179 protein-coding genes, 4 pseudogenes and 1 CRISPR repeat array are annotated in these 230,686 nt (G+C 43.8%); of the genes and pseudogenes, 91 read left to right on the forward strand and 92 right to left on the reverse strand.

The window, feature by feature from the left end; translation table 11 throughout:
- Positions 1-100: pseudogene (locus FKQ60_RS04380) on the forward strand (type II toxin-antitoxin system RelE/ParE family toxin); the annotation flags it as partial.
- Positions 101-1,027: 927 nt separating this feature from the next.
- Positions 1,028-1,990 carry an integron integrase gene (locus tag FKQ60_RS04390; RefSeq protein WP_170906078.1) on the forward strand — a complete coding sequence of 321 codons (963 nt, stop codon included), beginning with the start codon at positions 1,028-1,030 and terminating at the stop codon, positions 1,988-1,990.
- Positions 1,991-2,037: 47 nt separating this feature from the next.
- Here the strand turns inward: FKQ60_RS04390 and rplT are convergent, their stop codons facing one another.
- The 5 genes from rplT to FKQ60_RS04415 all read right to left on the reverse strand — a co-directional run bounded on the left by rplT (position 2,038) and on the right by FKQ60_RS04415 (position 7,318).
- Positions 2,038-2,391 (reverse strand): 50S ribosomal protein L20, encoded by a 354-nt coding sequence (gene rplT, locus FKQ60_RS04395; protein WP_004397165.1) that lies wholly within the window; start codon positions 2,389-2,391, stop codon positions 2,038-2,040.
- 41 nt (positions 2,392-2,432) lie between these two features.
- The gene (rpmI, locus tag FKQ60_RS04400; protein ID WP_004397162.1) at positions 2,433-2,627 is read right to left on the reverse strand and encodes a 50S ribosomal protein L35; all 195 of its coding nucleotides are present in this window, start codon (positions 2,625-2,627) and stop codon (positions 2,433-2,435) included.
- Positions 2,628-2,727: 100 nt separating this feature from the next.
- On the reverse strand, positions 2,728-3,279 hold the full coding sequence (infC, locus tag FKQ60_RS04405; protein WP_083797783.1) for a translation initiation factor IF-3: 552 nt from the start codon (positions 3,277-3,279) through the stop codon (positions 2,728-2,730).
- A 3-nt stretch (positions 3,280-3,282) separates the two neighbouring features.
- Complete coding sequence (thrS, locus tag FKQ60_RS04410) at positions 3,283-5,211, reverse strand: threonine--tRNA ligase (RefSeq protein WP_004397152.1); 1,929 nt, start codon at positions 5,209-5,211, stop codon at positions 3,283-3,285.
- 205 nt (positions 5,212-5,416) lie between these two features.
- Positions 5,417-7,318, reverse strand: a complete 1,902-nt coding sequence (locus tag FKQ60_RS04415) for a DEAD/DEAH box helicase (RefSeq protein WP_004397151.1) — start codon at positions 7,316-7,318, stop codon at positions 5,417-5,419.
- A gap of 582 nt (positions 7,319-7,900) precedes the next feature.
- Here FKQ60_RS04415 and FKQ60_RS04420 point away from each other — a divergent pair.
- Together FKQ60_RS04420 and rnb are read left to right on the forward strand one after the other, a co-directional pair.
- Positions 7,901-8,863: an OmpA family protein gene (locus FKQ60_RS04420; RefSeq protein WP_170906079.1), complete on the forward strand. Its 963-nt coding sequence runs from the start codon at positions 7,901-7,903 to the stop codon at positions 8,861-8,863.
- 281 nt (positions 8,864-9,144) lie between these two features.
- Entirely contained in the window at positions 9,145-11,148 is a 2,004-nt protein-coding gene (gene rnb, locus FKQ60_RS04425) for an exoribonuclease II (protein WP_170906080.1), read from the forward strand.
- A 70-nt stretch (positions 11,149-11,218) separates the two neighbouring features.
- Here the strand turns inward: rnb and FKQ60_RS04430 are convergent, their stop codons facing one another.
- Both FKQ60_RS04430 and FKQ60_RS04435 read right to left on the reverse strand, forming a co-directional pair.
- On the reverse strand, positions 11,219-11,890 hold the full coding sequence (locus tag FKQ60_RS04430) for a MaoC family dehydratase (RefSeq protein ID WP_154170954.1): 672 nt from the start codon (positions 11,888-11,890) through the stop codon (positions 11,219-11,221).
- A 192-nt stretch (positions 11,891-12,082) separates the two neighbouring features.
- Complete coding sequence (locus tag FKQ60_RS04435; protein ID WP_170904359.1) at positions 12,083-12,853, reverse strand: helix-turn-helix transcriptional regulator; 771 nt, start codon at positions 12,851-12,853, stop codon at positions 12,083-12,085.
- A gap of 339 nt (positions 12,854-13,192) precedes the next feature.
- Between FKQ60_RS04435 and FKQ60_RS04440 the strand changes: the two genes are divergently transcribed.
- From FKQ60_RS04440 to FKQ60_RS04475, 8 genes are all read left to right on the forward strand, one after another.
- Positions 13,193-14,047 (forward strand): hypothetical protein, encoded by an 855-nt coding sequence (locus FKQ60_RS04440; RefSeq protein ID WP_170906081.1) that lies wholly within the window; start codon positions 13,193-13,195, stop codon positions 14,045-14,047.
- 165 nt (positions 14,048-14,212) lie between these two features.
- Positions 14,213-18,256, forward strand: coding sequence for a zinc-dependent metalloprotease (locus FKQ60_RS04445; protein WP_170906082.1), 4,044 nt, complete (start codon positions 14,213-14,215; stop codon positions 18,254-18,256).
- A 168-nt stretch (positions 18,257-18,424) separates the two neighbouring features.
- The gene (locus FKQ60_RS04450) at positions 18,425-20,077 is read left to right on the forward strand and encodes a peptide ABC transporter substrate-binding protein (RefSeq protein ID WP_170906083.1); all 1,653 of its coding nucleotides are present in this window, start codon (positions 18,425-18,427) and stop codon (positions 20,075-20,077) included.
- Between the two features lie 4 nt (positions 20,078-20,081).
- Entirely contained in the window at positions 20,082-21,047 is a 966-nt protein-coding gene (locus FKQ60_RS04455) for an ABC transporter ATP-binding protein (protein ID WP_161425983.1), read from the forward strand.
- The gene (locus tag FKQ60_RS04460; protein WP_170906084.1) at positions 21,037-22,062 is read left to right on the forward strand and encodes a dipeptide ABC transporter ATP-binding protein; all 1,026 of its coding nucleotides are present in this window, start codon (positions 21,037-21,039) and stop codon (positions 22,060-22,062) included. The genes FKQ60_RS04455 and FKQ60_RS04460 overlap by 11 nt, the downstream gene beginning before the upstream one ends.
- Positions 22,059-23,027: an ABC transporter permease gene (locus FKQ60_RS04465; RefSeq protein WP_072670638.1), complete on the forward strand. Its 969-nt coding sequence runs from the start codon at positions 22,059-22,061 to the stop codon at positions 23,025-23,027. The genes FKQ60_RS04460 and FKQ60_RS04465 overlap by 4 nt, the downstream gene beginning before the upstream one ends.
- Positions 23,024-23,977, forward strand: coding sequence for an ABC transporter permease (locus tag FKQ60_RS04470; RefSeq protein WP_170906085.1), 954 nt, complete (start codon positions 23,024-23,026; stop codon positions 23,975-23,977). Before FKQ60_RS04465 ends, FKQ60_RS04470 begins: the two co-directional genes overlap by 4 nt.
- Before the next feature lie 219 nt (positions 23,978-24,196).
- Positions 24,197-24,409 (forward strand): hypothetical protein, encoded by a 213-nt coding sequence (locus FKQ60_RS04475; RefSeq protein ID WP_158137042.1) that lies wholly within the window; start codon positions 24,197-24,199, stop codon positions 24,407-24,409.
- A 178-nt stretch (positions 24,410-24,587) separates the two neighbouring features.
- On the opposite strand, the gene FKQ60_RS04480 is transcribed toward FKQ60_RS04475, so the two are convergent.
- The 6 genes from FKQ60_RS04480 to phhA all read right to left on the reverse strand — a co-directional run bounded on the left by FKQ60_RS04480 (position 24,588) and on the right by phhA (position 29,744).
- Complete coding sequence (locus FKQ60_RS04480; protein WP_154170949.1) at positions 24,588-26,018, reverse strand: aspartate kinase; 1,431 nt, start codon at positions 26,016-26,018, stop codon at positions 24,588-24,590.
- Between the two features lie 94 nt (positions 26,019-26,112).
- Entirely contained in the window at positions 26,113-26,499 is a 387-nt protein-coding gene (locus FKQ60_RS04485; protein WP_154170948.1) for an ectoine synthase, read from the reverse strand.
- A gap of 9 nt (positions 26,500-26,508) precedes the next feature.
- On the reverse strand, positions 26,509-27,774 hold the full coding sequence (gene ectB, locus FKQ60_RS04490) for a diaminobutyrate--2-oxoglutarate transaminase (RefSeq protein WP_154170947.1): 1,266 nt from the start codon (positions 27,772-27,774) through the stop codon (positions 26,509-26,511).
- Between the two features lie 11 nt (positions 27,775-27,785).
- Positions 27,786-28,340 carry a diaminobutyrate acetyltransferase gene (gene ectA, locus FKQ60_RS04495; RefSeq protein ID WP_170906168.1) on the reverse strand — a complete coding sequence of 185 codons (555 nt, stop codon included), beginning with the start codon at positions 28,338-28,340 and terminating at the stop codon, positions 27,786-27,788.
- 287 nt (positions 28,341-28,627) lie between these two features.
- Entirely contained in the window at positions 28,628-28,960 is a 333-nt protein-coding gene (locus FKQ60_RS04500) for a 4a-hydroxytetrahydrobiopterin dehydratase (RefSeq protein WP_154170946.1), read from the reverse strand.
- The gene (gene phhA, locus FKQ60_RS04505; RefSeq protein ID WP_154170945.1) at positions 28,950-29,744 is read right to left on the reverse strand and encodes a phenylalanine 4-monooxygenase; all 795 of its coding nucleotides are present in this window, start codon (positions 29,742-29,744) and stop codon (positions 28,950-28,952) included. Before phhA ends, FKQ60_RS04500 begins: the two co-directional genes overlap by 11 nt.
- A gap of 243 nt (positions 29,745-29,987) precedes the next feature.
- On the opposite strand from phhA, the gene FKQ60_RS04510 reads away from it, so the two are divergent.
- Positions 29,988-31,970, forward strand: a complete 1,983-nt coding sequence (locus FKQ60_RS04510) for an acetoacetate--CoA ligase (RefSeq protein ID WP_170904364.1) — start codon at positions 29,988-29,990, stop codon at positions 31,968-31,970.
- Between the two features lie 58 nt (positions 31,971-32,028).
- On the opposite strand, the gene FKQ60_RS04515 is transcribed toward FKQ60_RS04510, so the two are convergent.
- Positions 32,029-32,610, reverse strand: a complete 582-nt coding sequence (locus tag FKQ60_RS04515) for a methyltransferase (protein ID WP_170904443.1) — start codon at positions 32,608-32,610, stop codon at positions 32,029-32,031.
- Between the two features lie 193 nt (positions 32,611-32,803).
- On the opposite strand from FKQ60_RS04515, the gene FKQ60_RS04520 reads away from it, so the two are divergent.
- Complete coding sequence (locus tag FKQ60_RS04520; protein ID WP_004397076.1) at positions 32,804-33,682, forward strand: LysR family transcriptional regulator; 879 nt, start codon at positions 32,804-32,806, stop codon at positions 33,680-33,682.
- 177 nt (positions 33,683-33,859) lie between these two features.
- Positions 33,860-34,759 carry a cation diffusion facilitator family transporter gene (locus FKQ60_RS04525; protein WP_158137047.1) on the forward strand — a complete coding sequence of 300 codons (900 nt, stop codon included), beginning with the start codon at positions 33,860-33,862 and terminating at the stop codon, positions 34,757-34,759.
- Positions 34,760-34,807: 48 nt separating this feature from the next.
- Here the strand turns inward: FKQ60_RS04525 and yddG are convergent, their stop codons facing one another.
- Positions 34,808-35,713, reverse strand: coding sequence for an aromatic amino acid DMT transporter YddG (yddG, locus tag FKQ60_RS04530; protein ID WP_170904365.1), 906 nt, complete (start codon positions 35,711-35,713; stop codon positions 34,808-34,810).
- Between the two features lie 25 nt (positions 35,714-35,738).
- Positions 35,739-36,143, reverse strand: coding sequence for an OsmC family protein (locus tag FKQ60_RS04535; RefSeq protein WP_110167371.1), 405 nt, complete (start codon positions 36,141-36,143; stop codon positions 35,739-35,741).
- Positions 36,144-37,000: 857 nt separating this feature from the next.
- Here FKQ60_RS04535 and FKQ60_RS04540 point away from each other — a divergent pair.
- The 4 genes from FKQ60_RS04540 to FKQ60_RS04555 all read left to right on the forward strand — a co-directional run bounded on the left by FKQ60_RS04540 (position 37,001) and on the right by FKQ60_RS04555 (position 41,269).
- Complete coding sequence (locus FKQ60_RS04540; RefSeq protein ID WP_004397071.1) at positions 37,001-37,474, forward strand: cytidine/deoxycytidylate deaminase family protein; 474 nt, start codon at positions 37,001-37,003, stop codon at positions 37,472-37,474.
- A 547-nt stretch (positions 37,475-38,021) separates the two neighbouring features.
- Positions 38,022-39,455 carry a glyceraldehyde-3-phosphate dehydrogenase gene (locus tag FKQ60_RS04545; RefSeq protein ID WP_170904366.1) on the forward strand — a complete coding sequence of 478 codons (1,434 nt, stop codon included), beginning with the start codon at positions 38,022-38,024 and terminating at the stop codon, positions 39,453-39,455.
- A gap of 435 nt (positions 39,456-39,890) precedes the next feature.
- Positions 39,891-40,892 (forward strand): VirK/YbjX family protein, encoded by a 1,002-nt coding sequence (locus tag FKQ60_RS04550; protein ID WP_249374145.1) that lies wholly within the window; start codon positions 39,891-39,893, stop codon positions 40,890-40,892.
- A gap of 128 nt (positions 40,893-41,020) precedes the next feature.
- Entirely contained in the window at positions 41,021-41,269 is a 249-nt protein-coding gene (locus FKQ60_RS04555; protein ID WP_072670654.1) for a hypothetical protein, read from the forward strand.
- Positions 41,270-41,307: 38 nt separating this feature from the next.
- Here FKQ60_RS04555 and yghU read toward each other — a convergent pair whose 3' ends face one another.
- Positions 41,308-42,168: a glutathione-dependent disulfide-bond oxidoreductase gene (yghU, locus tag FKQ60_RS04560; protein WP_170904367.1), complete on the reverse strand. Its 861-nt coding sequence runs from the start codon at positions 42,166-42,168 to the stop codon at positions 41,308-41,310.
- 458 nt (positions 42,169-42,626) lie between these two features.
- On the opposite strand from yghU, the gene FKQ60_RS04565 reads away from it, so the two are divergent.
- From FKQ60_RS04565 to panF, 4 genes are all read left to right on the forward strand, one after another.
- Positions 42,627-42,839, forward strand: a complete 213-nt coding sequence (locus FKQ60_RS04565; protein WP_004397054.1) for a cold-shock protein — start codon at positions 42,627-42,629, stop codon at positions 42,837-42,839.
- A gap of 244 nt (positions 42,840-43,083) precedes the next feature.
- Positions 43,084-43,242: a hypothetical protein gene (locus tag FKQ60_RS04570; protein ID WP_004397053.1), complete on the forward strand. Its 159-nt coding sequence runs from the start codon at positions 43,084-43,086 to the stop codon at positions 43,240-43,242.
- Positions 43,243-43,568: 326 nt separating this feature from the next.
- Positions 43,569-43,850 (forward strand): YhdT family protein, encoded by a 282-nt coding sequence (locus FKQ60_RS04575; protein WP_170904368.1) that lies wholly within the window; start codon positions 43,569-43,571, stop codon positions 43,848-43,850.
- Positions 43,843-45,309, forward strand: a complete 1,467-nt coding sequence (panF, locus tag FKQ60_RS04580; RefSeq protein ID WP_170904369.1) for a sodium/pantothenate symporter — start codon at positions 43,843-43,845, stop codon at positions 45,307-45,309. Before FKQ60_RS04575 ends, panF begins: the two co-directional genes overlap by 8 nt.
- Before the next feature lie 117 nt (positions 45,310-45,426).
- A CRISPR array of direct repeats spans positions 45,427-48,347; the repeat unit is 32 nt; unit sequence GTTTCAATCCACGCGCCTGCGGGAGACGCGAC.
- Between the two features lie 175 nt (positions 48,348-48,522).
- Here panF and cas2 read toward each other — a convergent pair.
- From cas2 to FKQ60_RS04645, 13 genes are all read right to left on the reverse strand, one after another.
- The gene (gene cas2, locus FKQ60_RS04585) at positions 48,523-48,816 is read right to left on the reverse strand and encodes a CRISPR-associated endonuclease Cas2 (RefSeq protein ID WP_170904370.1); all 294 of its coding nucleotides are present in this window, start codon (positions 48,814-48,816) and stop codon (positions 48,523-48,525) included.
- A 12-nt stretch (positions 48,817-48,828) separates the two neighbouring features.
- Entirely contained in the window at positions 48,829-49,860 is a 1,032-nt protein-coding gene (gene cas1c, locus FKQ60_RS04590; protein WP_170906086.1) for a type I-C CRISPR-associated endonuclease Cas1c, read from the reverse strand.
- Positions 49,857-50,480: a CRISPR-associated protein Cas4 gene (cas4, locus tag FKQ60_RS04595; protein ID WP_170906087.1), complete on the reverse strand. Its 624-nt coding sequence runs from the start codon at positions 50,478-50,480 to the stop codon at positions 49,857-49,859. Before cas4 ends, cas1c begins: the two co-directional genes overlap by 4 nt.
- Positions 50,480-51,349 (reverse strand): type I-C CRISPR-associated protein Cas7/Csd2, encoded by an 870-nt coding sequence (cas7c, locus tag FKQ60_RS04600; RefSeq protein WP_099612544.1) that lies wholly within the window; start codon positions 51,347-51,349, stop codon positions 50,480-50,482. The genes cas4 and cas7c overlap by 1 nt, the downstream gene beginning before the upstream one ends.
- A 16-nt stretch (positions 51,350-51,365) precedes the next feature.
- Positions 51,366-53,333, reverse strand: a complete 1,968-nt coding sequence (cas8c, locus tag FKQ60_RS04605) for a type I-C CRISPR-associated protein Cas8c/Csd1 (protein ID WP_170906088.1) — start codon at positions 53,331-53,333, stop codon at positions 51,366-51,368.
- Positions 53,330-54,034, reverse strand: a complete 705-nt coding sequence (gene cas5c, locus FKQ60_RS04610; protein WP_170906089.1) for a type I-C CRISPR-associated protein Cas5c — start codon at positions 54,032-54,034, stop codon at positions 53,330-53,332. Before cas5c ends, cas8c begins: the two co-directional genes overlap by 4 nt.
- Before the next feature lie 31 nt (positions 54,035-54,065).
- On the reverse strand, positions 54,066-56,540 hold the full coding sequence (cas3, locus tag FKQ60_RS04615) for a CRISPR-associated helicase Cas3' (protein WP_170906090.1): 2,475 nt from the start codon (positions 56,538-56,540) through the stop codon (positions 54,066-54,068).
- A 945-nt stretch (positions 56,541-57,485) separates the two neighbouring features.
- Positions 57,486-58,679, reverse strand: coding sequence for an acetate/propionate family kinase (locus FKQ60_RS04620; protein ID WP_110167169.1), 1,194 nt, complete (start codon positions 58,677-58,679; stop codon positions 57,486-57,488).
- A gap of 210 nt (positions 58,680-58,889) precedes the next feature.
- The gene (gene vctC / locus FKQ60_RS04625) at positions 58,890-59,651 is read right to left on the reverse strand and encodes an iron chelate ABC transporter ATP-binding protein VctC (RefSeq protein WP_158145122.1); all 762 of its coding nucleotides are present in this window, start codon (positions 59,649-59,651) and stop codon (positions 58,890-58,892) included.
- 6 nt (positions 59,652-59,657) lie between these two features.
- A complete protein-coding gene (vctG, locus tag FKQ60_RS04630) occupies positions 59,658-60,608 on the reverse strand; it encodes an iron chelate uptake ABC transporter permease subunit VctG (RefSeq protein ID WP_170906091.1) in 951 nt (316 codons plus the stop codon).
- The gene (gene vctD, locus FKQ60_RS04635) at positions 60,598-61,536 is read right to left on the reverse strand and encodes an iron chelate uptake ABC transporter permease subunit VctD (protein WP_170906092.1); all 939 of its coding nucleotides are present in this window, start codon (positions 61,534-61,536) and stop codon (positions 60,598-60,600) included. Before vctD ends, vctG begins: the two co-directional genes overlap by 11 nt.
- A gap of 274 nt (positions 61,537-61,810) precedes the next feature.
- The gene (locus FKQ60_RS04640) at positions 61,811-62,719 is read right to left on the reverse strand and encodes a siderophore ABC transporter substrate-binding protein (protein ID WP_040905311.1); all 909 of its coding nucleotides are present in this window, start codon (positions 62,717-62,719) and stop codon (positions 61,811-61,813) included.
- 230 nt (positions 62,720-62,949) lie between these two features.
- Positions 62,950-63,228 carry a hypothetical protein gene (locus FKQ60_RS04645; RefSeq protein ID WP_170904376.1) on the reverse strand — a complete coding sequence of 93 codons (279 nt, stop codon included), beginning with the start codon at positions 63,226-63,228 and terminating at the stop codon, positions 62,950-62,952.
- Positions 63,229-63,551: 323 nt separating this feature from the next.
- Between FKQ60_RS04645 and emrD the strand changes: the two genes are divergently transcribed.
- A complete protein-coding gene (emrD, locus tag FKQ60_RS04650; RefSeq protein WP_161425163.1) occupies positions 63,552-64,757 on the forward strand; it encodes a multidrug efflux MFS transporter EmrD in 1,206 nt (401 codons plus the stop codon).
- Positions 64,758-64,859: 102 nt separating this feature from the next.
- Here emrD and FKQ60_RS04655 read toward each other — a convergent pair whose 3' ends face one another.
- A complete protein-coding gene (locus FKQ60_RS04655; protein WP_170906093.1) occupies positions 64,860-65,333 on the reverse strand; it encodes a hypothetical protein in 474 nt (157 codons plus the stop codon).
- Between the two features lie 33 nt (positions 65,334-65,366).
- The gene (locus tag FKQ60_RS04660; RefSeq protein WP_170906094.1) at positions 65,367-65,882 is read right to left on the reverse strand and encodes a nicotinate-nicotinamide nucleotide adenylyltransferase; all 516 of its coding nucleotides are present in this window, start codon (positions 65,880-65,882) and stop codon (positions 65,367-65,369) included.
- 130 nt (positions 65,883-66,012) lie between these two features.
- Between FKQ60_RS04660 and nadE the strand changes: the two genes are divergently transcribed.
- Positions 66,013-66,852, forward strand: coding sequence for an ammonia-dependent NAD(+) synthetase (gene nadE, locus FKQ60_RS04665; RefSeq protein ID WP_170906095.1), 840 nt, complete (start codon positions 66,013-66,015; stop codon positions 66,850-66,852).
- Between the two features lie 414 nt (positions 66,853-67,266).
- Complete coding sequence (locus FKQ60_RS04670) at positions 67,267-68,592, forward strand: anaerobic C4-dicarboxylate transporter (RefSeq protein WP_004397015.1); 1,326 nt, start codon at positions 67,267-67,269, stop codon at positions 68,590-68,592.
- An 89-nt stretch (positions 68,593-68,681) separates the two neighbouring features.
- Here FKQ60_RS04670 and FKQ60_RS04675 read toward each other — a convergent pair whose 3' ends face one another.
- Entirely contained in the window at positions 68,682-69,590 is a 909-nt protein-coding gene (locus FKQ60_RS04675; protein WP_004397014.1) for an aldo/keto reductase family oxidoreductase, read from the reverse strand.
- Between the two features lie 83 nt (positions 69,591-69,673).
- Positions 69,674-70,216 (reverse strand): hypothetical protein, encoded by a 543-nt coding sequence (locus FKQ60_RS04680; protein WP_170904379.1) that lies wholly within the window; start codon positions 70,214-70,216, stop codon positions 69,674-69,676.
- 310 nt (positions 70,217-70,526) lie between these two features.
- On the opposite strand from FKQ60_RS04680, the gene FKQ60_RS04685 reads away from it, so the two are divergent.
- From FKQ60_RS04685 to FKQ60_RS04695, 3 genes and pseudogenes are all read left to right on the forward strand, one after another.
- Complete coding sequence (locus FKQ60_RS04685) at positions 70,527-72,572, forward strand: alpha-amylase (protein ID WP_170904380.1); 2,046 nt, start codon at positions 70,527-70,529, stop codon at positions 72,570-72,572.
- A 522-nt stretch (positions 72,573-73,094) separates the two neighbouring features.
- Positions 73,095-74,327 carry an outer membrane protein transport protein gene (locus FKQ60_RS04690; RefSeq protein WP_170904381.1) on the forward strand — a complete coding sequence of 411 codons (1,233 nt, stop codon included), beginning with the start codon at positions 73,095-73,097 and terminating at the stop codon, positions 74,325-74,327.
- Between the two features lie 16 nt (positions 74,328-74,343).
- Positions 74,344-76,699 (forward strand): annotated as a pseudogene (locus tag FKQ60_RS04695) (VolA/Pla-1 family phospholipase).
- An 88-nt stretch (positions 76,700-76,787) separates the two neighbouring features.
- On the opposite strand, the gene ompW reads toward FKQ60_RS04695, so the two are convergent.
- Positions 76,788-77,432 carry an outer membrane protein OmpW gene (gene ompW, locus FKQ60_RS04700; RefSeq protein WP_170904382.1) on the reverse strand — a complete coding sequence of 215 codons (645 nt, stop codon included), beginning with the start codon at positions 77,430-77,432 and terminating at the stop codon, positions 76,788-76,790.
- Between the two features lie 323 nt (positions 77,433-77,755).
- Positions 77,756-78,034: a peptidylprolyl isomerase PpiC gene (gene ppiC / locus FKQ60_RS04705; protein ID WP_072671031.1), complete on the reverse strand. Its 279-nt coding sequence runs from the start codon at positions 78,032-78,034 to the stop codon at positions 77,756-77,758.
- Between the two features lie 184 nt (positions 78,035-78,218).
- Here ppiC and FKQ60_RS04710 point away from each other — a divergent pair, with 184 nt between their 5' ends.
- Together FKQ60_RS04710 and FKQ60_RS04715 are read left to right on the forward strand one after the other, a co-directional pair.
- A complete protein-coding gene (locus tag FKQ60_RS04710; RefSeq protein ID WP_040905299.1) occupies positions 78,219-79,145 on the forward strand; it encodes a chemotaxis protein in 927 nt (308 codons plus the stop codon).
- A gap of 101 nt (positions 79,146-79,246) precedes the next feature.
- Positions 79,247-80,263 carry a GGDEF domain-containing protein gene (locus tag FKQ60_RS04715; RefSeq protein WP_004397006.1) on the forward strand — a complete coding sequence of 339 codons (1,017 nt, stop codon included), beginning with the start codon at positions 79,247-79,249 and terminating at the stop codon, positions 80,261-80,263.
- Positions 80,264-80,386: 123 nt separating this feature from the next.
- Here FKQ60_RS04715 and FKQ60_RS04720 read toward each other — a convergent pair whose 3' ends face one another.
- Positions 80,387-80,965 (reverse strand): hypothetical protein, encoded by a 579-nt coding sequence (locus FKQ60_RS04720; RefSeq protein ID WP_170906096.1) that lies wholly within the window; start codon positions 80,963-80,965, stop codon positions 80,387-80,389.
- Between the two features lie 158 nt (positions 80,966-81,123).
- On the opposite strand from FKQ60_RS04720, the gene FKQ60_RS04725 reads away from it, so the two are divergent.
- The 3 genes from FKQ60_RS04725 (at position 81,124) to FKQ60_RS04735 (ending at position 84,630) form a co-directional block, all read left to right on the forward strand.
- On the forward strand, positions 81,124-82,656 hold the full coding sequence (locus tag FKQ60_RS04725) for a DUF3612 domain-containing protein (RefSeq protein WP_004397004.1): 1,533 nt from the start codon (positions 81,124-81,126) through the stop codon (positions 82,654-82,656).
- A gap of 352 nt (positions 82,657-83,008) precedes the next feature.
- Complete coding sequence (locus tag FKQ60_RS04730) at positions 83,009-83,620, forward strand: alpha-ketoglutarate-dependent dioxygenase AlkB (RefSeq protein WP_158137416.1); 612 nt, start codon at positions 83,009-83,011, stop codon at positions 83,618-83,620.
- Positions 83,621-83,781: 161 nt separating this feature from the next.
- Complete coding sequence (locus FKQ60_RS04735; RefSeq protein WP_170906097.1) at positions 83,782-84,630, forward strand: pirin family protein; 849 nt, start codon at positions 83,782-83,784, stop codon at positions 84,628-84,630.
- 272 nt (positions 84,631-84,902) lie between these two features.
- Here FKQ60_RS04735 and FKQ60_RS04740 read toward each other — a convergent pair whose 3' ends face one another.
- A complete protein-coding gene (locus FKQ60_RS04740) occupies positions 84,903-85,184 on the reverse strand; it encodes a pyrimidine/purine nucleoside phosphorylase (RefSeq protein ID WP_004397000.1) in 282 nt (93 codons plus the stop codon).
- Positions 85,185-85,349: 165 nt separating this feature from the next.
- On the opposite strand from FKQ60_RS04740, the gene FKQ60_RS04745 reads away from it, so the two are divergent.
- Positions 85,350-85,814, forward strand: a complete 465-nt coding sequence (locus FKQ60_RS04745) for a DUF2850 domain-containing protein (RefSeq protein WP_154171232.1) — start codon at positions 85,350-85,352, stop codon at positions 85,812-85,814.
- 51 nt (positions 85,815-85,865) lie between these two features.
- Here the strand turns inward: FKQ60_RS04745 and FKQ60_RS04750 are convergent, their stop codons facing one another.
- Positions 85,866-88,226: an ATP-binding protein gene (locus FKQ60_RS04750; RefSeq protein ID WP_004396999.1), complete on the reverse strand. Its 2,361-nt coding sequence runs from the start codon at positions 88,224-88,226 to the stop codon at positions 85,866-85,868.
- A 228-nt stretch (positions 88,227-88,454) separates the two neighbouring features.
- Between FKQ60_RS04750 and FKQ60_RS04755 the strand changes: the two genes are divergently transcribed.
- Positions 88,455-88,949, forward strand: a complete 495-nt coding sequence (locus FKQ60_RS04755) for a hypothetical protein (protein ID WP_040905296.1) — start codon at positions 88,455-88,457, stop codon at positions 88,947-88,949.
- Positions 88,950-89,011: 62 nt separating this feature from the next.
- On the opposite strand, the gene FKQ60_RS04760 is transcribed toward FKQ60_RS04755, so the two are convergent.
- Positions 89,012-89,911, reverse strand: coding sequence for a LysR family transcriptional regulator (locus tag FKQ60_RS04760; RefSeq protein WP_004396998.1), 900 nt, complete (start codon positions 89,909-89,911; stop codon positions 89,012-89,014).
- A gap of 204 nt (positions 89,912-90,115) precedes the next feature.
- On the opposite strand from FKQ60_RS04760, the gene FKQ60_RS04765 reads away from it, so the two are divergent.
- From FKQ60_RS04765 to FKQ60_RS04775, 3 genes are all read left to right on the forward strand, one after another.
- Positions 90,116-91,816 carry an L-lactate permease gene (locus FKQ60_RS04765; RefSeq protein ID WP_170906098.1) on the forward strand — a complete coding sequence of 567 codons (1,701 nt, stop codon included), beginning with the start codon at positions 90,116-90,118 and terminating at the stop codon, positions 91,814-91,816.
- 112 nt (positions 91,817-91,928) lie between these two features.
- Positions 91,929-93,065, forward strand: coding sequence for an FMN-dependent L-lactate dehydrogenase LldD (lldD, locus tag FKQ60_RS04770; RefSeq protein WP_170906099.1), 1,137 nt, complete (start codon positions 91,929-91,931; stop codon positions 93,063-93,065).
- 25 nt (positions 93,066-93,090) lie between these two features.
- The gene (locus FKQ60_RS04775; RefSeq protein WP_161439352.1) at positions 93,091-95,925 is read left to right on the forward strand and encodes an FAD-binding and (Fe-S)-binding domain-containing protein; all 2,835 of its coding nucleotides are present in this window, start codon (positions 93,091-93,093) and stop codon (positions 95,923-95,925) included.
- A gap of 63 nt (positions 95,926-95,988) precedes the next feature.
- On the opposite strand, the gene aroG is transcribed toward FKQ60_RS04775, so the two are convergent.
- On the reverse strand, positions 95,989-97,041 hold the full coding sequence (aroG, locus tag FKQ60_RS04780; protein WP_170906100.1) for a 3-deoxy-7-phosphoheptulonate synthase AroG: 1,053 nt from the start codon (positions 97,039-97,041) through the stop codon (positions 95,989-95,991).
- Positions 97,042-97,418: 377 nt separating this feature from the next.
- On the opposite strand from aroG, the gene FKQ60_RS04785 reads away from it, so the two are divergent.
- Complete coding sequence (locus FKQ60_RS04785; RefSeq protein ID WP_170906101.1) at positions 97,419-99,125, forward strand: phospho-sugar mutase; 1,707 nt, start codon at positions 97,419-97,421, stop codon at positions 99,123-99,125.
- A gap of 68 nt (positions 99,126-99,193) precedes the next feature.
- On the opposite strand, the gene FKQ60_RS04790 is transcribed toward FKQ60_RS04785, so the two are convergent.
- Together FKQ60_RS04790 and FKQ60_RS04795 are read right to left on the reverse strand one after the other, a co-directional pair.
- Positions 99,194-99,841, reverse strand: a complete 648-nt coding sequence (locus FKQ60_RS04790; RefSeq protein WP_004396992.1) for a LysE family translocator — start codon at positions 99,839-99,841, stop codon at positions 99,194-99,196.
- Positions 99,842-99,911: 70 nt separating this feature from the next.
- On the reverse strand, positions 99,912-100,526 hold the full coding sequence (locus FKQ60_RS04795; protein ID WP_170906102.1) for a fumarylacetoacetate hydrolase family protein: 615 nt from the start codon (positions 100,524-100,526) through the stop codon (positions 99,912-99,914).
- A 275-nt stretch (positions 100,527-100,801) separates the two neighbouring features.
- Here FKQ60_RS04795 and FKQ60_RS04800 point away from each other — a divergent pair, with 275 nt between their 5' ends.
- Complete coding sequence (locus tag FKQ60_RS04800; protein ID WP_170906103.1) at positions 100,802-101,773, forward strand: porin; 972 nt, start codon at positions 100,802-100,804, stop codon at positions 101,771-101,773.
- 265 nt (positions 101,774-102,038) lie between these two features.
- Complete coding sequence (locus FKQ60_RS04805) at positions 102,039-102,662, forward strand: glutaredoxin (protein WP_004396988.1); 624 nt, start codon at positions 102,039-102,041, stop codon at positions 102,660-102,662.
- Between the two features lie 53 nt (positions 102,663-102,715).
- Here the strand turns inward: FKQ60_RS04805 and FKQ60_RS17750 are convergent, their stop codons facing one another.
- Positions 102,716-102,850 carry a hypothetical protein gene (locus tag FKQ60_RS17750; RefSeq protein WP_004396987.1) on the reverse strand — a complete coding sequence of 45 codons (135 nt, stop codon included), beginning with the start codon at positions 102,848-102,850 and terminating at the stop codon, positions 102,716-102,718.
- Positions 102,851-102,952: 102 nt separating this feature from the next.
- A complete protein-coding gene (locus FKQ60_RS04810) occupies positions 102,953-103,309 on the reverse strand; it encodes a hypothetical protein (protein WP_004396986.1) in 357 nt (118 codons plus the stop codon).
- A gap of 284 nt (positions 103,310-103,593) precedes the next feature.
- Here FKQ60_RS04810 and FKQ60_RS04815 point away from each other — a divergent pair, with 284 nt between their 5' ends.
- On the forward strand, positions 103,594-105,423 hold the full coding sequence (locus FKQ60_RS04815) for a bifunctional diguanylate cyclase/phosphodiesterase (protein ID WP_170906104.1): 1,830 nt from the start codon (positions 103,594-103,596) through the stop codon (positions 105,421-105,423).
- Between the two features lie 76 nt (positions 105,424-105,499).
- Here FKQ60_RS04815 and FKQ60_RS04820 read toward each other — a convergent pair whose 3' ends face one another.
- Entirely contained in the window at positions 105,500-106,813 is a 1,314-nt protein-coding gene (locus FKQ60_RS04820; protein WP_004396983.1) for a peptidoglycan DD-metalloendopeptidase family protein, read from the reverse strand.
- A 353-nt stretch (positions 106,814-107,166) separates the two neighbouring features.
- Positions 107,167-107,478 carry an isoamylase early set domain-containing protein gene (locus FKQ60_RS04825; protein WP_158137079.1) on the reverse strand — a complete coding sequence of 104 codons (312 nt, stop codon included), beginning with the start codon at positions 107,476-107,478 and terminating at the stop codon, positions 107,167-107,169.
- Between the two features lie 201 nt (positions 107,479-107,679).
- Here FKQ60_RS04825 and FKQ60_RS04830 point away from each other — a divergent pair, with 201 nt between their 5' ends.
- The gene (locus FKQ60_RS04830; RefSeq protein ID WP_170906105.1) at positions 107,680-109,341 is read left to right on the forward strand and encodes a SulP family inorganic anion transporter; all 1,662 of its coding nucleotides are present in this window, start codon (positions 107,680-107,682) and stop codon (positions 109,339-109,341) included.
- 381 nt (positions 109,342-109,722) lie between these two features.
- Positions 109,723-111,102, forward strand: coding sequence for a YjiH family protein (locus FKQ60_RS04835; RefSeq protein WP_170906106.1), 1,380 nt, complete (start codon positions 109,723-109,725; stop codon positions 111,100-111,102).
- A 114-nt stretch (positions 111,103-111,216) separates the two neighbouring features.
- Here the strand turns inward: FKQ60_RS04835 and FKQ60_RS04840 are convergent, their stop codons facing one another.
- Positions 111,217-112,557 (reverse strand): DEAD/DEAH box helicase, encoded by a 1,341-nt coding sequence (locus FKQ60_RS04840; RefSeq protein ID WP_158145144.1) that lies wholly within the window; start codon positions 112,555-112,557, stop codon positions 111,217-111,219.
- Positions 112,558-113,135: 578 nt separating this feature from the next.
- On the opposite strand from FKQ60_RS04840, the gene FKQ60_RS04845 reads away from it, so the two are divergent.
- On the forward strand, positions 113,136-113,384 hold the full coding sequence (locus FKQ60_RS04845; protein WP_004396978.1) for an Lpp/OprI family alanine-zipper lipoprotein: 249 nt from the start codon (positions 113,136-113,138) through the stop codon (positions 113,382-113,384).
- A gap of 120 nt (positions 113,385-113,504) precedes the next feature.
- Here FKQ60_RS04845 and FKQ60_RS04850 read toward each other — a convergent pair whose 3' ends face one another.
- Positions 113,505-114,410: a LysR family transcriptional regulator gene (locus tag FKQ60_RS04850; RefSeq protein ID WP_170906107.1), complete on the reverse strand. Its 906-nt coding sequence runs from the start codon at positions 114,408-114,410 to the stop codon at positions 113,505-113,507.
- A gap of 217 nt (positions 114,411-114,627) precedes the next feature.
- On the opposite strand from FKQ60_RS04850, the gene FKQ60_RS04855 reads away from it, so the two are divergent.
- Complete coding sequence (locus FKQ60_RS04855; protein ID WP_004396976.1) at positions 114,628-114,987, forward strand: DUF413 domain-containing protein; 360 nt, start codon at positions 114,628-114,630, stop codon at positions 114,985-114,987.
- 304 nt (positions 114,988-115,291) lie between these two features.
- Here the strand turns inward: FKQ60_RS04855 and FKQ60_RS04860 are convergent, their stop codons facing one another.
- The gene (locus FKQ60_RS04860) at positions 115,292-115,543 is read right to left on the reverse strand and encodes a DUF3081 domain-containing protein (protein WP_004396975.1); all 252 of its coding nucleotides are present in this window, start codon (positions 115,541-115,543) and stop codon (positions 115,292-115,294) included.
- 407 nt (positions 115,544-115,950) lie between these two features.
- Between FKQ60_RS04860 and nagB the strand changes: the two genes are divergently transcribed.
- Complete coding sequence (nagB, locus tag FKQ60_RS04865; protein WP_004396974.1) at positions 115,951-116,751, forward strand: glucosamine-6-phosphate deaminase; 801 nt, start codon at positions 115,951-115,953, stop codon at positions 116,749-116,751.
- 38 nt (positions 116,752-116,789) lie between these two features.
- Here the strand turns inward: nagB and FKQ60_RS04870 are convergent, their stop codons facing one another.
- Entirely contained in the window at positions 116,790-118,529 is a 1,740-nt protein-coding gene (locus FKQ60_RS04870) for a SulP family inorganic anion transporter (RefSeq protein WP_170904446.1), read from the reverse strand.
- A 297-nt stretch (positions 118,530-118,826) separates the two neighbouring features.
- On the opposite strand from FKQ60_RS04870, the gene FKQ60_RS04875 reads away from it, so the two are divergent.
- A complete protein-coding gene (locus FKQ60_RS04875) occupies positions 118,827-119,477 on the forward strand; it encodes an HAD family phosphatase (protein WP_004396972.1) in 651 nt (216 codons plus the stop codon).
- A gap of 66 nt (positions 119,478-119,543) precedes the next feature.
- On the opposite strand, the gene FKQ60_RS04880 is transcribed toward FKQ60_RS04875, so the two are convergent.
- On the reverse strand, positions 119,544-122,270 hold the full coding sequence (locus FKQ60_RS04880) for a cation-transporting P-type ATPase (RefSeq protein WP_170904395.1): 2,727 nt from the start codon (positions 122,268-122,270) through the stop codon (positions 119,544-119,546).
- A 349-nt stretch (positions 122,271-122,619) separates the two neighbouring features.
- On the opposite strand from FKQ60_RS04880, the gene FKQ60_RS04885 reads away from it, so the two are divergent.
- Positions 122,620-124,161: an EAL domain-containing protein gene (locus tag FKQ60_RS04885; protein WP_170906108.1), complete on the forward strand. Its 1,542-nt coding sequence runs from the start codon at positions 122,620-122,622 to the stop codon at positions 124,159-124,161.
- Positions 124,162-124,448: 287 nt separating this feature from the next.
- On the opposite strand, the gene FKQ60_RS04890 is transcribed toward FKQ60_RS04885, so the two are convergent.
- On the reverse strand, positions 124,449-124,961 hold the full coding sequence (locus FKQ60_RS04890; protein ID WP_170904397.1) for an outer membrane beta-barrel protein: 513 nt from the start codon (positions 124,959-124,961) through the stop codon (positions 124,449-124,451).
- Positions 124,962-125,312: 351 nt separating this feature from the next.
- Here FKQ60_RS04890 and FKQ60_RS04895 point away from each other — a divergent pair, with 351 nt between their 5' ends.
- The 4 genes from FKQ60_RS04895 to FKQ60_RS04910 all read left to right on the forward strand — a co-directional run bounded on the left by FKQ60_RS04895 (position 125,313) and on the right by FKQ60_RS04910 (position 129,062).
- On the forward strand, positions 125,313-125,684 hold the full coding sequence (locus FKQ60_RS04895; RefSeq protein WP_170906109.1) for a rhodanese-like domain-containing protein: 372 nt from the start codon (positions 125,313-125,315) through the stop codon (positions 125,682-125,684).
- Between the two features lie 9 nt (positions 125,685-125,693).
- The gene (locus tag FKQ60_RS04900) at positions 125,694-126,485 is read left to right on the forward strand and encodes a helix-turn-helix transcriptional regulator (protein WP_170906110.1); all 792 of its coding nucleotides are present in this window, start codon (positions 125,694-125,696) and stop codon (positions 126,483-126,485) included.
- A 150-nt stretch (positions 126,486-126,635) separates the two neighbouring features.
- Positions 126,636-127,898: a tyrosine--tRNA ligase gene (gene tyrS / locus FKQ60_RS04905; protein WP_170906111.1), complete on the forward strand. Its 1,263-nt coding sequence runs from the start codon at positions 126,636-126,638 to the stop codon at positions 127,896-127,898.
- Between the two features lie 324 nt (positions 127,899-128,222).
- A complete protein-coding gene (locus FKQ60_RS04910) occupies positions 128,223-129,062 on the forward strand; it encodes a CPBP family intramembrane glutamic endopeptidase (RefSeq protein ID WP_170906112.1) in 840 nt (279 codons plus the stop codon).
- 89 nt (positions 129,063-129,151) lie between these two features.
- Here the strand turns inward: FKQ60_RS04910 and FKQ60_RS04915 are convergent, their stop codons facing one another.
- The gene (locus FKQ60_RS04915; RefSeq protein WP_170904400.1) at positions 129,152-129,598 is read right to left on the reverse strand and encodes a DoxX family protein; all 447 of its coding nucleotides are present in this window, start codon (positions 129,596-129,598) and stop codon (positions 129,152-129,154) included.
- 307 nt (positions 129,599-129,905) lie between these two features.
- On the opposite strand from FKQ60_RS04915, the gene FKQ60_RS04920 reads away from it, so the two are divergent.
- Positions 129,906-130,895: a rhodanese-related sulfurtransferase gene (locus FKQ60_RS04920; protein WP_004396963.1), complete on the forward strand. Its 990-nt coding sequence runs from the start codon at positions 129,906-129,908 to the stop codon at positions 130,893-130,895.
- A gap of 43 nt (positions 130,896-130,938) precedes the next feature.
- Here FKQ60_RS04920 and FKQ60_RS04925 read toward each other — a convergent pair whose 3' ends face one another.
- On the reverse strand, positions 130,939-132,150 hold the full coding sequence (locus tag FKQ60_RS04925) for a sugar efflux transporter (RefSeq protein ID WP_170904401.1): 1,212 nt from the start codon (positions 132,148-132,150) through the stop codon (positions 130,939-130,941).
- Positions 132,151-132,391: 241 nt separating this feature from the next.
- Here FKQ60_RS04925 and FKQ60_RS04930 point away from each other — a divergent pair, with 241 nt between their 5' ends.
- Positions 132,392-133,288 (forward strand): AraC family transcriptional regulator, encoded by an 897-nt coding sequence (locus FKQ60_RS04930; RefSeq protein ID WP_170904402.1) that lies wholly within the window; start codon positions 132,392-132,394, stop codon positions 133,286-133,288.
- Here the strand turns inward: FKQ60_RS04930 and FKQ60_RS04935 are convergent.
- From FKQ60_RS04935 to FKQ60_RS04950, 4 genes are all read right to left on the reverse strand, one after another.
- Complete coding sequence (locus FKQ60_RS04935; RefSeq protein WP_110167136.1) at positions 133,285-133,692, reverse strand: biopolymer transporter ExbD; 408 nt, start codon at positions 133,690-133,692, stop codon at positions 133,285-133,287. The two genes, FKQ60_RS04930 and FKQ60_RS04935, sit on opposite strands and share 4 nt — an antisense overlap.
- Positions 133,689-134,396, reverse strand: coding sequence for a MotA/TolQ/ExbB proton channel family protein (locus FKQ60_RS04940; RefSeq protein ID WP_170904403.1), 708 nt, complete (start codon positions 134,394-134,396; stop codon positions 133,689-133,691). Before FKQ60_RS04940 ends, FKQ60_RS04935 begins: the two co-directional genes overlap by 4 nt.
- Entirely contained in the window at positions 134,396-135,088 is a 693-nt protein-coding gene (locus FKQ60_RS04945; protein WP_170906113.1) for an energy transducer TonB, read from the reverse strand. Before FKQ60_RS04945 ends, FKQ60_RS04940 begins: the two co-directional genes overlap by 1 nt.
- A 316-nt stretch (positions 135,089-135,404) precedes the next feature.
- Positions 135,405-137,555, reverse strand: coding sequence for a TonB-dependent hemoglobin/transferrin/lactoferrin family receptor (locus FKQ60_RS04950; RefSeq protein ID WP_170906114.1), 2,151 nt, complete (start codon positions 137,553-137,555; stop codon positions 135,405-135,407).
- A 355-nt stretch (positions 137,556-137,910) separates the two neighbouring features.
- Between FKQ60_RS04950 and FKQ60_RS04955 the strand changes: the two genes are divergently transcribed.
- The 6 genes from FKQ60_RS04955 to FKQ60_RS04980 all read left to right on the forward strand — a co-directional run bounded on the left by FKQ60_RS04955 (position 137,911) and on the right by FKQ60_RS04980 (position 142,598).
- Positions 137,911-138,387, forward strand: coding sequence for a hypothetical protein (locus FKQ60_RS04955; RefSeq protein ID WP_170906115.1), 477 nt, complete (start codon positions 137,911-137,913; stop codon positions 138,385-138,387).
- Between the two features lie 144 nt (positions 138,388-138,531).
- A complete protein-coding gene (gene pnuC / locus FKQ60_RS04960; RefSeq protein ID WP_170906116.1) occupies positions 138,532-139,278 on the forward strand; it encodes a nicotinamide riboside transporter PnuC in 747 nt (248 codons plus the stop codon).
- Positions 139,275-140,003 carry a nucleoside phosphorylase gene (locus tag FKQ60_RS04965; RefSeq protein WP_161438493.1) on the forward strand — a complete coding sequence of 243 codons (729 nt, stop codon included), beginning with the start codon at positions 139,275-139,277 and terminating at the stop codon, positions 140,001-140,003. Before pnuC ends, FKQ60_RS04965 begins: the two co-directional genes overlap by 4 nt.
- A gap of 154 nt (positions 140,004-140,157) precedes the next feature.
- Positions 140,158-140,841, forward strand: coding sequence for a Crp/Fnr family transcriptional regulator (locus FKQ60_RS04970; protein ID WP_154170901.1), 684 nt, complete (start codon positions 140,158-140,160; stop codon positions 140,839-140,841).
- A 132-nt stretch (positions 140,842-140,973) separates the two neighbouring features.
- Positions 140,974-141,927, forward strand: coding sequence for a pyrimidine-specific ribonucleoside hydrolase RihA (rihA, locus tag FKQ60_RS04975; protein WP_170906117.1), 954 nt, complete (start codon positions 140,974-140,976; stop codon positions 141,925-141,927).
- Between the two features lie 260 nt (positions 141,928-142,187).
- On the forward strand, positions 142,188-142,598 hold the full coding sequence (locus FKQ60_RS04980; RefSeq protein ID WP_004396952.1) for a VF530 family DNA-binding protein: 411 nt from the start codon (positions 142,188-142,190) through the stop codon (positions 142,596-142,598).
- Between the two features lie 37 nt (positions 142,599-142,635).
- On the opposite strand, the gene FKQ60_RS04985 is transcribed toward FKQ60_RS04980, so the two are convergent.
- Positions 142,636-143,319 carry a TVP38/TMEM64 family protein gene (locus tag FKQ60_RS04985; protein ID WP_170904409.1) on the reverse strand — a complete coding sequence of 228 codons (684 nt, stop codon included), beginning with the start codon at positions 143,317-143,319 and terminating at the stop codon, positions 142,636-142,638.
- A 69-nt stretch (positions 143,320-143,388) separates the two neighbouring features.
- The gene (locus tag FKQ60_RS04990; protein WP_158137104.1) at positions 143,389-144,324 is read right to left on the reverse strand and encodes a LysR family transcriptional regulator; all 936 of its coding nucleotides are present in this window, start codon (positions 144,322-144,324) and stop codon (positions 143,389-143,391) included.
- A gap of 124 nt (positions 144,325-144,448) precedes the next feature.
- Here FKQ60_RS04990 and FKQ60_RS04995 point away from each other — a divergent pair, with 124 nt between their 5' ends.
- Together FKQ60_RS04995 and FKQ60_RS05000 are read left to right on the forward strand one after the other, a co-directional pair.
- Entirely contained in the window at positions 144,449-144,679 is a 231-nt protein-coding gene (locus FKQ60_RS04995; RefSeq protein ID WP_161439064.1) for a hypothetical protein, read from the forward strand.
- Positions 144,669-145,598 (forward strand): sodium-dependent bicarbonate transport family permease, encoded by a 930-nt coding sequence (locus FKQ60_RS05000; RefSeq protein WP_170904412.1) that lies wholly within the window; start codon positions 144,669-144,671, stop codon positions 145,596-145,598. Before FKQ60_RS04995 ends, FKQ60_RS05000 begins: the two co-directional genes overlap by 11 nt.
- A gap of 139 nt (positions 145,599-145,737) precedes the next feature.
- Here the strand turns inward: FKQ60_RS05000 and FKQ60_RS05005 are convergent, their stop codons facing one another.
- Entirely contained in the window at positions 145,738-147,564 is a 1,827-nt protein-coding gene (locus FKQ60_RS05005; protein WP_170906118.1) for an L-tyrosine/L-tryptophan isonitrile synthase family protein, read from the reverse strand.
- Positions 147,565-147,796: 232 nt separating this feature from the next.
- Here FKQ60_RS05005 and FKQ60_RS05010 point away from each other — a divergent pair, with 232 nt between their 5' ends.
- Positions 147,797-148,687, forward strand: a complete 891-nt coding sequence (locus FKQ60_RS05010; RefSeq protein WP_170906119.1) for a LysR family transcriptional regulator — start codon at positions 147,797-147,799, stop codon at positions 148,685-148,687.
- Between the two features lie 154 nt (positions 148,688-148,841).
- On the opposite strand, the gene FKQ60_RS05015 is transcribed toward FKQ60_RS05010, so the two are convergent.
- From FKQ60_RS05015 to FKQ60_RS05025, 3 genes are all read right to left on the reverse strand, one after another.
- Complete coding sequence (locus tag FKQ60_RS05015) at positions 148,842-150,320, reverse strand: FAD-binding protein (protein WP_170906120.1); 1,479 nt, start codon at positions 150,318-150,320, stop codon at positions 148,842-148,844.
- Positions 150,305-151,153, reverse strand: coding sequence for a TauD/TfdA family dioxygenase (locus tag FKQ60_RS05020; RefSeq protein WP_170906121.1), 849 nt, complete (start codon positions 151,151-151,153; stop codon positions 150,305-150,307). Before FKQ60_RS05020 ends, FKQ60_RS05015 begins: the two co-directional genes overlap by 16 nt.
- A 175-nt stretch (positions 151,154-151,328) precedes the next feature.
- Entirely contained in the window at positions 151,329-152,051 is a 723-nt protein-coding gene (locus FKQ60_RS05025) for a 4'-phosphopantetheinyl transferase superfamily protein (protein ID WP_154170894.1), read from the reverse strand.
- A gap of 229 nt (positions 152,052-152,280) precedes the next feature.
- Between FKQ60_RS05025 and FKQ60_RS05030 the strand changes: the two genes are divergently transcribed.
- Positions 152,281-153,354: a 3-deoxy-7-phosphoheptulonate synthase gene (locus FKQ60_RS05030; RefSeq protein WP_170906169.1), complete on the forward strand. Its 1,074-nt coding sequence runs from the start codon at positions 152,281-152,283 to the stop codon at positions 153,352-153,354.
- Between the two features lie 54 nt (positions 153,355-153,408).
- Here FKQ60_RS05030 and FKQ60_RS05035 read toward each other — a convergent pair whose 3' ends face one another.
- Complete coding sequence (locus FKQ60_RS05035; protein WP_158137113.1) at positions 153,409-154,182, reverse strand: 2,3-dihydro-2,3-dihydroxybenzoate dehydrogenase; 774 nt, start codon at positions 154,180-154,182, stop codon at positions 153,409-153,411.
- A 146-nt stretch (positions 154,183-154,328) separates the two neighbouring features.
- Here FKQ60_RS05035 and FKQ60_RS05040 point away from each other — a divergent pair, with 146 nt between their 5' ends.
- Together FKQ60_RS05040 and FKQ60_RS05045 are read left to right on the forward strand one after the other, a co-directional pair.
- The gene (locus tag FKQ60_RS05040) at positions 154,329-155,510 is read left to right on the forward strand and encodes an isochorismate synthase (RefSeq protein ID WP_158137114.1); all 1,182 of its coding nucleotides are present in this window, start codon (positions 154,329-154,331) and stop codon (positions 155,508-155,510) included.
- Between the two features lie 9 nt (positions 155,511-155,519).
- The gene (locus FKQ60_RS05045) at positions 155,520-157,145 is read left to right on the forward strand and encodes a (2,3-dihydroxybenzoyl)adenylate synthase (RefSeq protein WP_170906122.1); all 1,626 of its coding nucleotides are present in this window, start codon (positions 155,520-155,522) and stop codon (positions 157,143-157,145) included.
- Positions 157,146-157,201: 56 nt separating this feature from the next.
- Here FKQ60_RS05045 and FKQ60_RS05050 read toward each other — a convergent pair whose 3' ends face one another.
- On the reverse strand, positions 157,202-158,086 hold the full coding sequence (locus tag FKQ60_RS05050; RefSeq protein WP_154170890.1) for an isochorismatase: 885 nt from the start codon (positions 158,084-158,086) through the stop codon (positions 157,202-157,204).
- A 355-nt stretch (positions 158,087-158,441) separates the two neighbouring features.
- On the opposite strand from FKQ60_RS05050, the gene fepB reads away from it, so the two are divergent.
- Complete coding sequence (gene fepB, locus FKQ60_RS05055; RefSeq protein WP_170906123.1) at positions 158,442-159,464, forward strand: Fe2+-enterobactin ABC transporter substrate-binding protein; 1,023 nt, start codon at positions 158,442-158,444, stop codon at positions 159,462-159,464.
- 121 nt (positions 159,465-159,585) lie between these two features.
- On the opposite strand, the gene entS is transcribed toward fepB, so the two are convergent.
- The gene (gene entS, locus FKQ60_RS05060) at positions 159,586-160,869 is read right to left on the reverse strand and encodes an enterobactin transporter EntS (protein ID WP_170906124.1); all 1,284 of its coding nucleotides are present in this window, start codon (positions 160,867-160,869) and stop codon (positions 159,586-159,588) included.
- Positions 160,870-160,991: 122 nt separating this feature from the next.
- On the opposite strand from entS, the gene FKQ60_RS05065 reads away from it, so the two are divergent.
- The 3 genes from FKQ60_RS05065 to FKQ60_RS05075 are packed head-to-tail and all read left to right on the forward strand — an operon-like array spanning position 160,992 to position 163,910.
- Positions 160,992-162,062, forward strand: coding sequence for an iron chelate uptake ABC transporter family permease subunit (locus FKQ60_RS05065; RefSeq protein WP_170906125.1), 1,071 nt, complete (start codon positions 160,992-160,994; stop codon positions 162,060-162,062).
- On the forward strand, positions 162,062-163,099 hold the full coding sequence (fepG, locus tag FKQ60_RS05070) for an iron-enterobactin ABC transporter permease (RefSeq protein WP_004396935.1): 1,038 nt from the start codon (positions 162,062-162,064) through the stop codon (positions 163,097-163,099). Before FKQ60_RS05065 ends, fepG begins: the two co-directional genes overlap by 1 nt.
- A gap of 4 nt (positions 163,100-163,103) precedes the next feature.
- Positions 163,104-163,910, forward strand: coding sequence for an ABC transporter ATP-binding protein (locus FKQ60_RS05075; RefSeq protein ID WP_170906126.1), 807 nt, complete (start codon positions 163,104-163,106; stop codon positions 163,908-163,910).
- Between the two features lie 33 nt (positions 163,911-163,943).
- Here FKQ60_RS05075 and FKQ60_RS05080 read toward each other — a convergent pair whose 3' ends face one another.
- The 3 genes from FKQ60_RS05080 to fes all read right to left on the reverse strand — a co-directional run bounded on the left by FKQ60_RS05080 (position 163,944) and on the right by fes (position 174,005).
- Positions 163,944-172,412 carry a non-ribosomal peptide synthetase gene (locus FKQ60_RS05080; RefSeq protein WP_170906127.1) on the reverse strand — a complete coding sequence of 2,823 codons (8,469 nt, stop codon included), beginning with the start codon at positions 172,410-172,412 and terminating at the stop codon, positions 163,944-163,946.
- A gap of 67 nt (positions 172,413-172,479) precedes the next feature.
- Complete coding sequence (locus FKQ60_RS05085; protein ID WP_040905268.1) at positions 172,480-172,674, reverse strand: MbtH family protein; 195 nt, start codon at positions 172,672-172,674, stop codon at positions 172,480-172,482.
- 2 nt (positions 172,675-172,676) lie between these two features.
- Positions 172,677-174,005: an enterochelin esterase gene (gene fes / locus FKQ60_RS05090; RefSeq protein WP_161438307.1), complete on the reverse strand. Its 1,329-nt coding sequence runs from the start codon at positions 174,003-174,005 to the stop codon at positions 172,677-172,679.
- A 180-nt stretch (positions 174,006-174,185) separates the two neighbouring features.
- On the opposite strand from fes, the gene FKQ60_RS05095 reads away from it, so the two are divergent.
- From FKQ60_RS05095 to FKQ60_RS05125, 7 genes and pseudogenes are all read left to right on the forward strand, one after another.
- Positions 174,186-176,267, forward strand: coding sequence for a TonB-dependent receptor (locus tag FKQ60_RS05095; RefSeq protein ID WP_158137120.1), 2,082 nt, complete (start codon positions 174,186-174,188; stop codon positions 176,265-176,267).
- Between the two features lie 394 nt (positions 176,268-176,661).
- On the forward strand, positions 176,662-178,008 hold the full coding sequence (locus tag FKQ60_RS05100) for an ATP-binding protein (RefSeq protein WP_170906128.1): 1,347 nt from the start codon (positions 176,662-176,664) through the stop codon (positions 178,006-178,008).
- A 9-nt stretch (positions 178,009-178,017) separates the two neighbouring features.
- Positions 178,018-178,182: pseudogene (locus FKQ60_RS05105) on the forward strand (IS66 family transposase); the annotation flags it as partial.
- Between the two features lie 32 nt (positions 178,183-178,214).
- Positions 178,215-178,442, forward strand: a pseudogene (locus tag FKQ60_RS05110) (TrmH family RNA methyltransferase); the annotation flags it as partial.
- A gap of 386 nt (positions 178,443-178,828) precedes the next feature.
- Positions 178,829-179,410 (forward strand): GIY-YIG nuclease family protein, encoded by a 582-nt coding sequence (locus FKQ60_RS05115; protein ID WP_170906129.1) that lies wholly within the window; start codon positions 178,829-178,831, stop codon positions 179,408-179,410.
- Between the two features lie 58 nt (positions 179,411-179,468).
- Positions 179,469-181,625, forward strand: coding sequence for an ATP-binding protein (locus FKQ60_RS05120; RefSeq protein ID WP_170906130.1), 2,157 nt, complete (start codon positions 179,469-179,471; stop codon positions 181,623-181,625).
- The gene (locus FKQ60_RS05125) at positions 181,625-182,995 is read left to right on the forward strand and encodes a hypothetical protein (protein WP_170906131.1); all 1,371 of its coding nucleotides are present in this window, start codon (positions 181,625-181,627) and stop codon (positions 182,993-182,995) included. Before FKQ60_RS05120 ends, FKQ60_RS05125 begins: the two co-directional genes overlap by 1 nt.
- Here FKQ60_RS05125 and FKQ60_RS05130 read toward each other — a convergent pair.
- Both FKQ60_RS05130 and FKQ60_RS05135 read right to left on the reverse strand, forming a co-directional pair.
- Entirely contained in the window at positions 182,979-184,514 is a 1,536-nt protein-coding gene (locus FKQ60_RS05130) for a DNA cytosine methyltransferase (RefSeq protein WP_170906132.1), read from the reverse strand. The genes FKQ60_RS05125 and FKQ60_RS05130 overlap by 17 nt on opposite strands.
- Positions 184,515-185,015: 501 nt before the next feature.
- On the reverse strand, positions 185,016-186,062 hold the full coding sequence (locus FKQ60_RS05135; RefSeq protein WP_170906133.1) for a GMP reductase: 1,047 nt from the start codon (positions 186,060-186,062) through the stop codon (positions 185,016-185,018).
- A gap of 554 nt (positions 186,063-186,616) precedes the next feature.
- Here FKQ60_RS05135 and FKQ60_RS05140 point away from each other — a divergent pair.
- Positions 186,617-187,615, forward strand: a complete 999-nt coding sequence (locus FKQ60_RS05140; RefSeq protein ID WP_154170882.1) for a 2-hydroxyacid dehydrogenase — start codon at positions 186,617-186,619, stop codon at positions 187,613-187,615.
- On the opposite strand, the gene FKQ60_RS05145 is transcribed toward FKQ60_RS05140, so the two are convergent.
- The 4 genes from FKQ60_RS05145 to FKQ60_RS05160 all read right to left on the reverse strand — a co-directional run bounded on the left by FKQ60_RS05145 (position 187,605) and on the right by FKQ60_RS05160 (position 191,098).
- On the reverse strand, positions 187,605-189,080 hold the full coding sequence (locus tag FKQ60_RS05145; RefSeq protein ID WP_170906134.1) for an NAD(P)H-hydrate dehydratase: 1,476 nt from the start codon (positions 189,078-189,080) through the stop codon (positions 187,605-187,607). The two genes, FKQ60_RS05140 and FKQ60_RS05145, sit on opposite strands and share 11 nt — an antisense overlap.
- A 42-nt stretch (positions 189,081-189,122) precedes the next feature.
- Positions 189,123-189,566, reverse strand: coding sequence for a diguanylate cyclase (locus tag FKQ60_RS05150; protein WP_040905259.1), 444 nt, complete (start codon positions 189,564-189,566; stop codon positions 189,123-189,125).
- Positions 189,566-190,570, reverse strand: coding sequence for a response regulator (locus FKQ60_RS05155; protein WP_154170880.1), 1,005 nt, complete (start codon positions 190,568-190,570; stop codon positions 189,566-189,568). Before FKQ60_RS05155 ends, FKQ60_RS05150 begins: the two co-directional genes overlap by 1 nt.
- 168 nt (positions 190,571-190,738) lie before the next feature.
- A complete protein-coding gene (locus FKQ60_RS05160; protein WP_154170879.1) occupies positions 190,739-191,098 on the reverse strand; it encodes an NADH:ubiquinone oxidoreductase in 360 nt (119 codons plus the stop codon).
- Positions 191,099-191,600: 502 nt separating this feature from the next.
- Here FKQ60_RS05160 and FKQ60_RS05165 point away from each other — a divergent pair.
- Entirely contained in the window at positions 191,601-191,810 is a 210-nt protein-coding gene (locus FKQ60_RS05165) for a cold-shock protein (RefSeq protein ID WP_004396923.1), read from the forward strand.
- Between the two features lie 65 nt (positions 191,811-191,875).
- Here the strand turns inward: FKQ60_RS05165 and hmpA are convergent, their stop codons facing one another.
- Positions 191,876-193,075: an NO-inducible flavohemoprotein gene (gene hmpA / locus FKQ60_RS05170; protein ID WP_170906135.1), complete on the reverse strand. Its 1,200-nt coding sequence runs from the start codon at positions 193,073-193,075 to the stop codon at positions 191,876-191,878.
- 189 nt (positions 193,076-193,264) lie between these two features.
- Here hmpA and norR point away from each other — a divergent pair, with 189 nt between their 5' ends.
- Positions 193,265-194,851, forward strand: a complete 1,587-nt coding sequence (norR, locus tag FKQ60_RS05175; protein ID WP_170906136.1) for a nitric oxide reductase transcriptional regulator NorR — start codon at positions 193,265-193,267, stop codon at positions 194,849-194,851.
- 9 nt (positions 194,852-194,860) lie between these two features.
- Here the strand turns inward: norR and FKQ60_RS05180 are convergent, their stop codons facing one another.
- The 6 genes from FKQ60_RS05180 to FKQ60_RS05205 all read right to left on the reverse strand — a co-directional run bounded on the left by FKQ60_RS05180 (position 194,861) and on the right by FKQ60_RS05205 (position 203,664).
- Entirely contained in the window at positions 194,861-195,739 is an 879-nt protein-coding gene (locus FKQ60_RS05180) for a mechanosensitive ion channel family protein (RefSeq protein ID WP_161429828.1), read from the reverse strand.
- Between the two features lie 144 nt (positions 195,740-195,883).
- Positions 195,884-197,113, reverse strand: a complete 1,230-nt coding sequence (gene pepT, locus FKQ60_RS05185; protein WP_170906137.1) for a peptidase T — start codon at positions 197,111-197,113, stop codon at positions 195,884-195,886.
- Positions 197,114-197,557: 444 nt separating this feature from the next.
- Positions 197,558-198,916 (reverse strand): alpha-amylase family protein, encoded by a 1,359-nt coding sequence (locus FKQ60_RS05190; RefSeq protein WP_170906138.1) that lies wholly within the window; start codon positions 198,914-198,916, stop codon positions 197,558-197,560.
- Positions 198,917-199,215: 299 nt separating this feature from the next.
- Complete coding sequence (locus tag FKQ60_RS05195) at positions 199,216-199,416, reverse strand: restriction endonuclease subunit S (RefSeq protein WP_154170874.1); 201 nt, start codon at positions 199,414-199,416, stop codon at positions 199,216-199,218.
- Positions 199,417-199,480: 64 nt separating this feature from the next.
- Positions 199,481-201,397, reverse strand: a complete 1,917-nt coding sequence (locus FKQ60_RS05200) for a methyl-accepting chemotaxis protein (protein WP_170906139.1) — start codon at positions 201,395-201,397, stop codon at positions 199,481-199,483.
- 353 nt (positions 201,398-201,750) lie between these two features.
- Complete coding sequence (locus tag FKQ60_RS05205; RefSeq protein ID WP_154170872.1) at positions 201,751-203,664, reverse strand: methyl-accepting chemotaxis protein; 1,914 nt, start codon at positions 203,662-203,664, stop codon at positions 201,751-201,753.
- 287 nt (positions 203,665-203,951) lie between these two features.
- Here FKQ60_RS05205 and FKQ60_RS05210 point away from each other — a divergent pair, with 287 nt between their 5' ends.
- Genes FKQ60_RS05210 through FKQ60_RS05235 form a run of 6 tightly spaced genes read left to right on the forward strand, consistent with a single transcriptional unit; the run spans position 203,952 to position 210,749 of the window.
- Positions 203,952-204,908 carry a MoxR family ATPase gene (locus tag FKQ60_RS05210; protein ID WP_170906140.1) on the forward strand — a complete coding sequence of 319 codons (957 nt, stop codon included), beginning with the start codon at positions 203,952-203,954 and terminating at the stop codon, positions 204,906-204,908.
- A gap of 9 nt (positions 204,909-204,917) precedes the next feature.
- On the forward strand, positions 204,918-205,847 hold the full coding sequence (locus FKQ60_RS05215; protein ID WP_154170871.1) for a DUF58 domain-containing protein: 930 nt from the start codon (positions 204,918-204,920) through the stop codon (positions 205,845-205,847).
- A 5-nt stretch (positions 205,848-205,852) separates the two neighbouring features.
- Positions 205,853-206,338 (forward strand): DUF4381 domain-containing protein, encoded by a 486-nt coding sequence (locus FKQ60_RS05220; RefSeq protein WP_154170870.1) that lies wholly within the window; start codon positions 205,853-205,855, stop codon positions 206,336-206,338.
- Positions 206,325-207,293 (forward strand): VWA domain-containing protein, encoded by a 969-nt coding sequence (locus tag FKQ60_RS05225; RefSeq protein WP_170904429.1) that lies wholly within the window; start codon positions 206,325-206,327, stop codon positions 207,291-207,293. Before FKQ60_RS05220 ends, FKQ60_RS05225 begins: the two co-directional genes overlap by 14 nt.
- Entirely contained in the window at positions 207,286-209,106 is a 1,821-nt protein-coding gene (locus FKQ60_RS05230; RefSeq protein WP_170906141.1) for a VWA domain-containing protein, read from the forward strand. Before FKQ60_RS05225 ends, FKQ60_RS05230 begins: the two co-directional genes overlap by 8 nt.
- The gene (locus FKQ60_RS05235) at positions 209,106-210,749 is read left to right on the forward strand and encodes a BatD family protein (protein ID WP_170906142.1); all 1,644 of its coding nucleotides are present in this window, start codon (positions 209,106-209,108) and stop codon (positions 210,747-210,749) included. The genes FKQ60_RS05230 and FKQ60_RS05235 overlap by 1 nt, the downstream gene beginning before the upstream one ends.
- Positions 210,750-210,787: 38 nt before the next feature.
- On the opposite strand, the gene FKQ60_RS05240 is transcribed toward FKQ60_RS05235, so the two are convergent.
- The 3 genes from FKQ60_RS05240 to astA form a co-directional block, all read right to left on the reverse strand.
- A complete protein-coding gene (locus FKQ60_RS05240) occupies positions 210,788-212,929 on the reverse strand; it encodes a GGDEF domain-containing protein (RefSeq protein ID WP_170906143.1) in 2,142 nt (713 codons plus the stop codon).
- A 309-nt stretch (positions 212,930-213,238) separates the two neighbouring features.
- Positions 213,239-214,582: an N-succinylarginine dihydrolase gene (gene astB / locus FKQ60_RS05245; protein WP_170906144.1), complete on the reverse strand. Its 1,344-nt coding sequence runs from the start codon at positions 214,580-214,582 to the stop codon at positions 213,239-213,241.
- A gap of 39 nt (positions 214,583-214,621) precedes the next feature.
- Entirely contained in the window at positions 214,622-215,665 is a 1,044-nt protein-coding gene (gene astA, locus FKQ60_RS05250; RefSeq protein WP_170906145.1) for an arginine N-succinyltransferase, read from the reverse strand.
- Positions 215,666-216,590: 925 nt separating this feature from the next.
- On the opposite strand from astA, the gene FKQ60_RS05255 reads away from it, so the two are divergent.
- Entirely contained in the window at positions 216,591-217,799 is a 1,209-nt protein-coding gene (locus tag FKQ60_RS05255) for a NupC/NupG family nucleoside CNT transporter (protein WP_158137139.1), read from the forward strand.
- 442 nt (positions 217,800-218,241) lie between these two features.
- Complete coding sequence (locus FKQ60_RS05260; protein ID WP_170906146.1) at positions 218,242-220,776, forward strand: zinc-dependent metalloprotease; 2,535 nt, start codon at positions 218,242-218,244, stop codon at positions 220,774-220,776.
- Between the two features lie 65 nt (positions 220,777-220,841).
- Here the strand turns inward: FKQ60_RS05260 and FKQ60_RS05265 are convergent, their stop codons facing one another.
- The 3 genes from FKQ60_RS05265 to FKQ60_RS05275 all read right to left on the reverse strand — a co-directional run bounded on the left by FKQ60_RS05265 (position 220,842) and on the right by FKQ60_RS05275 (position 224,487).
- Positions 220,842-221,972, reverse strand: coding sequence for a conjugal transfer protein TraF (locus FKQ60_RS05265; protein WP_158145187.1), 1,131 nt, complete (start codon positions 221,970-221,972; stop codon positions 220,842-220,844).
- 131 nt (positions 221,973-222,103) lie between these two features.
- Positions 222,104-223,474 (reverse strand): DEAD/DEAH box helicase, encoded by a 1,371-nt coding sequence (locus tag FKQ60_RS05270; protein WP_170906147.1) that lies wholly within the window; start codon positions 223,472-223,474, stop codon positions 222,104-222,106.
- Positions 223,475-223,602: 128 nt separating this feature from the next.
- On the reverse strand, positions 223,603-224,487 hold the full coding sequence (locus FKQ60_RS05275; RefSeq protein ID WP_161438944.1) for a cation diffusion facilitator family transporter: 885 nt from the start codon (positions 224,485-224,487) through the stop codon (positions 223,603-223,605).
- A 352-nt stretch (positions 224,488-224,839) separates the two neighbouring features.
- Here FKQ60_RS05275 and FKQ60_RS05280 point away from each other — a divergent pair, with 352 nt between their 5' ends.
- On the forward strand, positions 224,840-225,490 hold the full coding sequence (locus FKQ60_RS05280; protein ID WP_161425461.1) for an epoxyqueuosine reductase QueH: 651 nt from the start codon (positions 224,840-224,842) through the stop codon (positions 225,488-225,490).
- A gap of 58 nt (positions 225,491-225,548) precedes the next feature.
- Here the strand turns inward: FKQ60_RS05280 and FKQ60_RS05285 are convergent, their stop codons facing one another.
- Positions 225,549-229,424 (reverse strand): discoidin domain-containing protein, encoded by a 3,876-nt coding sequence (locus FKQ60_RS05285; RefSeq protein WP_249374274.1) that lies wholly within the window; start codon positions 229,422-229,424, stop codon positions 225,549-225,551.
- Positions 229,425-229,777: 353 nt separating this feature from the next.
- Positions 229,778-230,632 (reverse strand): tagatose bisphosphate family class II aldolase, encoded by an 855-nt coding sequence (locus FKQ60_RS05290; protein ID WP_004396899.1) that lies wholly within the window; start codon positions 230,630-230,632, stop codon positions 229,778-229,780.
- Positions 230,633-230,686 lie beyond the last annotated feature (54 nt).

Here is a 230,686-nt window from a genome sequence, read left to right on the forward strand (position 1 = left end):
TATTCCCGAAATCTCAATGATCGTTTCGTACTGGGTAGAAGGTTCAATTATTCGCATAATGCGAGTTCTACACCAGAAGCAGAAATTCCCTACCGATTGATTGTAGTCGGTGGGCAACTAACGCCCGCTTAAGGGGCTGACAACGCTACTACCAAGTTTCCGCATAACACCGTAACCACAAAAATCAACGCATAATAAAAATGCCACGCGTTGGAAGTCCCTCTTGAAGCGTTTGTTATGCTTTATTACCTATTGATTACATTGAACTTTTACAATGTTCATTGGTTAAAGCCACTTTGACTCAAAATGATAAACTTGCCTACTTTCAGCAATCATTGGTGCAGATAAGATCCCAAACAAGTTGAAGCGAATTAGCCTGCGGAATCAAGGAGCAAACAACATCAAAGGAAAAGACCGTTCAGCAACAATCGAACCTTTTGCGTACACAATTTATCAGAGCAGAGTCGGAAAAAAGCGCATAACCACCGATAAACTTGCGCTAACCAAACACTGTCAACAAGTAAGATATTCATGAGATCCCAAACATGCTGAAGCGAAATAGCCGGTGGAATCAATGAGCAAGCAACACCAAAGAAAGAGACCTTTCAGCAAAAATCGAACCTTTTGCGAGCACAATTTATCAGAGCAAAACCCGACAAAAAAACAAAAGCATCGTTCAACTTTCAATAACCACCAAAAAGAACAATAAACTCATAATATCAATAAATTAGAATAGGAAAACTTCCAAATCAGACTGAGTTTTCCCATTAAAATTTATATATTGATTTTGCTGAGGCTCAATAAAGCATAACGCTTATTACACTGAAACATGCCGTCTTTTCTTCCACGCTACCGCCGCCTTTTTAGAGCAAAGGTCGAACAATCGTAACATAATAATCATCTGATTCATCATGTTATACACCATCGCAATGAGAAGCAGATCTAAATAAACGGCAAAATGCCACTTAGTTATTGACAGCCTATAAAACCCACATCACTGTATATAAAAACAGCAAAGGATTTATGTATGAAATCTCAATTTCTGCTTAGCGTCAAGGAATATATGCAAGTCAGGTATTATGCTAACAAAACTATAGAATCTTATATACATTGGATAACGCAATATGTGGTCTTTCATAATAAAACTCACCCTAATCTATTAGGCTCTCGTGATGTCGAACAGTTTTTAACCTACTTAGCTGTTGAAAAAAAAGTAGCAACCAAAACACAATCATTGGCTTTGAATGCACTGAGTTTTTTGTATAGGGAGATCATCAAAGAGCCATTGACACTGGAAATGAAATTCCAAAAATCTCAATTGGAAAGAAAGCTACCGATCGTCATGACGCGAGAAGAAATAAAACGTTTCTTTAATCATGTTGATCCAAAATATCAGCTTCACATCAAACTACTTTATGGTTCAGGACTAAGATTGATGGAATGCGTTCGCTTACGTGTACAAGATATCGATTTTGATTATGGAGCTTTGAGGATATGGCAGGGAAAAGGAGGGAAAAATCGAACAGTAACACTGGCCAAAGAGTTACACCCTTTAATCAAGGAACAAATATCACTAGCAAAACGATACTACGATAAAGATATGGGAACGAAAGGTTATGGTGGCGTATGGTTGCCTAACGCATTAAATAGCAAATATCCGACAGCACCATTCGAATTTCATTGGCATTACTTATTTCCATCTAACGCATTATCGGTTGATCAGGAAAGCAACTTATTACGTCGGCATCATATTAATGAAACCTCATTACAACGAACCGTAAAAAGAGCAGTAAAAGAAGCTGAAATTAAAAAATCAGTATCTTGCCATACGCTAAGACACTCATTTGCGACCCATCTTCTCGAATCAGGAGCTGATATTCGAACGGTACAAGAGCAGCTTGGTCATGCTGACGTCTCAACGACACAAATTTATACTCATGTATTGGATAGAGGAGCAAACGGGGTATTGAGCCCTTTATCTCGCTTATAAAAAAGGAGAGCCTAAGCCCTCCTTTCGATTAAACAGTTAAAACTCTATTACAGAGCAGCTTTCGCTTTCTCAACAAGAACAGAAAATGCTGCTTTGTCGAATACTGCGATATCTGCGAGGATCTTACGATCGATCTCGATAGATGCTTTCTTAAGACCATTGATGAAACGGCTGTAAGATAGACCATTTTGACGAGATGCAGCGTTAATACGTGCGATCCATAGCTGACGGAACTGGCGCTTTTTAGTGCGACGGTCACGGTAAGCGTATTGGCCTGCTTTAGTAACGGCTTGGAAAGCTACGCGGTAAACACGTGAACGTGCACCATAGTAACCTTTAGCTTGTTTTAGAACTTTCTTATGACGTGCACGAGCTTGTACACCACGTTTTACGCGAGGCATTATGTCTCTCCTAAACTAAACGATAAATAAACTAAAAAGAATTAAGCGTATGGCAACATGCGCATAACACCAGCCACTTCACATTTCGGAAGGATTGAGTTAGGGCGTAGTTGACGCTTGTTCTTAGTAGTACGCTTAGTCAGGATGTGACGTTTAGTAGCGTGCTTGTACTTAATACCACCAGCTGTTTTCTTAAAACGCTTAGCAGCACCTTTGTTGGTTTTCATCTTAGGCATGATGAATAACTCCGCATTGTAGTAGTTTAATAACAATGTAATTAGGGCGAATAAAACCCAGCTTTTAATCACTAGGTTTTATTACTTGCAATGCCGTTAATTACTTCTTTTTAGGGGCAAGCATCATGATCATCTGACGTGCTTCAATTCTGCTCGGGAAAGATTCTACTACCGCGATATCAGCCGTATCTTCTTTCAAACGATTCAAAACATCAACACCGATTTCTTGGTGCGCCATCTCACGGCCACGGAAGCGAATAGTTACTTTCACTTTGTTGCCTTCTTCAAGGAAGCTAGTCAGGTTGCGTAGTTTTACCTGATAGTCTCCGATATCAGTTCCAGGACGGAATTTTATTTCCTTAATCTGGACCTGTTTTTGCTTCTTCTTCTGCTCTTTAGCAGCTTTACTCTTTTCAAAGAGGAATTTGCCATAGTCCATCACACGACAAACAGGTGGCTCGGCGTTAGGGCTGATCTCTACAAGATCCATACCAGCTTCTACGGCCGCTTCTAGTGCTTCGCTGATTGATACAACACCAACGGATTCACCATCTGCGCCAGTTAAACGAACTTCACGAACGCCACGAATTTCACCGTTTAAACGGTGCTGGTTTGGTTTGGCCGGCTGTTGGCCACGTCTTCCGCCTTTAATAGTTTATTCCTCCAGATTGAGCTGACGGCTAGAAACTTCGGCTTGGATGTGAGTTATGAAATCATCCAATTTAAATTTACCTAAGTCCTTGCCCTTTCGAGTACGTACTGCAATTTCACCAGCTTCCATTTCTTGGTCGCCACAAACGAGCATATACGGTACACGTTTTAAAGTATGTTCGCGGATTTTAAAGCCTATCTTCTCATTTCTCAAGTCCGCTTTCGCACGAATGCCACATTTTTGTAGCTTTTGTACGACTTCTTGAGCGTAATCAGCCTGTTTATCGGTGATATTGACTACCACGGCTTGTTCAGGAGCTAACCACGTTGGGAAGAAACCCGCATATTCTTCGATAAGAATACCGATAAAGCGCTCAAGAGAACCTAAAATCGCACGGTGAATCATAACCGGGACTAAGCGCTCATTACTTTCACCAACGTAGGTCGCGCCTAAACGTGATGGAAGATTGAAGTCCAATTGAACTGTGCCACATTGCCATGCTCTATCCAAGCAATCATACAAAGTGAATTCAATTTTAGGACCATAAAAAGCACCTTCACCTTCTTGAATCTCATAGGCAATACCCATTGCGTCAAGCGAGTGTTTCAGGGCCTCTTCAGACTTATCCCAAATCTCGTCACTGCCTACTCGTTTTTCAGGACGGGTAGATAGTTTAACCGCAATATTTTCAAAACCAAAGGTGTTATACGTGTCGTACACCATTTTAATGCACGATGTTACTTCTTGTTGAATTTGATCTTCAGTACAGAAAATATGCGCATCATCTTGAGTGAAACCACGCACACGCATAATACCATGTAATGAACCTGAAGGTTCGTTACGATGACACGATCCAAATTCAGCCATGCGCAAGGGTAAATCACGATATGATTTCAAGCCTTGATTAAAGATTTGTACGTGACCTGGGCAGTTCATCGGTTTAATCGCATATTCACGATTTTCGGATGATGTGGTGAACATCGCGTCCGCGTATTTATCCCAGTGACCAGAACGTTCCCATAGAACGCGATCCATCATCAATGGACCTTTCACTTCTTGGTAATCATATTCCGTTAATTTATGACGAATGAAAACTTCTAAATCACGGAAGATAGACCAGCCATTATGATGCCAGAAAACCATCCCCGGCGCTTCTTGCTGCATATGAAAAAGATCAAGCTGTTTACCAATTTTACGATGGTCACGCTTGGCCGCTTCTTCTAAACGAGTTAAATGAGCTTGTAGTGCTTTCTTATCATGAAAAGCCGTGCCATAAACGCGTTGTAACATCTTATTGTCACTGTTACCACGCCAATACGCGCCAGCAACACTGAGCAGTTTAAAATGCTGACAAAAACCCATATGAGGTACGTGTGGACCACGACACATATCGATATATTCTTCGTGATGATAAAGACCAGGGCGATCATCACGAGCAACATTTTCGTCTAAGATTTCGATCTTATAAGGTTCACCACGAGATTCAAAAGTATCCCGAGCTTCCTGCCAACTGACTTTATGCTTAACAACCGCGTATTTGGTTTTAACCAAATCTTTCATTCGCTGTTCGATGCGCTCAAGATCTTCTTGTGAGAGCGAATGATCAAGATCGATATCGTAGTAAAAACCACTATCGATGGTTGGACCGATAGCCATTTTTGCTTGCGGATAAAGCTGCTTAAGAGCATGCCCTAATAAATGCGCGCAAGAGTGACGAACGATTTCTAATCCATCAGCCTCATCTTTAACCGTAATAATTTCAAGGCTTGCATCATGTTCAATCAGATCGCAAGCATCAACACGTCGGCCATCGATACGGCCTGCAATGGTTGCTTTAGCAAGACCAGGACCGATAGATTGAGCGACGTCCATGGTAGAGACAGGGTGATCAAATTGACGCTGACTGCCGTCAGGAAGAGTAATAATAGGCATGAATAATCCTTACAGTGGTGTTGCACACCAAGCAACACGTGTTCAGTACGTTAAAAGTAAACATCGATGGTCACTCGGTAACACGAATACCGGATCATCAACGTTGGACGATTGTACCTAGGTCACATCCTTAATGTAAAGGATGAATGCGAAACCAAATAAATAAGCCCGTAGCATTCCACCACGGGCTTAATATCAGTAGTAATTAAGCTTCGCTAGGGCGACGGCTTGAAGTACTTGGGCGATCACCGCGATAGCTGCTACGGCCATCCGCGCCGCGGTTGCGGTCAAAACGGCGCTCACCTTCACGAGGAGGACGAGAATCACTGCGTGCTGGACGTGGTGCACCATCACGAGCGCCACGGTAACCACCACCATCACGGTTACCTTCTGGACGACGACCACGTGACTCACGGAAGTCATCAAAATCACACACGACTGCACCCACCTCTTTCTGGCGAATGCGTAGCTTACGCAATTTACCCGTCACATCGCTAGACATGCTTTTTGGTAACTGAACAAACGTATGGCCTTGGGCTAATTTAATCGCACCGATAGAACCTTTGGTTAGACCAAGTTCATTAGCTAATGCGCCAACGATATCTTTAACTTGTACACCTTGATCACGGCCAACTTGTAATTGATAAGTATCCCAATCAACATTACGCACGTTATCACGGCTACCAAATTCACGACGACCATCACGGCTGTCTGTACGGCCATCACCCGACTCACGGCGATCACGACGACGAGACTTATCACGCTCAATCGCAGCCAACATTGGGTCTTCACCAGTATAAAACAGTGGACGTTTACCCTGTTGACGTTTAAGTAAAATAGCCGCTAGCGTCGTTGCATCAACCTCTAATGAAGCTTGCAATTTCTCAACCAATTCAGCAAACTTTTCTAGTGCTGCATGATCTTTGTCTGCTTCTAACTCAAGACCTAGCTGAGTTAAGCGCGATTCAGCCACTTTATCACGATGAGGTAGCTGGATCTCTTCCATTGAAGTACGAGTTACTCGTTCAATGGTGCGTAGCATACGAATTTGGTTGGTGCGAACCAGCAAAATCGCTTTACCCTTACGTCCAGCACGACCAGTACGGCCAATACGGTGGATGTAAGATTCAACATCGAATGGAATATCATAGTTGAATACGTGGTTAATACGTGGCACATCAAGGCCACGAGCCACAACATCCGTTGCGACTAAAATATCAATCACACCTTGTTTGATATGATCAACGGTACGCTCACGCAACGATTGAGGAATATCACCGTGCAAAGCTGCGGCTTTAAAGCCACGCGCAATTAACCAATCGGCTAGACGCTCGGTATCTTGACGGGTGCGAACAAACACGATAGAAGCGTCAGTTTCTTCAGTTTCAAGTAGACGAGCCATGGCTTCGTCTTTCTCTACACCTTTAACAACCCAATATTGCTGCTCAACTTTTGCCACAGTTTGGTTTGAACCGGCCACGTCAACACGTGCAGGATCACGCAAAAAGCGGTCAACAATGTCTTTAACAATCGGCGGCATAGTCGCAGAAAATAATACGCGCTGCGCTGTTTCTGGCGATTGCTCCATGATCCATGTGACGTCATCGACGAAGCCCATTTTCAGCATTTCATCAGCTTCATCTAAAACAAAGGTGTGACACTCGTCCAAATGTAGACGTTCACGAGTGATCAAGTCTTTAACACGACCAGGCGTACCAACAATGATATGAGCGCCAGATTTTAAAGCGCGCATTTGATCGACGATGGAGGCGCCACCGTAAATCTCTAATACTTTTAATCCCTTGATATTTTTACCGAGGGTTTTAATTTCCGCGGCAACTTGAATCGCTAACTCACGAGTTGGTGCCATAACAATTGCTTGTGGCTTGTACTGAGTGAGGTCTAGCTTATTCAGAAGCGGTAAAGAGAATGCGGCCGTTTTACCGGTACCGGTTTGCGCTTTACCTAATGCATCACGACCTGCTAATAAAAGAGGTATCGCGGCAGATTGAATTGGGGTTGGAGTAACAAAGCCCATTTCGTTTAGGGCAGAAAGGAGTGTGCTGTTTAGTGCTAAATCACTAAATTGAATAACGGTTTCTTGCATGTGGATCCCACTAAAAGAATAAATAACTAAGGTCCCACGTGCTATACCATTTCCAACCAATCCTAAAAGAAGAGCTGATTCCGTTCAGATGCGGATGAGTCTCAAAAAGCATCAAGCCACTAGGGACATCTAAGGGAGGCGGATTATTCACTAAAAGCATAAAAAAAGCCAGAAAAAATTGAATTTCATCACATATTTTTTCTTAAAGACGACAAAAAACACAATTTGTATGAACTTAACGCACCCTTTGAAGAAACTTTACTCACCACCTCCTACTTCTTGTCAAAATGACAAGGGGCTTTATCTCATCAATCTAGCTTGCCATCTGCACTGATTCTTTAAACCAACAAGATAATCATCAATATATAAGCTCAAAAACAAAACGGATTTTTCCTACACCCACTGTTTCTTTAACTGATATCCAATCATTCATGCTTACCGAATAATGGGCAGGACTTAGCGAAATGGTTGGTCTAATTCCGCATAAAGCAGTGGCAACCTATTATTGAACAGCGTTTTTTAACATATTCGCTGATAAATAAAGAAATAAGAATAAGTCGTTATTATTTTTAAGGATAAGTAATGAAAAAAAATCTGGTCTCTCTTTCCATCATCGCTGCACTCACAATGACAGCCGTGAGCGTTAATGCCGAAACACATTCTGATTCTGCGATCGATCAATCAGGCTGGTGGATCGGTGCTGCGTCTGGCGTGACAACTGCAGATGGAAAATCCATCACTGGTCACAGAGATAAAGCCGTTAGCCCCAAACTTGAATTAGGATACGATGTCAACCAATACTGGGGGGTTTACACCGGTTATGATTATATTCATCGTTTAGGTGTTGATAAGCTACATATCGGATCTTTGGGGGTCAAAGGTCAATATGAGCTTATGGATAACCTCTCTGTATTTGGTAAATTAGGCGCATCCTATATCTATTCTGATATCAGCTCATCCAATATAAAAACAGACACGTTTACTGGTTCAGCAGGCATTGGCCTTGAGTATCAATTGACTAACGCGATTTCAACAAAAGTGGGTTACGACTACTATGATCGCGTACAGGTTAAAGAAGGCCGGAATCCACACCTACACCAGATTTACTGGGGGATGGCGTATAAATTTGGTCAACCAGCAACACCAAAAGTCGTAACTGAGCAAATTGAAGTGATTCAAGAACGTGTCATTGAAGTTCCTGTTCAGGTTGAAGTTGCTAAAGCGGCTCGTACTGATTTCCTACTGCCTTTTGCTTTAGGTAAATCTACGCTTGAAGATCTCTCTTACTTCTATCTCAATGAAGTCGTCGATGTGATGCGAACTAACCCAGCGTTGGTTGCCCATCTAGTCGGTCGTACAGATAGCACTGGTTCTGATGCGATCAATAACAAGATTTCAGCGCAACGTGCTCAAGTGGTTTCTCAATACCTTCAATCTCAAGGTATTGATGCAAAAAGAATTAACGTATCAGCGGTCGCAGATTCTCGTCCTTTAACTCAAGGCAGTGCTGATACCGAACGTTCAGTACAGATCATTCTTAAATAGACCTCATGCCCTCTCCTCGGAGAGGGCATTATCCGCACTACCCCATCCTATGGTTGAATATCGTCCAACTCTTAATTCGTCACTTTTCTAAACTGTAAGCTACCCAACTCAAGCAAAAGAGCACGCTATACTTTTATCTTATTGCCAAGTACCATGTAGACCATGGCAGATTGACAAAACTTCCCCACGAATAAACCACCTATTTAACATTCACAGAATCGCTTTTAGGCAGTGACAGGGAACCCAATCGCACTTTAAGAATTAAAGGGTTACAATTAAACATGTTTCAAGACAATCCACTTCTTGCTCAACTCAAACAACAAATTCAAGAAAACCTACCCAAAAAAGAAGGTCAGATTAAATCGACCGAAAAAGGCTTTGGCTTTCTTGAAATAGATAGCAAAAACAGTGTCTTTATCCCACCACCTTATATGAAAAAATGCCTACACGGTGATAAAGTCATGGCAATCATTCGCACCGAAAATGAGCGTGAAGTTGCTGAACCACAAGAATTGTTAGAGCCGTCATTAACGCGTTTTATTGGCCGTATAAAAATTCATAAAGGTAAAATAAACGTTGTCCCTGATCATCCGCAACTGAAGAAACTCCCCCTGCGAGCCAAAACTCAAAAAGGCATTAATCCACAAGAAATGCAGGAAGGTGATTGGGTCGTCGCGAAGTTAATCGGTCATCCACTCAAAGGCGATACTGGTTTTTTGGTTGAAATCACTCAAAAAATTACCGATGCTGAGGATAAAATTGCCCCATGGTGGGTTACCTTAGCAGAAAATGATTTACCCAACTGTGAACCTCCCGGTTTGGAGCATTGGTCACTGAACGATGATTCTGCTTTGCAGCGTATCGATTTAACCCATGTACCGTTTGTAACTATCGATGGCAAATCAACCAAAGACATGGACGATGCGTTATACGCGATTCAGCGCCAAGATGGCGGATTTGATGTCACGATAGCGATAGCCGATCCCACTGCGTATATAACCGCTAATGACAGTATGGATAACGTCGCACGCGAGCGTGGATTTACTATCTATCTTCCTGGGCGCAATATTCCTATGTTACCGCGGGAATTAGCGGATAATCTTTGCTCACTGATCGAAAATGAAACTCGCCCAGCTCTGTGCTGTACCTTAACGGTCGATAAAGACGGCGTGATTAATAGTGAGAGTATTCGTTTTTTTGCAGCTTATATCCGATCACAAGCACGTCTTATCTATAATGAAGTATCAGACTGGTTAGAAACCGGTGAATCTCAATGGCAACCAAGTTCTGAAATTGCGCAAGTTGTCCGGGATCTGTATGCCTTTTCTCAAGCTCGTGCCCAATGGCGTGAAACTCATGCGGTGGTATTCCCAGAAAGGCCAGATTATCGCTTTGAACTCAGCGAAGATAATGATGTTATTGCTATTCACGCCGATAAGCGTCGTAGCGCGAATCGCCTCGTTGAAGAAGCGATGATCACCGCCAATATTTGCGCAGGTAAAATACTACAATCGTCTTTTTCAACGGGCGTATTTAACACTCATGCCGGGTTTAAAAACGATAAAATTACCGATGTTATTGCGCTTATCAAAGAACACGGCGCTGAGTTTGATGAAGCTTCACTGACCAGTCTAGAAGGATTTTCTGCCTTACGACGCTGGTTGGCCAGCCAACCGACCGCTTATCTGGATAATCGCCTACGTAAATGGCAAAGCTACAGTGAAATTGGCAATCAGCCTTTGCCTCATTTCGCAATGGGGCTGGATATCTATGCGACATGGACATCACCGATCCGTAAGTATGGTGATATGGTGAACCATCGTCTGTTAAAAGCCCATATTCTCGGTAAAGATCCCGAACAATGGCCTGATGAGCAATTGGGTGAAGAGCTAGCCATTCACCGTAAGCATCATAAAATAGCCGAGAGAAATGTTGCCGACTGGCTCTATACACGCACTCTTGCCGAAGAGCCGAGCAAACAGACCCGCTTTACTGCTGAAATTTTTGATATTAACCGAGCGGGTATGCGAGTTCGCTTACTCGAAAATGGCGCAAGTGCTTTCATTCCGGCCACACTCATTGTCGACAATAAAGAGCGAATCGTCTGCCATAGTGAGCAAGGCGTCTTAGCGATTGATGATCAGCCTACCTATCGACTCGCTGATACATTAGAAGTCGTCTTAACCGAGGTTAATCAAGACAATCGGAGTATTGTTGCGAAACCAACCCAAACCTTTGCTGAGCTAGCAACGCTGACCGATGACACCGGCGCCGAATCAGTCTAAAAAACAAATCGGTATAAAAACTAAGGGGAAGCATCGGCTTCCCCTTTTTATCACTGTCATACAGGTAGAATTAAAAGTGCAGTTGAATGACCGAAACCACCACGCATGCTGGGCGACGTACGCCTTCTATTTCTACTTTGATTTCGCGTTCAATCTCTAAACCTTTTTTCACTGGCGTCACTTTGAGTAAAGTACTGACAGCGCGAAGACGATTCCCTGCTTTGACTGGATAAGGGAATCGCACTGAATTCAAACCAATATTGACAACCATTTTCGCGGTCGGAAAAAGCGGTTGATTGGCATCAACGCTATCGGTCAGTTTTGGTAACAGAGATAAGGTTAAAAAACCATGGGCAATAGTGGTTTTAAATGGAGACTCTACAGCGGCTCGCTCTGGATCGGTATGAATCCACTGCTGATCCTCGGTAACGTCAGCAAATTGATTAATGCGCTGTTGATCGACGGCTAACCACTGCCCAGTGTGGATAACTTCACCTAACTTATCCGTCAATTCATGATAAAGCGCCTGTGCTTCTGGTTTTAAAACGATTTCAGCGGGCAACTGAGTATCTTCATTCGCTGGCTGATGAAACTCTTTCACCCACGAAAAAAGCTGACGACTGTTCGCTCTATCTAAAAAACCATCCCAGTACTCACGTACCACTGGCGACATCCATTGCTTAAATTCCGTAGTCTTGACTAAATTTTCAGCACGATGCTTTAAAAGATCGCTCACTTTCATCAGAACCTCATTCCTAACAAAGAAACACTGCTAATTCGTTAATTTTGAGACACTTCACACTAATCCGCAAACACTTTCGAGCGCACACCTGTATGCTATAGCCTGTTTATTATTAATAAACAAACACTTATCAATAAAACATTATTTTATTAGCAACCTCAACCTAGAGTAAATACTTCATCTTGATCCCCATTAACCTATTCGCGTAGATAATGTTTTCAAAAATGTAGGCTCTATCTCTTTTATCCCTTCCGATAACCAAAAACCGTTTCCTTCAGTGACCGCAAATAAAAGGTTTTTCCGCAGTGCTTCTCTGTTTTTCAGTTTGTTATTTTGAAAATGAAACTGTTGTATCTTCTCATACAACAGATCCGCTAACTGTTTCGTTTGCTCATTCGTCAACGTTACTCGACATAAGCCAAGCTGAGGAATATGGCAGTTAGTGAAAACATCCTGCTTTAACTTGCTCGTAAACAGTTGATCCAGTTTTGAACCTTCATGAAATGAGTAGTAAGGAGGCGTCAGATAATTGATCCCCGAGTTGTGCGGCTTAATCTCAATCAGCCCCATTATCTCTAATGCCCGCAAATAAACATAGACACTTTGATCGGAAAGCTGGTTTTCCTGTTTGACATGTTCAACGGGTTTGCCCTTTACTCGAATTTCGTTAAAGAAGTCATAAAGAAACGGATATTCAAAGAAAAGCTCATCTCGCTTTTCGCCACTTAAATCCAAAGTATCAGTATGAATTTCACCCGCTAAGCGAACCAACTCTTCAAGGTTAGTATCCAGTATTGAAGCGTATTCAAGCAGTTTATCGAGACTGATTGATTGACTATGAAAATGGCGTTTCAGTGTTGATACCGGAACATTAATTCTCTCCGACAACTCGCTATAAGTGACATTTTTCTCTTTTAATTTTTGGCGTAATGCTTGCAGTAATAAATTGGCGCAGAAACTCATACAACATCCTTGCTTATGTGGTGCGACATTGGCACCTGCTTATTTTTATCGGCTGATCCGACCTGTCGGCAGTTAAGCACAATAGCTTATTTATATTCTGCGGTTCAATAGCTCAATAGATGAAACTTTACGGTATCAATAAATAACACCCCACAAATCACTCCCAAAAATAGATTGCTTGAATTAAGTCAGTTGAGTTACAAGCATGTTAAACAAATATAACAGTCACATGAATCGGTATCACTAAGGAATGGTTTAACTCACATTGATGAGTAACGACTGGTGAAATACACATGATGAACTGCCACACAACACACATTGCAACATGGAAGTTAATACATGCAAATCTACTCTTCACCACTGATAGTGATGCTATCGTCATTGCTGATGATCAGTCATCAAGCCGTTGCCAACACACAACCTTTTGTTTACCCACAAGAGTCAGAATCGGAATCTGAGCAAAGCGCTGATTTTGTACCCAGCTATGCAGCCAGTTTAACTTTTGGTTATGATTCAAATATTTACAACAAAAATGATTACCGTTCAGAACGTAAGCTATGGTGGAACAGTACACTCAGCCATACCTTTGCTCCTCATTATTCAGTTTCACTTTCAACTGGCGCTTATCGTCCATTACAGCAAGAGCGCGGTGATTTTTTTACTGACACGGCTCTCGCTTTACATCGACAGTCTCAATTTACTTTTGGTGAAACGGGACGTATTGGCTGGCAAGCTCAATTCACCCTGCCAACATCAGAGTTTTCACGTAAAGACAAACTGACGACCGCCTTAAGGTTATCAACCCCTATCCAATGGCAAGCGGTCAATATAGATTGGCAATTTACACCTCGCTTACGCAAAAATTTCCACCGCTATGAAACCATGGGCGAGCGTTCGCTAACCGAATGGATTTACGGTTTTCACTTTCTTGGCAGTTACCAGTGGCGCGATTTTACTCTCAGCAGTTCAGTGCTGGGAGGCAATACCATTAGCTACGCTGGTACACGACGTAATTCATTCGATTATGCAGGCGATGTCAATCTCAGTTACCGCGTAAACCAACATGTGGCGTTTAATGTCGGAGCCTCAAACTCCGGTGTTTATTACGATGCCGCACAGGGTACCTTGGGGAACATCGATCTTTTTGATGCAGATAGAGTGATTTACTCCGCCAGTATCAGTTTGAACTATTAACAAACACCACTCGATTTATAACAAACCATCACACATTCATTGCTTTCATCGGCATAACCCATCATGGGTCATTATTATCCGTTCAATAATGACTCATTGTCTGTGCTTGATGAATCGGTCGATGTGTACGAGTAAATAAACACAACAAACATAGGTAGCAATACGATGAGAAGACTCTTGTTAGCATCGTCGATTACCGTCATTTTGGCGGGATGTGGCGCAGATAAACAATCTTATGACACGCTTCCCCGTGATATCAAAGAAATCGCGGTAAAAGATCTTAAAACAGAAGGTCGCTGGTTTTACGTTCCAACCACTGGTGCCGCTCCGCGCTTTGCGATTAATCAGTTTCCTTTTTTACAAGGTATGCCGCGTTATGCTGAGCTATGTTTTAGCGAGCGAGGCCTTGAAGTACGAAATTTTGATAGAAATTATCCAAACAGCAATTTGCCAAAAGATCAAAATGGTTTTTGCATTAATCAACCTCAAAATTCGGTTGGTATGGATACACTCACCAACTTCTCCCATATTTTAACCATTCCAGGAGATTTTGCCGCCTACCGCTGTAATGAAGATCGTTATGGTGACTGTACCAATAAAGAAGAAAAAAATACCGATGCAGATCTCCCTTTTCGAGCCAATACCCACTTCACGCCTAAACCAGAAGGTTTATTAGTTGCTGAGTTAAATTGGGAAGACTTTTATGGCATCCGCGATGGTATTTCTGAAGTTGGCAATGCAGAGCTGATCTCTTGGCAATTTGACCCAGCTGACGGGGTGCTTAACTTTGAAATTGAGCGTACTTTCCAAATCGACAAAAGTAAAATCGGCTCTTTCATTAACTGGAGTACCCGAGCTGGCTTACGGGATGCTATTGAAGATGGCGCGTTTAAGTCTCGTTTTCATTACTCATTAGTCCATGAAAGCCAATTGGCTGCTGCTGATTATCAGCCAATACCTTATGCTGTAAAAGATGAAAATGATATCGGCTTTTTTACTACATCATCGAAGGTACTAAACCCAATTACTAACCGTTATGACCGTACAGTCACGTATCTTAACCGTTTTAATCCTAATGCTCCGATCGAATATTACTTAAGTGATAGTTTCTTTGATCCAAAAAACAAACTGTTTTTAGATTCAACCCTAGAAACCATTGACTTAATGAATAAAACCTTGCAACTCATTGAGCCAGATTCAGGCAAACCTGACATCACCATAGTCAACCGTAGCAAACCGATGAATATCCATCCAGGTGACTTACGCTATAACGTGATTAACCTTATTGATGAACCTTTAGCCAATGGCCTGTTAGGTTACGGACCATCGGTCAGCCATCCTTTAACAGGAGAAATCGTCAAAGCTCATGTTAACCAATACTCAGGTGTAGCGCGCGCTGGTGTGCCTATGTATTGGAACAATTTGGTACGTTTTTATAATCGTGGCCAACTAGAAAAAAGCTTAACTGATCGTAAAACCATAGAGCAAGCAACTCAAAATAGTCAACTCGCTATTTCACAAGAGCTTGAAACACGTTTAGCGCAACAAACCGCACTACAACTTGATGCTTCACGTCAACGCGTCGATGTTAATGGCGTTTACATTAACCCACATGATAGCGATTTACATACCACTCAATATAAACAGAAACAAACTCTCCCTGAATCGCCATTTAATATACTGGATGAAGATTTAACGTTCGATGAGCTTATTCAAGCAGAAGAGAGTCGCTTAGCTTCCTGGTCGGAAAATAATATCTACCCTGTTGAGGCGAGTTGGGTTTCTGCTACTTCTAAAACTTTACTGGATAACTTACCACTAGCAGATGAAGGCTTTTACCATACGATCGCAAACGAAGATGGTAAACAAGTTCGTCAATTAAAACGTTGGTCTGAGTTACCAAAAGATCTTCAACAGCAAGCCGCTGATGCCATTACCGTCACCACCTATGCAACGACACTGGTGCACGAAATCGGTCATAACTTAGGTTTAAGACATAACTTTAAGGGCTCTAACGACAGTGATAATTTCTATACTGCTGAAGAAGCTTTTGAATTAGGCTTAAACAATATCCCAGCCTACAGTTCAATCATGGATTATGCGCCCAGTATGTTGGACCAATTGCCGACTTGGGGTAAGTATGATCTAGCGGCGTTTAAGTTTGCCTATGGACGTAAGGTGGATGTTAAAGCTCCAGAAATTGCTCAAGCCCTGTTTTTAAATGATAACACCGAGCAAGCATCAAGCCTGATTGACTGTACTTTAAGTGCCAGTAACACACTCTACACCTGTGATTTATCTAAATTTGATAAGCAACATTATCAAGCGAGCCAATATGGAGAACATCACGAAAAGTTTGAATACGTGCGATATGGAGCGCTGCATTATATTAACGAGCTAACCAAAGCAAACAACATACAAGATGTGACCGCTTTCCCTTATCAGTTCTGTACCGATGGAAATGTCGCATTAAACAGCGATTGTAACCGCTTTGATGAAGGCACCAACTTAACTGAAATCGTTCAATATTCTTGGCAACGTTATCTTGATGGTTATGATACTCGTAATGCAGGTGTCAATGGTGTGACCAGCTTATTTAATAGCGATTATCCACGTTACATCATGAATCGCGCTAGAGAGATGAACCAAATTCGGGAAATGCTAGAAGATTTAGAAAGTATTGATTATCGCTTGCAGCGTTTTGCTCCAGCAGGAGCGAAACCTACTGATTTTATCGCCAGTTATTGTGCAATTGAAGATAATAAAGATGCTTGGTTCTGTGATCGTTCACAAGCCGCACAATTGGCAGCTCAATTCTTCTTAGATGTTCTAAGAACGCCTGAACATCAGTGTGTTATCAGAAATACTGCTGGTACTTCTCGCGTTGAATCTTTCGGAGTCATGCTCAATGCAGCGTCGCATCTAATCCCAGTGAATTACGACATTACTAATGCGTCATGTTTTGATTCTGTTGGTAAACAAGTCATTAGCAGCTATGCGTCTGGTTTTTCTCCGATTGCTGAAACGGAAAATGGGCGTTTCATTAACTCAATCAATAGTTTTGATCCAGATGCACCATGGTCAAACGCCGTCTCTGTTTTAGGGATTTGGCCAGATAAATTAATTGCCAGCCAAATGTTAGCTCGCCGCTATAGTCTGCGTAATACAAATGAAGTGAGTTTTGCTAACTTACTTGATTTACCTGGTGTAAAAGCTCAATTTGACGAAATCATGCTCAACCTTGTTGCTAAAGAGCAACTACTAGAGCCTGTGCGCTTAATTGATGCCCAAGGTCAGGCGTTTAACTTACCTGCCAATAGTAGTGTGACGGTCAACTTACATAAAACAGAACTGATTGAGTCTTTACCTTTTATGACTCCAGGCCTAGCTCGTAGCCTTAATATTTCAATATTCCGCCGTCAGAATTTAGCGGAAGCTATGCTATCTATCGCGGCAGGGAATATGCACACCAATGATTGGGTGCTGCGTTCTCGAGCCACTGCTCAAGCCGATAGTTGGACTAAACAATTGCCACATTTACGCATGAGTAATGAAGGTATTGACTTTGATATTGATGGTAAAACCTACGTTGCCACCAAATCGAATACCATTGCTCAACGATTTGCGAAAAAAATGGTTAATAGTGAGGGTTACGAGCTGAAATTAGTCTTAGATCGAATCGATAATGACATTATCCTTAACCAAGTTGAAAAAATTGAAGCCGCTTGGCAAGGGATCTTGACCAGTATAGATCCAATGTTCCACAGCCCAATAGCAGCGCTCAATCCAGCATTAATTGAAATCTTTTATCAAGCTGAACAAGCTGAAGATGAAACAGTTGCAGGCATGTTCTTGAGATCATTGCTAACAGCAACTGAAACTGAGGTGTTACAAGGCATTGGTAATGCAGATAAAGATGGATTTTATGACCAGTACCAAAATATGACTAACGATAATACATTCGACCTAATGGAGTTATTTACTATTTTCCAACGCAGTCGAACTTTCTATAACTCACCTTTTGTCGAGCAATTTCTTCCTGCTCTTCAGCAGGTATACGCTGGTCATCAAACAGCAAAAGCTGATGAAAAATGGTTTTGGACCACTGACTTTTACCTATTAAATGCATATATCAAAGGTGATCTCGATCAGCTCTTAGGCCAAAACCTTAGAGTGTTAGACTCCTTACCTGTCGCTGGATGGCGATAAGGATAAACTAGCACGCTAATATTTAAGCCTCTTCGCTCATTTTTTGAGCCGAGAGGCATTAAATCTAGACACAGATTCAATCATTCTCTTGGCATCAATGCCTTTTATTGAATGAAAGAAACAAATATGCAACATTACCCATTGATAATTACACATGGAGCCGTGATGATGAAAAAAACACTCTTAGCGGTCGCTTTAAGCAGCAGTTTGCTTAGTGCGGCAACCATCGCCAATGATCTTTCGTTGGGCATTACTCAATTCCCAAGTAACTTACATCCTGTGATTGATTCAATGACAGCCAATTCGCTGATTATGGGGACCGCCTTTCGTGACATGGTCGCTTACAACCATGATTGGCAAAGTTTCTGTATGTTATGTACAGAAACCCCTGCTTTGGATAATGGACGTGCGGAAAAATACACCAGAGAAGATGGTACACTCGGTATCAAACTTACCGTTGAGCTCAAAGACGATTTATATTGGGGAGATGGTACCCCCATCACCACCAAAGATGTGCTCCTGTCTCATGCCGTTCTGACCGATCCAAATGTCAAAGGCATTCCCGGTTTAGAAAGCAACCGAATCATGGAGAAAGTGGTGGCTTTGGATGACAAGACCTTCGAGGTCTATCTTAATAAAGCGCACTTTAAGTACCGTGATTATGTTCCGTCTGTGCTCCCTGCTCACCTAGAAGAAGCGATCTATCGCGAAGATCCTACAACGTATGATCGTCGAACGCTGTACGTTACCCAGCCCACGCATCCTGGTTTATACAATGGCCCTTTTCGCATCACGCAAATTTCACAAGGTAGCTTTATCACCTTAGAGCGTAACTCGCATTGGAAAGGTCAAGCGCCGGATTTTAATCGCCTGATCTTTAAAGTCGTCGAAAACACGGCAGCGCTTGAGGCGCATTTGTTATCAGGTTCTGTCGACTACGTTCCGGGTGAGCTGGGCTTTTCGATTGAACAAGCCTTACAATTTGAAAAGCGTCACGCGAATCGCTTTACGGTCGAATACGCGCCAGGACTACTCTACGAACATCTTGATACTCAAATGGATAATCCGCATCTCGCCATTCGTGAAGTACGTCAAGCGCTGATGTACGGCATGAACCGAGAAGAGCTGGTCAATCGTCTATTTGAAGGACGTCAACCCGTTGCTCACAGTAACGTTCATCCACTCGATGTCACTTTCTTTGATGGGGTACATCAATACCAATACGATCCGGTCAAAGCTCGCCAATTGCTTGAAAAAGCGGGCTACACGCTGCGTAACAATGTCATGGTTGATAAAGAAGGTCGTCCACTCCAGTTAGAATTAATGACTACCGCCGGTAACCGCTCTCGTGAATTGGTCCAGCAAGTTTTGCAATCACAATGGCGACAAATTGGCGTACGCGTACAAATTAATAACCAACCCGCTCGCGTCTTTTTTGGTGAAACGCTTAATCAACGTAAACATCAAGCACTCGCGATGTTTGCTTGGGCGTCAGCACCAGAAAGCCCGCCATTAACTACGCTTCATTCAGCGCAGATCCCATCGGCACAAAATAGTTGGGCTGGACAAAACTACATCGGTTATAGCAACCCTGATATGGATGCGTTACTCGAAAAAATTGAAGTGGAGCTCGATGATGAAGCTCGACATCAACTGTTCCACAAAATGCAGTCACTTTACGCTGAAGACTTACCCGCGTTACCTCTTTACTTCCGCTCTGATAGTTATGTGATGCCAAAGTGGCTAAAAGGCGTGCGCCCAACGGGTCATAAATACCCCTCTACCTTGTGGGTAGAAGAATGGCGTAAAGATGGGGCATAAACCAATGAGCGAAGTATTATTAGATGTAAACCAATTACGGGTGACCTTCCATGGTCACCCAGCCGTGCATGATATTAGTTATCGTATCCATGCTGGTGAGATTGTTGGAATTGTCGGTGAGTCTGGCTGTGGCAAAAGTCTAGCGTCTTTAACCCTAATGGGGCTGCAACCATCGATTATGCAAGCCTCTGGTTCGGTCACGTTTGCCGGACAAAATATCCTGACCAATACCGCCGAGCAGTGGCAAAAACTACGCGGTGAAGGCATCGCGATGATCTTTCAAGAGCCAATGACCGCCTTAAATCCGGTGGTCACGGTTGGCGATCAAATTGCAGAAATGTTTCTTCTTCATCAAGGAGACAACAAAGCACAAGCGCGACAAAAAGCGATTGAAATGCTGGAACAAGTGCACATACCCGATCCATTGCGTCGCGCCAAAGCTTATCCACATGAGCTGTCTGGTGGCATGCGCCAGCGAGTGATGATAGCCATGGCGCTGGCGTGTCGACCTAAACTGATCATTGCCGATGAGCCAACTACCGCCCTCGATGTTACCGTACAAGCGCAGGTTTTAGACCTGCTTGAAGAGCTGAGAGAAACCACCGGCACCGCCATTCAATTTATTAGTCACAATTTAGGTGTCGTCTCACAACTTGCCGATCGCGTCGTCGTGATGTACGCCGGTCGGGTGGTAGAAGAAGGAACCTCTGATCAATTGTTTAGCGATCCACAGCATCCTTACACCCAAGGGTTACTCGCTACCCTACCGCGAATTGGCCACCGCCAAGCTCGTTTACCCGCAATTGCTGGGAGTGTTCCCCCGCTTGGGCAACGCAGTCTCGGCTGCCCATTTGTCGATCGTTGTCAGCAAGCGAAACCGCTCTGCCACCAGCAGATGCCAGCCACACTCCCCCTTTCAAACTCGCACAGCGTTGCGTGCCATCAAGTGGAGTTTGCCCATGCTAGTTAAACTCGATAATGTCAGCCAAGAGTATCCAATTGGCGACAGTGATTTTTTTGGGCGCCATCAGCAATATCTTCACGCGGTGGATGATATTTCACTGCAGATTAGCAGAGGCGAAACCTTAGCGATTGTCGGCGAGTCTGGCTGTGGCAAATCCACCTTAGGCCGAATGGTCTCATTGCTTGAAAAACCAAGTAAAGGCGAGGTGTACATCACAGGGCAACCGACCGCTAACTTAAGCAAAAAAGCCATGAAAGCGCTGCGTAAGCAACTTGGGCTGGTCTTTCAAGACCCTTATTCGGCGCTTAACCCTCGTATGACCGTCTCACAACTGGTCTCTGAGCCATTAGAAGTCTATGGTATGGGTAATCGTGAGCAGCAACGCGCTAAAGTATTAGAGGCATTATACTCGGTTGGCTTAAGTGAAGATGCACTCAACCGTTATCCTCATGAGTTTTCGGGCGGGCAACGTCAACGGATCTGTATCGCACGCGCATTAGTCTTGGATCCGGAGCTGATCATTGCTGATGAGCCATTATCCGCGCTGGATGTCTCGGTACAAAGCCAAGTGCTCAACTTATTTGTTGAGTTAAAAGAAACTCGCCAACTGTCGTTCTTTTTTATCAGCCATGATATGGCGGTCGTCGATCATCTGGCGGATACCGTTGTGGTGATGTATTTAGGGCGTATTGTCGAACAAGCGCCGCGCGAAGCTTTCTTTTCTGCCCCTGCTCATCCTTACAGCCAAGCTCTACTTGCTGCCGTACCCGAGGTCGCTCTGGGACGCAGACGTAAAGGCTTAGCGCTACAGGGGGATGTACCGAGTCCAATTAACCCGCCATCCGGGTGCACCTTTCATCCGCGTTGCGCTTTTGCTGATGAGCTATGCCGTCAGAAAAAACCCGCGATGCAAACGCTCGCCCACGCCAAACATCAAGTCGCTTGTCACTATCCGCAATTAGTGACCCATTCTGATGCGGTAAAAAATGATGCTCATATTGCTGTTATGGAGGTTTCATGAAAACCTATTTAGCTCATCGTTTTATTCAAAGCCTATTGGTTTTGCTGTTTGTCTCCTTTGTTTCTTACAGTCTTATTGGCCTGATGCCGGGCGACCCGATTGATTTGATGTTTGAATCCGATCCGACCATGACACCTGCCGATGTGGCAAGGATGAAAGCGTTATACGGATTGGATCAACCGCTCATCACTCGTTACTGGCACTGGCTAACTTCCGCTTTGCAAGGAGATTTCGGTTATTCAAGGCTCTATTCGCAACCAGCGATCGATGTCTTGATCCCAGCGGTAATCAATACCTTAAAATTAGTCGGCTTCGCGACTTTCTTCTCTTTAGCGATTGCTATCCCCGTCGGTATTATTGCCGCGTTAAAACACCGTAGCTGGGCCGATTATTTAATTAGCTTTGCTGCGTTTGTCGGCTTTTCTACCCCTGCATTTTGGCTAGCCTTAATGCTCATTTTACTCTTTTCTGTCACCTTGGGCTGGTTTCCGGCTGGCGGAACGGGACAAGCTGAAGGGGGCGGTTTTTGGTTAACCGCGAAACATATGGTACTACCGACGATCACGTTAACCGTGTTAAACGTTGCGAGTCACTCACGTTACGTGCGTGGCACCATGCTGGAAGTGATGCGCCAAGATTATATTCGTACCGCTAAAGCTAAAGGGGCGGATAATAAACGGGTGGTGATTCATCATGCCCTACGTAATGCGATGATCCCACTCGTCACTATCGTTGCCCTTGATATTGGCTTTATGCTCTCAGGAGCGTTAATTACCGAAACGATTTTTGCTTGGCCGGGGATGGGCAAACTGATTTTTGATGCCATTATGGGGAATGATTACAATCTGGCGTTGCTCGGTTTAATGGTGATTACCTTTACCGCATTGTTGGGTAACTTAGTGGCCGATTTACTATACGCAAAATTGGATCCGCGTATTTCTCTAAGCCGAGGAGCGACATCATGAGTCAAGGAACAACGACGATGAGTTCGAATGTTGTGCTTCCTGAGCAGCCAAAAGCTCAGCCAAGTGTTTCACCTTGGCGTTTAGTCTGGAACCGATTTAAGCGCCATAAAGCCGGTGTGGTCAGTGCCATTTTTGTTGTACTGCTGGTGATCCTGTGTTTCTCTGCCTCTTTAATTGCGCGTTGGATGGGTCATGACCCGTTTGACGTCAATTTCTTTGCTCGCTTAGAACCAGCGAGCAGTACCCATTGGTTAGGGACCGATGAACTGGGCCGTGATGTTTTTTTACGTCTCTTATATGGTGGGCAAATCTCATTAATGGTTGGCGCGGTGGCGGCATTTGCCACAGCGATTATCGGTAGCTTGATTGGTGTTTGTGCCGGATATTTTGGCGGAAAAGTCGATGCGATTTTAATGCGCATTGCCGATTTCACCCTCTCACTGCCTACCTTACCATTGATGATTGTTCTGGCCGCCGTAGACTTACGTAAGTTAGGTCTACCCGATGAATGGGTGCAAGGCGATACCATTAGTCTGTTACGGATCATTGTGATTGTCGCTCTCTTCGGTTGGCCGACTACTGCACGCTTGGTGCGTTCTGGCACCTTATCGGTCCGTGAGCGTGAATATGTCAAAGCCGCTGTCGGTTATGGCGCTTCTTCCGCTCGCATCATCCGTAAACACGTATTGCCGAATGTGCTATCACCGGTGATCATTTCGACCACCATGGCCTTAGGTGGCGTCATCTTGCTTGAGAGTGCTTTATCTTTCCTTGGCTTAGGTATTCAGCCGCCCCTGCCTTCATGGGGTAATATGCTGCAAAATGCCCAAGAAATGATTTGGCAATCCCCAGGGCTGGCGATTTATCCGGGAGTGGCTATCTTATTCACCGTTATGGCGTTTAACTTTTTAGGTGATGCGCTACAAGATGCGTTAGATCCTAAAGCTTAAACGCTCATCCTTTATCAAGATCATCTGCGCCGCCCCTGTATTCGAGGGCGGCTTTTTTTCAATCACTTTTATCCTTAAGATGGCTTAATGCAAAACCAGTGAGGGTGAGAAAAACAAGCACACTATTTTTCCTTATCCCGCTTGAAGTCCGTATTTTTTGCCTTATCTATATGGGTAAGCAACCTACATTGACTCTTAAACGTAGTAACGGGGGTAACGATGAATACCTTGCCCAATATCCATTTACAAGTCTCGGAAACTGCCTCAGGAGCAGCAAGTCCAAATTGGCCAGCCGTGATGGCTTTTCCTCAACGTAGCCAAGATACTCTTTTTTTACCGCCGCCAAAACGGGTAGTCGCTTTGATACCTGGTCTTTGGTTATGGCTAGACGTCATGAAACTTGCCAACCTTTGGAAACCGACGATTCATTAATCGCCCAGATCGACGAACAACCACCTCTATGAACGATTAACAATCAAGCCTTGTTGATCCAACCCAACGGGTTAAGGAGCGAAGAGATTGATTGAACAACACCGCAATAAAATACGAAACCGCTACAAAGTCATCAGCTCTGTAGCGGTTGGATTGCTATGATTCGCGGGTAAAAGGACTAAGCCGCTTTGACTTTATCGTCCGTTTTCACGCTGGTATTTTGGTTAATTAAGGCTTGGTGTAACGCACAAATTGCACTGTTATAATCACCGTCTTCCACCACAAATTGCACATTAACATTGCGCATGGATGAGTGAGCCGCCATCGGGTTGACCCCTGCTTCCATTAAAGACTGCATGCCTTTGCCAAGTGCGAGGTTGGTATTAATCGAGGCTCCAATCGCCGAGATTAACGCGACCATTTTTCCTGAAATCGACGCATTCGGATAACGCTTCTCTGCTTTATACAAGACATGATTCAAGTTGTCGCTCGTGCCACTCAAGAAGTAAGTCATTGAATTTGCGTTCATTTCTTTACCGACTAAATGCACTTTCGCTTCAGCAATGATTTCCATCAGTTCATAGCTGGCATTATCAACATTACCCACCATGCTTTGATCAAACATATGTAAGGCGAACACCTTATTACGCCCAGCAATGATCTCGACTTTATTGGCTTCCGGTTGATGATGGTTTGAAATCAGCGTACCAGGATGATCCGGCTCAAAGGTATTTTTGACTCGAAGCTCGATACCTTTTTTACGTAATCCAGCCGCGGCGTTAGGATGAATCGCTTCCATACCCAAATTAGCCAACTGATCGGCGACATCAAAATTCGTCAGTCCCAGCGGGCGAACTTTCTCCGGCCCAACGACTCTAGGGTCTGCGGAGCTAAGGTGATATTCTTTATGAATGATCGCTTGGGAGGCATTGGTTAATACGGCTATCCGGCTAAAGGTCATTTCGCTGTAGCCGCGATCATAACTCTTCATCAAGCCTTGGTCGCAATAAGCGTAACCGGTAACAATGGGTAACTCTCGCGTCACATCAATATCAGCAAAGGCACGTTCAATCACCTCATCCAACTGGCCACGCGTTTGTTCACTCCACCCCGATAAATCGACAAACCGAGCATTAATGCCCAACGTTTTCAATTTCAGCGTGGTGTTATAAGCACTGTGCGCTTCGCCAATAGAAGAGAGGAACTCTCTAATTTGTGGTAAATAATGACGCAATGAAAACTGACCATATTGGCAGGTTTCTAAAATATTGTTGACGCAATTGACCGCTTCAGAAAGACGAGAGCGAATAAACTTATCAGCGCGAATTCGACTCATGGGATCGGCAAACAGATTTTCGTTGATCATCAACATCCGCTGTTCAAGCTCGTATATCGCGTCTTGCCAGTGTTCATCACGCTTAGCAATCATTTGATAAATACCCGGTTTCCCGGTGCGTTTACACTCTAAAAGTGCATCGGTCATCCCTGAATAAGCCGATACCACAAACACTCGTCCATACGGGTTCGTCGGCTTTAAAAAAATATTGTCCAGTACAGCATCAAACGCCGACATGGAAGTACCACCGATTTTTTCTACGGTGTAAGACATAAGGTCTCCTTGTATTGAATATCGGTTAGGTGATAAGCAGCGTAATAGACTTTGATTCGTTCAACATCCATTGACGCTGCTTATGGTCAGTGGCTCACTCAACGAGGGGATAAACACCATCTTTATCGTGGACTTCCGCTCCCGTTATCGGAGGATTGAATACGCATGCCATCACCATATCGGCCTCTTTATTGGCTCGTAGATAATGCTCATCGTGCTTATCCAAAATATACAGAGTACCTGGTTTAATCGGGTAAGTTTCACCGCCAACGACTTCTATCTCCCCTTCCCCCGACATGCAATAGACCGATTCCAGATGATTTTTGTAGTGTATGTGGGTCTCGGTATTTTGATAAATCGTCGTGATGTGAAACGAGAACCCCATGTTATCGTCTTTGAGCAACATGCGAACACTTTCCCACGTTTCGGCGACGACGCGACGTTCACTTTGTTGACATTCTTGTAATGTTCTAACAATCATAATTTTTCCTTAGGATGCTTTTTGAATAAACTGCGGAGCGACGTTTTCCACCGCTTGCTGGAAAATCGTTAAGCCTTGCTCCAGTTCATTTTCACTGATCGTCAAGGGGCAGAAAAACTTCACCACTTCATCTTGTGGCCCTGCGGTTTCAATCACCATGCCTAAGCGGAAACATTCGCGAGCAATCTTATTGGCGATATCGCCATCTTGACATTCAATACCTTGCATCAATCCACGCCCTTTTAAACGCGTAAATAGGCTTGGAAAACGGCGGATGGTCTGCTGAATCGTATGGGTGACTTGTTCAGATCGGGTTTTAATGTGCTGTTGAAAATCATCATTAGCCCAATAGGTTTGTAAGGCTTTCGCCGCCGTCACAAAGGCGTGGTTATTGCCACGGAAGGTGCCGTTATGCTCTCCGGGCTTCCAAACATCTAACTCTGGTTTAAACAAGACGATCGCGAGCGGTAAACCATAACCACCAATCGATTTCGATAACGTCACTATATCTGGCTTAATACCAGCAGGTTCAAAACTAAAGAAGGTTCCTGTACGTCCACAACCGGCTTGAATGTCATCGACAATCATCAGTACACCGTGCGTTCGACAAATTTTACTCAGCTTTTGCAACCAAGGGTAAGAGGCTGCGTTTAACCCCCCTTCACCTTGTACGGTTTCCAATAGCACAGCGGCGGGTTTATCCAAACCAGAGGACGGATCGCCAAGCATGGTCTCAAACAGCGCTAGGCCATCGATATCGGCATAACCGTCGTAAGGAATACGAGTCACTCCGGATAGCCCCATACCAGCACCACCACGATGATGTTGATTCCCTGTAGCGGCTAAAGCGCCATAAGTACAGCCATGAAAGCCATTTGTGAAAGCCACAATATTGGTTCGCCCTGTCACTTTACGCGCCAGTTTCATCGCCGCTTCAACCGCATTCGTCCCCGTTGGTCCGGTGAACTGCACTTTATAATCAAGCTGACGCGGCTCAAAAATGTAGGTTTGTAGCGCATGTAAAAAATCCGCTTTCGCCTCTGAGTGCATATCCAAACCGTGGGTGATGCCGTCTTTATCAATGTACTCAAGCAATGCCTGTTTAAAAATGGCGTTATTATGGCCGTAATTTAACGAGCCTGCGCCCGCTAAGAAATCTAAGTAGGCATCACCATCTTGGGTATACAACCAGCTTCCTTTTGCTGTGGAGAACACAACAGGAAAATTATTGGCATAAGATTGAACGTTTGATTCTTTCTTTTTGAAGATATCCATAACGATGGGATTTATCCTTTTTGGTTGGTGGGAAGAGAGAGCGGGATACGGTACAAGTATTCCGTGTCATGCTCGCCATCAAAGTGGCGAGTCTCATCGAGAAAAGTAGACACTTCACCGCGTTCGCCATGTGCTCGATCCAGCTTTTTAAATAATTTCCAAGAGCCTTGGTTATCACGAGTAATGGTCGTTTCTAACACTCTGATATCGCTCAATTCATCACGAGTCAGCAGCTCATTCAGCATATGGAAAGCCAGACCCATACCTCGCGCAGTGGGACTCACTGCGACTTGCCAAATGAATAACTCATTCGGCTTATCCGGCTTGCGATAGGCTGAAATAAAACCGACCAATTCCTGATTACGCTCGGCTATCACACAAGTGTTTTGAAAGTGGGTAGATTGTAAGAAGTTACAGTAAGCGGAGTTTTCATCCAGCGGAGCACACTGTGCTATCAGATCATGGACTCGCTTACCATCCGTTCGGTGTGGAACCCGAAAAGTCCACTCATCCTGAGTGTTTTGCATAATTTCTGGGTATGCAACCCAAGGCGATGCCGTCATCATAGTTTGATACATATTATCCATTAGAACTCTAAACAAGTTTCTTTTATAAACTAACAGTCTCAGCGACTTTTTCAAGCTTGAATTTTACCAAAAAAGCAAAATAACTACTTAACCCAATGATAAATATACATAAAAAATAATAATAAAAATAAACCCATCACAGAAAAAAGATTAGATGTGTAATAATAATGACAGTTTTATGAAGATAGAATGAAGGGGAATATGAGGATAGAACTGGGGCAAGATCACTCAGGCGAACACTCAATATCGCCTGAGTGATCATTCACTTAACAGGGCAGTTTGTCGCAGCGTGCAGCACAAATAAAATCGTTATTGTGCAGTCCATTAATCGCATGGGTCCACCAAGTTAATGTCGTTTTACCCCACTCGACCGTGATTTTAGGATGATGATGCATCGCTTCAGCAAGGTTGGCTACCTGCTCAGAAAACGCCCAAGCCTGCTTGAAGTTATTAAACCGATAGACTTTTTCTAACTGAGGAACACCGTCTCGATGCACCAGTGCCCATCCATCAAGTTCACTCAGTAATGTCTGCTGCTGATCTTGAGTTAAAGCAGTTGCGTTGCTATCACAGGCTTCACAACGTAATTCATCCAACATAGTTTTCTTCCTTTACAGTAAATGGCGCTGGTAGTAAGCCTAGTGCCATGGCTTGTTCAACATAATGCATTAAATCTAATTGACTGAGTGAGTAAAGCTCACCTATCTCTTCCAATACATAATACACCGGCTGAATATGATCGATTCGATACGGGGTACGCAGTGCTTGTAACAAATCAAATCGCCGATGCTGCGTGTCTGGTTTATCTAGCGCGCAGCGTGTTTCGGCAGGAGAAGAGAGAATACCGCCGCCATAAATTTTGACGACCCCTTGCTCTTTTACTAAGCCAAACTCAACCGTAAACCAGTACAAACGAGCTAAATAAGCCCGTGCTTTAGGAGAAGCATTCTTGCCTAATTGACCGTATCGATGAGTAAATGCCGCAAAATCCGGGTGCGTTAACATGGCACAATGGCCATAAATTTCATGGAAAAAATCGGGCTCTTGTAAATAATCAAACTCTTGCCGAGATCGTAAAAACGTTGCAGCGGGAAATTTTTTATCGGCCAATAACGCAAAAAAATGATCAAAGCTGATTAAGGCGGGAACGGGGGCAATTTGCCAGCCGGTTTCTCGATCTAAGGTATGATTAAGCTCAGATAGTCGTGGGACTCTATCCGCTGACAGTGCCAATAAATTCAATCCATCTAAGTAAGGCTGGCAAGCGGTCTCGCTAACAATCGACTGCTGACGAGCGACAAGATCGTGCCACACACCATGCTCTTCTTCGCTCCAATCGATCTCACCGTGTTGATTGAGTGATTTAGCAACGTAACAACTCATGACGGAATCTCCGTAACATTATTATTACATTTAGCGTATTCACGGTTGCTTCAATCTGCCATTCCTCTGCAAGGATTGGATTGACTTATCTCTGTAACAATTTATTTACATTCGTTGATGGCGTTCCCCCCTATTGAGTATGCCTTAATCTATAATTTTGCTTGTTTATCAATCTTCTTTTTTGACTTTACAGCAATCTATACAACACTTTTGTTATCTAAAATTTGCTAACTTGAGGAAGACATGTCTCACTCTGACCCGATTTGGACACCTAGCCAACAACGTATTCATGCTTCTGAACTGTACCAATTCATGCAACATCTTCATCAACAAGGCTATGCAATGACTCACTATGATGAACTGCATCAATGGTCGGTTCAATCTTCCGAACGGTTCTGGAGTGAAATCTGGCAATATTGTGATGTGATTGGCTTACGTGGAACATTGCTGTCAACTCAAGGCGAGGCACGCTGGCCGCCATTCATGCCGAGTCGAGATACCGTTTGGTTTCCGAATGCTGAGCTGAATTATGCAGAAAATTTACTCGCCTATGCCTATCAACAACCGGAAAATATTGCTCTTTGGTTTCACAATGAGCGTGGCCAGAGTCGCCACTTAACGTGGCAACAACTTTCTGATCAAGTCTGCATGATTCAACAGTGGTTGATACAAAATGGTATCGGTCGAGGGGATGTGGTCGCGGCGTATCTACCTTATATTCCAGAAGCTGTCGTGGCCATGCTCGCGACCACCAGTTTAGGGGCAATCTGGACATCAACTTCCCCGGATTTTGGGGTTAACAGCGTGGTTGAACGCTTTGCACAAGTGGAGCCTAAAATTCTATTTTGCTGCGATGGGTATACCTTTTCAGGTAAAACGTACCAGATGCATGAGCAAAACTCCCAAGTAGTGACGCGATTACCGACGCTCAATAATGTCTGCCAAATTGATTATCTGCAAAAGCGCGCCTATAACCCAAGCATCAATGAGCATTTTTCCCATTGGGCATCCATTCTCGCTAGCTATACACCAAAAGGATTAACCTACCAACGCGTAGCATTTAATGATCCTTTGTTTATTCTTTACTCTTCAGGCACGACTGGACAGCCTAAGTGCATTATTCATTCTGTCGGAGGAACTCTGCTGAATCATCTGAAAGAGCACCAATTACATTGTGATATCCAAGCTAACGATCGGGTGTTTTACTACACGACCTGTGGCTGGATGATGTGGAATTGGCACGTATCAACACTCGCGAGTGGAGCGACCTTAGTGATTTTTGATGGTAGCCCAATCTATCCGAATCCCGATGTTCTCTGGCAGTTGGCTGAGCAATCACAAACAACGCTGTTTGGCACTTCTGCTATTTATCTAGAATCATTGCAAAAATCAGGGTTTTCACCCAACCAACATCATCACCTGGCGGACCTTAAAACGATCTGTTCTACTGGTTCAGTGCTCTATCCTCATCAGTTTGATTATGTTTATCAACATATTAAGTCAGATGTGCATCTCGCTTCGATTTCTGGAGGCACTGATATTTGTGGCTGTTTTGTCTTGGGCAACCCACTCTCACCCGTCTATCGGGGAGAATGCCAAGTTGCGGGGTTAGGCATGGACGTAGCGGCGTTTAACTCGCGGGGAGAAGCGGTCATGCAACAGCGCGGAGAGTTAGTCTGTCGCAACAGTTTCCCCAACCAACCGATTGGTTTTTGGAACGATAACGGCGAGCGCTACCATAATGCTTACTGGGCGAAGTATCCGGATACTTGGCACCATGGTGACGATGTCATGCGCTCAGAACAAGGCGGATTTCTCTTCTATGGCCGAAGTGATACGACACTCAATCCTGGCGGAGTACGCATCGGTACTGCGGAGATTTACCAAGCGCTTAAATCGATTACCGAGATAGCGGATGCGGTCGCCGTCGGCCAAAAGCAGCAAGGCGATGAAATTATTGTTCTTTTTGTTGAGTTGTCACAAGGTGCTTCGCTCAACGATCAACTGATCGAGACCATTAAACAACAATTGCGCACCCAATGTTCACCGAGACATGTACCGAAGAAAATCTACCCTATTTCTAAAGTACCGAGAACGCGCTCCGGTAAATTGGTCGAGTTAGCGGTTAAGCAAATACTCAATGGGCAAACGGTCGACAATCGTCATGCGATTGATCATCCTGAAGTGCTTGATGAGGTGGCGAGTTACGTCAACCCAACCACCTAATCAACCAACGCCGCACTCTACTCACATCGTCAGAGAGACTCAAACCAGACGTGTACGGCTATTTACGTCCTAGCGCAAAAAAGGCGGCTTGTGGTCCATCCGGGGTAGCGATGACAAACGCTTGTGCAACCTCAATGGTCGTAAAGCCTGCTTGGGTAAAAGCTTGTCTGACGTTGAGTTCATGTAGATGGTGATCGGCTAGCGCATTGTCTGCTAACCAATCCCACTGAATAAACAAACCACCTTGGTCTAGTAACGAGTAAATAATCTCGACTACTTGTGGAAAGTCATCAACGTAAGCACACACCGAAGCGGCGACGACAAGATCAAACTGCTTTCGAAAAGCTGGATGTTGAGCCACTAAGCCGCGCGTTAAACTATCGACCACAGGCTCGACATTGGGTAGCTCTTTTTTATCCAGCTCCTCAATCATCGATTCTGAGCTATCCAATGCGACGATAGTTTTCGCTAGGGGGGACATCATCTGACTTAAGAAACCCGTCCCACAGCCATAATCAAGAATATGCTTGCCATCCAAGGACGTTAAGGTCTTCAGTTGCTGAAATACCTGCTGAACAAACATCGTGTTTGTTGTATTGTTTTCCCAATTTTTCGCGAGATTATCCCAGTCGTGTACCATCATGGTCTCCGTATTACGTCTTGTATTCTGGTAATATGCCAAGATTAAACCAAAATAGAGTCAACTTCATAGCGTTAGCGAACAATCTTGGTTAAGAAAATACAATATTCATCGTAATGCTGAGAAAATCGGCAATGTAAAGTAGAAGTTATCAGCCTGATTAACGTCGCTCCCGTTTAATAATGGAACCCTCATGAACCTATCACAAATAGAAGCATTTTGTGCTATCGCCGATGCAGGCTCAGTTTCCGAGGCGGCTCGCCAACTGGAATGTAACCGAACCAAACTGAGTATGGCGGTAAAAGCGCTGGAAAATGAACTTAAGGTTGAGCTATTAGTCCGCAGTGGTAATCAAGTCACATTATCGGAAGCCGGTAAGGCTATCTATAAAGACTGCCAAAGCTTATTAATTACAGCGACCAGAATTAAACGCACCTGCTCGCAGGTGTGTGATGAATTTGCCGCTGAAATGTGGATTGCGCGTGATGACTCTCTGCCTGATGTGTTATGGCAAGATTTGGCTCATTCACTGAATAATTTATTTCCTAATACGTCCTTTAACATCGTCCTTGCCTCGAGTGGTGATCTAGCCAGTTTAGTCGCAACCGAGCAGGTTGACTTCGCGTTTGGTGTCGATTACGAGCGTTTGGACGATCCTCGTATCAGTTACCAGCCACTTGGTAAAATCCGCATGATGTCGGTCTGTAGCGTCAGTCATCCTTTAACTAAACTCAAACGAGTGTCCGATGAAGACTTACGTAAATCGATGCAAGCGGTGATGGTTTACCTCAATGATCAAGATAACTCAAACCTTGAGCCCTTTTCTCGCCGCTATATTGGTTTCTCAAGTTTTGAATATATGCTGGCGACCATATTGACCGAAAGCGCTTGGGGAGTGTTACCTGAGCCATTAATTCGCCATCATCTGCGCGAACAACGTTTAACCGTTATTCGCCACACCTACGGCTTAACTCAAGAAGATTATTGCATGTATACCATCCCTGGTGACGCAGAAAATCCAGCCATGCTTTGGCTAGCTGATAAGCTCAGTGATTACCTATTTGACTTTTAAATAACCAATGGCAGTCAGAGTCAATATTTTTGACAGCAAAAACAGCGCGCAACCTACTGTTTTAAATGGATTTATTTTAAATTCTTGTTTTTTTATTTAGATGTGTAAGTAAATTGAGATTGTAATAGACCGATTTTAAGCCAAAATACGTTTAGTTTTTAAATCGGTAGATGTTTTATGTGTGCTCAAACAAGTTTAAATGAAAATCGTGTCTTAACCTTCTCCGCCCTTATCGCATCAGTATTTGCCCTTGGCGGATTAGTGGTTGGTTTACTTGTAGGGTCATTAGTTATTGTCTTTGATGGAGTCTACTCTCTCATCAGTTTACTGTTAACATTATTGTCGCTGGTCGCTTCACGTTATATACGTAAGCCGTCTGATGCGCAGTTCCCTTTTGGTCGTGCGCTATTTGAACCAGCGGTTATTGTTATCAAAGGCAGCGTGATCTTACTACTCGTCGCCTACTCACTGTATTCTGCGATCGGTGCTTTAATCACTGGCGGTAGAGAAGTCGATGCTTCGATTGCAACCCTTTTTGGTACAGTCAATGTTATCGGCTGTGGCTTAGCATGGTGGTATATGGCAAAACTGAGTAAACGCCACGCTTCAGGCCTGATTGGTGCAGAGGTTAAACAATGGCAAATGGATACATTGCTCAGCCTTGCAGTAACCATCGGCTTTATTGTGGCACTGGGTGTAACTTTTACTCCCTTCGCTCACTATGCGGTCTATGCTGACCCATTGATGATGCTTGCTATGTCGTTTTATTTTTTAAAAGTACCTTTCGGGATGGTGAGAAATGCATTACGCGAAATATTCCTCATGTCACCGAGTAAAGATATTTGTAAGCGCGTTGATCAAAGTATTATCGATGCTTGTAAAGAATCAGAGCAAGATATTGAATTAACCGGAGTGACCAAAGTCGGTCCAGAATTATGGGTAGATGTGGATATCTATCCTGAAGACAACAGCGATGTAATTTTAGTCGATGATATCGAACAAACCAGAAAAACCATCGCTAAGCGTTTATCTGGGTTACCACTGAAACTACAAATTAACGTCAATATCGCGCGTTAATCCCTGCTTATCCTAACCAATAAACCCGCCATTTACGGCGGGTTTATTTTAGGTGCTCGCTTCAATCAGCTTAGGTTTATCACGCGTTAACCACCAACAGAGTAATGAACCCAACGTCACCATTGCAACCCCTTGCCAAAAGCTGGTATCGAGTATCACACCAAGAATTAACGATGAAAAAAGCGTCGATGTCACAGGGGTAAAATAAGAGAGTGTTGCCAATAACAACATATTGCCACGCAAAATAGCGATATTCCATAACGCATAACCACTGCCCATCACCACACCCGTCAGTATCACATTGAAGGTGGCGATTGGGCTAAAGCTCAGTGGTCCTTCTTGGCTTAGCGCGTACTTTATCCATAACACCATCGCTGTAGCGATAAAAAACAGAGCGATAGCATTTTGACCTTTTGCGATTAACTTCGTCACGTTGCAATAGATTGCCCAAATCACCGCCCCCATAAAGGCCAGCCCATAGGTCAAAGGATTACTGGAAATATTATTTACCACATGTGTGATAGAGAATCCGGCGTCTCCCGTTAAAGTCCAAACAACACCGGTAAAGGCCAGACCAACACTCGGATAAAGCCAAACGCTGACTGTTTTTTTACTTAAGATAACCGCTAGTACTACCGTGATCGCTGGCCATAAGTAATTAATCACCGCCATCTCTAAAGCCTGATGACGACTATTGGCCATACCTATCGCTAATGCCAAGCAGATTTCATAGCTGACAAATAACCCTCCTCCTATCAATAAATAGCGAAGAGAAAAATGTTGTCGTTTAGGGACACCAAGCACGAGTATTAAAAAGACAGCGGCAATAGTATAGAGTAAAGCTGCACCACCAATCGGTCCGAAAGCTTCAGCCACAGTGCGCATTAAACCAATCATTGCTCCCCACAATAAAATGGCAGCAATCCCACATCCTGTATAGTTAAAATGGCTCATTCCTGTTCCCTTTTATGCTCATTCGTTAAGCATTAATGACTTCCCAGCTGTGGGTGAGCTCAATACTTTCACCAAGCATTAAACAAACTGAACAGTATTTATTGAGTGAATCTGCCACCACTTGTTCAACAATTTCTGACGATACCTTATTCCCTTCAATCGTAAAATGCAGATTGATATGAGTAAAAAGACGCGGCGCCGTTTCTCGACGCTCAGTGATCAACGATACACGACACCCCGTTACCGCTTGCTGAGCTTGCTTTAAGCCATTAACCACATCTACTGAGCTACACCCCCCAGCGGCCATCAACACCATTTCCATCGGGCTGGGCGCAGAGGAGCCTGCATTACCATCCATTACGATAGAGTGTCCTGACGGTGATTGACCAATAAATCTTAATCCATCAACCCATTGTACTTCTGCTTGCATCGAATAACTCCTGTCTTTAGCCTAGATTGGCCTTGCAAAGTGAATATTATCTTTAAAATAAACGGGGCTTCATCGTGGCGAACCGATGACCACTACGGCAATATATCTAAGCCGATAAAAAAAGCCAGTTCGCTGTACAAAAGAAAACCCCACTAAGCTTACGCCTAGTGGGGTTCAGTTCTTACTCGCAGCAATCCGGCTACTAATCAAGTGCTCCCTGCATCAATTCCTTGATAGTCTGCTATATCCGTTAGCACATTCCGTTTCATCGCCATCCTAGCGGTGTCCCTTACTCTATCATCCTGATAGACGTGCCTTATTCCTTTAAGATGTCCATTAACCATCCGTGATAACCATCCTAGTTATTCGCGTCCTGCTAATGTCCTTTGCTTTCCTTGCCGATGTTTCATCCTGAATCATCGAATCTTCGTCCTGAAGATGACCTATCCTTGGGTCTTTCCTGTTCCGTGTCGGCTTCCTGCTGACAAATTCAGAATACGGCAACACGGTTTTTCAGCAAGGTGGTGAATGAACATGTCTATTCAGCTCAGCAAATCATTACAGTAATAAATCATTAAAAACAATAAGATAAGGGAAATACCACCGCTTTACCCATAACAAAAAACGCACATCTCTCACATTGATTGTAAGAGATCTCTCACAAAGCTTATCGCTAAATCACCCATAGCCGTCTAGCGAGGTGCGATAAAAAACGAGAGTTCAGTCTCACTCTAGTAAAGCCAAGCCTAACCAATCAACGTTTTTCTCGTGTGACGGACGCAAAATTTATCTAGACTAAGCTCTACAAAATCACGATCATGACTGACAAATAACGTTACGTTAAGGAAACCAAGATTATGATTTCAAAATGGGCGCAACGCTTCTATCAAATGGCCGAACTGGTTGGCTCTTGGAGTAAAGATCCGTCTACTCAAGTCGGTGCTGTGATCACCAAACAAAATCGTATTGTCTCTGTCGGCTTTAATGGTTATCCACACGGGATCTCTGACAGTGCAAATACCGACGACCGTGACATGAAATATTTAAAAACATTGCACGCTGAAGAAAACGCGATTCTGTTCGCTAAACGTGATTTGGATGGCTGTGAAATTTATGTCACTCATTTTCCGTGCCCAAATTGCGCAGCAAAAATCATTCAAACTGGTATTTCTGCTGTGCATTGCCCTGAACAGTCTGACGATTTTCTTTCTCGTTGGGGCGACAAAATAAAAGTTAGCCAAGATATGTTTTTACAAGCAGGGGTAAAAGTAAACTGGTTACCTTTAAATGAGCTCAAACCGATCAGCCAGATCCCACCAGCGAATCTCTAATTAATACCACCAGTAACAACTTAAGAGTGCCTTGTCTAGTAACCACCGTTCATTCACAAGCAGGTAGGTAAAAATTAACCTACCTTGTGCTTGCCAATAACCCTAATCAATTAAGGATTATTTTCAGATCGCGAACACATTCAAACCACATGGATTAAATCACGCTCATTAATACGGATTAACCTGCTGAATAAATAGGTATTTTCGATTGAAATCACAAAAATTAAGTAACTCATTTTTCTTTTTCAAACACAACTATGATTTCAATGCATATCCTCACGAAATAAGTGACATTAATTAAAATTGTCAATACCGATTTAACCCTTAAAAACTCCGCTAAAACACCAGAAAGCAGTAGAACTACAGCCTAATATATGGCCATTAATTTTACTAGCAGAATAACCGCTCAAGATTTACAATCCAGACACAATCCAATAACAAGCTAGCTCAATACTAAACACAATACAAATTGTGATGGTTGAGCACGTGATGCTTATCGCTTGCGGTGACATCACGTTTAACCCTACGTGAAAGGTCTTAAGTCAACATGAGCCCAGAAAAACATCGCCTCGATTGGCAAATCAGCCAAACCATCGCTGAATCTATGTCGCCTCTGATTGGCAAACTTTACCGACAAGCAGGTGTAGAAATCTTATTGTTTGGTAAAACGCTGATCAATGCGACCACGATTGACATCATCAAAGCTCATAAAATTGCGAGTCGCTATATCGGAGAATCTTTATCTCTTGAACAAACCATACCTTTGCTCACTTCACTGGCAGAGATGACCCTATCGCCTTGTAAAATCGATATTGGCCAATTAGCACATCGTTATTGGCAACATCATGATGACGCCGATGCTATGCAAGATTACTTGCATACGGCACTTGTTGAAGCCGTGAACGGCGAACCCATGAATCAACCTAAAGATGTTGTGCTTTATGGTTTTGGACGTATTGGCCGTTTATTGGCTCGTTTATTAATAGAAAAAAGTGGTCCGGGTTACCCATTACGCTTACGTGCGATTGTCGTTCGTGGCGGTAAAGACGGAGATTTAGAAAAACGCGCCAATCTATTGAGACGAGATTCCGTCCATGGCCAGTTCAACGGTAGTATTATTATCGATAGTGAACGCAAGGCACTGATTGCCAATGGCAACTATATCCAAATGATCTATGCTGACTCACCGCAAGAGGTCGATTATAGCCACTATGGTATTCACGATGCGCTTGTCGTTGATAACACCGGTGTGTGGCGCGATAGTGAAGGGTTGAGCCGTCATTTAGCTTCTCCAGGTGCGAGTAAGGTTTTGCTCACCGCGCCCGGTAAAGGCGATATTAAAAATGTGGTTTTTGGGGTGAATGAATCGGTGATTACCGCTGACGATACGATTATCTCGGCGGCAAGTTGTACAACGAATGCGATTACGCCAATTCTTAAAGCAATGCACGATCAATATGGTGTCCTATCTGGGCATATTGAAACCGTTCATTCTTATACCAACGATCAAAATTTGATTGATAACTTCCACAAAGGTGAACGTCGTGGCCGATCTGCGTCTCTGAATATGGTGCTGACCTCCACAGGTGCAGCGAAAGCCGTCGCCAAAGCGTTACCCGAGCTAGCAGGAAAATTAACCGGGAATTCGATTCGCGTACCGACACCCAATGTGTCCATGGTGGTTGCTAACTTAAATCTAGCCAAATCCGTCGATAAAGAGTCGTTGAACCACTATTTAAGACAAATTGCAACCCACTCCCCTCTTTCCGCGCAGGTTGACTATACCGACTCAACTGAAATCGTTTCGAGCGATTTAGTCGGTTCACGTCATGCTGGCGTCGTCGATGGTGCTGCGACTATCGCCCAAGACAATCGCTGCGTTTTATATGTCTGGTACGACAACGAATTTGGTTACAGTTGCCAAGTGATCCACTGTATGGAACAAATGATGGGCGTGCGTTACAAAACGTATCCTCAATAATCTTAACTGGCTCCACAACATAATAACAATAAACCGAATGTGCTGAGCGAAAAGCAGCGGAACGAGTTACGACGCTTTTATATTGTTGGATAGCCAATGATGCTCAGGACAGATGGATTAATCCCCCCCATTGCCGCTTATCACGACCGATAGGCGGCTTTTTTATTTTGATCCACTAACGATACTCTGCTCTCGGGTTATGGCTAACTCATATAATTTACAGTTATTAATCAAGGCCAATCAATACATTGATATAACTACAATTCAGGCTTTCGTTGATAGAAAAAAGACAATAAATCAGGAATTATGATTAAGAGATAAGCAAAGCGCAGCGTTATTAATAAGTGAGCACTATACATCACCTCGATTAAGACAATCCCATACAAAAAAGTACACAAACACTGTAGCGGCCTGCTTGGCTGTAGGTAATAATACTTGCTGGATATTATCTGTATTATAGTAGTGGTAATTCGTGTGCGTTTAAAATTAGCCTCGGCAGCTCATGCCCAAAGCCAAAAGCATAAATTGAGAGATATCAGTAAGTTTATTATTAGGTCTTATCTTTATCCTCGTCATTTCCAAAAGATGGTAAACTTATTCCATCATGAGCGTCGGCAACATATTTTTATTCGCCAGCCAAATTATATCATGAAATGTATGATTCCATTTCTACATATTGGTTTAAGTAAAAGTGATGTCATACAGTTGCTCAATGACCACCATTCATGGCTAGAAGCTACTTTTTCTCGTGCCGCTATTCTTAAAATACATACTGATAAATTATATTTAGGCAGTATCAATATTGACGATGAAAATTATCAACTTACTTTAAGCTTCGATGGAAGAATACGTAAAGAAGGTGAATTGGCGTTATCACTAGAAGATAATACAGGCTATGCTTATTATACTTTAGGTTTCACGATTCAAAACAACCTATTATTAATTGGCTGCATGCAAGGTGCCGTTAACGATAATGGTTTCAGCCGAACATTCACTAAAGCTATCCATGGTTTAAGGCCTAAATCCTTTATGGTTGAAGCGGTTCAATTTATCGCTCAATATTTAGATATAAAAACCATCTATGCGGTTAAAAATTCAGCCCATATTTATAATGCCAAGCGATATGGTAAAAAAAGTGATTCCATCAATTTAGACTATGACCAATTATGGCAAGAACACGATGGCGTTGATCACAACCGTTGGTTTTATTCTTTACCCTTATCTGCTAAGCGTCGCGAAATGGGAGAGATAAAGCGTCCGAAACGCAAAATGTACCGTGAGCGATATGCATGGTTAGACGCTTACCAGCAGCAACTTTATGCCTTGTTGCAGCCATCATTACTCTATCCTCATAATCTTAAGATGAGTATTGCTGAACAAGTCGCTTGGCTAACCGATGACTCAACTCAATACCCCATTAGCCAACGTTCATCATAGGGAGGGCGGCACACCCTCCCTCGGTGAAACCTCTCATCAACATTAATGCGGTTTGAGTAAGCATCGTTCATGTTTTCTTCATCACAGATGAGGTATGATAAATTGATATCGATTTTGGGAGACAGCTTATGTATCGAGTATTAGTAACCACCTTGACATTAATCTGCGGTTTTTTCGCCTTAATCTTTGGCTTACTGCTCGCGATTCCACTCACCTTGATAGCCATCATTAGCGGCAAGCGGTTAGAAAGGCAGCTAAGACGCCGCCCTTTTCATCAAGCTCACAATAACGAAAGTGAACATGTTATTGAAGGTGAGTTCGAAGAAGTACCACATCGCGAACAACATTCCGAACAACGTAGCGATCACCGTCAATAACATTAAGGTGGCGTCGTACTTCACTGGACGATTTCAACTTACTTCGGTTGCTGTGCCAATACGCGATCAATGTCTTGTGCGTTATGACGCTCAGCTAACTGCTCCCAAGCCTCTCCCCATGTTCGGTTGACAATTCGACCACGTTGCACTGCCGGACGTTCTGCAATGGTTTTCGCCCAACGTTGCACGTGTTGATAAGATTGCACATCCAGAAACTCAGCCGCATTGTAAGCATTACCTAACACTAGATTGCCATACCAAGGCCAAATCGCCACATCAGCAATCGTATATTCTTTACCCGCAATATAAGTCTGTTTGGCCAGTTGTTTGTCTAACACATCCAGTTGACGTTTCGCTTCCATTGCAAATCGATTGATAGGATAAGCAAACTTTTCTGGAGCATAAGCATAAAAGTGACCAAATCCCCCACCCAAATAAGGCGCGGAACCTTGCAACCAAAACAACCAATTCATCACTTCTGTACGTTCGGGCAAAGCTTGTGGTAAAAAATGACCAAATTTTTCCGCAAGATAGAGCAAAATATTGCCCGATTCAAAAACGCGAATCGGCGATGCTAACGAACGATCCATCAATGCAGGGATTTTCGAGTTAGGATTAACCTCAACAAATCCAGATCCGAATTGCTCACCATCACCAATTTTTATCAAAAAGGCATCGTACTCGGCTTGGTGAATACCTAATGCTAATAACTCTTCTAACAAGATAGTGACTTTTTGCCCATTAGGTGTCCCCATAGAGTAAAGTTGGATCGGGTGTTGACCTATCGGTAACACTTGTTCGAAACGAGAACCAGAATCAGGTCGGTTAATACTTGCCCATTGTCCGCCATTTTCACTCTCCATGGTCCAAACCTTAGGGGGTACATATGCTTGTGTCATAACACTCTCCTTGCTTATTATCTTGTCAGTAAATCTTGCCGAAACATCGTTTATACCCAAACGATTTGAAGTTGCAGGTAGGCGGCAAGTGAGAGAATTCCCCATGAGCATAGGCAAACGATGTGATTGGGGTGAACGAACGTAGCCAACACCGCTGCAGCTTCAAGTAGGGAGGGTATACTCATTGTTAATTAACTAAGATATTGGGGCAGTTTCCAAACGTTCAAGCGATGCAGCGATCATCTTGAAATAAATAAGTCTCGCTATTTACTCGGCAACGTGTATAGTGAAGTTGGCTCTTAAAGCAGAGTTGTTAATGTGACATAAAGTGTAAGTTTTTGCTCAGAAAACCATCGATACCCTTCGTTTAGTGCCTGTACAAGTTTACCTTCATCTACCATTCAATTGCTTATCTATCAGCCAACATTAATTTAGTATCATAAAATATAGAGGTAATTATGTCAGGTAAAGTGACAGGTTCAGTAAAATGGTTCAACGAAACTAAAGGTTTCGGTTTTCTTACTCCAGATAACGGTGGAAGTGATGTTTTTGTTCACTTCAACTCAATCGCATCTGAAGGATTCAAAACTCTCGCTGAAGGCCAAAAAGTAAGCTTCAACGTTGAGCAGGGCAAAAAAGGCCCTCAAGCAGAACAAGTAACGGTTCTGTAATAGAATGTTGATGGCGTGATACTTTATCACGCCATTGTTTTATCCATCACTTCCTTCTCCGCTTTGAGAAAAGCTTGCCACTTACGATACCGCACGACCAATATTTCTCGTTGAAATAACACTGAAATAGAGGTGTTAACGATGATGCACGGATTACATTCACTTTTGTGCAACAAATCTAATAACTCGGTTCTTAGGCTGGCCTTTAATCCTCATTAGTGTACTAATAGGAATCATTTTTTAAATGGATGATACCAACATGGCAAAAGCACCAAAAAAAACCAAGACAGCCGCTCCTCAAGCGGACAGCAATGAGAAAATGCCGTTAACTCAGCACCAAACGCGTAAAAAAATTGAAGATATTCTTGAGCAAAGAGCCTTTGAAAAGCAGTATGGTGGATAAGTTACCGATGGCCGACTGCCTTTTAGCAGCTGTCATACGCTAAAAGGCCAACGCTTAAGCACTTTTCTCTTTATGTAATCATCGAGTTAAGCATTATTGATTCATCAATAACCATCTGTATCCAGCTGTTTCATTCATTCTGTACGATATTTTTTGTCTCCAACGCCATATTTGTAATACCATACCTCCCCTTAGAAACTCGCTATTCCCAAGCTACTCGATCTTGTCATCATCAGCCTTGTTCATTATTGCTATTGAACAAACGGATACCAATAATCCGACGTTAACTTCAAGTAGCTAGGGATACCTAATCACTGAGGAAACGGATGAATAACCGACAGCGTATTATTCAACAAACTCATCGCGAAGCATTAGCCGCTCTGATCCTCGCCTTAGGTTACTTTATCTGGTGGTATGTCACGGCTTATGGCTTCTCTGCGCCTTTTGATAATCTTGAATTGCCAGCGCTCTACTTTGGTATGCCGTTGTGGTTTTTGCTGTCTTGTGTGGTAGGCCCAATAGTATTTACTCTGCTCTGCGCGTTAATGGTGGCATTCATTTATCGCGATATTAGTCTTGAACCAGATATGACGGCCCGTGATGAATAATCAACTTCTCTTGCCTCTCATCATTTATTTAGCAGCCGTATTTGCGATTGCTTTTTTTAGCCGGCGTAGAACAACAGATGGCGGCTTTCTCAATGAATACTTTCTTGGTGGGCGCAGCATGGGGGGCTTTGTGCTCGCAATGACGCTTGCTGCCACTTATGCCAGCGCTAGTAGCTTCATTGGCGGGCCAGGTGCCGCTTACAAGCTTGGCTTAGGTTGGGTATTGCTAGCGATGATCCAGTTACCAGCAACCTGGTTAACTCTTGGTATATTAGGCAAAAAGTTTGCAATTGAAGCTCGTCGTCATAATGCTTTAACTCTCAATGATATGTTATACGCTCGCTTCAAAAGTCGCAGTGTGGTCATATTAGCATCGACGTCTTTATTACTGGCATTTTTTGGTACGATGGTCGTACAATTTGTCGGTGGAGCACGCCTATTACAAACGGTTACTGGGCTCTCTTATCAACATGGTTTAATGCTGTTTGCTTTTACTGTTGGTCTTTATACAACAATCGGCGGGTTTCGTGCGGTAGTAATGACCGATACCGTGCAAGGGATCATGATGTTAATCGGAACTTTTGTGTTGTTAGCAGGGGTTATCCACGCTGGCGGTAGCCTTGGTACACTAGTCACGGAACTGCATCGTATTGATCCTGCGTTAATTACCCCCTACGGCCCCGATCAATTCCTCAGTCAGCCATTTATGTTGAGCTTTTGGATACTGGTTTGCTTTGGTGTGATTGGGTTACCCCATGCCGCCGTTCGTTGTATGTCTTATAAAGACAGTCAATCGTTACACAAAGGTATAATCTTAAGCACCATCATGATGGCTTTGTTGATGTTTGGCACCCATTTATCGGGAGCATTAGGGCGCGCTATCGTGCCGGATCTTACTAGCCCAGATCAAATCATGCCGACCTTAATGATCACCGTTCTTCCGCCTTTATTGGCAGGGATTTTCCTCGCCGGCCCCATGGCGGCGATTATGTCGAGTATTGATTCACAGCTAATCCAAGCCTCGGCGACATTATTAAAAGATCTCTATCTTAACTATATTAATCCCAGACTCATCGATGAGCCGCAGGCAGAAAGTAAGATGACTCGCTTATCTTTGTGGGTGACGATGATTTTTGCTTTGTTAGTTTTTTTTGCTGCAACCAATCCACCGGAGATGATTGTCTGGCTTAACTTAATGGCACTCGGAGGCTTACAAGCGGTATTTCTCTGGCCTTTGGTGCTCGGTTTATATTGGAAAAAGTCTTCATCGACAGGCGCATTGAGTTCAATGATCGTTGGGCTTTCCACCTACACGAGTTTAATGTGGTTAAAACCTGATTTAGCGGGCATCCATCCCATCGTCCCGACCCTACTGTGTGGATTACTCAGTTTTATTATGATGAGTTATCTAAAACCGGATACAAGGCAACAGCTTAAAGAAAGTATGGTTGAGCGTTAAGTGAAGCCCGGTAATTTGCTGCCGTAACAGCAAACTGTCGACCTAAGCGAGTCGAGTTTCACTATGTTCTTGTGAGGTGGGACTTTTGTCAGAAAGATACGAGTTATCAGTAATGGTGTTTCAATCCACGCGCCTGCGGGAGACGCGACGACCTGCTTCAAACTTGTCGTGGATACTTAATCGTTTCAATCCACGCGCCTGCGGGAGACGCGACAAACAGCCTCATGCCCGAAGCTTTGTTTACTCGGGTTTCAATCCACGCGCCTGCGGGAGACGCGACCATCATGCTAGCGTTGATGTTCGTTTTACTGCTAGTTTCAATCCACGCGCCTGCGGGAGACGCGACGACCTCGAACCAAACTGCATAAGCGGATTTATAAGTTTCAATCCACGCGCCTGCGGGAGACGCGACACAAACTTATCCACCAGCATTTCAATCTCATCTGTTTCAATCCACGCGCCTGCGGGAGACGCGACGATATGTTCGCTCAGCAAATGACCGGAGTTCATGGTTTCAATCCACGCGCCTGCGGGAGACGCGACAAAGCCAACACGCTCTATCACATTGCCGTTCGTGTTTCAATCCACGCGCCTGCGGGAGACGCGACTTTCTACGATTCATCTGACCACCAGCCAATATACGTTTCAATCCACGCGCCTGCGGGAGACGCGACCTCTCGATGATGCATCCGCGCTGCAGTCTCAGATGGTTTCAATCCACGCGCCTGCGGGAGACGCGACTGATTACAAAATCACTCATAACTCACAAGGCAAGTTTCAATCCACGCGCCTGCGGGAGACGCGACAATCATCGACCACTTCATAGCCGTCTTGGGCAACGTTTCAATCCACGCGCCTGCGGGAGACGCGACTTGGATTTTGGGCAGAGAAACCCAAATTAAGACGTTTCAATCCACGCGCCTGCGGGAGACGCGACGACTTTGCTAATAGCCATGCTGTCTTTAAGCGTGTTTCAATCCACGCGCCTGCGGGAGACGCGACCTACGCTAGCGGCCAGTCGTCTTCACGTTCTGCGTTTCAATCCACGCGCCTGCGGGAGACGCGACATTAACGATATGGCCGCTCAGTATTCAAAAGAAGTTTCAATCCACGCGCCTGCGGGAGACGCGACAAGGTCAAGCGGGTTTGATTCTTCGATTACTCAGTTTCAATCCACGCGCCTGCGGGAGACGCGACAAGCCAATTGGCCGATCACTTACCAAACTGACTGGTTTCAATCCACGCGCCTGCGGGAGACGCGACCTACGCTAGCGGCCAGTCGTCTTCACGTTCTGCGTTTCAATCCACGCGCCTGCGGGAGACGCGACCTAAGCGATTTGATGCTGTTTGCGTTTACACAAGAGTTTCAATCCACGCGCCTGCGGGAGACGCGACCTGACAAATACCAAGAGCGCTTTCCGACTTACAGTTTCAATCCACGCGCCTGCGGGAGACGCGACAAGCTACAGCTTAGCTAACAATAGCGTTACAATAGTTTCAATCCACGCGCCTGCGGGAGACGCGACTTCTGGTTATCGTTGTCGAAAACGGTATCTTCTGGTTTCAATCCACGCGCCTGCGGGAGACGCGACATCCGAACTCTTTAATGTTTTCTTCACATTTTCTGTTTCAATCCACGCGCCTGCGGGAGACGCGACCGTAAACCACATCGCGATTCGTTATACAGTGTTGGTTTCAATCCACGCGCCTGCGGGAGACGCGACTGAAAAACCGAGTGGTTTACGATACAACTACCGGTTTCAATCCACGCGCCTGCGGGAGACGCGACCTGCTGTGATTGGTGCAAATACCACCATGAACACTGTTTCAATCCACGCGCCTGCGGGAGACGCGACATTATCAAAATAAAATAAAACCCCATTCGATGTTGTTTCAATCCACGCGCCTGCGGGAGACGCGACGCCGCCACTTGTGAAGCTGCGCTTTGTCATCATGTTTCAATCCACGCGCCTGCGGGAGACGCGACAAAGCGGATCGATAATATTGTATATCGCTCTGTGTTTCAATCCACGCGCCTGCGGGAGACGCGACCTTATATTCACACTCACATTGAACTGCAGAAAAAAGTTTCAATCCACGCGCCTGCGGGAGACGCGACCTCTCGGCTCAAAATAGCAACGGCCACTTTGCCCGTTTCAATCCACGCGCCTGCGGGAGACGCGACAAAGGGTATAAAGGAAAATGTATAGTTAGGTATTGTTTCAATCCACGCGCCTGCGGGAGACGCGACCAATGGCTATGCACGCTAAATATCCACCGACCAAAGTTTCAATCCACGCGCCTGCGGGAGACGCGACGCTTTGACGGAAAGACGGTTAACGGCTATACGAGTTTCAATCCACGCGCCTGCGGGAGACGCGACAAAGAGAATTCTTGTCAGGGTTCAGTCAACACAGTTTCAATCCACGCGCCTGCGGGAGACGCGACTGGGCAAAACGCACAAACGCATGGCGTATGATGGTTTCAATCCACGCGCCTGCGGGAGACGCGACGTGTACGAAATCATTATCGAATAGAATACAACTAGTTTCAATCCACGCGCCTGCGGGAGACGCGACAAACTTGACCGGATATGCTGATTACGTTACTTCGTTTCAATCCACGCGCCTGCGGGAGACGCGACGTGGCATATGGTAACTTGGTTGGATTATTAATCGTTTCAATCCACGCGCCTGCGGGAGACGCGACTCAGGCATTGGCGCTATCAGGACTAGATAGTAAGGTTTCAATCCACGCGCCTGCGGGAGACGCGACCAAAAAAAAGGGCGGATAGTCCTAGGTCAATGTGTTTCAATCCACGCGCCTGCGGGAGACGCGACTTCATTAGTCGTCGTCTTGCCTTTTGCTATTTTTGTTTCAATCCACGCGCCTGCGGGAGACGCGACATCTGTTAATGGCGTCTCAGTTAGAATTGACAATGTTTCAATCCACGCGCCTGCGGGAGACGCGACTTCTGAGAAAGTTGAACAACTGCAAGCGAACACAGTTTCAATCCACGCGCCTGCGGGAGACGCGACTGCCTATTGTGAAAGGCACGTGTAAACTAGCATATATTATGGTTTGCCGCTAACTTTACGCGGTAGAAGAAAACTGTTTTGTGTGAATCTATAAAAACAAATATTTGCTCTATTTTTAAAGAACTTATGTAATCGCTAGATCCCCAGTGTTTTACTGAGAACTCAAGGCTAGCGATTATAAAATCAGGGTATCTCTGAATATATCTATCGCTTCTTTCGCACCATGGTGCTCTACTTTGTTTTGCCAGTTTTTACCGAGCTTATAAAAACGCAAACTGTCGACTTCAGGATCATAAATAGATAAAAGTTTATCTTTAAATTCTAACCATTGTGTTGAGTCTATTTCACATTCAAACACTGAATATTGCACTCTCATACCATAGTCTAAGCAGACTTTTGCTAATTGCCTGAGGCGTTTTTGCCCATCATCACTGACAAAAGATACATCGTAGGTGACCAATACCATCATGGCGCACTCTCCTTATTTTTTGATCACAAATGGCGGATAATGGGCTAAATCACCACGTAAATGCCGGGCTAGTAACATGGCTTGGACATGTGGTAATAAACCAATTTGCACCTTTTCTTGCAAAAATGGATGTATGACTTCTTCTTGTTTTTTAGCTTGATAAGCCTGAAAAACCAACTTACGCGCGTCGTCTTTTATGGTGACTCCCCCAAGACAATCTACCTCAAAGTCCTTCGTGGTGAGGCTTTTATTATTAAAGAGTTTTAAGGCAATACTATCGACAATATAGGCTCTAAACTCTTCTAAAAAATCAAGGGCGAGACTATTTCTACCCGGACGCTCTTTGTGTAAAAAACCGACCTGAGGATCTAAGCCAACTCCTTGTAATGCCCCGCTGATCTCTTGCCCTAATACAGAGTAAAGCAGTGAAATAACCGCATTAACGGGATCTTTAGGCGGCCTTCGAGTGCGCTTATAAAATAACTGTTTGCTTTCGTTACCTTTAAACATGTCAGCGAACGCCGAGAAGTAATGTGATGCGGCCTCTCCTTCTAGTCCTAAAATAGTGTCGTAGCCAGTCACTCCCTTGAGTTGCTCAATAATTTGTTTTAAACGCTCAATGGCTTTTTCTAACTGTGGCGTACTGTTGTGATTGCGCCTAAAGCGTAAAAGCAACATGCGAGATGAACGTATTTTTGCAGCAACAATATGCTTGGCAAGCTCATTTGCAGCTTGCTCCTGAACATTAAACTGCTGCCTACGCAGCAATACATTGCCCGTTTGTTTGCCAACCACATTGGCGAGAAAGCGGCCATGCATATCAAAAAAAGCGAGGTGTGTACCATTTTCACCACAAAAGCCAAGTAACTGCGGCGAAACCATAATATTGCCAAAACAAAAGATGCTACCAATCGAATGGATGGGAAGTTGCATCAGTTTTTGCTTTTCACCCTCCACTTTTTGTTCAATGAGTAAGGTTTCGCGTTGCTTATGCAAATAGACGCCATCTTTGGTGATATAAAGTGAGTTTTGCAGTTTTTTCATTCCGCCTCCGTGTTAAACAATCCGGCTACGTAACCGCTTGAACCATCTTTATAGGTTAAATCTGGCTGACAGATCTCAATTAAAGAACATGCCTTACAGTGTTTACCTTTGGTTGGCGGAGGTGTTTTCCAGTTTGCAAACAACCGTTGTACTTGGGTAATCAAGGCTTTAGTTTGCGTTCGCAGTGAGTTATCGAATTCAATTTCAATGCGTTTGCGCGTTTGCCAATACCAAAGTGCGCCATTGGTAACCTCAACGGATAGCATTTCTTCAATACATAAGGCTTGCGCGCACAGCTGTACTTTATCGATATCGTTGGCTTTTGGTTTCCCTCGTTTATATTCAACGGGGACAAATTGGTTGCTGATTTTATGGTGCTCTAATAAGTCTAATTTGCCTGTTACGCCTAATTGTGGCGCAGTCACCACTACGCCACGTTCAAAACGCACCCCTTTACGAGTTTCTGGCTCGCCATTATCCACTCGCTCATGTAACTGCCGCCCGTGTGCCGTTAGGTAGTTTTCTTGCCACACTTGCTCTAAGTGGATCAGCGCGCATTGGCGCTGACAAAAAGCAAAGTGTTGTAGAGCGGAGATGTTGATTAGGCGAGCATCAATCATTAGAAACCCTCGATCACTTCTGGCTCTAGACCTTGTAAAGCGCTTACCAGTGAATCGTTCAACGCCGTCGTTTCAAGCGGTAAACCTTGTTCAATATGAGCTCTTAGCGTTTGATGCACTTTTGCTGAAGAATACTGACCAGACTTAGAGCCATGCTTCCACCATATAAGATGTGAAATACCCATAGAACCTTCGGGACGCGCTGATGATGCATCACCTTCAAAGAGTTTGACTAATACCGCTTTGATTTTTTCTGCATCTTCATCACTGAAGCCTGTTTTCTCAGCCAACTGAGGGGTCATGGCACCGAAAGCAACATAGGTGGCTTTATCTACACGATGCTTCATCCCCATGGTGTCTGATGATTTTTTGGTGCCATCACCTTCGCCACTAACGCTCTTGGTAATTTGTGTGCTAGTAATACTCACTGGCTCAATACTAAACGCGCTTTGAATCGTAACAGGCCCACGGATTGGAATAGATACACCATCCGAGCCTGTTCCTTTAAACGCAAAAACTTGACCAAATGCACGTACATCGAGCCATTTTTCACAACATAATTTTGCGGCTTGACTTGGTGCCGTTTTTTTACTGTTGAATGCCTCTTTGCCTACACCAACCTCGTCTGATTCAGCTCGGTTGCGTAAGCTTGTCATGCCATCGGTTTTCCTTTCATCCGATTGAACAAAAATGCTTTCTCCCGCTTCTTGTAAACGATCACGGATTTTGCGCTTTAAACAAACATCGGTAATTTCACCAAAGCCCTCGTAATCGGTGCGCGGGCGGTTGCCATTAAGAGGGTCACCATTTGGGTTAGCGTTTAATACGTTAAAAATTAATGCAAAGTCGATTTTATTTTGTAAAGTCATAGTGATATTCCTTTTCTTAAACTGTTTCTTCTAAGTTTTCTTGAACTTGTTCGTCATTCACTTTCTTAACCCATTGGCCTTTCTCTACTTTATGAGTTTCTAGCCACATCATTTGGTTGTGAAAACCAAGCAAAAATTCAGGGGTAAGTTTTTGGTTTGAGGTAAAGTCGGCAGGATTAAACCTATCGGTTATTTGCATAAGCAGTGCTTTTGTTGCGTTGTCGTATCCTTGGTAGTTATTAAACAGTCTTTGCTGATACGGTACTAAGGCATTGCTGATGTTTAGCCACGTTGAAGCGGGTCTATTCACAAATTGCGTCATAAAACGCTCTGCCGTGGTTAAACGATTTGCTTCACTACTTGAGAGCGCAACTTTTTCAATCTTGTTAGCCACCGCCAGTAAACGACCAAACAAATAGTCGCGACTGGCATTATCTTGTTGTAATGCCATTGGGTATTCCTTTTGAATAGTTGAATGGGTTGTTCGGATGTAAAAACCTTTGATCAGTGAGCAGGCAATGCCTAAATTTTGCAACCAAAGCCAAGTTTGATCAGATTTATAGGCAACGCGGTTAATTGCACGGCGAAACGCACTGTGCATGATGTCTTGCGGAATCGGTTTGCCCTCAACGATACAGGGGTATAAACGGGTAATGAGGTTTTTCTTTAAGGTGTCAGCAGATTTAAGTACATCACCGTATACACCATCAAGCACTCGGAATAAGCTCGGGGCACTATAAACCCATTGCCACTGTTCGTTTATTTTGGCTCGCTGCTGCCAACCCAGATCGAGCTGCCACTGCTCTAATCGCGCTAAAAACTCTTTGGCTATGGTTTCACGGTAATACAAAATACCCATTCGTCCCGGCGTCGCGGAATCTAGCCCGAGCAGTGCAATTTGCTCATTGTCATCCAACTGGTTTTTCGTTTTTATACCGTTAAAGTAACGCTTTAATTGATTGGCGTATGCTCGACCTAAATCCCGCGTGTGCTCAACTTGGTCGGTTTCTGCTAACAAACTTGCCAAGTCACTGAAGTCTAGTTCGGTAGGTTTAGGGACCTCTTTGCCTGATACTGCCCAAGCTAAATAAACTTGATCGCCATTTCTAAAAACACTTTGCTTAGTTAACAAACAACGCAGTGCATTGTGCGCTTTTTGTGTCACTTCAAAGCTAATGTTACAAGCTTCTTCATTGGATAAAAAACGACCTCGGAAGGTGTAACCGCTTTTATCGTTGGCAGAGATTAATTTAGCTTTATCACCACTATGACGTATCTTCGCTGGGTGGTTGCTCGCAGCCAGTTTTTCTTCACCAGTGGCGTAGCACATGGCTGTGCTATCACCATTTTGGCTATCAAAAGCAATCCAGCTTTGCTGGATACTTGGATCAAGCCAAGTTTTTGATTGTGGTTCACCAGGTGTTTCTACACTCCAACAAACTAACGCAGAACCTTGATCAAACAAACCTTTTTCTTTCGGCAGGATTTTTAATAACGCAGGAGCTTCGCCTTCATCTTGCCACTTAGTCAGTAAGTGCCCATCTTGTGCATGTAGAACATTTTCGGCAACCAAGTCTGTAACCACAGTGCCTTTCTCTATGTATTGGTAGACAGCACACACTACTGGGTGGCCATGCTCTGAATCACACCAAGCTTTTAATTGCGCTTGATACAATTCAAAGCCAGACTTTTTAATACCACCGAAATCAGCGTAATCTTTGGCAACGTATTGGATTTTATCTGCCAATGCATGTGGTGCTAGCCCACTTGCTCTACCCGCTGATGACTCAGTCGCTGGGAGAACTAAAACCGTTTTTTCTAATACTTCAGCACGAACAAATTCACCTTGATTGTTAATCACGATGTGAATATGTGCTGTTTGTGGAGTATGACAAATCGGCATCACTTGCTGTTCAAATGGCAGCATATCATTGAGTTTTTCAAGCTCATCATAGGTTTTATAGAGCGTCATTAACCAAGTCATAAAATGCTCTCCGTTTGCTCAACACTCTGCACATTTTGTTCAAGCTCAAAACTTTTTGCGTCCATTTTTCTCACGTGACGCGTTACTGGGCATGCTGTTACATGAGGATATTCAATGACGCCGTTTTTCATTACGCCATGCCAGAATCGACTAATCAGTTCGTTGTTGCCTGTTTCATCAGGGTAACCAAAACTATGGAACATTAAGCCAAAACCTAGCTCGTCAATATCATCGTAAGCCCCTTCACCCTCCCCAAAAAGACAAGGTTCAACATAACCTTGACAATCGCGGGTACCTAGAAAGATGTCTTGTCGTCCGCCTTTTTCCAGCATGCGTTTAGCAATGGTAAAATGCTTACCGTCAACACGATCTTTCGCTAATTCAGGTCGGTGTACATTCCATTCAAAATGGGCTTCAATTTGGTACTCAACATCATGCAAAAAGGTGTAATACGCCAAAGTATTACCGCCTCCCCAATTCAACGGCTTTGTTCCCTTCGTTTGAGTGCGTAGTGGTTTTATTACCCTGACTCTATCAACATGCCAAATAAGGGTTGGTTTCCAATAGATGGATTTTAAAATCCCTTTAATCGCCTCGTAAGTAGGAATGTGATAAGTGCACTTTTCACCTCCCACTTTAGTTATGGGGTCGGTAAATAACGCATACCTGCCCCATAATCTAAAACTAATACTGTTTTTCACATGGCTCTCCTTGTTAAAAACATGGTTGTATTTAAAAAATTAAATCTTGCTGAGCATTTGTTACTTCTAAGCTCAAACCAAAATCTTGACTGTAAAATTCTTCACTTAAATAAAACACAGCTTCGTCTTGAGCTATTGGGTACACCGCCTGCTGATCGGTGAGTTTTTGCCATACATTAGGGAAAATATTCACACTGTACTTTTGTGCAGCTTTTAATAAACCGCGGTAACTTGCCACATCAAAGCGCTTATCAAGCGCACATAAGTGTGTGATGATGCTTTGCGCTTCCTCATTAAATGGCACGATTACGGAATGCACAGGCGCATCAATGGCTTTAAACTGTTTCGCGGCAGTCATGAAAGACTGTCTCAGAGCAAACGGTGTTTTATTGATATTTCTTTGATTACTACTTAGCAAGTTAAGTATGCTTTGATCTTGCTTAACCGGATAGCTCATCTCTTTATGGCGCTCATAAAAGTAGTATTGAAAATATTGACTCATTGCTTGCGGTTTAAGCAAATCTTCTTCAGAAAACTCGGTGAATATTCGGTTTGAAGCAGCAATGCCTGTTTTAATATCGTGTAGCATACCGACATTTTCTTCTGCAGGGTTAAGCACAAACACATGACCCTTTTTTTGTTTGCCATTTCGATTACAACGTCCAGCAGCTTGAGCGATTGAGTCAAGACCAGCGACAAAACGTATAACGCAGCCAAAATCGACATCAACACCGGCTTCAATAAGCTGAGTACTGATACATAAAGTGGCCAACCCGCCTGATAACCGCGCTCTAACTTCATCTAGAATTTGCTTGCGATGAGCCGAACACATGCCCGTACTTAAATGGAATATTTTCGTCCCATCAAGAACTTGACTTTGCAATGCTTGAAACAGTTGCTTTGCCCAAACTTTGGTATTTACAATCACCAAACAGCTTTGTACCGCTGATAATTGCTGTTGTACTAGTTCAGTGATTGCGACCTCATTCCAACCCTCTTTTTTGGTGACGTTTTTTATTCTCACTCGTTCTAGCTGTTGATAAAGCTTTTCAATATTAGGGGTTAGTTCATTTTCTAGCGGTAATTGCAATTCGCCAAACGGCTTGATTTGTTCGGGTAACTGATTGAGTAAAGGCTGGGTCGCGGTACACATTACCGCCGTGGTGTTACAAAACCGCGTTAAATAGTTAATGGTGTTATTGAATAAATGAACACAACGAATAGGGAGTGTTTGGATTTCATCAAACACCAGTATCGCATTACTAAGTTGATGTAACCGCCTTGATCCACGCGTACCATTTGCAAACATACTTTCAAGAAACTGTACCATGGTTGTGAGCACGATGGGCTTATCCCAATTTTCGCATGCCAGTTTTGAACGCCACGTTTGTTGCTCTGGCTCCAAATTTGAATGGTGCTCTAATACCCAATCATCTGAGTCTATTTCACCCAAAACTTCACGAATGGCATTGGCATTTTGCTCAATAATTGAGGTAAACGGAATGATGTAGATGATCCTATCAAGGTTATGTTTTTTAGCGTGATGCAGTGCAAAGCGCAGGCTAGCGTAAGTTTTTCCACCACCCGTTGGGACAGTCAAACTGTAAATGCCTGTTTCACCTTGTGCGCGATTAAAACAGTTGTCTGATATTTCAGCACGAATATGATCGATGGGATTGACTGGCTCAAACTGTGCAATAAAGCTTTCAATTTGATCGCAAGCAGACGCCCAATTAGGTTGCTTAAAACGCTCAGGTTTATTGCTTGGCTGCTCAAAGTCGGCACTATCAATTCGGTCGGCATCAATTAGGCAACTAAACAACATTTTTGTAAACATGCCAAGGTAGTAATCATGCTCAATAGCTGAAAGTCCGTATCGATCAAACATACTTTTAAGGTTGCAGCTGCTTTTTAAAAGAAATTCAAAACTTGCGAGTGACTGCGCCTGTGAAAGTAAATCAGGATCAGCGTTTTTAGTGCATTCTTTTTGATGGGTTAATTCATCATGCTTTTTAATCCGATTTGCAAAAACATTTTCATTTTCTGACAAGCTATCAATCAACCCGCTGTGGTGCGAGGCGATACACAGACTTAGTGCTTGAGCAATGGCTAACCCGTAAGGAATTAGAGTTTGGTCTTGTTGCCGTAAATGATTTAAATGGGGCAACAGTACATTAATCACCCATTGTGCACCTGCGCTTGAATGGTCAATTTTCCCTTTTAAGCTTTTGCTATTTGAACTTTCAAAACTCCCCTCATCATTATCTGGATTATAGCCCGTTTGCTCAGCAATAATCAGCCGCATATATGCTTGAAATGCTCTGCTGTATTTACCAAAGTCATGCATTAACCCAATCAGTTGCCCTTGTTCGGCAAAACCTATTTTTGCAGCAAACCTGCCAGCTAGTTCGCTCACCGCTGTTAAGTGAGCATAAACGCTTTGATGGTGCCCATGCTCACTATCGGGATGGGCAATATAAAATTCACTCAGCCTTAAATCATTCATCAGCATCGTTCCAACTGTGTAACATTCTAGATAAAACTAGCCGCCCAGTTTATATCGGCATTCACTTCTATCTTTAATAAAGCTCTAAAGTCAGCGAGCGATAGTAATTACTGGTATACCATTCCTACCTAAAGCTACGTTCGTTCACTCTAATCACATCGCTTGCCTATGCTCATAGGTATTATGAGAGCCATCCTTGGCTCTCACCACAGGTAAGCCTAGGGCTGTTCAAATTTTTTGCTCACTTGCCATCTAGCTGCAACTCCAGGTGGTTTAGGTATACATCGGAAAAAATATTGCCAAACCAGTTGATTGTGACGCCATAAAAATCAACTAATTGCAGTGCATAAAAAACCATAATAGCGCTATAGAACCGCACAAACCAGAAAACACGTTGAGTGGACTTTTAAAAATGAGATCTCAATGATTGTTGGCTCAAGTGATTGAGAATGAACGACAAGCCTTGCTCGAACACTTATCTTCACTTCAAATTGACGGAAGACAAAGAAAGTTACTGTTATTCTATGATTTTCTGGCGAGTATTGAATGCATATTCGAACGACAAACACAATTGAATCATGTTCGCCATAATGTCAGTGAGAACAAGTAAAAACTACGTTAGTCGCCTCCTAACTATGGCATTCAAGCTAATGAAAAAGGCGGAATCAAAATAGTCAAGACTGAGGAAATTCAACCTACTGGCTGATGTATTTTAGTTTGAGTGATAAAAAGTAAACTACAACGAGTACATGAAAGCAATGTGACTGTTAGAGAAACTGATTTGGTTAACAGCGGTAGCACTCATCTATCTGTGGCGGTGATCGTAATTGCTTTGCTGATATTAGTCTTAACACAAACCAATCGATTATCTTCGCGTGCTTAGCGATGGTCTATCCAACAGCAGAATCAAAAAAAGCGAGCACGAAGCTCGCTTTTTACTATTAATTACAGTAATTCAATCGACTGCTGAGCAATTACAAATTCTTCATTAGTAGGCACAACAAGGGCCACTGCGCCTAATGGTTCTGATCTTGCAATAATCCCTGCATTACCAAAACGAGCCTGCTCATTACCTTGCTCATCTTCCACAAAACCAAGAATTTTTAAATTACGTAAGATTTCACGGCGGATAGGCAGGGCATTTTCACCAATACCACCGGTAAAAATAATTCCATCTAAAGAATCTAGGGCAGCAAGATAAGAAGCGATGTATTTAGCCACGCGGTAAGTAAACACTTGGAAGGCTAACGTCGCACCTTCGTGGCCTTGATCCATGGCTTCAAGGATACCACGCGCATCACTGGTTAAACCGGACACACCAAGGAAACCAGACGCTTTATTTAATGAGTTAAATACCTGCTCTTGCGTCCACCCTTTTTTCAACAAGAATTCAATGATCCCAGGGTCAAGGTCACCGCATCGAGTACCCATCATCAAACCAGATAAGGGAGTAAAGCCCATACTGGTATCAACACTCTGACCATCTTTAATCGCACAAACGGATGCACCATTACCTAAATGAACAGAGATAAAACTGCTTTGTTCAATGGGCTTATTGAGCATTTTGGCCGCTTCACGACTGACGAAGTAATGGCTGGTACCATGAAAACCATATCGGCGAATACCAAATTCGGTATAAAGCGATTTAGCAATACCACCGGTGTAAGCCTTCGGTGGCATCGTTTGGTGGAAGGCGGTATCAAAAACCGCAAACTGTGGCAGCTCAGGAAAAGCATGCATCGCTGCACGCATACCAATCGCATGAGCTTTGTTATGCAGCGGAGCTAAATCACTCAACGCTTCGACTTCTTGTACAATTTTCTCATCTAACTTAACGGTTTTTGTGAACTTTTCACCGCCATGAACGACGCGGTGTCCTATCGCCACCACCTCATCGATAAGACCGTAAGTTTTGACTAACTCAACCAGTTTTTCTACCGCTAACTGATGGTGGTTATTTTCACCTTGAATGGTGCAACTGGCTTTTTCTCCGTTACATTTCCAGCTCATTCGAGCATCATCCAGCCCAAAGCATTCACCGAGACCACTCAATACGGCATCACCCGTATTAGAATCAATAACCGCAAATTTCAGTGATGAGCTACCAGAGTTAATAACCAACACGTACGAGTTCGACATGGGGAGTATCCTGTATTCGACTATGAGTTTGAAGCCTGCGCTTCTCTTTTTTCGTGCCACCCATTATTCAATAATTTTTGAATCTTTCAACTTTTGTTTTGTTGTTTTGCCCAGTTAAGCCGCTTCTTTTATTGATCTGTAACAAATAATCTATTCTTTTCTAGCGAGAAATATTTCTCCGCCCTTATTGGCCTTGATAAGGCCACCTCCTTATGCGGTGTGATAAAGACACATTCGTTTCCCTTCCAGCTCTAAGACTCGAAAAGGCGTTTCGTAAATGTCTTCTAGTACCGAAGCTTGGATTACCTCTTCCACCGAACCACTGGCCACTACCATTCCCTTTTTTAGAGCGATAATCCGGTCGGAATAACAGGAAGCAAAATTGATATCGTGAATGACCACTACGACCGCTTTGTTTAAATCATGCGCCAGACGGCGGATCGTTTCCATAATCTGCAGTGAGTGTTTGATATCCAAGTTATTCAGCGGTTCATCCAAGAAAACACAATCGGTATCTTGAGCCATGACCATCGCGATAAACGCCAGTTGACGTTGACCACCACTCAATTCATCAAGGTATTTATGCTCCATGCTTTTAATATCAAGATAGGCAATCGCTTGATCAATAATAGCGTTATCCTCTACCGTGAGCTTACCTTGAGAATGTGGAAAACGCCCAAAAGCAACCAACTCACGTACGGTAAAGCGCATGGTCAGATTGTTGGCTTGACGTAAAACGGACAGTTTTTTGGCGAGGCTTTTGGTATCCCAATCCACCAATTCACGGCTTTCAATCCAAACCTTACCTTCATCACGTGACATTAAACGGCTTGCCATTGATAACAAAGTGCTCTTGCCTGCCCCATTCGGGCCAATAATTGAGGTCACCTGGCCTTTCGAAAATTGCGCGCTCGCTTGATGAACCACAGCTTGAGAGCCGAAATACTTGGTCAGTTTGTCTAATTGAATCATAACGGGCTACACCACTTTATTACGCAAGAGAAGAGAGAGGAAATAAATCCCACCAATGAAGTTAATAATCACGCTCAAGGTAGTACCGAATGAGAATACGTTTTCTACTATCCATTGACCGCCTAAAAGGGCGACGACCGACATAGCAGAGCAAGCGATCAGCAGCACACGATGCTGATAAGAGCGTAACCATTCACGAGTTAAATTGGTCACCAGCAAACCGAAAAACATTACTGGCCCCACTAAAGCCGTCGAAATAGAAACCAACACGGCACTCAGCAACATGACATCACGCGTGGTGCGCTTGACATTAACGCCGAGGCTGATCGCATTATCATTATCGAGCCAAAAAACATCGAGTGTACGATGCATACGGAACAGTAAATAACTCACCACAAGTAATAACGGAGAGACGGCATAAACCAATTTCACGTTAACATTATTGAAGCTGGCAAACATTTTGGCTTGTATCGCCGCAAAGTCATTTGGATCCATCAACATAATGAAAAATGAGGAAAAGTTCGAAAATAGTTGACCTAAAATAACCCCCAACAACAAAAGAACAATAATGTTATTGCGCTGACGGCGAAAATAGAAAGTGAAAAGCAAACTCGAAAACACCAGCATAGCAGCAACCGATAACGCAAAATTTAAATAGCTATTGAGCATAATCACGCTGAAGCTGCCAAATAAAACCACCACTAACACTTGCACCAAAAGGTACAAGGCGTCAAACCCCATGATACTCGGCGTCAAAATTCTATTGTGAGTAATGGTTTGAAAAGCTAAAGAGGATTGAGCAATAGCAATAGCAGCTACCACAATCGCTAACACTTTGGGGATCCGACGAGACAAAAAATACTGATAGTTATCGGCGTTAAGGCCAACGCTAATAAACAGAACGGCAAATAATAACGCCAGTACTATCATCAATATCGTTTTATGTTTATCTTGCATGCTGAGGACCTCTCAAAATCAACACGATAAACGCAATGCCGCCAATAATACTGATGATCATCGAAATCGGTATTTCATAAGGAAAAATCAGCACACGACTGATAATGTCGCAGAGTAGAACGAGGGAAGCGCCAAACAGCGCAGTGCGTGGAATATTTTTACGCAGGTTATCGCCATAAAAATAACTGACTAGATTAGGGACGATCAATCCTAAAAAGGGCAATTGTCCAACGATCATCACCACCGATGCCGCCATAATGGAAACCAAACACACACCGAGAGTAAGCACTTGTTGATAATTAAGACCGAGATTAATCGCAAAATCTTTACCCATCCCAACAGCGGATATTCTTGCGGCATATAAATAGCTCAACATAGCGACCGGAATCGCAATATACAGCAGCTCGAAGTCACCACTCAGTAAATTAGCAAAATTAGCCACCGCCCAACCCGATAAGTTTTGTAATGCGTCATAACGATAAGCGATGAAGGTCGCGGCAGATTGAACAACACTGCCAAAGATAATCCCGATCAGCGGAACAAACACCACATTCTTAAATTGAATACGTTGGATCAGTTGCACAAACATCAAGGTACCGATCATCGCCGTCGAGAAAATCAGTAATAAGCTCTCGCCATGACCAAAAATCACTAAGCTCAGCACGTAGCCAAGCATCGCACATTCGATCGTGCCGGACGTTGAAGGCGCAGCAAAACGGTTTTGACTAATTTGCTGCATGATAAGACCAGCAATGCTCAATCCACCACCGGCTAAAAGTACTGCCAATAAACGCGGTATACGGCTCGTCAACAACAATTGCCAAGCCACTTCATCCCCTTGCATCAACGCAGAAAAAGACAGTTGTCCCACACCAACAAACAAGGAAACTAAACTCAGGAATAGGAGCACGAGTAATAACTTTTTCAAAGTTAACCTCAAATAACGACAAAAATGAAATCAAATCTAGCAAGAAGGTAAGCAAAGCCTAGAGCATCGATCTTATGATGAGTAGAGAAAACCAGTTTCGTTAATCCACAAGCTTCAATAACGATTGGTTGATGATAGCTATCTCAGAGCGCTAACAGACTCAGAGCATCAACCAAGTCTGTTAGTGACCTAATGTAAACCATGTGAAACCGCTGGCTAATGACGATTATTGAGCATTAACAAGACAGCAGTCTCACACAGAAAACCGATAGGATTAATGGAGGCTAACTTGCATATCACTTAACATCTGCTCGGTCGCCGTCACACCGGCAATCGATAAATACCAAGCATTCAAATCTAAAAATACCATCCGATCTTGCTTATAGGCATCGGTCGCTTTAATCAATGGATTTTCAAATTCATCACGCGTATGGCTTTGTCCTTTATTGACCAACTTATCGCGGTCGATAATAAACAACGTTTGAGGATTATTTTGACGGATATATTCGTAAGAGACCAAGTTACCATGGTTAGCCGTTTGCTTAACCTGTGCGGCCTCACTGAATCCAAAATCTTTATAAATCGCAGCAAAGCGGGAATTAGCGCCAAAGGTGGTAATATTGCCACCAGAACTCATCACCGTCATCGCTTGTGCGTGATGCTGTTGATTGTAAGCGTTAACTTCAGCGAATTTTTGATCTAACTGGGCAATTTTTTCTTCAACTTTATCTTCAATAGCAAAAATTTTACCTAAATTGCGCCACTGAGCTTGAGTGCTCTGCCAATACGGCTGGTTATCATCCACCGCAAATACTACGGTTGGCGCAATTTTATTCAATTCATCATAAGCCGTTCGTGCAGCGCGCGGACCAGTAATGATCAGATCCGGTTTTTGCATAAAAATACGCTCAAAATCAGGCTCAAATAACGAACCTGCAGGAGCGTAATCATCTCCTCGGTATTTGGCTAAATAATCCGGCAACTCGGCAACTTTTGATACGGCGACAGGATTAATTCCAAAATAATCAACAGCGTCTAATGGGCCAACACCAATGACCACCACACGTTGAGGATTTTGCGGTAAGGTGGTTTTACCCATTTGATGCTCAATGGTCACATTGGCGGCGTGGACTGACATTGAAGTGAGCAAGCCCAATGCTGCCCAACTGATTATTGATTTCATACGATTCCTTACTGGCGAAAATGACTGCGATATATTTTGATAAGCATTCGCATTAGTGTCGAGAACTATAACCAGTTCTGTTTTCCCTCGCAATAGCCATCGTCCGATTTGGTTAAGATTGAACGCTAAAATCCTTTAACCACAATATTGACTATCGTCTGCCATTCATATTATTGATGATAAAAGACAATTAAAACGCTCTATCAATCGATTGAGAAAATCAACCGCAGTTATACTGGACGAAGAGTCAATAAGGTGATGAGTAGGCTAGCAAGCGTCGATCCCAATACACACAGTAAAAAACATAACTTCGCCGTATGCTGGCGGGTGAAACGAACAATAAAAGGGGCTGAAATAAATAGCCCGAGACAAACCAAACGTATATCGAACCATGCAGACCACGATAATAAGGTGACCACGCCAATCACACTAATGAGCCAACGTGACGAAACCGCCACTTTCATCCCCATCCCAACTAAAAAAACCACCGTTGCTAACCACGCTAACATAAACACCACATATGATATTGATTCTCATTTAAACAATGTAGAGACTCCAAAGACCGAAAGCAATAGCCAGCCTAAAAAAAACCTTATCATTAACGTGGCATTAATTCATATCATCCAATAATAGGTTAAGTTAGCACCATCAATTCGGATTAGTTTATCTAATCATAAGTATAGAATTATATCGTGCTAGCTTCATCACTTTTTGATTGATTAACCGTATACTGATGACTAATATCACGCGCCGTAAACACTGGTTTGCTGGTTGTTTTTATTCATCCTTGATATCAATCCTCACGCTTTAATGTTGTTAGGTGGAGAACGTAATGTCGGCAACATTTCCATTAGTCAAATTGACTTTCTTGATCGCAATTTTAGCAGCAGTAGGTCAAATGACACAAACCATGTATGTCCCATCTATTGGTCATATGGCTGGAGAGTTTTTAGTTTCTCCATCAGCGCTACAAGCCGTGATGGCGTGTTATTTGATTCCCTATGGTCTATCACAGTTTGCTTATGGGCCACTGTCTGACCGCTTAGGCCGAAAACCGATCATCATTGTCGGATTGATTATTTATATTTTCGGGACTTTGATGGCATTATTCGCTCATCAGTACCACTGGTTTTTAGCTGGTAGCTTTATTCAAGGTCTTGGTATTGGCTGTGGTGGCGCGATGTGCCGTACACTCACCCGTGACTGTTTTACCGGCAGTAAACTTCATCAAGCCAACAGCTTGATCAGTATGTGTTTGATTTTCTCACCACTGATTGCGCCAGTATTGGGTGGCTACTTAACCGAAGCGTTTGGCTGGCGATCTAGCTATCTGTTTTTATCGCTATTTGCAATTGCAGTGCTGATTACAATGCTGACTAGCCTAGTCGAGACCTTACCGAAAGCGAACCGCAGAAAAGAACCTGTGATGCGCAGTTATCAGTTTGTGATGTCGGATCACCGCTTTCAAGGTTACTTAATCTGCTTAGTCGCGACCTTCGCTGGTTTAGCGGTCTTTGAAGCGGCTGCAGGCGTATTATTGGGTGGCGTCTTAGCTCTGCCAGCGACGACCGTTAGCTTATTGTTTGTCACGCCCATTCCGGGTTACTTAGCTGGTGCTTGGTTATCTAGCGTCGTCGCGCAAAAATACAGTGAAAAACAAGCGTTGCGTGTCGGTCTAATGGCGATTTTTTGTGGCTCAATGATTGTCCTTATCCCTGGTCTATTTGACCAAACGACCGCATTAACACTCATTGGTGGCGCAACGGTGTATTTTCTCGGTGCGGGCATTTTGTTCCCAGCGGCGACAACCGGAGCGCTCAATCCGCTGCCTTACCATGCTGGTACTGGTGGTGCGATATTAGGCGGAATGCAAAACTTAGGCGCGGGCTTAGCCACGCTAACCGCCTCTTTGTTTCCTACGACTAACCAGCTTCCTCTGGGGATCATTATGTTATTGATGTCCATGCTGGCGATACTGGGTTTAAAGCGAGTCTACAAGCCGCAAGACCCATCACAGTCAATGCCACTACCAATTTGATATGACCATGTTCTTTCGATTTGAGGTTGTTTGAGTATAACCTCAAACAAACCAGGGGCGTAATCAATACGCCCCTGCTGCTTTGTGATTAATTTTTCAGGATTAAAAAGGGATTTCAAGCTGTAAAAACCAATCGGTTTGCGACATTTCATGCCAACGATAGTCGAGGCGTAAACGAGGTAAACCGTTTCTCTTATCGCCATAAGCCAAGCTAAGCGCGACACCGTGATTTTTTAACCATTCTTCTAAAGTCATTTCCGCTTCTTGCTCAGCAAGCTCATCCGGCATCCAGACACTGACGCCAAAATAACCTTGCTGATAATTAGAACTGACTATCGGGTCAGCCTTGATAACACCATCAGCAACCCAGCCCGTCCAGTAGTCATCCGCTTTCTCTGATCGATTCACCGACAAAGTCAACCCGGTATAATTAGCTTCTCGCCATTCATCACATACCGTTTGATGACTCAAAATAACCGAACGGATTGATAAAGATGGCTCAACACCATCATAAGGCGAACAGTCCATTACCGAACTGGATAACATCAACCATCCCCACACTATCGGCTGCATCATTTGGCGATGATTCTTTGGGTATTTTGCATAGGATTAGCGATAAACCTGAAGTTGTTCAAGAAGAGCGGCAACACTCGGAGTGGTTAGGCCTTGGATATTTTCCTTCGCGGCGATAGCCTGACGAATATCGGTACTACGAATGTTCACTTTTTCTGGGCAGACCATCACCGACCAATGCCGCACAATCTCTTCTGCTCGATAAAACTCGTGGAAACGAAAGAAGTTATCTGGACCAATCACAAATGTCAGTTCAGCATCAGGCAATTGGCTCTGTAAATGCGTCAACAGAGCATAAGTTGTCACACTCTGATCTGGTTGCCACAACGCTTGCTCTATCGCCAACAACTCGATATGGCTGGTAGCCAAGTCTTTAATAAAAGCGTCGACTAAACGACAGCGTAATGCGTAGTCCAGCATGGTTTTACCCCAAGCATGGCTAATGCTGGGGATTAATAATACGCGATCAAAATGGCTCAACGACTCAAGAACATGTTTATGCCCTAGTGACGGTGGATTAAACGCACTACCAAAGACGGCCACTTTTTGCATCGTTTCCTCAATTCAAGACTCAGCCCGTATTCACGGTTTTCTAATTTCATGTTTGCGGTATGATATACCTAAGTCACCTCATTATGCGAGCCTTAGCCACCTCGGTTTAGCAAGCCAGAAAGGAAATCTTATGGAACACATCATTCGACAAGAAATGCGCGTACAACCTAGCATTGATCCTCACTTTGAAATTGAACGACGCGTCACATTTATTAAACGCAAACTTTTAACGTCTGGCTGTCAATCGTTAGTCCTTGGGATCAGTGGCGGTGTCGATTCAACCACGTGTGGCCGCCTTGCACAGCTCGCCGTTGATCAACTCAATCAAGAACAACAAACGCAAACTTACCAATTTATTGCTGTTCGCCTACCTTATGGTGAACAAAAAGATGAGCAAGAAGCTCAGTTAGCTTTATCGTTTATTCAACCCACTCATGCGGTCTCGGTCAACATTAAAGCGGGCGTCGATGGTTTACATGCAGCTTCGCATCAAGCACTCGCCAACACTGGCTTATTGCCTAATGATCAAGCCAAAGTCGATTTTGTCAAAGGCAATGTCAAAGCGCGAGCACGTATGATTGCCCAATATGAAATCGCTGGCTATGTTGGTGGCTTGGTGCTGGGTACCGACCATTCTGCGGAAAATATTACTGGCTTTTACACCAAATATGGTGATGGTGCCTGTGATTTAGCGCCACTGTTTGGTCTCAATAAACGCCAAGTGCGCTTACTGGCCGCCACACTGGGCGCACCTGAAGTCTTAGTTAACAAAGTCCCTACGGCTGATTTAGAAGAGCTAGCTCCACAAAAAGCCGATGAAGACGCGCTTAATCTCACTTATCAACAAATTGATGATTTTTTAGAAGGTAAACCAGTCCCTAGCTATGTGGCTGAACGTTTGATTCATATCTATCAAGTCACTCAACATAAACGACAGCCGATCCCAACCATTTATGACGAATCATTGTAACCAGCGTGGTGCATGATTCGGATTCGCCTTCCGTTGCCTAAAAACAGCCGAGCATCCGCTCGGCTTTTTCTTGCTTTCAGCGTTAAAAACTACACTTTGGCTACATTAACACCTTAAAAAATTAACTCTTTCGGATTTTAATGGGACAAAGATCACAATAAGTCACTTCCATTTTTAAAATGTAAATATGTGTGAACTTCACTTCATACTTTTTGTGGATGAAATCAGAAAATACGCTGGTTAATCCGTTAATTACGCCAAGATATTCAACTTATTGAGCAGTGAATCGTCTCAGTCACAGAATATTCACCCGACTCACTTAAACAGCAAGATAGAGATGAAATACCGAGCATTTCTAGACACGCTATCCGAGTGAATTGGGATACCCAATTTTAATGATAAGGTCAGGTTAGTATGTTGTATTTGGAATTCTTATTCCTATTAATAGTGTTATACATTGGTTCCCGTTATGGTGGGATAGGCCTTGGTGTTGTCTCAGGTATTGGCTTGGTGGTGGAAGTCTTTATTTTTAAAATGCCGCCGACCTCCCCTCCGGTAACGGTCATGTTGATCATTTTAGCCGTGGTCACTTGTGCGTCGATCTTAGAAGCGGCGGGTGGCTTAAAATACATGCTGCAAGTTGCTGAGAAATTGTTACGCCGTAACCCAAAACAAGTCACTATGATTGCTCCTTTAGTGACCTACACCATGACTTTTCTGCTTGGAACGGGTCATGCGGTTTACTCGATTATGCCGATCATTGGCGATGTCGCATTAAAAAATGGTATTCGTCCCGAGCGTCCGATGGCCGCCGCTTCCGTTGCTTCACAAATCGCCATTACGGCTTCGCCCATTTCTGCCGCTGTTGTTTACTATCTTGCAGAGCTATCGACGATTAATCACAACATCACGCTCTTATCTATTTTGATGGTATCGGTACCTGCGACGTTATTTGGAACCGTGTTGATGTCGCTCTACAGCATGCGTAGAGGTAAAGAGCTCGAGCAAGATCAGGACTATCAAGAACGGCTAAAAGATCCCATCTTCAAAGAGAAAATTCTTAGCACAACCGCCACATCATTAGATGAAGTCCTCCCAGCCGCGGCAAAGAATTCTGTCATGCTCTTTATTCTCTCAATTGTGATCATTGTTTTGATCGCCATGTTCCCTGAAGTCAGAATGATTTCGGGTAATAAGGCGATTGATATGGCGACCGTGATTCAAATGATGATGCTTTGTTTCGGCGGTATTATTTTATTGGTCGCTAAAGTTAATCCAAAAACGGTTCCAGAAGGCGTAGTTTTCAAATCGGGGATGGTGGCTGCAATTGCCATTTTTGGTATTGCTTGGATGTCGGACACCTATTTTCAATATGCGATGCCACAATTTCGCTCAGGGATCATTGATATGGTGAACGCCTATCCTTGGACCTTTGCACTAGCATTATTTATTGTGTCGGTTGTGGTGAACTCACAAGCGGTCGTTGCGAAGATGATGCTACCGGTCGGTGTAGCACTGGGGCTCGAACCTGCGTTATTGATCGGGTTAATGCCTGCGCTGTACGGTTACTTCTTTATTCCGAACTACCCTTCTGATATCGCTACCGTGAACTTTGATATGACAGGAACAACCAAGATCGGCAAATGGTATTTTAACCACTCATTTATGGCTCCCGGTTTAGTGGGCGTGATCAGTGCGTGTTGTGTCGGCTATGTGCTCGGACAAATTGTGATTGGTTAATCACTAATCCACTCAGCTGATAATAACCAGCCGCATCGTTTACGCTCGATGCGGCTGGTTTCTCATTCAGCAAGGTTAATCGATTTAACTTACGGCACATTGTGACCTTTGGATGCCACCCAAACTCGATACCATTGTTCGCGAGTTAACGTCAGCGATAATGCCTCAACCGCAGCTTGTGTACGCTGGATATTGCCGGAACCAAGGATCACCACTGGGTTAGAAGGTAAGCAACGTACCCAAGCATACACCACTTGATCGATACTCTGTGCGCCAATCTCTTCGCGTATTTCTTCAAGCACCTGACGTACTCGGGCAATTTGCTCACTCTGTCCATTAAACAGTTGACCACCGGCTAAACATGACCACGCCATCGGTCTGGTTCGTAAACGTTGTAATTGATCCAAAGTGCCATCATGCGCAACTTGAATATTCAGCGGATTAATCTCAACTTGATTAGTAATCAAAGGCTTAGATAAGCGTGATTGTAACAAATCAAATTGAGCTGGGCTAAAGTTCGATACGCCAAAATGTTTGACCTTGCCAACTTTATGTAAGTCAGAGAACACTTCGGCTACCTCATCGGCGTTCATTAATACATCTGGTCGGTGAAGTAATAACACATCAATTTCATTAACGCCGAGACGTTGTAATGAATGATTGACCGACTGATAGAGGTGCGCTGAACTGGTATCATAGTGGTTGATCTTTTGCGAAGGATAACTATCACCACATAATTTAATGTCGCATTTAGTAATGATTTGCAGTTGGTCACGTAAAGCTGGTTCAAGAGCCAAGGCCTCACCAAATAAACGTTCACATTGATAATTACCATAGATATCAGCATGATCAACGGTACTGATACCTAATTCAAGATGCTGCTTAATGAATGTTAAACGAGATTGCGGCGTCATGTTCCATTCCCCAAGACGCCAGTATCCTTGCACTAGCTCAGAAAATTCTGGACCTTGGGAAGCCATCGTAACTTTCTCAATCATTGTTTCTACTCCTTTACCTTGCTCTCTATTTAATTTTATAGACGAAACTTGCTACGCTACTTCCGATAAGCGATCGGTTAAATTTAATCATTCGATCCCACGGCCAGCCAACGCACTTCAATATCCTTACCATCGGTCAATAACTCAACTTGTCGTCCAGACATCGACCACTGCTGCCGCTTAGGAAAACGATGAGCATGATGGTTAAGAAATAAGATTAACTGGCGATCAACGTCAGAGCTGGTTTTATCGTTCCGTTGATCATCAACGGAAAAAATAGCCTCAGCGATCTGGACGCGATCAACTTGAAAGCCATCTCGGCGCAGCGCTAATTGCAATTGACTCCAGTCATGAGCCGAATAGGTCAGATGTAAGACTAACATGACTGGCTGTTCGTTCATAAAACGGATGCTTGCCCAAACTAATGTTGAGTAATAATAAAATTCATCACTGCACCATCGTAGCTGATCACTCTCCTCAGCGCACTCTAACCACTGGTGACTTTCTTGCCATTCAGACAAGCTCGGTAGAGCGTGATTGGGGTTGAGAAACGGTAACAAAAAATCTTCATGTACGGCTTGAGCAGGTAGGCTAAATAAACCAAACCATAATAGCCATTTACCCATCGTATGTTTCCTCGGCCAGCTCTAGTACAAAAGTACAAACGAAAGAGAGCATACCTCTCTTTTCAAAACCACATCATGCCGATTCTTAATCTCAGCAACAAGCGCCTTAGACTCTACGCCCCCAAAGGCCAAGCAGTGAACTGCATCAAACTTTTAGGGCGTAGTCAGCAAGAATGATGTCAAGCGATACCCGACCACTTATGGTTAAGGATGAAATTCGGTTTACTCTCTTCCTCGTCTTTCTACCTCTGGCTACGACAGCGGTGAATTGCCATTGGCAGGGGATATCATCATTCAAGGAATAAAAAGAATGAAACTGCACACGCTAACCTACGCAATGATGCTAGCCGCACCAGCGGTACTGGCCTCACCCAATATCACCATTTCGACTACCACCAATAGTCGAGATTTCCCACTCAGCGCGACAACGCCGTTAGTCATACCGTTAGCCAAGGATAACTACACGCTAAAAATCAGTGGTATTGAGGGCGACTGTCACGCTGACAGTGAACAAGCCGTTCGTTTTAATACTCCCATCAAGCTTAACTGTGGTGCCGTGACAGAATTACCACTGAATATCCGCTTTACTGGTGATTATGCGTTCAGTTTTGATGACCAACATAAAACCCTTGCCTTTGTTCGTCAGCCAACCACAGCGAAACAAACCGAATTTCAACGCCCGCTACCTTCGGTCGTTTGTGAGCAATATCAAGGTGGAGAGGTTACCTTGACCTTAGCCGATAGTTTTGCTGAAGGCACTGAATTAAAAGACGCGATGAGCGGTCAAATCGTTACGGTCAACAACGGGCAGGTCTCTTTAACACCCTCCCCAACCAGTGGCGGGCTTATTCTGCTTGCTCCGCTAAAGAGTGAGCCACAGCCTTTCACTTACCGTAATGCCAATATCTATTTTGTTATGGTTGACCGTTTTTATAACGGTGATCCGAGTAACGATCACCGTTATGGCCGTAAAAAAGATGGCCAACAAGAAATTGGTACCTTTCATGGCGGCGATCTCAAAGGGGTAATTAAAAAGCTCGATCACATTAAAAGCCTTGGCACCGATGCGATTTGGCTATCTCCGATCGTAGAGCAAGTACATGGCTTTATTGGTGGAGGAGACAGTGGCTCCTTTCCTTTTTATGCCTATCACGGTTATTGGACGCGAGATTTCACCAAAATCGACGAAAACTTCGGCACCGATGAAGATCTCGCCACCTTAGTGGCAGAAGCCCATAAGCGAGGCATAAGAGTCCTACTCGATGCGGTACTCAACCATACTGGCTACGCGACTTTAGCGGATTTGCAGTTCGATAGCATTGACGTTGTCAAATCTAGCACTCTGCCTGAAAAATGGAGCGATTGGACGCCAAAAACTGGCGAAACGTGGCACAGTTTTCATCAATATATTGATTATCAAAACTCAAATTGGCAGCAATGGTGGGGTAAAGATTGGGTACGTGCCGGGCTGCCGGGTTATCCAGCGCCGGGCTCAAGCGATTTAACCTTAACGTTAGCGGGATTGCCTGATTTTCTCACTGAAGCTGACGTGCCTGTCACGCCGCCTCAATGGCTAATCAATAATCCGGGAACACGAGTCCAAGCACGCGACAATTATACCGTCACTGATTATCTGATTGAGTGGCAAACCGATTGGGTAAAACGTTTTGGTATTGATGGCTATCGAATTGATACCGTTAAACATGTCGAAGGGGAAGTATGGCAACGCCTGAAATCAACCGCTAGCCAACGCCTTGATGAATGGCGCGCCAAACAGGGCAAACAAGGTGAACCGTTCTGGATGATGGGCGAAGTTTGGGCGCACAGTGCTTATCGTAGCCCATATTTTGATGATGGTTTCGATGCGCTGATCAACTTCGATTTACAAAAAAGAATGGACCGCGGCGCCGCTTGTTTAAGCACCATGGAGGATGTGTACCAAGCCTATTCGCAAACCCTCGCCAAACATGCTGATTTTAATCCGGTCAGTTACATGTCATCTCATGACACGGAACTATTTTTTGGGCGCTTTAAATCACTTGAGATGCAGCGTAATGCCGCGAATGTTCTGCTGCTCACTCCAGGAGCAATCCAAGTTTACTATGGTGATGAAGTCGCTCGCGAAGTCGGTCCTTATGCGGATGATTTTCATCAAGGGACTCGCTCTTCAATGAACTGGCAGTGGGATAACGATCGCGCAGCCTTACTGCAACACTGGCAAACCTTAGGCCAATTTCGCCAAAATAACCCTGCAATTGGTGCAGGAGTTCATCAACCAATCCCACAAGACAATGCTTACGTCTTTTCACGTACGTTAGACAATAATCGCGTCGTCGTCGCCTTTGTCGGCCAATAGCTCTGTTTTTAAAACCCACCAAGCTGCTGTTTAGTCTCTAATAAACAGCAGCTTAAACTGCTTTTTTCTGGTCATTTCAAACAAAATCTTAGCCTAACGCTCAATCTCCTACTGGTACAACCACAAAATTTCTATAAGACATTGATGAAATGTACTTTTATAATCCGCCCCTCACACTAATAAAACCAAACATTTGACATTATTAAAACAAATTTTTAACATTAGTTTTTTGATGTTACAGACCTGAACGGCCTGAAGTTTCAGCTAGGTACCCCGTAAGTAAAACCTGATGAACATAAATACACCGTTTGATTATGGTGAACGCATCGAAGCCTACACCGCTGCAACTTCAAGTAAAAAGGGCTGCAATAATACTATGCCGACTAAATAAGAAGTGGCTAATCATCGGTCAAATGGTTGATTCACCCGCACACTAGCTTAGACGAGTGAATCAACCACTTCACCTCAATTGACGCTACCGCACCTTATTTTGGGCGATAATACAGACTTAGGAACACGAGAATGAAAACCTTTCCCCGAACTCTGGTTGCACTTACCGTTATAGCCAGCAGCTCAGTATACAGCGCTGGCTTTCAAGTTGCCGAGCATTCCGCCTCCGGTCTTGGCCGAGCTTTTTCTGGTGAAGGCGCGGTGGCAGATAACGCCAGTGTGCTAGCTCGCAACCCTGCGGCAATGACTCGTTTTGAACGTGCGCAATTTTCTGGCGCCCTGAGTATCATCGATCCTGAAGTTGATGTTTATGATCTGAGCAATCAACAAAAAATGTCGGATATCGCTCCTCTCCAAGTGGTTCCAGCGGCTTATTATTTAAGCCCAATTAATGAACAGTGGAGCTGGGGAATCGGCCTTTTCACTACCTATGGTGTAGCAACCGATTACCCAACCGACATTTATGCTGGTGACATGGCAGGCGACACTGCGTTGATTTCGGTTAACCTCAACCCGAGCCTAGCGTACAAAGTCAATCAACATCTTAGTTTGGGCGCTGGGATTAATCTTGTTTATGCCCATGCAGAGCTCAATCGTCACCAAGGTGGCTTAGCGCCCACTTTAGGTGGTCAACAAAGTGATAAGCTGATCTCTATGGAAGGCGATACCTTAGGTTATGGCTGGAATATTGGCGCACTTTACTCAGTGAATGAAAACCACCGCTTTGGGTTTTCCTACCGCTCACAGGTCAAACTCGATTTCGATGATGGTACCTTTTCTAGCTATAACTCTGGCGCAGCTAGCAAGCCCGAAGTCGTCGGCCGCTTAAAACTTGATCTACCAGAAATTTGGGAAATATCCGCCTTTCATCAACTCAATGACCAATGGGCGATTCACTATGGCTATCAACGCACCGGATGGCGTTCATTCAAAGAGCTCAAAGCGACTTCAGCAGAGTGTAAAGACGGTGTCTGCTTCCAAAAACCAGAAGACTATAAAGACAACGGCCGCTGGTCCCTTGGCACCACCTATCGCCTTAATCATGATTGGACACTGCGCGCTGGTTTAGCATTTGATGAACAAGCGGGTAAAGCCACCTTGAGCATTCCAGATAGTGACCGCTACTGGTATTCAGCCGGTTTTACTTACACCTTGAATGATGCCATGACCCTAGATGCGGGCTTTGCATTAGTAAGAAGCAAGGAAGGTAACTTCACCGAAACCAACGCCGCAGGCCAAAGCTTGAATTTCAACACCAAAGCCAATGCCTATATCAGTGCCATCCAGCTCAATTACCAGTTCTAAATAGGTTAAGAAACCCATGAAAAAACTACTTAAAATTTCCCTACTCTGCTCGGCTCTATGGTTAGCGGGATGCGGCGATGACACGCAAAGCTCTGGCGCACCGACCATTAGCTATGAGCCACATATTGCAAAGGCATTAACTCGCGAAACACAGATTAAATTTCAGTTGAGCGGCGCGAACCCTTCGGTGCCGCTACCCTCCTATACGTTGATGAACCCGCAAGATGGTACTTTAAACTTACCCACGGATGGTGACAACTCGCCCAGTAATCCACGGGTTGCCATGAATCAGCTCGATGGCTGGTCAACCACTATGCCACTGTATCTGGATTTTACTGGCGGCAATTTGGCTACTGGCGCCATCACAGACGGTGTTTATCTAGTTGAACTGACAGATTCGATGACTGGTAATCCACAACCGAAAGCTAATGTTGACTTTGTCGCCTTTAGCGATGCCGCGACCAGTAAGATCGCCATTTACCCAACTAAGCCATTAAACCCAGCGAGCAACTATATTTTAGCCATCACCAGTGATGTTAAAGACGCACAAGGCGAGCCAATCGGCACCTCGAGTAGCTATGCGACCCTTAAATCTAAGCAGCGCATTTATAGCCAAGGACAATTGGCACAGCTGCAGAAAATCACCCATGGCACGGAAGCCCTGTTTAGCGCGACGGGTGTTAATGCAGAACAGATCGTATACAGCACTTGGTTTAGCACCCAATCGGTCGGTGAAACCTTAAGCGCTGTAGCTGCCGCAACGGCCTACGGCGCGGGGCAAGAAAACCCATTAGCGGTTTGGCAGCAAACATTTGTCCATCAAAATGATGCTTATCAAATGACCTTTGAAGATCCCAAGCCTTTTGCTGAAGCGCTTAACGCAGATAAGGCTTTTGAACAATATATCAAGGCTCCCAAGAACCTACTCATTGCAGCTTATGATCAGTCCGTCACTGATACCGGTCAATCGGTTAACGTCACTCATGGCGCGGTGACTCTGCCTTACTACCTTGAAACCGGCGCAAATTGGAACACACAAGCGTTTAGCGCCGCTTCCCCCAGCCTAGCGAAAATCTCAGCAGCGTTAAAAGACCCTGTTGAGCAGGCTCATCTTACCGCGCAATTGATCGGCGCTGGTATTGATCTTACCGAGCTTGCAACCAGTCAAGAACAGCAGATGAAATTAGTCGGTCTTGAGCTCACGAAAACCGATGGCAGCCGATTAGACAGCGAGCGTTTGATCACCCGCTATTCACCGCTGCCCAGCATTAAATCACTGCAAACCGTGCCGTTTTTACTTTTTACTCCCAAAACGGGCGAAGTTAAAAATGTGGTCATTTATCAGCACGGCATTACCTCAGCCAAAGAAAATGCCTACGCGTTTGCGTTTCGCCTTGCTCAAGCGGGTTTAGCGGTGATTGCGATTGATATGCCACTGCACGGAGAGCGCAGTTTAGACGAACAGCGCTCAGCCAATACCAATGTGCTGGCCTATTTAAATTTAGTTAACTTACCCGTGGCCCGTGATAACGTGCGTCAAAGTATTTTGGACGTGCTGGCGCTGCGCGCTGCGCGCTGCGCTAACCCTGTCACAATCATCTTTCATCGGCTCGCCCCTTGAGAACGTCAATATTGCAACAGGCTCACAGATTAAACTGCTCGGTCATTCATTAGGTGGTATTGTCGGGCTGTCCGCACTGGCAGCCAGTGAGCAAGATTTAGGTAATCCTCAAGCGAATGCTCTCTATCACTTTAGCGCCGCAGCGATCCATAACTCTGGTGGTCGTATCGCGCCACTTCTGTTTGGTTCTGATGCTTTTGCACCGCAGATCAAACATAACTTAGCGCTGACTTCTGCTCAGTATAAGGCGTTTGCAGACACATACTGCATTGGGCAAACTGACTCCGCGTGTTACGGTATCTTTGAACAAAATGCAACTGAACTACAAAAAGCGCAATTAAACGCACTGTTTGCTCAGTTTAGCTTTGCCGCTCAATCGGTGCTCGACAGCATAGATCCAATGGCGAATTTAGCTTCGGGCATTACAACGCCGTTATTGCTGACTCAAGTTCACAATGACGATACAGTGCCGAATGTCACCAAAGAAGCAGGTATACTGCCATTTGCTGGCACAGAGCCAGTGGCGAGCTTACTTGGATTAACGACGATCAATCGCACGACACCAACCGTGAATGGGCAAAGCAGCGTCTTTATTGAGTATAATACCACGGCTAAGCATTCAACCTTTATTGCCCCACAGAATGATGATGGGTCTGATGCTCTTCACCATGGTCAAATGCAAGCACAAACCATTGATTTTTTAATTGATAACCAATTGAATGGGGCGATTCCAGAAACCGTATTGCATTAATTAACCAAACCGCAAAGCGGTAAAATAGAAAACAATAAAGGCAGGATTTCCTGCCTTTATTGTTGCTGAGCGTTATCAAGTCAATTTTTTAGAACTTATAACCGCCAGAGATCATAAATACCCAAGGATTAATTTTCACGTCAGTGGATTGGGCATCAACACCCGCTTTATATTTTGCTGTGGTTTCAATATTGGCGTACCAAACTGATGCGTTAAAGAACCAGTTATCATCGAGCATATAGTCGACACCAACATTGGCCGCTAGACCCCAAGAATCATCCAGTTTTAAATCACTAAGCCCGGCTGTTTTTCCAGTATCATTAAATTTTTCATCAAAGAAATTGGTGTAGTTAACACCAGCGCCAACATAAGGACGCCATGTGCTGCCCGCTTCACCAAAATAGTACTGGACCATCACCGTCGGTGGTAAATGCTTAGTTTTACCGATATCCCCTAAACCGCTAAGATCGGTCGAGATCTTATGCGAGAAAGGCGTTGCGGCTAATAACTCAATACTGAAATTATCCGTCAACATATAGCCGAGCGTTAAGCCCAGCTGAGTATTACTGTTCACCGACAGTTCATTTTGCGAACCAAGAATTTTATCACTGCTATCGTTAGGTACCACGCTAGCGATACCCGCACGCACCAAAATATCCCCTTGCTGATGAGCAAGCACTGAAGTTGAAGCTAAAGCGGTAAGGACAGCTAATCCACAGACTGTTTTTTTCATGCTACTTTCCTTTTGTTGGGCTAATTATTCTTTTTGTTGGCGCGCACAGTAGCATATAAAAACCACACTATTTTGATGGAAATCAATTTGTGAATTTTTTTGGTTAAAAAGATGAAAATCTGTAAACTTTGTCACAATAAATACTCAAGCAACACAATCATCTAATGCAAACTAGGCGTGCCACACAAAAAGCAAGCTAACCGTAAGCGCATTCAGCGATGTTGATTGAGTCAGTCATCATGAGTATGGAAACAATAGACTTGGCTCGAAAGACGCTGGCGCATCGTGGCAGCTTCAGTAGAAAAGAACAGTTCACTACAACACTAGGTACGGTAAAGTACTTTTATTACATGCCAACCAAACTTGGTTTTTACTAATTGCGGCGTCAAAATTTCACCTTGAAAGCACGCTTTATCAAAGGCAGGAACCATTTGTCCTTGGCGAAACTCGCCTAAATCACCACCACGCTTACCCGATGGGCAAAGTGAATGCTTTTTGGCTAAGGTTTGAAACTTAGCGCCTTTTTTTAACTGCTGTAGTAATTCATCAGCTTGCTCTTTGTGCTTGACTAAAATGTGTAATGCAGCGGCTGTTTTCGCCATAGGGAAATACTCGATCTAATAACAAAGCTGCTTATTTTAACCAAAGCCGTAACCTAATGCATCTTTTCGATATTCATCGCTCGTCAAGAAGCTTTAACTGCTAAAAATAGCTCAATAGCGTTACGAAGCAGCAATTTTCAGTTACTATAGAGGGTGTAGTGTGTTTATTTTTGAGTAGTGTGTTATGGCCAAAACCGTCAGTAAAGCAAATCAGTCGCAAGGGATGTTGATGTTTACCCTCAACTCACAGCAACAGCTGTTTGCTATTGGAACGTTAAAAGTAAGGGAAATTGTCCCCTATTTACCGATGACGCAAATCCCGTATTCTCATCATCATGTGGTGGGAACGGTGACGATACGTAATCTAACGGTACCAGTGATTGATATGGCCGCAGCCATTGGATTTAGACCGATTACTCCTCAAGAATATAAACAGTGTTATTTGATTGTCACCGACTGCCTGCGCACTGTGGTTGCCTTTATGGTACGCGGCATTGAAAAGATCATCGAATGTAATTGGCGATCGATTGAATCAGCACCAGTGACAGCGGGCAATAATGTCTTTGTTACCGGGATCACTCGCTATCAAGATCGTATTGTTCAACTACTGGATGTCGAACTGCTGCTCTCAAAAATCTACCCACAATACGAATCCACCAAAGTGCCGATGCTGACCGATATTGAACGTGAGCGGCTTAAACCACTGAATATTTTACTGGTTGATGACTCATCAATTGCCCGTAAACAACTGGCCGATGCGTTAGATAGAATCAACATTCCTTATCAGATTTGTAAAAATGGGTTGGAGGCTATTGAACTAATGCGCCGCCTAGCTGATGAGCATAATGCGATTGACCTTTTAGTCAGTGATATTGAAATGCCCGGGCTTGATGGCTATGAGCTGGCTTTTGAGGTACAAAACGATTCTCGCTTAAGTCACGCTTATTGTATTTTGCACACCTCATTGTCGAGTGAAATTTGTGTCGATCGCGCTCATCAAGTTGGTGCACACGAGGCATTAGAAAAATTTAACGCCACTGAACTTATTGAAGCGATGCTCAGAGGAGCGAAAAAACTTGAATCGCAACGCTCGTCATCACTCTCAATGTAATCCACGATAACAGCAAGATCGGCGGATTTTTGCAGCAAAATGAGCAAAAATCCGCTACGCTTAGCCCATAGAATTGATTAGCGCTTAGTGCCGGTAAACCCATGCCTGATGAAGTTTTTAAAAAATCCACTGCCAACCTTAAAAAAGCGGTTCCTCTGATGATGAAGCATCATGTTGCCGCCACACCTGCTAACTACGCGCTTTGGTATACTTATGTCGATCATGCTATCCCGCAGTTAAATCAAGAAATGGATTCCGTTTTAGCGCATTTTGGCTTATGTCCGCCCAGTTCTGGCGACCTGTTATACAAAAATTTCATCGCTTCTAAAGCAGAAACGACCGTCAGTGAACTGCGCGCGAATATGGAAATTTTAGCCAGTGAAGTCGCCAGCTCAATGTCTGATACCATGACGGATACACGAGCTTTTGAAGCCATTATCGATAAAAGCTTTTGCGATTTAGAACGGGTAGAGAAAGAAGATCTTTCTTTAGAGGAAGTCATGGGCGTTATTCGACAGCTAGTCAGTGAGTCACGTGACATTCGCCATTCGACCCGCTTTTTAAACAATCAGCTCAAAACCGCTTGCGATGAAATCTCTAAGCTGAGAAGTCAATTGGCAGAAGTACAGAAAGACGCGCTCTTTGATCCACTCTGTGGGTTATATAATCGACGCGCTTTTAATAACGATCTACTGGCCATGCTTCATGCTCAACAAGCGCTAAGCATTATTTTGTTAGATATCGACCATTTCAAAAGTTATAACGATGATTTCGGTCACCTGTTTGGTGATTCGGTATTAAGAGCGATTGCCAAACGTATTCAAGGTAATTGCCGCGAAGCGATGACGGCCTACCGTTTTGGTGGTGAAGAATTTGTTATTCTGCTGCCTAACATGACTTTACGTAGTGCTCGTCAATTCGCGGAGTCGGTACGTCGATCAATTGAAAAGCTTTCAGTTCGCGATCGCCGCTCAGGTCAACAAATTGGTAATATTACTGCCTCTTTTGGCGTCGCCGAATATCAAAGTTTGGAAGCCGCTGATACCTTAGTTGATCGGGCCGATAAAATGCTCTATCAGGCCAAAAATCTTGGTCGTAACCGAGTAATGCCACTCTAAAATCACCATCGAGAGTGCATGAAAGCAGGCCATTGATTAATACCCATTCAATCCACTTTCAAGGTAGATGGTCAGCGACTCAAAATAAGCCGCCCAGCCAAATAATTGATTTTAATGGAAAATTTATAAGTGGAAAGCGTAACTAAGACAGTAGTCTTCACCACTTTTTGCCGTATATTCTTTATCTTCGCTGCAGGCTTGCGCTTTACCGTGCACATTCCCTTTGATCAAGCTTATCCAATGACGAATCGCAGTATTAACCATTTGATTATTGATTTGCTGGCTAAACGTGGTGCAGGTTTCTAACTGGATATCTTCTATCTCAACCAATTCCACACAGCCAGTACCGCGTAAGCAACCTAATAACAGTTCAACATGGCTTCCATCCCCTTCTCGAAAGAGAATTGAACAAGGCTGATCTTTACTGCCGGTAAAGGCGACAAACTGTTTCGGATATTGTAAACCGCTGTGGCGACCATCTTTAAAATACGCCAGTACATGGTGGTAATCGATCACATAACTGGTGACTTCTTGATGTGAACCACTTTCTAGCGGAAATAAACGATCCATTAATTGCTTAGCTTTGGCTTGTCTTTCTCGTTGTTGATTTGCGCTGGTTGTCTCCACGGCGAAGACAGCTTCAGCGATAAACGGATGTTGAGTTGATTGAATGTTAGTCTTATCGAATGTCAGCATATTCATTGTCGTTCCCTCGTGGATAACTATTTATTGTGTCCTAGAGCCATTACTTCAAACTGATGTTTAATTTTCATTCAATTCTGTGACTGGCTTAGTTTGTAGACTAGCGGATTTTTTACTACAATTTCACAACAAAAATTTTACAATGTGAATTTTACAAAATGGCCATATCAAAAAGCTTAGTCAGACAGTCACATTTTTTAGGCACCAAGGTAAGAAACTTGCGTAAACGCAACCACTTAACCATGGAAGATTTATCAGCGCGCTGTATACGGGTTAATCCTGAATACGCTCCTTCCGTCTCTTATCTCTCTATGATTGAACGAGGCAAGCGAGTTCCCAGTGTAGAAATGCTCGAAGTGATTGCTGAAGTCTTTCAAAAAGATCCGCGTTGGTTTTTAGACGACGAACCCGAACAGGCCGACATTACACCTAATAAGGGCAATCGAGGTGGGATCAGTGGGATGGCACTTGAACCTAGCTTTCTATTTTCGAATGATATTTTACAGATTGCGATTCCCGAAATGCTCTCACAAACCGGGATCACCGGCCGCCAGTTTGCTCATCTGCTGATCCGGGCCCATCAAGAAAGTTTACAAAATCACTTCCCCGATCTAGAACGTGCGGCAGAGGAGGTTGGACTAAAACGTCTTAATTTGGCCGTAGAAGATTTAATCGATATCGCTAAAAGCCTAGGATTGACCATACGTTGGGTGACACGTACACCGCATGATGTGGTGGATGAATTGGGGATCAGCGCCAAACAGTTAGTCACGTCTTTTTTTGAACCACCGGGAAACATTTATCTTAATGAGATTTTAAAACAGTATCCGACACGCCTGAAATACGACTTAGCGGTGTACATTGGCCATAATGTTTTACACAGTAAAGAGGGATTAAAAAGTGTGCTTTCGGTTGGGCATACTCATGGCTGGGAAGCGCAGAGCGATCTTCAGCAAACCTCAGAGCTTAACTCACAAGATATTTTGCAAGCATGGCGTGATTTTGAATCGAGCTTTTTTGCTGGCGCTCTATTATGCCCCAAAGTTCCCTTTCGCCAACTGTTGGATCGTAATGGCTATGAAATCTCCGTACATCAAAAAGCCGGAGTATCCCCTTCGGTTGCCATGCGCCGGATGACCGTCGTCTCTCCCTACCCTCACTGGCACTATTTTGATGCCTATGGCGAAGGCAAACTTAAAGCGGTGTATCGTGGTAATGGCATTCCTCTACCTTGGGGAAATATGCGTAAAGTTGATGACCCTTGCCAACACTGGGCGGTGTTTCGTCGTTTATCTGAGCCTTTACCCGGTAGCTCAGCACAAATTTCCATTTTAAATGTCGGTGATGAACCGCGTATTTACTGTTGTGAATCAATGAATATGTCTGATGCTGCAGGGAATAACCGTGTGCTATGTGCTGGCATTGATCTTAATCCCGCCATTAATGCTCAAGGTGGTGATGCCCGCTCGATTGCCGAAGAACTCAAAGCCTCTTGTGTTCAACAAGGAGGTTCAACCATCATCCCGAGACACATTAAAAAAGATTTGCTAACCATTGCAAAAATTCTCAATATTAATTGGATTGAGCGTGGGATTGATAATCAAGCAAGATTGATTTGTTCACGTGGTGCGGTGTGCCCGAGAGTACCCAGTTGTTACGATAAATGCGCCAATCAAACCGAGCAGCGTTGATCGTTGACAAGAAAAACAACGTAAAAAAAAGCCAACCGCAAAAAGGTGCGATTGGCTATATTTTGTGTGAACAAAGAGGTTCACTAACAACGTCAGTTGGCTAGGTGACCCTCGGCTTAAAAGGGTCATATATTATAAAGCACATAGCGTGCCAACTTTTTCAAACCACTTAATCAAGTAATTTAAGGCGAATATGGCGAAAAAGCGTCCGTTTCATTACAACCGATCTCATAGTGATTTTGCATTTTGCAAATTCAGTGCAAAATGCAATGATCCGGTAACCCTCTACTTCTCGGTTTCTCTCAACCTTGAAACATCCAACCTATCAAAAAATGAATAACTGAGAATAATGATGCCAACTCCAGTTTCTATTCCTGAATCTACACCAACGCCATCATGGCTAACGATCAATGATGGACAATTACTGTGGATCCCAGATTTTTTATCCATGGAACAAGCCGATAACGCTTATCAACGCCTGTCGCTTGAACTCAACTGGCAACAACAAGCGATCATGATGTTTGGTAAACCAATCATGCAGCCTCGCCTGCACGCTTGGTACGGTGAAAAAGCTTATCGCTATTCAGGCTTAAGTTTAGCGCCACAACCGTGGGCACCAGCCTTACTCCCTCTTAAAGCACAATGTGAACGAGTTGCAAATCAGCCATTTAATTCGGTTCTGGCGAATCTCTATCGCCATGGTCAAGATTCGATGGGTTGGCACCAAGATAATGAAACGGAATTAGGTCACCAACCCGTCATCGCTTCACTATCATTAGGCGCAACTCGGCGCTTTGCGCTGCGCCATATTCAAAGTAAAGAAAAATTAATCTTTGAGCTCAGCCATGGCTCATTATTAGTGATGGCTGGAGATACACAGCACTATTGGCAGCACACCATTCCTAAAACTCGTCAATCCTGCCAACCAAGAATCAATCTCACATTTAGACAGATCATTGGTTGATCTGAGTCTCTATGAACGCCAACCTCGTTCTTACGTTCGGAAAAGTACCGAAAGAGACTATTGATATTCAAAAATTTTGAATGACACCCTCAACTCTCTGTGCTCCTTTTTGAGCCAGCAATCAGTAAGCTATGATCATCCTCTAATGATGGAGCACGATCATGAACACCTTACGAGTCATCGAACAGCTAATTCCCGCCCGAGCGACCTCGGATGGAGACGGAGTGAAAATTCGTCGTGTCGCTGGTTTTAACCATGGCAGATTCTCCCCTTTCCTAATGGTAGATGAATTGAAATCGGATCATAGTGCCGATTACATTGGAGGGTTCCCTCCTCATCCTCATCGAGGCATTGAAACCTTAACCTATATGTTGCAAGGGCACTTTCAACATCGCGATCAAATGGGTAATGTCGGCGAATTACGCAGTGGCGGTGCCCAATGGATGGCCGCGGGCCGAGGGGTTATTCATAGCGAAATGCCAATCATGGAACAAGGTCAATTGCATGGTTTCCAAATTTGGATTAATCAACCAGCGAAAAACAAAATGGCACCGGCTCAATATCATGATTTTCAACCTGAAACGATAACTGAATATTCAGAAGATGCACTGGGTACGCTAAGACTCATCGCTGGAAAGCTCGCTATCAACGGGCAAACGTTGCAAGGTCCGCTAACTCAAACTGGCGTCGCCACTATCGTTGCCGACTGGCGTACTCAATCATCCAGTGATATCGCTTTAGACATCCCTGAGCACTACAACGTGTTGCTTTATGCGTATCAAGGCGCGGTAAATGTAGTTGGCAAGAGCTTAAAACAGGGCGAACTCGCGGTACTTTCTCGCAACGCTGCACTTCAATTATCGGCCAACGAGGCCAGCGGTGTATTGATTTTAGCGGGGGAACCGATTAACGAACCGGTGGTTCATTACGGTCCTTTTGTGATGAATAGTCACCAAGAGATTGAACAAGCGATTGCTGATTATAATGCAGGATTATTTTCCACCTACTAATTGCCTGATAACTCTATACCCAAACGACTTAGAGTTATGGTCAGCCCTCATCAACAAACTCGATGACGAAACAAAGACAGCTGCCGCTGTACGTAGAAAGGAAGAGTAAGTTTACTGTCCATTCGACCATAAGGTCGGTTATTAAACAAAAATAAAACCACTGCCGGATATTTTTGTTTTTGCCACACCCATTAATGAGTGTGGCTTTTTTTGGCTTGCTGGAAACGTCAGCGTCTATTATGACCTAAAAATTATGACCTAAAAACGCACGGCTATAAAAATTCACACAAATAAGCAGTGGCTTGCGACACTTGTAAATCAAACGATGAATGACCATCAACGTCAAAACACTCTCCACTATGAAACGTTAACCAGTGTTGATCGCTCGTGCGTTTAATGGTTAATGACCCTTTGATAACGGTCATTTTTTCCGGAGCATCCGTCGCAAAGGTATACTCTCCAGGAGCCATCACACCGACGGTCATTGACTCTCCATGCTGCTGAAAACCTAAAGATTTCACATTGCCATCAAAGTAGCTATTTTCCTTAATCATGGTATTCCTTTTCTGAGATAAAATAGTTTGAGTGGCGTTTTCCACTCATCACTTAACAGATACTCAAGATATCATTAGCTTAGCTTTAATGACAATATGCTATACTGAGCTTACCTAAAGGCTTTACGTAATAAATCCTAAATACTTTGAGAGAATGATGTGGTTATTAGAAAAAAACCTAGCCGAAAATACCGCCCTGATAGTCAATCGTTTCTATTTAAAGTCCTCTTCTGGCTAATATTAAGTCTATTATCTGTCGGATTTGCGCTATTAATTATCGTTAGTTATCGCGATTACATTAATCCGAAGAACGTGCACGGTTCTTGGATTGAAATCGGTGCACCAAGCCATTTAACTGAAGTTCTCACCTTTAATGAACAAGGTGTATTTCGTGATCATCGTTTAATTGCCACGCAATTTGAATTTGATGGCAAAACGATCGCCATCCGAACTGGCACTGGCGAAACGATTTATCAACTTTCGGGAACCACTGACTCACCGCAGATGCGACGAGTTGAACCTCCGCTGCCTCACCAACGTTTTATACGTGCAGGCTATGAGCACACCATTTCTACTGAACCTGGACCTAGCCGTCGTTCAGCCGTCTCAGAGCATTTCAGGGAACGATAATGGCTCCCGAAGGAGCCATTAAGAAGGTTAAGCGTGACGACCAGCCTATGATTATTTGCGTAGTGCGTTTAATTTAGCCTGAGCCAAACCAAAAATCGTATCCACGGGATAGCTGCCATCTTCTGTTGCAACACCAGCGGGTTTTCCAGTAAAGAGCTCAATCGCTTCTGTCACATGGTCAATCACCCAAATATGGAATTCACCCTTTTCTACCGCTTTGAGAATATCCGCCCGTAGCATCAAATGATGCTGATTAGAACGAGGAATAATCACACCTTGTTGAGAATGACGGCCTTTAATATTACACACATCGAAGAAGCCTTCGATTTTCTCATTAACACCACCAATCGGCTGCGCTTCACCAAACTGATTCATTGAACCAGTAATCGCAATATCTTGCCGATTGGGTTGCTTGGAAAATGCTGACACAATAGCGCAAAACTCAGCCATGCTGGCACTATCGCCATCCACCCCACCGTACGATTGTTCAAAAGTAATGGTGGTGGTTAACGGTACTCGCGCCGTTCGGCCAAACACCGAATTTAAATAAGCAGAAAGTATCATTACTCCTTTTGAGTGGATACTGCCCCCTAAATCCACGCTGCGTTCAATATCAATAATATCGCCATCACCAAACGATGTGGTCGCCGTAATTCGGTTTGGTGCACCAAAGGCATGATCGCTGGTGGCTAACACCGATAAGGCATTGATCTGCCCCACCGCAGAGCCTTCGGTCTGCAGTAATGTGGTGCCATTAAGGAAGGTTTCCATTACGCCTTCTTGAAGACGATTGACTCGCATTTGTTGGTTGCACAGCGCTTCTTCAACATGATTTTGGCGAATCATATTAGAATTGGCTTGGCGAGCGACGTAATTAGACTCACGCAATAAATTGGCAATATGCGCGGAATGCAAAGAGAGCTTGTTTTGATCGCTGGTCATTCGCGAACTGTGTTCAATAATTCGCGCAATCGCTTTGCGATCACAATGCAACATATTGTTATCATGGACAATGCTTGAAATGAAACGGGCATAATGCAGCTCACTTTCTGGCGTACGCTTCATCTCGTCTTCAAAATCAGCGGTGACTCGAAACAGCTCGCTGAACTCCGGATCGTAATGCGTTAATAATTCATAAGTACGATAATCACCAAATAAGATGATTTTGACATCTAGTGGTATCGGTTCAGGATCGAGCGATACCGTTCCGGTTAAAGTCACTTCTTTTTCTAGCGAGGTGAAGCTGAGCTGACGTGAACGCAGAGCACGTTTTAAGCCATCCCATACATAGGGCTGCTCTAATACTTTAACTGCATCCATTAGCAGCACGCCGCCGTTGGCTTTATGTAAACTACCAGCGCGGATCAGTGAAAAATCGGTAAATACCGTTCCTTTATAGGTGGCGGTTTCAATATAACCAAACAAGGAGTGATAGTTAGGGTTTTCTTCGACCACCACGGGAAATTCTTGCGACGCGCGACAAACCAGCACATTCACTTTATAACGACGTGGTAACTTTTTATCCAACGCCGCGGTAGCGAGCTCCCCTTGCTCTCCCGTTTCATCCAAAAAGATCTCAACATTTTCGACGATATCTTTTTGTAATTCGGTTAAGTAGCTTTTGATTTCAGGGTACTTAGAATAATCGATTTTAAGCTGTTTAATAAAATGACTGATCACATCGAGCGTCACATCATCATTGAGCTTTTTAATTTTTTCGCTGTACGCTTCCTCCCACTCAGTGAGCTGGCGGACCATATTGCGTAGGCTGACTTCTAACTCATCAATCGTCTGCGCAAAATGCTCTTGCTCTTTTTTACTCAGCGCATCAAACGTTTCTTCGGTATGCATTTCTTCGCCATTCATGGCGACAAACTGATATTCACCTTGGTTAGTGATACTTAAACTAATATCACGCTCTTTGGCACGTAAGGTAATGGCTGCTAATTCTTGTTCCTGCTTTTGGGCGAGTTGGTTTTTTAAGCGGTCCGCTCGGCTAAAGTAGAGTTCATTATCAAACGCTAACGGAATCGCATTGACCAATTTGGTCATCAACTTTTCAATATCTTGACGAAATTTTTGGCCAACACCAGACGGAAGCTTAAGCACTCGTGGTGTACGAATATCATCAAAATTAGCCACATAACACCAATCAAATAGCGCATTATTTTCTGGCTGATGACGATTTAAGTAACGTAAGATCATGGTTCGTTTACCCAATCCATTACGTCCAATGGCATAAATGTTATAGCCCTTTTCTTTTATCGACATCGCAAATTCAACCGCTTTTTGCGCGCGCTCTTGACCAACAATCTCATCAATGGGAGCTAACTCTTTGGTCGATTTACATGGCAAATTATCTAGTGTTGCAACGTGATAGAGCTGCTCAACACTCAAATTTTGAATCGCCATACCCCCTCCTTATTTTTTTATGATTGTTATATTTAAATTAATTTTCTTTATTTGTAGCTTAAGTGTAGAAGAAAAGCACAATCTTTTTAGTGACTTACTACTAATTCACGCTTAAATGGGCAAATAATCATCAGTGCCAATGATAAAGACGCAAATGATAACCAGTTGCATTTGATGGCAAGTTGTCTTTAAATAGGGTCCCACAACCTCACCAACACCGGAGTCACGATGGATCTTAATCAGTGCTGGAGCTACTACCAAAAAGCTGAGAAATTGGTCAATCAAGGGCATTGGCCTGAAGCTCATTATCTGTTTGAGCAAGTATTAGCCTACCTCCCACAACATTTGCATTACGCGGCACAAAGTACTCAAACCAAACCTTGTCAGTTGGTGTGTTTAATCAGTGGACTGCGAGACTGCGCAGTCTACCAATCTGAAATTCTTAATACGATGGGACAGCAGCAAGGCGCTTATCAAGTACTCAACCAAAGTTATGCGTTACTGCAATTTTTATCCATCGAAAACAGTCCATTGGTCAGATCCGTCGCCAGTGTCTTAGACAGCAACAGCCACGACTTACTCGAACACATTAATGCTTTTTGCCATGCGCAAAGAGCAGCATCGTGGCAGTTAGAGTATGCCAATATTGAAAAAGTCCATCGCTACTTTACTCAACTGAAACATCAGCAAGGGCAGTCGACGAGCGCGACACGACTCAACTAAACACCAACCGTCGGGTCTAACGATTAACGGAATAAACACTTTCAGCTTAAAAATAGGGGCGATTAAAAATAGTCAGCAATCGCTAAATAACGCTGGCGGATATGTTCAATCAATAAACGAACTTTATTGGGTGGTTGACGTGTAAACGGGTATACCGCGTAAATCCCCAATTTTTTGCCGACCTGATCTGGAAATAGGTCGATTAATGTCCCTTCTCTAAAATCATGGTACACCAAACAGCGCGGCACATAAGCAATACCGTGGCCACCTAATGCTGCTTTACGTAATGCTGTCGCATTATCGGTAGAAAAGCTGCCCGAAACTTTCACTATCCGGTTACCTGTCGGGCTTTTAAACTCCCAATCACTGGCTCCGGTGGTTTGATAGGCGTATTGTAAACAATTATGAGCCACAAGCTGCTCAGGCATGATCAGCTGACCATGGCGGGCAAGGTATGCGGGCGATGCACAGACAACCCATTGCGAATCCAATATATGCCGCGCGATCAAACTCGAGTCATCCAAATAACCCGTACGGATCACTAAGTCAAAACCACCTTCAACTAAATCAACAAACCGATTATCCAGCGACATATCTACCGTTAATCCAGGATAACGATTACAAAATTCCGCGACCGCATCAGCGAGCAATAAGTCTCCAGAGATGGTCGGCACCGACATTTTAATGTGACCGCTGACATTTTCACCAAAGCCTGACAGGGCATCCATCGCTTCTTGCGTGGCTTGCTTCACATTTCTTGCACTGATCAACAAGGCTTTCCCCGCTTCGGTTAAGGTTAATTTGCGGGTGGTACGATAGAGTAACTGTACCGCCAGCTCTTCTTCTAAACGGGCGATTCTTTTGCTAACTACTGAATTGGTAAGATTATTTTGTTCCGCAGCCTTACTAAAGCTCCCGAGCTCAATGACTTGAGAAAACAGAATTAAATCATCTGCGCGCATTCTATTATACCATTTTAAGAACTAATTATTTTCATTATTTCCCTATATCCTCAAAAAATAAAGGAGTAAATTCACCTACAATTAACAAGACCATCACAACTATAAAAATTAAACAACCCGAGCTTACATTGCTTAACTCGTACCCTACTGCACGTGTTAAGTCATCATTATTAATGAAGAGTTCAAAGGACGAGGAAGTCTTTCATGAGTGACACCCTACTGGCGCTGATTGCGTTTTCACCCATTGTTGTCGCAGCCGTGCTATTGGTCGGATTAAATTGGCCAGCCAAAAAAGCCATGCCGGTCGCATTTGCCTTAACGGTTGCTATCGCTTTGATTTTTTGGGATATGTCGATAACTCGCGTATTCGCTTCAACCTTGCAAGGGCTCGGCATCACCGTTTCCGTGTTATGGATCGTGTTTGGCGCAATATTGCTACTCAATACTCTCAAGCACACCGGCGCCATTACTACGATTCGTAACGGTTTTATCGATATATCCCCCGACCGTCGCGTACAAGCGATCATCATTGCTTGGTGTTTTGGCTCCTTCATCGAAGGCGCTTCTGGTTTTGGGACTCCGGCAGCGATTGCCGCCCCTTTGTTGGTTGCGATTGGCTTTCCTGCCTTAGCCGCGGTGTTAATGGGAATGATGATTCAATCAACGCCAGTCTCATTCGGAGCGGTGGGTACGCCGATCATTGTTGGCGTTAACCGTGGACTAGATACCCATAACATTAGCGAAACCTTAGTGGCTAATGGTTCAAGTTGGGACGCTTACTTACAGCAAATCACCGCCGGTGTTGCACTCACTCATGCGGTTGTTGGTATTTTAATGCCAGTGCTGATGGCGATGATGCTGACGCGATTTTTCGGTAAAAACCGCAGTTGGACCGAAGGGTTAGATATCTTACCTTTTGCGCTGTTTGCCGGTTTGGCCTTTACGCTACCTTACGCGCTAACGGGGGTCTTTTTAGGCGCTGAATTCCCTTCACTGATCGGTGGATTAGTCAGTTTAGCCGTTGTCGTCACCGCCGCGAAAAAGGGTTTTTTAGTACCGAAAAGCACTTGGGAATTTCCGGCTGAAAAAGAATGGCCTAGCGAATGGCTGGGATCATTAAAAATGAATCTTGATGAGATGAAAGCCAAGCCTATGGGACTGGCCTTAGCGTGGGCACCCTATGTGTTACTGGCGGTCATTCTGGTTGCTAGCCGGGTCAGCAGTGAATTCAAAGCCATGCTGCTGAGCGTTCAACTGAGCTTTAATAACATCCTTGGCGAGACCGGAGTCAGCACATCGATTGATCCGCTTTATCTGCCCGGTGGCATCTTAGTCTTTGTCGCCTTATTAGCGGTGCTTTTACAATCTCGCAGTGTGACGCCATTACTAAAAGCCGTCGGTGAATCGAGTAAAACCTTAGTCGGGGCTGGTTTTGTGTTGGTCTTTACTATTCCTATGGTACGAATTTTTATTAATTCTGGCGTTAACGGCGCTGATCTGGCCAGCATGCCTGTGACTACCGCCAATTTTGCTGCCGGGTTAGTTGGGCAAGCCTTTCCTGCGCTTAGCGCCACCGTTGGTGCTTTAGGCGCTTTTATTGCCGGCTCAAACACGGTTTCAAACATGATGTTTAGCCAGTTTCAATTTGAAGTGGCGCAGACACTGAATATCTCTACCGTGGTCGTCGTCGCACTGCAAGCCGTAGGCGCCGCTGCCGGTAATATGGTCGCGATTCATAACGTGGTCGCAGCTTCAGCCACGGTCGGTTTACTGGGGCGTGAGGGAGCGACTTTACGCAAAACTATCATCCCGACGGCGTATTATCTGATTGCCACCGCCGTTATCGGCATGGTGGTTGTTTATGGGTTTAATGTTAGTGATGTGTTGATGCTCGCTGAACGCTGATGGCCGACCGATTCTGCTGTTAATATTTACCGCGGTAGCCAACACACAACGCTCGCTGCCGCGCCTTACTTATTAGGTTATCCATGATCCCGTTGTTATAAGGATACAAACCATGATCATCTCCGCCTCGACTGATTTTCGCGCTGCCGCCCAAGCTAAACTGCCGCCTTTTCTTTTCCATTATATTGATGGCGGATCGTATCGCGAAGACACACTACGTCGAAATACTACCGATTTAGCCGATATCGCCCTACGCCAACGGGTGCTCAATGATATGTCTGAATTAAGCCTTGAGACTGAGCTTTTTGGCGAATCGCTGGCCATGCCTATCGCCTTAGCTCCGGTAGGGTTAACCGGCATGTACGCTCGTCGTGGTGAAGTGCAAGCTGCGCATGCTGCCGCCAATAAAGGGATTCCCTTTACCCTATCGACGGTGTCGGTCTGTCCGATTGAAGAAGTCACAGCCAACTTGACTCGTCCAATGTGGTTTCAGCTTTATGTATTAAAAGATCGCGGCTTTATGAAAAACGTCTTAGAGCGCGCCAAGGCGGCAGGCGTGACGACTTTAGTGTTTACGGTCGATATGCCCGTTCCCGGTGCGCGCTATCGTGATATGCATTCTGGAATGAGCGGTCCCAATGCGGCAAGCCGACGCATTCTGCAAGCGATGACGCACCCTCGCTGGGCATGGGATGTGGGCTTATTGGGTAAACCGCACGATCTGGGCAACATTTCGACCTATCGCGGAACCCCTACTAAACTCGAAGATTATATTGGCTGGTTGGGTAACAATTTCGACCCTTCAATCAGTTGGCAAGATCTCGAATGGATCCGTGACTTCTGGGATGGCCCGATGGTGATCAAAGGCATTTTAGACGTCGAAGATGCCAAAGATGCGGTACGCTTTGGCGCTGATGGCATTGTGGTCTCTAACCACGGTGGACGTCAGTTAGATGGCGTACTGTCCACCGCGCAGGCATTACCTAAGATTGCTGATGCAGTAAAAGGCGATTTAAAAATTCTGGTCGATTCTGGCATCCGTAGCGGATTGGATGTGGTCAGAATGCTTGCCTTAGGGGCAGATTGCACTTTACTGGGCCGCGCTTTTATTTACGCATTAGCGGCGCAAGGTCAAGCCGGTGTTGAACATTTACTGGATTTATTTGACAAAGAGATGCGCGTTGCAATGACCTTAACCGGTGCTAAACGGGTGCAAGATCTCTCCCGTGATTCTTTGGTGAACCGTTAGTCCGTGGTGAAAACAGGAGTTCAACATGAGTGAGTTACCCTCACACTATCAGCAACTGATCACTCAACTGGCAACCCGCGTTGCTAGTGAGCGCATCATTACTCAGCCAGCGCAGCGTTTAGCGTATGGTACTGACGCCAGTTTTTATCGCTTAGTGCCTAAAATCGTCTTACGTTTACAGTCTCTTGATGAAGTGATATTTACTATTCAAAGCTGCGCTGAGCTGGGCATTCATTTTACTTTTCGCGCCGCTGGCACCAGCTTATCTGGTCAGGCGGTGTCTGATTCTGTCTTAATCACCTTAACCGATGATTGGCGTGAGCATCAAATTCTTGATGACGGCCATAAAATTCGCCTACAACCGGGGGTTATCGGCGCGGACGCGAATAAATACCTTGCCCCTTACCAACGTAAAATTGGTCCTGATCCTGCCTCAATCAATACTTGTAAAATTGGCGGCATCGCCGCTAATAATGCGAGTGGCATGTGTTGCGGTACCGCGCACAACTCTTATCGTACCGTTGATAGCATGAAAATCGTTTTTGCTGACGGCGTCGTGCTTGATACCCGAGATGAGCAAAGTATTGCTGACTTCAAACGCCGCAAAGCAGACTTGCTCGCGGGCATTGAAACGTTAGCCGCGCACACTCGCGCCAATACTCCGCTCACTGAACAAATTCGTCACAAATATCGCTTAAAAAATACCACCGGTTATGCCCTTAATGCGCTCATTGACTATCACGATCCGATCGAGATCATCGAGCATCTTCTCATCGGCTCGGAAGGCACACTCGGCTTTATCGCTGATATTACCTATAACACCGTAGTTGAACATCGCTACAAAGCGTCAGCGCTCTTGGTTTTTGCCACTATTGAACAGGCCTGCCAAGCGGTGACCACCTTGTCCAGTACGCCAGTTGCTGCGGTGGAACTCATGGATGGTCGTGCGCTCCGTTCTGTCGCCGATAAACCTGGCATGCCAGACTTTATTGCCGAACTCGACATCGAGGCCTGCGCTTTATTGGTGGAATCACACGCCAGTCAACAAGTCGAACTCGATAGTCAGTGCCAAACGATTATCGACAGCCTCAGCGATTATCAGATCATTCAATCGGTGCCGTTTACTAGCCATAGCCAGACTGTTGCTACCCTATGGGGTATTCGTAAAGGTATGTTTCCAGCAGTCGGCGCAGTCCGTGAAGTCGGCACAACAGTGATCATCGAAGATGTGGCCTTTCCGGTTGAAAAACTCGCCGCTGGCGTTCGTGAACTGCAAACGCTATTCGATGAGTACGGTTATCACGAAGCGATCATCTTTGGTCACGCCTTAGAAGGCAACTTGCACTTTGTCTTCACTCAAGGCTTTGAACAGCAAGCTGAAATAGACCGCTATGGCGCATTTATGGATGCGGTAGCGGAATTGGTGGCGGTCAAATATCAAGGTTCGTTAAAAGCGGAACATGGTACGGGGCGTAACATGGCTCCTTATGTCGAGCTAGAATGGGGCAAAGAAGGCTACGCCCTGATGCAACGCATCAAAAGTCTGTTTGATCCGCAAGGGCTGCTCAATCCTGGGGTCATCATCAACACCGATCCTCATGCGCACCTCAAAAATCTTAAACCCATGCCAGCTGCAGACCCACTGGTCGATCGCTGCATTGAATGTGGGTTCTGTGAGCCAGTGTGTCCATCACGGACGCTGACTTTATCTCCTCGCCAGCGGATCGTGCTGTATCGCGAATTACAACGTCGCAGCCGAGCCGGAGAAGAGGTTGCCGCAAGCGAGCTGGCGGATGTTTTCCAGTATCAAGGTATCGATACTTGCGCCGCCACGGGCCTATGTGCCGAGCGCTGCCCAGTGGGCATCAACACGGGCGATTTAATTAAACAACTGCGCCAAGCAAAATACGCCAAATTTACCCCGATTGCGCGCTGGACAGCCGATCATTTCGCCACCACCACCGCACTGGTGACAACAGGGCTTAAAGTCAATCAACTGGCAACAAGCCTCTGCGGAGAAGCGCGAGTCAGTCAGCTCAGTCAAAGCTTACGCAAAATCAGCAAAGGCAAAACGCCCTTGTGGACAGCGGAACTGCCTCGCGCCAATCGCTATCCACTGGAAAAACACGCGGCGAATTTACCGAGACGCGATAAAAAAGTCGTTTATCTGCCCTCTTGCGCCAGCCGGACGATGGCGCAAGGCAACGACGCTCTCGATCCACGGCCACTAACGGAAGTGACTTTATCCCTGCTCAACAAAGCCGGCTTTGAGGTTATTATCCCAAACAATGTCTCTTCTCAATGCTGTGGTATGCCTTATGACAGTAAGGGGATGTTTGATATTGCCACCCAAAAAGCGCAGCAATTAGAACAAGCATTGTGGCAAGCCAGTGAACAGGGCCGCTATCCAGTACTCATCGATACCAGCCCATGTGCAAAACGCAGTATGGATCACTTTACCCAGCCAATGCAGATTTTTGAACCAGCAGGCTTTATCAACCAGTATGTTTTAGAGCATTTAAGCATTACTCCAAAACAAGAAACGGTCATGCTACACATCACCTGTAGCTCACGTAAAATGGCGCTTGAGAATACCATGTTAGCGGTCGCGCAAGCTTGCGTATCAGACGTGATTGTTCCTGAGCATATTCAATGCTGCGGTTTTGCTGGCGATAAGGGTTTTACCACGCCAGAGCTCAACCAAGCTGCCGTTCACTCGCTAAAACAACAAGTACCCGCAACTTGCCAACGTGGTTTTAGTAATAGTCGGACTTGTGAAATCGGCTTATCCCATCACAGCGGGATCCCTTATCAATCCATTTTGTATTTATTGGATGAAGTATCGAGGCCAAATAGTTAAGTTGATTGAATAAAATAGGCGCTGATTCAGCGCCTATTTTTTATCGACCAGAAACGAAATCCCTTACAGATTACGACGCGCTTCCACCGCTTGCGCAAGCTGACGCAATACTTTTTCAGTATCATCCCAACCGATACATGCATCAGTAATTGACTGCCCATACGTCGGTGCTTGACCATCGACTAAGTCCTGACGACCAGCCACTAGATGAGATTCAATCATCACACCAAAGATGGTGTGCTCACCAGCACGTAGCTGCGCACAAACGTCATCTGCCACCACCATTTGTCGCTGATACTGCTTAGAGCTATTGGCGTGACTAAAGTCAATCATCACTTTCTGTTTTAAACCGGAGACTTCTAGCTCTTGTTTAATCGACGCAACATGTTCAGCGCTATAATTAGGCTCTTTGCCGCCACGTAGAATAATATGACAATCAGAATTACCCGCCGTTTCTACAATCGCCGAATGACCAAATTTAGTCACCGATAAAAAGTGGTGCGAAGCACTGGCAGAACGAATCGCATCAGTAGCAATTTTAATATTGCCATCGGTGCCATTTTTAAATCCCACTGGGCATGAAAGTCCCGAAGACAACTCGCGATGCACTTGAGACTCGGTTGTACGAGCGCCAATCGCTCCCCAGCTGATCAAATCCGCGACATATTGCGGCGTGATCATATCCAAGAACTCACTGGCGGTTGGCATTCCCATATCGGTTAAATCAAGTAACAGTTTACGACCAATGCGTAGACCATCATTAATTTCATAAGAGTCATCGAGATACGGGTCGTTAATCAATCCTTTCCAGCCCACTGTAGTACGCGGTTTTTCAAAATATACCCGCATCACCACCTCAAGATGACCACTCAATTCATCACGCAAGGCTTTCAAGCGCTGGCCATATTCAATCGCCGCTTTAGGATCATGAATGGAACAAGGGCCAATCACTACCAACAAACGATCATCTTGGTCATGTAAAATGTTATGAATCGCTTCACGGGCTTGAAATGTGGTTGAAGAAGCAGCTTCACTGGCAGGAAATTTCTCTAATACGGCTACTGGAGGCAGCAATTGTTTGATACGTTTTATATTGACATCATCGGTTTGATACATCGCTTACTTCTTCCTATTACTGATTACTGCAGGTGTTCCCATCACTGCTCGGTTATGCTCTGTAAGTAACTTAACCACTTCACCAAGCAATCGCAAGCACTATTTTTAGTAATTTTCAACCATCACCCACTCAATACAAAAACAACAATGTGTAATTTAAAATTTACACCATTAAACATGTTCATCTTCAAGTGACTTGAATATACTTTTTAAATCGACTCCAATGATGGCTGGCCTTTTTGCTTGACGCTGCTGAGTTGACTGAACATCCGTTGCTATAGCAAGAAGATAAAGCGTTTAGCGATTGCGCGCCCATTAATGAGAATAAATATTACTTACAATGTCTCCACTGACACTATCTATCAAAGGTGACCACGATGAACAATAACGTCACGCTCTGGTTAGCAAGAGATCCAGACCTCCGTACCCGAAAAGAATTACAAACTTTAATTGATAACCAACAACAGGATGAAATTGAAGATCGCTTTAAATCCCGCTTAGAATTTGGCACCGCTGGCCTACGCGGTAAAGTCGGCTGCGGCCCTAACCGCATGAATCGCTTAGTGATACAAGAAACCGCTGTCGGACTGGGTCATTATCTGATCCAACAAGTCGACAATGCCAAACAACGAGGCGTGGTGATTGGCTATGATGGCCGCCCAGATTCACAGCAATTTGCTCAAGATACCGCCTCAGTACTGACCGCTTTAGGCATTAAGGTGTATCTTACCTATAAAGTAGCGCCTACTCCGGTAGTGGCGTTTGGGGTCAAACATTTACAAGCCGCCGCCGCAGTGGTCGTTACGGCTAGCCACAATCCGCCAGAATATAATGGCTTTAAAGTCTACTGGGAAAATGGCGCGCAGATCATTGCTCCCCATGACTCTGGCATTGCCAATCAAATTGATTTAGCCGCAACACAAAGCATTCCAACTCTAGGATTGGATAAAGCCCAGCAACAAGGGTTATTGGTTTGGCTGCAAGATGATTATTACCAAACCTATCGACAAACCATTAACGCCAGTCCATTGCTACAGCATCACACCGATCCGTCTAGCGTGACCATCGCTTATACCGCCATGCACGGCGTCGGTGCCGAAATGGCAGAAACCCTGCTCGCTGATGCTGGATTTAATAAGGTAATGAGCGTCAAAGAGCAGCGCGAGCCCGACGGCAGCTTCCCTACCGTTAACTTCCCTAACCCTGAAGAAGCCGGTGCGATGGATAGAGTCATCGCCTTGGCGGAATCGGTGAATGCCGAGCTCGCCTGCGCTAATGACCCCGATGCCGACCGTTTCGCGGTTGCCGTGGCCAAACCTACAGGCGGTTATCAAATGCTGACGGGCGATCAGGTCGGTGCATTGCTGGGGGATTATCTGCTCCGGCATACCGCACACCAAGCACCACTGGTCGGAAATACCATCGTCTCTTCTAGCCTGCTCAGTAAAATTGCCGCCGCTCATGGCGCGGTTTATTACCAAACACTAACCGGTTTTAAATGGTTAACCAATGTGGCAATGGCCAAACAATCAGAGCAACATCCGTTCCTATTTGCTTACGAAGAAGCCTTAGGCTACACCGTCGGTAATAGCGTTTGGGATAAAGATGGCTTATCCGCTATGGTCGCCTTTGCCCAACTCGCGGCAGAGCTGTACAGCCAAGGTAAAACCATTTGGGATCAACTAGAAGCGTTATATCGTCAACACGGCTTGTACGTAACAGCACAACGCAGTATTGCTTTAGCACCAGACACGCCACCCATTGGCGATCGTCTGCGTGCGACGCCTCCGCATACGATTGCTGGTAAGCCTGTCGTCAGTTACGATGATTTAAAACTCGCCGTTCGTCATCATCAAGATGGCACAACAGAACCACTCACTTGGCCAAGTAGTGATGTACTGATTTATCATTTACAAGACGGAGCGCGAGTGATTGTTCGCCCATCAGGAACCGAGCCGAAACTGAAATGCTACTATGAAGTGGTTGGAACATTTGCCGCAGACGAGAGTTTTGCTGAGGCTGAGCTACGTGCTGAAGAACAAATGGCACTGCTGATCAGCGAACATCAAAACAGCCTAGTATAAATAAATTCAACCCTCGCTTTATAACGATAAAGCGAGGGTTGATAACAAGAGATAACGCTGCAATGGCTTTAAATAGACAGAAAGTTAAGCAATAGGTCACTCAGCATCCATAAGGCGAGCAAGAAAAAGATCCCGCCCATCAGCTTATGCTGATATAAACGAAACTTGGCATTCTCGAGCAAGACATGCCCGCCCCAACCGACTAAACCCACCAACAGTAAATTAAACAGTAACCCACAGATATTGAGTAAAATCCCCAGCACCAGCATCTGTTCACCAGAGCTTGCTGGCACATTGCTCGACACAAACTGGGGTAAAAACATCACAAAAAATACTAACGCTTTGGGATTTAACAAGTTACTCACCAAGGCGCGTTGGTAAAACGTGCTGCTCAAGGTGACTTCTGTTGATAAACTTGGCGCAATACTGGCGCTAGTGCGCAGGCAATCAACGCCCATTTTCAACAAATAACCAGCGCCTAATACTTGCAAGATAGTGAGCGCGACTGGACTCATTGCCACCATCGCCGAGACACCAAGGGCAGCGAGTAAAGTTAAAATAACGCCCGAAGTCGCATTACCTAAGCTAGCAAACACCCCGACTTTACGCCCATAGCTCAAGCTAGAACTGGCAATTAACAGCATATCGGGGCCGGGAATTAACAGCAACGCAATCACCGCGGTGAGATACAGCGGTAAAATAGTCAAATCAATCATTATCATCGCTCAATAGCAGCACAAAGTCGCAGATTCTATCTTAAACCCAGTGAGATTGCTATTGAGGTAGCTATTCAGCCAACCATTCCACTTCGATCAAGGTTTGCTCGGCAGATTTTAAACGGCCAAGAAAAACATCGCCGCGATGCACTTCACCAACCCCTTGTGGCGTTCCCGTCATCACCACATCGTTATCCAGCAAAGTAGTATAAGATTGAAGATCGCTTAAAATCTGTGCAGGAGAGAAAATCATCTGCGCAACGCCGCCACATTGTACTCGTACACAGTTAATGTATAGCTCTAACTGTAAAGTGGCGACATCTATCCCTATTAGATCAATAAAACGGCTAAAGACAGCCGAGCCATCGAACGCTTTCGCCCGCTCCCAAGGTAGCTGCTTTTGCTTAAGCTGAGATTGTAAAGCACGCTTGGTTAAATCAAGCCCAAGCCCGACACCCGCATATTCACCATTGCGGATAAGAAAACAAATCTCCGCTTCGTAATGCAAGGTTTCTTGATGATAGGCATGTAATTGTTTTGCAATACTGCTGTTGGGCTTATTAAACACCACCATTTGCTCTGGTAACGAATTATTGAGCTCTTTGATGTGTTCGACATAGTTACGCCCGACACACAGTATTTTTGATGGGTAAACCAATTGTTGTTCATAACGTACCGCGTTCATCGCTCGTCCTTGAATAATGAGTGAGCACAAAGTGTAACCTATCTTAAAAAATCGCCAAGCCTTCGTCGAAAGATAACCATCAAAAACACGCTATAAATAGATTCACTTCCCACCTGCAGTGAACGTAAATGAAAACATCGTCGAGTCTTTTTTCTTCAATAAAAACAAAATCTAATCGTCACATTTGAGCAATCAAATCGTCATCTAAACATTCTACCTTACTCTCAAACCAACCATAGAGCATGAAGCTCAATTTACTAAATAGGGTAATAATAATGAAACAAGCAGCAGTGACAACCGCCATTCTCGCCGCATTGGTCTCTGGATCATCTTTAGCCGCAACCGTTTATAGTGCTGATGGCACGGAGTTGAGAATTGGTGGTCGCGTTGAATTTCGTGGCGACTTTATCGGCGATAAAGGCGCAGAAATTGATGGGACGATGAAAGATAGTACGCGTGCTCGTCTGAATGTAAGAGGCTCAACTCAAGTTGCCGATGACCTAAGAGGATTTGCTTTTTACGAAGCGGAACAAAATACCGGAACCTCAGAGTTTAAAAATCGCTACATGTATGTCGGTTTTGCAACCAATATCGGTGATCTTTCATTCGGTAAGCAAAACATGGCTGCTGTACAAATTTCTGACCTCACCGATACCACTGAGTTTTCAGGGATCCAACAGTACATCAGCTCAGCCTCTGATAAAACAGACAGTGTGATTGCGTACCGTGGTCAATTTGACGCACTTAATCTGCAAGCAACCTATGCCGCCAGTAGTAAAGATAATGCCGATTTATATGGTATTTCTGGATTGTATTCTTTACCTATCGGGCTAGATCTTGGTGCTGCCTACTCAGCCGGTGACAATGGCGTCGGTAAAGGCAAGCAAAATCAATGGTTACTCGGCGTGGGCTATAAACTTGATGCATTATCGCTAGGGGCGACTTACTCTTTTGGTGATAATGATGATAAAGCCAATAGTGAATTTAATGCTCTAGAGCTTGCCGCCGCTTATAAGCTAAACAAACAGATGACGTTGAAAGGCGTTTACGGCAAAAGTGAAGATAAAGTCTCCGGAAACAAAACAGATAGCGCAGACTTCTTCGAACTTGCCGCTTACTATCAATTCAATTCTGCCTTACGTAGCTACATCTCTTATAAACTGAACAACCTTGATGATGTTGTCGTCAATGGCGTTGAGACTCAGAGTGAAGATACTCTACGTTTTGGATTACGTTACGATTTTTAATGTTTCATAAACTCCATTGCATACTGTCCTTTTTGGCCAAGCTCCGCTTGGCCCTTTTCATTGCTATTACTGCCGTATCCGCAAAGATGACCTCATTTTGTCAAAAGTTATCTCTCAACGGCTCCAACCCCATTGGTCGTTTTATTTTTCTGACGATAAACTCTCTGCACCCATAAAAATTCTTATATACTTAACGGGCGTTATTTCTAAGCCGCTTAAAGATACGGTCAACCGCTCACTTCTCTAGCCACCGTCGAGGTTACTTATGGCGACACCAATCAACATCACTCTATACCGTTGGGCTGGTCAATTCGGACCTTTCAAAGTCAATATTCCCTGTGGTGAATGTACGCTTACTCACGATATCCTTGAGGATACTTTTACCCATGAACTGGCTGGAATCGAGATCAATTTACAAAGCAAAGATTGGCTTAGTCATTGGTGGGAACCACTGAAATACGGTGCTTGGCACGCTCCGATTGTGATTGTCGAGGGAAAAGTGATTAGCCAAGGTGAAGCCCTCAACCGAGGGGTTCTTATACAAGCGGTGATCGAACAATGGGTACAACGTGATACCTTGCAAGGCAATATCGTTTACGGTAAAGCCTCTTGTCCTTATTGTCAAAAAGCCAAGCTCGCATTACAGGAAGCTGGCATTCGCTTTCAGTATTTTGATGTCGTCAAAAATAGTGCTGCTCTCTATCGAATGATCCCAGAAGTCAAAGCCATCATTGGGGCAAAGACTCCAGTCACCGTTCCACAGATCTGGTTAGATGGGCAATACATCGGGGGATACGATGCGTTGCAAACTTGGCTGCTTGAGCATCCAAAAACGCTTTCACCACAAGATGAGCCACTCAATAACGTTATTTCATTAGCGAAAAAATAGCCAAAAGCCCCGAGTCGATGACTCAGGGCTTTTTAATATTCTCTATACCCAGCTTACTTACTGAGCTTTTTCCATACGCTTTTAATGAAAGATTTCTTCTTTGGTTTTACCTTACCGTACAACGCTTCATGCATCATCTGCTTGGCGATAAGTTGACCAATATAGGCTGAACCTAAATCGTTACCCATGATATTACCTCACCCATTTTTGTAATTTAATTACTTAATGCGCTGATAATAGCATAAAAAAAAGCCAAAACAAGACTTAGATCACAAATTAATGTTGTTAAATTACTTCACTGTCCGTTTCGGTTGCTGATAGGTTTTTCCTGCAGCCTGGTAAGTCTCTTTGTGCTTAACTGAAAACTGAGACTCAAAAAACCAAGCAATAAACTTAATTACATCCTCACCTTCATTCATCACATGCTCGACAAACTCCTGTTCTTGACCTTGCTCATCAATCTCAGTGGTGACGTGATAGATACGCTGTTCACCGTCAACCTCAGCCAGCGCAAATTGTCCCGTTAACGAAGCGGCGGCCTCAGCAATGTCTTGATCATCCGACTGTTTGAGTACCTCAAGAACTTGAGGAAGCGTTGACCATTGGCAAAGGCTTTCAACCAAAGCCTCAAATTGATTCTGTTGCATGATATTTCCTATAAATTGAGTCAGGTAATTATACCCAAGTCACTACAAGATGCGAAGGTTAGGTGATGGTACTGTTCGATCTCTGCCTCACGACGACTTATGCCATCGTTATTGATTTTTCATCACAAAATACAGCTAAGCAATTACTGATGGCAACGGTGGAAAAATGACCGATCCTCATCCATAGTTGATAGGTTGCAATCAAATGCTATGAATGTTTTTTCATTCATAATCGAGTGCGACCACTTACAGTGAGCATGGGGATCAGTAAAAGTGAGAAGGTTATGGTAGCAACCAGCGTTTTGACTCAAAATACAGCGAGTCTTGATACAATTAATGAGCTTCTTTTACTAGATAGCTCAGACCTTTATCAACGTGCAGTACAGGCCTTGCATAGCCATTTGAATTCTTGGGCGACTTATTTAATAGAGGTTGATAAATCTCTCTATAAAGGTAGGACGTTGAGCTATGCGGGTAAAGAGCCCCATGCGCTTGCCTGCGATTACTCACTCAAAGGAACCGTTTATGAGCAGTTAATCAGAAGTAAACAAAAGTATGTCATTCATAACGATGCACTTCATCGCCCATTTCACGATAATCATTCGCTCTACCATGCCGCAGTCATCACTTATATCGGTGTTCCGCTTTATGCTGATAATGGCGATATACTCGGTATTCTCCTATCAACGTTTCATGAGCCACCCATAACCCTTGATGCGGCGATTGAACTTCACTGTACCGTTGCTCGCATTGTTCGCCATCATCTTGTCCATCAATGGATGAACCAACGCTTTAACAGTCTCGCTCAACAGTTGAGTTATGAAATTTCTCATGACAGCCTAACCAACCTTTTCAACCGTAACTATTTATCCGACCAACTAGAATATTTAGTAGATAATAATTATCAATCTTTCACTCTCGCTTATCTCGATATTGATAATTTCAAATCGATTAATGATCTTTACGGCCATTACATTGGCGATCAAGTCATTAAGTTTGTTGCTAATGTCATTTTTCATTATGTGAATAAACAGAATCAAGTTTTCCGAATCTCGGGAGATGAGTTTGCCTTTATTACCTTTTCCAATGATCCGCTCAAAATTTGTCAGCTGATCATCGATACATTGAATCAAGGTTATCGCGATGCCAATCACCATATTAAAATCCGCTTGAGTATCGGTATTGCTAAAAAATCATTACCGCCGATGACCGCTGATCAATTGATTCTTAATGCTAGTTTAGCCTTAAAAGATTGTAAAAAAACGCGTTTTCAGCAAGTTCGCTGTTATGACACGCACTTAAATGACTATTATTATCGACGAACCCAAGTAGTGAGTGCGTTACGCGCTCAGCTCGATAATCCATTAACAGGTACGTCAGAAATCTATATTGAAATACAACCGATTGTTTTTCGAAATCGGCCTAACTGGTCTTATTTTGAAGTCTTAGCACGCTGGAATAATAAACAACTTGGTTCGATTTCCCCTTTAGAGTTTATCGAGGTAGCCGAACAATCTGGTTTAATTATTGAACTTGGCGAACGAATTATCGAATTGGCTTGCCAAGCCAAACAAGTACTAGAAAAAGAGCTTAACTATAAAGTCACTTTAGGCATCAACTGCTCAGCCCATGAGTTCGCTCACTCCTCTCACTATTTAAATCATCTCAATTTAATGATTCAACAGTATGGATTCCACCCCTCAGAATTTATTATTGAGATGACCGAAAGCGTGTTACTCACTCAAACAGGTGAGGTGTCTGAACGCTTAAATTTATTACGAGAGCTAGGCTTTAAAATTGCATTAGATGATTTTGGCACTGGATATTCGAGTTTAAATTATATTCACAGTTATCCCATTGACTGTATCAAAATTGATGCCACTTTCATTCGTAATCTACTACGCAATAAAACATCAGAGCATGTCATTAGCTTAATCATTCAACTCGCTAAACAATTGAATGTCGACCTCATTGCCGAAGGAGTAGAAAATCAGCAAGAGTTGGACAAATTATATGAGATGGGTTGTGACGCAATTCAAGGTTATTATTTTTCTAAGCCTCAGCAGCCACTGGCGATGATCGGTCATTTACAAAACAATCCCCCCAAGCTGTAATGAAACTACTTGGGGGGATTGATAGCTATTGATTAGACCAATGGCTGTTCATCAATTGAATTGAACGGCCTAATCGTTAGCTATCAGAGTCCGACCCAGCCTTGCTTGCCGCAAGCATACTATCTTGCTGAGCCAATAAACGGTCTAACTCATTGCGACGTGCAATAAAGTTCGCCATATCTTGCTTAGGAACCGAAGTGGCCATCGGAATATTGGCCTTCATAGGATCGACAGGTCGGCCTCTAACAATCAATTCATAATGAATATGTGGCCCTGTTACTCGTCCCGTTGCACCCGATAATCCAATACGTTGGCCGCGAGTCACCTTTTGTCCTTTTTGTACTAGAATCTTACTCAAGTGCAAATAACGGGTCATGTAAGTACTACCATGCTGGATAGTAATATAATTACCCGCGTAGGGATGATTACGCGTCATCACGACAACACCATCACCAGTAGCGACAACCGGAGTTCCGGTTGGTGCAGCAAAATCAGTCCCATTATGTGGCGCGATACGCCCGGTCACGGGATGGCGGCGATTAGGATCAAACCCGGATGACATTCGCCATTGACCGGTGGTAGGGTAGCGTTGAAAAGCACGTTGTAAACTTTGCCCGTCCCTATCATAGTATTGGCCATCTTTATAAAGATAGGCGGTAATTTCATTGCCACGATTGTAGAGTTTGATCGCTTGTATTTCTCGGTTGCCGGTTAATTTTTCACCGACAAACTGACGTGATAATACCACTTCAAAGCGATCGCCAGCGCGAAGATCGCGACCAAAATTTACTTTATCTTTAAGCAGTGACACGATCTGATCAATATCCGCACTGCCTAAACCGACTTGGTTTGCTGACTGAGAAAAACTGCCTTGTATTTCGCCAATCATCGCAAATTCGCGCCACTGCCCGGGAATTTCAAGCTCAGAGAAATCGTAATTACCATCGTCGAGACGTGTATAAACCGCACGCTTGACGACGTTAAATTCAAGTTCCATCTTGGCAAGGTCTTGACTGCCAGGAGATTTCCAAAAGCGTAAAATATTCCCTGGACGCAAAGTATCAAGAGCCAGATAGTTTAAATCTGTCTCCATGATTTTCATTAAATCTTGGTACCGGAATCCAAGCTGATTAAAAATAGTGCTTAAATTATCACCGGATTTGATTTGGTATTCGTAATCGGGATAAGCCACTTTGGCTTCACTCGCATCCGCAATAATCGTCTCAACAATATGTGATTCAGGAACAGACAAGGCGACCTTTTTCGAATAGGTCGTAGAGTTGATTGAAGATGAAATAGCGGCCAACGCGAGTAGAGGTAAACCGATGACAGAGACTTTCTTACGTTTAGATAAAGCAGAGAAGCGCAAAAAAAGAGACTTGGATAGCACAATTTAACCCGTTGGTACTGTTAAAAGAGACAAAAGAGTAAGACTTTCTCGACAAAAAGTCACCTTTTGTATGGTAAATAATCAGTAAAAGTGTGCTTATTTATGAAAAGTTATTGATTAAAGTTGAATTAATCGACAGAAAAAAAGCAAGACTCAGAAAAAGGAAATCTCCAGACGATGATAACAAGGCTCGATTTATCACTGTTTTCTTTCGATGAAAAATCGTTGTTACGCTAAGTTATGCATCTCATTGACACTATCATTAACGTAACAACAATCTTATGAAATCCTCTGCAAAAGCTTAAGCAACTATTGGGTATATTGACTTAAGAGCAAACCGCCATAAACATGAATTAATGAGAGGCTGGCTCATAGGTACGGATAAGACAGTTATCCTCGCCAAATTCATTGGCAACATAATGATCCGCCTGTGCATCATTGAGCCATTGCTGCTCATTCAGTCGGTAACGAAACTGGAATTCTGCATCCTTAGGTAAACGAGCTTTAAATTTATACACATTGGATTTTGCGGTTTTTTTCATAGCTTGAGGCTGCCAATCTAAAAAATCAGCGACAATATCTACGCGCTCAGCATCTTGAGGGGCCTCAAGTTCAAAAGTAACTTCCACTTCATTCTTAGTTTTAAAAAAACGTTTATTGATCATGACAAACTCCATTTCTATTTTGTATCAATTTTGAACAACTGAAGAGATTATAAGCGCGCTTGCATACATGCTCAACTACTATCCCCAAACAACGTGAACCATTCACACCGAGCCTACCCGTTTCAATCTTTACAGGAGGGTAAATGAGCGTAGAATCCTCCGCGTCCCTATTTCTCCCTTCTTTTTCTAAGGTGATGATCAATGTTTGCCATTTATGACTCTTATAAAGCTGGCTTATTCAAGCCCAACCAGTGGATAAAAAATATCAGTGCCGGTGTGATTGTTGGTGTGGTTGCCCTACCTTTAGCCATGGCATTCGCCATCGCCTCAGGGGTCAAACCTGAGCAGGGCATTTATACGGCAATCATTGCTGGGTTGATTGTCTCTTTGTTCGGTGGTTCGCGAGTACAAATCGCCGGTCCAACAGGCGCATTCATTGTTATTTTAGCCAGCATCGTCGCTCAATATGGCATTACTGGCCTACAAGTCGCGACCATGATGGCTGGTGTGATATTACTCGTTCTTGGTCTTGCTAAACTGGGAAGTATTATTCGCTACATCCCTCATCCGGTCATTGTGGGCTTTACCAGTGGTATTGGGGTCATCATTTGGATTGGACAGTGGCAAGAGTTTTTTGGTTTACCGGCAATTACCGGAGAACATTTCCATCAAAAACTTATTGCGCTTTTTTATGCCTTGCCCAGCCTAGATGTGACGACTACCCTGCTCGCCCTATTTTCACTTGCGTTGGTTATTTGGGGGCCAAAACTTCCGAAGTTAAGTAAGGTTCCTGGACCACTATTGGCTTTAGTCGTTGTCACTGTATTTCAATATACGATTGGTTTTGATGACGTGCGCACCATTGGTTCTGCTTTCGGTGGTATTCCGCAAGGCTTGCCGGAATTCTCAATGCCAAGCATTACGTTTAGTCAAATGCTATCACTGATTGGTCCTGCTTTCGCTATCGCTATGCTTGGCGCTATTGAGTCACTACTCTCTGCTGTCGTCGCCGATGGCATGACCGGCACCAAACATAACTCCAACCAAGAGTTAGTGGGCCAAGGCATGGCGAATATCATCGCCCCACTATTTGGGGGTATTGCAGCAACAGGCGCTATCGCTCGTACCGCCACCAATGTGCGTAATGGCGGCAATAGCCCGTTATCCGGAATCGTCCACGCTCTGACTCTTGTAGTGATTCTATTAGTCTTAGCGCCACTGGCCGTCAATATTCCCCTAGCAACGTTAAGTGCCATTTTATTTGTCGTGGCTTGGAATATGAGTGAAGCACCACATTTTATTAAATTAATAAAACGCGCTCCAAAGGCAGATGTGGTTATTTTGCTGATCACTTTTGTATTGACCGTATTCGCCGATTTAGTGGTCGCTGTCAATATTGGGGTCATCATCGCGACCTTACATTTTGTCAAACGCATGGCCTCCAGTGTCGAAATTAAAGCCAGTACAAGCCCAGATTTAACTCAAGAACTTGCAGAGCATGGATTGTCTCAATTACCACGTGATATTGCCGTGTATGCTCTAGAAGGGCCATTTTTCTTCGCTGCTGCAGAAAACTTCGAACATGTGATGAGTAATATCCAAGAAACACCACGCATTTTAATCATTCGTTTAAAATGGGTACCTTTTATGGACATCACTGCGTTGCAAACGCTAGAAGCGATGATCAAACGCTTCCAGAAAAAACAGGTCCAAGTGCTGATTTCAGGAGCGAACTCTCGCGTGACACTAAAATTGCATCGTTCAGGGATAACGGAATTAATTGGTGAGCAGAATCTTTATGCTACGTTTTCAGACGCATTAAAAGATAGCTTAGCAAAACAGATTCAGCCTACGGTTAATTAAATCGCATCTCGAATTCTCTACTTTAAATTACGCCAACCATAACAGCCCTTATTTCTTGTTGTTTTTCAATACTATATGGAAAACGATCAATAATAAGGGCTTTCTTAACTCCCTTCCACTCCTACAAAACAGTGCTATAACTCACAAAAACAACACCGCCCACTTAAACAATAATTTAACCAATGCAACAATAACAAAACAATTCGCTACTATCTGTTTTTTGATTAGCGCAAACGATTGAATAACTAACCCTATTTATTGAATAGTATTGCAAGCAAGGTTGAAAATAGTTATTCTGCGCACATTGATTAAATAGGGATGTTTAGTGAATTAATATGCCAAGGAATGGCTTTAATTAAACAGTTGTAAACAGGAAAAGTAATGCAAGATAACTCTCAAACTTTACCAGCGCAGGAGAAAAATCTCCCTGCTGCCAGTCTGTGGATGTTCCTCATCCCATCATTAATTGGTGTGTTCCTGTTTATGGCACCCGTTTACTATAATGGTGGATTGACAATCCCTGTCGCCGTGTTAGCCAAATCGATACAAGCCCTGTTCGGTGATTACTTAGTCAGTATTATCACGGTCATTGTCGCTTTTATGTCCATCGCTTCAGTGGCAACTAAACTCTTTAAGCCTCGTGTGATTGTTAATTCCCCTTTCCTCAACAATTTATTCAATCCAAGCTGGGTATGGCTGACGGTTCGTGTTATTGGCGCTGCAGCCATCATCATGACCTTTTTTAAAGTCGGTCCAGAACTGATTTGGGAAGAGAACACGGGTGGATTAGTCTTAGAAGGCTTACTACCCACTTTATTCTCGGTGTTCATTTTTGCCGGTTTGCTGCTTCCACTACTATTAAACTTTGGTTTATTGGAACTGATGGGAAGTTTACTCAGCCGTGTCATGCGCCCTTTGTTTAACCTACCAGGACGCAGTGCCATTGACTGTACCGCTTCTTGGCTTGGTGATGGCAGTGTCGGCATCTTGCTGACCAGCAAACAGTATGAAGATAAATTCTATACTCAGCGTGAAGCCGCGGTCGTCGGAACCACTTTCTCTGCTGTCTCGATCACTTTTAGTTTAGTGGTACTCGCGCAAGTACAATTAGAACACCTCTTTTTGCCTTTCTACGGTGCGATTTGCTTGGCTGGTTTTGTTGCCGCGGTGATTATCCCTCGCCTGCCACCACTGAGTTTGAAGAAAGATGAGTTTATTGATGGGACTAAACCACATAAAGATGCCGATGCTATTCCAGAACAGCACAGTGCTTTCTCTTGGGGTATGTCACTCGCATTAGAGAAAGCCGCGCAAGTGAAATCCGTAAAATCGGTGTTTGGCGAAGGCATCCGTAATGCGGTTGATATGGTATTTGGCGTCTTACCGGTCGTGATGGGTTTAGGTACGATTGCTTTGATCATCGCTGAATATACTTCTGTCTTTGCGATTCTTGGTCAACCTTTCGTTCCTTATCTAGAGTTTTTAGGGGTACCAGAAGCCGTACAAGCCTCACAAACGATTGTGGTTGGTTTTGCAGATATGTTTATCCCTGCAATTTTGGCAGCGTCAATCGATAACGAAATGACTCGTTTTGTCATCGCAGCAATGTCAGTCACTCAGCTTATTTATATGTCTGAAGTCGGTGCATTATTACTCGGTAGCCGAATTCCGGTTAATATCCTTGAGTTATTTGTGATCTTTATTCTCCGGACTCTTATCACACTACCGGTTATTGTCGGTGTAGCACACTTAATATTCTAAGCTCACAAGGCTTGATCAAACAAAAAGCGCCACTCAATAATGAGGGCGCTTTTTGTTTTGACTCTTACTAACTAAGACAGTTTTGACTGCTTGAACAACATAAAGTGAGTAGCGTTATTCGTCATCAGGCTTAGGCGCTGTTTTCTTTTTCGGGATAAATACCGAATCACCCACCGCCACATTCTGATAAAAACTTTTATCGCGTTTCACTGGTTTTTGGGGCAGCTTTTTAACCTGCTTTTTCACTTTACCTGTTGAAACCGTTGCTTTATTCAGAGGCTGACGAGGACGTAAGCCTGTAAACTTACCTTGCAGACCTTCTAACACTTCAAATTGAATATCTTGCTGTAAAAAGGCTTCCACTCTTTTAAAGCTGTCCCAATCTTTAGGACCAACCAAAGAAATGGCATCACCTTGATTACCGGCACGCCCCGTACGACCTACGCGGTGCACATACTCTTCCGTATGTTTCGGCATATCAAAGTTAATCACATGCGTGACGTTGGCAATATCCAATCCTCGAGAAGCAATATCGGTGGTAACTAAGATCTTAAATACCGCGCGTTCAAATTGACTCATAATCGTATTACGTTGAGTCTGAGTGAGGCTACCACTGAGGGCAACAACTTTTAAATTTTGCTCATTTAGCTTATTAGTTAAACGTTCCGTATCTGCGCGAGTCGCTGTGAAAATGATCACTTGTCGATACTCAGCATCGTTTAAGATGCGATCCAGTAATGCTTCTTTATGATCCAGATGGTCACACAAATAGAAACGCTGGCGAATGTCTTTGTGCTGTTCATTGCCTAAACCAATCGCAATCCGTTTAGGCTCTTTCAACATCTCATGCGCAATGGTGTTCATTTCTGCGTGATCCAACGTGGCAGAAAACATCAATGTTTGTCGGCGACGATGTTTAGCAGCATTATGGATATGCCGTAACTGTGGTGCAAAACCGAGATCCAACATCCGATCTGCTTCATCCAAAATCAGCGTATCTAACCCTTGTAAGAAAAGAGAGCGATGTTCAAGGTGATCCGCTAAACGTCCCGGCGTAGCAACAATAAACTTAGGACCTCGACGCAAGGCATTCACTTGATCATTGAAGTTTTCCCCTCCGGTGATCAAGGTTGCCGTGTAGCTTAATCCCGCTAATGCCGAACGCAATTCACTGTAGACTTGTTTTGCTAACTCACGAGTGGGGACCAAGATAACGCCACGAGGGTCACGTGCAGATAACGCTTTGGTTTTTAGCGCTTTATGCAGCATTGGAAGCAAGAAGGCTAACGTTTTCCCCGAACCCGTTTTGGACGAAGCCAATAAATCTTTACCTGCCATCGCAACAGGAATAGCTTGTCGCTGGATATCGGTCGCTTGCTTAAAGTCATAATGTGCTAATGTTTTTAATAAGCGATTGTCTAGGCCTAATTCTTTAAACTGCAAAGGATTCTCCAATAAAAATAACGCCGCCTGAAAAGTAGGCAGTCAACAAAATATCAAACGTAGTATACCAAATCACTTGCAACGACAGTTAACGAAATGACGCTTCCTTCAATCCGCCTACATATAGGCTCTGTGATAAAGTGAATGCGGCTTCCAAACCTCTGATTATAGCGTCAAGTAACGACTGGGTATCAAGTGACATAATAACTTGAATGTGACCGCTATAGATAGCAATCCCATAAAATATTCTCTGTTTTAAACAATACCAAAGTCATAAAACATTGAGGCAAAGCCCAAACAATTGATTAAGGTATAAAATTTTGGGTTATTTTGACTTTTAATCTATAGTCGTGAGTGAAAATAGTGTCTACACTTTAACTCGCTACTATATGGTATACACCTAGGCGGTTGGTCAATGCCTCTCCGGAGCACATGAAGTGGCAGGTCGATGGCAAGATAAGTAAATCCCATTAGCATGGGCCAGCTTGTGGAGCCAACACCACGCTAACCTCAAGTAGGAACGGATCGCCAGGGTCAAGTGAACAATAATGTATAGGGCGTATTTGATAAATATCAACAAGGAGTTCAATATGAACAAAATGTTACTTGCCGCTGCAGCGTCTTCTGTACTTCTCCTAGCCGGTTGTGCATCAGGTCCTGACGAAGCAACCACGACTAAGCTAGATCAGTTAAACAACCAAGTCAGTCAACTCAATAGTCAAATTGCAGCACTGAAAAGTGAAAATGCCTCGCTAACTGATGCAGCCCTCGCTGCACAAGAAGAAGCCGCACGCGCGAACGAGCGCATCGATAATATTGCTCAGTCTTACACCAAGTAAGTTGTTCGATTCAGTAAAAAGGGTAAGTAAAACTTACCCTTTTTACTTTTCCTCATCTCAACCATCACACTCGACTCTCAATGTCGTTCAGTAACCCTCAAGAATTTTCAATCGTTGCCTCTAATCAACGTCCATTTTTGTCGCGTTCAATTCAGCCGCTTTTTGCAAACTGTACGCCGTCAACGGATCGATGTTTTGCACTAATTTTTCAACCTGTACAATGGCGTCGATGGATGAACTATTTTTTCGATAGCTCAGGTAAATTGGCCAATACCAATCGGCAACGGCAGCCACTCGATACAGTTGTCCCGATTGGATGAAGGGAGCAACCACCGATGCGGGTAAATAAGCACTCCCTCCTTTCTCTAAAATAAAATCTAAAGCAATACGCGCCGTCGAAGTCCGTAAGAATGGCGCAGGTGCTCGAGGATGCCTATCGGCATGCTCGGAAGCAAAACGCATTCCCCAGTCAACATAAACATAACGATTCTCAAAAACGCTATCAGCAGTATCTGGTCGAGTTGAAACAAGCACTAACACCAAGTCGGCGACTTTCTTGCATTGCAGCTCATCGGCTTTAATTTGATCAAAAGCAAACGCCATATCCAGCGTGCGTTCAAGTAACTGACGGTTCAGTTGTTCTCTCCCCATCACCTCAGCTTTAAAGCCATAACCACTGAACGCATCAGTCACCGCGCTTAGACAGTTTTGCAAGTACGCATCCCATATGTTAGGTGTTCCGCCTAACGTGAGCTGTAGCGCCTTACCGCTCTCTAAAGAGAGCTCAAGCTTAGCTTGCTGTAACGTTGCGACCATGACCTCTGCATAACCGACCAAACGTTCACCAGCTGACGTCAATTTAATGTTGTTTCGATCGCGGCTAAACAGCTGCGCGTCAAAATAATTTTCTAACTGTTTGATTCGAGCGCTAACGGCAGCTTGAGTCAAATAAAGATTTTCCGCTGCCCGTCCAAAATGACGAACTTTAGCCAGTTCAAGAAAAGTACGAAAGACTTTTACGTCCATTATTGAATCCTCTGCTATGACTGGTGAAGATTAACAAGGAACGACAATTATGACGATAAAAAATTTTTGTTTTTCTTTTCCAGAGTTTGCGCCTAACTTTCGCCGTAATCCACAGCTAAGTAGTGGTGTACCTAAATGGCCTCAGAGATACGCCGTATCACTGGAACATTGAGCCTAAAATACCTTTAAGTACTCCGCGTATTCACACGAGGTTGATATGTCTGAAACAGTCTTTCGTCACGGTAAAAAACGTTTTTACGATACCAAAAAATTTCCCCGCGGTTTTGCCAAGTCTGGTGATTTCACTTTAGGTGAAGAAGAACTGCTGATCCTTTACGGAGATACTATGCTTGGCCTTGAATCCGGTGAGCTAGTCCCAGAAAACGCTGAAGAACAACATTTTGTTGAAGTACTAGCCAATCCAGAACTAGCGAGCAGTAAGATCGAGCGAGTTTGGATGAAGTATGTACGTCTATCACGCGGTCGTAAACGCTTCCATACCCTAAATGGACGTAATAAACCCGATGCGTCCGATGATTATACTGATGATGAACCAAGCTTGGTTGAAGAAGATTAATCGTTACGAATGATAGCAGACCGCTCATCAAATTAAGCCCGTAGTGCGTGTTAAGTCACAGCTCGATGGTCAATGCCTTGCACTTGATGACTCAAACGCTACATTAGTGATTGGTTTTTTAACCCAATGAATCTTTCTCCCAAAGCCCCTAGTCTATTTTTGCTCGGGGCTTTGTTTTTGATATCAATAACAGCCAGTAAGGCATCAATACTCTACCTCTCCCAGATTCTATCCACATTATCGCATCATATACCCAAACGACTTAGAGTTGCAGGTAGGCGGAAAGTGGCTTGATAAAAGAAATCTATTTAGCCAATAGCGCAATTTTTTTCAGAAAACTGTCGCGTAAATGCTCTTGGTCATAATCCAAATGATACGTATTATGGAAACCCACTTTGAGTTCAACACCATTGCCTCGCAGATACACAGTGTATCCATCGTAATCAGAAAAGGCCTCTATGCCTTCATAAATTTTACCAAATTCTGTCGGTGTCCCGTGTTCCATCACTTTTTCGTAAGCGTGCAGTATTTTGCTTGATTCAAGTTCATTTTTCATTGCAGTAGCTCCCTTAAGTGCTCTCCCATTTAGTATGGATAATGGGATGATTTCTTGCCACTCATTCACTCTAAATATCCACATTACCATTCTGCTTAGAGCAATATCTAAAGTGAAGAGACTTAATTCACCCTGTGAATTTTTCCTTTTTATCATTCAATAAAATTAACCCAAACGGTTCATGTAAGTGGAGGACAAACGCATTCATTGGCTGATAAAAAGCAATCCATCTCCCTAAAACAAAAAAGTTTGACCCAAAGCATAGCCGTTACGAACAACTTATTTTATAATGAAAATTAATGTAATTAGCACCGTATCCGTAGCACTGAGAGAAATGGGTGAGCATTACCTCACACCATAACAGCTTTAAGTCGCAGGGGATCAATAAATATAATTAGGGGTAACTGATGAGATTAATTCCATTACAACAAGCGGCACAGGTAGGTAAGTGGGCTGCGGCACATATTGCAAAACGTATCAATGCTTTCAAACCGACTGCCGATCGCCCTTTTGTACTTGGGCTGCCAACCGGAGGAACGCCGCTAGCCACTTACAAAGCACTGATTGCGTTGTATCAAGCTGGTGAGGTCAGCTTTAAACATGTCGTGACGTTTAATATGGACGAGTACATAGGTATTGCTGAAGATCACCCAGAGTCCTACCACTCTTTTATGTACAATAATTTCTTCAACCATATCGACATTCAGCCGCAAAATATTAACTTATTAGACGGCAATACTGACGACCATGAGCTGGAATGCAAACGCTACGAAGATAAAATTAAATCTTACGGTAAAATTAATCTCTTTATGGGTGGCGTGGGTAATGACGGACATATTGCCTTTAACGAACCTGCGTCATCACTCTCTTCACGTACTCGCATAAAAACCCTAACTGAAGATACTCGTATTGCTAACTCGCGCTTCTTTGACGGTGATATCTCACAAGTACCTAAATATGCGCTAACGATTGGTGTTGGTACCTTGTTAGATGCTGAAGAAGTGATGATCCTCGTAACCGGACACAATAAAGCACTCGCCTTACAAGCCGCTGTTGAAGGTTGTGTGAATCATATGTGGACCGTATCAGCGCTACAATTGCATCCTAAAGCGGTGATTGTTTGTGATGCTCCCGCGACTCAAGAACTTAAGGTCAAAACGGTCAAATACTTTACTGAGCTAGAAGCTGAAAATATTAAAGGCTTCTAAGCAAAAATTTAGGCCCGCATAATCGCGGGCCTAATTGTTTAAGCAACCTCAGGAATAGGCTTAGGCGGATCGTCTGGATTAGGTTCTTTCTGTACGGTTGGTATTTGACCTTCTTCAACGGCATGTTGATAACAACCCGTCAACTTAATCGCCAAGTACATATCCGCACGCAACACCAGTCCGCCATCCCCAACAGGGACGCCCGCAGCTTCACACCATTGGCGTAGACTGCGCTTGCGTCCGGCAAGAATTAAACGAATACCACGTTTTTTAAGTAACGTCTGTGTTTCAGCCAGTACCGCCATTACACTTAAATCCAAATGAGTAAAACTCGCTACGGCGTCAATCACCACACAGCTCAGTTCACCTTGATTTTGATCGATCTTTTCTAATAAACGCGCTTTAAAGTACGGCGCATTAAAATAAGTTAATGGTGAATTAAAACGGTACAACAAAAGGCCAGGAATGGCAGACGCTTTACTGGATTCATCCATGGTACGAATTGTACCGTCTTCATCCAAGCCTAAGCACTGATCGCTCGGGCGCATCACCACACGTAAAAATTGGAATAATCCTAATAAGACGGCAAGCGTAATACCAGGAATTACCCCTACGACCAGCACCGCGATCAACGTAATCGACGAGAGATAGAAGGCATCACGATTGCGTTTTCTTAATCCCCAAACCCCTTTGAGATCCAGTAATGACATTGAAGCAATGATCAAGACGACTCCTAATGCCGCACTCGGAATATATTGCAGTGGTTGGTAAAGAAAAATCGCCACAAAACCAATCACTACAGCAGCAATGATTGATACTAATTGCGATTTTCCGCCATTAGCATCGTTCACGGCCGTACGCGAGTCCGCCCCACTAATCGCAAAACCTTGTGAAAAAGCCGACGCTAAATTTGCTAAACCAAGCGCTCGAAACTCTTTATCCGGATTAATATCATAACCATTTTTCGCCGCAAAACTGCGCGCAGTCAGCATCATACTCACAAAACTCACTACAGCTAAGTTAAGTGCAGGCACAACCAGTTCTCGAGTAATACCAATATTAAATGCTGGCGCTTGAAAAATCGGTAGGCCACCTTCGATAACCCCAACAACACTTACCCCATAACGATCAAGTTTAGTGAACCATACCAAAATAGCCGCAACCACGATGGCTAACATTGCCGCAGGCCACGCAGGTCGAAAGCGTTTCGATAACCAATAAACGAGTAACGTTATTCCGCTGATCAACACCGTTTGCCAGTGTAAATCCAATAAACGGTGGGGAGCTTCAATGATTCTTTCTAATAGATAACGCTGCTCATATTTAATGCCGAAGACTTTACCTAGCTGCCCAACAATAATGGTTAATGCTACGCCATTGAGTAGCCCAAGTAAGATAGGGCGAGATAAGAAATCAGCAAAAAGACCTAAACGAAAGCGACTCGCAATTAAGCACCAAAAACCGGTCATCGCCGTCATGGTAATGACCAACTGCCAGTGTTTAGTCGGATCACCAGCGGCTAGAGGTGTAACTACAGCGGCCACTACCGCGCACGTCGCCGCATCAGGCCCCACAATTAGTTGTCGAGAAGTACCAAACAACGCATACACCATCATCGGTAGTACGCAGGAATAAAGGCCAACAATCGCCGATACCCCTGTCAATTGAGCGTAAGCAATCGCGACAGGTAGTGCGACTGCCACCACTGAAAAGGCGGCACGAACATCATCCAACAACCACACTTTTTCATACTGCTTAAGCTGATATAACCCAGGCATCCACTGCTTGATTGATATTGACTTCAATGTTGTTTACCCTACCAAAGATTGCCAAATAATAACTCAGAGCTGTTGTTCAGCTTAGAGCGACTGACGATGATACTGAAAAATGGATCGTTATCTATCATAACTCAAGTGTTATAAACTATCTCGGCTAATTAGATGATTTATATAACCAAAAATCACAGAGATAGACTTGGATTTGTTCATAACGTCACTTCAATTAATAAGACGATATCAACGTTTACTATCACATAAAGATAATGATCATTCTTTCACTCTGCCCAAAGGTTTTTTATGAATTATAATGCTGCTATTTTTGATATGGATGGCCTACTGCTTGATACCGAACGCGTGTGTTTAAGAGTATTTGAACAAGCATGCCAGACGGTAGGTGTTCCTTTTCTGCGCGAAGTCTACCTCTCTGTGATTGGCTGCAACGCCGCTGGAATTGAGCAAGGTTTAAAAGCAGGCTATGGTCCCGATCTTGATTATCCACGGTTGCACAAAGAATGGCGCAAAGGCTACGACGCGGTCGTTAAACATCACCCAATTCCCGTCAAAGAAGGGGTCATTGAGTTACTGGAATGGCTGAAGCAACACAATATTCCTACTGCTGTCGCCACGTCAACGCAAAAAGAAGTCGCTACCATTAAATTACGCTTAGCCAAACTTGATCACTATTTTGATTCCCTCACTACGGGTTGTGAAGTTGTCAATGGTAAACCTGATCCTGAAATCTACCTTTTGGCAGCCCAACGACTATCGGTAGATCCTCAACAATGTTTGGCATTTGAAGATTCCAATAATGGTGTTCGCTCGGCCATGGCTGCCAAGATGCATACGTTTCAAATCCCAGATCTCGTCGAACCTAATGACAGTATCCGCGCACTTGGCCACCATATTCGGCCATCATTACAACACGTCCTCAATGAGTTACAAGCATAAAACAAGCAGACGCCAGACGTTAAGCCCTCAGTGTATCGACACTCTGGGGGCTAGTTAACGTCACCTTTAGCGTTTCATGCGTCGCCAAAGCATTTTTTCAAGCTCAATCAATATCATGACTGCAATTCCGTAAGCGACCATCACCACCCAATAGCTAGCCGAAATTGGCGCACTTTGAAATAGCACGTTCATGAACGGCAAATATAAAAATGCCAATTGTGCGCAAATCATTGAGGCAATCCCAACGACAATCCATGGGTTGGTCTGCCATGACATAGTAAAAATCGAACCATTCAAACGACGGCAGTTTAATAAAAAGAAGCTTTGCACCACCACAAACAGAGTAACAGCAATACTGCGCGATTCTTCTAAACTCGCACCTTGTGCAACTGACCACTGGAATAACCCAAACGCCCCCAATAGTAATAAGCTACTGACCGAAATAATCCGACCGACAATTTCTCGGCTGAGAATCGGCTGTTTTAACTCGCGAGGCTGCCGTTGCATAATGCCTTCTTCTTTGGGTTCAAAAGCCAGCATTAAGCCAAGAAAAACGGCAGTGGTCATATTAAGCCACAGTGCCTGTACAGGTAAAATTGGCAATGTTAATCCAAAGACAATCGCCACCATAATCACTAATCCTTGGCCTAGGTTCGTTGGCAGAATCCACGTGATAAATTTGATTAAATTATCAAAAACATTGCGCCCCTCTTCTACTGCCGCTTCAATCGATGAAAAGTTATCATCGGTCAGTACCATGTCCGAAGCTTCCTTCGCGACTTCAGTACCGCTGATCCCCATGGCAATACCAATATCCGCTTGCTTTAAAGCAGGCGCATCATTGACGCCATCACCTGTCATCGCGACAACCAATTGGTGAGATTGTAAAGCATTAACCAATTGTAACTTTTGCTCGGGTGCCACTCGAGCGAATACCGAAACTTCACGACAAGCTCGCATCAACTGCTCGTCATCTAATGCACTCAACTGTTGACCCGTTAATACCGCCCCAAAATCAGAGTGAGTATCACTGGCGATACCGATTTGAGAGGCAATCGCTTTCGCTGTTAGCGCATGATCGCCGGTGATCATCTTGACTTGAACACCCGCTTTTTGACAGGTCTTAATCGCTTCAATTGCTTCGGCACGAGGGGGGTCAATCATCGCTTGCAAGCCTAAAAAAATAAGATTCGCTTCGCCTTCATGTTGATTAAAACGCTGCAACGTTTGTTCATGATGATCAACCCACTGCAACGCAAACGCTAATACCCTCAACCCTTGACTCGCCCATTGAGTAACTTGCTCATCCAGCTTATCGTGATCGAGTGTTACGACACTACCATCAGACATCAATTGCTGACGACAACGGCGACTGATTTGTTCTACCGAACCTTTGAGGTAAATCAAATTGTGTTGATCATCAAAACGATGCAAAGTTGCCATGTATTGACGGTCAGACTCAAAAGGAATGGTATCGAGACGACGGTAAGTTTGCTGGCAAGACGCATTATCTAATCCCGCTTTTAATCCGCAAGCGATCAGTGCCCCCTCCGTTGGATCACCTTCTACCAACCAACGGTCTTCTTTTTCCAACAGCCGCGAATCATTATTTAATAATCCCGCACGTAATAAATGTTGAAAAGCCGTATTCTCTTTCCAAATATCAGAAACTTCACCATGCGGAGCATAACCACTGCCTGTTACTTCAAGAGCAGAGCCTCCCGCATAAAGCTTTTGCACCGTCATCTGGTTTTCGGTCAAAGTCCCCGTCTTGTCTGAGCAAATGACGTTGGTCGACCCAAGCGTTTCTACCGCTGATAGCTTACGAATAATCGCATTACGTTTTGCCATGCGACGTACACCTATCGCTAGCGTAATGGTAACCACCGCAGGAAGACCTTCCGGAATCGCGGCCACCGCCAAAGCAACGGCTGCCATAAAAGTATCCGCAGCAGGTAAACCATAACCAAGCCCGATAAAAAAGGTTACCCCTGCTAAAACTAAAATGACCCATAGCAATAATTGGCTAAATACATGGATTTTCCGAGTGAGTGGCGTTTCTAACTGGGTGGCTCCGGCAATCATGCTCGCGATTTGGCCAGTTTGAGTGTTATCGCCAGTGGCGACAATAATGCCTTGAGCGGTACCATAAGTGACTAACGTGCCTGCAAAAGCCATATTTTGCCGATCGCCTAATACGGTATCTGGTTCAAGCTCGCCCAACTGCTTTTCAACGGGCACCGATTCCCCCGTTAAGGTCGATTCATCAATTTGTAAATCTCGGCATTGATAAAGACGAATATCGGCAGGCACTTTATCACCCGATGCTAAAACGACAATATCGCCACACACAAGATCCGTGGTAACCACCGACTGTTTTTTACCATCGCGGATCACTGTTGTATTGGAAGACAGCATCTTCTTGAGTGAGTTAATCGCTTGCTCGGCTTTACTTTCTTGCATAAAACCTATCAACGCATTGATTAAAACCACCAATAAGATGACCCCAGCATCAACGTATTCACCCAAGATGGTCGTGACTAACGTTGCGACTAACAATATGTAAATCAAAGGATTATGAAATTGTAATAGTAAGCGTTTCCATGCTGGCATCATGGCCTGACCAGTAATGACATTTCGTCCATCACGCTCTAGTCTAATTTGAATTTCTTGGGATGATAAGCCATTGTCTGTATTGGTATTGAGCTGTTGGACTATATCTTGCTCAGATTGGCTATGCCAGGCTTGGCGGCGGACTTTCGTTGTCGCGGTGTTCGGTGAGTGTTTTTCCATAATCATCTCCTTTAATGATGACCCTAAATAAAGACAAACGGCTTGGTATTTTTAACCTATAGTGCATGCGAAACAGCATCAAACTCTGCCAAAGCAGGCTCCTATAAAGATAGCGTTTGTGGAGCAAGTTATGAGAATAGCAACAAAAAATTGTCTTAGTGTTCAAAATTTTTCCGTGAATAAACATCAATAAGCACCTGATGCTGATTTGACCATAATAAGAACTCACTCTCATTAAATAGACAATATTCTCATTAGTGAGACAGCATTTTCGCAATATCTGTTCAGATAACACCTGAGGGTAACACAAAGAGTGCTAAAGTAATGTAAACACACGACCGTTTTAGGGATGAAAATCTTGCCAGTCAATCGCACAAGACAACGCACTTTCTCTTTGTTGCTTCTGCCACTTTTGATTTATTTTGCCACTTTTCCACTGATTAGTTCTTACGCTACAAACTTATTATTGACGCAAAAAAAATCCCAAATCGAACGTTATTTGACCCTGCGTAGTAACGAGTTACAAACCATGATTCAGCAGCAGATCAAACAACTGCAATTTGACTGTGGCGATCATGACTGGCAAGTGATTCGCGATCCCCACTATTACAGTCGTTATATCCGTTTTATGGGCATCGCAACCAATGAAGGGAAACAGTGCTCAACTCTTGGGTATCCATTAGAATGGACTGCACTGAGTGATCTAAATCATAATAAAGGAGCAGCGGTATTTTCTCTCGCGGCAACACCAGACATTGCCGGTACAGAAAGTGAACTAATGATCCAATTTTCTCAAGAAGGTAATACAGCAATTTGGGTTTTAGATAGCAGTTGGACACAAAGCAAGCTCAATCAACCTTGTTCCGGCTGCTTTTATTATGAAGCGCGATTTGTCAATCAAGAGCATCTCGTATTATTAGTTCAAAGAGGCAATGAAGCCATTCTCAACGAAACTAATGCTTATTCATTGAACATGTCAGTGCAAGGCATTACAGCCGCCAATACACAAGCTCTCTGGGCGGGGCAGGCCCTAAAACAGTATATACAACATAACCTATTGATCTGGGGCACGCCATTGAGCCTTTTATTCGGTGGTTTACTGATGGGCGGTTATTGGATTATGCGAAATTACCGCAATTCAATCGAAGGCTTAATTGAAAAAGGGATTCGTGACAATGAATTTCTTCCCTATTATCAACCCATCATCGATAGCCGGACTGAAAAAATTGTCGGTTACGAAGTACTTCTGCGTTGGCAAAAAGGTCACGAATTAATCGCCCCAGATTTATTTATTTATGCCGCTGAAAGTACAGGATTAATCATTAAAATCACCAATCAAATCATTAAGATCGTCTTACGTGATTTAGACCATTTACCAATATCACATTGGGTTAGCATTAATTTGGTCGCTGAGCATATTGAAAAGCGTCATCTTTCTACTCTACTACGCTCTCTGAATTGGCCTCAATCTGAGCGTATAAAGTTTGAATTGACCGAACGCATTCCTATCAACGATTTAACTGCAGCAAGCAAGGAGATCGCTCTACTGATGGAAAAAGGGTATCAGTTCAAAATTGATGACTTCGGTACAGGTTATGGGGGTTTTTCTTATTTACAACATTTGCATATTCGTAGCATAAAAATAGACAAAATGTTTGTTGATACGATAGAAACCGATGATGTGAAAAAGAGCGTACTAGACTCGATTATTGCTTCAGCAAAAGCAGTCAATATTGAGTTAATCGCAGAAGGCGCAGAGACCATCAACCAAGTCGATTATCTTGCTCGACAAGGTGTGTTTTTAATTCAAGGGTATGTCTACGCAAGAGCGATGCCGATTGATGCGATAATCAAAAAACTTGATGCTGAAGAATCAGTCACAGTGAACTGATAATATCTCGCCGTGATGACTTATCATCACTAAATCGGCTTATTGGTAAAAGATAAACTCGACAGTCCTCGCTGTTTATACCCTTCCTACTTGAAACAGCAGCGGTGTTGGCTACGTTCGTTTCCCCCAATCACATCGTTTTTCTATGCTCATGGGGATTTACTCACTTGCCGCCTACCTGCAACTCCAAGTAGTTGGGTATAGCGAGTATGACGTCGAGGTTAGCGACTCGGTAGACATGATGCTATGGGAAGCAAGTATGTGAATCACAAGCTCAATCAATACGCTTAAAAGCCAATCCCAGCCCCGATAGTAATTGAGGTTGAATCTGCACTTCCTTGGGTGCTATAACCAATTTCTAGAGAAAAATTCGAACCGTCCATATTATTCAGATTGATTCCTACGGCTCCAGTCAAACCAAACCCATCACTTTCAACGTCTTTATAAGTCCGATTGTAGTATTGACCACCCGCTCGTAAATAAACATCACCTATCTGGATAGGGTGACGCAGCGTCATAGTTAGCGGGACGGTATAAGCTTTATAAGCGTGTTTATCACCTTCTTTATCTTTTAAATCGGCGTTCGTTTCGCCATAGCCTAAGTTAACCGAACTAAATGGCGTCAAACGGTAGGAGCCTCGAACTTGCCATTGATAACCCGTTGCACTTTGCCCGCCATAAGACACTTGCGTAGGACCAGCACTGGCCGTCATATTAAAAGGGGTAGATTGAGCATAAACGGGGGCAGCAGCAGCCAACAATAAAGCCGCTAAGCTTAAGGTTGGAAAGTACTTTTTCATGAGTATGTCCTTATCTGTCTCTAGAGCGAAAAGTCTTTCTAGTGTAACGGCTAATCGACTAAAAAACTTAGCCCTTTTTATCACGGGGGAGAGCTAAGCCACAAAATCGCCATGTACATAGCAAAATCCAGTCACATCATCTTACTGCACCCTCATAGCTAAACCACTTGGAGTTATAGCTAATCAAGCCATATGGAATAAAAAGTGTAAAATAGGCATACTGTTGAGAAATGATTGAAATAACGAACCCATTTATCTTATATAGGTATTGACGGCATCAAATGCTAGAAAATGCCCATAACCAAACAGAGTGATTGAACACTCAATTTATCATTTTGATTGGAGAACACGATGCGACGCTACATTTTACGCTTGATCAGAATAGCTCTATTTATCAGCGTTCTCTTATCTGGAAGCACAGTCGCTTCACCACGCGCTGAAATTGCTTGGTCCATGATCGCTGAAGGCGCAGTGTTGATTGATGTTCGAACTGAACAAGAATTTATGCAAGGGCATCTTGACTCCGCTCAGCACATCCCACTGAGTGAAATGATGAACTCTGGCTTAACCCAATTTGCCAAAGACCAACCTATCGTGCTTTATTGTCGCACCGGTAACCGCTCTAATATCGCCAAACAACGCTTAATTAGACAAGGTTTTACTCGTATCTATGATGCTGGTGGACTGGATGAGATGCGCCAATCCCTGCCAAATAGAGATTGATTCTATAGTATGAAGACTCAAGAATATCAAACGCTTGGCGAGGCCATCGCCGCGTTAAAAACACCCCAGTTTACCGCCCAGTTTATCCAACTGCTTAAGCGCTTTGTCACTTTTGACTGCGCCGTGATCCTAGGCTATCGCCAAGATAAGCATCCGATTTATCTTTATGATTCACTACCCTCACAACGTCAATTGCTATTTCAGCACTATTTAACCCATTCGTATCGATATGATCCCTTTTACGTCGCGATCGTTGAGCAACAACAAACTGGTGTTTTACAACGTAGCGAGTTTAAGCCCGTCAATCCATTGCAGGAAAATTATCATACCGATTTTTATCAAAAAACCGGTTGGCAAGATGAAGTTTGTATTGCCGTCGATCTGGAGGATAATCGCTGGATTGTTATCTACTTAGGCATGCTACAAACCGATCAACCTATTTCACAACAACAAATTAATGGCTTAAAGCAGAGTTTTACGGTTTTGCAGGCGTTATGCCGCCAACATTGGGGCACACAAGCATTATTTCTGGCAGAAAACAGTCAATCAGAGCATGATTTACGCCACTGGGTAGCAGCAGCTATCGCTGATTTTGCCACCGATTGTCTGACTCCTCGTGAACAGCAAATCACTACGTTATTGGTTCAAGGACTCGATTCCCAAGAAATCGCCGCGCAGCTTAGCATTAGTCACGGGACGGTAAAAAACCACCGCAAACGTATTTACCAGCAATTGCAAATCTCATCATTAAGTGAATTATTCCAATTATTTTTAAACCATTTGATCACCAAAGGCTATTGACAGCAGAGTTAACGCGCCCTATCAGCTTTACGTGAGCGATTATTTCCCCTCATCCACAAAATTGCCCTATCTATCCCTTTAGGGACATCGTCTCTGATGGGTTTTATCCGTATTCTGGCCAAATCCAGTCTATAAAAGATGAAAGGCCGTATGAACTCAGCACATTTTCTACATGAATTAGCCCAACGAGGCTTAATAGCACAAAGTACTGCTATCGACGAGCTCAGCGAGCTCTTGAACCGTCCACAAACACTTTACTGCGGCTTCGACCCCACTGCTGGCAGCTTACATATTGGTCACTTAGTCCCTTTATTAATGTTGAAGCGCTTTCAAGATGCAGGACATACCGCCATTGCTCTGATTGGTGGTGCAACGGGGATGATTGGTGACCCCAGCTTTAAAGCCGCGGAGCGAACATTGAACCCATCAACCACCGTACAGCAATGGGTCAATGATTTAGCTCAGCAAATTGATCAGGTGATGACACCACATATGACTCAGCCACTTCTTTGTGTCAACAACGCCGATTGGATTACAAAAATCAATGTGATCGACTTTTTCCGTGATATTGGTAAGCACTTCTCCGTCAATACGATGATCAACCGTGAATCGGTCAAGCAACGGTTAAGCCGTCCAGATCAGGGGATCTCGTTTACTGAATTTAGCTATTCCTTGCTACAGTCATTTGATTTCGCCCATTTGAATCAACAATATCAATGCAGATTGCAAATTGGCGGTAATGATCAATGGGGTAATATTGTGAGCGGAATCGACCTTACCCGCCGGCTTAATAATCAAGTGGTTCATGGTTTAACCCTACCTTTGATCACTAAATCAGATGGCACTAAGTTTGGTAAAACAGAGAGTGGGGCTATCTGGCTCGATAGTAACAAAACCTCACCTTATGCCTTTTATCAATTTTGGCTCAATACCGATGACGCTGATGTGTATCGCTTCCTACGCTACTACACCTTTTTGTCACTGTCCGACATTGAAACCATTGAGCAACAAGACAAAGCCAGTACGGGTAAGCCACAAGCGCAACAAGTGTTAGCTGAACAGTTAACTCGCTTTGTACACGGTGAAGAAGGCTTATTAAGCGCGCAGCGCATCACTCAGGCGCTATTTCGTGGTGAGATGAACCAACTGAGTTTAGCTGAGTTGCAGCAGTTGGAACTCGATGGGCTGCCTTGTTATCAGGCGGATAATACGGATAGCCTAATTGAGTTGATGTTGGTTACTCACTTAGCTAGCTCAAAACGTCAAGCCCGCGAGTGGTTAGCCAATAGTGCGATTCGTATTAATGGTGAGCGTGTGGAGCAAGAACAGCTCAGTAGTCAATTTGCCTTGTTTGATCGCTATTATGTCATTCAACGTGGTAAGAAACAGTTTGCTTTGGTCAAACTCAATTAAGTTTTACAGTGTAAATAGGCACCATAATCATGGTGCCTTAAAACCTCAACCGACCCAATAAACCTCAGCTCACTGGTAGAATATGATGATAGCTAATCATTCTCTATACTTAGGGTCCGCTGACCTTTTGAGCTGATTTTTCAGCAATTTGTGGCTTCTTTATACAAAGCAGAGAAATGTAGTTATTCTACCTGAGAAACCGATAACGCCGTAGAAAGGAACCATAAACGCAGCCCGAAGGGTTCAGCTAAAAACGTTTTAATCGCAAAGGGTCAACAGACCCTATAAACATTCAATAATAAACCACACGTTAAGAATATTTTTATGCTAATTCATCCCTCTTTATGGATTTGGATACCCTTGTTGCTGGCCGTAATCGTGGGCTTTCAAAAACGTCTTTTACTCACCTTCTCGTTACTCGCTCTCTCACTGGTTGGGGCATGGTTCACAGAACGCCTCTCTAGTCTCGCGTTTTTGTATGTTTCACTAGGGCTGATACTCGCGTATTACACGCCATCGCTCGCCAAGCGTTGGCAAACCGTCGCACAGTGTACTTTGCTCGTTTGGTGCGGCTTATTGTTGTTACACATTATCCCAGGATTTGAAAACCCTAAAGTCTTAGATGGGGTACTGGCGGGACCGAATAGTGTCCCTTTCAATCTCTATCTTAATCTCGATAAACCGATGATCTTCTTTGCCCTTCTGCTGGCTTATCCTACCCTATTAGGTCATCAGCAGCGCATTCCTTGGCGGCAAGTGGTTTTACTTTCACTACCATTATTTAGTTTGTTATTGCTTGCTTGGGGATTCGGTGCGATTAAACCAGAGTTAACGCTCCCTACATGGTGGTGGTTATTTGCTCTTAATAATGCGTTGTTGACCTGCGTTACAGAAGAAGCGTTCTTCCGCGGCTATTTGCAACAAAAAATAACGGATAAGTGGGGGTTTTGTTTAGGTATTATTATTGCGAGTAGTCTATTTGGCTTAGCCCACCTAGCTGGAGGCGTCACTTTAGTACTATTTGCCACCTTAGCTGGTGCTCTTTATGGTGCGATCTATTATTGCAGTGGTCGTTTGTGGGTTGCCGTGCTATTGCACTTCTTATTTAATTTTATCCATCTTATTTTCTTCACTTACCCAGTCGCACTTAAAACCTCGATATAAACTAAACAACAAAAAATGCCGCACTTGTACAAAGTCGGCATTTTATCAATCTCGATACTCATTACCAGCCTTGAGGCTGATACACTGACTTAGCCACGCAGACGTTGAGAAATAAACTGATCGATACTCAATTTCCCCGCACCAGACATCATTAACGACACGCTGGCCGCCAATAAAGCTAATGCAAATTCGTAACCACCATTCGACATGAATAAACCATGCTCAAAATGAACCGCAAAAATAGCCACTAACATAGTTACAGAGAGTACCGCTGCAGCAGGACGAGTCAAAATACCCAGTAAAATGGCTAAACCACCAAAAAACTCACCACTGCCGGCCAGAAATGCCATCAACATACCCGGGCCTAAACCGATCGATGCCATCCATTGTCCGGTTCCCTCTAGTCCATAACCACCAAACCAGCCGAATAACTTTTGTGCGCCGTGTGCCATAAAAACAATCCCAATCGGGATACGTAAAGCCAGTGTACTGTAACCAGATTTTGATTCAACCAGCTTGGTAATGAGTGATTTCATGTCTTTTCCTCAATAAATTTAACGATTCAATTTAGACAAAGAATTATTGTCTTTCCTAAGATAGTGCTTAGTTTAGAGAAAAAAATTGTGATGGAAACCCATATAAACTGACAATAACATACGAAATTTCTGAACAAGATGAATATTGAGCCAATGCTGCTCATCTCAGTCCACACAACCTCCATTCAATTGTCACGATTTTTATCCGAAAGTACCGCTTATACCCCTATAAACTATCCGTGTTTGTACAAGCCATGCTTCGCTATACTACGCGCCAACTCTTTATACGGTTTTTAAAAGGTCCCCAATGAGTCACTATGTTGTCTGTGCTCTGTACAAGTTTGTCGAGCTTAACCATTACCAAACGCTGCAAGCTCCACTGCTTGAGCTAATGGAAAAGCATCATATCCGCGGTACATTATTACTCGCTAGCGAAGGGATTAACGGCACGGTTGCCTCATCACGAGAAGGCATTGATGCTTTAATTGCTTGGCTGGATACAGAGCCTTGCCTCAAAGGAACCGTTTATAAAGAATCTTTGGCTTCAGAGCAGCCCTTTCAGCGCAGCAAGGTCAAACTCAAAAAAGAAATCGTGACGATGGGAGTTGAAGGTATTAATCCTCGTCATGTGGTTGGCACTTATGTTAAGCCGAAAGAATGGAATGCGCTGATTTCCGATCCTGAAGTGCTGGTCGTCGATACTCGTAACGATTATGAGATCCAAATTGGCACCTTTAAGCATGCTCAAAATCCACATACCGAAACTTTCCGTGAGTTTCCCGACTATGTAAAACAAAACCTCGATCCTGAGAAACATAAAAAAGTAGCGATGTTTTGTACCGGCGGCATTCGCTGTGAAAAATCCACCGCTTATCTTAAAGAACAAGGATTTGAAGAGGTTTATCACCTCGAAGGTGGCATTTTAAAATACTTAGAGGAAGTGCCAGAGCAAGAGAGCTTATGGCAAGGTGATTGTTATGTCTTCGATGGCCGCGTCGCGGTTGGTCATGGATTACAAGAAAGTGATTACCAAATCTGTAATGCCTGCCGGTTACCGATTACCGAACAAGATAAGCAAAGTGAACAGTTTGAACAAGGGGTTAGTTGTCCACAATGCTTTGGCACTCATAGCGAAGAACAACTGGCACGCTTTCGTGAAAGAGAAAAACAAGTGCAGTTAGCCAAACAAAGAGGTGAAGCGCACATTGGCAGCGATACCGCGCAGATTATCGAACAAAAACGAGCTGAAAAGTTAGCCCGTAAAGCCCAGCAACGTAACCAAAAAAAACCTCGTTAATCTGCCATTCAAGCTTTAGCCTTAATGATTACCTTCATTAAGGCTAGCTCAGCGCGTTAGAAGTAACGCTAGCGCGCTGCTCGTGCTTTGCGGCTAACCATATAAAAACTCTGAGCAAGATTAATGCCGCCACAGCGCCAATCAGCGAGACATACAGCGTACTGAAATAGTTGAACAGCTCACCCACGACACCCAACGCTACACTCGCCACTAATGAGCTAATACTAAGAATACTGGAAAACAGTGTGGAAGCTGTCCCCAAACGATCAGGCATCATATCCTGCAACACCACCATGCCTAAAGTCGCACAGACACCGATAAAAAAGCCATTGAGGATTTGCGCTAATAATAAAGTGGTGAAGGTCGTATTGGTTAGCATAATCAAATAAAATGCCATGCCACTCATTATACCCGCGCACAGAAGTTGAGTCGTACCAAAACGCTGCGCTAATTTCCCCGCCAGCAACATGATTGGTATTTCACATAACGCTGCCATCCCAAACAGTAAGCCTAACCAATGAGCGGGAACGAGCAACTCTTGTGAAAGATACAAAGGCATGCTGGTAATGTATAAATTATTCGCTGCAAAGGTAAACACCATCGTCATACAATATAAAATGATAAGCCGCTTTACCGCCCCTTGCTTGGGTAATGATAACGCGGCAGCAGGATCTGAGGCTGACGCTTTTTCAACACCTTTCGGTAAATATTTAGCAATCAGCACAATAGCAATCGTCACAATCACAGCAGAAACACTGAACGCCGCATTAAAACCAAAACTGGCTTTGAGCATAAATGCCAAAGGAGGGCCAAACACCCAAGCAATCGCAATCCCTGCGCGCATCGTGGCAAGAAAGGTGGTTTTATCTGCCACATGGCGATCTGCGTATTCCCGTCCGAGGGCAAACAGTTGACCAAACGACGCACCACTTACACTACCAAATAAGGTCACCACAACAATCGCTAACCAATAACTACGAATGAGGGTAAAGCTAACTACAGTGATCAAATAGCAGCCAAGTGCTACCAATAAAATTACTTTGCGTTGCCAGTGCCGATCCGATTGTTTGGCTAACCACTGCGACACCACCACGGAACTCACAACCGCCATCACCATATATAGACTCAGCATCATCGGCGAAGCACCGAGCGCTTCAACAATAAATAGACTCGATAATGGGTAAAAAAAAGCTCCACATAATCCCGTCACTAAGGCGGTCATGATAAACAATAAGGCGGTTTTATCTTGATACATGTCATGCTATCCAATGGCAGGAGGTAACCCGATACGAGTCACAAATAAAAATTACCATGTTCCCAAGTTGCTTGGCGCTGCCGCTTTAAGTTGTAGGAGAACACGCCGCTAGTGTAATCAATCCTGATAAGATAAATGATGTTATTCCTGCCACTTTTAATACTAAACCGTCAAAATAAATACATCATTTGACAGAAAAGGCTAAGCCTTTATGATCAGAGCCAATAGATGGAGAACAGCTATGCGCCCTTTGATTGAAAATGTACTGCAGAGCCTAAACCATGACTGGGTTATCCGTCATTATCACTGCCAAGCGGATACGGAAGAGTTTTCTTGCCCGTGGCATTATCATACGGAATATGAATTGGTGCTCTATCACAACCCGAACCAAAACTTTCAGGGAAACTATTTTGCAGGGGATGCTAGCGGTACCGTGGACGATCACACCTTATTATTATATGGCCCCGGCTTGCCTCATATGATCACTGGGCGCCTACACCACAAACAAGCGCAAGCACTGCACTCAACGATTGTATGGTTTAAACCAGAATGGATTGATAAAATTCAAGCTATCTTACCACCGACACAGTCTATTCAACGTTTACTTGAAGGTTCAGCCTACGGCTTAAAACTGAGCCACGCAACGGCTCAGGCTATTGCTAACCAGTTGAGTGATATTGAAAAGTTAGCCAGTTCTTATCAGGCGCTACGAATTGTAGAGTCGTTATTGATCATGGCGGAAGATCAAGATGCTCAGCGTTTATCAGCCTCTAGCTACCGACTATCGCAATTAAGTGCCAACAGTGAAGCACACAAAAAAGTCCACCTTGCCAAACGCTATATCGAATCTCATTTCGCTGACCCAATAAAAATCACTGATTTATGCCGTGTACTGCATATGAGTGAAAGCTCAACCTATCGCTTATTTGAAAAACACTACTCGATGAGCTTTTCTGAACATCTTAAACAGTTTCGCATCGGTAAAGCCTGTGAGCTGCTAGCCAGTTCTTCGCTTCCCATTGCTCTGGTTGCTGAGAAAACTGGCTTTAGTAATCTATCCAATTTTAATCGCCAATTTAAAGCGATTAAAGCAATGACACCAAAAACGTTTCGCAATCAGTTTCAAACTCTACGTTAATCGTCATCAGTCAAAAGCTGTGTCGCTGCAATGCCATTATCTTGTAAAAATGCCAGTAATTTGACCAAATTCTGTACTTGAGCGGTTTTATCCGCAGCAATCACAATCGGTTTTGCGCTGGCTTTACTGCGCTTTAATAACGCCTCTGTAAAATCTTGCCAAGCAACATAAGTGGTACCATCGATTGCCCAATACGGCTGTTGAGCCAAAATATTCACCGTAATGGATTGGGTATTGATTTCACTGACCACAGGTGAATCGGTGCTCGGTAAAGACACGTCTAATGACGTAAACTTAACCGCTGCGGTCAGTAGCAGAAAGACCATGACAATAAAGATAATATCCAATAATGGCGTTAAATCTGGCATCAGTGATGATTCTGTCGTTGGCGGCGTTTTAATCATGATGGATTGACCGCTGTTTTTTCAACGACATGATTAGCATGGCTACAACGTCCATTTTTAGTAGTGCAGTCATGCTGTAGCGATACCCCTTCAAGCCATAAATTGACATAGTTTAAAGTATGCTCAAGTTTCGCCATGACTCTATCTGCCCATGCACCAAGTAATTGAGCCGCGGTAATCGCAGGGACGGCAATCAATAAACCTGCTGCCGTCGTGCGCATCGCAATCCCTAATCCATCGGCGAGATCATTCGGTGTAATATTGCCAGACGAAAGCGCGACACCTTTAAACATTTCAATTAATCCGAGTACCGTACCTAATAAACCCAGTAATGGACTGATCGCACCAATGAGGGATAATAATCGTAGTCCGGAATGAAGCTGATGGCGCTTATCTTGAAGCCAAATACCCGCCGTATCTTCACGCAGTCCTTTAGAAAAATCGTGATGAGCCAACAGCATCGCGACCCCTTTGTAAAGCAGTGACCGCTTAGTCGATAACTCCTCGGCTAGCGCTTCAATTTGATCGCTGTGCATTGGGGAAATTTGATTCAGCGCCGCACCAATCGAGCCTCGACTAGCCCCAAGGGTAAATAACACTTGGATTAGACGTTCAACGATAATCATCGTCGCGAAAAGAGAGCATAAAAATAGCGGCCAAGCCATCAGGCCAAGCTCTTGCTCAAGTTGAGTCAGTAGTTCCATTATCCTTCCAATTTAAAACGTACAGGGATTTGCACACGGTGAGCCATGGTTTGCCCATTCACCGTGTAAGGTGAAAATTGCCATTGTTTAATCGCATTCAGCGCCGACTGATCGAGCAATTGAGCCCCCGATGAAGAGAGTAAAATTTGCTTAATTTGTCGGCCATGTTCATCAAGCCATACTTCATATAACGCCACCCCCTCAATACCGCGCTTTTGAGCCAGCCTTGGATAGTGAGGCGGTGTTGGGCGCGAAAGAAATGAGGGCGTTTCCACAAGCGTAGGTTGATTGGTTACCCCACTACGACTGGGCGCTGGAGCAGACTCCTTATTCTCTTGCCACTGATTGGTCGATTCTTCCTTGACTAACGATGATGGCGGCGCTGTTTTTTTCGCCAATGGTTGAGTCACAGGAGAGGGCTTATCCGGCTTTACTACCTTTTTCGCTTCTTGAGACTTTTTCTGCTCTGGCTTAGGCGTATTCGGCTTGCCCTGCTTTTTAGGTTCAGCTGGCGATGACACCGGCTGTTCATGACTTAGGGTTTGAGGCTGAGCAACAAAGTTGAGCGATACCGAGGTCGATTGATTCCCAGCTGGCATAGCAAAAACTTTGGCTTCATCATCCATCAACAGCAGGGTTCCATGAATGGCAAGTGAAAGTGTCGCCGCAACACAATATCTGGGGAAATTCACGTCGTGCTCCAAATCAAAACTAAGCGCCTTAATGGGGAGATTATTACTCAACGACTAAACAATATCAATTATCAATTGCATTATCATTTACAAAATGTGGCTATTTGAGAAGAAGAGATGAAAATTGCAGTAAAACCTTATATTTCAATGAATAAGAGTTTAGATTGAGATATGCCAGATGAATGTTTTTTGTGATCGGATAAGTCCATTCTCTTCTGAAACGATCATATCGGAACGACTTTTAGCGTTAAACTTGAATTCAAAATATTGAGCATAACTAGGTCAGCAGCTGACCTAGTTATGTCGCTAATAAAAATTAGAATTGATAATCGACGTTAATCCCCCAGTTTCGACCTGGCTGTGATTTACTGTCGATATTGAATGCACTACCATGAGCCGATGAGCTTGAATCTCGTCCAATTAAATCATTATATAACCAATATTTTTTATCGAACGCATTAAACAAACCTGCGCGAATAGTTATATCTTGCATCGGTTTATAGTATGCCGTTAAATCTACAAGAGTATATCCCGACGCATCGACATTAGTTGCTAGCTGCCAGTTAGTTTTGCTCGCTACCATTTTAACATTCAATAATGCGCCATATTGCTCTCGCTCTAATCCCAAACCTATATTACCAATCAATGGTGCAACGGAGTCTAGACTATCACCGGTTTTCTTATCTTCGCCATCCGCATAAGCGATAGCGAGACGAGTATAAAAACCTTGTGGAATATTTAGAGCTTTATCTAGCTCAATTCGAGAACTCAATTCGGCACCATAAATAGTGACTTCATCTAAATTCTGCTTTGTAAAAACGTCCTTACCGCCTTGCTCACCTGTTTTTGTTTGAGTAATAAAATCTGTATATTCATTATAAAATGTGGTGAATTCAAAATTCGCTGCGTTATTTTGCCCACGGAACCCGAGCTCATAGGAAAGACTTTTTTCAGCTTTAAGATTTGGGTTAGCTTCAATAACAGCACCTTGGTTATAGAAATAATAAAGATCATAAACCGTAGGTGCTTTAAATCCTTGGCTGATTTGTCCAAATACCGATAAATGAGGATTAATGTGATAAACAGAACCTAGTTTAGCGGTGAATGCGCTGTTTTTGCTTGCTTCATAAGCCTTCGAAAATCCCGAGTCGACGTCCGGCTTAGCCTTAAAATTATCGTATCGCAAACCGCCGGTTACAATTAGGCGATCTTGCATAAAGTAGGCTTGATCTTGTAAGAATATTCCCCACTGATTAATCGTAGCGTCTGGTACACCCGTGCTTCCTGGACGTGAAGTCCCAGAGTCTAAACTATAATCGGTATTTTTTAGATCAAAGTCATTGTTAAGATAGCTGGCCCCATAAGTGAACTCATGAAGATTACCGTGAATTTCAGTAATTTTAGACAATTGACCATCAAATTGGATAGATTTATCGCTTGCTTCTCGCTCACGTAAACGACGACCGTTGCGTTGTGTAGTATCATAGTTTTTGGATAACGAATTTGAATCTTGGAAGTTAAGTGACCAATCCATAGAGTCAGCAAACGGTTTATCCATCAACCATTTATGCTCAAGACCAATACGCAAACGCTGGTTGGTATCTTTACTTGAGTTATCGGAATAGGTAAAGCCCGGTGCCATGGTATATCCGTTATAATTTAATCGGTCTTCATCGTACTGTTTTTTATAATATTCAACCGTTAATCCAAATCGATGATGATCGTTAGCTTGATAGAAGGCTTTAGCCAAAAGATTACCAAGCTCTGAATCAGCGGGATTTTGAGCTCCTCGTTCAGGGCCTTCTACTTCTGTACCTGAGCCATGTGTTTTAGTTTCATTTCCGTTAGCGTAAGTTGCCATCAACAACGTTTCTAACTTATCTTGGCGCATTGCCCATGTTAATGTGGTTTTATATTGATCGTTAACCGAGGTATAGCCAGATTTAATCCCAAAACGCTGTTCATCCCCTTCAGTTCTCAAGATATCAGATGGATTTTTAGTACGTAGCAAAACGACACCACCTAATGCATCAGAACCATAAAGCGTTGATGAAGCGCCTTTATTAACTTCTATCCCTTGTAAAGTATCGATCTCAATCGTGTTCGGATATTTACGCTGTTCTGCTGCCCCTGGATTGTATGGAACAGGCTGTTGAACACCGTCAATCATCATCTTAACTCGGCTAGCTGACATGCCACGAATAGTAAATCCTGAGATACCAAAGCGACCCTCGGCTTCAGCTTCAACACCAGGGGTATAGCTAAAAGCTTGTTGTAAATTATCTGCCAACATATTTTCAAGATCGGCCGAAGAAACACTTTCTATCGAAGTTGATACATCCTTTTTACTTTGCGCCGTCCGTGTCGCAGAGACGACCACTTCATCAAACTGAGTTGTTTTTTCGGCGAACGCCGCAGGGGAAAGAGCAAGCAATATTGAGGTAGAAAGTAGCGTTTTAGTCAACATCTGAGAGATTACCTTATTGATCAATAACAGATTTACAATGTGCGCAATACTACTTTATACGAATAACAATTACTATCATTTGTATTAACCTAAAATTAAGTTATGATTGTGCTAAAAATAACCAAAAAATTCAATATACTTATAATTATTAACACGTTAGATTCAAAAACTACCGTTTAACCCATACAGTGAAAATCAAAAAGACGTGATAAATATCACAATTAAAGCTGCGCAGTAAAAAATCCAACTCAGTAAAACGCTGACTTTGCAATCCCTACATTTATTTACTTTTGTAAAAAAATGTATATGGTACCGTTCCCAGATATTGATCATAAAAGATGGACAAGATACTCATATGCAACTACATCACATCTCAAAGTTGGCAGGGACACTGTTATTGATTTCACTATCCGTGACAGCGTCTGAAAAAGAATTGGATATATTTAGCCAAAGCAATAGCGATAAAGCGGCACAGACCTTAGACCTTGACGCGCCAGCAAAAGACAGTTTCATTTTCAAATTACCAGCCACTCATAATCCTTATCTTGATTATCAAGCAAGCGTCGATTATCTGGCCTCTGATGCTCGACCGAGCGTTAACTCACCACTCACGCTAGACGCACCAGATCCCCATTCTTTTAGTGTCAAACCAACCGTTAACAATCCTTTTCTTCGTGATGGCCAAGAGGATTGTCAGTATGTTGAAGTGGTTTTCGATCACCAAGACAAACAGTTATCGGTCGGTTCTGATAACCAAGGTAACCCTTGCAGTCGGTCGCATTTAACTATCTCGGACTATCAAATAACCACGCGCTTTAAATATGAAGAGTAAATAAGCCGGTTTTCAGCCTTTATAAAAACAGATTATTGATTAAATGTATGATCGCTCTCAATCGCAGGGGGACATATGTCCTCCCTCTTAACGCAAAGAACCACTTAATATAAGCGCACAAAATAAATCACCACGGTAATGACTATGGATCTTTTTGCTCTACTCGATATTAATAACACACTGGTTAATATCCCGATTGGTTCTGCCTATGCCATGAGCTGGATCGAAGCTTTTGGTACAGTATTTGGCTTGCTGTGCATTTGGTTCGCCAGCCAAGAAAAAACCATCAACTATCTTTTTGGTTTGCTCAACGTCACCTTATTTGCCGTGATATTTTTTCAAATTCAACTCTACGGCTTGTTGCTGCTTCAATTGTTCTTTTTTTGCGCGAATGTCTACGGTTGGTACGCATGGACAAAACCCAACGCGGAAGGTGATATTCTACAAGTTCGTTGGTTAAGCAAACAAAAACTGCTGATCACGGCAGGCATCAGTATCGTCAGCATTGGCTTACTGACGGTTTATATTGACCCTTTCTTTTTAGCTCTCGCGAACATTAGTGTCGATATCATGAATGGATTAGGAGCGGACCTTGCACAACCTGTCTTAGAGCCCGATGCTTTTCCATTTTGGGATTCAACCATGACGGTATTATCAGTCGTCGCGCAAATTTTAATGACACGTAAATATGTCGAAAACTGGATGCTATGGATTGTGATTAACATCATTAGTGTCGGTATTTATGCGACTCAAGGTGTTTATGCGATGTCTGTGCAATACGCTATTTTGATGTTTATTGCCGCAAATGGAACTCGGCAATGGGTTCGTACCGCAAAACGTAATAGCCAAACTGTGACGTCAGCAAACCAAGTTCAAGAGGCCACAGTATGATTCAGCCTCACATCAATGTCGCCTATGGCCAAGTCGCCAATCGAGTGATTGTCTGTGGGGAACCCAATCGAGCCAATCGAATCGCGGCGCTACTCGATAATCCTGAGCTGATTGCTGAAAATCGTGAATACCGCTTATTCAATGGTCGTTATAATGGACAACAGATCACCGTATGCAGTACTGGTATTGGAGCGCCTTCACTGATTATCGCGATTGAAGAGCTAAAGCAGTGCGGTGTCAGCCATATTGTGCGCGTTGGTTCTGCTGGTGCAATGCAGGCTAACATTCAACTGGGTGATCTAATTGTCGCGGAAGCCGCGGTGCGTGATGAAGGGGGATCAAAAGCCTATATTGCAGACACCTACCCTGCATTTTCCAGCTTTTCGCTTCTGAGTCGCTTACACGCATTTTTAATACAGCAGCCCACAGCGGTACATTTTGGATTGGTTCGCTCACACGATAGTTTTTATACCGATGAAGAACAAAACCTTTGCCATTATTGGAATAAGAAAGGAGTCTTGGGGGCAGATATGGAAACATCAGCGTTGCTTACCGTAGGTCGATTACGTGGCTTACAAGTTGCGTCTGTGCTCAATAATGTCGTTTTGTACCAGCAAGATGTACAGCAAGGCGTCACGCAATACGTTAACGCTGATCAAGCGATGATGGCAGGTGAAAAGCTTGCCGCAACGGCAGCGTTAGATGCATTGAGTCACTGCGTTTAATTTTTCCTGCAAGCGCATTAAGCAGCGGTGACTACGATACCGCTGCTTATCTCATCTCTTAGCGCTCATTGATTTTTACATCAGAGAAGGCAAAACTTGCGGCCTGTGGCTAATCAAGCTAACGTTGAGCATCCTGATTTCTCGTCGATAGATTATGAAAATAACTCCCTATTCATCTGGTCGCTTCCATGCTTACCTTGAAGAACAAAAGCAAGCCTTTAAGACATTCATTTATCAATGCCAAATCAGCACGGCTTATATCGATGCTGGGAGCGATATTCTTAAGCAAGGTGAGCCATTAGAGCATATTTACGTGGTTCCCGGCGGGCGCGTTTCAATGAGCATTCTCGCCGCTAACGGTCGACGATTTCAATTAGGTGAGGCTAACTGTGACTATCATATTTTTGGTGAGATGGAGTTTTTTACCGCAACGCCCTGTCAGTGGACGGTCACCGCCGATGAGCATCTACAAGTCGATATTATTTGTCTAGCTTCGCTAGCAAAAACCCTTGAACAGCATCCAGAAATGATGGTGTATTTTGCCGCTGCGTTGGCGGAAGATTACCGAGATTCAATGGAGATCTACACTAACCGCCTACTTCATCCTTTGACTTATAACATTGCTTATGACTTACTTTTGCGCCAACGCTCAACGATGGCGCTGGGGAGCTTTAGCAAAGCGAGTCAAGAAGCCGAGCGATTTGGCACCTCAAGCAGAGTCTATCGCCGAGCGGTCAACGAATTGATCGCTCAAGGATTAGTGGAAAAAACCGCGACTGGACTAACTATTGTTGATGAACAAGAGCTGCAACGCTTCTTAAATAGCAATCCTCAATAACTTAATTTTACATACCTCACACTTTTTCTTCTCCGCTTACAGTAGGTTTCTTCGTTTCAGCGACAGACTCACACTTTGTGGTTCGCAAAATCGATACACTGAAGTCTAAAAACAAACGGAGTACCCTTATTTATGACACGTCCGATTATTTTAGATTGCGATCCCGGCCATGATGATGCCATTGCGTTAATTCTAGCGTGCGCTTCTCCATTATTAGCAATCAAAGCGGTGACCACGAGTGCCGGTAACCAAACCCCTGAGAAAACCTTAAATAATGCTTTACGTATTCTTACCTTACTGGGTAGAAGTGATATTCCGGTTGCCGGTGGAGCATTAAAGCCTCTGATGCGAGAGCTGATCATTGCCGATAATGTTCATGGTGAAAGTGGTCTGGATGGCCCAACCTTACCTGGCCCCAGCTTTGCTCCCCAAGCGGAACACGCGGTTGAGCTCATGGCTAACATCCTTAGACAAAGCGACCAGCCCGTTACTCTAGTACCAACTGGACCACTGACTAATATTGCGCTGCTGTTGGCCACCCATCGTGAGTTAATACCGAAAATTGAAGAAATTGTCCTAATGGGCGGCGGCGCTGAAACCGGAAACTGGTCTCCGGCCGCGGAATTTAATATTTATGTCGATCCAGAAGCCGCTAAGCTGGTTTTTCAATCTGGTATTCCGATCACCATGTGCGGCCTCGATGTCACCCATCGGGCGCAAATCATGGATGAGGATATCGAACGTATTCGGAAAATTGATAATCCGATTGCTGGTGTCGTTGCCGAACTGCTCGACTTTTTTATGATTTACCATCGTGATCCCAAATGGGGGCTAGCAGGCGCACCGTTGCATGATCCATGCACCATCGCTTGGTTATTGGCCCCTGAACTGTTTAAAGCTCAAAGATGCTGGGTCGGTATTGAAACTCAAGGTGAATACACGCAAGGCATGACCGTGGTTGATCGTTATCAGCTCACCAATCATCCCGCTAATGCGACCGTGTTATTTGATGTTGATCGGCAGGGATTTGTCGATTTATTGGTTGAACGTTTGCACTATTTTACCACTCATTCATCCGCTTCCTAAATGATGTGATACCCAAACGACTTGGAGTTGCAGATAAACGACTCTCGATCAGCATCAATATTAAAACGAGCTGAACTGACATCGTTGCAACTTCAAGTAGCAAGGGGATAGTGTTAACGGATCAAAGATAATCATAGGGAAGTACGAGCAACTCTGCTAGAATCCGCCCCCTCTGCAAGGATGAACAAGTACATCACCAATATCTGCCAAATCCTGCTATACCTACCCTATCTACCGTTTACCCTTAGGAGCCTGTTATCATGACTGATCAAGAAAGAATCGAACTACAAAAAAACAACCCATTACACGGCCTTAAGTTAGAAACCTTACTGCAAGAGCTGGTGGATTTTTATGGCTGGGATATTTTAGATACAGCGATGCGCTTTAACTGTTTTCATACCAACCCTTCGGTAGCCAGTAGTGTCAAATATTTAAATAAAACCGATTGGGCACGAGAAAAGTTAGAAAACTTTTATCTGTATCGTTTTAAACGTATGCCTCGCGCTTCCAGTGAAGAGTTCAATATATCGCCACGGGCACGTACCTTCCCTCATGGCTTACAGCCAAAAGAGCCGATGGAATTAACCGTAGACTCGATTTTGAAATCACAAGCTAAAGCGGCTTCCGCTCATAAAGAAAGAGCGGCACGCAGTCGCCAAAGCCGTCGTTAAATTAATATCCGATTCACGTTCAGGGTAACGATAACCGCTATTCACTGACTCGCCGGCGTTGATTGATTTTCTCGACCACTTTTTTCGCGACCAAAGGGAATATCCCTAACAACGCGAACGAGAATAAAATCGCTGGCGATAAAATCCCCCCAAGACTCTCTAATTGCGCCAGTTGGGTGCCAGCGTTAACGTAGACAAGAGTTCCGGCCAACATTCCCAATTGACTGACCCAGTAAAAGGTTACCGCGCGAAGCGTGGTTAAGCCCATTAAAATATTGATCAGAAAAAAGGGAAAAATAGGCACCAGTCGTAGGGTAAATAAATAAAAGGCTCCGTCTTTTTCTACGCCATGATTCAGCGCTTGTAAGCGCTCACCAAAACGCCGTTGTACGGTTTCTTTTAATAAATAACGCGCAACTAAAAAAGCGCAGGTGGCACCGATGGTGCTAGCAAAAGAAACGATCAGTGTTCCCCACCATAAACCAAATAACGCCCCAGCGGCGAGCGTCATCACCGCAGCTCCCGGTAACGACAAGGCAGTCACTAGCACATAGATCGCTAAAAATAGCATCCCGACCAGCAAAGGCGCATCACTACGCCACTGTTCAAACTGCGCTAAATGACGCTGAACACCGTCTAAGGTCAGCAACTGATTAAGATCGAGTGCAAAAAATGCCACGCCCAATATCGCAATCGTGATCAGTAATAACCACTTTTTCATACTTATATTCCTTATTAATCATCATGATTGCCAATACAGGCTTTACTCTTTAGACAAGCAACCAACTCGCTATGACAATTGCACCGTTTGCTGAATGATTTCACGCCCTTCTGCTTGCACATAATTGAGAAAAACCTCGGCAATCGGGGATAAGGCGCGCTGGCGAGTCCACGAGAATGACCATCTGGTTTTGATCGGTAACGACTCGACGTTAATCACTTTAACACCGTATATATTACCAAACGCTAAGGTATGAGCAGACAAGATAGACACACCTAAGCGAGCTAATACAGAATGAATAATCGCCTCATTACTGGCAATGGTCATTTTAATATTAGGCTGATAGGGTTGCTTATTAAAAAAAGCTTCCGTCGCATAGCGGGTTCCCGACCCCACTTCGCGGATCAAAAAATCTTCCTGACAAAACTCGGCTAATGACACCCTCTCTTGTTGTGTAAAAGGGTGACTCGCCGCGGCAATCGCCACCAAATCATTGGCCATGAATTCAATCACGTCCAGCTCTAACCCTTCGGGTAAATGGCTAAACACATAAAAATCATCGGCACCATGCTCACAGCGCTCCATCACTTGCTGTCGGTTGGCTATCGTCAACTGAATATCAATCCCCGGGTAGCGCTGACAAAAAGGGCCAAGTAAATGAGGAATAAAATACTTTGCCGTTGTCACCACAGCTAATTTTAATGTCCCTGACTCAAGGCCTTTGAAACGCGATAAACGCATCTCCAATTCTTCACAGTTTTGGAGAATTTTTTTCGCCGTTTCTACCGTGGCTAATCCGGCATCGGTAAAACGAAGTGTTCTACCAACTTGTTGATAAAGCGGTAAGCCTATCGCCTCAGCAAGTTTTTTTAACTGCATAGAAACCGTAGGTTGAGTTAAAAATAAACTGTCTGCCGCGGCAGTAATACTTCCGCCATGATAAACCGCTAACAAGATCTCTAGCTGGCGAAACGTGCCAATATGGGCGTGTAATCTGGATGCCATTGTTCACCTCCAACCAAGTTCACTGAGATAATATAGATCATTATCTATATAAAAGTTAGTTATTATCTATTTTTATCTATTATTAAAACAGCATAACATGCTGAAAAATTTGCAGGAGAATGTAATGAGATTTCGTACAATGGCACTGCCAATGACCACAGTGATGATGCTGGTAACCTTCTACTATGTAGGTTTATCCATCGGGTATAACGCGTTTAGTTTTCTTGTTTGTGCTACTTTGCTAGCAAGTTATACCGCGTTTGAAGGGCTTAAAACCGCGTTTAATCGTTCTGTAAAAACGAAAATGCCAACCATCAGCTTAACAAGCAAGGAGAGCACTAAACATGGTGCTTGATGCGGTGATTGCTTTTTTTATTCTGGGTATTGTCTGCCAGCTACTGGGCGCAAAAATTCCTTTCCCAGATAACCTGTATAAAACCCTTAGTCTGATATTGATGATTGCGATAGGCCTTAAAGGCGGTATTGCCTTACAAGCGCATATCGCAGCAAGTCTTCTCGTGATGGCTTTGATTGTGGTGGCATTTGGTTTGTTGCTGCCCCTGATCGCTTATCCGCTACTGCGGTATTTTGGTCAGTTAGACAAAATCAATGCTGGAGCGATTGCCGCTCACTATGGCTCCGTCAGTGTTGCAACTTATGCCGTCGCGGTTGCCTTGCTCGAAGCTAAGCAGATCCCGTATGAAGCTTACTTCCCTCTGTTTGTCGTGTTATTGGAAATGCCCGCGATCATCGTTGGTTTAATACTCGCCAAAGGCAGCGTATCGCTGATTAATCGTCACTTTCTTAAAAAAGAACTCCTCGCCAATCCCAGCCTATTATTAATGATTGGCAGTTTAGTGATTGGCTATGTAGGAGGAGACACCGTTCACAAGCTTTCGCCACTGTTTATTGACCTTTTCTCGGCTATTTTAGCGTTATTTCTTCTGAAAATGGGCTTGATCGCTGGTCAGCAATTGGCAACACTTAGGGATAACAGCCTGTTTTTAATCAGCTTTGCTATTTTGATGCCGATGATTGGCGGGTTAGCGGGCACAGGGCTCGGCATGCTACTTGGGTTTAGCGCTGGCGGGATCACGCTGATGGCGGTACTTGGAGCCAGTGCATCGTATATTGCTGTCCCAGCCGCGATGAAAGAAAGCCTGCCCGAAGCCAATGCAGGGATGTCGATCACCGCGGCACTAGGCATTACTTTTCCTTTCAATGTCCTATTTAACGTGCCATTTTTTATTGCTCTTGGGCAGGCTGTTAGTTAAATACCGTTCACCGGTTCGAGGCAATAGGTCTCCAAGAGATAACTATCTGTCTCTTCCTCTATATCACTGGTAAGACAAATCAGAAAAGGCACCCAGCGTGATTAGCTGTTGTGCCTTTTATCAGGACATCAATGTATCTTCACACTACTTCACTGACGGCCTTTTGCACTATACGGTTGTGTGGTTGCCATGGTGAGTTGATCGATGGTGGCTGCAATTGAATACGCCAACATTGATTACTCGGTGATAACGAATAGCTCACTTGCAGTGTCGTTAAGTTATTAACGAAAAGAATATCCCCTGCCACCAAAGTATTTTCAAAGCAAAGAGACGGCTCTGTGCATAAATGGTCAAGACGCTGTTCAATCGGCTCCCAACTTGATCGCCCATCCACTTGCGGTAAGCGTATTGTTGAATTTTGACCACATGAGTGACCCTGCCAACGCAAAATATCTTGCCGAGATACTTGGCAATAACGAATCAATGGTGGTAATTCCTGCTCCGCGTAGTCTTGGTGATGCTTTATTGGATATAACGTGCTCTTTCGTAGTTGCTCACGTTCTTGACCTCGTAGGGTTAGCGGCGCTAATCCAGCATCTATCGTAGTCATATGGACAGGCGTTTCTGAACAAGCGCAATACAGAGCATATTCATGAGGAGTAATATCTTCGTAATCGTATCGATAAGTTCCATTAGCCATCGCATCGGATAAAGTGGCGAATTGCCAACCAATAGATTGCTGTAGCGCCTCACCGGACAATTTTTCAACAACGCTATCATTACCCCAAATGACAGCAGAACGATGTTGCAGATACCAAGTCGAAAAATCATCTGGATGATGAAAAGGCGCAAAACCATGCAATAACACCGAACCAAACTCTTTAACCAGTTGGCTCAATTCATTAATGTTCAAGACAGACGCCGATAAAGAAGGTGTAGGACTGATTAAACGTAAACCTGCTTTTTCATGATGTAACTCTGCTCGAATTTGGCTGACAACGTGGCTCATAGATTGATCAGCGCAAGTTAATTGTAAATAACACCATGTTTTACCCTTATAGAAAATAGGTAAAATAACGCCTGTACGCTTGAGATGATTTTCTTTAGTATCAATCATGATTTTACCTTGGCTTGCATCAAAAAGTACTGTGCTATGCCAAGGTGTTTTAAATTGTCGCTCTGCAAATAAATATAATGAATACTTTTTTCCATTCATTGGATGCTCATGAATACTCAAACGAATCGAATCGGCAAACTTTTGTTTTAGAAAGTTATCTAGAGCTTTCCCTTGTATCATCATTCCTTTAGCAATTTCAGCTAAACGAAGACGACGCTCTTTGTAAGAAAGCGTTGACAATACATATTTTTGATCTTGACTCATGAATTTTTTCAAACCTAGATAGGTTTGATTCATTTTATTATTCCTAAGTTTTAACTCAGTGAAATTTTCAGCGTAGCCTGGCTCTGAAAACATATTACGTAATCCAGAAAAATACTCGGTATCACAAAGATGCTCAAACTCTTTAAAATCTTCAAAATTAATTATTTTTATTAAATCTTCAGCATGCATATTGACAAGCATTTCTTTTAGTCCATCAGAATACGCATAATGATGAGACAAATCAACGGCAATATAATCTGAGAATGTATGGTAGTCTGAAAAAATATATAAGACGACCCCCGGAGAATAAACCGCTTCAATATCACGAAGACACTGTAAAAAGCGTCTTAACACTAGATATTCACCCATATCAGGCTCATGGCTGATTACTTTATCTAAATTATTGGTTTTACATGGGAATGCAGGTAATAGTAATTTTATTTTTTTCTGTTCTCTTATCGAATCACGCAGTTGCTGTTTTAGTGTAGCAATCCCTTGATACGATGCATCACATTGCGCAATAATTTGGTCAAGTAAAATAAACGTGATTTTATCTATCTCTGTTTCTCGGTAAACATCAAGCATAACCAGCCCTTAATTATTTTTCATAATACTGAATAAACGATGACAATTTAGGTTATTGTCAACCCATAAAATGGAACCGCTCCCATAGGTGGGTTTTAATAATTTAATTATTATTAAATCGAAACCAAAGCATTCAAATTCTCTCTAATCGACTGTGTCATTATTTATGATGACAACGCAGTTTGACTAGATGACAAAAATAGAACCCAAAGTTACCAATAAGGGAACAGTAATGCTTAATGAATTAAAACGTATTGCCATATTTAATAAAGTGGTCGAATGTGGTTCCTTCACATTAGCGGGAGAGTCACTCGGCATGGGGAAATCCAAGGTCAGTGAACAAGTCACTCTATTAGAAAAAAAACTTAATGTGCGGCTACTTCATCGAACAACCAGAAAAATTAGTTTGACCACCGAGGGAAGTACTTTTTATCAATACAGCCGTGGCTTACTGAATATCGCCGATCAAGCGCTGGGGGCGGTGAATCATTTAGCGTCAGAGATATCAGGAACAATTCGTATTGGAACGACGATTGACGTTGGAACCTTTCTGATCAATCCATTATTAAATGAATTTTATCAACAGTATCCACATGTCAATTTTGATCTTTGCTTAGATGATGGTCTGCAAGATATGGTCGAATCTAACCTCGATTTAGTGATTAGAATTGGTGAGTTGACGTCATCGTCGATGGTAGGCCGAGTGATTGCTCCTTTTGAATTAGGTATTTACGCCAGCCAAGATTATCTCAATAGCGCCAAGCCGATCACTTGCCTAGACGATTTACAAGATCACGACTGGGTTTACCTATCTCGGCTAAATTTACCGAATAATATTCTTACATTAACTAACCATAATGGGCAGGAGCAGCAAATAAAATTACAACCTAAGCACACCAGTAATGCGCCGCTGGGTGTTATGGCAATGATTCAAAATGGATTAGGGATTGGCCCTATCGCTCATTTTTTAATTGATAAAATCCCCGGCCCATCGCTCATTCGGTTATTTCCTGATTTTTACCAAGTCAGCACAACGATGAATATTCTCTACCCAAGTCGCAAAAATATTCCGCCTCGTGTACGGTGCTTTATCGATTATTTGATAGCATCACTCAAAGTATGATGGAGAATAAACAACCCGACTATTTTTCCTCATACAATGAGTCGTCGGTAACATCACTGGCGTTTTAGATAGTCGATGAATGGCAAAGAAATAATAAAATCATTTGCGCCACCATCAACTGTCTTTTGGTGAGGACGATCATCGTCCTCACCGCTTAAAGCTCAGGTTGCACGAATAAACTATTCGATATTGTCTCGATACTGGTTGCTAACCACACATTCAAATCAAGCAAATTATGGATTGAATAAATGTAGCCATCTGGACGTATTAATAACGCTTGGTCAGTATACGGATTTTGACTTGTCCAATAAGGAGCATATTCTGCCCGAGAGCCAATTCGAATCACCTTAATAAACTCTGGCAAATTCAACTCATAATCGGTATCACTTGCGATCAATAATGTCCATTGACGATAATCCAGCAATGAATAAAGCCGAGCTTTTTGCGTTGGCGTATTGAATACAAAATCAAATATCCGTGTACCGACTAATCCTTGTTCACCATAACGAATGCCCATTCCGGTAATATTGCCCGAACGCTTCTCGACTATTTTCACGTAATCTTGCGCATGAGTATTCGTTGCAGAAAACTTGGTCGAGCGCACTAACTCACCCGAGCTGGCAATTACACTCTGGGCAACGGGTTGACGCTCCTCTTGATAGGTGGTTAACAGTGACTCATTCGTATGACCTTTTAGGACCATGTTCAGTTTCCAGATCAAATTAAACGCATCGGCTAATCCGGTATTCAAACCTTGCCCGCCATTGACAGAATGAACATGACAAGCATCTCCGGCTAAAAAGAGGCGATTTTCTATGTCATAACGCTCAGCAACGGACTCTTTGACCGCAAATTGAGAGAACCACACTCTCTTTTTAAACCTTAATTGATGTGGTGCCATAGCACGATTAATTTTTTCGATCACTTGCTCTACGGTAAAGTCATGCGTATCCATTCGGACATAAAAACGGTCGATGTCACCTTCACGAGGAATCCACGCGACATCCGAAGTCTCTGCTTGAAAGACGATAATTTCCGGGACTTTGGGGAAGTCACTGTCAATAACGCCATCAATCACAGCCCAAATAATTTCCGGACGTACTATCTGGAAAGGAATAGTGAACCTCTGGCGAACAAACGACTGAGCGCCATCGGCACCAATCACAAAACGCGACTCAATGATCTCGCCATTGGTTAGCTCGGTCAGACACTTTTCTGGATGAATAACAATATCCTTCACCGATGTTTGACGCCATACAGGGGCATTCAATGACGTGAGTTTATCGTCCAGTAGCTGCTCAAGATAAGACTGACCAAGCATCAAAAAATGCGGATGTAAGCAGCCTTCCAACGCTTCCCACCATGAAGATTGGCGGGAAATAAATTGCCCATCTGCCCATACGGAACTGGTATTACAAGGCTTACCCAGTCGATACAGCGGCTCAAACAGATCGACAATTTCTAATAATTGTAACGTTCTCGCATTAAGCGCATCAGCACGACCAACCTGTAATGGCTCTGACGATTTATCAATGATAACCGTACTCAATCCACATCGCTGCGCTAAGTAAGCGCTCATTAAACCAACCGGACCTGCACCAATAATAACAATATCAACTACTCTTGCGGACATTCGTACGACTCCAAACTAGGGTTATGGTAAGGCGGATTGCTTAAAACCTGCACACGACGAATATGCCGTGGGGTATGTGATGTGAAAGCCTCGCGGCCATGCAATAAAGAGAAGTTATCAGTAATAACAATGTCTCCTGACTGCCACTCATGTGCATAGAAGTTGCGTGGGTCATACAAAGCGCGGCGTAAACTTTGATGGCACGCCATCGCTTCACTATCTGAAATGCCCGATAACGTGACATCTGGGGGATTCAATAAATCACCATTGTCGACCACATGCGGTTCGTTATAACGAATGACCTCATAGCCTTTATATGGATGAGGCATCACGATGGGAGAAACCGTTTTACTGTGATAAAACTCCATTTTACGTTGATAGTGTCCCGTCACTTTCCGCCATAATGAGCGCTCCTGCTCCGAAGCATTGTCTAAGGCAAGCATGGTATGACAAAACGTTGTCCGCCCACCATTACCGGGTAAGGGAGCCTCGACACATTGGAAAATCTGATATTCCGGTACTTGCGGACGATACATCCCATCCCAATGCATCGGCATGTAACTGCTGTCGAAAATATGATCTTCGGGCTGCTCTTTTTGAATCAGCTCAAGTACTCGGCCAAACGGCCATATGCTCACTTCTCCCCATTGCTCACAATAATCAGCAAAATCTTCAGCCTGTTCAAAAACCGTAAAGCCCCGTAAGAGCACGAGCTGATGACGCTCAAACAGATGGCGTAAGCTCGATATATCAAGCTCAACAACATGGGTAGAAGAGTGTTGCGCTTCAACCATAACCCCAAAAGGGTCGAGTGACGTTATTTTATAAGGCATTTCAACGGTCTCCATACTGGGTTAGTCAATACTTCTCCGTCAGATTATTCGCCTTCTGTATCGTATTGACTAGACAGCCAAAATAGAACCCATCGTTACTGATCAAGGAACAATCGCCTGAATATGAACACACGATGCGATTGAGATAAACGACGAGGCCCAAACAACGACGGCTTCAATCAATCAAGTTAACCGCGTCTTTCATCGTTCTGAAATGAAGATGATTTGTTGAGAGCAAACACCAAGTCGCTACTGTATCTGCCTGACAAAAATGGTAGTTGACCGTCACTCTCGAATTGAGAACCTCAAGTAAAAAAGGAGAAAACTGAAATTGTAATGTCTTTTGTTTTTGATCCACAGTAATCAACTGTACACAGTCAAAATCTAAAACTTGTTTTACAAAAGGAAAAATCGCTTTATAAATCGACTCTTTCGCGGAAAAAACAAGGGTTAAGAACGATTGAAATTCGTCAAACTGTTCTGCGAAAACCATCTCACCCTCTGACAACACCTGATTGGTAATTTCTTTAGCAAATTGCGTAGTGATGACTTTCTCAATATCTATTCCAACTGAGATACATTCGTCGCTTTGAAATCCGACGGCTGAAACGGCATAGCCCAAACAATGGGAAATAGACCCAACTATCCCAGTCGGCCACATCGGTTGCCGATGTTCTCCGATTTTAATACTCACTACGCGAGAATCCATCAATTGATTCAGCCCACGTTGTGCACATACTCTACCGGCCAAGAACTCACATTTTCGCTTCAATACCGCTTGATTTAAGGTGTGAGGTAACTCGGTATACTCCATTAACATGGTATTGATGAAGTGATACGAATAATCCACGGTTAAGAAATGGATTTCTAAAAAACTAGGCAAGTTTGGAATAAACATGAGTATTTCTATCCAGCCAGCAAATGACAATGGTTAGTATTAATATTTATAATGTAATAAAAACAATGTTTTATATATACTAGGACGCATTTCCCCATTTTCCTACCTCTTCTGAATATTGACAAATTACCGTTAGTCTCACACTATACCTCAAACGCAATGATAATAGTTATCATTAACAAATGTGGGACAATAGAAAACCACAGATTAGCTCGATTTGGAAACGCCCATGCACTCTATAACTGACGTCATCAATGCTTCAACGTTCTCCCCTTTGCCCGATATTGGCGTATCGTTAACCAATACTTCCATGGATGAACGACTGTATCGCTTTGTTAAAAAACAAAGAGAGGAAATTAAGCGTATTATCTGTGGGGAGGATTCTCGTCTCTTAGTCATTATTGGCCCATGCTCGATCCATGATCCTAAAGCAGCTCTAGAATACGCGATGCGGCTCGCCAAAATTCAAGAAAAATATCGTGATAACTTAAAAATCGTGATGAGAACTTATTTTGAAAAGCCACGAACCCGCAGAGGATGGAAAGGATACATCGTTGATCCTAACTTGAACGGCCAATTTGATTTAGTTCAAGGCCTGTATCGCAGCAGAAAGCTGCTGAAATCGATACTTGAACTTGGGATCCCAACGGCTACAGAGTTTCTTGACACCAATATCGCACCTTACATCGCTGATTTGATCTGCTGGGGAGCAATTGGAGCAAGGACAACAGAATCACAACCACACCGCCAACTCGCCTCTGGATTAGATTGCCCAATCGGATTCAAAAATGGGACCGATGGCAATACCGCAATCTCTATTGATGCGATTCACGCAGCACAAGATAATCATGTACTGATTGTGTCCTCAGCTGATGGCACCCCAATGGCCGCACACACAGTAGGCAATAAACATTGTCACATTATTTTGCGTGGTGGCTTAACTCCCAATTATTCAAGCGAACATATAAAAAATACAGCTAAACACTTAGAGTCCAACAATCTTAGCCCTAGACTGATTGTTGACTGCAGTCACGGGAACAGCAGTAAAATTGCTAAAAATCAATTGAAAGTGGTGAAAGATATCGCTACCCAGCTCATTGATGGAGAACAAAATATAGCAGGGGTGATGTGTGAAAGTTTCTTAAAAGGTGGAAATCAAAGACTTGATCAGACTCTCGTTTATGGTAAATCGATAACCGATGAATGCCTAGACTGGGAAGACAGCACTGTTTTCCTAGACACACTTGCTCAGGCAGTAGAGTATTATCGTAAAGTACACTGTCTTCAATCAGAAATCGCTTAATAAAACAGGCTCTAAGAGCCTGTTTTATTTTGACTTTTTAACATTGTCGAATAATTAATTATCGAGCGTTGCGCCGCCATCTACTCGTAAGTCATGCATAGTAATTTGACGCGCAGAGTTTGACATGAGGAAAAGCACCGTATTCGCTATATCAGCAGGTTCAGCCATCCTTCCCAATGGAATACCTAGACGATATTGAGCAAGATTTCCTTCAATCACTTGTTGCTCACCGTAACTTTCATTCCAAAGCTGTGTCTGCATTTCTGTTCTCGTAGAACCTGGGCTGACTATATTGCAGCGAATACCGAATTCTGCCAACTCTAATGCACAGCACTTGACTAACAGATGCAAGGCAGATTTTGATGCTGCATATCCACCAATATTCATTCTTGGCGTATTAGCGGAATTTGAACCAATAACCACAATATTTCCCGACTTCCGTTGTTTCATTCCCTTGGCTACATTCTGAATAATGCTCATGGCAGCAAAAGTATTAACCTCAAACATTTTCCTAATTTCTTCAATAGGCATTGAAGAAACACTCCCGATGCTTAATATTCCCGCACAGCTGACTAAATGATCAAAACGATACTGACGACAAAGCTGCGCAACTTTCTGATCTAATTGACTATCAAGCAAATCTATCGCATAACAATCGAGCTGATCAGCATACTGTCGTTGCAGAGAGGCCAAATGTTCATCAAGCTTGTCAATGCATCGATCGGTTGCAACCACTCTATACCCTTCGATGAGCAGTCGTTCCAATACCGCATACCCAATACCTTGGCTTGATCCTGTTAGCAATACTGTTTGATTGTTCTGATTCAACCTAACATCTCCTCTTTTATATTAACCACCCACCAAACAAGATCGATTATCATTTGAAACTGATAATCGTTATCATGTATAATCTTACAATGTATTGCGTATGAAACAAATAGCAAATATTTGCCACCTTTGTGAATGAGGTCATTATGAAACGCGAAGTTGTCGGATTCTCCAGAATGGCTGAAGAACTGTTGAGCCAAGAACTAGAAACTGCCCCTTTTTTCTTTGCATCGCCACATAACTCAATGCTGGGTGTGGGTATTGAGCAACAACTCGATCAAGCTATTCCATTTTCTGAGCTAGCTCTTCGTGCTAACCAAATGCTCGAACAGGTGAAAAAATCAGAGAATGATAATCCTGTATTGTTTGCTATCGTACCGTTTGATGAAAAGACTCCAACTAAGTTTTTTATCCCTGAGAAGCTGTATGTCTCCAGTAGTGCACGAGAACGTAAAAATAATAAGGTTGGCGCAAACAAGGCGACGGTCATTTCTCCCCCTACAGGCAACGACTATAAACAGGGTGTCGCAACCTTGTTAAACCTGTTTAATACTACCGATCTTTCTAAAGTCGTACTGTCTCGATCAGTGCGAATAGCCACCGATCAAATCATTGATCAAACCGCATTACTACGAAACTTACTTGCCATTAATTCTCTCGGTTATACTTTTGCTGTCGATATTGGAAAAGAAACTAAGCTGATGGGGGCAAGCCCAGAATTGCTATTGGCGAAAAAAGGTGGGCATGTGGTTTCCAATCCACTCGCAGGCTCACGTCCAAAATCAATCAATGAATCCGATAACCAGATATCTCACACTTCTTTACTCGACACTCAGAAAGACTTAAATGAACATAGCTTTGTCGTGGAAGAAGTTGAAAAAGTACTCAGCGGCTACTGCCGTAATCTCTTTACCCCCATGGTGCCATCTGTGATCGAAACGGAAACGATGCTCCACCTCTCAACGAGATTAGAAGGCCAAGCTATTGATCCAGATATAAACTCACTTCAAATTGCGGCAGAACTTCATCCGACACCAGCGGTATGTGGCTTCCCAAGGCACTCGGCTTATCAAGCGATTAAACAGATTGAAAAGTTTGAACGTGGTTATTTCTGCGGGATGATTGGCTGGTGTGACGCGCGAGGCAATGGTGAGTGGGTTGTGACCATTCGTTGTGCTGAAGTTAGCCAACGAGAAATGTGTATTTTTGCTGGTGCTGGAATCGTCCACGAATCATCGCCACAAAGTGAACTTGAAGAAACAGGCGCAAAAATGAGTACCATTTTAAAAGCTGCTGGGATAAAGATTGACGAATTACTTACGGCATAAGGGCGTTCTATGATTTCTTCGACTTCAACACCATTAGACTTTACACCTTGGCCTACTGACTATGAGCAGTACTACCGTGAACAAGGATACTGGCAAGATCGTACACTATTTGATTGCTTATCGGTAACGACGGTCCAATCACCGGACGCCATCGCCTTAGTATGTCAGGATCAGCAATATACTTATCAACAGCTTCAAAATAATATTGCCCAACTCTCAAAAGGCTTTTCTGCTCTGGGCCTCAGTGCTGGTGATAACGTTGTATTACAGATGATCAATGAAGCTGAATTTTTCTTCTGCTTTTTTGCTCTCACCATGAAAGGGATCAAGCCCATTCTTGCATTACCAGCACATCGTTATAACGAATTGAGCTATTTCTGCCAGCACGCTGAAGCAAAGGCTTATATTTTTTCTGATCAAATCGCAAATGTTGATACACAAAAACAAGCCCTATTGTTACTTGAAACTTGTCCATCACTAAAATTCGCTATTACATCAGGTAAAAGCACTTATAGCGATATTCAATCGCTCAATACTCTTTACTTGGATGCCTGTTACCAACAAAACAGTAAAGCAGAAGATGTCGCTTTTTATCAGTTGTCAGGCGGAACAACCGGCACACCAAAATTGATACCGAGAACCCATAATGACTATGTCTATAGTGTAATAGGCAGCATCGAGATTTGTCAGTTTAACTCAAGTACCAAATACTTATGCGTACTACCTGTTGCGCATAATTTCCCACTGAGCTCGCCTGGCTCATTAGGGGTACTGTTTTCCGGCGGCTGCGTGATACTCAGTCAAGATTCATCGCCTAAAGCCGCATTTGACTTAATAGAACGCCACAAAGTGACGGTATCAGCGCTCGTTCCTCCTTTAGCCTTACTATGGATGCAATACGCACCTTCAGCTAACGAGGACATTTCTAGTTTAAAGCTAGTGCAAGTCGGTGGTGCTAAATTCAGTCAAAGTGCAGCACAACAGTTACCAGAAAAACTAGGTTGTCAATTACAGCAAGTATTCGGTATGGCAGAAGGCCTCGTCAATTATACGCGTTTGGATGACCCCATCGACGTTATTGTTTCAACCCAAGGGCGGCCTATTTCCCCCGATGACGAAATACTGGTGCTCAATGAAGACGGTAAGCCGGTCCCCCCTGGTCAGGAAGGTCAACTCCTGACCCGAGGTCCATATACCATTCGCGGTTACTACCGAGCACAAGAACATAACCAACGCGCTTTCAATCATCAAGGGTTCTATTCTACTGGCGATTTAGTCAAGATGACTCCAGAGGGTAATATCATTGTTACTGGACGCGATAAAGATCAGATCAACCGTGGTGGAGAAAAGATTGCAGCAGAAGAAGTCGAAAATCTATTATTACAGCATCCAGATGTACATGATGTGGCACTAATTGCCGTTCAAGACGAATTTCTAGGAGAGCGTAGCTGCGCGATTATTGTTTTAAATCAAGAAAAAGCACTTAAACCAATCATGCTCAAACGTTTTCTGCATGCCAAAGGGCTAGCTGAATACAAAATTCCTGATCAAATCCGATTTATCGATAAATTACCCAAAACACCTGTCGGTAAAATTAACAAAAAGCAACTGAGAGAACAATTCTCAACAAACTAAAGAAACACTAAAAAACCGATTTCGGATGAAATCGGTTTTTTATAATAATGGTACTGCTAAGCTATTTCGTAATTCTTAGCTTTTTCAATCGTTTGCCACCATTCTCTCAATGTCACTTTCTTAATAATTTCAGAGAAGGCGATATTGGCACCTTGATTTCGCCAACCTTCGAATAATCTCATGGCACGAATCGAGTCCAAACCAATCAGCATCAAATTTTCATCAACGTCTACATCTTCTATATCGAGATCTAACATTTCTGCGATATCTTTTTGCATCACTTCTAGACTGAGCGGTGCCACGAATTGAATACTGTGATGAATTTCTTCAATCACGCGTTGCGTAGACTTCACACTACCAGCTCGGCCAGTAATGTACGCAAGCATCTGCTGGTGCTCTGCCAATGAAAAATCGGCTACGGCATCACCGACCACAAAAGGCTTAATATCTAGCATAAATGCATCAAGAGCCGTTGAAAGAATACCAATATGAGCGTAAACACCCACGATAATCAGTTGATCGCGACCCGTTTCATTCATCCACTCTAGCAATGGCGTTTTCTTAAAAGCGCTATAACGCCACTTAGTGTAAGTAATATCCTCTTCTTTCGGCGCGACATCTGAAATAATTTCTGTATCTTGGGTCAATCCTGTCCCCCAAAAATCTGTTAATAATGCGCGCTCTTCTGGATCTTGATTCGCTGGCTGAGCCGTGTATACCACGGGAATATTAGCCAAACCGGCGGCTTGTTTTATTAACTGAATATTCTTTATCAACTCAGGGATAGGGGCCTCTGCCCTATCAAAGAAATTAATAAAGTAATTCTGCATATCGTGCACCAATAGCACGGCTTTCTTGGCATCTAGCTGCCAGTTTACCTTGTTGGCTGGAAACGAATCACTTGAGGGTATGTGGTACGCTGCTATCTTAGGAATGGCCATTGTTACTATCCTTGTGGAGAAAAGTTGCTGACTTACTGACGTTCAACATACATAGGCATATGAACAAAGTCGTTCTAATTTGTGTTGCACCGCAAAGCAAATGCTAACAATTATCATTAGCGAGATAATAGACAACCATTCCATTTAAATCAATTGATAATGATAGTGATTCGCAATACATTATCGGCTATTCCCCCAAACAACCTGACGTGACCGCGAGACGGTCAATCAGTACCGATGAACATTGATAACGATGTGACGAGAACGAACATACCCAACAAGGGGAGAATATAACGGTGTTACTGCTAGACCCTATTAAAGAAAACCCTACGCACAATAACCATTGGAGATCCTTATGCGTCGCTTATCATTTCTCATATTCGGAATTATTGTTACCCTTGGCATAATAGGATGTAACGACAACACAGAAACCCATTTATCTCCCAGAGACCTAACCATTTCCCAGGGCTGGCCTAAAACGATTTCGAGTAGTTATGGTGAAGTTGTCCTTAGCGAACCACCAAAACGAATCGTTTCTACCAGCGTCTCGATAACAGGAACCTTGCTGGCTATTGATGCTCCACTGATTGCTTCAGGAGGTACTGGCCCAAACACTCTCGTAGCCGATGAAAATGGTTTTTTTCATCAGTGGAGCCAAGTTGCTTACGATCGTAGTATTAAATCTTTGTATCAAGGCGCGGCGAATGCAGAGGCGATCGCCAAAGAGCAGCCTGATTTGATTATCGTTGCCGCAACAGGCGGAGACTCAGCGGTGAAACTCTACCAACAATTCTCAGTCATCGCCCCCACTCTTGTCGTCAATTATGATGATAAGAGTTGGCAAGAACTGGCACGATTATTAGCTTCTATCACCGACAGAGAACAACAAGCTGAAGCCGCGATCAGAAGGTTTGATGCCAAACTTACGGCATTGAGAGATAAAATATCACTACCACCTCAACCTGTCTCAGCGATGGTGTACTATGGCGATGATCGCGGCGGAAACTTCTGGACAGAAAGCTCAGCTCAGGGACAAATTCTAAACGCGTTAGGGTTTATCATAAGCCCGCTTCCAGATAGGCTTAAAAACAACCATCAAATGGGAAAACGCAAAGATATTGTTCCGGTCAACGGAGAACACTTTGCTGATGCCATTACTGGCCGCTCTATTTTGTTATTTTCCGCCGATGACACCGCTATCGAACGAGTAAAAAACAACAAATTCATCACCTACTTACCCGTGATCAAACAAGGAAATATTTTTCCAATGGGCAATGATTCTTTCCGGCTCGACTACTATAGCTCGATGAATTTACTGACCACTCTAGAATCTACATTTACTCCCAGCGACTTAGAGATGCCAGTAGGCGGTAAGTGAGTTTATCGCCAATCGCATAGACAGACGATGTGATTGACGTAAACGAACGCAGCCAACACCACTGAACCTCCAAGCCAAAAGAGGACATGCCCTGATATCGCCTCGAATAAGGCGGTATCCGTTAACTTGATGCCACTTGTGAGCAATCCGTTAATTTTTCTGGAGGCGCTAAGGCAGGATCAAATAATGTTGCTTGGCGTAGCGAACGAAATGCAATCACCATCAATATACCAATTCCAGTCGCCCCTAATCCAAAACTCAAAATTGACATCGCCGGAGCCATAATTTTACCCAGTGCTCCTAGTCCTAACGCACCGACAGAGTCACCACTGACATTTTGTGCCGTCCATAAACTACTAACCCGTCCCAACAAGTGATCAGGCGTATGGCCCTGTACTATTGAATATTGGATCAGAGACGCCACAGAACCTAAATAGCCATAGACCACCAACACCGCGAGAAACAACCAGAAGTTGCCAGCTAATCCCATCAAGACTATCGATAAAAAGGTACCCATTGTCGAATAAACCATGACCATGCCTGGCTTAGGTGACATTTTCACCCATCCAGAAGTTAACGCCCCTATCATTGCACCGAGGGGAATGGCTGAATACATTAAACCGACATTCGTAGCATTACCGGTAAACGTCTCTAAAGCCAAAACTGGAAACATGACTCTAACCGCCGTTGCTAACGTTTCTAACGTACCAAACACCACAACACAGCCAACAACTTTGTTGGAAAATAAAAACCTCACCCCCTCATACAACGAAAGTAATGGATTCTCCGGTGTCTGATGAGTCGCTTTCATTTTAGGCAATTTAAACAAAGGGATTAGGGTACCTAATGTGCCAATAGAGGCGGCTAAGTAGTTCCAACTCACATCACCAAACGAAATGATAAGCCCCCCGATCGCTGGAGAAAGAACCATCCCAATTCGCACAGTTAACATACTCAAAGCCGCCGCGGCGGGTAGGTTTTCTCGACCGACAATCACCGGTAGAGAAGCCATCAAAGCCGTCATACCCATCGCACCAAAAAAACCATCCCACACAGAAAGTATATAAAGCGCAGCCAATGATGAATTAGCCAATAAACTGTTCAGCGCTAATGCACCAAAACCGATTCCGCAGGTCGCGCGGGCAATCAAAATCAATTTTCTTCGGTCGTATTTATCTGCCAGCACACCACCAATGAGTAGTCCGACAAACATACCTATACCATCTAAGGCCATAATTAGACCGACTTGCAGGGTTGACCCCGTCATTTGATGGATCTGGATTGGAACAGCAACGGTCATCATCCCTAAAGCAAGAACTGACATCATTCGAGCAATGAATACCATTCTAAAATGGGGGTTTTCTTTGAGCAGGCTAAAATCTAATAGTAATTGGGAGGTTTTCATATTTTTACGTCGAAAGTTGAGGAAACAAAAAGTAGCTATGAGCTATAAAAGCTTAAAACTTGAACATTCTAACCACTAGAATATAATAACGCCAATGATAATAATTATTATTGGTATTTATGATGAGTGTGTTTCCACAATTGAGTGCGTACCAACAGGGTCTCAAAACATCTGTACTGAGTACTCTGTTTTCTAACCGACTATCGAGTCAATTGAGTAAGTTCATTTCTCTTACCGTTGCCCTGTTTATTGTCTGTATAGCGAGTTTATTTATTGGGGCAAAAAGCATCCCCCCCAGTGTTGTCATTGATGTATTGTTATCCCAAACCATCTCTACTGACAGCCTTATTATTATAGAAAGCCGCCTACCTAGAACATTGACCGGCTTATTCGTCGGATCGGCTTTGGCTGTCGCTGGCTGCTTGATTCAATCCATCACCCGCAATCCTCTTGCTGACCCTGGGATTCTTGGGGTCAACTCAGGGGCAAGTTTCTTTGTTTTAGTTGGCGTGGTCGTATTAGGCAATCAAAGTATGTCAGAACATCTTTGGTTAGCGTTCTTAGGGGCAATGATCACGAGTATTTTTGTGTATTTAATCGGAACATACAAAGAAGCCAAAGTTAACCCTCTTAAGATGACGTTAGCCGGGGTGGCTATCGGGGCTCTGCTTGCGGGCGTTTCTTCTTCAATCACTCTGGTCAATCCCATCGCGTTCGACGAAATGCGCTTTTGGGACGCGGGCTCATTAGATATCCGAGATCTTTCACTCGTCTCAATGGCTATTTTGCCTATCCTAGTTGGCATCATCGCAGCGATAATCATCGCCCCAGCTTTAGATAATATTTCTCTCGGTGAAGACATTGCACAAACACTAGGAACAAACGTCAAGTTCGTACAACTTACCGCGTTATTTGCTATTGCGTTACTGTGTGGAAGCTCGACAGCGATCGCAGGCCCGATCGGCTTTATTGGCCTCATGATCCCGCACATCGCTCGTCGTTTGTCAGGCCCCCATCAGTTATGGTTGACCCTATATTCGATCGTACTCGGACCTTTGCTGATCATCAGTGCCGATATTATTGGCCGAATTATTGCCCCCAATGAAATTCGTGTTTCTATTATGACCGCTTTTGTAGGGGCCCCTGTTTTGATTTATTTGGCTCGTAAAGTCACCACTTTTGGTAAACAATAATGCAACCATCCAATACTATTTTGCTAGGTAGCCAAAATGGCTGGCTGAATATCCTTATCTCAAAACGCTCGCTCAAATGGTCTTTAGTTTTATTCTGCTTCACCATCATCGTCGCAGCTTTTGCGCTCTCAACTGGGCAGTTACAGACCTCCTTTACTGAGCTGTCACAAGTACTTCTTGGCAAAGGGGAAAAGTTTCTTACTGCCGTCATCCTTGAATGGCGACTACCGCGTCTCACCTCCGGACTCATCTTTGGTGCCGCTCTCGGAGTGAGTGGTGCTTTGTTTCAATCCTTAATCCGTAATCCATTAGGCAGTCCAGATATTATTGGATTCAATACTGGTGCTTATACTGGTGCACTTGTTGTCATTATTCTGATTGGAGGCAGTTATTTCCAGATAGCTTTAGGTGCGATTATCGGCGGTATTGTCTGCTCAGGTGTGGTTTATTTACTGGCCTTTAAGCACGGTATCGAAGGTTTTCGTCTTATCATCATCGGTATTGGTATCAGTGCAATGTTAAGCGCTTTGAATACTTGGATGATGGTTTCAAGCAGCCTAGAAACTGCGATGACCGCCGCCCTGTGGGGAGCAGGCTCTCTTAACGGGTTGAGTTGGAAGCAAATTATCCCTTCATTATCATTTATATTAGTGGCTTTGATCGCAGCAGCCATGCTGACACGAAAAATGAACATTCTAGAAATGGGTGATGACAGTGCAAAGATTCTGGGGATCAGTAGCGAAAAAACACGCCAACTCGCCCTATTATTCGGTGTCATTTTAACTGCAGCAGTAACCGCCACGACTGGCCCTATCTCTTTCATTTCTCTTGTTGCGCCACAATTGGTGAAAAAGTTGATGAAGGAAGGGGGAGTCGCCCTCATTCCGTCTGCATTAATGGGGGCAATGCTGCTTACTTTATCAGACTTTATCGCTGCTAATTTATTTGCCCCTAATCAATTGCCTGTCGGAGTTGTCACCATCAGTATTGGTGGTTGCTATCTGATATATCTTTTAATTCAACAATCCGGAAGCTGATGTTTTGGTAAATACACTACAATCCACACTTGAAGAGAGCCGTTTGCAAGCCAAAAATATCACGCTCGCTTATCAAGATACTCAGATCACTCATGGGCTATCGCTTGACATACCAGATAAGCAATTTACCGTTATCCTTGGACCCAATGGCTGTGGTAAATCGACTTTACTGCGCGGGCTAAGTAAACTGCTCTCCCCCAGTGAAGGAAAAATTTGCTTCGATGGTAAGAACCTCGAACGATATCCACGAAAAGAATTAGCCAAAATACTCAGTTTGCTCCCTCAATCTGCCATCGCACCAACAGGTATCACTGTGCATGAACTGGTCGCAAGAGGACGCTTTCCCCATCAATCTTTTCTACGTCGCTGGACATTAGAGGATGAAAAAGCCGTCAAGGATGCCATTCAAGCGACCAATATAGAGGGATTACTGCAGCAAACGGTTGACTCTCTATCCGGCGGACAACGTCAACGTGTATGGGTAGCGATGGCTTTAGCACAGCAAACGCCCTACTTGTTATTGGATGAACCCACAACATACCTAGATATCGCCCATCAAATCGAGTTACTCAACCTGTTTAGAAAGCTAAATCGAGAAGAGAATCGCACCGTCGTTGCCGTACTGCATGACCTGAATCATTCTTGTCGCTACGCAGACCACTTGATTGTGATGAAGTCAGGCGCGATTATCGCCCAAGGCAGCCCAAAAGAAATCATTAGTGAAGCATTGATCCACCACGTCTATGGGTTACACAGCATTATTATTGATGACCCTCTAAGCCATACTCCCTTGATCATACCCAAGTCTTGATAACGAAAAAAACCGGCGTATGCCGGTTTTTCCTTATGCTTTGAGCGTCTTTTTCTCGGATAACAGTTGGTTAAGTTGCTCACCGATTTTTCCAACATGTTCGGATGTAATAATGTCTTCATGAGAGCAATCAAAGTAATACTTTTCTAGCCCTGTTATGAATGGCTGCCAGTGCTGATCAATATCATAGCCTTGGGGTAGCGTTCTTTGAGCGACAAATAACTCCACTCTCCCCTGATACTTTAATGATTGAGCCCCAGACAGCAACCGAACCGCATCCTCATAGTTGGCGGTGATGTCCTCAAACATCTTGGCTCTTTGCTGATCAAGTTCATCATCTGTTACATCATTGGTGGTAAGAAATCGCTCTTTCTCTCGTTGGATTTCATCCTGCACCTCTTCATTCATTGGCCCTTCCCAATCCTGCCCTTCGGGTGGATAAGTATCGAAAAGACAAAGAAAGGCCACCTCTTCACCTTGCTGCTGAAGCTGAGCAGCTAAGCTATGTGCCACATTGCCGCCAAATGAATAGCCCAATAGATGATAGGGTCCATGAGGCTGTATCGCCTTTAGGGCTTTCAGGTAAATATCACAAGCTTCTTGCATGTCTGCTCCCACCGCCATGGCCCCAGAAGGGCGTGGAGATTGGAGACCAACAATAGGATAATGTCCTTGTAAATACTTCGGTAATCCTGTGTATTGCCAAGCAAAACCCGATGCTGAGTTGATGCAAAATAAAGCAGGCCCATGACCTGCACGGATAGGAAGTGCGTCTCCAAACCCTGCCAAGGTTGGATCATTACGAGCCTTATCATCAAGCAGTAATAACGCCAGTTTTTCCACCGTAGAATTGACCATGATTTGACCGACAGTAACTGGGACATTTAAGACTCGTCGAATGTCTGCTGCTAGCTTCATAGCCATTAAAGAGTGGCCGCCTAACGAGAAAAAATCATCTTCAGCAGACAGCGAGTCAATGCCTAACACATCAGCAAAAATACCTACTAGTTGGGTTTCTAAGCCAGGACGCGCTTTACGGCCTTCCCCTATCAGTATATCGCTAGGTAAAGGCAGCGCCTTACGATCTAACTTACCATTAGCGCTGAGAGGAAATGCCTCCATGATAATGATTGCGATGGGCACCATATGAGCAGGAAGGTAATCTGCCAAAGCAGCTTTAAGCGCTTCACCCTCGATATGGACATCTTCATTGAGAATCACGTAACCAACCAATTGACGCTCATCGGCTCCTGCCATACTTTTTTCTAAGCCGAAGAATTTGGCACAGACCAAGGCTTGCTTAACACTTGGCAAAGACTGAAGGGCGACTTCGATCTCACCGAGTTCAATTCGCTGACCTCGGATTTTTAGCTGCTCATCACTTCTTCCCAAATATTCTATTTTCCCTGACGGTAACCAACGGACGATATCCCCCGTCCGATACATGCGCTCTCCATGAGTAAACGGATTGGCTATAAATCTATCGGCGGTAAGTGAATGTCGATTAAGATAACCAATCGCCAGTTGTTCTCCAGCAAGATACAACTCACCAGGAACACCGAGAGGTGTTTCTCGCAGAAAGCTATCTAAGACATACAACTGCGTATTCCAAACTGGCAAGCCAATCGGTACGCTATTGCCAAAACTCTCGTCCAGTGATTCACCAAACGCTGGACAATAGGTCACATCAACAGCGGCTTCCGTCGGGCCGTACAGATTATGTAACGGTGCGTTAATCCACTTGGCATAGGCCGTCGATAAATCCTTAGATAACGCCTCACCCGAACAAAATACGCGCTGTAAACTTGGGGCGACGTTGCGATCTTTATCCGAGTTCGCTGCTACCGACGCGATAAACGCAGCAAGCATTGAAGGAACAAAGTGCATCGTCGTGACTTGATAATCTTCAATAATCGACATAAGCCATTCTGGATCTTTATGCGATTCTGGTGGAGCCATAACTAAGGTTGCCCCCTGAATCAATGGCCAGAAGAATTCCCATACGGAAACATCGAAGCTACAAGGTGTTTTCTGTAGTACAACGTCTTTGTGATTGAGTTGATATTCGTGCTGCATCCATTGCAAACGGTTAATGATCGCTTGATGAGAAACCAGCACTCCTTTTGGATTACCTGTAGAACCTGAGGTATAAATAATGTACGCGCCATGTTCTGGGCGTAATGCTTGCTGTCTCGTTACATCGCTATATGGTGTGGCTTGTGGTAGTTCATCTAAGATAAAAAGCTCACCAAGATCGCTAAAACGCTCGCTATAATCAGAGGTGGTGATGATCAGTTTCGGCTTAGCATCGCTGATCATATAAGCCAATCTATCATCGGGGTAACTGACATCTAACGGAAGATAAGCGGCTCCAGATTCGATTATACTGTTAAGAGCAAGACTGAGTTTAACGCTTCTTGGTAGCGCAACGGCAACGATATCACCGATATTAATACCCTGATTAACCAATAAGTTAGTGATAGCAATGACGTGTTCACGCATCTCTCGATAGCTGAAACTATATTCATTATCGACCAAGGCAACATGATCCGGTGTGCGCTCTGCCTGCTCGGTCATGAGCATGCCTAATGTACTATGACGAACTTCAGTTTCCGTCCGGTTAATACGCTGCTGAAGGACGGTTTCTTCCTCTAACCGTAAATCCAGTTGTGACAAGGGAATATCGGGCTCATCAATAATGGTTTGTAGTACTCTCTCAAAACGCTGCATGACTTGCTGTGCAATACCAATAGTGTCACGATACTCAAATAGAATATGGATTTGCTCACCAGGGAGAACCAAGATAGTCAATGGGTAGTGGGTATAGCCTCGGTTGTGAATGTGGGTAAGTTTCGCTCCCTGATAATCTCGTTGGTACCAATCAGAATGATCAGGGTAATTTTCCACCACTAATAAGGTATCAAATAATGTTTCGCCCCCCGCCAACTGCTGGAGTTCACTCAAACCCAGTTCATCATGCTCAAGAAGCTGAATTTGAGTGTTCTGATGAGCTTGTAATTGTTGCAACAAGCTCTGTTTAGGATTCAGTTTCATACGCACGGGAATTGTATTGCTGAACAAACCAATGTGCTCATCAATGCCCTTTATATGCCCAAATCGACCAGAGATTGGCGTACCAAATACGATATCTTCTCGACCTGTCATGCTCCCCAAAATACATGACCAAATCCCTTGTACCAATGAATTGATCGTCAAACCATAACGACTTAAGCATTGGGTTAATTGCTGGGTTTGCTCTGCACAAATGATCAACTCACCCTCTTTTACACTATCCTCAACGGGGATATCTTCGAAGGCAATCGTTGGTGTCACGTCCTTCAGTACCTGTTGCCAAAGTGCTTGAGCGGGGGCTTTATCCCGCAGTTTAAGTTGATTGACGACATCTGCATATTGAGAGGATATCTGTGGCAGACTTTGATTGTCTTGGCCATAGGCGGTAAGGAAATCAGCCAATAAAATAGGGGTTGACCAACCATCAACAACGAGGTGATGAGCAGAAATAAATAAAGAGCTGTGATCGTTACCATGATGGATTAACGTCGCACCCAGTAATGATTCATTGGGGTTATTGAGATCAAATTGACGAACGAGTTCTTTCTTTTCCACTTTCTCAAGATACGCCTGTTGATATTGACGACTCTCTTTACGAATATCGATACACTTCAATGGCCAATAAGCCATCGCTTGAGGAAGCAATTGAACGGTTCTTCCTAAAATCGAACTGTCGAATTTAGTCAGTAATTGCCGATGACGCATGATCACGGCATTCAGCGCTTGCTGAACTCGCTGCGGTACTATTGTACCGTTGAAGCTTAATCGGGTCGTTGAGTTGTAGTTACTTTTCTCATCTCCCAGTTGTGATTGAAACAATAAGCCCTCTTGCAGCGGTAAAGCGGGAAGAATATCGCTAAATGGGCCAAAGCGATGGGCTAACCTTTCTGCATCGTTGAGTGAGACATCATCTTCAGTAAATTCAGCTGGAACCCGAAGGATCGCTTGTGGCTCTTGTTGCGCACTAAACCAATCCAAAATCGCTTCAAGTTGCTGAGTTATATGGTCGCCAATAACGCGAATCTCATCATGACTGAATTGCGCTTCATCCCAAGTCCAATTAAGAGCAAATTTGGCCTCTTGGTCACTCTCATCGACAAAAACATTGAGTTCTAACGGATGTAACAGAGCGTTATCGCTATTTAAAGAGACCGCTAATGTATCGGCAAACTTACCCTGTCGACGAATGGGAGTCCAGTTACCCTGTTCCTGCTCAAAACGTCCTAAGTAATTAAACAATAACGATGCTTGATTACGCTTAGATAATTCTGCAATCTCATCACGATATACGTTATCTAAATATCTCAAAGACATATAACCTAAGCCTTTATCCTTGATGCACCGCTTAGATTGTTTTACCTGTTTGAGTAACTCGACAAGGTCGCCGTCTTTAGGTAGAACAACGACGAGTGGAAATTCAGTAGTAAACCAGCCTATGGTTTGCGTAAGGTTCAGTGCAGCATCAAACTCTTCACGACCATGAGATTCTAAATTCAGCTTAATCGCTTCTTTTTGATAACACTTACCTAGTGCAGATGTCACCGCTGCAATCAATATCTCATCAATGTCGAGCACTCGGGATTCTTGGCAATAGCGAATAACATTTTGTGTTAGCTCTGTCGGTAACAATGCCCGATGATGAATAATACGACCCTTTGCCGTTGACGGTTTTAACGGCTCAATAAAGCAAGACTCCTGCTCAATCCAACCTTTCGCTTGCTTCATCAACTGTGGTAAGTGTTGGTAGAGCGCTTGCGACCAAGTATTCAGTCCAGTAACCTCAAAGTTAAGCTCAGGCTTGCTTCCATTGACTTGCGCGCGAACTAACATTTTTAACTGCGGCAATAAAATTCGCCAAGAAACCCCATCAATGATCAAGTGATGGGCAAGGATCATTAATCCACTTCGTCCTGCTCTATCAACAACATGGATCAGTTGGAGCATATTTCTGTTTGGCGCTAACATTTGACCAAATTGTTCAAACATTTCATCAAGATCAACGTATTCCAGATCTTCAACTCGACTCGTTGTTAACCAAGAATCGGTATTTACCTTCTCCACTGGCTCAATACGGTAACCTTGATTTCGTTTCATCAAGCGACAGGCAGAATAGTTAGCGACCAATTGTTTCAATCCAGCTTGAAGATGGACTAGCATCACATCGGGTTCAATCTCGACAAACACACCTTGAACATAACTCGTGTTTTCAGCAAAGGTTTCTTCAAACCAGCGCCACATTGGTAGAGGCTGAATTTCCCCATCCTGATTGAGTTTTCCTTGACGACCAATACTAAGCGGTTTCATCAACGTTGCCATCACGCCTAACTGACGTGCCACAAATACTTCTTTAGGACGGAGCTCATAACCCACTTTCCGTAATAATGTTCCTAGGCCCATCGCAGAAATACTATCTCCTCCGAGAGCAAAGAAATCGTCCGACGTTCCAACCTTTGCTATTCCCAGTAGTTCAGCAATCGCATCGCATAAGACTTGCTCTTCATGGGTAGTCGGAGCCACGCTCCCATGGCTAGACATAATCACAGGTTTAGGTAGTGACTTTCGGTCAATTTTACCGTTCACATTAAGAGGAAATTTATCGATGATAACTAAGGCGGCAGGCACCATGTATTCTGGCGCAGAGGCGGAAATATGGGCCAATAAAAGAGATTCATTCAGCTCAGACCGATCCGGATTGACCAATGTACAATACGCAATCAGTCGGTGAGACTCTCCATAACGTTCTGCAACCACCACGCTTGTTTCAACGCCATCAATAGCACTGATTATGCTTTCCACGTCAGCAAGCTCGATACGGAAACCACGAATTTTGACCTGATCGTCACTACGGCCAACAAAGTCCAACTGACCATTATCACGCCATTTCACTAAATCACCGGTTCTATACATGATTTGACCATGTACAAAGGGATTAGCGATGAACCGTTCTGCTGTCATTCCTGCTTGATTTAAATACCCTTTTGCCAACCCCGCCCCAGCAAGATACAACTCACCAACCACACCAACAGCAACCGCATTTAATTGCTTGTCTAACACATAAGCTTGAGCGTTGAGTATTGGGCGACCAATAACGGGGGTGTCATCGACATTGAGTGATGCACTCACGGCATCAACGGTAAACTCGGTGGGACCGTAGAAGTTTTCCACCAACAATTGCGGATAAGCTTTCACTCTCGACCAGAGTTTCTCTGGCACAGCTTCACTCCCGATTAACACTAGTGAAGGGATATGCTCAGCTTCCATCAATTGGTTATCAAGCATTTGACCCAATAATAGAGGGGGAAGATCTAATGCATCAATATGATCTTTTTTGACTTTTTCAGTTAATTCATAGGCATCTTTGCGTTGTTCATCATCATACAGATACAGTGAATGACCACAGAGCATCCAGAACACTTGCTCCCAAGAGGCATCAAATGAGAATGATGTCGTATGCGCAGCTCTCACTTGCACATCATTCTCAGCACATTGATATTTCTCTGCAAGACATCGAATGGTACGAGCAAAAATGGAATGCTGATGTGAATGTAATAAGTTTAGCAACGCACCATGAGTGTTCATCACCCCTTTCGGTTTACCCGTCGAGCCAGAGGTAAATACAATATAAGCGACATCTGAAGGATCAATATCAACCTTGACACGCTCAGTAACAGCTAGGCTGTCCAAATCAGTCAAAGAGATACAACGGGTAAGGTGATTCCACGGCAAGAGCTCAGGGTTTTCCACCATCACTCCCCATGGCTGGGCTTGTTCTAAAATGGTTTCGATACGTTCCTGGGGATACGCTAAATCAATAGGAAGGTAGACTGCCCCTACTCGTAGGATAGCCAACATAGTGATAATCGTGTCAGCATTACGAGGAATGGCGACACCAATGATATCACCTTTGCGAGCGCCCAATCCCTTGATCTGCTGGGCTTTATTTTCGACAGCTCTGTCTAGCTGAATAAAGCTCCAACTCTGCTGAGCAAATTTTAGTGCCTCGACATTAGGTTTCAATTTAACCTGCTGATCAAATACGGCTAACACTGTCTGAACTTGAGGTTTTTCATTCAACGTCTTTCCTGTAGACCATCGAGCAATATTCGTTCGTTCATTCGCCGGTATAATATCCAGTGTATGCAAAGCGGTATCTGGATTACGGGCTATCTGTTCGACCATATAAGCGAAACGATGCGCATGCAATGCCAGTGACTGTTGAGAGTACTTCGCAGCATTCCCGGTCAACGTTAAGCTCAGTTGGTTATTATTTAGCTGAGGAGAAAACTCAATATCATCAATGGGGCCGGCTGAAAGGATGTGCGTCCGGCCTTTTATTCCTGCCAAATGTATGTCTTCTTCAAAAGGTTTGTAATTAAGAATTGGTCCATACAAAACTTGCCCAACTTTCCCTAAATCTCGTTGAATTTGTTCGGCATCGTACATTTGATAACAACGAGCTTGGCGGATAACTTTATTCATCGACCTAGCAACATCAAACAGTGACATTGTAGGATCGACGTTTACTGTCAACGGCAGAATATTGACGACGGCCCCTGATGAGCTCGCAGCGCAGCTACCCATTCGACGCATAAATGGGAAGCCCACACCAATATGTTGCTCTCCAGAGACTAAGTGTAGGTAAGCAAATACCAATGCCATCGCAAGCTCTGAAGGTAGAATTTTATTACCTCCGCGATTAAGCCAATCGCCACCCTCCAATTCAATGTTGAATTTCTCAACGATATTCGCCGAGCTTTGTCTACCTCCGGTCACTAAACTGAGAGCTTCCGGTAATTGACGTGCCTGTTGTTGCCAAAAATGACGAGCCGCTTGATATTGTTCAGATTGATGAAAGTGCTGATGCTCATCGATAACCGCTTTGAAAGGAGTAAATGGGGTTGGCCCAGCGGTCCCCGCAACTAACCGATTATACTCGCTAACAATATAATCAGTGATGGCGTTAATGCTAAATCCATCAACATCAATATGATGATAACGTTGATACCATAGCCACTTGGTTTTGCTGTTATCACCCACATGAATTAAGCAATGTCGATACCTTGGTTTTGCCTCTTGTAAATTGATCGGAGTAGCGAGATCCTCTTTCATCCATTCAAGAGCCGATTCATCAACAGAAGCCGCTTGAGAGAAATCCATAATCTCCAAAACGTTTTGAGCTTGCTTAGGCTCGATAATCCCCTGCTTAATTTCCCCATCAATATCGAAATAGTGAAAATGCAGTGAATCAGCGGCAAAAATACCGCTATTAACAGCTTGGCTAAAGCATTCTAAATCAATATCTCCATCAAGCTCGATGTAATGGGCTACGTTAAATTCTTCGGGTCTTAACATCAGTTGCTGCCCAAACCAAATACCCTGCTGAGTACCAATAAGAGGATACCGTTCTTCTGGTACTTGATGTTCTTTCATTCATCCATTCCTTAAAATGATAATCACTTGTCTTTTTTAGTGATTTTTTACTGTACTGAAGAGCGGTTTATACTCGGATGTCATGCCAGTTAGCTTCGATATATTCGATGCAGCGTTGTTTACTGGATGGACCAAAAGTACTTTTCCAGCCTGATGGCGTAGGCTTAAATTCAGGCCACAGGCTGTATTGACCATGATGATTAATCAAGACGGTGAACTGATTTTCAGTATTATCAAAAGGATTAACGTATTGTTCAGACATGTCTAACTCCGTTTCGGCGGTAATGAAAAAAGGTAAGAGAGTCCATCGATGATGCCACCACGCCAACATAGACGTTCATGCCCGCCATCAAAGACTCGGTATTGAAGATTGTGCCGTTGAGCAGCGAGTTGGTGGTATAGATCTAAGCTAAGATCGACCATGATGTCTTCGCCACTTCCTACTTCGATAAAAATGTTCAAACAGCAGTGACGCCCCAACCCTTGATGTATCTGTCGGCTCATGTCACTAAGAAGATGCGGTGACTCAGGTGGTACATAGTCACTAGGCGGTTTAACCAGAGAAAAATCTGGCCACCAAAATGATCCAGACTGACACACGACCGATCCAAAACGCTCAGGCCAATTCAATGCAGCGAACATAGCAGCCAAACCACCGAGACTCTGACCGACGACCACGGTTTGCTCGGGGTCTTGACTAATGGTGAAATAACCCGAAATTAAAGGGAATAGTTCTTGTATCAGTGCTTGCCAAAACAGCGGATTACAACTGAGTTCTTCACTTCGCTGGTGGCCATCCACTTCATCAATCAACACATATAGGGCTTCTGGTAATACGCCTTGCTGAGTCGCACATGACAATGCGTCGTATATCGGTAGCGATTCAGACCAAAAACGGCCATCAAGAATAAAAACGACAGGCAATGTTTTCTGCGTATCGCGTGTGGTGGAATACAGCCATACACTGCGGCTGTTATTCAGTATCCTACTCTGCCAGTTGAGGGAGAAACTCGACTTAATGGTACGGTTACCGCCATTCTGATCAAAAATTTGCCAATAGATTTGCGACGGAGCATTAGGCATATGCAGCGGTGTTTTGCTCACTCCCCACAGGCAATGATCCAATCGGTTTCTGCCAAGCTCATCACGACAACTCAACGGAAATAGTTTTTTTAACCATTCACGGTGCTGAGCCCTTTTCTCTTGATAACTGCCAACATAACTTGGCTGACATAGTTGATGAGGGACTGGAATAAAAGAATAACCACCGCGCCAAGTGTGCTTAATAGAAGCGATATAAAACCACACGTCCGTACCTTCTATCTGAGAAAGCTTGGCCATAGTAAAACTGTGATGGTCAGTGACACCATTAATATCAATGTACACTTCTCGGATATCTGAACCTCTCGGTTCTCGCCAAATAAAGATCACATCAGCGTATTCATCCTCAGCATTCATCACTATCGGCATCCCTTCAAACGCCATTTGTTGCCACCACCTGTTATCGCCAATATTGCAACCATCGCGAGAAAGCCATCGACAAACCTGATGAAGATTTGGGTTGCTGTGTGCATTGGGTTCTTCAAACAACATGACTATTCCTATTCATCAACCACTCTCTTATTCATAAAAAACAAGCCAGCGGAATAAATTCACACCATCAATAATTGCAAATACTAACAATTATCATTAACATAACCATCCGCAATAATCTTTTACATAAAAACGGTTACAACATCAAACATTTTCCCTATTTTTAAAGGATTTCTTAATATGAAGCTTATGGACTTAAACAGTGGCAATACCCCTCGCTATACAAGGAGTACTCTTTCTACGATGATTGGCCTGATTTGCCTAGGCAGCGCCAGTTCGGTCGTTTACGCTCAAGAACAGCAAGAAGCGAATAATGTTCGAGCCTCAGAAACGATTGTTGTTCTTGGTGAAAAGTTGGGCGGCACGCTGGCGCAGAATACCAGTTCGGTGACTATTTTTACTGCAGAAGCGGATAATGGCGAAGACCGAACTTACTACGATTTACTGGATAGAGTCCCTAACGTGCTTAACGCCCCATCAGGAATGCCACACATTCGTGGCGTTGATGGACGAGGTGGCGCTGGAGATGGATTCATCTCATTCATGACCGGAGCCACACCTCGGGTGAATACCACTGTTGATGGAGTATCTGAATCTTGGACAGGTGAGGCTTTCGGTAAGGCTGGGCTGTGGGATACAGAGCAGGTCGAAGTATACAAAGGCCCTCAATCAACGAATCAAGGGCGTAACAGTATCGGTGGTGCCGTAGTCATCAAAACCCAAGACCCCACGTTTTACACAGAAAGTAAGTTCCGAGTTGGCTACGAAAATGAGGACAACAAATACCACTTAGCTGGTGTTGTCTCTGCCCCAATCGTCGAAGATAAACTTGCCTTCCGTATTGCCGCTGAAGGGACAACGGGCAATACGCCGATCGATTATTCATTACCAAACAATGATCAATACCCTTGGGATCCTTCAGAAATAAAGTCTCATAACGTCCGTGGTAAACTGCTATTTCAACCTTTTGGAACCGATAAACTCACCGCGAAACTCACGGTCGCCAGCCGTAATGAAGAAGGCCAATATACAAACCTTGTCGATAAAGATGGTGGTAAGTTGGAATACACCGATGCCAGCGGTACTCGTCGTCAAGAAACTAAAAGCTGGAACGTTAATCTTGATGTCGGTTATCTCATCAATGAAGAACTTAAAGCCGATTTCCTACTGGCAAGGCGAGATTACTCAACCAAGTTTAAAGCCTATCCTTCAACGGATTGGTGGGGTGATGTGGACGAGGAGAATTATACTGTAGAAGCTAAACTGGCTTATAATTCTTTAGACGAAAAATATAATGCGATTTTCGGGCTCAGCAGTTATTTTAAAGATCAAAACACACAAACAGATTCACTAAAACGTCTTGATAAAGTCCAAACCCATTCCATTTACTTTGATTCCAAAATCAAGATTGCCTCTCAATGGGGACTGTTACTGGGTGCTCGCTACGAGCATGACAAGCTTGATCGTGATTTTGACCATGCAAGGTTGCCTCTCGACTTCAAAGAAAAAGAAAACAACGGTATCTTGCTACCTAAAGTTGGCTTAACTTACGAGGCCTCTGATACTTGGAACTTAGGTTTAACCGCTCGTAAAGGCTACAATGCAGGTGGTATAGGCTACAACGAAGGCCAAGAGAATCTCTTTGTATTTAAACCAGAAAAAGTCTGGACCTACGAACTCAGTTCACGTTCCACTTTCCTAGAGAACCGGCTTGGTTTAACGGCAAATATCTTTTACAACGATTACCGTAATTACCATACCGTCGTCTATGGAGACAGCGGTAGCCGATTCGATAATTACGTAGCGAATATCCCTAAAGGTAAAACTTATGGTGCTGAAGTTGAAACGACGTACTGGTTTGATTCTGGGTTAGATGTTTTTGCCTTTGTTGGCTTACTGAAAACAGAAGTCACCCAAGGGCCTAGCGGAACAACCGTCGATCTCACTGGCAAAGAGTTTAGCTATGCCCCTGACCTTTCTGCAGGCTTAGGCTTTACACAAAACTTTGACTCAGGCTTATTCTTTGGCGCAAGAGTTAACTATGTTTCAGACTATTATACTAACTTAGCCAACACTGAAAGTACTTCAGCTGGTGACTACACGGTGCTTAACGTCAATGCTGGTTACAACATAAATAACTTAACCGTTCGTGCTTATGTTAAAAATGCGACCAACGAGGATTATGTGTTACGTCACAAGAATGACCTGATCGAAGTTGGCGGACCACGCACATTCGGTATCATCGCTGACTATAAATTCTAAAAGACGCTATTGATTACCTTGCAAAACCAACACATAAACGTCCGATAATTATCGGACGTTTATTATTTAAGTAGTTGGTCGGCAGCAAGTGAGCTCTGTCGTCGTTTATCTTTTGCTCTAGCAAGGTTTTGCCCAGAAACATGCTGAGAGGTGATCAGCGTAACGCACAGCTGCTCTAAAAGTTGTTAGCCTAATATTTAAAATTCAACGCTAACGGAATCAAGATACTAGATTGACAGCGAGTAAAACCAACAACTTTTCATGCCTGAAGACCACTTTATGGCATATGAGTTAGTGTAAATAAAGTTACTGTAACTAATTTTACGGTAACTTTATTTACAGTAATTGACTAATGCTCTATTCTATTGCTAGTCCGTGAAAAAAGTGGAACGCAATGAAAAAATTTTATAACCGTCAGAAAGAATTAAAAGCTCTACAAACGGTTTCTGAGCAGATAGTAAAAACAAAGGGGCAACTTAGCGTAATGGTTGGAAGAAGACGCGTAGGTAAAACCCGTCTTTTAAACGAAGCTTTTCAGCAAGAAAATACCCAATTCCTTTACCTTTTCATAAGCCGAAAGAGTGAAAACTCCTTAGTGGCAGAATTCGCAGAAATCATCAATAGTGAGCTTGGCGTTAAGTTTTTCCAGCCCCAATCACTGCGAGATATCATCGAGTTCTTGTTGGATTACACAAAACAAAAACCTCTAACCATCATCATTGACGAGTTTCAAGATATCGACATCGTCAACCCTGCTCTATTCTCCGATATTCAAAATTTATGGGATGCAAACAAGAGGGACTCAATGATGCACTTAGTGTGTTGTGGCTCCCTCTACAGCATGATGACAAAAATTTTCAAAGGCAAAGACGAACCTCTATTCAATCGTGATGATAGATTCTTTAAAATTCAACCTTTGCAGCCTTCTTATATCGCCGAGGTAATGAAAGATCACGATCAATTTGATGCTGAAAACATGCTTCGATGGTGGTGCCTGTCTGGCGGAATACCAAAGTACCTCGAGTGGTTAACCCGATTTTCTGCTGAGAACGATGACTTATTTGAGGCGGTAATCTCCGAGTTTTCACCACTAATAAAAGAAGGCACTCATCGACTCGTTGAAGATTTTGGCTCAGAGCATCGAATTTACTTCGATATTCTTGGTGCGATATCAAAAGGCAATACAAGCCGTGCTCGAATTGAAAACTTCTTAGGTATGAGTGTCGGTGTTCATCTGGAAAAGCTTGATGAAGTTTTTAATGTTATTACCAAAAAGCGCCCGATTAGCTCTAAAGAGAACTCACGAGATATTCGTTACTCTATTTCCGATCCGTTTCTAAACTTTTGGTTTCGATTCATTCATGCCAACAAAAGTGCTGTTGAGATGGAGAACTACGAATACATCCGAAGATATATTGAACGAGATTTCACTGTGTACTCTGGTCTGGAATTAGAGAGCCTGTTCGTCGCGATATTGGTTGAATCAAAGCAGTTCGGAAAGATTGGTGGATACTGGGATGCAAAAGGTCACAATGAAATCGACATAGTGGCTATTAATGACTTAGATAAAAAAATACTCATTGCCGAAGTAAAGAGACAGCAAAAACGTTACAGTGAGGCCAAATTAATAGAGAAATCTCACTGCCTTTTGCAAAAGTTAAATCTAAAAGGTTATGACATTGAATATCGTGGATTTTCATTGGATAACTTAGTTGAAACAATGAAAGAGTATCAAGCGTAATCAACACCAATTCGCTTTGGTACCACCTCAGACGCCGGTGATAAGTTCAGAGATCGAATGCATACGTTGGTAGAAACCTGCAAGAAACGTGGACTATCCAGCCTGTCTGTACTGACGCAGATCGTACAGGCGGTCTCGGCTCGTCAAGCATACCCAAACGTTCTTGGCCTGTAGACAAAAGTCAATTACCTACTGGTGAACGGTTACAAGCCATTTATCTGTTTGGCCTGGAAGATGGTTCACTGCCACAAGAGCTGGTCGACAAAGCCCATCATGTTGTTTACATCCCCACTCACGGCTGCATGAATCTCGCCGCAACCGTCAATGTGGTGATGTACAATCGCTTAGCAAAAACACTCGGTGCGATAGACGACCACGCGCAAGTCATTGCTAATCGCGATAACAAAAACCGTTTGCGGGTGAAGGAAAGCTGAGATTTTTCGACTCGGCAGCAGCTTTATCGTCAGATTTAGCTGAATACACCTCACTTATTGCCACCTTTACGCTCGTTAATAGACGACGGCTTAAGCCAGAGAAAAAGTTTCATAAGTCATAAAAAACGCATGAAGTGCTACTTGATATGAAAGCATGATGGTATCCTCCCAACTCACTGACTATATTTAAGATCGGGAGTTCGAGTTTCAACTCGCGCCACTGTTTTAATTTGAAATGATTATCCGTCTATGGAAAAAGACCTATACCCATATCGACTAGAGCAATACGTGAGAAGGAAGGAAATTCAACAAGGTGCAAGCAGCACCTATCTGATTGATATGAATGTGAAGGATGTAAGTAAAGTTGCGGCGGTGATGGAGAAAGTATGATGAGCAATACATATTACGTCTACTCATTAAAAGATCCTAGAGAGAAGCCTGCTCGAGTCTTCTATATTGGTAAAGGTACAGGCAGCAGAGCAACGGACCATTTAAAGAAAGTCGACGACACACGTAAAGGCAGATTCATTCAAGAAATTCTCGATAGTGGAAGTTCCCCTATCATCTCACGAGTCGTCGAAAACCTAACAGAAGAGCAAGCCCTCCAAATAGAACTCGAGCTAATCAATAGCTTCGGCACCATCGATAATGGTGGCTCACTCTATAATTCAGTAATACCGAAATCTATAAAACGCAAAATAGATAAGAACATCGTAGTACCGAATGGTGCAGTTGAAAAAGCACAGTTAGGTCTAAAATTAATCAAAGATTCAATAACGTCGTTATCTGAAGAAAACCCAGATGGGATTACAAACTCAGACTGTGCACATTACTTAGGCTTACAATCTGCGCATCAAGGAAAGCAACAAGATTTCCTTACCTACAGTGTATTAGGACTTCTTCTAAAGGAAGGCGTATTGGGAATTTATCCAGATGGGTGCCGTAGAAAATACAAAAAATTGCAATAGTGGAAATGTCTCTAATATAAATATTATTTCATTCGAATTAATTTAAGGTTCTGTATAAATGGCAAATAATAAACCTTTAGTAAAACCATTTAGAGCAAATGCACATCTTCTGAAGTTACTAGGTGATGAATTAATTGGTGATGACCGTCTAGCTGTATTTGAGCTTGTTAAAAATGCTTATGATGCGAATGCTAGAAGCGTTGATGTCACACTTAACTTGGAAGATAAGACACCAAATATAATTGTTTGGGATCATGAAGGCTTTGGAATGACTGAAGATGACATATTAAATAAATGGATGGAAATCGGTACAGATAGTAAAAGAAGCAAAAATAAAGTTAGAACCCCAGGGTTCAACCGCCTTCCTTTGGGTGAAAAAGGTGTGGGGCGCCTTGCTGTACATAAACTTGGAAGTCAGCTAATAATCAATACCCGCGCTGAAAACGCAAAGGAATACAAAATATCTATTGATTGGCCAAGATTAATTAGCGAGGCGGCATATATCGAAGATACTAAAGTAACCATTACCCCACTTGACACACCTGAATTTTTTGATTCAGAGACAGGGACTAGGATAGAGATCAGAGCATTAAATAACACGCATTGGACAAGAGGTGATCTGAGACGACTTAAGCGACTTTTAACTAGCCTAATATCTCCGTTTAAAACAGTCTCAGACTTCGAGGTAAACTTGAAGATACCTGGCCGAGAAAAAGACATTGCGGATTTACTAGATGCTAAAGATATCCTCAGCAAAGCACTTTGGACATATGATTTTATTATTGATGAAGACGGCAAGTTTTCGTCTACGTATACCTATAACCCACCCCAGACATTCAGAGAGCTTGCAAAATCATATGTTGAGGATACTGACACACGACTCGAATTGCTAAAACCAACTAAAGAAGAGGAACTAGCTCGAGAAGTAGGTATTAGAGAATCTTTACTCATGAACCCTGAAGATTTGAAAGATATAGGACCAACTTCAGGAACATTTTATGTGTTCATGAAAACCCCCGCGGTTCTGAGTGCCACTGGCTCACCTCAATTAATTAAAGAATATCTTAAAGAGCAGTCTGGCGTTCGAGTCTACAGAGATGGAATCCGCGTATTTAACTATGGCGAAGGGAAGGATGATTGGCTTGGTTTAAACGCTGGTCGTATCAATATGCCAGGGCAAAGAATTGATACTGGCATGGTTATTGGTGGTGTCGATTTAAACTTAGAAAAAAGTTCAGGCCTCAAAGAAAAAACTAATCGTGAAGGTTTTGATGAAAACGACACATATAGACGATTTAGATGGATCATAGCTAGTGTAATAGAAAACTTCCATCTAAAGCACCGAAAAGACCGAGAAGCACTAGATAATTATCTCAAAGGTGATGTTAAAGATGCGTCACCTGCTACAACTAGGTTTGCTGAAAGTATTCAAGATATTAAAGATGCAATTAAGAAACATGGTCTTGAAGAAGAAATGAGCAACAAAGTTGTTCAGATTGAATCTGATTACTTACAAATGCGCGAAGTAACGCTTAGCTCTGGTATCGCAGGAATTAACCTTGCGGTTATATTCCATGAGGTTGAACGTGGTGTGGACGATTTAAATACTTCCATTAGAAATTCAGAGGACTATGAAACATTATTGAAGAGAGCTGAGCACTTAGCTGAACTTCTTGAAGGATTTGCTCCACTACTACGCCGCAATGAACAAAAAACTTTTGACATAAAAGCATTGACACAAAAAATCGTAAGTCTCAATGAGCATCGATTCAGTCACCATAAAATAGCTATATCTTGCCCGCTAAATAGTGGCGAATCAGAGTCTTTTAAAGTTACTGCTCCATTTGGATTGTTACAAGCAACCCTTACTAATTTAATAGACAATTCAATCCACTGGACAAGCCTTAAAGCGGAAAAAGAAGATGGGCAATACATTCCAGCGATAAGAATTGATAGCTTACCTAATTGGTTTAAAGAAGGTCCCGCAATTATCGTGATGGATAATGGTCCGGGCTTTAGCCTAACCCCTGAAGAAGCGATACAACCGTTTAAAACATCAAGACCCGGTGGCATGGGCGTTGGTCTCTACTACGCAGATAAGGTCATGGAAAGTATTGGCGGTAGACTGCAAATATGTGACCCAGAAGATTTGGATTTACCTGAAGCATATCAGGGAGCTGCAGTGGTAATGATATTTAATCAGGAAAGACAATAATGATAAGCTTGCCAGGTATTGTACTAATCGATGATAAAAAAGATGACTTGGATGATATTCAGAACAGTTTGACATCTGCTGGATATCCATGTTTTCCAATTCATTACAAAAACTCAGATCCGAGTAATGTTTCAGGTATTGATCACATTAATTTAGGTGTGATTCATCCTCGTGTGATTATTACTGATCTAAATCTCCAAGAGCACCAAATTGACCCCAAAAAGCTAGTCGGACCTATCGCTGAAGTTCTAAAAAAATTGGCTATTGATGGACCATATTTACTTTATTTTTGGTCAAAAAATACAAGCACTGTTGAAGCTGTGATGAAGTTAATCTCAGAACGTCATAAGACAATCCCTGCCCCTATTCATTGTGGCGTTTTAGACAAGGCACACTTTAAAGCTCGACCAGCAGAATTAGTCGATAAAGTGGCTAGTTTGTTTAAAGATAATGCAATATTTCATGCAATGTTCGGTTGGGAAAATCGAATATCTAAAGCGGCGCAATTAACTACTGACTCTCTTTTCAAGCTCGCAAGACCTTCGGATTTTAGTAGCATCGAGGATTTCCAATCATCTACTACTGACAAACTTAAAACTATGTTAGCTGTAATAGGTAATGAGACTCTTGGGACAAAAAATGCAAAAGACGAACCAGCAGTAGCTATAGAATTGGGTTTAGAGCCTGTCTTGCATGACCATATTCAATCTATGCATACCCTTATCGATAAGTCTGTCTGGCTTAATGCTGCCAACGAAATCGGCACTCGTTTACGTGCTGATGATGATGTTAAAGCTCATCTCAATTCTTTTTATCATATTGAAGAGCTTTACGGGGATTCCAAAAAGAACAAACGGGGAACTTGGATCGAGTTTAATCCATCATATCTGATTGATACTAATAACAAAAAAAGAATAATTCAAAATTTGGGGCGTGAAATAAAGACACTACTAAACGATGAGTTTTTAAATGGTACTAGAGGAGATAAAAGGGAAAGAGACGCAGCCCGCAATGCAACTAAAATTGGCTTTCTTGAGTTATCAGCTGAATGCGATCAAGCGCAGAAGAAGACTAAGATGAATAGGTACTTCATATCTGCAATGATTCCTAAAAAGTTTGAAAACTTCACATTTTTTGGAGAAAAATCAAATGATACCGCCCACGCTGGAGTCTATCGCTTACCTAACGTAATCATCTGCGGTGAAGAATACATTGTGAAAGTTAGTTTTATGTATCAAGTCGGAGTAATTCCAGATTTTAACAAATGGCTAGGAACACCAGTGTTTAGACTTAAAGACCAAATATTATCTGATATAAGCTTTAAAGCATCACAACACGCAGCAAGACCTGGAATTATTCGTTTTGACTAAGTAACTCCATAACTACTTGTCCTATCTGCTGTGCCAAATACGGTGGCACAGCATTCCCAACCTGCACATACTGTTGCGTTCTATTGCCTTCAAATAAATAGTTATCTGGAAAGGTTTGTAAACGAGCGGCTTCACGGACAGTTAAGCTTCGACATTGCTTTGGATCATAGTGTATGAAGTAATGACCATCTTTGGATATATGGCTGGTTACGGTTGTTGAGTACTTGTTTGCCGCTTGTGTTCTAAAGCGGTCGGCGTGTGTTCCTGTGTCCCAGTTTTCATGAGCAGGCGCCAAATCAGTGGGAAAATCACGAGCTTTTGGTGAAACACCGCCACTAAGCATGGTAAACGCAGCGCTGTATGCATAGCGAAGTAAATCGCTATCCATATGTCCGCGTGTTTCATGGTTTAGCACACACGTTGGTGCGTTATTTCTATACCAGTCAATTAAATGCTCTGGTATCAACACAGGTTGATTAACAGGAAGAGTGGCACTTCTCTGTAAGTTCTTTAGCGGTTTTAAATCTAAGTCTGCTGCACCAGCAAATTGCTTTCTAAGTAGTTTCTTTACACAAGTAGCATTTTTAGCGACTTCCTTCTCCCACTCTTTTCCGTTGTCTTCACGCTTAGAAAAACCACTTCTTAATGCAGGTAAATCTGCGATTACTTGCGCTACTGTGGTTTGCTGTTCATGTGGTATCAACGTACCTGGTACTCGTTCAATATCTTCACGAACCCCAAGCAAAATAACACGGTGGCGAGCTTGAGGTACACCATAGTCTTCTGACCTAATAAGATAGTCGCTTGAGTATTCATATGTTGGATCATTCGGGTTTTCCACTTCGACAACCAACGAAAACACTTTGTATCTAGGGCTAGCGATTTTTGTCACTCGACCTGGAGCTTTTAAGTCTTTCAAAATTCGAGGGAACATAACTTCACCATCAACTTTTGCAGACAAAATACCTCGTACGTTTTCCATAACGAAAGCGTCCGGTTGAGCGATAGAAATAACCTTTAAGTATTCTTTGTACAGGAAGTGGCGTTCATCTTTTTCTGCTTTGTAATCCACAACACCAGCATTACGAGAACGTCCTGCTAAGGAATATGCTTGACAAGGAGGGCCACCAATAACAACTTTTGGACGGTTGCCATGAGCAGCAACAAGTTCACGAATGCGTTCGTGAATATCGTTGTTATGTTCACCTAGTGCATGCGGAGCAAATAAGGTTTCTTGTTTTGCTTCTTGCGCTTCGTTAGGAAAACGTTCAAACAGTTCGTCACGTGTAATTTGACCGTTTAAATATGCATTATAGCTATCTAGAGCATTCTCAATATCACAGATTTTGCGGAAAAAAGCTCGAGTTGTAAGTGTTCTATGAGCTGAGGGTTCTTTTTCTACAGACATACCGATTTGAAATGGCTTATTGCCATTTTCATGTACACAAGAAGACACACCTTCACCCAACCCGCCAGGGCCAGCGAACAAGTCAATTACGAGGATTTCACCAGTTTCCATTGTCTCATATACAGCTATTTCAATGCCCGGCAATCATACCAGGCTTGATCGTCCTGGCAATCAATTTCTCATGTTTATCTGCATTGATTTCAAACAGAGCCAATCATTGTTTACTTATTAAACATGTTCACAATCTTCGTTTTAAAACATTGCTAAAAATTACATCACCTTTGCACTGTTTATACATACATTAACCGTGGTTTTTATTATGTCCATCGGCAACTTAAAAGGCAGATCCACAAACCCTAGATTTACGAATACTACCCGATAGGGCCAATAATAAGCGTGTTCGCAGGGGCTTTACTACTAAAAGTAAAGCTGCGACTTATAGAAGTATCCATCCTACGACCACACATTGATGAATAGCGATGTGGATAACCATAAGCTTCGCAACATAGCGCAAACGATGGGGGAAAGTCACCCATTCAGTGATTACAACTTCATTAAAAAAGAGCCGTTAGAAACGGCTCTTTTTATGTTCATTATTTTCGAAGTATTGGCTTACTTCTCTTTACCAAACACCGTATTCTCTTGCTCCAACACGCGGATAAAAGTCGTACGCTTAGTGAGCTCGCGAAGCTCCGATGCGCCTACGTAAGTGCAAGTTGATCGCACGCCACCGAGGATGTCTTGAATGGTACCGTGGACACTGCCGCGGTATGGCAATAATACGGTTTTACCTTCCGCAGCGCGGTAACCTGCTACGCCGCCAGAGTGCTTCTCCATCGCGCTCTTTGACGACATGCCGTAGAACTTCATGAAGGTTTCGCCGTCTTTCACCACCAGCTCACCGCCCGCTTCTTCATGACCGGCTAACATACCGCCTAGCATGACAAAATCAGCGCCGCCGCCAAAGGCTTTCGCCACATCGCCCGGACAAGCGCAGCCACCATCACCGATGATACGACCGCCTAAACCATGGGCAGCATCGGCACACTCAATGATCGCCGAGAGCTGAGGGTAACCCACGCCCGTTTTCACCCGTGTGGTACAAACCGAACCTGGACCAATACCAACTTTAACCATATCCGCGCCAGCGAGGATCAGCTCTTCACACATATCCCCTGTCACTACGTTACCCGCAGAAATCACTTTATCAGGGAAGGCCGCACGCACTTGCTGTACGTAATCGACCAAATGCTCTGAATAACCGTTAGCAATATCAATACAGATAAACAGCAGATCATCCGATAATGCCATAATATCTTGAGTTTTCTGGAAATCTTGCGGTGAAGTGCCGGTAGAAACCATCACCTTATTTAAGGTTTCACCATTCGCTGTTTGCACAAAGTCAGCCCAATCTTGCACTGTGTAGTGCTTATGAATCGCGGTCATGACCCCATGTTCAGCGAGAGCTTTCGCCATCGCGAAACTGCCTACCGAGTCCATGTTGGCGGCAATCACAGGCACGCCAGACCATTGACGGCCACTATGCTTGAAGGTAAAATCGCGGGTTAAGTTAACTTGAGAACGACTTTTGAGAGTAGAACGTTTCGGGCGAAACAGGACATCTTTAAAACCTAACTTAAGTTCTTGTTCGATACGCATGGTTATTTCCTTAGTTAATTCACTGTTTGTGCCTTAGCGCAAGGGTGCGGCATACCCAAGTTGGCAGACCTGAGTATGTTTCGGACACAAAAAAACCGGAGCGTTGGCAGACGCTCCGGTTTTCAGCATTATAGGGCGTGATTTCTTTCCGGCAAGTCTGATATTTCACTTTTTTTTGTGCTACGCTAGCGAAGATTTCATATCCTTTATCTAACGACATCCTCCCACACGCAAAAAAAGTCCATTAAACACGTTAAATCAACAAGTTAACACCAACTCTTCTAAATGTGTTTTATTTAACGCTTTGAGCAATAAAACCCGCCTGTGGCATTTTATGTTTGATCTTTAGTAAAAGTGTGATGGCAGACCTCGTTTGCAAACGGTTGCGACAACGGTTTCTTGAGATGAATGTGACTGAAACACTGGCTGAACCTCTCTATCCCAGAGAAAAAATGAGGTTTATTTTTATTACGATTAGGTTTATACCGAGAACAATGATACTCATTAGTGCGTACTATTTTGACTCGCCTGATCTTATTTGAGGAGACAGCACCATGATCAATGTCGCTTTTTTTAGCGCGAAAAACTACGATGAACTCTCTTTCAACCGATTTATTGACCCTCAGCAGCTCACCTTTCATTTTCATGATTTCCGTTTAACCCAAAAGACCGCACAAATGGCTAAAGATTGCCAAGTCGTTTGCGCTTTTGTAAATGATGAATTGGATGCAGAAGTGCTGCAAACACTTTATCAAGGTGGCACTCGTTTAATTGCCATGCGCTGCGCCGGTTTTGATAAAGTTGATTTGGCAGCAGCGAAACAATTAGGTTTACAGGTAGTGCGGGTCCCTGCCTATTCACCAGAAGCGGTGGCTGAGCATACCGTAGGCTTAATGATGTGCCTTAACCGTCGTTTTCATAAAGCCTACCAACGCACCAGAGAGGCGAACTTTTCTTTAGAAGGTTTAGTCGGCTTTAACTTTTATGGTAAAACCGTTGGGGTGATCGGTACGGGGAAAATTGGGGTTGCCACCATGCGGATTTTAAAAGGGCTTGGTATGACGGTGCTTTGCTACGACCCTTATCAAAATCCAGCCGCGCTTGAATTAGGGGCAAAATACGTCGAGCTGCCTGAGCTATACGCCAATAGTGATGTGATCACGTTGCACTGCCCCATGTCGAAAGAAAATTATCATCTGCTCAATGAGCAAGCGTTTGATCAAATGAAAGATAAAGTGATGATCATCAACACCAGTCGCGGAGAACTGCTTGATTCTGCGGCGGCAATTGAAGCGTTGAAACGTGGTCGTATAGGCTCATTAGGCTTAGATGTGTATGACAATGAGAAAGATCTGTTCTTCCAAGACAAATCTAATGATGTGATTGTTGATGATGTGTTCCGCCGTTTATCATCATGCCACAATGTACTCTTTACCGGACACCAAGCTTTCTTGACCGAAGATGCGTTAAATAATATCGCGCAAACCACATTAAATAATATTCTAGTATTTAGCCAAGGTAAGCTATCCGGCAATGAGTTGATCAACGATTAACTAAACGGCGTAAATGGGGAATGAGATCGCTCGCGATGAGCCCTCTTTCGCCATGCTCATGGGCGTTTTGGTCCGCCGCTTGACTGTGGATCAAAACCCCTACTTTAGCCGCATCAAACAAAGAGAGTCCTTGCGCAAGTAGGGAAGCTATCACCCCAGTCAACACATCCCCCATACCACCACTCGCCATGCCGGGATTACCCGCCAAGCATACATACAGGCTTTCCCCGTCATAGACTAAGGTACCAGCGCCTTTTAATACCACAACGCCGCCGTATTTTTGCTGTAAGGCGCGTGCGGCCTGAAAGCGATCGGCTTCGATAATTTCAACATCGGTCGCGAGCATTCTTGCGGCCTCTGCAGGGTGAGGTGTGATAATTCGCTGCTGATCGAAACAGGCGGATTGAGCGAGGAAATACAACGCATCCGCATCCATTATTTTCGGCTTATTGAGGCTTTGAACTTCTCTGATTAGCTGTTGCGCTTTTTCATCTCGTCCTAAACCAGGACCAATGGCAACCACGCTGCACCATGCTAAACGTTGTTCAAGCAAACTGGCATCCGACCAACTGGCGACCATCACCTCAGGGCAACTGACCAACATCGCTGTGGTATTTCCGGGGTGAACCAAGGCTGCGTTCAGACCACTTCCCGTTCGTACACAAGCCTGCGCGGCTAAAATGGCGGCGCCCCCCATACCACTATTACCACCAATAAAGAGCGCCTTACCATGCAAACCTTTATGAGCGGTCCTTGATCTGGGCTGTAAGTAACGCTGAGGTGACTTGACATCGATAGCTTTCAGCGTAGGGCTATTTTGCGCATTAAAAGCTTCTTCGATGCCTAACCCTGCAAAATGCAGATGGCCAACATAATCCCTCGCTTCCCCTGTCACTAAACCTTGTTTTAAGCCGACAAAACTCACCGTATGCTGCGCATAAATAGCACAACCAAGCGCACATCCTGTCAAAGCGCATAAACCCGATGGCACATCAATCGCAACGACAGGGGCGGAATGGTCATTAATCGTCTCGATCACCGCTTGCAATTTAGGACGAACGGCTCCCTTAATACCAATGCCTAGTAATCCATCAATAATCACATCGATATGATCTGGAATAGTATCGCTACAAGGAAAAACTTCTCCGCCACTATCTAACCAGTGATAATAAGCTTTTCGTGCATCATCACGTAAACATTCAGGATCGCCGAACTGCCATACCGTGACTTGAATACCCACCGATTGAGCCAGCCGTGCAACAATATAACCATCGCCACCATTATTGCCGCTGCCACAACACACTAACCAGTGATGAGAAGCCGGATACTGAGCTAAAGCAATGGTAAATACCGCTTGGCCAGCACGCTCCATCAACCGAAACATTTCTAAACCTTGCGCCTTAGCGGCTAACTGTTCACCTTGTTTGACTTGCTGTGGGGTATAAAAAAGTCTGGGCAAAGGCATGATAATTTTCCTACAACACTAGATAAGACACATCGCGTTAACTTACTGTCGAGATTGTAAAGAGGCCAACGCCTCGGTGGTCGCATCTTGAATAGACAGAAAAAGAGAATTGATTTTTCCTGTCGGCGTACGCATCGGGTTAAGAGTGATATTTTGGTACATAAAATCCGCTTGTTGGGTAATGGGCCGGACATTACGACACTTGAAGAGATAAGGGCGCTGCTGCCAAGTGATGAAACTGCGACAGCCTAAGTCATAAACGGGCTTGGTTTTTAATTTAAACCAGTCTGACGGGATTTCAGGAAAAATAGTAAAGATAGATTTGCCAATCACATCATGACCATGCTTACCACTGTGATGGGTCATAAACCCATTCCATACCTGTACTTCGTAGTCTCGATTTAAGACGATTAATCCCATATCAACGTTCTGGACCATGTCCACCATCCAGTGGAATTGCTCAAATTCAGCAGGGAGAGAAAGCATTAAAAATCCTCCATTAGATAAGCCAGTTTATTATCGAGCAACGGCAACGACTCATCGACAAACATAAACAGCAGATCACAACGAATTGAGGTGCCTTCAATATTATAGCTGACCTCAAAAGTCATGGTTTTGGTAAATGAACCTGCGGTTGATTGAATCACCGAGTCTATCGAAATATGTTGACCAAGTAAGACGGGCGAGCTTTGAAAAAAGCGCACCTCCGATTGTTGACCGAGCCCATTAAGAAATGAGCCGACCAAAATATTCGAAACGTCCATTAATAATTCAAGCTCTTCCAACTCTTCGCTGTCCACCGGGACTTTCATTAATTTTTTTAAATCCGCGACACTGGAATCACTGAGTAACACCAAAGCCTCTCCAGCAATCCCTTCGCCACTAAAGCCCTGACAAACACCAGAAACCTGAACATTATCGGCCAGATCACGCAAAGCCATATGCAGTTCACTGACTTCTAAGATATTGATATTAGGTAAAGGTAACTCAACAAACACATCAAAATGGCGTGCCAACGCGTCGGCCGCTTGACCAATCGATACGTTAGCCACTTCCATGTAAACATCACGACGCCGTAAGATAGGCAGATCAATCGAAACTGGCGTGACAATACGCGGCTGCGTCGGCGGCTCAACCAGCTCACGCAGAACATCGTTTAAGATCGTTTTATCAATAGGTTTTTGAATAAATGCGCGAGCACCGAGCGCCATCACTCGCTCTTTGGCTTTGGGTTGGATGTCACCAGAGACCACCACCACGGGAGTCTGATCACCACGCGCTCGCATCGCTTCAAGCGTTTCAAAACCATCTAACTCTGGCATGGTTAAATCTAAGAACATTAACTTAAACGAGTGCTTATCAAGCTGCTCCAATGCATCAACACCGTGTACAGCAAAGGTGATGTCTGCATTCAACGAAGCGGGTAAAGAGCGAGCCATTTGTTTTCGGGCTAATGCAGAATCATCGCAGATCAACACTGGGTAAGACATACCACCACCTATTGTTAGCTTTTATTAATTAAAAGTGTATACCCAAATCGAATCAGCGTACTAGGTTATCGTGATTTAATTATTGATAAATGGCACTTTTTAAAAACCATTTGATGACGTTACTCGATACGGTGAAGTCATATAGCCAAGCTATCCGTAAGCTTAACATCACGATTTAGTCATTGGCGAAGGAGCGGCCCGTTGACGGGAGCGAAGATAAAAGCCTAATGACGTCGCCGCGATAGAGAAAATTAAATACGAGAGTGCAAAGATCGCAGGAGAAGTCATCCAACCCATCGCCATCCCCCAAACGACACCAATAATGGTGATCGCAAACTTAAATAGTAAACCGCAAAAAAGCAGCAGTAATCCTTGTTCGGGAAATCGTGCGCGACTAAACGCCAAACCATAACACCCGGCGACGGCCGTGATAGCAGTAAGAGAACCAAGTAATAACGAAGGAAAGTGCTCGGCGGAGGCGAGAATAGCGACGAATAAAGAGACCGCAGCAATGATTAATATTTTCATCGTGGCCTACCTTAGTGAAAGGAGGAAATATGCCGCTAAAATGAGGCCGTTCTACTCACCTCGACCCACACCTCATATTAACGCTTTATTATGTACGCATTTGCATAATAAAAGACAAGGTTGATCATTGAACTCTTGAGGTTAGCTCACAGAGCCATTTTCGCGCTATAGCGATAACAAGCCTTTCTTTAACAAGCAATAAACGCTCAAAGATTCCCCCCATACTGGAGCTAAAAGTGAACTGAGTACATGATCAATTACACAGAAATGACACCTAGAGCAAAAAATAATTAAAACTCTTGCAATTCATCGCAAGTTCCAATTGACAACGATACAGATTGATCTAGACTCACTGACAGCTAGAAATGAAGTTCGTTGTATACACATTGTTTCGTTGGATTCCTTGTAACTCCCGTCGTGTCGTACGCAATAGCAAGCTACTTTTCCATGCTATCCGTGCCGAATTCGGCCTATATACAAAATGTTTTTTAGGATTTTTACTATGTCTACTCCTGTTACTGGTACCGTTAAATGGTTCAACGAAACTAAAGGTTTCGGCTTCATTAAACAAGAAAACGGTCCTGACGTTTTTGCTCATTTCAGTGCTATCCAAAGTGAAGGTTTCCGCACTTTGGCTGAAGGCCAAAAAGTTGAGTTTGTGATCACACAAGGTCAAAAAGGCCCTCAAGCTGAAAGCATCAAAGTCCTGTAATAGACGAACCTAATACTTAATAGCCAGCTTTTTAGCTGGCTATTTTCATTTTATATTCTCATATCTTAACGATTCAGCTCGGCATGAGGGCCAAACACTTCATAATGAATCCGTTCCGCATCAACGCCTAAACTCATCAACTGTTTGACTATATTTTCCATAAAACCAAGTGGACCACAGAGATAATAATCCCCATCATTAATTGGCAAAGTGACGGCTGATAAATCCATTTGACCAGTATGCGTGTTAGCGCCTTCACCACGTAAATACCAAACCTGCTGTTGCCATTCTTTGCCTGAGGTTTGCTGGGCTGCGATGAGTGTCGCCGTTTCTTCTAAAAAGGTGTGTTGTTGTCGATCATGACAAGCGTATAAATAATGAACCCGATTTTTATCCTGCTCGGCAAGAGTCTGTAACATCGCTTGCATCGGAGTAACACCGACGCCAGCAGAAATAAGTACCACTGGACGCTGACGCTCAACGTAGTAAAAATCACCCGCTGGCGCATATAGAGCAACCGAGTCGCCAACTTGAACGTTATCGTGCAAATAGTGCGAGACTACCCCTGCGTTTTGATTGTCCGCTCCTTCACGCTTAACCGATATCCGGTAATACTCGCCGTTTGTCGCGTGAGATAACGAATATTGGCGGATTTCTTGATATCGATGCCCCGCAGGTTTCACTTCTAATCCTATATACTGACCTGCTTGATGAGCAAGTACTGGTAAACCATCTTTGGGTTTTAGGATAAAACTGGTCACCAATAATGATTCTGGACGCTTTTCTGCAACAATAAACTCGCGTGCATTAGACCAACCGCCGATCGCTTGTTTACGCTGTAAATAGAGCTCACCTTCTCGATCAATAAAAATTTGTGCTAAGAAGAGATAGGCTTCTGTCCACGCTTGTTCTACTTCGCTCGTAAAGGCCTCTGGTGCTAACTCTCGTAATGTTTCAATCAAATGATGACCAACGATTTGATAATGATCCGGTTGGATATTAAAACTAGTATGTTTATGAGCGATACGTTCAACAGCGCTAGTGAGAGCCGCTAAGTTATCGATATTTTTAGCGTAAGCGGCGACAGCACTAAACAGAGCAACACTTTGGCGACCTGTTTTTTGATGGGTCATATTAAAAATATCTTTTAATTCAGGGTTATGAGTAAACATACGCTGATAAAAATGGGCCGTAAGTGCGGGTCCTGCAGATTCTAGTAAAGGAATCGTACTTTTAATGATTGCGATAGTATGGTTGTTGAGCATAAATCGACGTCTCCTGATATAAGATAATTGAAAATAAACTGACTTCCACTATCCCATTGCAGGTTCAATGCCAAAAATTAACTTATTGTTATTAAAAGATAATTACACAGACATCTATAAAATCATGTCAAATTAACTTCTTTTAAATTGGTCATTTTGACTCTATCATGTCCAAAAGGAGCGATGACCATGCAAGATTTTTCTGTTTCCACCGTAGTAGACATGACGATTGGCTTAGCCAGCGGTATTAACGATCAAGATCGTTTTCATCGCTTATTGGATGCGATTCGCAAGACCATTCAATGTGACTGTGTGGTGTTGATGTCACGGCAAAATGACACCCTTATTCCACTAGCGATGCAAGGCTTAACCAGAGATACACTGGGGCGGCGTTTTATCATCTCAGAGCACCCGAGACTGGATATTATTTGCCAATCGAGCTCTCCAGTGCGATTCGGAGCCGACTGCCCACTCCCCGATCCTTTTGATGGTTTACTGATGGAGCATGACGATGATCTGCCTATTCACGCTTGTATGGGCCTACCTTTACTCTTTGGCGATGCATTATTAGGTGTTCTGACCCTCGATAGCCTCACCCCCAATGCTTTTGATGACATACCCATGCGCAGTCTAGAGGCTTTAGCGGCGATCGCGGCCTCAACATTGAAGTTAGCATTGACTCTCTCACAACTGGAAGCTCAGGCTAAATATAGCCAGCAGCGTCTAGAAGCCCTCAACGAAGATGTCTGGCAACGAGAAAAAGGGGACATCATTGGCAATAGTGATGCTATACGGATCATGATGTCGGATATCCACGTTGTCGCTCCCTCCGATCTCACCATTATGATTCATGGTGAAACAGGAGTCGGAAAAGAGTTGGTTGCGCGTACCATTCACCAGCTATCTGCTCGCAAACACCAACCTATGGTCTATGTGAACTGTGCGGCTATCCCTGAAAATTTAGTCGAAAGTGAGCTATTTGGGCATGTAAAAGGCGCTTTTACCGGCGCTGAACGTCATCGAATGGGGAAATTTGCTTTAGCCGATGAGGGAACGTTATTTTTAGATGAGATTGGCGAGTTGCCTTTATTAGCGCAAAGTAAATTACTGCGTGTATTACAAAACAATGAGATTCAACCTGTCGGTCAAGATACGGTACAAACCGTCAATGTTCGTATTCTCGCCGCAACGAATCGGGATTTAAAACAAGAGGTTCAAGCCGGTCGTTTTCGAGCCGATCTTTACCATCGATTAAGTGTTTACCCAATTTCGGTCCCCCCACTTCGTGAGCGCACCGGTGATATAGCCTTATTAGTCGGGTACTTTCTGGAACAAACCCGGCGTAAACTCGGTATCGTGCAATTAAAAATCGCCGCCCCAGCGCTCAGTTACCTGATCCATTATTCATGGCCTGGCAATGTTCGAGAGTTAGAGCATGTCATTAATCGTTCCGCACTCAAAGCTCGCGCCCTAAAGCCTAACCAATCTTTAGTGACCATTGATTTAATGGAAATAGGAACTCTCGATGAATCTTTAATCGCGATTCATCCTCCACAAGCTTGTGCCGAGCAAGCTGTCAGGGCGTCAGATCAGGAATCATTAGGCTTACGCACTGCAACCGATTCGTTTCAACGTCAATTGATCTGTCAAACTTTGGAGGAAGCAGAATACAACTGGGCTCAAGCGGCACGAAGACTCGATGTGGATCGTGCCAACTTAACTCGTCTTGCCAAACGACTCGGCATACAACTGCACAGAAACCACAGTATTGAATAACTTGACGCGTTAACTCTCAGTCTCTTGGGCGGGTTCTTGCGCTACGGCTGGCTCAGGTGGAAAAGCTTTTTCATACGCCTCCATAAAATCTCGGCGGATCAATTGCTCTAATTGGTTCGCTTTATCGGTTGGGCAAAAGATCATAAAGTGCACCACTTGCTCGCCCGCCCCTGCACTGGAAATTTCAATGTGCGGCTCAGCACTGGGTAAATCAACGCCAGCATGTTTCTCAATCATATTGTTATAACGCCGAGCGACATCAATAAAATGAGCAAAATGCGTTTCCATTCGCTGATACATGATCGGTAACAAGGGATACAAATTGACGAATCGGGGCACAATAATGGTGAAGTTATGGAAGACATAACGCTTCATAAAGTTTAAATTTTTCACTGGGTAAGTAAAAAACATACTGTTAGGTAGCGTCGCCGTTTTGCCTGTGTAATGGTATTGACCATGCTGCAAATCAATCTCTTGAATGACGGTCGCCATCATGTTGTGCTCAATCACTTCACCACACAGTTTGCCCACTTCTATCCAATCCCCCATACGAAATGAGCGAGAACTGGCGCGTTGAATAGAGCCGGTGAAACAAAGAATGATCTCTTTTGAAGCCACGACAATGGCGATGGCAATCGCGGTTACCGATAGTGCAAACTGACTGATCTCTGATTTCCAGAGTAAAAATAAAATTAAAATGGTGGCAACAAAAGCACCATTTTTGGTCCGTGACATCCATTTACGCTGCTCTTCAGTCAAAAAAGAGACTTCACCACGAATTTGCGATAGCACTAACCGTTTTAGTGCCATGATCAAGAAAATAATAAGTAGCGTTAATATCAACTTATTTTCTTGTAAAAACGCAATGGCGACGTAGAGATGTTGCATGGTAAAAATTCCTAATCCATTATCTTTTTTATTGAGTGTTTTATACCGTATTGATGGTCTTATGCCTACATGAAGTTGCTTAGGCACCCAAAAACCATAAAAAAACGCTAAAGCGATCCCTTAGCGTTGATTGACAACAAACCTTTATGCGTAACGCTGTGCGGTTTTCTCTGCTAATTTCACAATCACTTGAACCGCTTTCTCCATTCCCTCAATAGTAATAAACTCATGAATACCATGGAAGTTATAGCCGCCAGTAAAAAGGTTCGGGCAAGGTAATCCCATAAAAGATAAACGCGCACCATCTGTTCCACCACGGATAGGCTTAATGATTGGCGAGATACCACACTCAAGCATCGCGGATTGGGCTAATTCAATGATATGTGGGTGCACCATCACTTGCTCTTTCATATTCGCATACTGATCCGTTATGACTAATTCAATATGGCCTTTAGCCAAACGTTGATTAAGCCGTTGTACTTGTTGCTGCATAAATGCTTTACGATCGGCAAAACCTTGACGTGAAAAATCACGAATTAAGTAATCTAACTGTGATAATGCAACGCTCATCTTAGCGGATTTAAGATGATAAAAACCTTGATAGCCATCGGTATGCTCTGGTGTCTCTTGCATCGGCATCATGGCAATGAAGTCACTGGCGAGATACATCGAATTCACCATCTTATTCTTCGCCGTTCCAGGATGAACATTAACACCGTGGCAAATAACCTGAGCGGTGGCTGCATAGAAGTTTTCAAACTCCAGCTCCCCGACAGGACCACCATCAACGGTGTAGGCCCACTCTGCTGCGAACTTTTGCCGATTAAAATGATCAGCACCACGACCAATTTCTTCATCAGGAGTGAAAGCGATGTAAATATCACCGTGAGGAATGGAAGGATCGGCAATCAGCATCTCAATGGCGGTAATGATTTCGGCAATGCCTGCCTTATTATCAGCGCCGAGCAAGGTATGGCCATCGGTCGTGATTAAGTGCTCACCGTGAAGTTGATGCAGCTCTGGATATTGAATCGGTGAGAGAATTTCATCGCCTTTACCAAGAGCAATGTCTCCCCCTTGATAATGTTCGACAATTTGCGGTTTGACGTGTTTACCTGAAGCGTCTGGTGCCGTATCTAAATGAGCGATAAACCCGATGGCAGGAACCGTATACTGAACATTAGAAGGCAAGCAGGCCATTACATAGCCGTATTCATCCACACTCGCCTCACTCAATCCGATTTGCTGTAATTCTTCAACAAGGTGCCGCGCAAAAACCATTTGCCCACTGGAGCTGGGCGTGTGCGTATTTTTCGGCTTAGATTGGGTATCATAAGTCACATAGCGTAAAAAACGATCAACAAGATTCTGCATAGTAAATACTCACTATTCGGCAAGGCAATTAAAAACGTATACAACATCAAAGCCCATCTTCGCCCAATAGACGGAGACGATGTGGCTTGATACGCTACTGATTACTTTTGATAGTACGTCTTTGCTAATAAGATAACTTGCTATAAATCAGTTTTTAGTGGATTAGTCACAGGGGATGAATGAGTCAATGAGAGAGAAAGATCAGAAAAAAATGAGAGACTGCTCCAGAAAAAACCATAAAATGTACATTTATTGAGCCGCTCATTGGCGTTTTTCGTCATCATCACTAGAATAATAAGGTAACTCGCTTCTGGTTAATGCACAGATATTAACGATTCAAACGGCTTAAACTCTCTAAACATCTCGCTAACGACGTCTTGCCTCTTGATATCAACTTATCGATTCAAGAGGCGCTTTTTTCATCAAAAGAATACCATTCATCCACTAGCGCTGAAGCACTAGCATTCGGCTGCTCATTGCTGGCGTTTCAATAGTCGTCATACTACCTTGGGCTTCAAACGTCTCACCAGTGTAGAGATCGTACAATCCATGCGTCCATTGCTTAAGCTCAACGGATTGACTACGAGCCGATTTATTGATGATCACGACCCCTTGTTCACCTCGGCGAAAGACCAATAGATCATCACTGGCTTCGATAGGTAACATGGGTAGCCCATGCATTTGATTATGAAAGGCAATCCCAGCCAAAATCTTAGGATCACACCAAGCATTCTGCCAACGCGGTTTTCCATTACGAGCACAGAGTCCACTGGGGTTTAAATCCGTGTAGATCAACGGTACTCCGCCATCTCTACCAAGAATATAGCTATACGCCAGCGACTCTAACGTTTCTGACATCACGAGATCCATAAACACATCGTTATTAGGAATATCATGAGTGATAGCAAAGGTGATAGCGCGCTCTTTCGATAACGCTTCACCAAAACAGTAGGGGTCAATTAACGCCTTTAAACTGCCTTTCGGCTGTAACGCATTAAAGACGGTCTGAAATAAGGGGAAGTCATAAGCTCCCAAACGGGTTTGCTCTAAATAGGGCTCTAAAAACAGTTTATATTCCGCTTTGGTCGCTCCACCATCGGTGATGATCTCGCCAAAAATATGCACATCATGAGTGATCTCTTCACTCCATACACGCTTGAGATGCTCAATGGTCATATGCTTGGCAGCATCAATCCGAAACCCTTTCACGCCCATTGCTTTTAGCGCCAACAGATAGGCTTGCTGCTGTGCAACGACATGAGGATTATCACGTAATGTAGGTAAACCTGCATCATGTGGACCACCTGAAATACGTCCGTTTTGCACTTGCCATTTATCTTGCCAATCTTTAATACCAAAGGCTTCGACAAAATCATCTTCGGTAAACAGGGGTTGAGATAAGTCACCAAACAAACGTTGTTGTTGGTAATACTCATCACGCTGAGCATAGTCGTTAAGATCGTCATCACTTGGATATTGTAAGTCCAAGCGATGGGTTGATTCATTGGCCATGTGATTAAATACCACATCAGCATACACCCATAAACCCAGCGCTTCTAAACTCGTAACCATCGCTTGAAACGTGCTGGTATTGCCCAATTGATTATCAATCACTCGATAATCTTGTGGTTGATAACGCTGCCACCAAGGAGTACCACTCGGTTGTTGGTAAGACTTCATCGGCGGTGAAACTAGTACGGCTTTATAGCCTGCTTTGGCAATCTTTGACGCATGCTCGGTGACTTTGGCATAAGGCCAATCAAAAACATGTAAAATGACATCCGTCGGCTGAGAACTGATCATCTTGAATACTCCTGTTTATCTAGCCAGCGAAAGAAAACTTAAAAAATCAATGAATGCAGCTCGCTAGAACAATTCGATTATAGTGACCATGATTATAGGTTGCTGGAGCAAAGCGCCATCCCCCTTTATGGAATTATTGATGGTGGAGACCCAAGGCGTAGAATCACGCTTTCGCTAGGCAACGAAATGTTTAGGATGGATTAAAAAACCGTCAAGAAATCACATTTGCTCGTCGTACGGTATAGGCAGAAAATCACAAAGGCAGTAAAGCGCCTTTGTGATTGAATAAAAAAAGAAAATTAGTGTACAGGGGCATCACTGGCAGCAAAAAACGGCCCAAAATGTTGCTCTAATATTTCTGGAGTTAGTTCACCAGCCGCTTCTAAACGCTTAAATTCAGCCACCAAAGCACGCTGTTCTTCCAAACTTGGTAGTGGTGTTTCAGGTTGGTCGCTAAGCTGAGCGGTCATGTTCTCTAACTCTTGTTCAATATCTTTCATAGTATGCCTCTTCAATTAAAAACCTTGTAGTCTACTTAAGTCACCACAAGGTAGCTAGACTACGTTAGAGTTTAAAGTTACTCACCATCGAATCAAGACGCTGCGATAAGTCACTTAACTCTTGGCTCGCTTGAGCGAGTTGCTCTGCCGTCACCGTCGTTTTCTCATTCACAACATTAATTTCTTCAACATTGCTATTAATGGTGTAAACAACCGTCGATTGCTCTTCTGTCGCCGTAGCAACTTGAGTATTTCTATCAGTAATGTCTCGAATCTTCAGTAAAATGATTTCTAATTCTTGAGCGGCTGATTGGGTAAATTCAACCCCCTCGGCTGAAACGCTTCTCCCCGTTTCCATTGCTTGTACCGCCGCTTTCGCATCAGCTTGTAGTTGATGAATCATAGTTTGTATTTCTTCGGTCGAGCTTGCCGTACGACTGGCTAAATTACGAACCTCATCGGCAACCACCGCAAAACCCCGACCTTGATCGCCTGCACGCGCAGCTTCGATTGCTGCGTTCAATGCTAATAAATTGGTTTGATCAGAGATGTCTCGGATCACATCTAAAATACTACCTATATCTTGGGTTTTCTTCGCCAACTGTCCAACCACTTCACCGGTATTCATGATATCAGTAGCTAAACGATCAATGGTGTTTTTAGCTTGAGTGATCACTTTTTTGCCTTGTAGCGTGCTGGTTGCCGCCTCATTAGCGGTTTCAGCAGCGGTAGCAGCATTGGCGGCAATTTCACTAATTGTCGAACCCATTTGATTCATCGCTGTCACCACTTGAACCGTTTGTTCACGCTGATGTTGGTTATTATCAAACGTGGTCTGCGATTTGTTCGACACATTCGCAGCGGCATGATGCAACGCTCGACTCGTCGCAGAAACCTCTTTCATCGATTGATGAATTTTATCGATAAAACCATTAAATCCTTGTGATAACTGAGCAATTTCATCGGTGCCCTCAATCTCAATACGTTGAGACAGGTCGCCATCACCTTGTCCAAGATCGGTAAATCGTTGAGCGATCTGACGGATAGGCTTGGCGATACTGTTGGCCAAAATAATCCCCACAACAATGAACCCTCCAGCCACCATCAAGGTTAATAATATCATCCGTTGTCCCATGCTATTCAGATCAGCAAAAACCTCTCGAACAGGCACAGAAGCAACGACAAACCAATCCATACTCGGGATATAGAGACTGGCAACAAATACCTCTTCACCACTGTCTTGAGCCGTCATTAAATTAAAGGTTGATTTATTAAGTAGAGATGAAGCTTGTGGCCCATAAATATGGCTTAATGAACGTTGATGTTTATCATTTTGATGATGAACTTGAATCTCACCCTGAGCATTAGCCAGATAAACAAAGCCGGTTTGTTCAATTTTAAAACTGGTCAATAAACGTACCATGTCATCCATTGATTTAGACAAACCTGACATACTAATCCCATTGACAATTTGGTAGTTAGCAAACAGTTTCACCTCACCAATCGGCTCTCTAAACATACTGACCATCGTTGGCTGTTGAGAGTCCGTGAAACCAAAAAACCAGCCATCTTGCTGACGATTCAATTGGCGGAGAAATCCATTTTGATTCCAATAAAAAGCCGTTTCTCGATTCGCCACTGAAGCATCATCTAAACGGTATTGCTGACGAATATTGTTGAGCTGAAGAACAAGCTGAGCTTCTTGCTCTGCATTTCTATCGGTGGTCGCAATCACTTCTTGAATAAACACATTGTTTGCAATCTGTTGAGAAGCTTGCAATAGGGTACTAACGTCTCGATCAATTTGTTCCGCAATTCGATGCAGCATCGTTGGGAGCTCAATATCAACCAAACGGTGCTCTAGTGTCTGCCTAGCTTGATGCTGAGCCATTAAACCAAGAATGGTCGTCGACGCTAAAACGGCTAGCGTCATACCGAGCACAACCTTACTTTTTATGGTCATGTTTTTGAATGTAAACATAGTACAACCTTATATAGATATCCCTTCAGGGGGTAGAACCAACATTATCAAGTCAGGAGTATAATAGAATCGGCAACCAATTCATATTTACGCATATCTCACCATAATGGTAAGCCTTCAATTCATTAAAAACTAATAATTATTCACCAAATATCAATACTCCAATCGCGTAAGGCGACAGCGAGACCGTCAATCAACCATACACTTTTTCAATAAATTGATGCCGTTGTCGATTGCTCTTTGAGGATCATTGAGAATAATAATGGTAGTGACTATGACTCGATTTTTAGGTAGAAAAGATATAAAAAAGCCCCTAGTTTTAGGGGCGATGTTGATTGAAAAGAGAGTAAAATTTAAACCTTAAAGCGACCGACTCTATTCTGTAGATCCGTCGCTAAACGTGCCAACTCATCACTGGCCGCCGCAATATGGGTTGAGCCATCGGATAATTGCTCTACCCCACCGCTGATTCGGTTGAGTGTTTGGTTTACATCATCAGCCACTATTGATTGTTGCTCGGTTGCCGTCGCAATTTGGATGTTCATGTCATTGATCGTAATGATTGCGGTGGTAATTTCACGCAGCTTTTCCGAAGCCTGTTCGGCCCAGTCGACCACTTCATTAGCCTTACGATAACCACCATCCATGACTTGCGAAGCATTCTTCGACGCTGATTGTAGTTTCTCGATAATGTCACGAATTTCTTCGGTAGAACTTTGCGTACGTGTCGCCAATGTTCGAACCTCATCTGCAACCACCGCAAAGCCTCGGCCATGTTCACCAGCTCGAGCAGCTTCAATTGCTGCATTAAGAGCCAGTAAGTTCGTTTGCTCAGCGATGCTACGAATCACCTCAAGCACTTTGCCGATAGAATCTGCGTCTTGCTGTAGTTTCTCTATCACATTAACCGCGGTTTGTACCTCTTTCGCTAAGGACAGGACTTCGTTAGTGGTTTTCGTCACCACGACTTCACCTTCTTGAGCAAATTTACTTGAACGGTCCGCCGCTTGAGCCGCATTACCGGCATTTTCTGCAACTTGGTTCACCGTTGCGGCCATTTCTGTCATCGCGGTAGCCACTTGATCCGTTTCGTGACGTTGTTTCTGTACTTGATCATTCGCTTCTCGGCTTGAAACCGCCAATTGCTCAGCCGCGGCACCTAACTGAATGGAAGCTTCAGCCACTTGTTTTACCAAGCTATGCACCCCTCCCACAAACGCGTTAAAGCTGCGTGCCAAATCGCCAAACTCATCGTGGCGCTCTTCATTAAGACGCTGAGTTAAATCACCATCTCCCGCAGCAATTTGCTCTAGTGCCTCACGCGTTTCGTTGATTGGTCTGACAATCATTTTAGCGACCAAAAGAATGATGACGATTAATAAAATCAAGGTCACCGCAAACGCCAGTAACAAGGTGACGGTTAATTCACGTGCCGTAGAGATAATATCATCGTACGGTTGAGCAACCGCGAGCGACCAACCCGGGGTATTCGCGACCGGATGGTAAGCCACCATATAATGTTGCTTATTTTCTAAATACAGATCGGTTAACCCAGATTGACCGGCAACCATTAATCTACTCATTTGTGCGTAAGCCGTGTTGCTGTCCTGAGTTGCATTATCTTTTAGGCGTTTGGCTGCCGTTTTATGTGCCACATAGACACCGCGCGAGTCAACCAGCCACGCTTCTGCATTATTGGTAGCGACACTATCAACCAGTTGAGTCAAAGTATTCAGCGTTACGGTTGCGGCTAATAAACCAATCACTTCACCACGATGATTTTTTACCACATGAGCCAAAACAATGATCGCATTGCCTGAAGTTCCCGAATAAAGCGGGTCACTGACCAGTGACTGCTGAGTTTTTTGTACCACTAACTGCTGAAAGTAACCACGATCGGCTCGACTCGCAACAACGCCGTTGTGGTGGTAAGCATCCCCTTTTAAGTCGACAAAGAACATCACTTCAAATTCTGAACTCATGTTTTTGCCAAAGTGTTTAACGTAGTTAAAAATGGCTTGCGTATCTCCGGAAGCTAACGTCTCGGTTTGTGCTAAAGAGCGGACAACCGCCATGCGGGCTTCTACCCAACTGCTGACCATTTCCGAACTACTTTGCGCCGTACGGCTGACTGATGTTTCTCCTAACCCCACCACTCTGGAGCTGACTTGATTGGTTACGATCCAAGCAGCCAGTAACAAACTGATGGTCAAAGGAATACTGAACACAATGATCAGTCTTGATGTCATTCTTAATTTTTTGAGCATGGGATCCTCTTCACCAAACAATGTCTGCTGAGACTAATAAAATCGAAGTTTTGCTACTTAGATGTTTAGCACAAAACCATTAAAAATCACGAAATGGGTTGCAATTTGGTGAGTATTCTTCCAATCATTTATTTATATACCGAACTTCGTCCCATTTCTCATCGTAATGTCGGCGTCGAAATCATCACCAATCGGTTCAAGTACCGCATTTTTTTGCTGTATTGGTGGGAACTTTTCGGGTAATACATTGACCAAAAGCTGATTTTTCTATCGGGAGTTTAAGGTCAATGCAGTTAACTACCTTTCAAACACTACAAGACTATTTAAACCAGCAAGTGATTGGTCAATCTTCATTAATCCAACAGTTGCTAATTGCTTTACTGGCGGATGGGCATATTTTGGTTGAAGGCCCCCCAGGATTAGCAAAAACTCGTGCGGTAAAATCACTGGCTGAATGCATTGAAGGTGAGTTTCATCGTATACAATTTACCCCTGATTTACTGCCAGCAGACTTAACCGGTACCGATATTTTCCGCCCAGAAACGGGAGAATTCATCTTCCAACCTGGGCCTATTTTTCATTCACTGGTTCTCGCTGATGAAATAAACCGTGCTCCAGCCAAGGTACAAGCGGCAATGCTAGAAGCAATGGCTGAAAAACAGATCACCGCAGGTCGTAAAACCTACCCACTACCGCCTCTTTTTCTGGTGATGGCGACACAAAACCCGATTGAGCAAGAAGGGACTTATCCTTTACCTGAGGCGCAGTTGGATCGGTTTTTATTGCATTTAGAAGTTGACTATCCTGACGCTGAACATGAATTGGCTATTTTGCGTCTTAACCGTGGAGAAGCTCTGGGACAGCGTTCTATTACTCCGCCCGTCTTGAGTCAATCGGATATTTTCTCTGCCCGACAAACCGTACTCAATATCCATATGGCTGAGGCCATCGAGCAGTATATCATCCGCCTTATCATGGCCACTCGTCATCCCAGTGAGTATGACCCAACACTAGCTCAATGGATTGAGATGGGGGTTAGCCCACGCGCAACCATCGCCTTAGACCGTTGTGCTCGTGCTCATGCTTGGCTCAGTGGCAGAGACTTTGTCAGCCCGGAGGATGTTCAAGCGATGATCTATCCCGTGCTTCGCCATCGATTACTGTTAACTTATCAAGCACAAGCAGAAGGCATCACGCCTAACCAAGTTATTGCTCACTTACTGACATTAGTCGGCAGCGCCTAGGATAAATAGATGACCAATCTTTCTCTATCATCATTACCTGAGCACGCCAATGGCGTTACCTTATGCCTTGAAGAACTACTGCCTTACCAGCAACAGGCCGTGAAATGGCTCCCTCCAGCTAAAAGTTTGTGGGCTCCATTGCTCGGTCAACACCAAAGCCGTCAACTTGGTCGTGGGATGGATTTTGCTGAAGTGCGCCAGTATCAGGCTGGCGATGATATTAGAAGCATTGATTGGCGAGTGACAGCAAGAACGGGTAAACCACACACTAAGCTTTTTTGTGAAGAGCGAGAAAAGCCCGTTATTCTTTATGTCGATTTTAGCCCTTCGATGCAGTTTGGTTCAACTTTACTGTTTAAATCCGTGCAAGCCGCTCATATGGCAAGTTTAATCAGTTGGTTAGCCGTGGCGCAACAAGATCGAATTGGCGCGGTTATTGATCTTGGAAACCGGTTAATTGAACTAAAACCCACCGCACGGCGTAATGGCGCATTACGTATTCTATCTGAACTAATCAGTAGACAAACACAAGCGCAGCAGACGACCACTGCGTCAAATTCTTCCATGCAGGAAGGCTTACTCACGCTTGATCGACTCTGTCCTAAAGGCAGTGAGATTATCTTGCTCAGCGATTTCGTACGCTATGATGACGGAATGCAGCCACTCTTGAGTCGATTAAGTCGCCATAATCAAGTCCGAATAGTACAGATTGCCGATCCATTGGAGCAAGGGATCACCGCTTTTCGTGGTAGAGAACGTGTAAGAAATAACCAACACACGCTCTGGCTCAACTTTTCAGCAAATAATACCCGCGACGGTATCAAAAAATCCTTTGAATCTCAGAAACTAAAACTAAAATTATTGAGCCAACGTATGGCAATGGACTATCGCCTACTCTCTTGTGGGCGGCCTTTGTTACCACAACTATCCGGACTCTAAATTAAATGCAGGCAGCCTCATCACTACTCGACCTTAATGCTCTTCATCTTCCTGCTTTGCCCTCTTGGTGGCCATTAGCGTGGGGATGGTGGGTAAGCGCGGCAGCCGCTGTTAGCGTTATCTTGCTGGTTGCCTTTTTGATTCACTGGAAACGTAAGCGTCTCGCTCCGAAGAAAACCGCATTACGCTTACTCGGTATGCCTGCGGGTTATCAAACCCCCTCTTCTGCGATTGAATTGCTGAGACAAGCCGCGCTGTGTTATTTCCCGCGTGAAGATATTGCTCACCTCACGGGCCATGACTGGTACGTTTTTTTAGATAACCAATTGGGGCAACCACTCTTTGTGCCAAATCTCGCGTTATGGCAACAAGCCTTATATCAAAAACAACCCATCGAGCATCCGGAGCGTTTGGTTGCGGATTGCTACTTGTGGATAGATAAAGCGTTGCCCCCAACAAAGAGGAGTTTACGAAACCTTGGCAAACGTTGAATTTGTATGGTGGTGGCTGTGGGCGTTACTGCCACTGCCACTGCTGGTGTACTTTTTTTTACCGCCGCAACCACCCACTACTGCAGTACCTCTCGCTTATCTTCCTCCGTCCAGTGATAACCACCAACCACAGCAATGGCTGATGAAAGGTTTGGTGCTAACACTTTGGATAAGCCTCGTCGCAGCGGCTGCGCGCCCTGTTTGGTATGGTGAACCCATTACACACTCTCAGCCTCATAGAGACATGATGTTGGTGGTCGACTTGTCTTATTCTATGAATCAAAAAGACATGCAGATGGGCGATGACTATATCGATCGTCTCACGGCGGTCAAACAGGTACTTAGTGACTTTATCGCTCAGCGGCAAGGCGATCGTCTCGGACTGATTTTTTTTGCGGATCACGCCTATTTACAAACACCGCTCACTCTCGATAGAACTACCGTCGCTCAACAGCTTAATCAAGCCGTTTTACGTCTGATTGGCACTCAAACTGCCATCGGCGATGGTATTGGCCTCGCAACCAAAACCTTTATTGAGAGTGATGCCCCGCAGCGGGTGATGATCCTCCTCAGTGATGGCAGTAACAATGCAGGCGTACTTGACCCTATCGAAGCGGCGCAAATCGCCAAACAGTATCACACCACGATTTACACGGTGGGTGTCGGTGCAGGTGAAATGATGGTCAGGGATTTTTTTATGACGCGTCGTATTAATACTGCTGAAGATCTTGATGAAGAAACATTACAAAAGATTGCCGATTTGACGGGGGGACAGTATTTCCGAGCGCGTGATAAACAGGATTTACAGACCATTTATCAGACGATCGATAAACTTGAACCGATTCAGCAAGCGACTCATGTGTGGCGACCTCAAAAAGAAATATTCAGCTATCCGTTAGCACTAAGTTTGTTACTTTCTATCATTTTGATGATGCTGAGGAGACATCATGTCTGAGTTTATGTTTCTTTCGCCCCTATGGTTACTCGGGATCCTACCTGTTGGCCTCGTGCTTATTTGGCTTTTGCGATACACCACAACTACACCTCTTATTGCTCCCCATTTGGCCCAAGCATTGGGGTTAGCGGTTCGCCAGCGGCAATCACTGGTTTTGGGTGGGCTCGGTGCGTGCTGGCTAATCGCCCTCATTGCTTTAGCAGGACCTAGTTTTGAAAAACAGCCTCGGCCAAGTTATAGCCAGCAGAGTGGCCGTGTCGTGGTGATGGACATGTCACGATCGCTGTATGCTACCGATATCAAGCCAAATCGACTGTCTCAAGCTCGTTACAAAGTGCTCGATTTACTCAACGGTTGGCAAGAAGGCAGCACTGGTTTGGTCGCCTACGCTGGGGATGCCTATATTGTCAGTCCTTTAACTACCGACACAGCCACGATTGCGAGCTTAGTTCCGAACTTATCGCCAAGTATCATGCCATTACCGGGAGCCAATGCGGCGGCTGGGGTCGCGCTGGCGATTGAGATGCTCCAACAAGCGGGATTTCAACAAGGCGATATTCTATTAATCGCCGACGACCTTTCCGCCAATGAAGCATCGGCGATCTCTTCTTTAGTCCGAGGCAAACCATGGCAGTTAAGCTTGCTCGGTATCGGAACCGAAAGTGGGGCACCCATTGCTATGCCTGATGGCACACTGCTCAACGATCAATCTGGCCAACCGGTCATTGCTAAAACCAATTTTTCACTGATGCAAGATTTAGCTAACGAAGTACAAGGCTTATTCGTTGCTTATCGAGGGGACGATCAAGATATCATGCGTCTATTAAGTGCCACTCAATCTCAGTATCAGGCTTCATTATCCACACAAGCCGCTCAGCTCTCCATTCCAATAAACCACGGCTATTGGTTGATTTTATTGCTCATTTTACCAGCCGCATTACTATTTAGACGTGGCTATATTTGGGTAGCGTTACTAACACTGAGTAGTGGCTTAACCGTTTCACCTGCACACGCCTCTGCATGGCTAAATCAAAATCAGCAAGCGCTGCAGGCTTATCAACAAGGTGATTATCAAACCGCAGCACAGTTATTTTCTCAACCAGAATGGCAAGGTGTTGCGCGCTATCAAGCCGGAGATTATCAAGGTGCGATTGACGTGCTTAGTCAAATCAAGAATCCCAGCGAGCAAGTACAATACAATCTAGCCAATGCTTTCGCCCAAGCTGGTGAGCTGACCGAAGCACTACAACGTTATCAGCATATACTCGCCAATAATCCGCAGCATACTGATGCGCTGCATAATTTAACGGTGGTAAAGCAAGCGCTTGAACAGCAACAGCAACAGCAACAGCAACAGCAACAGCAACAGCAACAGCAACAAGAGTCTGACGCTGACGATGCTTCGTCGCAAGCAGATTCGTCACCGACCAACGAAGCCAATCCGAACTCTGAGAAAGAGAAAAGCTCGCCCCAAAACGGTGATGACTCACATTCGTCAACACAATCAGAATCACCCCAAGATAACAGCCCGAATGCAGAGCCTTCGGCTTCGTCCAATACAGATACGTTAAATGCGGATGAAAAGACATCTGACTCAGCAGCAACACCGACCGAGCCGAATACATTAGAACCAGATTTGCCCCATGAGCCAACGGTGGATCAAACCCCAGCTAGCACACAAGAAAGCGATCCGCTACTGCGCCGTTTAGAGCAAGTCGAAAGTGCTCGCGATCCGAGTCTCTTATTACGTGCACAGCTGTATTTACAAGCTCAAGAGAAATCAACTCCCCAAAATCAAGGTAATCCATGGTGATGAAATTGTTACGACTCAACTTTTCATTTTGGCTAATGATATTGCTCACTAGCATCAGCCTCTCGGCTTATAGTGCATCGTTTTATGCTACGGTCAGCAAAAATAAAGTCGTCCAAAACGAGGTCTTTCAGCTGCGTCTTGTCAGTGATCAACCGGCCAACGCAGAAGCGATTGATTTTAGTCATCTAGAAGAGGACTTTTTTACCAGCCGCCCAAGCTTTGTGTCTTCAGTCAATATCATTAACAATCAACGTAGCCAGCGCAGCGAATGGACATTATCGCTAGCCGCCAATCGCTTAGGGATCTTAACTATCCCAAGCTTTGAGCTTAACGGCCAACGCACCGATCCCATCTCGATACAAGTCAGCGTTGATGAACAAGCACCACAGATGGATGAACTTGTTCAACTACAGAGTACCTTGTCACGGGATACTCTGTATCCAGCAGAAAGTACCGTTTTAACAACTCGCCTTACCATCAAAGCGGATCGCCGCCGCTTACAAAACACCCACATCACACCACCGTCCGTAGATGGGATGACTATTGGTCAGATTGGTGAAACTCAACAATATCAGACGGTGATCGCAGGGATAGAAGCGACCATTATTGAGCAGCAGTATCGCTTAACAGCGATTCAAGCAGGGGAATATCATTTAGTTGAACCTCGTTTTCAAGGCTCATACCTTTTAGGAAATACGTTACATGGTGGCGCGCGCATTATTCCCCTCAACACAGAACCCAACACTTATTCATTAGTGGTTGAACCACAGCCGAGTGACTACCAAGGGGCATGGCTACCAACCTCACAGTTAACGCTCACCGATCATTGGACAAATAGCCAAGGCGCGCCAATCACCGATAGCGTTTATCATCTCGAAGTGGGAGATGCTCTAACCCGAGATATTACCCTGCAAGTGGCTGGGCTCTCTGCAGAGCAACTGCCTACTCTGGCTCTGAGTTATCCTGATTCGATTAGCGTTTACGAGCAAAAGCCACAATTCACCACTTTAGATAACGGAAATACACTGATGCAACTCAAACAGGTGTTGATCCCACGGCGAAGTGGTGACATCCAACTGCCTGATATCAATATTCATTGGTGGAATAGCCACACTAAACAGGCCCAATTAAGCCAAGCGAAAGGCTTATCCCTTGATGTTTCGGCGACTCAGCCAATCAATGCTATCTCGCCCTCAGATCCGAACCATACGACAGCAGTGTCTGCTCAAACAATAGTTGTTAAAGAGGCAGGATTATGGCCGTATCTGGCCGCCTTATTGGCGACTTTCTGGCTAGTCACGCTCGGATTGTATTGGTGTTTATATCGAAAACATACCCGATTGAATGAACAAGAAACAACCAACATTCAGCCTGGCTCCACTTGGCAACAGCTACAGAATGCCTTAACCACTCAAGATGCGATGATGATTAACCATGCACTCTCACGCTGGTTAAATGAAAGTCCATTGACTCATGCAGAGCGAGAGCAAGTACGGCAAACCCTGAATACACTGCATGAAAATAAATTTTCACTAAACAGCCAAACGTGTGACTACCAAGCTCTTAACACGCTGATAAAACGTCTTCAGCAAGAAGCGCTAAAGCGGTCAGCCAAAACTCAGCACCCCTTAGCGAAATTATAGGATTAGATACGTTAAGACTAAGAATGCCGACTTTGATATTAAGAGGAGAGGTGTTCAAACGAGTCAGGCGTAGTTGGGGTCAATTCGGCCCCAACCACGGTATTGCGTCCTTGATGCTTTGCTTGATAAAGCGCTTTATCGGCTTCAGAGTACATACGCTCAAATTGAATTTCACTCGGCGTAAAACGGGCAACAGAGTAACCAATCGAGACCGTTAAACATGAAGAAACAGGGCTAGTGTGATGTGGAATATTCTCTTGCTCGACCGCACAGCGAATCGTTTCGGCTAACGCGGCGACTTGCTGAGCATTATGCCTAGTCAGTAGCAAGACAAACTCTTCGCCGCCGATCCGGCAAAATTGCTCTCCAGCAGACTGAGTATGTTGACTGAGCACTTTACCAATCCGCATTAACGCGATATCCCCCTCAAGATGCCCATAATAGTTATTAAATAACCCAAAGTGGTCAATATCGAGCAAAATAACCCCATAATCAACCGGCTTAGCCGCATATTGCTCACAGGTTTGTTCTAACAAATGAGTCAACATACGCCGATTGCCTAAACGCGTCAGTGGATCCATTTTGGCCAGCAAATCCAGCTTCTCATTGGCTTTTTGTAGCTCTCTGGTACGGTTATAGATTTCACGCTCTAGGTTTTCATTCAATTCATTGATCGCTTGCTGAGCTTTAGCACGCATCAAGACTTCGGTTAAATTCGAGGCGAACATGCGGATCACTTCTCGTAACTGAGACGTTAACGGAGAGCGGCGGATCAGGTTATCAGCTGAAATAAACGCCAATGGTTTATCGTTATCAGTCAACATCGTCATCGCCGTCCAACCAAATCCAACAATTTGACTATCGTGATAGATGGGCACCGACTCTTTGAACACCACCTCATTTGGTGCTTGTTTGGCCAAAAGGACGATTTCATTATCAATCGCAGAGCTACGAAAATAACCCTCATCGACGATATTCCCTTGAATATCAGTTCCCCAAGTCCCCTGCAAATAACCGCACTGTTCATCGGTCAAAAATACTGCCATGCGATCGATACCCATGCGCTTAATCGCAAAGGCTACCGCCGTTTTACACACTTCACTCACCGTCAAACAACGCGATAATTCGACCATGCTTGCATGTAACATACGCATGTTTTGTTCCTGCCGTTTACGAATATAAATTTGCGCCAATAACGAAGCAAAAGAACCGAGCATCTGGCGTTGATAATCACCTATCGGTTGACGACGAAAATAGTTGTCCATCGCTATCCAACCAAACACTTCTTCACCATCACGCAGCAATAGCATGCCATTCCATCCCTGCCCGATCACCTCACCTGCGGTATACAACGGCGCATCATCGATGATCACCAACGTTGAGTTTCCGTCGGCGATCGCTTCGATATATCGTGGCTCTAACTGATGTAAATCGAACTGAGTATGATGCTCACTTATCGTTCGTCCTTGCTCATCCGTCCCATAAGTGCCGCTAAAACAGCGTTTTTTGATGTCTAATAAAAATAAAGCCACTCGATCAAACCCCAGCTTATCGCGCACCGCTTCAACCGATGCACGATGCAACTCATCCAAATTGCTCGGATTTGATAAGGTAAGAGCTAATTGATGCACCAGTTTCATGTTATCAATAAAAATTTCGCGCTGCGTTAACTCATCGCGATACTTAGCCTCACGGCTATCACGAAGCTTAAACTCTTGCGCAGCGTCCGTTTCGGCGCGGATACACTGCCAACGAGCCGCTATCAGCGGTAAGCATTCAAGCCCCCCGGTCGCCAATAACTGACTCACTCGCTGCTCACAGACTCCCTCAAACAATAAATAGGTCCGTTTATCGCTGTGGTTATCGAGGGTAAATAAATACGCTTCTGATGGGATGTCCTGCTGATAATCCCAGTTGCAAGTATTAGTAGCGAGAGGGATCAGATTATCGGCACAATCAAATTGGGCGGCCCACAACCAAAACGTCTCTGGATACTGAGCCACTGACAGCGGTTGCCCTACTGTAAAAATACTCTTTGCCTGATAAGGATGAGAAGGTGCATGGAAGATGTGCATCGCCTGAGGTAAAAGTATCTGGCGTAAAAAGGGAAAGATAACCTCAGTCAACATACGATGACTACTGCAAGTCGAGAGCTGTTTTGCTAGGGTACGAGAGAACATGACCATGGCCTAAATAGAGTGTGCCTAGCGTCAAATTAGAGAATCCAGCAGCGTTACTCAATCGAATCCCATAGTCTCTGTTAACCGCGCCGCAAATTGGCTAAAAGGGTTTATGTATCTTAGAGATGAGCTGCATTTTTGAGAGGTTGTTTCCATTTTAGCGGGAAAACACAGTCATTAATTGTGAAAATTCTCAATAGTGAGAATTTTCACAGACAAGATTAACGCTTAACGCGGAAAATGATCCGGATGACCAAATATTATTGCCGATGAACAGAGAACTCACCTCTGCTCTACGGATTCAATGTATTAGGCTTGCTGAAATGGATATAACGACCCGAGGCCCATGATCTGAGTTAGCTCATCAAGTGCGGTTCGATTCTCTATTAATAATTGCGGATCAGCCAAATCCGCCTCAAGTAATCGATCGCGATAATGCTTTTTCACCCATTGATTGAGCGTTTCAAAACGTTGATCATCCATTAAGCATCGTGAGTTAGTGGCTTTAAGTTCTGATGCATTGAGAACAACACGCAAACGCAAACAAGCCGGACCACCGCCGTTACACATACTTTCGCGCAGATCAAACACCTTAACTTCATCAATCGGTCCACCGCTGGTGATCAATTGCTGCAGATACGCCCACACTCGCGGGTTTTGACGAGACTCTTCAGGAACGACAATCAGCATTTTGCCATTGGCTTTGGTTAATAGCTGGCTGTTAAACAAGTAACTGTCTACCGCATCTTGCACCGCAACTAACTCGGTCGGAACTTCAATCGGGATAAATGGGCTGTCTAAGGCATTCAGTTTTTGCTCTAGCTCAGCAAAAGCACGCGCTTGATCGAGAAACGCTTGCTGATGATGGAACAATACCGGTCCATTGCTAACCGCAATCACATCATTATGAAAAACCCCTTGGTCGATCACCGCTGGATTTTGCTGGATAAACACTCGCTGCGCAGCGTTTAATTGATGCAACCGCGCCACCGCTTCACTCGCTTCACGAGTTTGTCGAGCAGGGAAACGCTGTGGTTCAACGTCTCCTCCCCATGCTTGACGACCATACACAAACAGCTCAACCCCAGGCGCAGTATAATCACGGCATAACCGATTATGATTTGCCGCCCCTTCATCACCGAAAAGGGCTTGTTGAGGCAGCGCAGCATGGTGGACAAAATGCTCAGCAGAAGAAAATACCGCTTGCAGTGCTCGGCGGGTTGTCGTGGCTTCAATTGAACGATGAAATTTATTATTCAGATTAGCAACCGTAAAATGAACTTTGCTATCGGCCGTGTCTGCCGAAGGAGAAACCGTCGCAGCATTAGCGACCCACATCGATGAAGCGGAGCTTACGTTGGCTAAAAGCTGCGGAGCTTGCTTGGCAACTTTAGCCAGTATTTGCTCATCGCGTCCACTAAAACCCAATTCACGCAAAGTCGCCATACAAGGGCGTTCTTGGGGAGGTAATATGCCCTGTACAAACCCCATATCATGAAGTGCTTTCATCTTGCTGAGCCCTTGCAGCGCAGCTAGCTGTGGATTAGAAGCCGCATTTTTATTTGAAGTTGACGCAACATTACCAAACGACAGTCCTGCGTAATTATGAGTAAGCCCAACCAGACCATCAAAATTCACTTCATAAGCTGACATACACAACGTCCTTATTATTATTGATTTTAAAAGAGGAAATTAACAACTCGCGGTCACGCGCGGCTGCGCAAATAATGGGGCAATTCTGACTTTATCACCTTGCTGTACTTGTAATTGATCCGCTTGCTCAGCCGTCAGCGAGATTTGCTGATCAACGTATTGCGCATTACTGATCATCGCTCGATAATGGTGATAATTAAGATTACCAATCAACCATGTAGCCTCCCCTTGTAGTGGCGAGTCACTGATCAATACCTCACATAACTCACTATCACGAACCATGCGTAAATCATCAATGTACGCTTCCAGAGTCGGGCCGGCATCGAAAATATCGATGTAGCCTTCATAACGCATCCCTTCATCTTCAAGAATTTTACGCGCAGGCTCAGTGTTAGGGTGCACCTTAGCAATCACTTGCTGAGCAGGCTCCGATAAAAAATCGACATACAGAGGATGTTTTGGCATTAATTCGGCAATGAATGCCTTTTGGCCAATCCCCGTTAAATGATCCGCTTGGCTAAAATCAATCGAAAAGAATCGTCGGCCGAGGCTTTCCCAGAACGGTGAATGGCCACTATCATCAGAGACGCCTCGCATCTCAGCAATCAATTTATCAGTGAAATGTTCTCGGAAACTGGCCATAAACAGCAGCCGGCTTTTCGATAATAAATGGCCATGTTTACCTAATCGAAAATCAGGATCGAGAAAGAGTGTGCACAGCTCACTGCATCCCGTATGATCATTACTCAAAAATAAGGTCGGCATTTGGTTATAAACATCGAGCTCTTTGGACGCATGCACCAAAGTCCCAACCCGAAAATCGTACCACGGTTCATTTAAACCAATCGCCACTTCTAAACCACTCACACCAACCACTTGCTGAGTTTCTGTCTCTTCCAAGACAAACAGATAACCTTGATCATGCAGCGGCGCTTCTCCTTGCCAAGTCGCCAGCATTCTTTCAATTCGCTGCGCTAAACGCTGTTCATGATGAGGTAACGAAGTGAATCCCACTCCGGTTTTTTTAGCTAAGGCTAGCAATGCGGGTTTGTCATCCCTAGTCACTGGGCGAATAAGCATCATAACTTGAATCCTTGTTGTGATGGGCTATGTTCTTGTTCGTAAGCGAAGAACATAACCATGCAAAATAGCCACACAAATAATTCTTACTGTCTACTCATCACTAAAAATGCATTATTTTTGACACGTTATGCTAACAAGTAAGGATTATTATCCAAAAGTGCTACTATTTATTTAAAACTTGGTGGTTATTGCTAAACATTGATTAACTTTGTCGTGTTTACATAGTAAATTCAAATAAAGAAAAATATCAACACTTTTAACAAAAAACCAACCATATACAAGACAAAAATTAACTTAATAGACTGAAAAGTAAATACATTATCTCGATAAATAACGACAATAATTTAAGCTATTTATACTTATTTCCCCTCATCTATCTAAATCTATTGGTTCAATAATTACTCTACGGTGAATACAAATCGAACGCTGGAAAAAGAAAAGTTAATCATTATTAATGCATAGCCATGCTACATATTCGTTACTCTCTTCATTGATTATTTTGCTTAGCAAGGCGTTATTTCAGAGATAACGCTTTATATAGAAATATCATGAAATGATGACCCAATAAAAATATGGCAGGGAATGTTCAAAGCAACCGATTACTTAGCTTAATGGGTGAAAGAATCGAAACTGCGCATCCATTAATTGAATAAATGTGATGAAAATCTCTTTTTGTACCGCTATACTCCGCGCTCGGTGTGCATCCGAACTCACCAATACAAGCCGTCATATGGAATAGTGAACGACCCTAGGATAGGACCAGCTCGTTAACTTTGCTTGTAAAGGTGCTTTATGAACAGACAACGGCGACCGCTTAGGTCATTACTTCCCTCCTACACTGCTAGCCAGTGCCGTAGCCTGTTCCCGCCTTTTATAAACATGACACCCACTCTCTTTCCATTCATTCACGACATCGAAAAAAATTATGACGATTATCTTTAGCTTATTGGGCATGCTGGTCTTGCTCGCTTTGGCGTATCTGCTCTCTGAGAAACGCGCGATTATTAATTGGAAAACGGTTTCACGAGCATTATTACTGCAAGTTAGTTTTGCGGCTCTGGTGTTGTACTTTCCTTGGGGACAAGCCGCCCTTGGTGCGCTCAGTCAAGGGGTTGCAAGTCTGTTAGGCTTTGCTGATGTAGGCATCGCCTTCTTATTTGGTGATTTAGCCAATACTGGGTTTATCTTTGCAATTCGTGTTTTGCCGATCATTATCTTTTTTAGCGCGCTTATCTCTGCGCTGTACTATTTAGGCATTATGCAAAAAGTCATCGCTTGGTTAGGCGGCGGGATCCAGCGCTTTTTAGGCACCAGCAAAGCCGAGTCTTTAGTCGCTACAGGCAACATTTTCTTGTCACAAGGTGAATCCCCGCTATTAGTACGTCCCTTTTTGCCTAAATTAACCCGCTCAGAACTATTTGCGGTGATGACTGGCGGTATGGCTTCTGTAGCGGGTAGTGTGCTCGGAGGCTATGCAGGACTCGGTATTGAGCTAAAATATCTGATTGCCGCTAGCTTTATGGCGGCGCCAGGTAGCTTGCTCATGGCGAAAATCATCGTCCCTGAAGCAGGAAAACCGTGCGATCAGACCGATGTACACATTGATGGTAGCGAACAAAGTAATGTCATTGATGCTCTCGCAAGCGGCGCAATGAATGGCATGAAGGTGGCGGTCGCGGTCGGAACCATGCTTATCGCTTTTGTCAGCGTGATCGCGATGGTCAATACTGGGTTAGAGAGCTTTGCTGAGCTGTTTGGTTTACAAGGCATCACTTTACAGCTCTTACTTGGCTATCTGTTTGCACCACTGGCTTGGATACTCGGCATCCCTGCTCATGAAATGATTCAAGCAGGCTCTTATATCGGCCAAAAAGTGATCATGAATGAGTTTGTGGCCTTTATTGATTTTATCCAACATAAAGAAGCACTGTCTGAGTACAGCCAAGTGGTGATTACCTTTGCTTTATGTGGCTTTGCCAATATTGGTTCGATCGCGATTCAGCTTGGTTCGATTGGGGTTATGGCACCAGAACGTCGAGCAGAAGTGGCTAATTTAGGCCTGAAAGCCGTGATTGCTGGTACTCTTGCTAACCTAATGAGTGCTTGTTTGGCTGGTTTGTTTATTTCACTATAAATCTCTTAATGAAGAAGGGCTTTGCCCTTCTTCATTATCTTATCTCTCTCATTTATTTTTTAATCGCCCCCCTTTGAGAGCAAGTGAGATCTTATCTAATCTTCCCCCTTCTACGCTCAATGATCGACTGGATTACCCACTGGGTTTTGCCAGCTATTGCATCGAGAACCTCATGATTTACTCTTTTCTACTCTCCATAAATAAACTTTATTGTTGCATAATGGTCTGATAGCCAAGCTCAATACTCGCGACTATTCAATGAGCTAGGTTTGAAGTGTGTGGTTGCCTGTGCGTCTATCGACTTGACGTTGCAGGTAGTTAGCCAGTCTAGTCATTCCCTATACGCAAATCACTCGGTGATTAGGGTAAAGGCACACAGCAAACACCGCTACCGTCTCCAATAGGAAGGGTATATCCTCCAATAATAAAGGACCGTTACCGCATGATAATGCATTCTCGTCAACGTTTAGTCACCGCGCTACTCGCTGGAGCACTATTAAGCTCCTCACCGCTATGGGCTGAAGAGCCTACTACCGATGACTCCATGAGTTACAGCAGTATTGTTGAAACCATGAGTCATAAAGAAGGTTTCCTTACTTTTTATCGCGACCAAACTACCGGTGAAACGTTATTTGCCATCAATGAATCACAGCTCAACCAGCCAATGATTTATCTCGCCCAAAGTCTGGATGGTATTGTTGAAGCAGGACATTTTCGGGGCAACTTTCGTGAAACTCGCGTCATCGAATTTCGCCGTTATTTCGATAGAATTGATATCGTTGCGTTGAATCCTCGTTTTCAATTTGACCCCAATAACCCTCTTTCCCGCGCAGCCAACGCGAATATTAGTCAAGCGACACTGGCAACCCTACCAATCATTGCCGAAGAAGAAGGACAAATCCTACTCAGCGCGGATCGATTATTCATCGGTGATGCACTGCATAAACTAACGCCAACTCTCGACAGACGTTCATCAGGAGCAGGGTTCATGATGGGTGAACTGCTCGAACATCGCTCGCGTTTTAGCGCGGAGCGTGTCTATCCGCGTAATGTCGACGTGGTGATCGACTATGTATTCTTAAACAATGAGCCACAAGAGAGCTCTTCGGCTCAAGCCGATGCGCGGATCACGCAGATCCGTCTCCAACATTCATTGATTGCACTGCCTGAGAATGACTATCAACCGCGCGCCGATGACGCACGGATTGGCTACTTTACTCAATCGTTTGATCGGATGACCGATAGCAGTTGGGCACCTTATGGTGATGTGATTAATCGCTGGCACTTGGAGAAAAAACACCCAGAGCAAGATCTCTCAGAACCCGTAGAACCCATTGTGTGGTGGATAGAAAATACGACACCTCATGAATGGCGAGAAGCGATTCGTCAAGGAGTAGAAGGATGGAATATCGCCTTTGAAGCTGCGGGATTTAAAAATGCACTGGTCGTCAAAGAGCAGCCGGATGATGCCGAATGGGAAGCAGGAGATATTAACTATAACGTGCTACGCTGGACCTCTTCTCCTCAACCTCTGTTTGGTGGTTATGGTCCTTCACTAGCGAACCCTTTAACCGGTGAAATTATTGCCGCTAACATCATGCTAGAGCATATTTTTCTGTCTAATGTTTGGTTAACCGAGCAAGTGTTCGCGCCTGTCACTCCCACTCAGCAAACGCACACTCATATCATTAACGGACAACCAGTGCATTGCTCTGCCGCCCATTCTCTACAGCAAGGGTTAATGATGGCAAGAGCAACTTATGGTTTACCGACCGGAGAAGCCTTTGCCGACAATGAACGTTTACAGCAAGGATTACGCCATTTAGTGATGCACGAAGTGGGGCATACCTTGGGGCTGAATCATAATATGAAGTCTCATTCTTTATGGGATAATGAGCAAATTCACGATAAGTCGCTCACTAAAGGGGTATTGTCGGGGTCGGTAATGGATTACGCACCGATTAACTTAGCCCCCCTAGGTAAACCGCAAGGTGATTATTACAGTTACTTACCTGGGCCTTACGATATCTGGGCGATTGAATATGGTTACTCTCCCGCACTTGCAGACCCTGAACAAGAGTCACAACGCCTAGAACGTATTTTACAGCGTTCCCATCAGCCTGAATTGGCATTTGCTAACGATGCAGATGACATGCGTTTTCCTGGGGTACACATCGACCCTCGGGCAATGATTGGCGCACACAGCTCGGACCCTATCACCTATGCGACACAACGTTTTGAGCTGATTAAGCATACCTATCCTCAATTATTGCAAACGGCGCGCTTACCTGGTCAATCCCATCAACAACTGTTGATTAGCGCTAATGTGCTCTTTAATCACTATCTCAATCAAGCCAATGTTGTTTCGCGCTATATCGGTGGTATTTATGTTGAGCGAGCGGTGGTTGGACAAGATCCACAAGTCAAACCATTTACTCCGGTTGCGCTTGCCGACCAACAGCGCGCAATGCGTACTTTAGCCAACTATGTCTTTGCCCCCGATGTCTTACAAGAAATGATGCCGCTACTCAATTATATGCAGCCTCAACGACGCGGGTTTGCTCGATACGGTATCAATGAGGATCCGAAACCTCACCAACGCCTCTTTGCTATGCAGCAAATGATCCTCGATCATCTATTGCATCCTAACGTCACGATGCGTCTCAGCGATAGTCGATTGTATGGTAATCAATACAGTGTGAATCAGATGCTCAGTGAATTAACTAACGCTATTTTTGTCGATGCCAGACAAGTCAACAGCATCAGTCAAATGCTGCAGGTCAGTTATGTACAACGCCTGATTGTGATCGCAAATCTTGATAAAGAGAATGAAAGTGAGCACGATTTTGTGACCCGCTCTGAGGCTTTAGCTCAACTCCACGCGATTCGTAAAATGCGTCTCTCAAGACATGTGAGCGATGAAGTGAAAAATCATTATCAGTTTATTAATCAGATGATCGATAGAGCTCTGAAATAATCATTAAAAAAACCGCTTCAAAAGTCGAGTAGACCTGAAGCGGTTATACATTTCAAAGCGGCGGATTAAAAAGTCAGCGAAAGGTTAGCCGCTACCCCCATCTGATGTTTACCAGCGTAGTTCCCGGCTAAATCAAAACGCACCACATCAAACGGACTAAAACCAATACCCGCGGTAATAGCATTATCAAGATTACTTTCTAAATCAATCTCATAGCCAGCACGTAGTTGTGCCCAGCGCCATGCATTACCTTCAATACCAAAGCGTAAAAACTGAGTATCATCCCCTTTGCCGTCAAAACGAGATTGTTTGGTGAGATCTAAATCCACAGCAGCGGTGAAAGCATCCGTTACATAACCACCCGAGACGGTAACTTGAGTATCCAATTTGTATTGATTGATGCCATTAAATGTCGTGATTTTTTGACTAAACAGATCTTTTACCGCCACACCTGCGCGATAGTTATCTTTTAACCACACGACACCTAAATCGAGGTTAAAAGCGCTGTCACTGGTTTCACTCTGATCATAATCATCTAAATCAAATTCTTTAACACTTAAGCTCTGTTGATAAGTCTTGAGTTGTTGGATTTTCGGCGCCACACCGATAGCCCATTGATGGCCGCGATACTGCACCATTTTCGCCACTGCAATCCCGTATTCGGAATAACCAAAGGCCATAAGATCAACACTAGAGTCTTGATAGCGATTGACCGGATCGGCATCATCACTGATCTGCGCTTTCGCGAGGATCTCAACATAGCCGCGCGCAAAAAAGTTTAATGAAACTCGGTTCATCGGAATGGCAACCGCAACACCTAAACCACCCGACACCGCAAAAGGTTTATTGTTATTTAAGTCATCTAAATAACGATTCAATCGATCTTGCGTTGCTTGTGAAGTATCACCAGCTTCAAACGCTTTGATCACATCTTGTAAATCATCAATCGTCGATAAATTATCATCGCTATCGCGCAGGTTAATACCGACGGCGGGTAATAGCACGCCAAAATCATCTCGACTACGATAAACCGCGGTTAACGCTGGGTTATAAAACGGCGCTAATAGATAATCAGAGGTGGTCACCCCAGTATTACCCATTGCATTCCCTCGCGCATCAGCGACAGCATTCGCCGCTAACGCAGAACCAGAAAAAAACGCCCCAAGCACCACTGCCAGTTGTGTGTATTTTTGCATATCCTTATCACCTTTTACGTGAAAACACTCATCACTAAGGTTAATACACTAAAGGCTAAATCGCTAAATAACCGTCATTTTTTAAATCGCGCACTCCATAAAGTGCAGTGCGCGACTTTCATCAATCGGATTTAAGCAGATCGAGGAGCAGATTTAACGACCGGCGTCTTGACTGCTGATGATGGGCGACGAGTACGATGTGACGGACTCTTTTTCGCTGAATTAGGATTGGATTTGTTCGCAGGGCGTCCCTCACCGGACGTTTGACCACGATGACCCGTATTTTGCTGAGTCGCTGTCGGCTTCTTCACTTTTTTGGGCTTTTTAGGTTTAAGCGGACGACCATCTAACTTCGATTCAGGGACAACATTAGTGGGCTCAAAACAGGCCAAACTCATTCGAGGTAATACCGTTTGAATTAAACGTTCAATCGCAAATAACTCCGGTGCTTCCAATTCACACACAAATGAGATCGCTTTACCCACTTCTCCAGCGCGGCCAGTTCGGCCGATACGATGGACATAGTCTTCAGCGACTTTAGGCAACTCAAAATTGACCACTTGTGGCAATTGAGGGATATCAATGCCACGCGCAGCAATATCGGTAGCGACCAAAATACGTATATCGCCCGCTTTAAAGTCAGCTAACGCTCGAGTACGTGCGCCTTGGCTTTTATTACCGTGGATTGCCGCCGCGGTTAATCCTTGCTCATTTAAATAGGTCGCTAAACGGTTCGCACCATGTTTAGTCCGCATAAACACCAACACTTGTTGCCAATTACCCTCTTTGACCAACTTAACCAACATGGCTGGTTTCTTTTTCACGTCAGCCGGATAAATACATTGCTCAACAGTTCTTGCTGTTGAATTGGCAGGGCTGACTGAAATCTCAACCGGATTATTAACTAAGCCTTTAGCAAGCTCTCGAATCTCGGTCGAAAATGTTGCCGAAAACAATAAGTTCTGACGCTTTTCTGGCAGTAATTTCAAGATCTTACGAATATCACGAATAAAGCCCATGTCTAACATGCGATCCGCTTCATCCAAGACCAAGATTTCCAGTTGATCAAACTTGACCGCATTTTGGTTATACAGATCCATCAATCGACCTGGGGTAGCCACTAAAATATCCGCCCCTTTACACATCCGCTGCATTTGTGGGTTAACTTTCACTCCACCAAAGACGACGGCACTGCTTAATGGCAGATAACGACCGTAGACTAGAATACTTTCTTGAATTTGCGCAGCCAGCTCACGTGTTGGGGTAAGAATTAAAGCGCGCACCTGATTGGCTCGAACCTTTGGACCCTTTGATAAAAGCTCCAAAATAGGCAATGTAAAGCCAGCTGTTTTTCCTGTGCCAGTCTGAGCTGCTGCCATGACATCCTTGCCCTCTAATACCGCAGGAATGGCCTGCACTTGGATAGGCGAAGGCGTGTTATACCCTTTCTCTTCAATAGCTTTAAGGATTGGTGCAGAAAGACCGAGCGAGGTAAAACCCATATATGATTCTCAATAGTAATAAAATAAACAACGCGGCACCGCCGCGCAAAGTCCACCATTTTGAGGCCTTTACTATTGGGTAGCAACCGTTAATTACAAATACCGACCGATTGACGACTCACAACACCTTACGTTGAATGGCGATAATCAGGCTCTACATGAATCAACACCTCAGCATTAGGCAGCACAGCCATGATCGCCGCTTCAATTCTATCGCATTGTTGGTGGGCAGCATCGACACACATCGATTTAGGTACAGTAAGATGAAAATCAATATGACGGCGACGGCCTGAATAACGAGTACGTAACTGATGAAAGCTCATCTCTGGCCCACAAACACTTTTAATAGTTTGACTAGTCAGCGCTAACTCTTCGTCCGAAATACTATGGTCTAATAAAGGACGAAACGCTTCGCATAACAAACTCACCCCTTCACGAGAAATAAATACCGCAACAAAGATGGCCACAACCGCATCGATAAAATACCAGTCATAACCTAAGTATCCGGCGACTAACATCACCGATAGCCCCACCGCAACACCGAGTGAGGTTAATACGTCCGCTTTTAAATGCAGAGCATCCGCTTGTAGCGCGATTGATTCTTCTTCTTTCGCTACGCGATAAAGGTGTCTTGAAACCAATAAGTTAACCAGAGCAGAAATCAACATCACGACTACGCCTAGCCCTATCGCACTGACTGGCTGAGGATTAAACAGCTTACTGATCGCTTCATAGACAATCCATGCTGCAGCACCCAAAATCAATAACGCTTCTAATACGCCTGAAACGTTCTCAATTTTACTGTGTCCGTAAGGATGATTGTCGTCTGGTGGTAAATCGGAGGTACTAACGGCAAATAACGCAATTAATGCCGCAATAAGATCCATGGCAGAGTGTATGGCCTCTGAAATGATACTCACCGAGCCACTAAAAATCCCCACCGTCATTTTCATCACAATTAACGTGCTATTAGAACCCACCGAAATGAGTGCTGCGCTGGTTTTACGATTCATTATAGAACTCCACAAAAACACTCTGCTCATCGACGCGAATCATAGCACAAGTTTTTTTACAAAAAACGTCTATAATTTCCATAAAAAAACAACCATAAGCATGATAAATGAATAAAATAAAAACCAATAAAAACAGCATGATAATATTAAATAAAAACAATTATCACTACCTTGATTCGTATTTGATTAAAAATTGAATATAAACATAAAGTATCGTTATATTTAAACAGCAAAAATCAAAAAAGATCCCGATTTCATCCACTTTTTAGACTTATCATTAATCGCTAGAAAACTGGCTGCATATTGGTACAATACGTTAACATTATTTATTCACCATCATGTCTTTAGGCTTATGTCCACTTTACAAACTATCGTTCTCGAAACCCCCAATGTATCCAATAAAGTCCTACTTCATTCTTGCTGCGCCCCCTGCGCTGGCGATGTCATGGAGCGAATAGTTAACGCGGGAATCGAGCTTACGGTCTTTTTCTATAACCCGAATATCCATCCAGAAAAAGAGTATTTGATCCGTAAAGAAGAGAACATTCGTTTTGCTGAAAAACTGGGTATTCCGTTTATTGACGCAGATTATGACGCGCCAAACTGGTTTGAACGGGTCAAAGGCATGGAGTGGGAGCCAGAGCGCGGCATTCGCTGCACTGAGTGCTTTGACATGCGTTTTGAACGCACGGCGTTGTACGCCCATGAAAATGGGTTTGACACTTTCACCAGTTGCTTAGGGATCTCGCGTTGGAAAAATATGCAGCAAATTAATGACTGTGGTCAACGCGCTGCAGCACGTTACCCAAGCCTGACTTACTGGACATTCAACTGGCGCAAGCAAGGTGGAGCGAGTCGCATGGTTGAACTGGCCAAGCGAGAACGTTTTTACCAACAAGAGTACTGCGGCTGTATCTATTCACTGCGTGATACCAACCGCTGGCGAGTGGCCAATGATAGATCACGAATTCAAATTGGTGTGCAGTATTATACTGATGAGTAAAATAAAAGCGAAAATCCCCTACTTAGGCAAGTAGGGGTTAGGTTTAACATAAAAACTACTATTTCGGGTCACAAAAACTAAACTTGGAGCGATAGTAACGAACTAAACCAACAAGGAATAATTGCCATAAATAGAACAGCCCCATACTTCCCCCTGAACTTGATGATAACTCCGGTTCGATAGGGTTCTTGTTCTTCACTTTCTGAGCAAATACATCAAACTCAGCAGCCGAGACGAAGTCACCCACACCGGATAACGCCTCAAATTTCAGGTATTTCGCTTGATACGGTGAAAATTCTAATTTTTGCACGCCATCACGATGCTCAAAAGTTCCTACCGAAACTTCTATGAAGTTCTGACCATCTTCAGACAAAGAGAGACGATAATCACCGATTGCTCCGTTCCCTGCACCGGGTCGTGCAACATAACTAAACCCACTAACCATAAAGTCAGCACTCAAATCGATCACAAAATGTTGCGGCGCTTTTTCAGAATCGTGTTCAGGGAACCATGGTGAATGATAAATACTATTCAGATCACCATCGAAAGCTTTTTCGATTTCAGAACCAGATTGCGCTTTGGGTTTTTCAATAAAGCGAATCGCCGTCCGATCAAACTCATTAAAGGTTGCTGTTTCTGGGCCGGTTAATTTTAAATTAGCCCAGTTGACACAATCCCCCGTCACGTCGTTATCGATATCATCAGTACGCAATATAATGTGTTTGATGTTGTATAAATCCAAATCCGGTTTCACTACAGCAGGACCTTCTAGATCATATTCCCATACTTTTACACCGTCGGCATAAACGCTCGCTTTAACTTTGTTGCCTTCAATTTTACAACTGTCATCGATGCCGACATCCGCTGTTAAGCGCGTCCAAGTTCCATCAAGGCTAAAACTGACGTTTGCTGGTGCTTGCATTCCAATACCGGACTGAAAATTCAATCCATTCATCTGCATTTCACTACCCGTTACCGACGAACCCACTTTTACCTCTCCTTCGATCGTGAGATGATCTTCGGTTAATTCGATCGTTTTGGTTGGCGTGCGCTTTTTCGTTGCAATAATGTCAAACTCTCTCGCACTGACAAAGCCACCAGACGCGGCAACCGCTTCAAAACGTAAATAACTCGCTTCAGTTTCTGAAAAATCCGCTATTTTTAACGCCTCTGTTTGTGGCCAAGTTCCTTCTGCAACGGGCTCTCCCCAGTTACCATTAGTCGTCGATAGATAAAGACGATATTGAGTAATAGTTCCGTTACCGGCCATTTCATCGGGTAAATAGGTAAAACCAGAAACGTTAAATGTGCCACCTAATTGCACAATAAAATCCATCGGAGTTTGTTCGGATGGTTCTGTCGGCTCCCATGGTGAATGGTATAAGCTTGCCACATCACCATCTAATGCATTCACAAAAGGTGTTCCAGGTTCAGCTGGCATTGGTTTAACAATTTTGAGCAAGCTTTTATCAAATTCCGTATGATAGTTGGGCTGTGGATATGGTAGCGTTTCTGGCCATATTGCCGCTTCATCAATATCAATCATGACTTGCTGCTGCTCATATACGGACTGTTTAGGAAGCTTAATATGTACTACACCATTTTTGTCAGATGAGTCAAAGAACCATCCTTCATCCGCTTGTGCAAAGTCATTTTGAGTCTGATGTTGATTCAACACGAGGTTATTATGTTTAACTAACTGCGGAGCAATCAATGAACTCACTTGAATGTGATAACTGCGCTGATTAATTTGCCCATCATAAGCATGATGTATAACAGCTGGCTCAATCGTGATAGTAATATTACCCGGAGTACCTATATGCGGAGCTTGTACATGGATCTGTGTTTCTGCGTAAGCATTCTGCTCTCGGTAGGCACGGGTTTCACCATCATCTTCATAAAGAGTAAAGTGGCTTTCACCGTGCGGAAAAACCTGCATGATCACATGTGATTGATCTTGTAGTGCATCAGAACGCGCCCCTTGATACATCGGGATAATCGCACCAGCTCGAACTAACACGGGGATTCGATCAATCGTAACGGGATAGTATTCCAACACTTTTCCCCCATCCGGCACAGAGGTACGAGTCCCGTCCCAAAAGTCTATCCATTCGCCTGTGGGTAAATAGAGTTGTTTATACCAACCATTGTTTTTTGCCATTGGCTCGTACACCGGAGCAACCAATAAAGACTCACCGTACATGTATTGATATTTAAACTCTTCACTTTTCAAACGCGCGTCATCAGGAAACTCCCAAGTCATGGCTCGAACGAGTGGCGATCCCGATTGATCGGCTTGATAAGCGTAATGATACATATAAGGCATAAGGGCAGACTTCAACATCAAATAATCCCGATTGATATCCCGATACAATTTGCCATTAAAATCACCATCATGCCACCAAGCATGCTTACGCTCCCCACGATCCCAACCTGACATAGAAATTAATACTGGTGTGAACGTTTTAAATTGGAGATCACGAGTAAAAGTTTCGGCACCCGAACCAAAAATACCATTAACATCTGAAGAGGCATAAGCTTGTCCCGATAATCCAGAACCGATAAATGTTGGAATATGCCAGCGTATATAATCCCAACTTGCCGCTTGATCGCCTGTCCAAGTCACACTGTAGCGCTGTGTTCCTGCCCATCCCATGACGGTCCAAATCATGCCTCGCGTTGTTGAGTTTTCCATCAATCCTATATGAGCATCATTATTCGCTGCCAATGAATAAAGTTTTCCTGGGCCTGTCCAAGCTACATCCAATTTATACACTTTTACGCCATCACTGACTTCTTGACGAATTTGATCCAGTGATTTTTGTGTCCACAACCCCGTTTGAATTCCTAGCTTATCTAGCTCACTCACCGTACCCGCCAGATCAGAATATCCACACCCATAACCATCATTCGGTAAAATCCAACCCACTGGCATGTCGTGATTTTTATAAGGTATTGCGACTTGATCCACCACATCTCTTGTATTTCCTGGCGAATCAGGCCAACCAGAAGGATAAGCACCATTTTTATTTTGATAGCAGTCAGCATCACCTAAATAATAAGCCCAGCGAGCCATCAAATGTGGACGTCCAGTTAATTTTGTATAGTGATCAACTATTTCGTGGAGCGTCTCCCCAACAAAATAATAGGCATCAAAACGGTTTTCATTATAAGAAGATACCGCTTGATCAATACTGCGGAAATCATGCGCACCATTTCGCCAAGTATGGCGTAACACGCCATATCCTTTATCTGAGAAGTAAAAAGGAGCAGGACTCGGGCGATCAAATTCTTCCCAGCCGCCAGAATACGACGCTTTGAGAATTTTACCATTAAATTCAAACTCTCCATTTTGCTGCCCTCCACCGTAGAAATGTTCATCCTTACTACTGGATAACGTTTGTACCGTTTTTAGATTGCTGTTATAAAATTTGAGTTCACTTTGGTCAAAACCATCCACCGAGGCACCTAGGTCTATCGGCTGCAATTCTCTCCATAGCGGTGTCATATTATCGGATTTATATAAAGCAAAAGTTAACGGTGCATGGTAAACACGTAGTGCAAGGGCGTCGGTTGTAATGAGATGATATTCACCTTGTTGTGAAACATTGATCGCGACATGACCTTGTTGATCATTAATAACAATGTTGGGCAGCGCCTCTGCATTAAAATCACTGTTATCACATTTAAAATTAGCACACTGATCGTTGACTGCATCCGTTTTAACATCTGTAAAAATGTCGTTATGGCTGGCTTGTAAACGAAACACGTGACTATTAATAAAATTAATTTTTACATGTTGATTATCAATGGTACGCAAAAAAACAGATTGCCCATTCTGCATGATGCTATCTAGATTAAGATTACTGAGTGGTGCGGCCAAGACATTAACCGACCACGATGTATATATCGCTGCTGTTAACAATATTGGCATCACTTTCAGACGAAAAGCCAAAGTCTTCATTTCATTTCCTTTCATATTAAAACCTTATTTTTATGGATTAAACCTTAATATTACAGATAAAGAAAGCAAAACGAATGATTTAAGTCACAAATAAAAATATAACGAAATAAAAAAAGAAACCAATTGAAAAGTCTGAACCGATTTAAAGTTTTTATTGCAAAGGAAATATCATTTTCATTATTTAATTTCTATTCAAAATAAAAAACCACCTATAAAGTAGGTGGTAAACATTGCGAACAATGAAACGCTTTATCCAGTCTTGGTAAACATGGGGGGAGACCTGAACTAAAGACAAAGCAAAAAATAATTATTATAAAATCAAGTTAAATTCTATTTGCGCTGCCACAAACGTTAATTTTACTAATGACCACCTCTTTCATTGCCTGCATGCCTGGAACTAAATATTGTCGAGGATCATTCGCATCAGGATGGCTAGACAAATACCCTTTCATTGCATCTGAAAAAGCAATTTTCAATTCAGTCGCCACATTAACTTTACAAATACCTAATGCAATACAATGACGTACATCTTCATCAGAAATACCCGATGCGCCATGCAAAACAAGAGGAATATCAACACACTGACGAATCGCCGCTAATCTTTCAAAATCCAATTTAGGCTCTGATTTATATAAACCATGAGCCGTACCAATAGCAACTGCAAGAGAATCTATCCCCGTACGCAAAACAAACTCCTTCGCTGAGCTTGGATCGGTTAATTGTGCATTGGCTTCATCAACAATAAGATCGTCTTCCTGCCCCCCAAGCAGTCCCAGCTCTGCCTCAACAGAGACGCCATGACGATGACACATATCAACAACAGCTTTAACGGTTTTAATATTCTCATCAAAAGGGGAATGAGAGGCATCAATCATAGCCGAACGAATCCCAGCATGAATTTTTTCTTCTATATCAGTAATACTTTCATGGTGATCTAGATGTAATACCAGTGGTAATTTATGCTTTTTAGCGGCAGCTTTACAAATAGAAACCAAGTAATCAACACCGGCATGTTTATAAGTCCCCGGCGTCCCTGCCAAAATAACAGGGGAACGCATTTCAGCAGCGGTTTCAACAATCACTTGTATCGTTTCTAAATTATGAATATTAAATGCAGGGACCGCATAATTGTTTCTCTGAGCGTCTTTTAGCATTTCATGTGAAGATATTAGATACATAAGGTCTCCTATGGCGTATAAAAACGCCACTCAAATAATATATTATTTATGGTT

Source organism: Vibrio sp. A11, assembly GCF_013048705.1.
Classification (GTDB): Bacteria; Pseudomonadota; Gammaproteobacteria; order Enterobacterales; family Vibrionaceae; genus Vibrio; species Vibrio metschnikovii.

Excerpts from the sequence above, each read along its gene's own strand:
- FKQ60_RS04390 (WP_170906078.1), top strand. The coding sequence starts at position 1,028 with ATGAAATCTCAATTTCTGCTTAGCGTCAAGGAATATATGCAAGTCAGG.
- rplT (WP_004397165.1), bottom strand. The coding sequence starts at position 2,391 with ATGCCTCGCGTAAAACGTGGTGTACAAGCTCGTGCACGTCATAAGAAA.
- rpmI (WP_004397162.1), bottom strand. The coding sequence starts at position 2,627 with ATGCCTAAGATGAAAACCAACAAAGGTGCTGCTAAGCGTTTTAAGAAA.
- thrS (WP_004397152.1), bottom strand. The coding sequence starts at position 5,211 with ATGCCTATTATTACTCTTCCTGACGGCAGTCAGCGTCAATTTGATCAC.
- FKQ60_RS04415 (WP_004397151.1), bottom strand. The coding sequence starts at position 7,318 with ATGCAAGAAACCGTTATTCAATTTAGTGATTTAGCACTAAACAGCACA.
- FKQ60_RS04420 (WP_170906079.1), top strand. The coding sequence starts at position 7,901 with ATGAAAAAAAATCTGGTCTCTCTTTCCATCATCGCTGCACTCACAATG.
- rnb (WP_170906080.1), top strand. The coding sequence starts at position 9,145 with ATGTTTCAAGACAATCCACTTCTTGCTCAACTCAAACAACAAATTCAA.
- FKQ60_RS04430 (WP_154170954.1), bottom strand. The coding sequence starts at position 11,890 with ATGAAAGTGAGCGATCTTTTAAAGCATCGTGCTGAAAATTTAGTCAAG.
- FKQ60_RS04435 (WP_170904359.1), bottom strand. The coding sequence starts at position 12,853 with ATGAGTTTCTGCGCCAATTTATTACTGCAAGCATTACGCCAAAAATTA.
- FKQ60_RS04440 (WP_170906081.1), top strand. The coding sequence starts at position 13,193 with ATGCAAATCTACTCTTCACCACTGATAGTGATGCTATCGTCATTGCTG.
- FKQ60_RS04445 (WP_170906082.1), top strand. The coding sequence starts at position 14,213 with ATGAGAAGACTCTTGTTAGCATCGTCGATTACCGTCATTTTGGCGGGA.
- FKQ60_RS04450 (WP_170906083.1), top strand. The coding sequence starts at position 18,425 with ATGAAAAAAACACTCTTAGCGGTCGCTTTAAGCAGCAGTTTGCTTAGT.
- FKQ60_RS04455 (WP_161425983.1), top strand. The coding sequence starts at position 20,082 with ATGAGCGAAGTATTATTAGATGTAAACCAATTACGGGTGACCTTCCAT.
- FKQ60_RS04460 (WP_170906084.1), top strand. The coding sequence starts at position 21,037 with ATGCTAGTTAAACTCGATAATGTCAGCCAAGAGTATCCAATTGGCGAC.
- FKQ60_RS04465 (WP_072670638.1), top strand. The coding sequence starts at position 22,059 with ATGAAAACCTATTTAGCTCATCGTTTTATTCAAAGCCTATTGGTTTTG.
- FKQ60_RS04470 (WP_170906085.1), top strand. The coding sequence starts at position 23,024 with ATGAGTCAAGGAACAACGACGATGAGTTCGAATGTTGTGCTTCCTGAG.
- FKQ60_RS04475 (WP_158137042.1), top strand. The coding sequence starts at position 24,197 with ATGAATACCTTGCCCAATATCCATTTACAAGTCTCGGAAACTGCCTCA.
- FKQ60_RS04480 (WP_154170949.1), bottom strand. The coding sequence starts at position 26,018 with ATGTCTTACACCGTAGAAAAAATCGGTGGTACTTCCATGTCGGCGTTT.
- FKQ60_RS04485 (WP_154170948.1), bottom strand. The coding sequence starts at position 26,499 with ATGATTGTTAGAACATTACAAGAATGTCAACAAAGTGAACGTCGCGTC.
- ectB (WP_154170947.1), bottom strand. The coding sequence starts at position 27,774 with ATGGATATCTTCAAAAAGAAAGAATCAAACGTTCAATCTTATGCCAAT.
- ectA (WP_170906168.1), bottom strand. The coding sequence starts at position 28,340 with ATGATGACGGCATCGCCTTGGGTTGCATACCCAGAAATTATGCAAAAC.
- FKQ60_RS04500 (WP_154170946.1), bottom strand. The coding sequence starts at position 28,960 with ATGTTGGATGAATTACGTTGTGAAGCCTGTGATAGCAACGCAACTGCT.
- phhA (WP_154170945.1), bottom strand. The coding sequence starts at position 29,744 with ATGAGTTGTTACGTTGCTAAATCACTCAATCAACACGGTGAGATCGAT.
- FKQ60_RS04510 (WP_170904364.1), top strand. The coding sequence starts at position 29,988 with ATGTCTCACTCTGACCCGATTTGGACACCTAGCCAACAACGTATTCAT.
- FKQ60_RS04515 (WP_170904443.1), bottom strand. The coding sequence starts at position 32,610 with ATGGTACACGACTGGGATAATCTCGCGAAAAATTGGGAAAACAATACA.
- FKQ60_RS04520 (WP_004397076.1), top strand. The coding sequence starts at position 32,804 with ATGAACCTATCACAAATAGAAGCATTTTGTGCTATCGCCGATGCAGGC.
- FKQ60_RS04525 (WP_158137047.1), top strand. The coding sequence starts at position 33,860 with ATGTGTGCTCAAACAAGTTTAAATGAAAATCGTGTCTTAACCTTCTCC.
- yddG (WP_170904365.1), bottom strand. The coding sequence starts at position 35,713 with ATGAGCCATTTTAACTATACAGGATGTGGGATTGCTGCCATTTTATTG.
- FKQ60_RS04535 (WP_110167371.1), bottom strand. The coding sequence starts at position 36,143 with ATGCAAGCAGAAGTACAATGGGTTGATGGATTAAGATTTATTGGTCAA.
- FKQ60_RS04540 (WP_004397071.1), top strand. The coding sequence starts at position 37,001 with ATGATTTCAAAATGGGCGCAACGCTTCTATCAAATGGCCGAACTGGTT.
- FKQ60_RS04545 (WP_170904366.1), top strand. The coding sequence starts at position 38,022 with ATGAGCCCAGAAAAACATCGCCTCGATTGGCAAATCAGCCAAACCATC.
- FKQ60_RS04555 (WP_072670654.1), top strand. The coding sequence starts at position 41,021 with ATGTATCGAGTATTAGTAACCACCTTGACATTAATCTGCGGTTTTTTC.
- yghU (WP_170904367.1), bottom strand. The coding sequence starts at position 42,168 with ATGACACAAGCATATGTACCCCCTAAGGTTTGGACCATGGAGAGTGAA.
- FKQ60_RS04565 (WP_004397054.1), top strand. The coding sequence starts at position 42,627 with ATGTCAGGTAAAGTGACAGGTTCAGTAAAATGGTTCAACGAAACTAAA.
- FKQ60_RS04570 (WP_004397053.1), top strand. The coding sequence starts at position 43,084 with ATGGATGATACCAACATGGCAAAAGCACCAAAAAAAACCAAGACAGCC.
- FKQ60_RS04575 (WP_170904368.1), top strand. The coding sequence starts at position 43,569 with ATGAATAACCGACAGCGTATTATTCAACAAACTCATCGCGAAGCATTA.
- panF (WP_170904369.1), top strand. The coding sequence starts at position 43,843 with ATGAATAATCAACTTCTCTTGCCTCTCATCATTTATTTAGCAGCCGTA.
- cas2 (WP_170904370.1), bottom strand. The coding sequence starts at position 48,816 with ATGATGGTATTGGTCACCTACGATGTATCTTTTGTCAGTGATGATGGG.
- cas1c (WP_170906086.1), bottom strand. The coding sequence starts at position 49,860 with ATGAAAAAACTGCAAAACTCACTTTATATCACCAAAGATGGCGTCTAT.
- cas4 (WP_170906087.1), bottom strand. The coding sequence starts at position 50,480 with ATGATTGATGCTCGCCTAATCAACATCTCCGCTCTACAACACTTTGCT.
- cas7c (WP_099612544.1), bottom strand. The coding sequence starts at position 51,349 with ATGACTTTACAAAATAAAATCGACTTTGCATTAATTTTTAACGTATTA.
- cas8c (WP_170906088.1), bottom strand. The coding sequence starts at position 53,333 with ATGACTTGGTTAATGACGCTCTATAAAACCTATGATGAGCTTGAAAAA.
- cas3 (WP_170906090.1), bottom strand. The coding sequence starts at position 56,540 with ATGAATGATTTAAGGCTGAGTGAATTTTATATTGCCCATCCCGATAGT.
- FKQ60_RS04620 (WP_110167169.1), bottom strand. The coding sequence starts at position 58,679 with ATGTCGAACTCGTACGTGTTGGTTATTAACTCTGGTAGCTCATCACTG.
- vctC (WP_158145122.1), bottom strand. The coding sequence starts at position 59,651 with ATGATTCAATTAGACAAACTGACCAAGTATTTCGGCTCTCAAGCTGTG.
- vctG (WP_170906091.1), bottom strand. The coding sequence starts at position 60,608 with ATGCAAGATAAACATAAAACGATATTGATGATAGTACTGGCGTTATTA.
- FKQ60_RS04640 (WP_040905311.1), bottom strand. The coding sequence starts at position 62,719 with ATGAAATCAATAATCAGTTGGGCAGCATTGGGCTTGCTCACTTCAATG.
- FKQ60_RS04645 (WP_170904376.1), bottom strand. The coding sequence starts at position 63,228 with ATGTTAGCGTGGTTAGCAACGGTGGTTTTTTTAGTTGGGATGGGGATG.
- emrD (WP_161425163.1), top strand. The coding sequence starts at position 63,552 with ATGTCGGCAACATTTCCATTAGTCAAATTGACTTTCTTGATCGCAATT.
- FKQ60_RS04655 (WP_170906093.1), bottom strand. The coding sequence starts at position 65,333 with ATGATGCAGCCGATAGTGTGGGGATGGTTGATGTTATCCAGTTCGGTA.
- FKQ60_RS04660 (WP_170906094.1), bottom strand. The coding sequence starts at position 65,882 with ATGCAAAAAGTGGCCGTCTTTGGTAGTGCGTTTAATCCACCGTCACTA.
- nadE (WP_170906095.1), top strand. The coding sequence starts at position 66,013 with ATGGAACACATCATTCGACAAGAAATGCGCGTACAACCTAGCATTGAT.
- FKQ60_RS04670 (WP_004397015.1), top strand. The coding sequence starts at position 67,267 with ATGTTGTATTTGGAATTCTTATTCCTATTAATAGTGTTATACATTGGT.
- FKQ60_RS04675 (WP_004397014.1), bottom strand. The coding sequence starts at position 69,590 with ATGATTGAGAAAGTTACGATGGCTTCCCAAGGTCCAGAATTTTCTGAG.
- FKQ60_RS04680 (WP_170904379.1), bottom strand. The coding sequence starts at position 70,216 with ATGGGTAAATGGCTATTATGGTTTGGTTTATTTAGCCTACCTGCTCAA.
- FKQ60_RS04685 (WP_170904380.1), top strand. The coding sequence starts at position 70,527 with ATGAAACTGCACACGCTAACCTACGCAATGATGCTAGCCGCACCAGCG.
- FKQ60_RS04690 (WP_170904381.1), top strand. The coding sequence starts at position 73,095 with ATGAAAACCTTTCCCCGAACTCTGGTTGCACTTACCGTTATAGCCAGC.
- ompW (WP_170904382.1), bottom strand. The coding sequence starts at position 77,432 with ATGAAAAAAACAGTCTGTGGATTAGCTGTCCTTACCGCTTTAGCTTCA.
- ppiC (WP_072671031.1), bottom strand. The coding sequence starts at position 78,034 with ATGGCGAAAACAGCCGCTGCATTACACATTTTAGTCAAGCACAAAGAG.
- FKQ60_RS04710 (WP_040905299.1), top strand. The coding sequence starts at position 78,219 with ATGGCCAAAACCGTCAGTAAAGCAAATCAGTCGCAAGGGATGTTGATG.
- FKQ60_RS04715 (WP_004397006.1), top strand. The coding sequence starts at position 79,247 with ATGCCTGATGAAGTTTTTAAAAAATCCACTGCCAACCTTAAAAAAGCG.
- FKQ60_RS04720 (WP_170906096.1), bottom strand. The coding sequence starts at position 80,965 with ATGAATATGCTGACATTCGATAAGACTAACATTCAATCAACTCAACAT.
- FKQ60_RS04725 (WP_004397004.1), top strand. The coding sequence starts at position 81,124 with ATGGCCATATCAAAAAGCTTAGTCAGACAGTCACATTTTTTAGGCACC.
- FKQ60_RS04730 (WP_158137416.1), top strand. The coding sequence starts at position 83,009 with ATGCCAACTCCAGTTTCTATTCCTGAATCTACACCAACGCCATCATGG.
- FKQ60_RS04735 (WP_170906097.1), top strand. The coding sequence starts at position 83,782 with ATGAACACCTTACGAGTCATCGAACAGCTAATTCCCGCCCGAGCGACC.
- FKQ60_RS04740 (WP_004397000.1), bottom strand. The coding sequence starts at position 85,184 with ATGATTAAGGAAAATAGCTACTTTGATGGCAATGTGAAATCTTTAGGT.
- FKQ60_RS04750 (WP_004396999.1), bottom strand. The coding sequence starts at position 88,226 with ATGGCGATTCAAAATTTGAGTGTTGAGCAGCTCTATCACGTTGCAACA.
- FKQ60_RS04755 (WP_040905296.1), top strand. The coding sequence starts at position 88,455 with ATGGATCTTAATCAGTGCTGGAGCTACTACCAAAAAGCTGAGAAATTG.
- FKQ60_RS04760 (WP_004396998.1), bottom strand. The coding sequence starts at position 89,911 with ATGCGCGCAGATGATTTAATTCTGTTTTCTCAAGTCATTGAGCTCGGG.
- FKQ60_RS04765 (WP_170906098.1), top strand. The coding sequence starts at position 90,116 with ATGAGTGACACCCTACTGGCGCTGATTGCGTTTTCACCCATTGTTGTC.
- lldD (WP_170906099.1), top strand. The coding sequence starts at position 91,929 with ATGATCATCTCCGCCTCGACTGATTTTCGCGCTGCCGCCCAAGCTAAA.
- FKQ60_RS04775 (WP_161439352.1), top strand. The coding sequence starts at position 93,091 with ATGAGTGAGTTACCCTCACACTATCAGCAACTGATCACTCAACTGGCA.
- aroG (WP_170906100.1), bottom strand. The coding sequence starts at position 97,041 with ATGTATCAAACCGATGATGTCAATATAAAACGTATCAAACAATTGCTG.
- FKQ60_RS04785 (WP_170906101.1), top strand. The coding sequence starts at position 97,419 with ATGAACAATAACGTCACGCTCTGGTTAGCAAGAGATCCAGACCTCCGT.
- FKQ60_RS04790 (WP_004396992.1), bottom strand. The coding sequence starts at position 99,841 with ATGATTGATTTGACTATTTTACCGCTGTATCTCACCGCGGTGATTGCG.
- FKQ60_RS04795 (WP_170906102.1), bottom strand. The coding sequence starts at position 100,526 with ATGAACGCGGTACGTTATGAACAACAATTGGTTTACCCATCAAAAATA.
- FKQ60_RS04800 (WP_170906103.1), top strand. The coding sequence starts at position 100,802 with ATGAAACAAGCAGCAGTGACAACCGCCATTCTCGCCGCATTGGTCTCT.
- FKQ60_RS04805 (WP_004396988.1), top strand. The coding sequence starts at position 102,039 with ATGGCGACACCAATCAACATCACTCTATACCGTTGGGCTGGTCAATTC.
- FKQ60_RS17750 (WP_004396987.1), bottom strand. The coding sequence starts at position 102,850 with ATGGGTAACGATTTAGGTTCAGCCTATATTGGTCAACTTATCGCCAAG.
- FKQ60_RS04810 (WP_004396986.1), bottom strand. The coding sequence starts at position 103,309 with ATGCAACAGAATCAATTTGAGGCTTTGGTTGAAAGCCTTTGCCAATGG.
- FKQ60_RS04815 (WP_170906104.1), top strand. The coding sequence starts at position 103,594 with ATGGTAGCAACCAGCGTTTTGACTCAAAATACAGCGAGTCTTGATACA.
- FKQ60_RS04825 (WP_158137079.1), bottom strand. The coding sequence starts at position 107,478 with ATGATCAATAAACGTTTTTTTAAAACTAAGAATGAAGTGGAAGTTACT.
- FKQ60_RS04830 (WP_170906105.1), top strand. The coding sequence starts at position 107,680 with ATGTTTGCCATTTATGACTCTTATAAAGCTGGCTTATTCAAGCCCAAC.
- FKQ60_RS04835 (WP_170906106.1), top strand. The coding sequence starts at position 109,723 with ATGCAAGATAACTCTCAAACTTTACCAGCGCAGGAGAAAAATCTCCCT.
- FKQ60_RS04845 (WP_004396978.1), top strand. The coding sequence starts at position 113,136 with ATGAACAAAATGTTACTTGCCGCTGCAGCGTCTTCTGTACTTCTCCTA.
- FKQ60_RS04850 (WP_170906107.1), bottom strand. The coding sequence starts at position 114,410 with ATGGACGTAAAAGTCTTTCGTACTTTTCTTGAACTGGCTAAAGTTCGT.
- FKQ60_RS04855 (WP_004396976.1), top strand. The coding sequence starts at position 114,628 with ATGTCTGAAACAGTCTTTCGTCACGGTAAAAAACGTTTTTACGATACC.
- FKQ60_RS04860 (WP_004396975.1), bottom strand. The coding sequence starts at position 115,543 with ATGAAAAATGAACTTGAATCAAGCAAAATACTGCACGCTTACGAAAAA.
- nagB (WP_004396974.1), top strand. The coding sequence starts at position 115,951 with ATGAGATTAATTCCATTACAACAAGCGGCACAGGTAGGTAAGTGGGCT.
- FKQ60_RS04870 (WP_170904446.1), bottom strand. The coding sequence starts at position 118,529 with ATGCCTGGGTTATATCAGCTTAAGCAGTATGAAAAAGTGTGGTTGTTG.
- FKQ60_RS04875 (WP_004396972.1), top strand. The coding sequence starts at position 118,827 with ATGAATTATAATGCTGCTATTTTTGATATGGATGGCCTACTGCTTGAT.
- FKQ60_RS04880 (WP_170904395.1), bottom strand. The coding sequence starts at position 122,270 with ATGGAAAAACACTCACCGAACACCGCGACAACGAAAGTCCGCCGCCAA.
- FKQ60_RS04885 (WP_170906108.1), top strand. The coding sequence starts at position 122,620 with ATGAAAATCTTGCCAGTCAATCGCACAAGACAACGCACTTTCTCTTTG.
- FKQ60_RS04890 (WP_170904397.1), bottom strand. The coding sequence starts at position 124,961 with ATGAAAAAGTACTTTCCAACCTTAAGCTTAGCGGCTTTATTGTTGGCT.
- FKQ60_RS04895 (WP_170906109.1), top strand. The coding sequence starts at position 125,313 with ATGCGACGCTACATTTTACGCTTGATCAGAATAGCTCTATTTATCAGC.
- FKQ60_RS04900 (WP_170906110.1), top strand. The coding sequence starts at position 125,694 with ATGAAGACTCAAGAATATCAAACGCTTGGCGAGGCCATCGCCGCGTTA.
- tyrS (WP_170906111.1), top strand. The coding sequence starts at position 126,636 with ATGAACTCAGCACATTTTCTACATGAATTAGCCCAACGAGGCTTAATA.
- FKQ60_RS04910 (WP_170906112.1), top strand. The coding sequence starts at position 128,223 with ATGCTAATTCATCCCTCTTTATGGATTTGGATACCCTTGTTGCTGGCC.
- FKQ60_RS04915 (WP_170904400.1), bottom strand. The coding sequence starts at position 129,598 with ATGAAATCACTCATTACCAAGCTGGTTGAATCAAAATCTGGTTACAGT.
- FKQ60_RS04920 (WP_004396963.1), top strand. The coding sequence starts at position 129,906 with ATGAGTCACTATGTTGTCTGTGCTCTGTACAAGTTTGTCGAGCTTAAC.
- FKQ60_RS04925 (WP_170904401.1), bottom strand. The coding sequence starts at position 132,150 with ATGTATCAAGATAAAACCGCCTTATTGTTTATCATGACCGCCTTAGTG.
- FKQ60_RS04930 (WP_170904402.1), top strand. The coding sequence starts at position 132,392 with ATGCGCCCTTTGATTGAAAATGTACTGCAGAGCCTAAACCATGACTGG.
- FKQ60_RS04935 (WP_110167136.1), bottom strand. The coding sequence starts at position 133,692 with ATGATTAAAACGCCGCCAACGACAGAATCATCACTGATGCCAGATTTA.
- FKQ60_RS04940 (WP_170904403.1), bottom strand. The coding sequence starts at position 134,396 with ATGGAACTACTGACTCAACTTGAGCAAGAGCTTGGCCTGATGGCTTGG.
- FKQ60_RS04950 (WP_170906114.1), bottom strand. The coding sequence starts at position 137,555 with ATGTTGACTAAAACGCTACTTTCTACCTCAATATTGCTTGCTCTTTCC.
- FKQ60_RS04955 (WP_170906115.1), top strand. The coding sequence starts at position 137,911 with ATGCAACTACATCACATCTCAAAGTTGGCAGGGACACTGTTATTGATT.
- pnuC (WP_170906116.1), top strand. The coding sequence starts at position 138,532 with ATGGATCTTTTTGCTCTACTCGATATTAATAACACACTGGTTAATATC.
- FKQ60_RS04965 (WP_161438493.1), top strand. The coding sequence starts at position 139,275 with ATGATTCAGCCTCACATCAATGTCGCCTATGGCCAAGTCGCCAATCGA.
- FKQ60_RS04970 (WP_154170901.1), top strand. The coding sequence starts at position 140,158 with ATGAAAATAACTCCCTATTCATCTGGTCGCTTCCATGCTTACCTTGAA.
- rihA (WP_170906117.1), top strand. The coding sequence starts at position 140,974 with ATGACACGTCCGATTATTTTAGATTGCGATCCCGGCCATGATGATGCC.
- FKQ60_RS04980 (WP_004396952.1), top strand. The coding sequence starts at position 142,188 with ATGACTGATCAAGAAAGAATCGAACTACAAAAAAACAACCCATTACAC.
- FKQ60_RS04985 (WP_170904409.1), bottom strand. The coding sequence starts at position 143,319 with ATGAAAAAGTGGTTATTACTGATCACGATTGCGATATTGGGCGTGGCA.
- FKQ60_RS04990 (WP_158137104.1), bottom strand. The coding sequence starts at position 144,324 with ATGGCATCCAGATTACACGCCCATATTGGCACGTTTCGCCAGCTAGAG.
- FKQ60_RS04995 (WP_161439064.1), top strand. The coding sequence starts at position 144,449 with ATGAGATTTCGTACAATGGCACTGCCAATGACCACAGTGATGATGCTG.
- FKQ60_RS05000 (WP_170904412.1), top strand. The coding sequence starts at position 144,669 with ATGGTGCTTGATGCGGTGATTGCTTTTTTTATTCTGGGTATTGTCTGC.
- FKQ60_RS05005 (WP_170906118.1), bottom strand. The coding sequence starts at position 147,564 with ATGCTTGATGTTTACCGAGAAACAGAGATAGATAAAATCACGTTTATT.
- FKQ60_RS05010 (WP_170906119.1), top strand. The coding sequence starts at position 147,797 with ATGCTTAATGAATTAAAACGTATTGCCATATTTAATAAAGTGGTCGAA.
- FKQ60_RS05015 (WP_170906120.1), bottom strand. The coding sequence starts at position 150,320 with ATGTCCGCAAGAGTAGTTGATATTGTTATTATTGGTGCAGGTCCGGTT.
- FKQ60_RS05020 (WP_170906121.1), bottom strand. The coding sequence starts at position 151,153 with ATGCCTTATAAAATAACGTCACTCGACCCTTTTGGGGTTATGGTTGAA.
- FKQ60_RS05025 (WP_154170894.1), bottom strand. The coding sequence starts at position 152,051 with ATGTTTATTCCAAACTTGCCTAGTTTTTTAGAAATCCATTTCTTAACC.
- FKQ60_RS05030 (WP_170906169.1), top strand. The coding sequence starts at position 152,281 with ATGCACTCTATAACTGACGTCATCAATGCTTCAACGTTCTCCCCTTTG.
- FKQ60_RS05040 (WP_158137114.1), top strand. The coding sequence starts at position 154,329 with ATGAAACGCGAAGTTGTCGGATTCTCCAGAATGGCTGAAGAACTGTTG.
- FKQ60_RS05045 (WP_170906122.1), top strand. The coding sequence starts at position 155,520 with ATGATTTCTTCGACTTCAACACCATTAGACTTTACACCTTGGCCTACT.
- FKQ60_RS05050 (WP_154170890.1), bottom strand. The coding sequence starts at position 158,086 with ATGGCCATTCCTAAGATAGCAGCGTACCACATACCCTCAAGTGATTCG.
- fepB (WP_170906123.1), top strand. The coding sequence starts at position 158,442 with ATGCGTCGCTTATCATTTCTCATATTCGGAATTATTGTTACCCTTGGC.
- entS (WP_170906124.1), bottom strand. The coding sequence starts at position 160,869 with ATGAAAACCTCCCAATTACTATTAGATTTTAGCCTGCTCAAAGAAAAC.
- FKQ60_RS05065 (WP_170906125.1), top strand. The coding sequence starts at position 160,992 with ATGAGTGTGTTTCCACAATTGAGTGCGTACCAACAGGGTCTCAAAACA.
- fepG (WP_004396935.1), top strand. The coding sequence starts at position 162,062 with ATGCAACCATCCAATACTATTTTGCTAGGTAGCCAAAATGGCTGGCTG.
- FKQ60_RS05080 (WP_170906127.1), bottom strand. The coding sequence starts at position 172,412 with ATGAAAGAACATCAAGTACCAGAAGAACGGTATCCTCTTATTGGTACT.
- FKQ60_RS05085 (WP_040905268.1), bottom strand. The coding sequence starts at position 172,674 with ATGTCTGAACAATACGTTAATCCTTTTGATAATACTGAAAATCAGTTC.
- fes (WP_161438307.1), bottom strand. The coding sequence starts at position 174,005 with ATGTTGTTTGAAGAACCCAATGCACACAGCAACCCAAATCTTCATCAG.
- FKQ60_RS05095 (WP_158137120.1), top strand. The coding sequence starts at position 174,186 with ATGAAGCTTATGGACTTAAACAGTGGCAATACCCCTCGCTATACAAGG.
- FKQ60_RS05100 (WP_170906128.1), top strand. The coding sequence starts at position 176,662 with ATGAAAAAATTTTATAACCGTCAGAAAGAATTAAAAGCTCTACAAACG.
- FKQ60_RS05115 (WP_170906129.1), top strand. The coding sequence starts at position 178,829 with ATGATGAGCAATACATATTACGTCTACTCATTAAAAGATCCTAGAGAG.
- FKQ60_RS05120 (WP_170906130.1), top strand. The coding sequence starts at position 179,469 with ATGGCAAATAATAAACCTTTAGTAAAACCATTTAGAGCAAATGCACAT.
- FKQ60_RS05125 (WP_170906131.1), top strand. The coding sequence starts at position 181,625 with ATGATAAGCTTGCCAGGTATTGTACTAATCGATGATAAAAAAGATGAC.
- FKQ60_RS05130 (WP_170906132.1), bottom strand. The coding sequence starts at position 184,514 with ATGGAAACTGGTGAAATCCTCGTAATTGACTTGTTCGCTGGCCCTGGC.
- FKQ60_RS05135 (WP_170906133.1), bottom strand. The coding sequence starts at position 186,062 with ATGCGTATCGAACAAGAACTTAAGTTAGGTTTTAAAGATGTCCTGTTT.
- FKQ60_RS05140 (WP_154170882.1), top strand. The coding sequence starts at position 186,617 with ATGATCAATGTCGCTTTTTTTAGCGCGAAAAACTACGATGAACTCTCT.
- FKQ60_RS05145 (WP_170906134.1), bottom strand. The coding sequence starts at position 189,080 with ATGCCTTTGCCCAGACTTTTTTATACCCCACAGCAAGTCAAACAAGGT.
- FKQ60_RS05150 (WP_040905259.1), bottom strand. The coding sequence starts at position 189,566 with ATGCTTTCTCTCCCTGCTGAATTTGAGCAATTCCACTGGATGGTGGAC.
- FKQ60_RS05155 (WP_154170880.1), bottom strand. The coding sequence starts at position 190,570 with ATGTCTTACCCAGTGTTGATCTGCGATGATTCTGCATTAGCCCGAAAA.
- FKQ60_RS05160 (WP_154170879.1), bottom strand. The coding sequence starts at position 191,098 with ATGAAAATATTAATCATTGCTGCGGTCTCTTTATTCGTCGCTATTCTC.
- FKQ60_RS05165 (WP_004396923.1), top strand. The coding sequence starts at position 191,601 with ATGTCTACTCCTGTTACTGGTACCGTTAAATGGTTCAACGAAACTAAA.
- hmpA (WP_170906135.1), bottom strand. The coding sequence starts at position 193,075 with ATGCTCAACAACCATACTATCGCAATCATTAAAAGTACGATTCCTTTA.
- norR (WP_170906136.1), top strand. The coding sequence starts at position 193,265 with ATGCAAGATTTTTCTGTTTCCACCGTAGTAGACATGACGATTGGCTTA.
- FKQ60_RS05180 (WP_161429828.1), bottom strand. The coding sequence starts at position 195,739 with ATGCAACATCTCTACGTCGCCATTGCGTTTTTACAAGAAAATAAGTTG.
- pepT (WP_170906137.1), bottom strand. The coding sequence starts at position 197,113 with ATGCAGAATCTTGTTGATCGTTTTTTACGCTATGTGACTTATGATACC.
- FKQ60_RS05190 (WP_170906138.1), bottom strand. The coding sequence starts at position 198,916 with ATGATCAGTTCTCAGCCGACGGATGTCATTTTACATGTTTTTGATTGG.
- FKQ60_RS05195 (WP_154170874.1), bottom strand. The coding sequence starts at position 199,416 with ATGAAAGATATTGAACAAGAGTTAGAGAACATGACCGCTCAGCTTAGC.
- FKQ60_RS05200 (WP_170906139.1), bottom strand. The coding sequence starts at position 201,397 with ATGTTTACATTCAAAAACATGACCATAAAAAGTAAGGTTGTGCTCGGT.
- FKQ60_RS05205 (WP_154170872.1), bottom strand. The coding sequence starts at position 203,664 with ATGCTCAAAAAATTAAGAATGACATCAAGACTGATCATTGTGTTCAGT.
- FKQ60_RS05210 (WP_170906140.1), top strand. The coding sequence starts at position 203,952 with ATGCAGTTAACTACCTTTCAAACACTACAAGACTATTTAAACCAGCAA.
- FKQ60_RS05215 (WP_154170871.1), top strand. The coding sequence starts at position 204,918 with ATGACCAATCTTTCTCTATCATCATTACCTGAGCACGCCAATGGCGTT.
- FKQ60_RS05220 (WP_154170870.1), top strand. The coding sequence starts at position 205,853 with ATGCAGGCAGCCTCATCACTACTCGACCTTAATGCTCTTCATCTTCCT.
- FKQ60_RS05230 (WP_170906141.1), top strand. The coding sequence starts at position 207,286 with ATGTCTGAGTTTATGTTTCTTTCGCCCCTATGGTTACTCGGGATCCTA.
- FKQ60_RS05235 (WP_170906142.1), top strand. The coding sequence starts at position 209,106 with ATGAAATTGTTACGACTCAACTTTTCATTTTGGCTAATGATATTGCTC.
- FKQ60_RS05240 (WP_170906143.1), bottom strand. The coding sequence starts at position 212,929 with ATGTTCTCTCGTACCCTAGCAAAACAGCTCTCGACTTGCAGTAGTCAT.
- astB (WP_170906144.1), bottom strand. The coding sequence starts at position 214,582 with ATGTCAGCTTATGAAGTGAATTTTGATGGTCTGGTTGGGCTTACTCAT.
- astA (WP_170906145.1), bottom strand. The coding sequence starts at position 215,665 with ATGATGCTTATTCGCCCAGTGACTAGGGATGACAAACCCGCATTGCTA.
- FKQ60_RS05255 (WP_158137139.1), top strand. The coding sequence starts at position 216,591 with ATGACGATTATCTTTAGCTTATTGGGCATGCTGGTCTTGCTCGCTTTG.
- FKQ60_RS05260 (WP_170906146.1), top strand. The coding sequence starts at position 218,242 with ATGATAATGCATTCTCGTCAACGTTTAGTCACCGCGCTACTCGCTGGA.
- FKQ60_RS05265 (WP_158145187.1), bottom strand. The coding sequence starts at position 221,972 with ATGCAAAAATACACACAACTGGCAGTGGTGCTTGGGGCGTTTTTTTCT.
- FKQ60_RS05270 (WP_170906147.1), bottom strand. The coding sequence starts at position 223,474 with ATGGGTTTTACCTCGCTCGGTCTTTCTGCACCAATCCTTAAAGCTATT.
- FKQ60_RS05275 (WP_161438944.1), bottom strand. The coding sequence starts at position 224,487 with ATGAATCGTAAAACCAGCGCAGCACTCATTTCGGTGGGTTCTAATAGC.
- FKQ60_RS05280 (WP_161425461.1), top strand. The coding sequence starts at position 224,840 with ATGTCCACTTTACAAACTATCGTTCTCGAAACCCCCAATGTATCCAAT.
- FKQ60_RS05285 (WP_249374274.1), bottom strand. The coding sequence starts at position 229,424 with ATGCCAATATTGTTAACAGCAGCGATATATACATCGTGGTCGGTTAAT.
- FKQ60_RS05290 (WP_004396899.1), bottom strand. The coding sequence starts at position 230,632 with ATGTATCTAATATCTTCACATGAAATGCTAAAAGACGCTCAGAGAAAC.